The sequence below is a fragment of the Negadavirga shengliensis genome (assembly GCF_042652345.1).
GTDB lineage: Bacteria > Bacteroidota > Bacteroidia > Cytophagales > Cyclobacteriaceae > Negadavirga > Negadavirga shengliensis.
In genome coordinates this window covers 57,672-288,357 of record NZ_JBHSJJ010000002.1, presented here as the reverse complement: position 1 = coordinate 288,357, position 230,686 = coordinate 57,672, and the positions used below count along the sequence as shown (strand labels likewise).

Here is a 230,686-nt window from a genome sequence, read left to right as displayed (position 1 = left end):
GCCCAAAAAGCGTGGCCATAACGATAGGGGAAAAATTCATGCCCTTGACTCATTTGCTTTAAGGTGGGGATATTGTTATGCAGGACGGCATCCCGCATCCACATGGCGGTATGGGGATGGTTTCTGCCCAAGGAGAGGTATTCGGCCATTCCTTCTATCATCCAAAGTGGGATATTCCTGATGGAGGCCACCCCCAAAGTGTCTATACTAGAGAGTATCCGGTATTGGAATGCGTGTACCATTTCATGGCCAATGACATGGGATGTTTGTGCGTGGGTTTCCATATATGGCATTACCACACGGTTTTTGAGGCTTTCGGTCACCCCACCTGTTCCTACTTCTATAAAGCTTTCTATTGCAGTGGTCTGTTGGAAATCGACATGGTGGTTGTAGAAGATGATTGGGTTTCTGGTATGGAAGGTATCTTCCAGAACGGTTCTGTGCCGGCTATACCACCATTCATGCCATTCAGCCAATCTTTTAGCGGTGGAATCATTGTCCAAATAGTGGTAGATATCAAAGTGAGGAGACTCCACCAGAGAGGCCACATCTTTTTTGTATTTGGGTTTATTTCGCCCAAAATATTGGGCTTGGCAATCTTGATTACCGAAACTCCATAGTAGGAAAGTTAAGAACAAAGAGGTACTGGTAACGCTGGCCAATGATTGAGCATAATTGCGCATTTTCATTTTGACAACATTTGATTACACAAACATCCAGAAAACCTTCGAAACCAGCCCCGGTGACAAAGCCCTTGTCCCGGGGTCCTAAAGTCTGCTTATTGTTTGGGATCTGCCCCCGTGTTAACAAAATAGGGGGTTTTTCCATCGCTGATAATGATTTTTGTGTTGGAGGAATTTGCGAGGTCCGATAATGTTTCAAGGCTTCTCAATTCAATGATTTCCCTGGTGAGCCCTTCCGCGATGATCTTTTGGGCATCCCTTTTACCTTCTGCTTCAATTCTTCTCCTTTCTGCTTCCAGTTTTTCCTTTTGCAGCACAAATTCCATCCTTTGCGCTTCCTGGTCGGCAGTGAGTTTCTCCTCTATGGCCCTGCTTAAACCCGCAGGCATGCGGATGCTCTTCATCAGGACAGATTCAATTTCAAAGCCCCGGTGTCCCAACACTTCATCCATTCTGTCTTTGATGGCATTTTCAATGGTGGCCCTTTCGGCAGTGTGCATGTCTTTGGCCATAAACCTGGCGGAAATGTCTGCTGCAGCTGATCTGAAAACAGGCAGTATCATATCCATCTCATAGGTTTCCCCCACCTCGGTGATTACTTTGGGTATGTCCTTTTCCCGTACACGGTAAAGAATAGAAATTTCTGATTGGATTGTAAGCCCTTCTTTACTCGGAAGGTTTAAAAATACTTCCAGATTATTGGTTCTTACGGGTGTTTTAATGAATCTGGCAAAAACAGGATTGTAGAAGTACATCCCGGGGCCATAAATTTCATCTGAAAGTTTTCCAAATTTCCTTTTGACACCCACTTCGCCTTGTCTCACCACTCCCGGTGCACAGGCAGTTAAAAGCATTATCACAGCCAATAGCGGTAACAACATCCTGGTTTTCATAGTCATCATTCGATTTATAGTTGGTCTAATATATATCCAAAGACAAATGATAATTATAAAGCCCCGGTTGTTCAAGATTTTACATTTTCCGGAGTCACCTTCAATGACGTATGCCGATAAATTATTGCTACAGTTAATCCATAAAAACATTATCAAATCCAGTTCCATATGGGTTTTACGGAGTTATTGAGGCTGTTGTGCCGGGTACTAATAAGTCAAGATGGCATACAATGTCATCTTGACAGGATACGTTGGAAAATTTATGCTTAAGCGAAAGAGAGGGGAATTATTATTTAAAATAAAGAGGTTGTGTAATATTCTTTCATTTCTAGATGATGTTGGAAGATGTTTTTTCGTTTTTACGCGTAAAATACTTATTTTTCGAAAGCGATAAATCCAAAAACTTATGCTGTCTGAAAGAAATCAAGAAGAGTTTCCCGCAGGGAAGCACAGTGATTTGTCTTTGTGGGAATTGGTTAAAGAAGGCGATGTGTATGGCCTTGAAGCCCTATACAGCAAATACTCAAAAGAACTGTTTAAGCTGGGAATGACCATCAAGCCTGACCGTGGTTTTGTCAAAGATTGTATCCATGATGTATTCGTGGAGGTATGGCATTATCGCCAGTGTATCAAAGCTACTGATAATGTCAAAAGATACTTGTTCAAATGTTTAAGCAATAAAATTCATAAAGAAATCGGAAAGGACAAGAAGCGTTATCGGGAAGAAGGACTGGACCATTTTGAGGCTTTGTTATACATAGAATATCAGGATGTGTCCAGTGGTCAGGATGCGATAGATGAGTCAAAGCGGCTAAAAGTTTCTCAGGCCATCGCCGGGCTTTCGGGCAGACAGAGAGAAGTAATTAGGTACTTGTTTTTTGAAGAATTATCTTATGAGGATGTTTCTGACATCATGGGCATCCATGTTCAGTCCGTTTATACCTTGGCATGGAAAGCTTTGGGCCGGCTTAAAAAGCACCTCGCACCTACGTTCTTTTTGGGTATGATGCTGATATAAAAGGTAGGCTTTAACTATCAAATGGTTTGCCTGCTGAAAAGTCTGGGGTAGTCAGTTGCCTTCAAAATTTAAAGGATTATTTTTTAAATATATCATTAATTGATAAGTTTTTTTTGATTGATCCGCAATACTTCAGCTTGTTTGTTTTAAACAATGTATTTTTTCAAAAAAAAAAATTTTTATTGGATAGATATTAAGGGTGCCGTTCCTTATATACTTGAATCTGAAAAATGCTTCAATGGATATATCCAAATATACCGCAGAAGATTTTGTGCTTGACCCTTCTTTCAGAAAATGGATACTTCGGCCGGATGCCGGTTCCAATCTGATGTGGGAGGAATTGTTAGCCAAATATCCCTCTAAATTGGGGGAAATAGAAAAAGGCCGGGAAATTTTACGGCACCTTTCGGTTGAGAATCATTTAATGGAAGAGGAGGAGGATGCACAATTGTGGAAGAGCATAGAAAAGGATATCGGTTTACCCGAAGCGGACGAAAGCGAAAGTAAAATAATCCCCCTCCAATCCAAAAGTGTCATAGAAAAATCTAAACAGACAGGACCCAAAGGGGAAATGGGTATGCGATGGCTCAAAGTGGCCACTATATCTTTTTTCGTTTTGACATTGGGGACACTTTGGACATTCACCCAAGAACAGCAAGAGGAAGAAACCAACATACCGGTGGTATATGAGGAGAGAACCACTGCCCCGGGCATCAAGACACAGATAACCCTTTCAGACGGTACGGTGGTTTTGCTCAATTCATCCAGCCAGATCAGGTATATCAAACATTTTGAAAAGAACACCAGGGAGGTCTTTCTTGAAGGTGAGGCATTTTTCAATGTAGCCAAAGATAGTCTTAGACCCTTTGTGGTGCATATCGGCGAGATCAAGACGAAAGTACTGGGTACTTCTTTTAACATAAAAGCTTACAAAGGAGAAAACCTGGATATATCGCTTCTAAGTGGAAAGGTAGAAGTGGATGTGGCCATGGAACACTCCCGGAAAATCAACCTGCTGCCCGGGGAGGCTTTAAAAATCGATTTTCCTACACAGATGATCGCTTTGGGCCATTTTGATGAAGAAGTTGTGATGGGTTGGACCAGAAAGACCATTATATTCCAGGAGACCCCCTTGCAGGAGGCAGTAAGGGTATTGGAAAACTGGTATGGTGTGAAGGTGGAAATCATTAACAGGCCCCCTATTCCGGTCAAGCTTTCCGGGAGGTTTGAGAATGAGACCCTGACAAACGTGTTGGAAGGATTATGTTATGCCTCAGGATTTGAGTATAAGATGCAAAAGGATAAAATCACCATCAAATTTAAACCAAAATAAACCTATGATGCCTATGATAAAACCAGTGAATGATGTAAAAAAGCCAGGGATGCGCCAACATCCCCGACCATGGTACCGGAAACAATGATTTGTCCATTGTTTTCCTGAAAATGTTTAATCAAAACCATATAAAAAGACTTAATTAAACAGAGTAAAGATATGAAAAATCTTATACGATTTGTCATTCATATGACCAAACTATTTACTTATGCCTTTCTTGTTCAGTGCATATCCATGAGTTTCCTTTTTGGAAATAATGGCAATGCACAGGTCAAGGATATAGAAGATGTAATGATTCAGATCTCCCTTCAGGATATAGATGTTAAAAAAGCTTTTAACCGGATAGAACGGGTTTCTGGATTCAATTTTGTGTACTCGGCCGAGGAATTGAATAATATTCCCAAAGTAAATGCCGGCGGAGAAGTACAGAGTGTATACGAGGTTTTAAAATCCATTGCCGCACAAACAGGATTGGAATTCCGGCAGATGAACCAAAATATACATGTAAGAAAGAAAGAAAACATTGGGGAAGAAAAAGAGGAGTCTTCTTTGTCAGAAGAGGTGGTGAGGATCACTGTGACGGGATTGGTTACTGATGAGAAAGGAGAGCCTTTACCGGGAGCCACCATAATTGTAGAGGGCAGCCCTATCGGTACAGTGACCGATATCGATGGCAAATTTTCCATTGAAGCCGATGAAGGAGCGGTTTTGGTATTTTCTTTTGTGGGATTTGAAACCCAGCGGATTACGGTAGGGACTTCCAGTGTACTGAGTGTGAGAATGATCATGGATTCCAGGGCGTTGGATGAGGTAGTGGTTGTGGGTTATGGAGAACAAAGAAAAGTGACTTTTACAGGTTCGGTAACTTCAGTCGGTGGTGATGAAATCAGGACGGCACCGGTTACCAATGTGAGCAACAGCCTTGTGGGAAGGCTACCGGGTTTAAGTTCTGTCACCCGGAGCGGTGAACCGGGCAACGATGACTCAATTATCAGAATCAGAGGCACAAATACCTTGGGAAACAACAGTGCGCTGGTCGTTGTGGATGGTATCCCTGGCAGGTCTCTTGCCCGGATTGATCCTAATAGTGTGGAAAGCATCACTGTCTTGAAAGATGCGTCGGCTGCCATTTATGGTGCCCAGGCTGCGAACGGGGTAATCCTGATTACCACCAAGAGAGGAAAAACCGGCAAGCCTGTGATCGAGTTAAACAGCAATTTTGGCTGGAACCAGCCCACAGTGCTCCCGGAAATGGCCAATGCGGAGCAATACCTGACCATGCTGAATGAAATAGACACTTACCGAAATCGTCCTCCCCGATTTTCTGAGCAAGAGATCAATGATTTTCGAGTGGGCACGGATCCCTGGTTACATCCGGATACTGACTGGTTTGGAGAGGTATTAAGACCTTGGGCACCACAATCCTATCACACCCTTACAGCTTCGGGAGGCAACGAAAGCGTGAATTATTTCCTAATGCTGGGAGCTAAAGGACAGGATGGTTACTATTACAACAGTGCCACGCGATACGATCAATATGACTTCCGAAGTAATTTGGATGGCAAAATCAGTGACTATGTGAGAATTGGTTTTGACATTGCGGGAAGACAGGAAAAAAGGAACTTCCCCACCCGGTCAGCCGGAAATATTTTTAGAATGATCATGAGGGGCAAGCCCAATATGCATGCCCATTGGCCAGATGGAAGTCCCGGACCTGATATTGAGTATGGAGATAATCCCGCAGTGATTACCACGGATGCTACGGGATATGATTTAAGAAACCTTTATAACCTTCAGACCACACTCAGGTTAAACATCGATGCGCCATGGATTGAAGGGCTTTCCTTTAATGGGAATGTCGGTTTTGATCAGACTTTTACCATGCAAAAACGGTTTGAAACCCCTTGGTTTTTATACAGCTGGGATGGCAACACTTACACACCTGACGGAACTCCGGAGTTGGTAAGAGGTCAAAGAGGCTTCAATGATCCCAGGCTCAGCGAAAACATGGGTGCTGACAGGCATGTACTGGTCAATGGAATGTTGAACTACAATAAGGACTTCGACGAGAATCATTCCATGCGGTTGATGGTTGGGATTGAATCCAGAACAGGTTTTGGAAATAATCTGAGCGCCTTCCGGAGATTTTTTGTTTCCACCGCTGTTGACCAGATGTTTGCCGGTGGCAATGCAGAGCGGGACAACAGTGGCTCTGCCTACCAAAATGCCCGTCTCAATTACTTCGGAAGATTCAATTATGAGTATGGGGGGAAATATTTGGCGGAGTTTGTTTGGAGATATGATGGTTCATATATTTTTCCACAAGGCAGCCGCTTCGGTTTTTTCCCTGGGATTTCAGTGGGGTGGAGAATTTCAGAAGAGGATTTTTGGAAATCTTCCATGCCCAATGCCGACCATTTCAAAATCCGGGCCTCTTATGGACAGACGGGTAATGACCGTATTGATGAATGGCAGTACATGGCCTCCTACGGTTTTGGCAATATCCCCTACATTTTTGGGGTAGATCAGGAACACCAGGCACTGCGGGAGCTAAGGATTCCCAACCCCAATGTCACATGGGAAGTCGCTGATCAGTATAATGCAGGGATCGAATTGGGCTTTTTCAATAGCAGGCTGACCATGGAGGCTGATTTCTTCTACAATTACCGATCCCAGATCCTATGGTGGAGAAACGCTTCCATTCCTGCCTCCACAGGATTAACCTTGCCAAGGGAGAATATCGGAGAGGTCTCCAACCGTGGATTTGATTTTATCACTACTTACAACGGTAATGCCGGTGATTTCACTTATCAGATCTCGGCCAACGCTGGGTACGCCTACAACAGGGTGGAGTTTTGGGATGAATCACCAGGGGCACCGGAGTACCAGCAGACAACTGGGCGGCCAATTCCCACCAATCCATTCAATCCGAACCAAGATTTATATTACCAGTCCGTGGGCATATTCAGGGATCAGGCACAAATTGATAACACACCTCATTGGCCAGGTGCCAGACCGGGGGATATCATTTTTGCAGATGTGAATGGAGATGGTGTAATCGATGCCAACGACCGGGTTCGGAATGACAGAAACAACATTCCAAGATTTACTGGAGGCTTAAACCTGAGTGCGCAATGGAAAGGCTTTGATCTGGCCGTTCTTTTCCAGGGAGCGGCTGGGGCCGTTCGATATGTGAACACTGAATCTGGCGAAATAGGGAATTTCCTGAGGGATTTTGCAGAAAACCGATGGACTCCTGAAAACCCGGATTCCAGTTACCCCAGAACTTTTAACCGGTCGGACGAATACTGGATGAACCAAAGAAATACTTTCTGGTTGCACAGTACGGACTACATCAGGTTAAAAAATCTGGAAGTGGGTTACAATTTGCCGGCATTCGTTTCCGAAAAACTTGGGGTTCAAAACTTCAGGTTGTACCTCAGCGGATTTAACCTGCTTACTTACTCTCCGGATTTGAAGAATTTCGATCCGGAATCTGACAGTGCCAGCGGTCAAAGTTATCCGCTGCAGCGCGTAATCAATACCGGTTTGACCTTAACCTTTTGAGACAATGAATAATAGAAATAATATCATAACTTGTTTTCTTGCCTTGACGTTATGGGTGAGTTCATGTAGTGAGGAATACCTGGACAGGGAACCTTTGGATCAATTTGCGGAAGGTGCCGTTTGGAATGATCCCAATCTTATCGAAACCTTTGTAAATAACATTTATTTTGCTATTCCCCATGGTTTTCATGCCTTGATGATGTCCAGTTTGGTAGATGAGTCCATGGCAGTTTGGGATTGGGAAACCAGCAATGCTACCAAGAACCTCATCAATCCAAGTTACCTTGGTGTCTGGGATGAGAATTTCTGGACAGGGAGGAGGTACCAGCAAATCAATTGGACAAATGGATTCAGACAAATCAGGGCATGCAATATCTTTATGGATAAAATAGGTGAGGCGGATTTTGATGATGAGGATTTTAAAAACAGGTTGATAGGAGAAGTACACTTTCTGAGGGGTTTTATATACCATAACCTGATTTCTATTTATGGAGGTGTCCCTCTGATTACAGAGGCTTATGGTTTGGGAGAAGATTATGAGGCGCCCAGAAGCAGTTATGCGGAAGTAGTCCGGTTCATTTCAGAAGAATTGGATAAGGCGGCGGAACTGCTTCCTACCCAGCATTTCGGGGATCAGTTGGGCAGGGCTACCAAGGGAGCTGCACTGGCGGTTAAAGCCAGGACACTCTTATATGCGGCAAGTGATCTTTACCATAATCCGTCTTGGGCACAGGGTTATGCGCATCCTGAACTGATCAGCTATACCGAAGGGGATCAGATGAGCAGGTGGAGGGCGGCAAAAGATGCTGCCAAGGCAGTAATGGATTTGGGACTTTACTCCCTGCACAACAACGGCGGGGATCCCTCGGAAAATTTCGGAGAGATTTTCGTGGCAAAACAGACCTCGGAAGATATTTACGTACGGTATATGCTTCAGAGAGTCAATGAGGACTGGGATATAGGTGATCCAGGGCTGTTTAACGGACCTAACGGTTATCACAACTGGGGAGGAAACACGCCGATCGGTCAGTTGGCCGATGATTTTGAAATGGCTGACGGCTCCAGGTTCAATTGGAATAATCCTTCCCACGCAGCCGCTCCCTATGAAAACAGGGACCCCCGGTTTTATGCTACCTTCCTTCATGAGGGAGCACAGTGGAGACCCCGGCCGGTAAACCTAAGGGATTCCGATCCCGATGGGATCATTCAGGTGGGTCAGTGGGAAAGGTACAATGCGTCTACAGGACAGGTTGAAATTGTCCATGGCCTTGATACCCGTCAGGGGCCAATCGAAGATTGGAACGGAACTTATACAGGTTATTATCTTAAAAAATTTATTGACCCTACTGTAGACCATCAATATTTCAGGCAGGAAGTTCCCTGGAGAATTATGAGGTACACAGAGGTGTTGCTGAATTATGTGGAAGCCTGTATAGAATTGGGAGAAGAAGGGGAAGCTAAAACCTACCTGAATATGATCAGGGAAAGAGCAGGTATGCCACCCGTTACCGAATCCGGAGATGCGCTCAAGGAAAGGTACCGGAATGAAAGGCGTGTGGAACTGGCATACGAAGACCACAGGTATTTTGATGTGAGAAGGTGGATGATCGCCCCGGAAGTTTATACCAATGCCAAGGGGGTAAGGGTAAGATATCAACTCTTACCGGATAATACTACTTCTCCAGACCCTACTTATACGGTCATCGAAGTTCAGGACAGGGCATGGCAGGACAGGGCTTATTTTCTGCCTATAAAACTGGATGAAATGAACAGGAATTTTAATCTGGTTCAAAACCCGCTTTATTAATATAAAATATTAAAGAGTAATCAAAACCATGTCTGGTTCCAGGCATGGTTTTGAATTTTTTCGCATTCCGTTCTGAAGCACACCTTTGTTATATCCCGGACGGATCCGTTTTTAAAGCAGCTAAAATATCACGTGTTTTACCATAAATCCGGCAGGTTTTATTTAATTTCCCTTTTGATCAATAAATATTTTAAGAATGAATAAAATAGTTGCCTTCATCTGGAGTCTCCTGGTGATATTTTCCTGTAAAACTCCCGGGGAGGAATACCAAAAGCCCAACATCATCATTATTCTTTCTGATGACCACACCCAGCAGGCCATCAGTGCTTACGGAAGCACCCTGACGCAAACCCCAAATATAGACCGTATTGCTCATGAAGGGGTTATTTTTAACCGGGCTTATGTCAACAATTCTATCTGCGGACCCAGCAGGGCGGCCATTTTGACGGGGAAATACAGCCATAAAAACGGCTATAAGGACAATGAAAACTCTTTTTACGATTCCGGTCAGGACCAGTTTGTCAACCACCTGCAGGCTTACGGGTACCGGACCGCATGGATAGGCAAGTATCATTTGGGCAAGAATCCGAAAGGCTTTGATTATTGGGAAATCCTGCCAGGCCAGGGGCACTATTATAACCCTGATTTTATCCAAATGGATGGCAGTACGGTGCGAAAAGAGGGATATGTCTCCGATCTAATCCAGGATGCAGCGGAGCGTTGGTTGGATGACCGGAATGACGATAGTCCATTTTGCTTGATAGTCGGTCATAAAGCCACCCATAGGACCTGGATGCCTGATCTGGAAGATTTGGGCAGGTTTGATGATATACAATACCCCTTGCCTGATAACTTTTACGATAACTATGAAGGCCGGGAAGCGGCCAAAGTGCAGGACATGAGCATAGCGGAAACCATGCTCCTGGATTATGATCTTAAGATGTACCCGGAAGATACCAGGGACATCAATGTAACCCGCATGAACGCCGCCCAAAGAGATCAGTTTGATACCTATTACAGGGCAATACACAAGGACCTGATAAATGCAGATTTGACCGGAAAGACACTGACCGAATGGAAATTCCAACGGTATATGCGTGACTATTTGGCTACAGCCGCTTCCATGGACAGGAATATCGGCAGGTTACTGGATTATCTGGACGGGAATGGGCTGGCGGATAATACCATCGTCATTTACCTGTCGGATCAGGGGTTTTACCTGGGGGAACACGGGTGGTTTGACAAAAGATTTATGTATGAGGAGTCCTTCCGGACCCCCATGGTGATGAGGTATCCTGGCGTGATTGAGGCCGGCAGCATTTCGGATGACCTGGTGATGAATATTGACTTGGCCCCCACGATTTTGGACGCTGCCCGCATAGAGATACCAGCGGCCATGCAGGGGGAATCCTTTTTGCCGGTGTTGACCAATTCCCAGGCCAGCGGCAGGGATGCCCTGTATTACCATTATTATGAAAATGGAGAACATGCGGTTTCTCCGCATTTTGGGGTGAAAACCGATAGGTACAAACTCATGCGTTTTTATAATAGGGTGGAATCGTGGGAACTGTTTGACTTGGAAAATGACCCTTCAGAGATGAATAATGTGTATGGACAGGAAGCCTACGTGGCGGTGGAAAAGGAAATGAAGGAAAGATTGCTTGGGCTTATGGAAAAATATGAAGATGAAGAGGCAATTGAAATATTTAACCTCCCCACGGAGCTGGATATAAATAGAAAATAAATACAGGAAGCTAAAAAAATATAACGGTTGGCCCTTTCAGAAGATGGCTTTTTTGGATTTGTAGTGCTCAATGAAAAATTTTTGTTTAAAATTCTGAGGGTTAATAAATAGGGTAACTATTGTAAACCTGAAGCAAAACCCATTATATTGTTGTCCTTAAATTGATGATTGTTATACATGCGGAAATATTGGATAATTATTATCGTGGCCATCGTGGCGGCTGGGGGCTTTTACCTGACTTCCCAATTGAGGGGAAAAGGGGAGTCTGATCAGGCTTTTGATCCCTCCCGGTTACAGAAGACCGAACTGGCGGCTGGGCTGGATGAACCCATGGAGCTGGCTGTACTTCCCGATCTGAACATACTCTTTATAGAAAGAAAAGGGGCCATTAGGTTATTTTTTCCTCAAACAGAGGAGTTAAAAACCATTGCCGAACTGGAGGTATTCCACGATCTGGAGGATGGCTTGTTGGGCTTGGCCCTGGATCCGGATTATAAAGACAATCACTTTATTTATCTTTTCTACTCACCACCAGGAGACAAGCCCATTCAAAGGGTTTCCAGGTTTGTTTTTAAAGAAACGGAACTGGATAAAGCGTCAGAAAATATACTGATAGAGATTCCCACCCAAAGGGAAGAATGCTGTCATTCTGCAGGCTCACTTGCCTTTGGGCCTGATGGAACCCTTTACATCGCGGTGGGGGACAATACCAATCCCCACAATCCGGGATATTACAATTCCATAGATGAAAGGCCTGGGAGGGAATATTGGGACGCCCAGCGGACGGCCGCCAACACTGATGACCTTCGGGGCAAAATATTGCGAATCAAACCGCTGCCAGAAGGAGGCTATTCGATCCCGGAGGGTAACCTTTTTCCCGCAGACGGTTCAGGAGGAAGGCCGGAGATCTACGCCATGGGCTGCAGAAATCCTTACCGCATTACAGTGGACCAAAAAAACAACTACCTGTATTGGGGTGATGTGGGACAAAATACGGAGGACAACCCAGCCAGAGGTCCCATCAGTTATGATGAATTTCACCGGGCCACGGGTCCCGGTTTTTTTGGGTGGCCCTACTTTGCAGGTGACAATGAACCCTATGCCGATTTTGATTTTGCCACAGAAGAAATCGGACCGTTTTTTGATCCCCTACGTCCGGTAAATGATTCCCCGAATAATACGGGAAGGAGAGAATTGCCGCCTGCGCAGGGGGCACTGATATGGTATTCCTATGATTCCTCGGAGGTTTTTCCCCATTTGGGAACCGGGGGCAAATCACCGATTATAGGCCCTGTTTATTACAGCGACCTGGTAGGTCAGACCAAAGGCAAGCAGCCAGTTCAGCTCCATGAATACTTTGATGGGAAACTTTTTATCGCTGAATGGATGCGGGATTGGGTGAATGTGGTCAGTTTTCATGAAGACGGCACCATCAGGGAAATAGAGCCATTCATGGCGGAAGAGCAGTTTAACCATCCGATTGATCTGGAGCTGGGATCGGATGGAGCACTTTATGTGCTGGAATACGGCACTTTTTGGTTTTCAAAAAACCAGGATTCCAGGTTATCCAAAATTGAATATGTCTATGGCAACAGGCCTCCTGTGGCCAAAATAAAAGTGGACAAAACCGCCGGGGCCGCCCCGTTGACCGTCAGATTAAGCGCGGAGGATGCGTATGATCCCGATCAGGGTGATGAATTGAAGTTTTTGTGGACATTAAGTTCCGGAAAATTTACCTCCGAAAAAATTAACTACACCTTTGATCAACCGGGGGAGTATGAGGTTTTGTTGACCGTGGAAGATAAGGAAGGGTTTAAGTCCCAGGCGGTGACCAGCATCCTGGTGGGAAATGAACCGGCTGCGATTTCCATGACAAGCCCGGGAAATACCAGTTTTTACTGGCCCGGAGAGCCTTTTGAATATCAGATCGAAGTAGAAGACGCCGAGGATGGCAGCCTCGCTTCAGGTAGCATTTCCCCTTCATCGGTAGCCGTAAGGCAATCTTATTATAAAAATCATGCTATGTTGAAAAGAAGCATGGAAAACACGGATGAAGTTTCAGGAAACACCGCGTTTTTTGGGGGGTATGAATTGATCAACCAGAATGATTGTAAAGCCTGTCACCACATTCAGGAAAAATCCGTTGGGCCCACCTATATGGAAATTGCGGAAAGGTATCCCAATGATGATGCCTCTGTTGCCTTACTTTCCGGAAAAATCATCAAAGGGGGCAGTGGCAACTGGGGAGAAACGGCCATGTCGGCCCATCCCCAACTCAGGGAGGAGGAAGCGAGTGAAATGGTGAAATACATATTGAGCCTTGCTGAGGACAGCCGCGAGCGGGTGTCCCCAAAAGGTGCTTTTACCCCTTCCAAAACCGATAGCGGCAGTTACCTCATTTCAGCAGCCTATGAGGACCAGGGAAGTGGCGAAATCGGGCCGCTGATGGCCACGAAAGACTTTGTCATTAGGAACCACAGGATGCCGGCTGTCAGCTGTGACAGTTTTGAAGGTGTTGCGGTCTTCAATGAGGAGACAGTCAGGTTTACTGCCGATGGGGCCTATATAAAATTTGAAAATATAGATTTGACAGGTTTAAAAGAGATCTCCTATACCTACTTTTCCAGGTTGGAAGGGGTGTTGGAGTGCCGGATAGAGTCGACAACCGGTAAAACCCTCTCTACGTTTGTTTATGATCCTGAAGCAAATAAATCCATCCAGGCCGATGCAAGCAAACCGAATGATTTTACCGAATCAGGAAAATTTCCATTAGAGGATCTCAGTGGGGTGCATGACGTTTATTTTGTTTTTAAAGACAAGAGCGGTGAGGTAGGAATGTGGAATGGATTCGAGTTGGCCCATATTCATTTTCATAAATAAAAACGGCGGATTTTGGAGAAGCATTGGGAAGTGTATGGAAGGATGCTGGAGTCTGGAGGATTGCTTTAGCGTCCTAACATTCTAATTGTTAAGAAAATCCTTGCCTTTTTTCTATTTGGGATAGTTGTAAACTCCATGGATTGAACGGATTCAATACTTTATAGGCTGCAGTTCCAAATAGATTTCCAACGGAATAAAATCCGTATCATGATGGAGTAAACGTTAAATGAAAAAATCATTTATGAATTTAATCAAGAATAATTTTGTCGGCTATCAGACCATTTTGGCTGTCGTATTTGTTGTTGTCGCCACCTCGTCAGGGTTTAGCCAGGGTGTCAATCCTCCTGAAACTTCAAAAACGGGTCCCAATATTTTATTTATAGCCATTGATGACCTTAACAGCTGGATAGGCTCCATGGGAATGCATGGTCAAACCAAAACCCCGAACATAGACCGGTTGGCCCAAATGGGCGTTCTTTTTGAGAACGCCCATTGTCAGGCCCCGCTTTGTGGTCCATCCAGGGCCTCTTTGATGAGTGGACTCCGTCCGTCCACTACGGGGATTTATGGGATGATTGACGATGAAAAAATCGTTCACGACAATGCCGCTACCAAAGACGTTGTTTTCCTTCCTGAATATTTCAAAAAGGAAGGATATCACACCATGGGGATAGGGAAATTGTTTCATGAACATGCTCCTAAGGGGCAGTTTCATGATTCAGGGGGAAGGGTCAGGGGATTTGGGCCAACGCCTGAAAAAAGATTTGTTTGGGAAGGATTCGCAGGCGACAACTATGGGAGAACAGGAACCGATTGGGGCGCATATCCTATGGCCGATTCGCTGATGCCGGATTACCAGTCTGCGCAGTGGGCAGCTGAAAGGCTAAAAAGGGATTATGACCGCCCGTTTTTTCTGGCAGTAGGCTTTTTGAGGCCCCATGCACCTTGGTATGTGCCGCAGCAGTGGTTTGACCTACATCCTGTTGAAACACTTGAAATGCCTCCCTATAAACCGGACGATTTGGAAGATGTGCCGCAGGTAGCCTTAAAAATCAATGACTTACCCATGATGCCCACTACAGATTGGGCAATAGAAACCGACAACTGGAAATATATCATACAGGGTTATTTGGCCTGTATCAGCTTTGTGGATGCCCAGGTGGGCAAGTTGTTGGAAGCTTTGGAAAACAGTCCTTATGCGGACAACACGATTGTGGTATTATGGTCTGACCACGGTTATAGATTGGGCGAAAAAGGAACGTTCGCAAAACACGCCTTATGGGAAGAAGCCACCAAATCGCCCCTTATCTTTTCGGGACCTGGTATTCCGGGCGGAAAGGTGGTCGATGAACCCGTGGAACTTCTTTCAATTTATCCGACTTTGGTTGAACTCGCTTCATTGCCCAAAAACAACTTCAATGAGGGAACGAGCTTGGTTCCTTTGTTGAAAGGTACTGATGCTGAAAGGGAATGGATGGCCTTGACCACGTATGGGATGAAGAATCATGCGATCAGGACGAAAAGGTACCGTTATATTCAATACGAAGACGGAACGGAGGAATTCTATGATCATGCAAACGACCCCAATGAATGGTATAATTTGTGGGACGACGAAAAATACCTGAACATTAAAGAAGAGATTAAAAAGCATTTACCAAAGACGAACGCTCCTTGGGCCAGGCATTCTTCATATTCTTTCCAGCCTTATTTTGTGGATCAAAAGGAAAGATCTGACAAGGGCTTGATCAAGTGACGCTTCTTTGGGTGGGAACAAAATCTTTTCTGCTCTTCATGAAGGAGTAGGAGCGTGTGAAGCGATCAGCTTTCTTTCCTTGAGTTCTTCCCAGAACGCTGCCGGGATTTTTACTTTCATGGATTCCACGTTCTCCTTTGCCTGATGGGCATAACGGGTTCCCGGAATCACAGCGGATACGGTGGCCGGAGCCGCAGAAAACTGCAATGCGGCTGTCCTCAGGTCTGTCCCATGTTTTTCGGCGATTTTGCTCATTTGTTCCCTCTTCTCCATAAAGCCCTCAGGGATTTTACCCCAATAATCATAGCGGTCGATTCCCGCCAGAAAGCCGGCGTTGAGGGGTGCCCCCACTATGATGGAAATATCTCTTTCGTCGCAGATGGGGAATAACCGGTTCAGCGCACCTTCGTGGTACATGAGGGAATATTGCGTGGCCGAAAGAAAAATATCGGGGTCCGCTACCTCAATGGTTTTTAGGATCGGCTCAATTCTGTTCACTCCCAAGCCCCAGGCTTTGATCAATCCTTCTTCACGCATTCTGGTAAGCTCCTTCATGGCGCCTTTTTCGGCCACCTTAAAGAATTCCGTCCAGTTTTCTTTCATGTCCCCATTGTCCGGGGAGAGATCGTGAATGAACACGATGTCTATGCTTTCAATCCCCATGCGTTGCAGGCTGTCTTCTATGGATCTGCGTGTGCCCTCCGCACTGTAGTCATATTCATAATCAAAGGGGGAAGGGGTATTCCAGGTAGCCGTCTTGGGAGGTTTATTGGCGGCTTTTAGCAGGCGGCCTGTTTTGGTGGACAAGATATAATCTTCCCGTTTCTGGTTGTGCAGAAACCTGCCAAAGCGCCTTTCACTCAGGCCCAGCCCATACCAGGGTGAAGTGTCAAAAAGCCTTACGCCCGCATCCCATGCTGCTTCCATGGCTTCTTGGGCTTGTTCATCTGTAGTGGGGCGGAACCCGTTTCCTATCGCCACGCCTCCCAGCCCATAGGATTGGGAAGGACGGAAGTGATTGCCAAGGGGGGATGTTTTTTTAGGTTGATCCATATGAGAAGGTTTTTCCGAAAAGCTGCCTGCGGCATGAAGTGTTGGGATAACAGGGGCCATTCCAGCAGCTGCTGTGATTTTTAAACTTTTTTCTATAAAATTTCTTCTGGTAGTCATGCTGTATCTGGTTTCTTTTCTTGCTTGGGGTAAATAGAAAGCGGATTTTTATTTCCAAATGGTGACCAAGCCTGCTTCTGTCCCATATAATGGATCCGTTTCCGGGACCGGCACTGCAGCTATTTGCTTATCCGCTTGTGGGCGTTCTCCGGCTTCGCCTTTCCTCATGTCGGGTTTTAAGCCGTTAGGATAAGCCCCTACCACAGTGAAACCGTTAGTATGTGATAAACATTTGTGTGCCACGCCCGCGGGGATGATGATGACATCTCCGGCGTTTACCTGCACCTCTTTTCCATTGTCCCCTCCAAGAAGCAGTAAAGCGGATCCTTTGAACACGCCCAGGACTTCATGGGTATTGCTGTGATAGTGATGGAAAGGATAAACACCCCACCGCCAGCCGTTTGTCCAGTTGTTGGATGAAAATTTTGATTCCAACCATTCCGCGGCCTGCTCTCCGGTATGGGAGAAAACATCCCGGTACAGCAAAAGGGGGCGGTGGCTGTTGGGAATCACGCCGTCGTCATCAAAATATAGTTTTTCTGGCAATTTCAAGAGTCCGGTTAATTTGAGATTTAGAGGTGCTGTTGCCAGCGAAGTTACATAAATCCACTTTCTTTAGCAAAAGTGAAGCGGATCTCCTTGCCCTCAATTATGTTGGAATTCTTGTTAATAAAGAGATTATTTAGGTAATTACCATACAGTCGGAGCTTTAGCCGGCAAATCACCATCTGGTTTTTCCGCCTTTCCGGTTTTAAGAACACAACGGAAGCCTAAACTGGGAATTCCGATGGGTATTTGATTAAATACTATTAAAATAACCTATGCAAATCATGTTCAAATATGCATTTTTATGCTTAATCATATTGGGTTTTTGCCAATGTGCAGGTCCCGGCACACAAAACAGTACTTCCAAGGAGGATATACTCAGCATAGAACAAAAAAGATTTAAAGCCATTGTAGATAGAGATGTGAGCCATCTAGAAGCGGTGATGGCTGATGACCTTTATTATTTACATTCCAATGGTGAAGTAGATACCAAAGAAAGTTACATCAAATCAATAGCCGATGGCAGCAGGGCCTATGATGATATTTCGATTGATGATGCCGAAATAAGGATATATGACAATACCGCCATAATAAATGGGATCTGCACCTATTACCGGAAGCATCCTGACGGCAGTCCGAATAACCTGCGATTAAAATACACCAATGTCTATGTGGAAATTGCTGGCGATTGGAAAATGGTGAGTTGGCAATCTTTGAGGATGGACCCGTGATTGATTTTGGTTTATGAAGATGCCCATGTTTCCCAACAAACTTTTCCTATTCCTGATTATCCCGATGTTGTTTTTTGGGGGGCATCTGTGGTCCCAAGACAGGGGGGAAGTGGGGACTTACAAGGATAAATTTATCTGGACAGGAACAGGCAAAGCCTTTGTTCCAAATTATATGATGATCGATGTTTTGGGCAAAGGCCTGCATGAGATCAGCGAGACAGACATGGATTTCTTCGTAGCGGAATTTATGGAGGGACATGGTTTCAACGGGGTCCATGTTCCCGTCTTTGGAAGGTGGTTTCATATTGAAGATAACAGGGTGACAGCTGCAGATTCTGTTCCTGACGCCCGGACTTTTGAAAAGCTTGAAATGATCATTCGGAAAGTATATCAGGCAGGTGGATCCACCTACCTATGGATGTGGGGGGATGCCGAGCGTGGCTGGACTTCCAAAAGCAGCCGGGATGGGATCATGGGCCTTCAGGAACGGCAGCTGCTGGATCAAATTGCGGAAAAGCTGGGCCCTGTAAAAGGTTGGATGTTGGGATACGGATTTGATCTATGGGAATGGGTTTCGGAAGAGGAGCTGAAAACATGGCGTGACTATCTTTGGAGCAAACCGGATTGGAACCACCTGCTGGCTGCCAGGGCATCCAAAAACAAATTGGACCAAATATACGAAGGCCTTGACTTCTCCGACTACGAATACCACAAACCCTGGTATGATGATTTGGTAGCAATGAAGCAGGCAAGGCCTCAGAAGCCCTCATTTTCAGGGGACAGGTACAGGGTAAGAAACAATCCTCCAAGCAAGTGGCCGGAAAAAGATTATAATGAAGAGGAAACCCGTCGGGGTCTGTGGCAGCACACCATGGCAGGTGGAATTGGTGCAATCTGGGGCAATTTGGATGGTGACGGCAGGTATGGCAATAAAGAGCAAATCAAATGCTTCTTTGTGTTTTGGGCCGATAAAAACAGGTTTCGCAGTGATATGGAAGTAGATAATTCACTAAGTGATGGATTTGGTTTGAGAAGCGGGAACGAGTTGCTGGTTTATTATAAGGAAGAAACCAGAAAAATAAAGTATAATCTGGTAGGGGGACCCAAAAAAGTAGTTGCAGTGGACGCCAGAAAAAGCTATGAAGAGATTGAATTGGGTATTAAAGAGAATGGGGATCATGTCTTTAGCGCACCCTATACGTCCGATTGGGTTTTGGCGGTTGAGGATGAAAATTAGCTGCTGGGATCTGTTTCATGAAAGGTGCCAACTCTTGCCGTTAAACACGATGTGTCCCAGGTTGCTGCCGCAATACCTTGTTTTTTTCAGTGTAAAAATATAACCAAGCGGGAATATGCAGAAACACTTCTTTTTATGGGCATTATGGGTATTTGGCTTGCCTCTTTTGTCTTTGGCCCAGGACAAACCGCAAATCATTGTACTGACCGATATCGGTGGGGATACGGATGATGAGCAGAGCCTTGCCAGGTTTCTGTATTATGCCGACCATTTTGATATCAAAGGCTTGTGTGCAACAAGCAGGCTCGGACACGGACAGGATACCAAGCCGGAAATCATCCATTCACAGCTACAGGCATACCGGGAAGTATACCCAAATCTCTTGCTCCATTCCCAAGATTTTCCTGACCCGGATCAACTTGAACGCTTGGTCAAAAATGGACAGGGGGACCATAAATCCCTAGGTGAGGGCCATGATACGGAAGCTTCCGACCATATTATCCAGGTGATTGATGGGACGGACCACACGGTGCACATTGCCGTATGGGGAGGGCTTCGTGAGTTGGCCCAAGCCTTGTGGAAAGTAAAAGAAAATAGAAATAGCGAGCAGTTGGAGGCTTTCTGTAAAAAAATACAGGTGCATGCCATTGGTGACCAGGACGGTCACAGGGATTATATGCTTAAAGAGTTCAAAGATGTGAAATTTATTGCCAATGGTTTTGCTTGGTACGGTTTTGCAGGTGTTAGGGAACTGTCTGCTTTCAGGGGCATGTATATGACCGGTGACGTGAGTATGCAGGATGGAGACTGGGTGAGGACGGAGATTCATGGAAACGGACCTTTGAGCGAAAAATACCAATTGCACGGACATGGCACCGATGGTATGAAGGAAGGTGACACACCCTCATTTTTGGGTTTATTGGAGAATGGATTGAACGTTCCTGAAAAACCGGAATATGGAGGGTGGGGAGGCAGGTACCGTTGGTTGAACAACCATTTATATATTGATGTGCCGGATTTCCTTGAAGGAAAGCTCAATGAAAGGCATACCGTGGCCCGCTGGCGATCTGCTTTTCAACGGGATTTTATGGCAAGGGTAAAATGGGCCACCATGTCTTTCGCGGAAGCCAATCACAATCCTGTGGTGATCATCAATGGCGGTAAAAGTACTTTTCCTTTGGAACTGGAAGCCAAAGCAGGTGAGCGTGTAGTCCTGGACGCCTCCCAAAGTTCAGACCCGGATGGGGACGCATTGGAATTTCATTGGTTTGTATATGATGAAATTTTCCGGGCATCTGAGCCTATCAGGTTTGAAATGGAAAATCAAGGGGCCAAGGCTTCATTTAAAATGCCAGAATTACCCAAAGGTGAAAAAATCCATATCATTGCAGAAGTCACTGATAATGGACAACCTGCCATGACAAGGTATAGAAGAATCATTTTAACCACTTTATAATTATGGAACAAGGAAATACAAGGTTGTCTAAATGTTTATTATACCCGTTTATCCTACTCATCGGTTTCGCGGGATTTTCCTGCAATCCGGCTCACCAGCAGGAGGAACTGGTGGATGTATTTATTAAACCTTGGGCGGACAATCCCTATTATTGGGAATATAAAAGCCAGCCCGTCCTTTTGCTGGGGGCTACCGATAATGACAATCTGTTTCAGAACAAAAACCTGAAATCCCATTTGGACAGCTTGCAGGCTATCGGCGGAAATTATGTCCGAAATACGATGAGTGACCGTGACACGGGCGACTTACGTGCCTTTGCCCAAAATGAAGCGGGGAAATACGATCTTGATAAATGGAATGAGCGTTACTGGGAAAGTTTTGAAAACCTCCTTAAATGGGCAGAAGAGCGCGATATCATTGTCCAGATAGAAATATGGGACAGGTTTGATCATTCCAGAGACGAATGGATCACGGACCCTTATAATCCAAAAAACAACATCAATTATACCTATGATGAAGCAAGGTTGGACAGCATCTATCCGGATCACCCGGGAAGTAATAAACAGCCGTTTTTCTTTACCGTTCCAGACTTGGACAATAACGAAGTTCTGTTGGCTTACCAGCAGGCTTTCGTGCGAAAATTACTGTCAATTTCCTTGAAATACGGCAATGTACTTTACTGTATAGATAATGAAACCAGCGGTATGGAAGAATGGGCGGTCTATTGGGCAGGTTTTGTGAAGGAAATAGCGGCGGAAGAACGGATTTATATCACCGAGATGTGGGACGATTGGGACGTCACTTCTCGCATGCACAAGCGGACCCTGGACCATCCTGGGAGGTATGATTTCATAGATATTGCCCAAAACAGCCATAAAACCGGACAAGAAAACTGGGACAACGCCCAGTATGTGTTTGATTATATCAAAAAAAATCCCAGACCCGTCAACAGCACCAAGATTTACGGCAGTGATGCTCATGAGGCATGGTTGTTCAGGGGCATGACCACCAAGCACGCGTTTGATACTTTTTTCAGGAATATTTTGGGAGGGTTTGCTTCCAGCAGGTTCCACCGCCCACCCCATGGACTCGGCATGAGTGAGTTGTCCATCAATGCCATCAAAACCATTCGTAAAGTTGAAGAAAAAGTTAAGATGTGGGAAGTTGAGCCTCAAATGGAACTTTTGACTGATTTGTCTCCAAATGAAGCTTATGTGGCTGCCAAGGCAGGTGAAAAATATATTGTGTTTTTTCCACAAGAAGGGGAGGTGTCGTTGAACATGGCTGAGGCATCGGGAAATTTTGAATTGTCCTGGATTGATGCCACCACTGGGGAATGGCTGGCCGTAGAAGAAATAGCCGCCGGAGAAATCAGCCTTTCTCCTCCTGTCGATCATGGAAGCATAGGGGTTATGGTCAAGAAATGAACCTCAATAATTGTCGAAGCACAATTGGAAGTGTTTTTTTATAAAATGTATTGTTGCTACTTTTTTATAAAATGCGCTTTAATTTCATAAAATTTCATTTAAAAATTCATTTTTTAAAATTTCTATTATTATATTAGGTTAAATTTATTTTAACCTAAAATACAGCGATTATGGGAGTTCCAATTATTTCAAATGTTGTGAATGGCATTAAGGGAGGCGTTAAAGCCACTTTGAAAGGTTCGGCCGATACAGGCAGCGTAGTGGCCAAAACCGTTAAAGATGTAACGGTTACAACACTTAAGGGTACCGGTGAACTGGTAGTTAAAGGGCTTCAGGTACCGGCCTCCATTGTTTCCGGCGCTATATCCGGCGTGGCGGATATAGGCGTATCCGTGGTCAACTCAGTAAAGGGAATCGTAAACGGCACCATCCAGGGAGCAATGGACTCCGGTGTGAGCCAAAAAGATGCTGTCCAGGGCAGCGTCCGCAAAGCCGTAGAAGCGGGCAAGGACTTGGGAGAGGACGTATCCGAGGTGGCGGTGGAAGCCGTAAAAGGTGCTGTCAATGGTGTTAAACAAGTAGGTGGCGACACTGTGGGTGCCGCGAAGGATGCTATAGTTGCTGCTATTGATGCTGCCAAGGAAATCGGTGACGAAACAGTTAATTCAGTAAAAAAGGCGCTTCACAGCAGTGTAGACGGTGCCAAAGATATCCTCAATGAGATCAAAGCATAAGTGATCTAATGGGCTTGCCCTTCTAGTAGTCAAAAGACATGCCTAAAGAAGTAACAGGCATGTCTTTTTTGTTTAGTTCCGTACCCGCTTGTAATTCGCCCGTTTTCCAATTATCTTAAAGTCAAAACCGCAAATCACCACCATATATAGATGAAAAAGATCAATTTAATTCTTGTTTTGACCTTAGTGATACCCTTGGGATTGTTTTCATGTCAATCGCGAGAGGAAGGAACAGATGCGGCTGATCCCAGGAAAACCCTTAGCCTGAAAGACCTCCGGAACGGTGAAAAGCCCAGAAACGTCATTTTTATTCTCAGCGACGATCACCGTTTTGATTTCATGGGGTTCACAGGGAAAATCCCTTGGCTGGAAACCCCCAATATGGACAGGATGGCGGCCGAAGGTGCCCATTTTCCCAATGCATTTGTCACCACTTCACTTTGTTCTCCCAGCCGGGCTTCCATCCTCACAGGGCTGTTTTCCCACAGTCACACCGTAGTGGACAATGTGGCCCCTGTTCCGGAGGACCTGGTGTTTTTCCCGCAATATTTACAAAATGCCGGCTATGAAACCGCTTTTTTTGGCAAGTGGCATATGGGGAATGATGAAGACGATCCCCGGCCGGGCTTTGACCATTGGGAGAGTTTCCGCGGCCAGGGCGTCTATTACAACCCTACTTTGAATATCAACGGTGAAAGGGTAAGTTATGGGGACAGCACCTACATTACAGATCTTTTGACCGAACACGCGCTGGATTGGCTAAAACAGCGGAACAGTGACAAGCCTTATTTTCTGTATCTTTCTCACAAAGCCGTTCATGCAGAATTTGCCCCTGCCAAAAGACATTTCAAGGAATATGAAAATAAGGAATTGGTCATCCCGCCTTCCTTCAATACTTCTGCGCAAGATGTGACCGGCAAAAGAAGGGATGGAAGCCAAACCCTGATGCGGGAAGGGCCGACCCCGGAGCCTTATTCCGGAGAGGACTATTATGGGGAAGGCAGAATGCCCGACTGGCAAAAAATGCAAAGGGAAGGATGGCATGGTGTGGATTATATGTATCATGGTAAAATAGACTTTGCTGATTTCTATAGAAGGTATTGTGAGACCCTTCTTGGCGTGGATGAAAGTATAGGTGCTGTACTGGATTATCTCGACGAAATCGGTGAAGCCGAATCCACCCTGGTAATATATATGGGTGACAATGGTTTTTCATTTGGCGAACATGGATTGATCGATAAGCGACATTTTTATGAGGAATCGGTAAAGGTGCCTTTCCTGGCCCGGTGCCCTGAGATTTTCCCAGGGGGTAAAACCATAGAAAAAATGGTTCAGAACATCGATATCGCCCCAACTGTCCTGGAAATGGCAGGACTGGAAAAACCGGATTATATGCATGGATTTTCTTTCATTCCCCTGTTGAAAGGAGAAGAAGTGGAATGGCGGGATAGGATTTATTATGAATACTACTGGGAGTATGATTTTCCCCATACGCCTACCATGCACGGCGTGAGAACGGACCGGTACAAGTATATCCGCTACCACGGCATCTGGGATACCAACGAGTTTTACGATCTTTTGGAAGACCCGTATGAGATGAACAACCTGATAGAAAGCCAGGAGCATCAGGAATTAATCCAGGAGTTGGCGCATGACGTTTATGATTGGCTGGAGGATACCGATGGCATGCAGATACCGTTAAAACGGACCGTCAAAAGCCGCTACGGGGACCACAGAAACCGTGGAGTGCATTAATAATATTCGGTAGTTAAGTATGATATCACAATATAGTGAAACAACTATTTTTACAGTCATAAAAGTCGTCAGACTTTTCATTTCATGTGTTTATATTTTCTTTTCAGCGGTCACATGCTTGCGTGCCCTAATGTACTTCAGCATGCAGGCATGGAATCTCGCATGTTTTCCCCGATAGCTATCGGGGCTATCGGGGCATCCCACTGTGTGACGACCTCGTCATGCTTGATTTCATCTGTTTATATTTTGTTTTTCAATGGTCAGATGGTCCCGAGAGCTTTCGGGACGATGACAAACCCCGAAAGTTTTCGGGGCATTGCCCTGCCTGCGGGCCGTACTGCCCTTCGGCAGGCAGGCCTGTGTGTCTAATGATTATTTTAGCCATGTCAATTTCACAAGGTTATTTATGGGAAATGAAAGGTTTATGCCGTTGTTGGGAGATGAAAAGCATTTTTTTTACGCTATATCTTGTTTTTTACCCTTTGTGTAACATTAAATTTGGTCTTGTTATTTTTTTTCATTATAATTATGAAACAACTATGATCTAACCCAAATAACCTTGTATGACCCGTGAGTCGGTCTCAAAAATTTTAAGCCAGGAGAGCAGTGCCGAGGAACTCTGGATGGCACTCAAATCCGGGGACGAGTATGCGCTGGAACGGTTGTATAGGGTATATAGCAAGACTTTATTCCAACTGGGAATATCCATTACCGGCGACCCTGATTTTGTGCAGGATTGCGTTCAGGAACTTTTCATCGATTTGTGGAAGTATCGCGAAAATGTAAAAAAGACCGATAACGTTAAGTTGTACCTTTTTAAGTCCCTTTCCAATAAGATCAATAAAGAGAAAAAGCGCTTGAACAGGTGGAATGCCAGGCAACTGAAAGCCATAGAAGGACTTCCCCAATACTTGGAAAGCGTAGAAACCAAGCTCGTTAATATCCAAAGGGAAGAGTTGCTCCAAAAGAAATTGGCCAGGGCGCTGAATGAACTTCCCGTGAGGCAAAACGAGGTCATCCAGTATTTATTCTTTGAGAACTTTTCTTATGAGGACACCGCCAAGCTGATGGGCATCAACCTCCGTTCGGTTTATACCTTGGCCTGGAAAGCCCTATCAAACTTGAAAAAGTCGGTTTTGATGCTGGTTTTTCTTCTTGCGGGAATAGCATCATAATAGTTAAGGCCTGCTTAAAAAACAGATCTATTATAATATCGTCGATACGACATTTTGATATGGTAATGTATTAACCCAGCCTCGCTTGAAACCTACAGTTATCAGATCGTTCGTTCCTATGGGACTTACAGGGAGTTTGAGTTCCAAGAGAGCTTTTTTTTTGTTCGATTTAATATGAAAAAGTAGGATTAGGCCTACCAATGACAATATCTTCCACCTGCCCCTACCCCTAACACAGAATGCCCGCACCGTCAGCCCGAACCCGGATCAACAAAGGGTAATCTGTGCTTTAACGTAAATGTATATACGGGTTAAACACGGATAAAACACGGATAAAACACTGATTTGAATCTACTCAGAGAGAACGCAGCATGCCCTCAAACCCTACTCAGCATGGGCGGAGAATGGGGAGACAGTGGGAACATACTGGAAATACCATTGGACCTAAACCGACATGGCTAAACAACAGGAATACTTAAGCTGACAGGCAACATATCTTTTCGGTCTATGGACGGAAAAATAAGGTTTCCAGCCATGAACGAAGCGGGAAAGGTATGGGGAGATTTGGCGAAGTTTTTTATCGGTTATGCGGCATTGGGTGTTTCGGGGTTCCGACGAATTTTTGTCCACGAATTAGCGCGGAGGATGGGGATAGTATGGTTGAAATTATCATTTAGGGAGACGATTCAGCAACCTGAATCATTTCATGAAATCCGTGTCAACCGTGCCTCGCCGGCAGGCGGGTCAGTGAAATTCGGTGCGCCACGAGGCGTGTGTATATATATTAGTAAACCTAGTGAGATGAAAGTTCTTGCCAATTAAATTTGCCGTTCGGGTTGAAGTTCGTCTGACACTTTGGGCGGAAACAAACACTGTGAAGCTCAGACAGAACGGTCCCGTAAGCTGTTCCAGTCAAGCTTCGTTACGCTTTGGTATTGGCCATCCTCTCGGATATGGTGAAGCTTGCCACACCTACGGAAGCAACGGCAACATGCACGTCGGTGGATACCCGGAGTATTATGGGGTTGCGTGCGGGACAAGGTTGCACATGAACCCCGATATTCGGGGCAGGCAGTGGGATCCCCTAACGGCGGTCGCGTCCCGACCGGCCGAGGGAGTCGGAGATGTCCATAGTAGTGCCTGACCCACGGAAAGGTAAAAGCGTGGTTAGCGAAGGGACATTGCTAAGGATAATGTTTTCAGGGGACAAAACCGGATAAAATTGATGAACCATCATTAAGAAAATCGGAGCAGGGGAACAGCTGGAGCTGATAAAAAGGCGTCGCAGCGAAATTCCCGATGCGGAAAGGGTTTCGGCCTTACAGGGAAAACTATATCAAAAAGCCAAACAGGAAAAGGGATACAGGTTTTATGTACTGTACGACAAAATGTTCATTCCGTACATGCTTCGGGAAGCATGGAAAAAGGTCAGGGCAAACGCAGGCTCGCCCGGCATAGACGGGGCGGGTCTAAAGGACATAGAGGCCTATGGCATCGATGCCTATCTCACGGAGATAGGGGAAGAGCTGAGGAAGCGTACCTACAGACCAAAGGCCGTGAAAAGGGTGATGATTCCCAAGGCCAATGGAGGTATGAGACCTCTGGGCATTCCTACTATCAAGGACAGGATAGTCCAGACCGTTCGCAAAATGATCCTTGAACCTATTTTCGAAGCAGACTTTGAGGAAAGCTCACACGGATTCAGGCCCAAAAGGGATGCAAAGGGGGCCATGAGGATGATAAGGGAAAACTTGGCGAACGGCAAGACGGAAGTTTTTGACGCAGACCTGAGCAGATACTTTGACACCATTTCCCATGAAAAGCTCATGACAGCGCTGAAGTTACGGATAATGGCCCCCCGTATGCTGGACCTGATAAAGGGATGGCTAAAGGTGCCGGTATTCGAGGACGGGCAGTTCAAAGGCGGGAAGGAGCAAAAGATGGGAACACCTCAGGGTGGGACAATATCCCCTTCCGGCCAACATCTACCTGCATCTTCTGGACAAGATAGTCAACAATACAAGAAGTCTGTTTCACAGGTACGGAGTAAAGATAGTGAGATATGCGGACGACTTTGTCCTGATGGGCAGAAGCCTGCCCGTGGAAGTGAAGGCTAAACTGGAAAATCTCCCTGAAAGAATGGGATTGGCCCTCAATGCCGAAAAGACCCACCATATCGATGCACGTAAGAAGAGCTTTGACTTTCTTGGCTTCACGGTCAGGTACAGCAGAGACCTTTTTGTTAAGGGCAGACGGTACTGGGAGGCTTTTCCAAGCAAAAGGGCAGAACAGAAAATCAGGGAGAAAATCCACGGATACCTGAAAACACACGGGTACAGCTCAGCCGAGAAAGTGTCAGAAGACCTGAATGCCATGCTCAGGGGATGGCTCAACTATTTTGAAATACCAAAGGTAAGTTATACCAAAATGGCAAAAAGAAGGCTCCGGTATTTTCTGTCCACAAGTCTTTACCGCTACTACAACCGAAAGAGCCAAAGAAAGAGCAGGCTTTACGGACAACAAGCCTTTGAGGTCTTGACCGCCAGATACGGACTGATAGACCCGACAAAATACTCTCTTGGTTTGAATAAGCTGTGAAAGCTTCAGAAGAAGTTCTTAGGAAAGCCGTATACGGGAAAACTGCACGTACGGTTTGAAGAGGGGGCACGTCAGGAGTTACGTTTCCTGACGGCTCTACTCTACTGGACAACCAAAGATTCTCGGAAACCAGCAGTTTTACAATACCCCGAAATATCATATTTGACTTGACACTTCTATTTTTTAAACCTGTTTTTTTGAGAAGGAAAAAAAAGATCAAAAATCAAGGATAACTGCGGGAGGTTCGGGGCTTATATAAATGAAAGCCGTTATTTATGAGCAAGTCCGAATATACCGTCGAAGATTTTATTTTGGATCCGGAATTCCAAAGCTGGGTGCTTTCTCCCGATGAAGAAGCCAAAGCTTATTGGGAAGGTTTTTTGGAGAAAAATCCGGACAAATACAAGGAGGTGGAATTGGCCAGAAAGACTTTACTGAACTTGTCCAGAGATGTTGCTGAAGTCAGTGAAAAACGGATAGAAGATACCTGGTCCCATATATCCAAAGCCATAAGTGACCGGGGTAAGAAAAGTGCCGAAAGGAGAGTGGTACCGTTGAGTTCAGAGAGTACCATCAGGCGTTATGCAAAAGCGTCGAGGAGTTCATATCAGCGTGACCACCAATTTTACCGGATAGCTGCCATTTTGATTTTGGCCTTTATCCTGGGACTTTTGTTCAACTTGACCCAACAGCATCACGAAGAGTTTAAGGAAGTAATTGTGGAATATGAAGAACATGTAGCCCCTCCCGGAGTGAAATCCAACCTGACGCTACAGGATGGATCCAAGGTGATACTCAATTCGGGTAGTAAATTACGATACGTCAGAAATTTCGAGAGTGACAAACGGGAGTTGTATTTGGTGGGGGAGGCGTACTTTGAAGTGGCGAAAGACAGCCTGCGGCCTTTTATTGTGCGGACGGGCCCCATCGCTACCACCGCCCTGGGTACGTCTTTTAATATCACCGCGTACGAAAATGAAAGCCATGACATTGCCCTGCTCTCGGGAAAGGTAAAAGTGGTGTTGGATTTTGAAGAAAAACAACAAGTCGAACTAAATCCCGGTGAGGCATTACAAGTGGAAGTGGAAAAAAGAATACACAAGAAACATGATTTTCAGGAAGAGAAGGTACTGGCCTGGACCAGGAAGACCATCCTGTTTGACCAAACTCCGATGGAAGAGGCCATAAGGGTACTGGAAAACTGGTATGGAGTCAAGATAGAAGTACTCAACAAGCCGGATCGGGGCGTACTGCTTTCCGGTAGGTTTGTGGACCAAACGTTAAAACGTGTTTTGGAAGGCCTGAGTTATTCGACCCGGTTTGATTTCCAGATCGCAAAAGACCAGGTTACCCTGAAATTTGATTCATCATCATAAACCCGTTTCTGCCTATGTAATACCCCTCATTACCAAAAAACAAGGCCACGGATGTTGGCGCACCCATGGCCTGTTTAAATCCGGCGACAGAGACTGTCATCTCTGCGCCGGCGGAAAGTCTGTTTAAACAATTGGCGATAGCCTAAACAAACCATTCAAAGATATGAAAAAAACAATACTTAAGCATGTATTGCACATGACCAAATTATTTTCCATTGCCTTTCTGTTCCAATGCGCAACCATGAGTTTGCTCCTGGCATGGAACGGAAATGCCCAGGTAAAAAACATTGAGGAAGTGGAGGTATCCCTCTCCCTTGAGGATGTAACGATAGATAGGGCATTCCGTGAATTGGAAAAATTGACAGGATATAATTTTGTTTTCACCAATAAAGAGTTGAGGGATGTTGCCCGTGTAAGTATCATTTCTCAAGAAGAAAGTTTATACCAGGTATTACTGGACCTGGCCCGTCAGGCCGATCTCAGTTTTAAACAGGTGGATTTTAATATCCATGTAAAAAAAGCATTGACCAACAACCTGGCCGTTCAGATTAGTCAGTCAGAAGATTTCCCTATAACCGGTAAAGTTATGGACGAAAAAGGGGAGCCGATTCCGGGCGTAACTGTCGTCTTAGAAGGTACCAGTATAGGTACTGTCACGGATATCGATGGCGGTTTTTCGTTGGAAGTTTCTGAAGAAGGGGTGTTGGTAATTTCTTTTATAGGGTATCAGACTCAAAAGGTTAATATAGGATCGAGAAATGTAATTAACATTGTCCTCTTAGAGGATATGGCTTCTTTAGAAGAGGTTGTCGTGATTGGGTACGGAGAAATAAAAAAGAGTGATTTGACCGGAGCAGTTGGCTCTGTAGACAATGACCGTATTGTAAGAATGGCGCCAATTCTTCCCGCGCAAGCCATTCAGGGACAAGTCTCAGGTGTCAATGTCCAAAAGGTAAACGGCAAACCCGGCGACGACTTCAATATAGATATCCGGGGTCTCAGTTCAATCGGAGGGAACAACGCGCCTTTGGTGGTTATTGATGGCGTCATGGGAGGGTCTTTGAATGCGTTAAATCCGGCTGACATAGAGCAAATTGATATTCTCAAAGATGCTTCGGCTACGGCAATTTATGGTTCCAGAGGTTCGAACGGGGTGGTCATCGTCACCACTAAGCAGGGTAAGTCGGGAAGGAATGTGATCTCTTATGATGGATATGCAGGAATAAAGAGTCCAGTAAATCTTCCAAATATGATGGGTGGACCCAGGTTTGTGGAATATTTTGATGAATCCGTCAAAAATGGTTCAGGAAGGTTTTTAGACGAAAAAGAGCAGCAAAATGTTGCCAATGGCACCTATACGGATTGGATTGAGCTTTTGTTAAAAAATGGTTTGCAAACCAATCACAACATTTCTCTATCCGGTGGCAATGAAAACACCCGCCATTTTTTTTCTGCGGGTTATCTGAGTGAAGAAGGCAATGTGCCGGAAGAAAAATTTGAGCGATTCAATTTAAAGGCCAATATAGATGCCAATATCAACAATTGGATAAAGGCGGGAGTTTCCACCTATTTCTCTTATAGCCTTCAGGACCAAGGGTCCAATGAAGCTTTGCGCTCAGCGTATAGACTCAGGCCTACCGGAGATGCGTACGATGAAAATGGAGAACTTCTTTTTTGGCCGACGACAAGCGACAGCCAAACACCCAACGCATTATTTGATCCACCAAACGTGAAGAACGAGTTCCGGAACTTCAGGCTATTCGGAAACATATACCTGGAATTGATGCCACTGGAAGGCCTGTCTTTCAAAACCGTTTTTGCCCCCTATCTGGAAAGTATCAGAAACGGGACATTTACAGGAAGGTATTCTAAGGCCAATACCGGCAATAGAAACGGGCGGGCTGATTACAGAAGCCAGCTAAATATGTCTTACACCCTTGATAATATACTTTCCTATAATAAAACCACCGGAAACCATTCTTTCAATGGCATATTGGCCAACAGCGTGGTGGTGAACAGAAATGAAGGGGCAGAACAGAATGTTATGGAGCTTCCCTTTGATTCCTTTTGGTACAACACAGGCTCTGCGTCAAATATTGTGGGTATTTCGAGCTATTTACAGGAATGGGCATTACTGTCTTATATGGGGAGGTTCAACTATACCTACCACGATAAATACCAGCTCACCTTTACCGGTAGATGGGATGGGTCGTCTAAACTCGCGGAAGGTCATGAATGGGCGTTTTTTCCCTCTGCCGCTGTGGCTTGGAGATTAGGGGATGAGGCATTTCTTCAGGACTTGAATGTGATTTCGAATTTAAAGTTGCGCCTGAGTTATGGTTTGGTAGGAAACGACGCTGTCAGCCCCTATTCCACACAAGCCTCTATCCGGTCTACCGTCTACGATTGGGCTGGCCAACCTGCTGTGGGTTTTGCCCCGGCAGCTATAGCCAACAGGGCCTTGACATGGGAGAAAAGCAAAGAAATTAATTTCGGGGTTGATTTTGGTCTTTTTGACAATAGGTTAGGAGGTTCTTTCGAATTATACAAAAGGACGACCGATGATTTGATCCTAAACCGCGTACTTCCTCCACATACCGGATTTGAGTCAGTTGTTGGAAACATAGGGTCTACCCTGAATCGGGGCATTGAGCTTTCTCTCAATACCGTCAATATACAGTCCAACAAGTTCTCCTGGAGAACTGACTTGACCTTTGCCAGAAACCACAATGAAATACTTGAACTTTATGGTGATGACCAAGATGACCTTGGAAACCTTTGGTTTATAGGCCAACCCATTAGGGTTTGGTATGATTACGTTTTCGATGGAATTTGGCAACTTGATGAATCCGAAGTGGCTGACTCTTATGGTTTTTTGCCGGGGAATGTAAAAGTAAAAGACCTCAACAATGATGGTTCCATTACCGCAGACGGTGATAGAACCATCCTGGGCAGCCCTCTCCCAAAATGGCTTGGTGGGATGACCAATACCTTTATTTTTAATAACCTGGACTTTTCCTTCATGCTGTATACCCAGCAAGGGGCGATGGTGAGGAGCAGGTTCCACACCGACAATTTTGGCAGAGAATGGAACGGCAGGTATAACAAGCTTGATGTTGATTTTTGGACAGAAACCAATCCATCCAATTCATGGCCGGCACCTAATAGAACAGGAGGCAGGGTATTCGAAGAGTTGAAAGCTTACACGGATGTGTCATTTGTCCGGGTTCAGAATGTGACGTTGGGGTATTCCTTTCCAAATAGAATCAAAGAAAGGATGAAAATGTCGAACCTAAGGGTGTATGCGACAGCTAATAATCCTATAGTTTTTACCAAATACGAAGGATTTGATCCAGAATGGGCTGAACAAAATACATTTAACATGGGGATTAGTTCCGCGGTATATCTTTTAGGCGTAAACGTTTCTTTCTAAATCCAAAAGACTAAAATCATGAAGACAATGAAGAAAAAAACATATATAGTTTGGGGTTTATGCGGAATTCTCTTGATCTGTATATCCTGTAGTGGCCTCTTGGACGAAAACATGGTGTCGGACAGGACCACGGATAACTATTACGTGGACGAGCAAGGGTTTGAAGACTTGGTAAAAGCAAATTATGCTTCCTTAAGGAATATTCACAAGGAGCGTGAACTGGTGTTGCTTGGTACTGACATTTTTACCCAAAGCGGCCATCCGGATTTAGGCGGGCTGTTTGGGATGAACGAATATTCTCCCCAAGGCCTGAACGTCCAGTCAGAGGCATTTGACACTTATTGGAAATTGTTATACTCCGCAATTGGAGTGGCCAATACGGCTATTGAACGTGCAGCAAATGTGGATATGAATGAAGCGACCAAAACCATAAGACTGGGAGAAGTGAAGTTTTTGAGGGCCATGTACTACTTCTATCTGGTGGAACAATTCGGTGACATTCCCCTTGTCCTGGATGAGATTACTTCGGTGGTGACAACTGCTGAAAGGATTCCTGAGCAGGAGATATACCGTCAGATCTTAGCGGATCTTACACAAGCGGTTGATGTGTTGCCAGGAGTACAGGGGGATTACGGGAGGGTTACCAAAGGTGCTGCTCAACACCTCTTGTCGAAGGTTTATTTGACCCGTGCATATAAGGGTTTTGCGGAAGGAACGGACTTTCAGCGTGCTGTTGAACTGGCAGAGTCGATCATTAATTCGGGCAATTATCGGCTACTCGACACTTTTAGAGAGGTTTTTCAACAGGGTAATGAGGTAAATGATGAAATCATATTTTCTGTTCAATATAGCAATAACACGGTAGTGAATGGAGCGGGAAGCAACGCTCATTCTATTTTTGGGGCAGGTATTGAAAACCTGGAGGGGATGGACAGGAACAGCGTGTATAACCGTCAGCAAGCACGATTTGTTCCTTCCAGGTATCTGCATACCTTGTTTGATGTGGAAAATGACGAGCGTTATGACGTTACCTTTTTGAGGGTGTTTTACGCCACTATAGACCAAGGGAGCAAATCCGTTGGGGATACTGTTCTTTACTTCCCAAGATGGGACGAACCCTGGTCACAGGACCGCATCGATGCTGCCGATTATATCGTGGTAAATTGGGAGGAATACTATATGAATGCCGGCAAAACAAACCAGTTTCCTCCAATATGGAAGTTTTTTGAAGCGGATCTTCCCTATGGGGATGACATGGGAACAAGAGACCAATTTGTATTCCGGCTTGCCGAAACCCATTTGCTTGCGGCTGAGGCGTATTTGGGACTTAACAATCCTTCTGAAGCACTCAGGCACATCAATATTGTCAGAAGAAGGGCCGCTGTGCCTGGAAGCGAGGCCGCAATGGAAATGACATCGATCACAATAGACGATTTATTGGATGAACGCGCCCGCGAACTTTGTGGGGAAGACCAAAGATGGAACGATCTAAAACGTACCAATAAGTTGATAGAAAGGACGCTACTACGGAATGAAAGAGCAGCTGCTGCCAACCAACTCCGTGAATTTCATTTGTTGCGGCCGATTCCCCTGTCCCAGATCGAACGTACGACAAATGACCTCATCCAAAACCCCGGATACAACTAAGTATTGTAATTGAAGAAATGTAGGAATCTGATGAGCAGTAATTATCTCCGGACTGGATACTTCCAGTCCGGAATAGTCGGACTGATCTGATATTCTTTTATCCAACACGATCTTGAGAGTTTATTTATGGCTTGGTTGGCTAAAATGGAGAATGGATCCGGTTGGAAAATGATGGATTCTGTTATACTTGTTATAATCCAATTCTTTTTCATTCTCGAACAATTCAAAGGAAAACATGATAGATGCAAAACCTGAATATAGTAAATATGGACACCGGAAAGGAATGATTTTGAATTTCTTTCTGATCATTTTATTTAGTTTGACCGGTCCTACGCTCGCCAATGATGCTGTGAGGCCAAACTTTGTTATACTTTTGTCTGATGACCATGGAGCTGATGATGTGGGCTTCAGCGGGAATATGGATGTATCCACACCCGTATTGGACCAACTTTCCCGGGAAGGTGTGACATTTAAGCGTGCTTTTGCCCCAGCCTCTGTATGTACACCCTCTAGGTCTGCTATTTATACGGGCCTTTATCCGTACAGAAATGGATGTCATCAAAATCATGGCGGGATCAAACCGGAAATCACCACACTTCCCCATTACCTTATGCCTTTGGGATACAGAGTAGTTTTGGCGGGAAAAGTACACGTCGCTCCTAAAGAATCTTTTCCATTTGAATATATAGAAAAGCACGAAATACCTCATTTTTTGGAAACAGTAGGCGATACCCCCTTTTGCCTGATCGTGGGATATTACAGTCCACACGAACCGTATTTCAACAAAAAAAGCGGAGTAGCACATTCGAAGATTACCCCAAAGCCCTGGATGCCCGACACGAAAGAGACCAGAATGCTTACGGCCGGGTATTATGACAATGTGGAAAATTTGGATTACGAAATAGGAACCAGTCTGTATTGGCTGGAGAAAGGCGGCTTCATCGAAAATTCCATGATTATATATACCAGTGATCATGGGCCTGGGTTACCATTCGGCAAGTGGACACTGTATGAAAAAGCCTTGCATGTTCCTTTTATCGTCAAGTGGAAGGGAATAAACGATCCAGGGAGACAGTCAGACGTTCTTGTTAGTTTGACGGATATTTTGCCCACGATAATTGAACTGGCGGAAGGTCGGTCTCCTGTTGACTTGGATGGCAAAAGTATCCTTCCGCACATCGTTGGGAAAGGAGAGAACCTCCATCATGAATACCTGTATGCGGCCTATACGAATCTCGGCGTTCAGGAAGCAAATCGCTATCCGATCCGCAGTGTCAGGAATGGAAGGTATAAGCTTATTATCAATGCAAACTACAGTTCGCAGTTTACCATTCGAATGACGCAACGCCCCGATAACAGGGCAGTAATATGCGGCTACCGGGTGCTTGAATCCTGGAGGAAAACAGGTGCAGATCCCTTAAAGCGGTATCGTCAATTCCGTTCACGGCCAATGGTGGAATTGTATGACCTACAAAATGATCCCCATGAAATGCGTAACCTGGCAGAATTGGCGGAATACCGTGAAGTAAAAGACACTATGATGACCAGATTGAGAAATTGGGTGTGTGAGCAGAATGATACTGAATACGTGGAATTGTTAGGTTGTTTATGAACAGGAGATCATTTATATCACGAACGTCTGCAGGGTATGCGGCAATGATACTTATGCCAGGAATATGGCAGATCCGGGCCAGGGAGGGCACTGGGAGACCTTACGATTTTAAACCTTATCGCCTTGGGCAGACTTTGGCACCTGTAACGAAAGTCACTCCCGATGACGGCTTTTATCTACACAGCTTTTATGATGTTTGTCCCTGGAGCCCAAGCCAGCGGTACCTGACGGTAACCAGATTGCCTTACCAAGGATTGAAGCCAAGATGGGGAGACAAGGCCGGAGTATGCGTCATTGATCTTTATGAACAAACCATAGAAACAGTATACGAAACGAAGGCATGGTCTTTTCAGGTAGGTGCCAATGTCCAATGGGGGAACATGGGAGACAGGTATCTGTATGCGAATGATATTATCGATGAAATCCCTGTTTGCGTCCGGATCGATCTTGAAACCAAAGAAATAACCGCATATGCCGGTCCGAAATACGACCTTTCTCCCGATGAGCGATATGTAATCAGTCCCAACCTGCTCAATATGAACATCCACCAATATGGCTACAGCGTGCCGGATCCCTTGGGCAAAAAACCCATGCCTTTTACACCTGATGATATGGAATATGAAGGATTGTGGCGGACTGACCTCCAGCGCAACCGGAAAGAGCTATTGGTTCCCATGAACTATTTTGTCAGGGCTTCCTCAGAGCAGGATTTTTACCGGAAGGGGGTTGGTTATCTGTTCCACAGTAAATACAACCTCCAAAATACACGTATTATGCAGGTTTTTCGCTGCCAGATCAATGGAGCGGGTCGCCATGCTTCTCTTTTTACTATGGATATTGACGGTTCGGACCTATCTGAATGCTTAAGTAGGGAAAAATGGAACCAAAAAGCCCGTCTGGGTGGATCCGGGAATCATCCAAACTGGCATCCTGATGGCGAACATATCGTCATGAATTGTATACCTAACTGGTTGGGATATGAAGACATGCTTTTTTGCCAGTTTAGGTTTGATGGGACGGATTTTACCATCCTTTCCGAAAAGCATCTGGGTAGCGGCCATCCCACAGTGGAACCTACTTCAAGGTTTTTGGTAAGTGATGCTTATATAAAACAGCAATACGTGGTCAAAGGAGGTGAAGTGCCTATACGGTTTATCGACCTAAAAGAGGATAAAGAATACACTTTGTGTACCATTGCCAATGACGTGGGCGGAGGAGGTGAAATGTACACCAAACAAGACAGGGAAGAAGGAGGGAGCCCGCACAAGCTTGATCCCCATCCGGCGTGGAGCAGGGATTATAAAAAGCTTTGTATTAATGGGGCTCCGGAAGGAGACCGGCAGGTATTCATTATTGATTTGAAGGAATGGACGGGATGATTGAAATGGAAGCTGTATACATTCTGAAGAAAGTTTGGATAAAGGCGTTCTTCTTTTTTGTTTTGATGGGTTGGCATTTGGTTTCTTTTGAAGTCCAATGCCAACAAGTATATGACGTGTGGGAAGGGGGTCGCATTCTCTATGAAAATGATTTTTCCATACCTGATCAACTGGAAGATTGGAAGATGGAAGGTCCTGGGAAAACGGAATTTAAAGAAGGGTGGATGCACATGTATTCCCCGGATGAAGAGTGGCATCATGTATATTGGTGTCCCATGGATTTTCCGGAAAGTTTTGCTGCAGAATGGGAAATGCAAAACATGAATCCCGATGCAGGACTATGTATTGTGTTTTTCGCAGCCAGGGGGATAAACGGAGAGGATATTTTTGATCCCCTTCTTCCTGAGCGTGACGGGACTTTTAAATACTACACCAGGGATAGGCTGAATAGCTATCACATTTCCTACTATGCCAACAACCCTAAAAACCAGGAAAGGGAGGCTTCCCACCTTCGAAAGAATAATATGTTTGAAATCATGCAGACGGGACCTGAAGGAATTGCCAAGCACTCCACGGCAATACATCATATCCGTCTAGTAAAGGATGGAGCCAGAATAGCCATGTCAATAGATGGGAAAAAGATCATCGATTGGACAGACGATGGAAAAATACATGGGCCTGTGTATGGCGGGGGTAAGATAGGTTTTCGGCAAATGCAGTGGTCGTATTTCAGGTATAGAAATTTCAAGGTGCGGGAAATAAATGGTACCGGCCGATAACTAATAAAACAAACCGTATGAGTTTAATTAAAGATATAGGATTTCAATTCACTACCTTGTTCTTATGTGTTGTTTTTTTTATTTCAACATGTTGTACAAGCTGCTCAGATAGTCCGGGGGTAGCATCCACCGGAATTCAGCAGGTAGGTATCGATGCGGTATACCAAAGGTATCTGGAGTTTCCTCAGCCATCTGGCATGCAAACGGTTCGCTTGAATCCACCGGTGTTGAGATGGCCGGTAGAAAAGGGCAGACAAATAACTTATGAGGTGCGTTTGTCCAAAGACAAGGGGTTTTCAGATACAACAGATGTCATTGGGGTTGTGGATACTCCCTGGGCAATGTTTAATCCTCATATGAAACTGGATCTCGGTAATTGGTATTGGCAATACAGAAAAAGCGGCGGAAACTGGTCAGACCTTCAGGGTTTTGTGGTGGATGATAGTGCCTATCCAATGGTCTCGCCTTCCTCTTTCCAGTTTCTAAAATCAGTTCCCTTGTCTAAACCCAGGGTGTTAACGACGGAACGGGACCGTTTAGCGCTGAAAATTTTAGAAAAAGACAATGACATCAAGGCGATAATTGAAGAGGCAAACGAAATGCTTCACCTTCCTATTCCCAGGGAAAATGAAGGTATTTCGCTGCAAAAAGGAGAGGACGCCGAACAGGAAAGAAAGTTTCGCCAAGACGCCAGTCATCGGCTTGGCAGCTCAGCCTACAAAGTGGTTCTTTCTATGGCACAGGCTTTTTTGCTCACTGACGACGAGGTATATGCCAACAAGGGCATGAAAGTGGCCCTTGAAGTTGCTACGTGGAATCCAAACGGTGTTTCCGGTATCAGCGACTTTGGGCATGCGCGGTGCATGGTAGCCATGGCGATTGCTTATGACACTTTTCATAAATTCTTGAGTGAACTTCAACGAAAAGTGCTGGTGGATGCCGTTTCGGCAAGGGCATCTTACTTTTATCTCGAATGGGCGAACAACATAGAGGCGAGGCTTCTAAGCGGTCATGTATGGCAACACATATTGCATTATTTTTTTCAGACAGCGACAGCCTTATATGGCGATGTGGACGAAGCCTCTGACTGGTTGTCTTATGCTTATGAACTGTTTCTCGCGAGGGCTCCGGTGTTGGGTGGAATGGATGGGGGGTGGATTGAAGGAGCTTCCTACTTCCGGATGAATATGGAGACCATGGTGGATATCCCGTTGTATATCAAGAAATTTTCGGGGTTTGATTTTTTCAAGGCTCATCCATGGTACCACCGTCAAGTCAAATGGATGATTTATCATGTCCCTCCGGGGTCTGCACCGGATGGCTTTGGAGACAATGTGGAGGAGATGGATACGCCTGGGGCGGAATACGCAGCATTCGCTATTGAAATCGCCAAACTGCTCAATGATGAAAATGCGGCATGGTATGCTTGGCAATGTGCTAAATACGAAAATATTGATCTTTCAAAGAAAGACGTGCTGAGATGGATAAGGGCCACAAAAACATCCGATATCCCGATACCTGATGTTCCTGAAGAGATCGATCTACCGATGGGATACACGTTTCAGGATGTGGGTCTTGCTGCCATGCATACACGTCCAGGAGTGCAGCAGGATGACCTTATGATAGCGATGCGGTCAAGTCCTTTTGGATCATATGGACATATGCTTTCTGATCAAAATGTCTTCAATATCCTTTATCGGGGAAAAAAACTCTTTTACCGGACGGGTTATAAAGTGACCATGAAAGACCCGCATCGTACAGGATGGTATCAGCATACCAGAAGCCAAAATGGCATTTTGGTGGACGGAGAAGGACAGCCCTATAGTACGGAAGCGTTTGGATGGATCGCCAGGTTCATACAGGGTGGAGGCCTCGCTTATACAAAAGGGGATGCCTCCAATGCCTACAAAAGTAAAGAAACAGGAGAAAATTATGGTGTATCAAAAAACCACAGGCACATTGTTCTGCTCAAGCCGGATGTTATCGTCATCTACGATGAATTGGAATCAAATAAAGATGTGGAATGGTCCTGGTTGATACACAGTCTTGAAAACATGACTTTAGATAAAGAAAATGATGTTTTTTCGGTCTCTCTTGATGACGCAGACGGCATAGGCAGGCTTTGGGGATCGCGGCCCGTTAACCTGCATCTTGCGGATACTTTTGACGTCCCCGCTGTGAATTGGCGAAAAAGCCGTGATCAACATGGGAAACTTAAAACTTATGATGATGATCAATGGCATTTTAAAGCCACAGCCAGAGAAAAGACTACTCAAATGAGATTTTTGGTGGTTATTCGTGTCACGCCGCACGGTATGACCAACAACTGGTTAGAAAAAAAGGCCGAAAATGGGCTTGTTGATATGCAAATTGGGGATTGGAGAATCGCCGCGAATATGGATGTTTCCATGAGTCCCGGGCTAATTATCATGAATAAACAAGAACAGGTAGCATTCTCATCACATGGTCATCCGTTGGAGTTTCAGGGAAAAACGTATAACGGCAATTATAAGCATGCCTCCAAATTGGTTTTTGTCGAAAACGGCGTGACCAATTTTAGTGAGGTGGAGGACCAACTACCTTACGATCTGCGTAATAGCATACAGTATTATCGAAATAATGGTTACTAGAACAGCCAAGATATACAATGAATGAAAATTGAAACAGTTTAAGATGAAAAAGACAAACAACCTAGCATCAAAGTCGTATTTCGAGATACTTTTTGTTTTGGTTTGTATGACGATAGTCGTATCGAACACCTATTCACAGCAATCATCCCCCAATTTTATTTTTATTCTTACCGATGACCAGGGCTGGAGTTGTACTTCAATGGGTATAGATGACCGGATTCCTGATTCTAAGAGCGACTATTACGAAACACCCCATATCGATAGGATGGCCAAAGAAGGTATTCGTTTTACCAATGCTTATGCGCCGGCTTCGATTTGCTCGCCAACGAGGAGAAGCATCATCTTTGGTCAAACGCCTACCCGGCTGGGGGATGAAACCTTTAAAGAAAACTATAACCCTGAAACAAATGGACAGGCATTGACCATTCCAAGGGTTTTGAAGTCGGCTAATCCTGCCTACAAAGCGGCCCACTATGGTAAATGGGATTTGCGGGCTGATATTTTCCCTGAAGACCTGGGTTTTGATGAAAGTGATGGTGATACCCGCAACAGTCATGGGAATTTGATGTCTGCCAGTGGGGAAAAATGGACAGAGGTTTTTGTAACGGACGATCCGAAACGGACTGTCTCCATTACCAGACGGGCAGTGAATTTTATGGAAAGGCAAGTGGATCAGGGGAATCCTTTTTACCTACAGATTTCCCATTATGCCCCTCATGTTGATATACAAACCAGACGGACTACGCTGGAAAAGTACCAAAATAAACTGCCCGGCGAAAGGCACCATTCACCTGGATGGGCAGGGATGCTGGAAGACATGGATACCTCTGTTGGTGAAATACTTGACAAAGTAGAACACCTTGGGATATCGGATAACACCTATATCATTTTAATGTCAGACAATGGAGCGGCCGAGTTCATCCCTCCTGTTTCAGGCCAAAAGAAGTTGTCGGATCCGAAATCCTTTGATAAACCCATGAGAAATTATCCCCTAAGAGCCGGCAAATGGACACTCTATGAAGGAGGGATCAGGGTTCCTTTTATCGTCAAAGGTCCGGGAGTGGAGAAAGGAAAAATGAGCCATGAGCCCGTAGGCGGGTGGGATATTTTACCCACTGTGGCTGAACTTGCGGGTTACGACCTTCTGCCGAGGAACGATCTGGATGGGGGGAGTTTTGCGAAACTCATCCATAGCGGTGGTAAAGGTCAGGTTCACCGACCCAGAGACTATTTTGTGTTTCACCGTTACCATGATGGGTATCCTCACTCTGCCATCATACAGGATAACCATAAACTGGTGATTTTATGGAAGAAGGCTAGAATGGAATTGTACGACCTACATACTGATATTGGAGAAAGAACAGATATATCCGGTCAGCACCCCGATAAGGTTAAGTCACTTTATGGGAAATTCATCGGATATGTAAACGAAGTTAACCTCGTACTTTTTAAAAAACTGTCTGCTTATGACATGGGAAACTAGATGGAATGGAGAATAAAAAGCATCTGCTTGTTATATTACGGATAATTTTCAAAGATGCGTTTTGGAAGAAGATTACAAATTCATTGTGGAGATGTTTAAAGACGAAGTATTTCTGGAACTTTATAATCTTTAGAGGACATCATGGAAAGGGAGAGCCTGGCGTTTGGTCCGAAATATCAACATAATGCCGAAAGGCTCACCAAACACTGGCGGATTATATGGAAGAAACCGGCGGCGGGTTGAAGCAGCCTTCAAAATTGCATCGTAATGTTCTGGAACAAACTAAATGGTGGAAATACACGTGAGTAAAAAGAATTTGAAAGATTATCCGCGCCGTGTTTTAATAGTTGGCTTTTGGGTACTGCTTTATATTTCCTGCGATCCAAAAGAAAAGCGGGAGTTATCGGGGCTACCCAACATTGTGATCATTTTTGCTGATGATATGGGATATGGGGATGTGAGCGCGCTGAACCCATCGGCAAAAACAAGAACCCCTGCTATTGATAACCTTATTCAGCAGGGACTTGCATTTACCGAGGCTCATGCCAGTGCTTCAGTATGCACGCCTTCCCGATACGGTTTGCTTACGGGAAGGTATGCTTTTCGCTCGGAAAATGGCGCCTATGGCATCTGGGGTTTTGATAAGCCGGTCATAGAACCGGAAAGGAAAACTTTGGCCAGACTTTTAAAAAAGTCTGGGTATCAAACCGCTTGTATAGGAAAATGGCATCTGGGCTTGGACTGGCAGACAAAAGATGGCTCAGGGGAGCCCAATTTTGATGAAATTACAGGCTATTCCGATGTAGACTACCACCAACCGGTATCCGGCGGCCCCAATGATTTTGGTTTTGATTACTCTTTTATACATCCAGCCTCGCTGGATATCCCTCCCTATGTTTTTCTCAGGAACCAGGAAGTGGTGGACCCTGATATGATACTTACAACTGACTTTTATCCTTCCAGAAAAGAGGACACAGAATACGCGTGGGATAAAAAGCATACCAATGACGATGCTGTATATTGGGAAAAGGGTGTATGGTGGAGGCAGGGGGAAATGTCCCGTTCATTCAGGATTGAAACCTGCCAAACTGAAATTGTAAAAGAAGGCGTGGCATTTATTGAAAGGGCTTCAGAAAACCCTGAGAACCCGTTTTTTCTGTATTTACCCCTGACAAGTCCCCATACCCCATGGGTGCCTTCTGAAAAATTTAAGGGGACTTCTTCAGTAGGTTTGTATGGCGATTTTATCAGGGAAGTAGATGATGTGGTGGCACAGGTCATCAATGCCCTGAAGAAACATGGCACCTATGAGAACACCTTATTTGTTTTTACCAGCGACAACGGGGCATACTGGCCCCAGGAGGAAATAGATCTGCATAATCATGACGCCAACCAAGGTCGGAGAGGCCAAAAAGGCGATATTTGGGACGGCGGACACCGGGTGCCCCTGGTGATTTCCTGGCCAGGCATGACGGACAAGCCCGGGATGGTGGATCATCTGATAAGCCTGACTGACTTCTATGCCACATTTGCAGCGCTCACAGGGAGTCAGACTGAAGCCGGCAGCGGTGAAGATAGTTTTAGCTTTTGGCATGTATTGAATGGCGATTTTGACACGCCCATACGACCTTCCATGATTCATCATTCATCCAGGGGTATGTACAGCATCCGCGGTGGGGGATGGAAATACATAGAAGGGCTTGGCTCAGGAGGTTTTACATTTCCGGATACAGAGACTCCGTTGGAGAACGGGCCGCAGGGTCAATTGTACCGCGTTGAGGTGGACAGTCTTGAACAAAACAACCTGTTTTCTGAGTCTCCCGAACAGTTACAGGAATTAAAAGAAAAGCTGGAAAGAGGAAAGCGGAAAGGAGAGACTGCAAGTTAATTGTGGAAAAAGGAGAACTCCTCCTTTCATTATGGGACGCATTCGAGGAGTTTTTTGCCCGAAAAGTTGACCTGCTAACCCAGCAGTCCATCAAAAACCCCATTTTAAGAAAATCAATAGATGATACCAAACAGTTAAATTATGACCGGGCGGGAAAGTATTTGTCTGATATTTCCCTGGCCATCATCATCTCCACCGTCCCGGCACCATCAGGATTAGATAATTTCATTTTTATTTTTAATTTTAGTCATTATGAGACTGTCTAAAAAAGCGAATTGTTCTCGTTGACACGAATCATTGTTTTCTCCCCCCTTTGCGGCTATTTCACTCAGACACAAAACGTTTCACCGGAACCCCCTCACTGCGGCCTGTGTGTCCATCACGGTGGGCCACTTATTTCGATTGTTGGTTCGCTTATCAGAATATGGATTTCCCAAAGGCTGTCCCGTTTAGATAATTTCATTTTTATCTTTAAATTTAGTCACTGTGGGACGGAATTCCCTTCTGTCTCTTTTTCACAACTAACCCAATATAATGAGATGAAAAAAAGCATTACCCATTTACAACAGAACAATTTTGATTTGGCCAGGGAGAAGACAGAAAAAGCGCACGCTCCAAAGGCGGAGCCGGGTTCAGCAACCGGCAATGACAGGAGATCCTTTTTACAGAAAGTCGGCTTGGGAGGCATCAGCCTCGCGGGCATGATGATGTTGCCGCTGGAGGATACCCTCGCCCATACCACTTCGAAGGTCAACCGCAATTCCAATCCCTCCGATCTTAAAATCACAGACATGAGAATCGCCCAGTACGGCAATGTCCCTTTGTTGAAAATCTACACCAACCAGGGCATCCACGGGCTGGGTGATGTGAGGGACGGGGCGGACAAAAGATACGCTCTGATGCTAAAAAGCCGTATTTTGGGTGAGAATCCCTGCAACATCGAGAAGATATTCAAAAAAATAGAACAGTTTGGTGGCCATGGCAGGCAGGGGGGCGGCGTCTCTGGCGTGGAAATGGCCCTGTGGGATCTCGCAGGCAAGGCCTATGGCGTGCCTTTGTACCAACTGATGGGCGGTAAGTTCCGCGATAAAGTCAGGATATATGTGGATACCCCTACCATGCAGGATCCAGATGAGTTTGCAGCCAAAATGAAGGACCGGGTGGCTCAGGGTTTTACCCTCTTGAAAATGGACATAGGCATCGGTCTGATCAAGGACATCGAGGGAACTTTGACCAATATCGAACCCTGGCAGCCGCTTAGGGGTTGGACGGACAGGGATGTAATGAGCTACGCGCAAACCCGCCACCAGTTTACCCATATCCAAATCACACCAAAGGGCCTGGAAAAAATGGTGGAATACGCCGCCAAAGCCCGTGAGAAAGTGGGTTACGAAATACCACTGGCCATTGATCATTTTGGTCATATGGGTTACAATGAAATGGTCAAGCTGGGCCGCGCATTTGAGCCTTATAACATCGCTTGGCTGGAAGATTTGGTGCCTTGGCAGAACACGGAGCAGTGGCGGATGATCACCGAGGCGCTCTCCACGCCAACGCTGACAGGGGAAGACACCTATCACAAAAAGAATTTTAAGGATTTGATCGAGAAAAGAGCCGTGGATATTGTCCACCCCGATCCCGGCAGTGCCGGAGGCTATCTGCAGACCAAAAAAATCGGAGACTATGCGGAGGAATTCGAAATCGGCATGGCGATTCACCATGCTGCGTCCCCGGTGACTTTCATGGGTACGGTCCACGCCGCGGCGGCGACGTACAATTTCATCGGCTTGGAACACCACTCGGTGGACAATCCCTGGTGGGAGGACCTTGTGACCGGAATAGAGAAACCCTTGGTAAAAGACGGATATGTAAAAGTGCCGGAAGCTCCGGGTATAGGCCTTGAGCTGAATGAGGATGAAGTGAAGCGGAGGCTGCGGGAAGGTGAAGAGTATTTTGCGCCTACAGATGATTGGAATGAGATCCGTTCCTGGGACAGGACATGGAGCTGATCTTTGGATCAAGATCTGCGAACCCGGATATTTTGATCCGGGTTCGATTTTTTACGGCCCACCCCGCTATGCACCGGTCCGGGGGGGCATTTCAAGGTGAAGGGGCTAAACAACACTTCATCAGTCGGTAAGCAGAAACGGTTTGGGAAAAAGCAGGAGCGTTTTTAAAGATTTTTGCAAGAAACAAAGATTTTATATCTTTAGGATGAATAAGGATTTATTGTAACTGAGGCCCGCACCGACCATGAGCAAACCTAAAGAGATTTTAAATATCCTGTTCCAGTTAGTGGTAGCAGGATTGGTAATCATTTTTACCGCCTATATTTTGCCGGGCATCACCGTGGACGATTATCTTACCGGAGTGATCATTGCGGCACTCCTTGCCCTGTTAAACATCACCATCAAACCCATACTGATTTTTCTTACCATACCCATTACCCTGATTACACTTGGTCTTTTCCTGTTGGTTATCAATGCTTTGCTGGTTGTCATTGCTGCGAAAATTGTATCGGGATTTACAGTGGACGGTTTTTGGTGGGCACTTTTATTCAGTTTGATACTTTCCCTGGTAAATTCCATTCTCGGTATTTCTCTCGGAGAAGGATTCAGGTCTTAAGTGGAACCGGGAAGTTCACTGGGCAGGGTCCTGTCCTTTACACGCCTGTAGTAAACAGGTTCTTTGGTCCCATCTATCAAATAGTGGGGGGCTAAGCTGCTTTTAGGAATATCGACGATCAACAAATATTTTTCGTCTTTTAGCAGTTCATCTTCCCAATAGTCTATCTCAAATACTTCGAATATCACGTTAATAGGCGGATTGCAGTATTTGGTGATGGCTTCATTCACCATAAACATCTCTTCTTCCGCATCGATGCCGATCAGCCTGCCCCGGTCCGAAACCCCAACAATAATTTTACCTCCTTCCGTATTGGCAAATGCCAATAAAGTTTTTGCTATTTTTTTCTGATTACTAAGGTTTTGTTTAAAATCAAGAGACAATCCTTCACGCTTTGATAGGAATTCTTTGATGAGTTCATTATTCTTTTTTGGCGAATACATTTTTTTTATTAGCAAATGATTGTAAATTATAGGACTGATTGTATGATGAATATCATTCTTTTATATAATTATAACAACAGTTATGAGGTCCATTAATCTTAAACACAGTGAATATACCATGCAAAATTTGAATGAAGGTTTTTTGCCTGAAACCATTGAATCGTTGAAAGAAGAAATCAGAGCCTCAGGTAAAATTTTTAAGATTATTCCCGGTGAGGATAATTCTGACGAATATGTCAATTTTTATTTTATCGGCAAGTATGAAGGGAAGGATGTGATTTATGACGCAGCCCTTTATACGTTGCGATTGCATTATAACAGTGAGCTGTACGAACTGGCAGAACATGAGGCCGCTAAGAAATTCCCCAACTATAACGGCATCAAATATGAGGAAGATGAAAATGGCAATCTCAAACCTCTCGATCCCAAGGAAGAGGAAATAGGCTGGTTTATTACCGAACTTATCATGGATATGGAAGATGAAGGATTGGTAAAAGTCCAGGAATTTGTGGATATAGATACCCACCATGATTATGGCATAGGGCTGGATGCGGCCTTAAACGTGGAGGAAATCAATGAAAAGATCATCACAAGATTTGTGGAAGAATTCAATAATGATACCCTTAGGTTGGATGATACCTTTTACACATTCGAATCAGAGGATGAGGATGAAGATGAATTTTGATATTTTCCCGGACGGTTTTTTTAACATATTTCCCGGATGATGGTTTTCCTTGCAAGGATTTTAAGGTAGAACATGCTCAAGGTTGCCTGGTCTCTGGGTATGCCTTGTCGCTACCGGAGGGCCACCGCTTCCCTATGGCGAAATATGATTTGCTGCCGGACAGCTTCTTTGTGAAGGTACTTTGGTGGCAGATAGCTTTTTTCAGCCTGGGATGTTGGAAGAATGTCATATCTCGAACACGCACCTGGCATACACTGAAAACTCCCCTTGCTAAACCTGAGCCGGACTGAAACCAGAAAAACCGGGCTTCGTTTGTCCAGCAAATAGGTGGAAAGGGAAGTCCGGATAGAGAGTGGCTCCGGATGGGCATGTCGGTACGCCTTAATGCAATGGCGAGTAAAATATTTTTATTTATTCTTCCTATTTGGAAAGGCGGGATAGCTTTGCTTTTTTTAACAGTTTATATGGGAGTTAAAATTTGTAAAAAGATAAGTTTCCTTATATTTGCCACCATAAAATAAAAGCAAAATAAAAGTGAAAAGACTAAGCAGAGCATTAGGTGTATTGGGCCTTTCGGTTTTCTTGCTGGGTGCATGCAACCAGCCATCCTCAAACAGCGCGGCAGTGAATGGCGAGGCGCCTGAGATAAATATCACCGACCTTAAAGTGGCTTACATCCACACGGACAGTGTGATCAATAGATTTGATTTTTTCAAGGAAAAGTCAGCAGAGATAGCCGAAAAGGGGAAAAGGTTTGAAGGAGAGCTTTCTTCAAGGGCGAAGGGCTTTGAACAGGAAGTGGCCAATTTCCAACGGTCTGCCAACACCATGACCATTAATCAAGCCAGGGCCAAGGAAGAGGAATTGGTGACGAAGGAAAGGAATCTGGTGACTTACCGGGACAATCTGATGCAGGAACTGTCTGCAGATGAGACCAAATTATATAATGACGTGTATGATATGATTCAGGAATACCTGAAGGACTATGCTGCTAAAAATGATTTGGAAATGATTCTTTCCTATACCCGCGGGGGAGGGGTATGGTATGCGGACAACTCCCTGGATATCACGGACTCGGTAGTGAAAGGTATCAATGAGTCCTACAAAAACAAGAAGAGTGATTCCGGTAAATCGGAAAACAAACCCGGTTCAAGTGAGGAAAAATAAAATCCTAGAACATACATGAATTAAGGCCCGGCATTGTCCGGGCTTTTTTGTTTTTTATTAAATACCTAAATTTAGCCATTAATTTCATTTTAGTCATTTTATTATCTGCATAATGAACATTACCAACTTTCTGAAACATCACTATAGACATTTTAATGCTGCCGCACTTATAGATGCAGCTGAAGCTTATAAATCTCATTTGGACAATGGTGGCAAAATGATGGTTACACTTGCGGGGGCCATGTCCACCGCTGAACTGGGCATTTCTTTGGCTGAAATGATCAGACAGGACAAAGTACAGATCATCACCTGTACCGGTGCTAACCTGGAGGAGGACGTATTTAACCTTGTGGCGCATGATTATTATGAAAGAATTCCAAATTATCGGGACCTTTCTCCGGAAGAGGAACAGGATTTGCTGGAGCGGCATATGAACAGGGTGACCGACACCTGTATTCCCGAGATGGAAGCCATGAGAAGGATTGAAAGCGTGATTCTGGAAGAATGGCAAAATGCCGACAAAGCCGGTGAAAGTTATTTCCCACATGAATTCTTTTACAAGATCCTTCTTTCGGGAAAGTTGGATGATAGCTTTCAAATCGACCCGAAAGACAGCTGGTTGTTGGAAGCTGCAAAAAAGAACCTTCCTGTCATTGTACCGGGATGGGAAGATTCTACGTTGGGAAACATGTATGCCGGACATTGTATTTCCGGAGACGTCAAAGACGTACACACGGTAAAAGGCGGGATTCAATACATGATGTATCTAGCGGATTGGTATACCAAGAATGCTACAGCGGACAATAGAATAGGCTTTTTCCAGATTGGAGGAGGCATTGCGGGGGATTTTCCTATCTGTGTTGTTCCCATGCTCCATCAGGACTTGCAGATGGACAGCGTCCCTCTATGGGGATATTTCTGTCAGATCTCGGATTCCACCACTTCCTATGGGTCTTATTCCGGTGCAGTTCCTAATGAGAAGATTACCTGGGGCAAACTCGGACTGGATACGCCCAAGTATATCATAGAATCAGATGCCACGATTGTGGCACCCTTAATCTTTGCAATTGTATTGGAACAATGACAAAAACACTTAACCATATCAATTTGAGAAAAGCAAGCACGGTCATAGGGCTTGCTTTTTGTATTTTTTCGCCTCTCTATTCCCAGGAAACCTTTCCGCTGAAAATGTTGAATTCCACCTATGACGAGCACCACCCGGTGGTATCGGCCAAAGGGCAGTTATATTTCACCCGCGCGTTTCATCCCAGTAATATGGGAGGACAGGGTGACCCCGGAGACATATGGCTTGCAGACCTCAGTGCTTTTGGGGAATTTCTAGCGCCACAGGTGGTTGAAAGCCTTTCCACAAAGGGGTACGATTTATTGATCGGTTTTGTGAATTCCTCCACAGCTTTGGTTTATCATGGCGACCTGAACAATAAGCAGGTCATCTATGAATACAACTGGGTAGGAAACGATTGGAAAAGAACGGAGGAAGTTGCCATACCGGGTTTTCGGGTAAACGGGGAACATTTCAGTGCCAGGCTGAACGCCTCGGGCGATGTCTTGTTGCTGTCGATGGATTCTTTTGGCAGTTACGGTAATGAGGATATATATGTATGCATAAAAAGCGATGACGGATCCTGGTCAAGACCCAGAAACCTGGGACCACAGATAAACAGCCTTCATCAGGAGCTTTCTCCCTTTCTTTCTAAGGATGGCGAAGTCCTTTATTTTTCTTCAAATGGCCACGGGGCGGAAACCGGAAAAAGTATTTTTTTCAGCAGAAAAAAAGGGGACTCGTGGACCGAGTGGGAAACTGCGCAGCCCCTTCAGAATTTGAATTCAGACGGGATGGAACTTCATTATGTAGAAGACATGGGCACTGGTCGAGCGTATTTTACCAGTACTCAAAACAGTGAAGGTTACGGGGATATATTCTATGTAGGCGCAGAGATTCTCCCCGAAATCAAGGAAACCAACAGGGGGGTGGCTTACACTTCGCCTTTTCCAGAGCAAATGACAGAAGAGCTGGATGATGAAACGATGCCGGAAAACCCAGTCGAAGAAACCGTCACAGAAATTCCCCCGGTTTTGCCAGAGGAGGAAGATGAGACAGAAAAGTTCAGCGTGGTGGATAGGGAAAGCTTGAGCCCGGTATCCTATGAATGGCTCGTAACGGATGCCAGCGGGCAACCCACCCCCTTTAAAGAAGACTTTCATACCCTTAAAAAACTGATAGAAGGAGGGGAGCGATTCGAAGAAATAACCATCACTTCACCAGGATATCTTCCCTATTCCCTGGATCCCCAAAAAAAGGACGAATGGCCTCTGGAAGTAGGATTGACCATGATGGAAGAAGGGGCCAATTTATCGCTGGATCAAATTAATTTTAAAAGAGGAAGTGCGGAATTGGAAGAGGGTTATTCTTATAGGTACATCATCCGGCTGGCCTCCTACTTAAGCGAGCATCCGAACATCAAAATACTCCTGGAAGGCCATACGGATAATTTTGGAAGTGTGCGTTTGAATAAAGAACTGTCCATTAACCGTGCCGCCGCAGTACGGGACCTCATGGTAGAAAATGGAGTGGATTTTGAGAGGATCCGCGTAAACGGATGGGGTGGCACCAAACCCATAGCCAGCAACCAGACAGCAGAGGGCCGGGCAAAAAACCGGCGGGTAGAGATGGTTATCATCGAAAAATGATTTTAGATTCATGCAACAACCCGTTTATTCTTTATCCTTCCGCCAGTTTTGTTGCTTTTTTGGACTTTCTATCCTGATCGTGTTGATAGCTGGATGTGAATCAAGGAAGGAGACAGGCGGGCAGATTGCAGCTGAACCTGAAAACCCAAACATATGGGGGCTGATACCTTTCCAAAAAGTCGACAGCGTCAATCCTGTTCTTGAGCCCGGTGATCATGTATTCACATGTCCGATTCTGAAACAAGAGGTACGGTGGGAAGAAAAAGACGTATTCAATCCTGCCGCAGTAGTAAAGGATGGCAAAGTACATCTGCTTTACAGGGCGGAGGACTATGTAGGTAAAAACAATGGCACATCCAGGATAGGGCTGGCTGTAAGTGAGGATGGTTTGTATTTTGAGAAGTTGCCCGAACCTGTGTTTTATCCGGAAAATGACAGCTTAAAGGCGCTGGAATGGGATGGGGGCGTGGAAGACCCCAGGGTCATAGAGACTGAGGACGGAAGGTATATCATGACGTATACCAGCTATGATGGCAAAGTTGCCCGGCTGATGTTGGCGGTTTCGCAGGACCTGTTTCATTGGGAAAAATATGGAAGGGTTCTGAAAGGCAAATACAAAGACACCTGGAGCAAGGCAGGGGCCATTGTGGCTGAAAGACAGCATGAGAAAGTGATCGCCAAAAAAGTCAACGGAAAATATTGGATGTACTTTGGGGATACGGATCTTTTTATAGCCACATCGGATGATTTGGTCAACTGGGAGCCGGTGGAGGAAAATGGCCGGCTTAAAAGTGTGTTACAGCCCAGACCAGGATATTTTGACAGCAGACTGGTGGAGGCAGGGCCCTATGCTTTGGTCAGGGAGGAAGGCATATTGTTGCTTTACAATGGAATGAATTTGGACAAAGGAGAAGATGGACATCATCCTGAATTGGCTTCAGGCGCGTATTCTGCCGGACAGGCATTATTTGAAAAAAACGATCCTGGTAATTTGAAACACCGGATGGAAGATTATTTCCTTACTCCTGAGAAACCATATGAAATAACGGGGCAAATCAACCAAGTCTGCTTTATTGAAGGGATGGTCCCTTACCGTGGCCATTGGTTTTTATATTATGGAACTGCCGATTCCAAGATTGCCGTAGCGGTTATGAAAATAGAAGAATAGGCCTGTTTATGGAAAATAAAACAAAAAGCGGGAAGAGGTAATTACCTGCTTCCCACCTTTACTGGAACTAAACTAGAGCAAAAACTTCAATTAATTCGGATTGGACATTACGGCTCCGCCAGAACCGCCCTCTCCACCTTCTTTTAAATCTTCGTTGGTTACGCCTCTTCTTTTTCTTCTCTGTCCGCCGTCCACACTAAGCTTACCGATCCTGTAGGAGAAGTTGATTTTAAAATTCATGTTTCTAAGACTGGTTACGCTGTTTTGCATGATGGTAGGTGTGATCAATTCATTCCGGATTCTGAATTCAGAAACAAGAAAGTTTTCAGCACCAAAACCGATGCTTCCTTTTCTTTCGTTGAATTGCTTGTTGATATTCAGACCATACATGCCGAAGCCTCCCGCGCTCCCTTGAAGTTGGACTTGTCTGCCTCTGGCGAAGGTAAAGGCCTGCAGCTGCCAGTTCTTTGGCAAGGTATAATTTCCAAACAGCCTTCCGCTGACCACAAACCCCTCGTTGCTGGCTCTGTATAACGGATCCTCAAGTCCATTGTCCAATACGGCATAGTACCCATCTATGGATCCGTTTAGCGAAAATTTTCCCGAAACGTTCACATTCGAGAAAATACTCAACCCATAAGCTCTTTCCCTGCCGATGTTCTCATAGGTAGTGAAAATCACATCACTATCCTGAATGGTCCTTATGGGTTGGATGGAACCGGTGGTGTTTCTCAGATAAGAAGTGAAATTCAAGGTAGCCCCTTTTACAAAAGTACTATAGGACAATTCGTAGTTGTCAGTCAATTCAGGATCCAACAAGGGGTTTCCCTGAGTAATCTGCAGGGGATTAGCCGCCTGAATATTCGGGTTAAGAAACTGCAGTGACGGGCGCTGTATCCTGCGGTTATAGGCCGCTTTCAGCATATTACCATTGCTAAGTTTTCTGGCCAAATTCATGCTGGGGACAAAGACGCCATAGGAAGGAATGTCCGCAGGCAGATCCGATTCCTTGAAATCAGCATCTATGGTGGTATATTCATACCTAAGACCGGCTTTTACGGTATAGTCTTCCAAGAAGCCCAAAGTATAGGAAAGGTAACCTGCCGTTACATTTTGATCATAGTTGAACTCATTGGAGAAGGTGGCATCTTCTATTTCTTCAAAGGGTGCCCCCACACCGTCCGCCTGGAAATATGCAAAATCACTGACCGCTTTTCTTAATATGTTTTTGGCACCGTACTCAAGGATCTGATTTTTGCTTGTCCCCAGAGGCGTCATATAATCCAGTTGTATGGTGAATTCTTCATTGATATTGGTATTGTCATTCCGGATCCTGTGAATGATCTGGTCGAAGCTGTCATTATATAGGCTGTTGATGAAATCATTGGTCCGGTTGTTCCTGCTATAAAGACCGGATATACTGAATTCCTTTTGGGGTTTTTCAAAGGTCTTGGTATAGTTGTAGCTCACGTCCACCATATTGGACAAATTATCGGTGTTAACATCCCTTAGGAGGGAACTCACAAGCATATCTTCCATGTATGTATCGGTAAGCAATCCATCCTGGTTGGTTCTCATATTTCTCATCCCAAAGCTCACCGAAGCGGTCATGAAATTGTATTTATCGATATCATAATCCCATCCAAAGTTGTACCTGCCAAAAAGCATATTGTTCCTGGTGTCCGCTGACTGCAATATCCTGGTATCCGCCCCGGCTGGATTTGTCAGGGTTTGCTCGTTTTCAAAACCTCCCAGGATATTGTAACCGGCCCTGCCGAAGCCACCCAGCGTCCAACCCATTTTTCCTCTTTTGAGACTAGCGTTAAGCCCGAGATTGGACCCTCTCAGTCCCGCACTGCTGTTCAGGTTCAGGGAAGCCCCCTGAAGTTTGTTTTTCTTTGTGACGATGTTGATTACTCCTCCGGTACCTTCAGCGTCATATTTGGCAGATGGGGAGGTAATTACCTCTACGGATTTGATTTCCTCAGCGGGAATCTGCTTCAAAGCGTCCGCGATATTATTGGCTACGATGGCTGATTGTTTGTTATCTATTAAGACCAGAATATTACTGCTTCCTCTCATGGACACGTTGCCATCCAAATCCACAGTAAGCATGGGTACCCTTCTTAATACATCGGATGCATCACCTCCAATGGTTGTCTTGTCGTTTTCCGCGTTGTAAATGGTTCTGTCCACACGTTCTTCGATCAGGTCCCGCTGCCCCTGGACGGTAACTTCCTGCAGGGAGACGGATTCTTCCTCAAGCGCCAGGTTGCCCAGAAAAACCGAAGGAATGTTTTGGTTGATTTCAATTTCATCCCTTTGCAAAGCGGCGTAGCCCACATAGCTGAGTTCTACAAAATACCTTCCTGGTTTTTTTACGGTAAAAAAGAATTCTCCCTCATCATCAGCAACTCCTCCGGCAACGGTATTGCCTGTACCCGCTTCCTTTAAAACGGCTGTGGCGTAGGGAATGGGATCACCGGTGGTTTTATCAATGATCTTGCCCGATATTTGAAAATCTTTTTTTTCCGCAGTTACCTGTGAATAGGCGGAAAAAACATATATCAAGCTGAAGATCAGGGTAGTTAATAAATAGTTGATAATAGTTCTCATTATCTTTAGTTAATAAAATTTTAATTTGTTGATATGGGTATGTGTTTTGATTTTACAAAAGAAACCATTGTCTCTCCAATTTAAAAACGAAATAGATAGGAAGGCGTTATGTATCGACAAATGGTAAATTCCAATAGACAAATGGATTGGCCCTAACGCGGAATGTGGCTCGTAGATAAAAATTTAAGATTCACCGATTTAATCCCGGAATTGGTAGATTTGTCGGGTTCTTGTAAATTGTTTGGTTTATGTTTACATCCCATAATAGTGAAACCCAATAAATGAAAGCGTCTCCGTTCCCAAAGAAGATCACACTTCTCATCCATGTTCTGGTGTGGGTGCTGATGGCTATCGTTCTTTTTCTTCTCAGTCCTTTGTCCTGGAAGGTAGAGCTGCCCAATGAATATTGGATTAAACAGGGACTGTTGCTGGCGATGTTAATCGGGGTGTTTTATTTCAACATGCATGTTTTGGCGCCCAAACTGCTGTTTAAAGGCAAAACAGGGGTGTTTCTTCTCGTCGCAATAGGCAGCAGTGTATGCTTTCTTTTATTTATTCAGGAATTTGAAAAATGGATCAGGCTGCCGGAGTTGATGCACTATGTGTTCAGGCCCAATGAAGCCTATGTTCCGAAACCCAGGAATTTCACCTATGACCTTTTTATCCTGTTGTTGTTTTTCTTTGCCCTCGGTATCAGTACCAGTGTGGTATCTGTCCAGAAGTGGCAAGCAGATGCTGCCTTGAGAAGGCAAATGGAAAAAGAAAGGGTCAATTCGGAGTTATCCTATCTGAAAGCCCAGATCAACCCTCATTTTTTTTTCAACACCCTTAATAATATTTATGCCCTTACCACCATCGATGTGGACAGGGCACAAAAAGGTTTGCTGAAACTCTCAAGAATGATGCGGTATGTGCTCTATGAAACGGAAAAGGATAAAACATTATTAAGTAAAGAGCTGGAATTTATCAAGGATTACATCGAATTGATGCGGATGCGGTTATCAGAGAAAGTACCCATCGAACTGGATTTACCCGAAAGACTTTCGGAATTGCCGATTGCCCCGATGCTGTTGCTGCCCTTTGTGGAAAACTGCTTCAAACACGGGGTAAGCACAAACCATCCAAGCTATATCAAAATCCGGCTTTTTTTGCAAGGTAAAGTGCTTTATCTTCAGACACGCAACCGTATTTTGCCATCCAAGACCCGGAGCGCGGAAGATCTCGACAAAGGAATAGGGCTGATCAATACCAAAAGGAGGCTGTCTTTGATCTATGGGGATAAATCTGAGTTACAACTGGATAATGAAAACCCGGATAATGAATACAGGGTGGACTTGAAAATTGACTTGTCATGACGCCCTGGGGCTATTGTTCCCAGAGAATTTAAGTGCGAACAGATTGGCGGTTGGGCTGTATTTTATCAGGATATAACCGTTGAAAATAAACGATAAACTCATGAAAATCCGTTGCATTGTGGTGGACGATGAGCCTCTGGCGCTTGAGATGGTCTGCAAATACATTGAGCAGACCCGTTTTTTATCCCTGGAGGGTAAGTTTGACAGTGCCATTGAAGCTTTGGGTTATATCAGTACCCATGAAGTTGACTTGATATTTTTGGACATTCAGATGCCCGATTTGACAGGAATGGAACTTGCCAGGGTACTTGAAGGAAGAAAAAATAATCATGGACCCAAAATCATTTTTACGACCGCTTACAACCAGTTTGCGATAGAAGGATATAAGGTAGATGCTTTGGATTATCTTTTGAAACCTTTTGGCTACGAAGATTTTCTAAGGGCCAGTGATAAGGCTTACCGGCATTTTGAACAACAGAAAGCCAGTCTCGAACCTTCCCATGCCGAGTATATATTTTTGAAAGTGGAATACCAATTGGTGAAAATCATGCTTAAGGACATTGTGCTCGTGGAAGGATACAAGGACTATGTTAAGGTTCACCTGGCCGGCAGTAAATCACCGCTTTTATCATTGACCACGTTAAAACACATGGAAGAATTACTCCCCGCTCATCAGTTTATGAGAATTCACCGCTCCTACATCATTGGGCTGGACCACATCGAATCCATCACCAAAGGCACCGTAAATATGGGGATGATGAACATCACGGTCAGCGATAACTATAAAGAAAAATTTCTCCGGTTTTTGAACAAGTGGATGAGTTGAGGCGTATTTGGGAGAATGAGCTTAATGGGCTATTCTACCAGCCATACGTAATTCCCATACCCTTTGTCCTCCATCTTTTCTTTGGGGATAAATTCCATGGCCGCTGAATTCATGCAGTACCGGAGACCGGTTGGGGGAGGGCCGTCGTTGAAAACATGGCCCAAATGGGAATCGCCAAACTTGCTGCGTACCTCAACCCGTATCATTCCTTCACTGCGGTCCAGCGGCTTTTCGAGAAAGCGTGCGTCGATCGGCTTGGTGAAACTGGGCCATCCGGAACCGGATTCGTATTTATCCGCAGAACTGAACAGGGGAGCTCCTGAAACAATGCATACGTAAATCCCCGGTGCTTTGTTGGCATTGTACTCGTTGTCGAACGCTTTCTCAGTGGCTTCCTCCCTGGTAACCTTATATTGTAAAGAGGTGAGCTTGGTTTTAAGTTGGGGATCGGACGGTTTGGGGTACTTGGCCGCTGTTGGCACTTGCCAATGCTGCTGGATAAATTTATCCCGGCCTGATCCGGTACGGTATGCTTTGTATTCCCGGGGTTTCTTTTTGTAATAGTCCTGATGGTAATCCTCCGCCGGGTAAAAATTACTGTATCTGATAATAGGCGTAACCACCGCTTTATCAAAAATACCGGATCGGTCGAGCTTGTCTTTCGAAGCTTCTGCTATTTTTCTCTGGGTCTCATTGTGGTAAAAAACCGCTGAACCATACTGGTTTCCTCTGTCGTAGAAACTGCCCCCCTCATCTGTTGGATCAAACAATTGCCAATAGATATCCACCAGTTCGGCATAACTGATGATATCAGGATCAAAAGTGATCTGTACCGCTTCTTTATGGCCCGTTTTTCCGGAAGAGACTTCGCTATAGGTTGGGTTTTTTTCTTTTCCTCCGGAATACCCTGATACTACTGTAAGGATACCATCTATCCCTTCAAACGGAGCTTCCACACACCAGAAGCAGCCCCCTGCAAAGGTGGCTTTTTCTTTTCGGCCAGGATAGTCCTCTACATTTGTGTCCCCGCGTTCACGGGTTTCAGTTCCCGAACAACCTGAAAAAGGCAGCAGGAAAACGATTAACACGATGACCGAACTATATGACTTTATCATCTGTATATTTGGTTGTTCAGATATCATCAGAAACGCCCAGAATGTAGTTAATGTTCTGGAATACAAGGTAAAAATTTAAAATTCCTCCTCCGGCATGACAAACCAGAGGATAAGATAGACCAATATTCCCGGAAAGGCGGCGCTTAAAATCGACACAAGTACATATATCAACCTTAATTTGTCGGAATCCCAGCCAAGGTATTTGGCCAATCCGCCACAGACACCGGCGATCATTTTATCAGAGGGGGTTCTTTTCAGTTTTTTCTCCATGGAATCAATCTTGGTTTAGATATAAAAGTAAGTATTTTCTGCAAAAAAAGCCATCCCCGGTGTAGGGGATGGCTTGTGAAAATCAATAGGCTGATTTATTCCAGTTGATTATTGTCTTGGGTTGACATCGAATAACTTGAGGATCTTAATCCGCCGCTGAAATGAATTTTGAAAACCCTTCTTTGGTGGAAACCCTGAATTCAATGTCATCCCAATTGTTTACAAGGTCCAGGGTGTTTATCTTATGAAGCCCCTTTGCATTGGGCTCCCTGTCTTCATATACCAACTTGCCTTTGTCATAAATGTAAACGGTTATGTCCGAGGGATACAGGGCATTTACCAGAAGTTTGAATTTGTTGGGAGCGATTTTCTGGACTTTGGTATACACCTTTTTGTCAAAAGACGGTTTATCCACGTCTATTTCCAGTCTCTCCACTTCACCTTTTGCATCATGTAGGGCAAGGATGTACTTCCCAGGGGCTACATGGCTGAAATCATACATTTTGGTGAAAGGATTTTTGACTGCGATCCTGTCGCGTATCATCAACACGTTGTTTTCGTCATAAATCTTCACATGTAACAATCCGTTGGGATTGGCCTTATAGATGAGTTGGACTTTTTTGTCCTCCATCATTTTCATTTCCAATGGCTTACGTTCATCAACAGTGGTATCGGCCGGTACGGCTGTTGTGCTGAACGAAACGCCCATCAATAGCATTAATGCAATAATTAATCTCATTTTTAAAGTGTTTAGGTTTTAAAATAATTTCAAAAACCCCAGCATGGATGTTCCATGGCATGTATTTGAGGCTAATTATTTTGGGCGGGATAAATCAGCTTTTTATTGATTTAACACAAACGTAATTAATTACAGTGTTTATTGCAAATAAATTAAATAAACAATTGATTAATTACCTATTAATCAATTGTTAAATTATTAAATGTTTGAAATGATAATCATACAAACCGGAACAGTTTTCGAGTATTTTTTAGTTAATACTATATTTTAAAATAAAATTTTAATGGTGGAGCCCTTATATCAAGTAAACAATGTAATATTTTGTAATCGAGAGTGGGGTTTTCAAAAAACTAAAGCTGGGTATCTATATGCCGTTAAAGGGAAAATAACAAAATTTATTTGTTTTATTTATAATAAATATATTATTAATCATATTTTTATATTGTTTTTGGTGTTTTTTTAACTAATATCCAATTTCCATTTTAATAATGAAGGTTTTTTCTTTGTTCACCCAATGAGAAACAAAAAAAATAGTATATTTGTAAAATAAATGTATACCAAGTTAAGAGGGTCGATATTTGCTCGAAAATATAAGTTGTAATAATATTGGTTTAGATTTAATAATTTCATTCTAATATATAAATGATTTAGATATTAAGAGATATGTTAGTGATAAATTAAATTTAAATTCGTAAATTGTGATCCACCCTATTTGTCACTGCCAGACCTTTTGGGGTTCTGAGATTTAAAAAATTCTGGTTATTTAATTAAGGGCTGCTAAATGAGACTATGCTACAAGTATGATGTGCAGTTGGTATGTAAGAAAATTATTGAGCAGGAATTATTGGGGTTGGGAATCAAATATACGTTCATTGGAAACGGTGAGCTGGAACTGCGCGGCGAGGTGTTGCCGGAGGTTTTGGAGGATTTGAATAAGAGATTAGTTGAATACGGGATCAATATCATCAACAATCAACGGGATTCCCTGATTCAGAAAATAAAGGAGACCATTATCGAGATGATTTATTCGGAGAGCGGTCCCCCGAATGAAAAGACTTCTGAATATTTGTCTAAAAGACTTCATTTCAGTTACGGGTATTTGTCCAACCTGTTTTCGGAGGTGACTTGGACCACCATTGAGAATTTTATTATACTCCAAAAAATAGAAAGGGCAAAGGAGCTCTTGATCAGCGGAAATTATACATTGACGGAAATCGCCTATAAACTGGATTACAGCAGCGTGGCCCATCTTTCCAACCAGTTTAAGAAAACCACTGGGCTGACGCCTTCGTCATTCAGAAGAATAATTGAAAGACGGAAGGAATATTTTAAAAGTATTCTTGAAGAAACAACAAAATAGAGTAATCATGCAAAAAGAAGCCGTGAATATATTGCTTGCAGATGATGATGAGGATGATCGTCTGTTCTTTAAAGATGCGATCAGCCAACTGGGGATCAGTACCCGTATCAATACCGTCAACGATGGTGTGGAACTGATGGATTATTTATTGCGCCCGGGTTCTACGCTTCCGCATGTGGTCTTTCTGGACCTGAACATGCCAAGAAAAGGCGGGATGGAGTGCCTTGCGGAAATACGCAGCCATTCCATGCTGCAATCGCTGTCCGTGGCCATCTATTCCACATCTTCATCAGATGAGGATATTGAGGATACTTTCCTGAAGGGGGCGAACATCTATATCAACAAGCCCAGTGATTTTGAGAGGCTGAAAGAAGTGCTGAATAAAGTCATTTGCACCAACTGGCAATATTATACTTCCAATTTGAACAGGGAGAATTTCCTGATGAGTGTCTGATTAAATATCCCGGTAGAATATGAAACTGAAACTTTCGGAAAATATTCTAACAGGTTTTTTTATCATTTCTGTGTTTTTGCTGGTCTTTATCGCAAGTGTCAGTTACAGGCAGTTTTTGGCTTTTGAAAACAAACAGGCAGAGATGTATCAGGAGTTTATTTCCTTGGAGGATTCCTTGATGGAGTTATTGGAGGCCTTGAGCGCGATGGAAAGCTTGTTTTACTACCCTCTGGGGGAAGGTTCAGCATTTTCTTTGGGTGAATTTGAGTACAGAAAAAGCCGCATTAATCATTTGGTGGAGGAATTGTATGCCAAACCGACGCTACGCGGGGCATCTGTAGAGCTTCTTGATCAGCTCAATGCATCTATCCAGGTAAGGACGCAGCAATTGGACAGGCTGTTCTATGAAAAAGAAGTGCCGGATAGCTCGGTATGGGTACGCTCCGGGATGGAAGGCAAGCTTTTCATGCGAAGGTTCATTGACAGGGTCAATGGTATTGGCAGGCATCAGAACCGGGTTTGGAGCGGCTTGCTCTTTGACCGGCCGGGCTTTTATAATATTTCCCCATTGGTGTCTTTGGGTACAGTTTTTTTTTCCATCGTGGTCTTTTCGATGGCCTATTTTAAAATTTACCACGATTTGAAGAAAAATTCCAGGACCAATAATCAATTGCAAATCAACAATGAGATTTTTAAACAGGCTGAGGAGATTTCCAGTTCCGGGCACTGGTATTACAATTCGCGTACCGCCTCCCTTACCTTTTCGGACAATCAGTACCGTTTGTTGGGCTATGAACCGGGTGAGGTGATTCCCAGTTTGAAAACGTTTTTGGACGCCGTGGTGAAAGAAGAAAGGGGGCCGGTCAACAAAGCTTTAAGAAAGCTGAGAAGCAATCAGAAATCCGAACCGTTGGATATAAAGATAAGGGTGCCCGGGGGCGAGGAGAAATGTTTGCGGACCATTGGCAGGCTGATCATTGATGAAAACGGGCATAAGATCTTTGTGGGGTCCAGTAAAGACATCACAAAAGAACTGGAGGCTGAAGAGAAGCTTTGCCTGCTGAACCATAACCTGGCCATCCAGAACATGAAACTGAACCGAAGCAACCAGGAGCTTGCTTCTTTTAACCACGTGGTCAGTCATGATTTGCAGGAGCCTTTAAGGAAGATACAGACTTTTATTTCCCGGATCAATGCGATGACTGAGCTCGAGGCCTTTCCTGCGGCCAAAGAATATTTTTTCAAAATAAAACGGTCGGCAGCCAGAATGCAGCAGCTGATTATGGACCTGTTGGCGTTTTCCAAGGCCTCCAAAGCAGAGAAGCTCTTCGAAGAGGCTTCTTTGCAGGAGCTGCTGGAAAGTGCATTGTCAGAGCTGGCGCCGGACATCGAAGAGAAGTCAGCCAAAGTTGTTTATGACAAGTTACCGACGGCCAGGGTTATCCCGTTTCAAATGAAACAGTTGTTCCTCAATCTTTTGGGTAACGCACTGAAATATGCGAAAGAAGGGATACAGCCTTTAATCGCGATAAAGGTGGAAGAGTCCAGCGAAGACGATCTGCCGGAGCTGCGTACCGGGCCCGGGGAGAAATTGTTAAAGGTAACCGTGTCCGATAATGGGATAGGTTTCGAACAGGCTTACGCAAAAAAAATATTTGTGCTATTTAACCGGCTCCATGTCAGAACATCTTATTCCGGAACAGGGGTAGGCTTGGCTATCTGTAAGAAAATCCTTGAAAATCATAATGGGATTATTTTTGCTTCCGGTGTTCCGGATAAGGGAGCTAATTTTACTTTTATTTTTCCTATTAATAATCCTATATTATAGTAATTTAAATTTTGTAATTTTTATAAAAAATTATGTAATAAATACTTTTTGGAAATATGTACCTTTGAGTTATATCGAAACATGCTTCAATTCCTAAAATAAAATAATGAGAGATGTTAGCATTTGTTTGTAATAGGAAAGTTTATGAAAGCAACGCCAAGAGCCAATTGGAGAATTGGAAGTCCGATTTAGAGCAATTAACGGCGGCAAAGGAGGCAGGCGGAAACAATAATGAGGATGTTTTCAAATGCTGGGAAAACCTGTCCAGGCAATATGATTATAGCAAATCCAAAGTGGACGAGCTGCTCAATACCCCGGATCAGAACTGGGAACAGGTAAAGCAAGGTTATGAAGAAATATGGTCGCAAACTGCACCTGAATTCTATAAAATGAAGAAAAGACTATTGACTGACCAACTATAATTTAACTAAAACCTAATTTAAATATGAAAAGGACGGTAGTTTATTTAAGCTCAGTGCTTTTGATAGCGTTCACAGCTTGTGAAGAAGGTAGAAGAGGTGATCAGAGAGATCTCGATGAGGTCGCTTCCGATGCGGCGGAGGACGTTGAAAACGTCTTTACCACTACCTATGAGGACCTTCAAAAAGATAAAAAAGACCTGGAAGATGAAATAAACGAGCTAAAAATGGAACGTGATGAGAGAGCAGGTACTGCTTCGGCAGAATTTGATAAGGAGATGACCTATTTGGATGAAAGACTCAAAAACCTGGACGTCAAAGCCGAGGAATTCAGGACTGCCGGCACTGATGAGAGGCAGGAACAGATAAAACGGGAATTTGATCAGATAGAGGATGATATAGAAAAGAGAATCAAGGAAATAAAAGATAAATATAAGAAGCAGAGCTAAACCAGGATGCGCATGTTAGAAAGCCCTTGGATGTTGTCTGGGGGCTTTTTTGATAATGTTTCAATAATATAAATAAAAATTATAATTATGTAATAATATTAATTAGTTAATTACATAATTTTATAATAATAGTTTTAGATTCCCTTGTTTTAGCGCGTGCTGAAGGAAGGATATAACCCTTGACCAATCTTTCATTTAAATTCAAAAATTATGAGATCGTTATTGTATTTGATTGCTGTCATCGTTGTTATCGGATGGATCCTGGGCTTTTTCGTTTATGATGCAGGGGGGGTGATCCACATCCTACTGGTAATTGCTGTGGTATCTATACTGCTGAGCGTTATCAGGAGGGCATAGCTGGATTAACGGAATTACTTCTAAGTGACAAATAAACTAAACCAACTAAATATCATATCGCGGGCCTGATGAAGGCATATGGGATTTCGGGTCTTATAGCTGAAACGTTTGTGTGAGGGGAAAACCTCCATATTATATGGCTGGAATGCTTAAAACTCCAGCGACAGTGTAAAAGACCGGAATCCTTTTGCATCATCCGAAAAGCCTTTGCTATGGGCCTGATCAGTGAGGAGACGGTGATCATAGAATCTGGCCCGGGGAATAGGGGAAAGGATTGGCCCGGAGATGTTTATACTTTGGGCTAAACCCCAACCGGGACAAAGGTTCTATGGTCAAGCTCACTGCGGCAAAGCTTCTCATCTGGTTCTTTATTGGTAATAGCGGAGAAAAATGTCTTGATACCATTTATTCTGACAAATGAAATAAGGAAAATTCAGCTGAGAAAGGATGTGTTATTTTTTAAACCAAAATTTAGAAAAAAAGATATGAATATATGGCAATCATCGGACCTGTTGTCTTATGATGAAATTTGTAAAGAAGATTTTCCCATTGTGGAAAAGGAGGAGTATCGGGTCCCCAGTGGATCGTTTAAAATAGCTATTATAGGAGCGGGTCCAAAAGGACTTTACGGATTGGTGGCCTTGGTAAACGCATTACGGGCAACGCCTTTACACGGACCGGTAGAAATACATTGGTACAATGAAACACTTCATTTTGCCACAGGTCAAAACTATAGGATTGACCAACCTGATTATTTGTTGATTAATTATGCCATTGGAAATATCAGCATATGGGACGATGGAGGCGATTTTTCTGAAAAACTATCCCTGTCCGACTGGCTAAGAACCAATGTGTCTGATGGCACTAAAGTGAACGAAGGTGATTATGCTTCCAGGGCGCTGGTGGGCTGTTATCTTAAATCATGTGCCCATAGTATCTTGAGCAACCTTCCGGCAGAGGTGACAGTGAAATGTATTGTGGGAGAAGTAACGGATTTGATTCCTGCTCAAAACCGGAAAAAATTCAGCTTACATGTTCCGGGAAAGTATTTCATCCATGACGTTGAGTATGATCATGTGTTATTGGCCACGGGACACGTGTACCGTTTCGCCGGCGAAGTACCCGGTAATATGAGAGCGTTTGCCCATCAGTCCAAAATAGCCACTTATATTTCACCGGTATATCCTGTTAGCGAGCATTTGGCTCATATAAAAAATACCGATAAAGTGTGTGTCAAAGGTATGGGACTTACTTTTATTGATGTGGTATTGGCACTGACAGAGGGCCGGGGCGGTCGATTTTATGCGGAGGGCAGTCAAATGCGCTATGAACCTTCAGGAAAAGAGCCTTTGTCCATTTATGCGTTTTCAGAATACGGCGTACCGATGCTCCCCCAAATAGCCTCTTCAGCGTCAAAAAGTAATCTTTTTTTCATCAATGAAGATTGGGTTGAGGATCTTATTGAGGAAAAAGGGAAGGGTAATATTGATTTTGAAGGCGATATTTTGCCCGTATTGGAGAGGGAATACATGGTTCGATACTATAAAAGCCACATGGATAAAGCGGGATTTCACCATGCCGGTTCCGATGGCATTTGGATCAGCGACCTGGACAAGATCATAAATCGATTTCATCAGAAGCATCCTGAGGTGTCCAAATTTGACCTGGATTCCATATTGACCCCGTTTCATAATTTGGAAAATATAGAAGCCTGTGAATACCATTGCCTGGTCAAGACCTATTTAGCGGAAGCCTTACATGAAATTAAAGAGGAGGGCGCTAAAAGTCTTACCATTTCTCTGGCCGCTGTCTGGAAAGCAGCATTGCCCTGCATCAGCCGTATTTATGAGCTTGGAGGTTTCACGGGACGCTCACAACAGAAATTCGAATCGGAATACCTCGACAAATTCAACAGGATCAGTTTTGGTCCTCCTCCGGTAAATATTGAAAAACTTGTCGCACTGACCGATTCCGGCCACCTTTTCTTTCGGTTAGGGGCGGACACTGAAGTCGCCACCAATGCGGCCACCGGAAAATACAGGATATATTCCCATCAGACCAAATACCTGCGGGAGGCCAAGGTGCTTATAGACACGGGGATTGCCCGGCCGGATGGGGGGATGGGTGCACCGCTGTTTTCCCAAAACCTGACGAAGAGAAAAGCAGGGTCACTTCTCACAAAAAATTTTGTTCCGAGCCCCATCAAACTTGACATAAAAGGAAACATAATCGACAGTCGGGGGCTCGATACAGACGGTGTTGCCCTGATGGGAACCCGCGCAGAGGGGATTATCTTGGACAACGACTGTCTGTCCCCCCGCGGAAATGATTTTATAAGGGGTTGGGTACAGGATATCCTATCAAAAGCACGTGGGAATAAATACAAACAGAAACAAAAAATCGGTGCTTGAAGAATTAAAAAGAACATCTTTCAGCCCCAAAACCCGCCCCCATCACCTAAGCAACTATAATTATGGGAAAGTTAGAGAAAATACCGGAGCAACAACAGGATAAACAGCCGGGCAAAGAGCATGAAATGATGCCGCAGCCTGAATACATCCGGGCCGGTTATAAAGGAAGCGGAAAACTGGAGAATAAAGTGGCCCTGATTACGGGAGGGGACAGTGGTATAGGGAGAGCTGCCGCGGTACATTTTGCCAGGGAGGGAGCAGACGTGTGCATTGTCTACAAAAATGAGGACAAGGATGCAGAAGATACCCGGAAAATTATCGAAGCAGAAGGGAAGAAATGTGTTCTGGTTAAAGGAGATATCCGGTCGGAAAAGTTTTGTTATGAAGCAGTGGATAGATGTCTCGACCAATTGGGCCAACTGGACATCCTGGTCAACAACGCGGCCGTACAATTTCCCGAAGACAGCATTGCCGACATCAGCCATGATCAGTTAAGGAAGACATTTGAAATCAATATTTTGTCCATGTTTTCCTTCACCAAAGCCGCCTTGCCCCACCTAAAAAAGGGGAGCAGGATCATTAACTCCACTTCTGTCACGGCTTACCGGGGCAGCCATCATTTGGTGGACTATGCATCGACAAAGGGAGCCATCACTTCCTTTACCCGCTCATTGGCAAAGCAGCTAGCCGGAGAAGGCATCCTGGTAAACGGGGTCGCCCCAGGACCGATCTGGACACCGCTCATTCCGGCTTCTTTTGACAAGGTAAGTGACTTTGGGAAGGATACCCCCTTGGGACGACCAGGGCAGCCCTCCGAAGTAGGGCCGGCCTACGTGTTTCTGGCGAGTGAGGATGCCTCCTATATTACCGGCCAAATTATCCATGTAAACGGGGGTGAAGTGGTGGGTGCGTAAAGAAAGTGTTGATCAATGGGACCCGGATTCGGGTGAATCCGAAATAAACCCTTCGGCAGGATCCAAATACACCTAAAGAAAGGGTGTGTGTTCCACAAGACGGTTTTAATCTGTTTCCTGAAACCACCGCCCTTCCGGACAGCTTTTTTTAATGATAGTCGGCTTTCATCACTTCTGAATCTTTGTTTTCATTCGATAATATAGTAAGTTTACAAACCGCTATGTGTACGTTACCGAAACACAATGCTCCTATTTGATTATATAAATTTATTATGGGATCATAGAGGGGTCGAAGGGATAAAAAGGTAACGCAACCGTATGGGATACATTCTAATTTATATTGGAGGAAAAATTAACTGATCATTGGCTAACCTTTTAAATCAAACTGAATGATGAATCAAATGAACCGAAGGAAGTTTATAGTGACCTCTGCCATTGCCGGAGCAGGGCTGGGCATATATGGAAGCGTGCTTGCGGCCGATAATTTTTTGGCGGAAGGGAAGCGCATAGGCATAATTGGCCTTGACACGTCGCACAGCATCGCCTTTACCAAAGTTCTTAATGATGACCATGCGGATAAAAGCTACAGGGGGTACAAAGTGGTGGCTGCTTATCCCTATGGCAGCAAAACCATCAAATCCAGTGCGGACCGCATACCGGGATATACGGAGGAAATCCAGAAATACGGGGTGAAAATATCGGATTCTATCGAGGATCTCTTAAAGGATGTGGATGTGGTCTTGTTGGAAACCAATGATGGCCGACTGCATTTGGAGCAAGCCCTGCAAGTGCTACGTACTGGAAAAAGAATGTTTATAGACAAGCCTGTTGCGGCTTCTCTGGAGGATGCCATCGCTATTTTCAAAGCTTCCGGGCAATATGGTGTGCCTGTTTTTTCGGCTTCCTCCCTGAGGTATATAAAAGGAGTGTCAGAATTGGACAAAACCACGGTGGTGGGGGCAGACACTTTCAGTCCCGCCACCATTGAATCCACCCATCCTGATTTGTTTTGGTATGGTGTCCATGGTGTGGAAACCTTGTTTACGGTCATGGGTACTGGCTGTGAAAGCGTGCAAAGGATGCATACGGAAGATACAGATGTCGTGGTGGGATTTTGGAAAGACGGCAGGATAGGCACTTTCAGGGGCACCCGCTCCGGAAAATCGGGTTATGGTGGAACCGTCTATACCACGGAGGGGCCAAAAGCCCTTGGGCCATATGCCGGCTATGAGCCGTTGCTGATCGAAATAGTCAATTATTTTGATACCGGCAAGGTGCCTGTGACTCCCGAAGAGACCCTGGAGATTTTTGCATTTATGGCAGCCGCTGACGAGAGCAAGAAGCAGGGAGGCCAAAAAGTAAGACTTGACGAAGTGATGAACAAAGCCGGAAAAAAATAATTATGTATATTGGCTTCGCTTTGTATTGTATCAAATCCGGATTTTTAATTCCATAAGCTTTGATTGACACTGAACCCAAAAAACCATCGTACCCGATTCTTAAATGGTGGCGCTCCTTAGGCCCTGGAATCATCACAGCAGCGCTGGTTTTTGGACCGGGAAGCCTCACCATCACTTCCAAGCTGGGAGCGATTTATGGTTATGACCTGCTTTGGGTATTGGTGATTTCCACCGTGCTGATGATGGCTTTTACCAATATGGGGGCCAGAATAGGGATAGTCACCGGCCAGTCCCTCCTGGAAACTTTTCGCCAAAAATGGGGAAAGTGGTCAGCATTGCTTACCGGATTCGGTATTTTTCTGGTTACCGCCTCTTTTCAGGCAGGTAACACCATAGGCGCGGGCCTGGCATTTGCAGAATCATTCGAAACCTCGACCGTACCTTGGGTCGTATTTATATCACTTGCAGCCATTTCGCTCTTGTTTACACGCTCCTTCTATAAAATCCTGGAGAAAGTAATGGTGGCAATGGTCGCGATCATGCTGTTGTCTTTTTTGTTTACGGTGATCATCTCCCAGCCTGACGGAGCTTTGGTTGCAAAGGGATTGGTGCCGACGGTCCCCGATGGGGCGCAATTATTGGTAATAGCCCTCGTGGCTTCGAGTTTCTCCATCGGGGGTGCATTTTACCAGTCCTACCTTGTGCAGGAAAGGGGTTGGAGAAAGGAAGAGGTGAAACAGGTAAATAAGGAAGCATTTACAGGGATTTTGGTGTTGGGACTGATTTCAGGGATGATCCTGATAAGCGCTGCCAACATCCTTTATCCTCAGGGAATACAGGTCAATTCCGCCACGGATATGGGAAGAGCCCTGGAACCGCTTTATGGCAACCTCGCCACCTATATCTTTATGTTGGGACTGTTTGGCGCTTCTTTTTCTTCGCTTATCGGCAACGCCACGATAGGCGGGACGCTGTTCGCGGACGCTTTGGGATTGGGTAGGGATCTGAACAGTAAAAAGGTAAAATTGCTGATATCCCTGATCATTATTCTGGGAGCGGCGGTGGCGTTGGCTTTTGGCAGACTGCCTTTGGAGCTGATCGTGTTTGCCCAGGGAGTGACCATCTTTGTGGTCCCTTTTATAGGAATCGGCATGTTTGTCATTGCCAACAACCGGTCTTTGATGGGTGGCCTTGCCAATGGCAAATGGAGCCAATTGTTGGGTGTATTGGGTATATTGGTATTGCTGATCCTGGCCTTGACCAACTTCAAAAACCTTTTTCTATAAGTTATTTCATTAAATGATGTTAATACATGAATTCAATTGAGGAATTAGAAAAAAAACTTTCCACGCCCTCCAAAGCCTGTATCGAGGATATGAAGAGGATGGAAGGGGACATTATCATTCTCGGAGTAGGGGGGAAGATGGGCCCCAGCCTGGCAAAATTGGCTGTAAACGCCATCCGTGAAGCGGGAAATACCAATAAGGTGATAGGTGTGTCCAGGTTTTCCGAATCCGGTGTGCGGGAAGATCTGGAGAAGCACGGCGTGGAGACGATAGCCATTGATTTGCTCAACGATAAGGAACTGGCGGAATTACCGAAAGTAAAAAATGTCATTTACATGGCGGGGAAAAAATTCGGCACCAGTGGCCATGAACATTTTACCTGGGCCATGAACGCCTATCTCCCGGGCAGGGTGGCAGAACATCATAAAAACTCCAGGATAGTGGTTTTCTCTTCAGGTAACATTTATCCTTTTATGCCCTTTGGTTCAGGCGGGGCTACAGAGGAAACTGCTCCGGGACCGGTAGGCGAGTATGCCCAATCCTGTCTGGGAAGGGAAAGGATATTCCAGTATTTCAGCCATCAGTACCATATACCGATGCTGATTTACAGGTTGAATTATGCCATTGACATGCGTTATGGCAACTTGCTGGAAATCGCGAAAATGGTCAATGAGGAAAAATCCATTGACTTGACCAATGGCTATATGAATGTGATCTGGCAAGGTGATGCCAATGAGATCGCACTTCGCTCCCTGTTGCATTGTGAGGCCCCGGCAAAAATCCTGAACGTAACAGGTCCGGAGACCATATCTATCCGCTGGGTAGCGGAGGAGTTTGGGAAAATGTTTGGTAAAACGCCCCGGTTTGTCAACGAGGAGGCTTCCAATGCCTTGCTGAACAATGCGGCTCTTTGCAACAGGCTTTTTGGTTATCCCCAGGTGACTTTGAAGGAAATGATGGAAATGACTTACCAGTGGGTAATCAATGAGGGGGAAACTTTCAACAAACCGACACATTTTCAGGAGAGATCCGGTAAATTCTGATAAATAATTTCAAAAAATGACATCATTAGACCAAAATATAAAATCAATTTTACACGAGGGGGTTGCTATTCCGGCTCATCCCCTGGCATTGAGTGCCAATAGAGAGTTGGATGAAAGAAGGCAGCGTGCCCTTACCCGGTATTATATGGCCAGTGGTGCCGGAGGGGTCGCCGTGGGCGTGCATTCCACCCAGTTTGAAATCAGGGATAAGCAGATCGGTCTTTTGGAGCCGGTGCTGCGGCTGGCCATGGAGGAGATCAAACATGCCAACCTCAAGCGACCCTTTATAAAAGTGGCCGGGATCGTGGGACCGGTGGAGCAGGCCATTGAAGAAGCCCGGCTTGCCAGCGAACTGGGTTACGATTTGGGTTTGCTGAGTGCCGGCGGATTGGGGCACATGTCCGAAAAGGACCTCATCCACAGGGCGGAAAAAGTAGCGGAACACATCCCCCTGTTTGGGTTTTATTTGCAGCCTTCTGCGGGTGGACGGCTGTTGAGTTACGATTTCTGGAAGGATTTTGCGGAGATTCCGAATGTGCATGCCATCAAAATGGCTCCCTTTAACCGTTACCAATCTCTTGACGTAATAAGAGCGGTGATTTCCTCGGAAAGGCACAAAGAGATCGCCTTGTATACCGGTAATGACGACAATATTGTGGCAGATCTACTGACCACTTACCGATTGTATGTGAACGGGGAATACCGGGAAAAAGATATTGTAGGTGGCCTTTTGGGCCATTGGGCGGTGTGGACCGAAAAGGCAGTTAAGCTACTGGAAGATGTTAAAAAATGCAAGCAAACCGGTAATCCCAGCATGGCGGAACTGCTGACTTTGGGTATACAGATTACGGATGTGAACGCGGCCATATTTGATCCCCATAATCATTTTCATGGCTGTATCCCCGGGATCCATGAAATATTGAGAAGACAGGGGCTGCTGGAAGGCAGATGGTGTCTGAATCCTGCTGAGGAGTTGTCGGCCGGGCAAATGGAAGAAATAGACAGGGTATACAGGAGCTATCCCCATCTGAATGATGATGCGTTTGTTGAAAAACATTTAGAGGATTTTTTGGCCGTAAAAATATAAAGCCCGTCCCCGCATTTACCGGGGTGATGGGCTGTATGTTGTCCACGGATTTCACTGATCTGAACGGATTTGAATGCTGTTCTGAAAACCCACACAAATCCAACTGAAAGTATGTGACCTCAAACATATGCTGCTTTGACAAATGGTTTTTTTGTAGACATAAGCTATCATTTTTATTGAAGAGCGGGTTTTCGCTCTCTCGACTTTGGCTATTTACTAGATATTGAAAAAAAAGGTCATAATCTTTTGCGTTGTTTTGTCCTTATTTGAATAATAAGTTTGACATATTGAAGTTGTTGTTTATGCATCGGTTATATTTTGGTCGAAAATCCCCGATAACAGGTAGTTGATAGCAGAAACTTTTAATATATTGCTAGGCAATAATTTGATGTTTATGAAGGAAAAAGGAAAACTGTCCGGCGTAAAGGAAATAGCCCGTAGGGCCAATGTTTCTATTGCTACAGTGGATAGAGTCATTCACAATAGAAACGGGGTTTCACCGAAAACAAAGAAGAAAATAGAGGCCATTATCAAAGAACTGAATTACCAGCCCAACATATTGGCCAGCAGGTTGGCCTCAGGGAAGGTATTTCGTATTGCGGTTTTGATTCCCAAGGGCTCTGAAATGACGGACTTCTGGGATGCGCCTCTGAAAGGCATTGAAAGGGCCGAAGCCGAAATAAAGCAATATGGGGTCTCGGTGGAAACTTTCCTTTTTGACCTCAATGATAAGGCTACTTTCCTGCAGGCAGTCGATGCGCTCAGGGCAAAAAGCTACGATGGTTTTTTGATTGCGCCTTCTTTTGTGGAGGAAGCCAAAGAATTTGCGCGTTATTGCCAGGAACAATCCCTTCCTTTTGTTTTCATCGACAGCAACATTGAAAACCAGCCCAGCTTGTCGTATATCGGCCCGCCTTTGTTCCAAAGTGGCTACCTGGGATCAAGACTCTGTGCTTTCGGCATGGGCACGTCCAATAAAGTCTTGCTGGTGAATATCACAAGAGAAAGCGGTAATTATAATTATTCCCAGATAGAAGAAGGTTTTAAGAGCTACTTTGTGGAAAATAAAGTGCCTTTTGATTTGATCAAGCTCAACATTGAGGAAACCGACTACGAATCCGTGGCTTTGGCCCTTAAAAAGGCGTTCCTTCAACATCCGGATATAGAAGCCATATTTGTGACCAATTCAAGGGTATTTTCTGTCGCTAGATTCCTGGAAACCATGGACAAAGCACACATTCAGTTGGTCGGTTATGATTTTGTAAAGCAAAACCAGGACTATCTCAAAAAAGGCATCATTGATTTTCTTATTTGCCATAAGCCGGAAGAACAGGGGTACAAGGGGATGATGAACTTGTATCACCATTTGAGTTTGAAACTGCCGGTGGATAAGGTGTATTACATGCCCATTGATATTGTCACCAAAGAAAATCAAGAGTACTACCGATAAGAAGCCGATGATCGGAGGGGCTTTATGCAGGACTGAACCTTAGTCGTTTTTGGTGGCGTGCCCATGACCATTTGAAAGATGCGCTTACTTTGCCCGGCCAGAAAGGGCAGGTCAGTAACCAATTCCTCATCCGATAGGAGAGAGGATGAGGGCGCGTTGGGCAAGCGACAAAAATAGCGTGACTTGACACTGATGGCCCCCCGCTGTGGGGGAGATGATATCATTTTTCGACGATATCTGTTTCTTCTGCCACATCATACACCAACTTGCTGTTTTTGTAAACTTGGAGTATCCTGATGACTTTCCCAAGCAGCTCAAACCTCACCCAGTCTCCCCTGTGGGATGGGTCAAGTTCTCCATTTAAATATTCCAGCGGAATAGAGGAGGCCATGGCCCAAGCCGATGAAAGGGGTTTCAGTTTACTCTTGACCAAGTATTGTACATTTTCCAGGAGATTTTTGCCAGCGCCCGCCAAGAGCCCGTCCTCATTCTTTACGGATAGCCGGCCTGTCTTTGACAGAACAACTTTGTTGCCGATATGTGCATCGTATTCCCCGGAAGGCATACCGGCAAAGTTGGTGGCGTCACTTACCAGGAAAGCCTTTCTTCCTTTTAACTCGAAAACCACCTTCAGAAAGTTGTCCGGAACGTGAAAACCATCAGCTATAATACTGGTATAAAGGCCATCGGCTGCCAGTTGATCCCAGAGCAAATTGGGGTGTCTTGGCAGTTCCAAGGGGATGCCATTACCCAAATGGGTGGAGAGACTGGCGCCCGCGGCCACTGCGGCTGATACGGTCCGGCTGTCTGCGCTGCTATGCCCGATGGCCACTTTGATGCCCGCATCCACGCATTTTCGAATGAATTCCATCCCTCCTTCGGATTCGGGAGCCATGGTCACCAACCTGATTCTGTTTCCGGAAATCTTCTGAAAGGTTTTTATCAGGTTCCAGGATGGATTTTGAATATATTGTTCATCATGAGCGCCTTTTGCGCCCGGGGACGGGGAAATAAATGGTCCCTCCAAGTGTATGCCTTCTATGCATTGATCCACCAACGGGTATTTTTCACATGCCCGGACCAGCGTTTTGAGTAATTTCTCTATGGTCTCCGGTGAATTGGTGATCAACGTAGGAAGATAGGTGGTGACCCCTTGGCTAAGCAGGTATGAGGTGGCTTTAAAAACAGCTTCCGGGGTAAGATCAGGATGATTGAAATCGATGCCGCTAATGCCGTTGATCTGCAGGTCGGCAAGCCCTGGGCCGAAATATTCGTTTTCGGCAGGAGGATGGTTTTTCAGTTCCACCATGCTGCCCCACGTATTGTCGTGATGGTTTATGAGGCAAAGGGATCCACTGATGCAATTGTTGGATACAAAATTATCGGGATATGCTAAATCTCCCGCGGGGGTGGGGTAGGAGTCCCGATCCAGAAAAAGATCGCAATGGTCCAGCGTCTTGATAATGGAGGCAGGACAGCGGTGGTTTACGGGGCCCAGGAGCGTGTTGTATACAGCCTCTTTTTTTGCGGCGCCGGGCACCACGCAGCTGATGTAACCGGCCTGGATGAGGGCAGGTATCGTCAGGGTCAGCGCATATTCGGGCACATCCGCCAATGTATCAAAGCAGTCATCGTTAACCTGTTGCTGCCTGCAGGCGGTTTCCAGCTTTACTTTTTTTACCGGTACCGGGTCATTAAAATCCGCTACCGGGGGGTCATTGAATGCGATATGCCCGTTTTCGCCGATGCCCATGCAGACGATATCGATGGGAGCTTCCGCCAATAATCGCGAATACCTGGCACATTCCCGGTTCGGGTCCTCCAGCCCGTTGATCAGGTGAACCTGATGAAACGGCACATGGTCAAAAAGATGCCTTTTCAGGAAATTGGCAAACAGGGCAGGTGAAGCACCATTCAAACCGATGTATTCATCCATGTGGAAGGCCGTGATTTTTTTCCAGGGAATGAGTTTAGACTCCCTTAAGTAATCCAGCATTTCTATCTGAGAGGGGGCCGCAGCGAAAATGATGCGTAGCCCCGTCTTCTCTTCGAGCATTTCCAATATCTTATTTTCTACCGCTTTGCCTGCGGCAATTCCCATATCCAGTCTGGAATTGTTCGGTATCAATTTCATGGTGTAGGTTAATTTTGTGTTTGGTGAACGGCTTCTAGCAAGTCCCTGACTTTTTGAGGGACAGGTCCCTTGGTGATCATGCCCAGGATGATGTAGGTCAGTGAAGAAAGAATAAGGGGAAGACTGACTTCAACGGCCAGGCTCCCCACGTCGGTGTTTTTGGTGATGATGAAGGTAAGAAGTCCCACGACTATGGAGCCGATGGCAGACAAAGGGCCACAACGCCGGAAAGCGGGTATAAGGCCCAGCAACATGGGGACTGCGATAGGGCCAACCAAGGCCCCAAACCAGCTTATGATGAGTCCCAGTATCCCTCCAAAATATTCGTATTGGAAGGCGATGATGATGGTCGCCAGGGTAAAGATAAAAGTCGTCATCCGGGCAATGGTGAGGGAGTTCTTCTCCAAACCCATCTTTTTGGAAATCACTGGGAGGATATCCCGTGTGATAACAGCCGATATGGTATTGATGTCTGAGGAGGTCATGGACATGGTGTTGGCAAAAAGCGAGGCAATTACCAGTCCGACGAGTCCGGAAGGCAGCAACAACAGCGTGAGTTCTCCGTAGGACTGGCTGGGGTCGTCTAAGCCCGGTAACAAAACCGGGGCAGCCCACATGGGAAAAAACAGGATCAATGGCCATATCAGGTAGAGCAGGCCGGATAACCTGGCCGCTTTGCTGGCTTGTTGTTCATCGGGTGAGGAAATATAACGGGTGGCTAAATTCCATTGGCCGCCGTTGTAGGCCAGAAAGTTGATGAACAGGAAGGCCAGCGCAAAGCCTACCCCATAAGGCTCATGGAACGCCTGACTGTTTTCAGCAGGTAAATTTTCCCAAAGCGTAAAGATGCTGCCCATCCCGCCCAACCGCATCAATACCACGATAAACATCACCAATCCCGCCAAAAGTTGAACAATGAACTGGGTAAAATCGGTAATTACCACCGCCCAAAGTCCTCCGAAGGTAATGTATAATAAAGATATACCTCCGGACACCAAAATGCCTACAGGCAAACTTATCCCCGTAAAAACATTCAAAAGGACGGCGATGGCAGCCCACTTGGCCCCTATGTCGAAGAGCTTGAGTATGACCCCGCTCCAGGCCATGATCTGTTGTGTGGTCAGGTTGTAGCGTTGGGCGAGGTATTCCAGGGGCGATTGGATTTCAAATTTTTTTCTTAGCCTCACCCATATCACCGGGAATATTTTCGCACTGATGATTACTGTTATCCCTATGGTAAAGGCCCACCAGACATACACCGAAAAACCATGGGTGTAGGCCAGTGCCGCATAGGCGACAAAAACGGCACCGCTGTATCCGGATACATGGTGGGATATTCCCGAAAGCCACCAGGGCAGGTTCCCCCCGGCTACGAAATAGTCCTTGGCGTTCTGATTCCGAAAGTAAGCATAAATGCCGATCACCAGCATTAATAGGAAAAACAGACCTATGATGACCAGATCCAGGTTAGTCAATTTCATTATTTTATTATCAGAAAATTAGAATGGATTAAAAGAAAGGGGCTGCTTCTAAGTGCTGTAGGCTTTGTCCCAATATTGGTACTTTTCTTCTTCCATGGCTTTATTGGCCATATGCACGGCAATGGCTACATCCTTCCCCTGTTGGATATCACAAAAAGGTTTTTTCCTCTCTAAGATACACTTTGCAAAATCAGCCAAAGCATACAATGTGGGTTCCTGATTTCTTCCATCAGGACTGTCAAAATGGATAGGAATGGCTTCCCCATGGGTGTTGTTTTTAACGGTGGCACCGGATACGCCGTCGACTACCCCAAGCTCTACTTTTGTAGGTTCCGCATAGACAAAAGCTTTGTCTCTTTGGATCTCAACTGTTCCTTCGGTTCCCAGGATACGGATAGCGTATCCTTTATACGCATTGGACAATATGGAGCTTACACTGGAGGTGACACCGTTTGGATAATGGTACAACGCCCTGGTATGGTCGAAGATTTCCCTTCCGTCTTTCCAATAGTCAAGACTGCCCATACCCGTCACCCTTGTGGGGACATTTCCGGTAAACCAGTTGACGATGTCGATCTGGTGGGCGCAAAGTTCCGTCATCAGTCCGCCTGAATAGGCTTTGTACATCCTCCAATTCACTTCTTTTTCCAACTTTGGGTCAGCAACGGGTTTTTTCCAGTCGTTGTTCCTATGATACTGGCATTCAAACTGGGTTACCTGGCCGCACCAACCCCCGTCCAGTATCTCCTTGACCTTGTGGTAAAGCCCGTAGTACCTGTACTGGTGGCCCACCTGAAATACGAGAGACGAATTTTTTAATTTTTGACTTAGTGTTAAGGCTTCCGGTATGGTATGGGTGATGGTTTTTTCCATATAGATGTGCTTCCCGGCGTCAACGGCATCCATTCCCATCGGAAAATGGAGATAAAGAGGGGTCGCAATGACCACGGCGTCGATATTCTTATCTTCGAGGAGTTTTCTGTAATCGGCATATCCTTTTGCGGATTTGTCCGCCAATCCCAGGCCCTTGTTGAGTTGGTCCGGGTTGATGTCACAACATGCCCGTAAAGAAAGGTTATCCAGGTTTTTCATCACGGTGGCCAGCCCGATCCCCCGGCTGCCGCACCCGATCAACCCTATATTGATTTTCTCACCCTTGTGAGGGGGCCGACTATATCCCACTGAATGAAGGCCTGCAACACCTACCCCTGCCATGGCCACTGTTCCTGTCAGAAGAAATTTCCTTCTGGATTGCTTGTTTTCCATGCTTTTAAACGTTCTACGGTTACGTTACCGCAAGATATGGATTTAATTGAGTATTTTAAAATCGGCGTCAATGATAATGGTCAGCTAATCGACTTTATTTTGTTTTTAGGAAATAAGTGAAGAAGTCATATATCACTTCATTGGATTGAGCGGTGGGTGCATGTTCCGGCCGGTTGGTCATCCCCACGCGGTCATCAAAACCCAACAGCTGGTTTACCTGAATGCTGTGGTTAAGGGGGATCCATCTTTCTATGGGATCTTCTGACCCGCCCGATACCAGAAAGGGTCTTGGGGCCATCAATACATGCAGCTCGTGTAAATCCGTGTTTTTTTCGAGCAACTTGGGATAAAGTCCCAAAGCCGGATTTTCAGCGTCCGGAATGCCTCTTTTTCTCCAAGGCTGCGGATGGTAACCCAGGTACCAGGGTTCCCAGTAATTGATGCTGGGCCTGTCCTGCTGGAATACGATGCCGGGGTCGGACCAAACCGCAGCGGCAAATTGATCATAGAGGCAGGAAGCAAACATCGCCCATTTCCCCCCATAGGAATGCCCCATGATGCCTATTCTTTCCGCATCCACTTCGGGAAGGCCGGCCAGGAGATGCCAAGAGGTGGCAGCGGCATAGGCCAACATCGACAAGGGCTCGACCTGGGCATTATGGATATCCGGATAATAGATGGCATAGGTCTGGTTTTCGGTGGTCTCGGTGGTGCCCAGCGATAGGGTCACAAAACCTCTTTTGGTCAACTGGAGGGCAAAATCCCGGTGTTCGAGTTCCGGCTTTCCCAGGCCGGCGGCTGTTTCCGGTTCATAATAGACCGTAATCACGGCCGCGCTGTTTGCAGCATCAAAAGGCACCAACAGGTAGGCGGTGGTGCTTTGTCCCGGTACCCAATCAAACCTTATCTTTTTCTGCCAAAAACCATCTTTTTTTTCTGTTTCAAGGATTTGATATGCAGGGTTTTTATCCATTTCAGGCCATTTGCCCATCAGTCCATGCCATTTTTCGCGGATTTCAATTCTCCTTTTTTCCCAATTTTTTTTGTTCTTTACCCTCTTTCCATTTTCAAAAACCAAAGGACTCCTATATTCCCCTAATTCACCTGAAAAAACCTCGGGAGGGGAGAAATAGGGTGCAAGCCGCTGCCAAAGCACAGCATTTCCTGTTGCCCTTTCCTCTGGCTGCAAATGGGAGACTTGCGCCCATAGTGCCTGGGTGCCTATTGTCAGCAGGCCGGTGAAAAGCCAGTTTCCGACACTGGCTTTCCATCTATACATCTTTCCTTTCTTTTTCATCATAAATTCCGGTTACACCTTCGGCTCCCAGCCCTTTTGGTAGTCCCTTTTCCAATATTTGGCCGCTGATTTGCTGTTTTTGATATGACCGTTTTTAGGATCTGTATTCAAGGTCTCGCCTGTCAACAAAGCTATATTACCCAGCTGACAAAGCAAAGTACTGATATGGCCACTTTCTATATCTGAATGGAGTGAGGTACCTTGCCGGATAGCGCTGAACAGGTTTTGTATATGGAGGGCATCAAGTTGTTGGGCAGGGTTGGTTATATCTCTGGCATCTATGCTGGTATCATTTTTAACTTCCTTCACCACCTTGTTCTTAAGGTCATACACCGTGTAGGAATTGCCTCCGTCAATTTTAAGGGCGCCGTCTTCTCCATAAAACATCACCCCCACACTGGAGCCTTCAATGTTGAGACCATTACAGCTTCTGCCTTCCCAACTGATTTTGGTGTTGTTGCCAAATTCAAGGTTGATGGTTTGGGTATCCGGGGTTTCCCAATCATCGCTATAGCGATAACGCCCTCCTGCTGAAGATACCCTGATAGGATAATCCACGCCAAGCCCCCAGCGCGCCAAATCAATCATATGGGTGCCGTTGTTAAGGGCCTCGCCGGTGCCCCAGTTCCAGAACCAATGCCAGTTATAATGAATCAGGTTATCCCTGAAATTCTCTCTGGGTGCGGGTCCCTGCCACAGGTCAAAGTCCAGCCAATCCGGAACGGCGATCTTTTTGCCGCTGCCGATAGGGCCACGGTTGTTGGTATACCAGGTTTTTGCATAATAGGGCCTTCCGATGATGCCCTGGTGAAGTTCCTTGATGGCGGCGATCACATTTGGCCAGGATCTTCTTTGGTTACCCATCTGAAGCACCCTGTTGTATTTGTTGGCCGCTTTGATCAGGAGTTCACCTTCATGGGGGTTATGGCTGGCGGGCTTTTCGAGATACACGTCTTTTCCTGCCTGGCAGGCGAGGATGGCAGCCGGTGCATGCCAGTGGTCAGGAGCGGCCACAATCAAAACATCAAGGTCTTTGTCTTCCAGGCTTTTTCTAAAATCGGGGATGGCTTTGGGACGATCATCCTGGATTTTACCCACCGCGGCGATGCTTTTTTCCATAGCCCTGCTATCCACGTCACAAATATGGATAATCCGGCAGTTGTCCTGACGGGCAAAGTTCTGCGCCAAGGCATTTCCCCTGCCGTTGACTCCCATTACGGAAACTTTTATCCTGTCGTTGGCTCCTATGATTTGCGCGTAGCTTTTGGCGCTGAAGCCGGTCAGCGCCCCGCCAAAAGACAGGGCTGCCGTGCCGGCGACGGTTTTTTTGATAAAATCTCTTCTTGAATCCACAATTTTCGTCATTTTATAAGATTTTAGGTATTCGGTTAAAAGGTATAGTGTTCATTTTGTTCCAAAGATTTGTTTCTGTCCCAGGCTTCACGGGGAATGGGAAAACGGATGGACCTATGATTTAAAGGTGGATCAAATCGATCAACAGGTCCAGAAATAGGTTTGATACAAGAGGAATAATGGTAACGTTACCGTGAAGCTCTACTATTACCACATTCGTTTAAAAGCGCGCTCTTTATTTTACGTTAACGTACACGTAATATAGAACTAATAAATAAACCCACAAAATTTTTCGCCTAACAATTTTTTTTAAAATTTACCGGTGGAATTTATTGGGCTGAATTCCTGATTGGCTTTCTGATAATCTGTAGCGGCTGGGGTTACTGCCAAACTGCTTGTGAAAACACTTGCTGAAATACTTGGGGTTGTTGAACCCGGTCATATAGCCGATTTCGGAGATTTTATAATCGCTTTCCAGAAGCAGCTGGGCAGCCCGCTTTAACCGGATCATCTGGATAAATTCATTGGGGGTACTCCCTATCAAGGCTTTGAATTTTTCGAAAACCAAGGTCCTGCTTAATCCCAATTCCTTTACCAAATGATTGATATTAAATTGGGGGTTGTCCATATTTTTTTCTACCACCCCAATGGCTGTTTGAAGCCACGTTTCATCAGCTGGGGCCACCCTGATGGCGGAAGGTTCCAAATTGGGGGATTTTTTAAACTGTTGCCGGAGTTTCTCCCGGCTCTCCAGCAGGTTCTTGATTTTTAAAGTCAAAAGATCCAACGAAAACGGCTTGGTAACGTAATCATCTGCTCCGGACTCATATCCTTCCAGTTGGTGAATATGCGAACTTTTGGCTGTAAGCAGGATAACGGGAATATGACTCGTGGCAATATTCTGTTTAATTCTCCCGCAGAGTTCTATCCCATCCATCACCGGCATCATTACGTCAGATATAATGAGGTCTGGCTGTTGGTTCTCACATAATTCCAGCCCCTGTTTTCCATCTGAAGCAGTGATCACCTGAAATTGTTCCGACAAAACTTTTTCCAGCAAACGGAGTAATTCAGGGTTATCTTCTACGATCAACACACGCCGGTTTGCGGGCGGCGTCCTGTTTATGGTCTTATAACCGGCCAGTTCTTTCGCAGGAAAGGTTTCTTCGGCAGCGCTTCGGCCCATGGCCTTGTTCCCTGCAGAATGGCGGACGGTTTGGTCCGGCCGGGCCAATTCATGCTTGGCGTAATGCTCAAACCCGTTCCGGAGCGTTACCGTAAAGACCGTTTCCACTCCCGGTGTGCTGTGTACTTCAATTTTCCCTTTGTGAAAATCCACTAGATTTTTGGAAAGCGCAAGTCCTATTCCCGTCCCCACATGCGGATAGTCACTGCCCTGGCTGATTTGGAAAAAGCGGTCAAATATCAGATCCCGGTGCTCCGGCAATATCCCTTTTCCCGTATCTTCGATGGATATGGCCAATCCCTCAAGCTGCTCCCCGTTTTCAATAAGGGTACCCCTACAGACCTTAATGCGTATTCTGCCGCCGTCGGGTGTAAATTTAAAAGCATTATAAATAAGATTGTAAAAGACTTTTTCCATCTGTTCCGGGTCAAACCACATGATGGGATAGATGTCATCCTCAAACTCCAGTCGAAAATCGATGTTTCTTTGGGAGGCGACTACTTCAAATGCCTGATAGATATTCTTCAAAAAAGGAACAATTTCTACTTCCCTGACCGTAAGCCTGAGGTGCCCGGTCTCCTGCTTCCTAAAATCCAAAAGCTGGTTAATCAATCTCAGCAACCGGGCCGTGTTGACATGGATGCTTTTCAGCTGATGCGGTACGTCCAGTGGGAGGTCGTCTCTTTTGGACAATTGTTCCAGCGGGGCTTTGATCAGCATCAACGGGGTACGGAGTTCGTGGGAAATGTTGGTGAAAAACCTCATTTTCAACTGATTGATTTCCTCCTGTTTTTGTTTTTCAATCCGTTCTATTTTGAGATCATTTCTTAGTTTCATCCTCCAGGACACCAATAGTTTTATCCCATACGATGCCAATCCAAATAAAAGGATATAGGCCATATACGCCCAGGTGCTCTGGTACCACGGAGGCAAAACGGTCAGCTGTAACCGGGCAATGCCGGACTCTTCCCGGGTATTCTCATAAAATGATTTCAGTTTGAAAATATAATTTCCCGGCCTGAGGTTGGAGTAAGGGGCATACCTTCTTTTTGCATCGGTAACGATCCAATCCTTGTCATAATTTTCCAATTGATAAGCATACTGCAACTTGCTCTGCCCGGTATACTCCAAAGCACTGAATTCCAATTCAACACTATTGTGTATAGGGTGGAGCTTAATTTCATCCGTAAAGCTGATATTTTGGGAAATGATCTGCTTGTTGGAGATGGGTTTGCCCGGCACCGTTTCCTGGTTCAATACCCTCAATCGGGTAATGACAGGCGTATTGGGGATAGCGGCCGGTTTGATTTTCTCAGGAAAAAAAGCATTGAAGCCATTGGTGCCTCCAAAATAAAGTTTACCTTCTTTGTCCTTAAAGGCAGCTCCCAAATTAAATTCATCAGATTGTAAACCGTTTTCCTGGCTGTAATTTCTGAAAGTATGACTGTTTTTTTCCAATGAAGACAAACCATTGACTGTGCTGATCCAGAGCTGCCCCGAGTCGTCTTCAAGAATGGCTTTCACCACATCGCTGGGAAGCCCGTCTTTCTCTCTATAAACCTTGATGCCGCCATCCAAAGGGTTCAGTCTGTTGAGACCACCTCCAAAAGTACCTATCCATATATACCCGCTTTTATCTTCTATTACCGAAGTGATGATGTCATGGGAAATGCTGTTGGGATGATGGGCATCATGTTTAAAATGGTGAAATTTTCCGTTCTCCAAATCAAGTTTGCTCAGTCCTCCGCCGTATGTACCGATCCACAAATTGTTTTTGGAATCGATATGCAAAGCCCGAACGTCATTAAAACTAAGGGAATTGGCATCATTTGGATCATGATGGAACTGGGTGAAATCCCCTGTGGCGGGATCAAATCTATTCAGTCCGCCGCCATTGGCAGTACCTATCCAAATGTAGCCTTCCTCATCCTGCGCAAAAGCCCATACCTCATCTTTGCTAAGGGTGTTGGGTTGGGAGGGATTGTGGCGGTGATAATGATACCTACCTGTTAAAGGGTCATAGACATTGATGCCACCGCCGTCTGTTCCGATCCATATTTTCTGATCGCTTGCCTGAAATACAACTTGAACATGGTTATGACTGAGCAATTCTCCGTCACCGGCCGTATAATAATTGAAATGGTCTTTACCCGCGGGTTGAAGATTTAATCCTCCATTAAATAATCCCACCCAAAGGTTTCCAGTCTGATCTTTTATAATGGATTTTACCATTTTTCCCGACAGCCCTTTCTGGAAGTCCGGATCATATCGATAATGTTCAAAATGCTGGTAACCCGGATTGGTTTTATTGAGTCCCTCCCCGGAATACATTCCCAGCCACATATTCCCCGATCGGTCTTCAAAAACGGTATATACAGAATTACCATTTAAACTGTAGGGGTCACTGGCCTTGTCACCGTAATGGGTGATGTGTCCGGATTCAGTATGATAAACAAAAAGCCCTCTTCCCAAGGTGCCTATCCACAAGTCACCATGTTGGTCTTCCTTAAACCCGGTGATATTGAAGTCGGGTTGCTGAAAAGACATTTTCGTTTCCGGTAAGGCAAAAGGAGAAAATCCGGAACCGTATTTTTTCTTTAAAAGTACACCGTATTTTTCTGTTCCGATCCAAAAATTCCCTTTGGTATCTTCATAAAATGACTTTACGGAATGGACCGCACGTCCTTCATATTCCAATCCAACGTGTTCAAGCTGTCCTGTACCGTTTAGGATCCGATAAGCCCCTCCTTCTAGGGTTCCTATCCATATATTACTTGACTTATCCTTATATACACTCCATATTTTATCGTCTTCCAGAATGGTATTGTGTCTTTGGAATGCCTGGATATGGAGGCGCTCAAAGTAGCTGTCCACTGTGCCAGGCGTGGTCATCGATTCAAAACCGGATATTCTATATATTCCTGCCCCATTGGTACCTACCCAGATATTGTCCTGATCATCTTTGCATAGGCTGCTTATTTTTTTTGAATATATACCAGCCTTATCCTCATGTACCTGTTCAAAAGGGGTAAAGGCCTCTGTATATGGATCGAATATGTTGATACCGCCACCTTCGGTTCCGATCCATATTCTATGGAATTTATCCAGGACCATTCCCCTGATGACATTATTGTTGATACTGTGTGGGAGGGTAGGGTCATGTCTGAAAATCCGGAACTGGTAGCCATCGAACCTGGCCAGACCGTCATCGGTGCCGAACCAAAGATAGCCAAGCTGGTCCTGGCACACCGCAAGAACGGAATTTTGGGGAAGTCCTTCCTTGGTGGTGTAATGCGTGAATTTCAAAAAGGCATTGCTTTCCTGGGCCGATAAAGGAAACGCAGAGATAACAACGAACAAAAACAGGCTCCATGAGAACAGGTGAGCGCATGGTTTTCTCATAAGGCACCAAGATTTAAGTACAGCATTACTGTATCAAAATTACAGAATATTATCGGTATAGCTATTGGCGGCAATTCCACAAAATAGTTTTTTTGGACGATTGCGTACCTTAAAACGGACGATTTTTTACCCTTCCGGACAACAGATGGCCTTTTTGTGTACTATTCCCGCCCCTCGGATGAAGAGGCTATAGCTAGCTTTGGAAATGGTTTTGGTATTTTCTGTTCATCAGAAAAGCAGTTAAACATTCAAAGTATTTTCAATTCAATAAACCAATTTACATATGAAGAAATTCAACTTAATGATGTGGATACTTGTCCCGCTGTTTTGTTGCCCTGCTTTTGAGATCATGGCCCAGGAGCAGCGGGAAGTATCCGGAAAGGTCACCGACGGGAATACCGGTGAAAGTATTCCGGGAGTGAACATATTGGTCATGGGTACCAATAGGGGAACCGCCACGGACATTGACGGTAATTACGCCATCCCGGTGGAAGTAGGTAGCCGCCTTAAATTCAGCTTTATCGGCTATGCCAGTCATGAGGTAGTGGTAAACAATCAGACTGTTTTGGATGTCAGTTTGCAACCGGATTCGCAAAATCTGGAAGAGATATTGGTGATAGGTTATGGCGAGCAATCAAGGGAAACGTTGACTTCCTCGGTCTCCAAGCTGGATGACCGGGTGTTGGAAAACATCCCTTTTGCCAATGCTGCCTCGGCCATGCAGGGAACCATTTCCGGTGTGAGGGTGCAGACCACCACGGGCCAACCTGGCGCAGCTCCAAGGGTAATTGTCCGGGGAGGCACTTCCATTAACGACCCTGACGGGGCCCAACCGCTCTATATTATAGACGGGGTCATCCGAAACAACATGAATGACATCAACCCTGATGACATTGAGACTTTTCAGGTATTGAAGGATGCGGCTGCCACGGCCATTTATGGTGCCAGGGGATCTAATGGAGTGGTCATCATCACAACAAAAACCGGCAAGCCCGGCAAAACCACGGTCAGTTACCGCTATAACCTGAGTGTATCCGAACAATGGAACCAATACGAAATGGGCTCTGCCAGGGATTACATATATTTCAACCGGATGGGCATCCTGGCCACGGCTGAAAAAAATCCCCAACATCTTTTTAGATTGGACCAACCGTCGGGTTTTGGTGTGGGAAATGACCTGACCAACAACACGGGATTTACTACCCAATACCTTTCTTCCGAAAATGAACACAAACTGAATGAAGGATGGCAATCCATGCCTGATCCCGCCGATCCAAGCAGGACAATTATCTTTGATGAGGTAGACTGGCAAGACGTACTTTTTAGACAAGCCGTGACCCAAAACCATTATGTAGCCATTTCAGGCGGGTCTGAAAAAGCAAGATTTGATATGGGAATCGGCTATCTGGACAATGAGGGAGTGGCCATCAATACCGACTTTAAAAGGTTTACCGTCCGGATGAACGGAGATGTGAACGTCAATGAGACCTTGGATGTATACGGCCGGGTTAACTTTACCAATTCCTCCAACACTTCCGTTTTTGGAGAGAATGAAATCTTCCAAAGAGCCCTTGGGCTTCCCCCCACAGCCAAATTCAGGTTTGAAGACGGCACGCTGGCCCCGGGCCAAAACAGGAGCATGGGGAACCCCGTTTATCATCTCGGCAGAATGGATGCCTTGAATGCGACCAACAGGCTTACCCTGTCAGGAGGTGCCAATTGGGATATTCTCCCCGGGTTGACTTTTGAACCTATCGGCTCTCTTTATTTTGTGCACCAGACCAACAACACCTTCCAGAAATCCTATTATAATACACCCACTCAGTTTATTGATTCCCGCGATGCCTATGCATTTAACTCTGTGTTTTGGCAAAAGCAGTTTGACGGGGTATTTACTTATCTAAGGAGCTTCGGATTTCATAATCTTCAGCTGAAAGCAGGGGGATCTTATTTTGATCGGCAAAACTATTCCGCAAGTGCTTCGGGAAGAGGGGCTGCTTCTGACCTGATCCCCACCCTGAACGCATCCTCGGAACCCAGGGATGTAAGCAGTTCACATTCCCAGCTGAGAATTCTCGGTTATTTTGGAAGATTCAACTACGATTATGATAAAAAATACCTGTTTTCCGCATCAGCCCGGTACGATGGGGCCTCCAATCTGGGGGTAAATAATTATTGGGGATTTTTTCCCGGTATTTCAGCAGGATGGAACATGCATAAAGAGGATTTCTGGGTAAATGTACCCCAAGCGCTTTCGGCTTTGAAGATCAGGGCCAGCTATGGTGTGAATGGTAACATCGGTAACCTTTCCGATTTTCATGCTCAGGGTCTTTATTCGGTCGGCGCAAGGTATAATGATATCGCTGCCATTCAAAATAACCGCATGGCCAACCAGGACCTGCAATGGGAAAGGTCGGCTACTTTTGACCTTGGATTGGATATGGGGCTTTTTGGCGATAAAGTGACCATCATTGCCGATTATTATAACCGGGTGACAGATAACCTGCTTACTAACCTGGAACTGCCCCAATCCACCGGTTTTTCCAGTATCCTAACAAATTTGGGAGCTCTCCGGAACGAAGGCGTAGAAATGGAAATTGCGGCCACACTTCTCCAAAAGGGGGATTTTTCTTGGAATGCCTCAGCCAATGCTACCTATAATATCAATACAGTGGTAAGGTTACCCGAAAATGACAATGAAAACAACCGAATAGGAGGCGTATTGGTATTCAATCCGGCCATTGGTGGTTACGCGTGGATGGGGGGTCTGCAGGAAGGACAGAGAATGGGGGACATGTTTGCATACCAGTATGATGGTATATATGCTACCGATGAAGCAGCGGCAGAAGGTCCTTATGATGTGTTGGTGCCGGGTACGGATAAAAGGAAGTTTGGAGGAGACGTCCGGTGGAGGGATTTAGACCGGAATGATACCATCGATAGCAGAGACCGGGTTCTTGCCGGCAATATTTTCCCGAAATGGACCGGCGGTTTTACGAACATGCTCAATTATAAGAACCTTTCCCTCACCATCAGAACAGACTTTGCCTTGGGCCACACCATCTATCACGAAACCAGGGCCAGGTTCAACGGCCAGTATCAGGGGGATATCGGGATCTTGCGGGAAACCACCCAATCCTGGCAACACCAAGGTGATATTGCCGTGCTGCCAAGGTACTACTGGGCCGACCAATTGTCCCAAAACAACTCCTTCCGGGGAAGTACTTTCTTCCATGAAAGGGGAAATTACCTGGCCGTTAGGGAATTGACACTCAGTTACAGTCTGCCACAGCGATGGACAGACGCCATAAAGACTGGCAGCATCAGAACTTATTTTACCGGGTCTAATTTGTATTATTTCACCCAATATACCGGACTTAATCCTGAGGTAGGGGGAACGGATGCAGGCCGGTATCCCATACCCCGAAGTTTTATGCTCGGCGTAAATGTAAACTTTTGACCTATTCACCTGGCCGGAAAAAGCTGTATGCTGAAAGCCGGAATACCGAATGGAGAAATAATTAAAAAAACTGCGAAACAATGAACAAAGACATAAAAAACATCTTAATGGTCGTGGTCTCCGCCACAATTCTTGCAGCGGGGCCGGCCTGTACAGACCAATTGGAAGTGAGCCCCATAAGTACCATTACCGCTGCGGGTTTTTGGGTGAACGAAGACAATGCCAACGGTGCACTGCAGGGCATGTATGTGCGCTTCAGGGATGAGGCTGCCTATAACCTATTTATCTTGGGAGAATCAAGGGGAGAAACCTTGTCGTATGGTCTGCAGGCTTCAGAGGGCAGGGAAAGGTACTTTGAAAATTCCCTGGACCCGAATTTTGCGGGGCCAAATTGGTTGAGGCTTTATACCACCGTCCATGATGCCAATCTGATCATCAAATACGTGCCTGGCATCACCTTTACGCGGGAATCGGATAAAAACAGGATGTTGGCACAAGCGTATGCCATGAGGGCTTTTCTGTATTTCACCATGGCGAAGACCTGGGGAGGAGTACCTCTGGTAACAGAACCAACGGAAGGATATGACGCGGAAACAACTTTCAGGCCCCGGGCAGGAGTAGAAGAGGTGTTTTCATTGATCAAATCAGATATTGAGCAAGCATTGAACCTTTTTCCGGATAATCACCATGGCCATGGAAGGGCCATGTGGTCAAAACCTGCCGTGAATGCGTTAAAAGGGGATGTATACTTGTGGACAGGAAAAGTCCTGGATGGCGGCCAGGCGGATTTTCAGACAGCAATGGCCGCCTTGAACGAGGTTTCAACCGCACCGGATTTAAGCCTCATGGAGAATTTTGAGGAAGTGTTCCGCTATGCCAACAAAGGGAACAGGGAGGTGTTGTTTGCTGTAAGGTTTTTGGACCTTGAGAGTGGTACGAACTACAACAATGAGCTGTATATAAGAGATGATGAAATCCCGTCTGCTACCCCGGCAGGTGTGAGGGAAAGAATCGGTGCCGGTGGAGGTTTGAACCGGTGGGCACCTTCTTCCATCCTTCGCGAAGCTTACGAAGACGGGGATCAACGGAAAGACGCAAGTTTGATCACTATTCATATTCCTAATGAGGACAATGATGAGCGATATTATGCTTCCCTGGTCATGAAATACCGGGGGTTCGTGGATGCCTCGGGGAGAAGGTTCATTGATGACATTGTGGTGTACCGGTATGCGGATGTATTGTTGCTGCTGGCGGAAGCAAAAAATGCTTTAGGTATGGATCCCTCTGTAGAAATGAATGAAATAAGGGAGAGGGCATATGGGGAGCAATTTGAAAATTTCAGGTATACGGACCAAGGCCAACAGGCCAATGACGAAGCCATACTGAAGGAGAGAATGCTTGAACTGGCATTTGAAGGGAAAAGATGGTTTGACCTGGTACGTTTTGACAAGGCGTTTGAGTTGGTTCCTTCCCTCCAAAACCGGGCTCAAGACAGGTATTTACTGTTATGGCCCATTTCATTGAACACGATCAGCCTCAATTCCAAAATTGAGCAGAACCCCGGTTATGGCAACTAAGTCATTATGTACGGAAAGCTTTGGTAAAGCCAAGGCTTTCCGATATATTTTAACATAATTTATAAAAACGAAATGATAATCAATAAAATACAAGGCTTGATTGCCGCTACTTTTACGCCCTTTGATGCGGAAGGCAACCTGAACCTGTCCATGGTGCCGGTACTGGCTGAGACATTGGCAGCCAACAGCATAAAAGGTGCTTTTATCAATGGGACTACCGGCGAGGGACCTTCCCTGACCTTTGATGAAAAAACAAAACAAATGGCAGCTTGGGCTCCTTTTGTTTCGGATGATTTTTTGGTTTTGGCCATGCTTGGAGGAACCAGTCAGAAGGAGGCTTGCCTGCTGGCCAAGAAGGCGGTGGAGATGGGGCTGTCCGGTGTCGCGGTCACCGCCCCTTACTATTTCAAACCGGCAAGTGTGGACCGGCTGGTAGCATACCTCAAGCCTATAGCCGAATCAGCGGCTGGATTGCCTTTGTACTTTTACCATATACCCATGCTGACGGGAGTGGACTTGCCCATGATGGAACTGCTCAGCACTGTGGACGGGGTGATCCCCAACTTTGCAGGGATTAAATACACCCATCACAACCTGATGGAGTTCAACCAATGTCTTCGTTATAAAAATAAAAAGTTTGATGTGCTTTGGGGTTGGGATGAAACTTTTCTGGCTGGTTTGAGCATGGGGGCCAAAGGAGCTGTGGGCAGCACCTATAATTTTGCTGCTCCTTTGTATCATCGTATCATCAAAGCTGTTGAGGACAATGATCTCGAAACGGCCAGAAAGCTTCAGGAAAAGTCGGTTGATTTTATCGCTTTATATGGCAAATTCGGTGGAGCCGCGGCCGGCAAATCCATAATGAAGCTTTGCGGCTTGGATTGCGGCCCTTTTCGTGTTCCAGTTGCCAAATTGACCACAAAGGAAGAAAATGCATTGAGACAGGAACTGGAGAAGCAGGGGTTTTTTGAATTTGTCATTAAAAGATCAATTCACTAACCGCTTTGCTGTATATCATGCATAGAATATCGTCATTGATTTTTTTAGGGTTTTTCTTGTTGGCTTCTTTGAACGTCAGAGCCTCAGGGCCCATAGATCCGTTTCCTTATGGTGAATACCAGTGGGAAACCATTGCCGAGCTGCCTGTTCCTCAGGGATTAATTTATTCACCGGGGTATGCTGGGATGTATGCGGGAACCCATAATGGCGTGTTGATTTTGGCAGGCGGGGCCAATTTTCCTGATGCGCTGCCCTGGCAGGGAGGAAAGAAGAGGTTTTGGGATCACATCTATGTGTTGAAAAAGGGGAAAGAAGGGTACGAATGGGATAGCACCGTGATGCGATTACCCAAACCAGTGGCTTACGGATCGACGGTGAGCACCCCGCAAGGTATCCTTTGTCTGGGAGGAGAAAATGAAACCGGTCATTTGCAGGATGTTTGGTGGTTCATATGGGATGCCGAAACCCAGTCTCTTCAAATAAAAGACGGGAAACCCTTGCCTTTGCCGCTGGCCAATGCATCCGCGGTGTTGTTGGATGATTATGTGTACTTGGCGGGGGGTGAAAACCAATCCGTTTCCAATGGTTTCTACAGATTGAGCCTCAAGAAGGAAAATGCCGACTGGGAATCCCTCCCCTCATGGACAGGTGAAGCCAGGTCCCATGCTGCTTTAACCGTACAATCCGATGGTCAGGGGAGGCAGATTTATTTGGCCGGAGGAAGGAGTAAACAACCGAACACACCTACCCAGTGGCATGGAGACATCCATGTTTTTTACCCCAAAACCTCGGTATGGAAGCATTTGGGAAAAATGGAGGATGGCGAGGGTAATCCGGCAGAACTGGCGGCAGGAACCTCCGCTGGTCTTGGTTCGGGCCACATACTGTTTTTTGGAGGGGATGACGGAGAACTGTTCCACCGGCTGGAAGCATTGGCTCAAAAGATTTCCGCCAGTGATATTCATAGGGAGGATTCCTTACGGTGGGTTCAGGAAAGAGATATTATTTTGGAGAACCATCCGGGGTTCAGTAAAAGGGTGTTAGCTTATCATCCCGTGACCGGATCATGGTCCAGATTGCCCGATTTGCCTTTTGGCAGCCAGGTGACCACCCCATTGGTACAATGGGGTGATGCCCTCGTTGTGCCTTCCGGGGAAGTGTCTCCAGGAAGGCGTACACCGGAAATCAGGCGGTTGGAAATTTCCAAAAAAGAGGAATTCGGCGGGCTGAATTATACGATTTTGGGGATTTACCTGGGCTCACTGGTGCTGATGGGGGTGATCATCTCCAAAAAGCAATTGTCTACTTCGGACTTCTTCAGAGCGGGGGGCCGGGTGCCTTGGTGGGCAGCGGGAATCAGCGTATTTGGTACCCAATTAAGCGCCATCACTTTCATGGCCATACCTGCCAAAACCTTTGCCACCGACTGGACCTTATTTTGGCTATTGATGACCATCATCATGGTGTCACCCATCATTATTTTCTGGTTCCTTCCCTTTTTTCGCAGGCTTAATCTGACTTCTGCCTATGAATACCTCGAATTCCGGTTCAACAAAACTGTCAGGCTGATGGGAAGTTTTATCTATATTGCCCTGCAGCTGGGCCGGTTGGGTATTGTGTTGTTGTTGCCGTCCCTTGCACTTTCTGTGGTGACCGGGATGGATGTGGTGCTTTGCATTTTATTGATGGGAATTTTAAGTATCCTGTATACGGTGCTAGGGGGAATAGAGGCTGTAATCTGGACAGATGTAATACAGGTAGTGGTACTACTTGGCGGGGCGCTTATCTGTTTGATTTTGATGGTGATGAAGATCAATATGGATGGGCAGGCTTGGTGGGCATTTATCAAGGAAGACTCCAAGACGCTCCTTTTCGATACCAGCCTGGATTTTACCGGGACAGCCATTTGGGTAATCTTGTTGGGAGGCATTGCGTCCAATATTGCCCAATATGGCAGTGACCAAACAGTGATACAAAGGTACCTTACCACCAAAGACGAAAAAACAGCGGCCAAAGGTATTTTGACAGGGGCGCTGATGGCCTTACCTTCTGCCCTGGTTTTCTTTTCCCTGGGAACAGCCTTGTATCTGTTTTACAGGCTCCATCCTCAGGAATTGTCACCGGTGATGGCCAATACGGACAGCATCTTTCCCTGGTATATTGTGACACAGTTGCCCAATGGGATATCTGGATTGCTGATTGCAGCAGTATTTGCTGCCGCGATGTCCAGTCTGGACAGCAGCATGAATTCCGTAGCCACTGTGGTGACCACGGACTTCTATAAAAAAATCTTTCCGAAAGACCTTCCGGGAAAGCATTCATTGAAATTTGCCCGGTTTGTCACTATCCTTGTCGGGGCAGTGGGTACCGCTTTTGCCATTTTGATGGCCAGCATGGGCATCCCTTCCCTATGGGACCAATTCAACATGTTGATCGGCCTGTTTGCTGGAGGACTGGGCGGCATATTTCTAATTGGTATCCTTTCCTCTTCCTCTAACGGTCCAGGGGCAGTAATAGGATTGACTTGCAGTGCGATGGTACAGTTGCTGGTCAAATACCAGACAGATTTGAGCATTCACTTGTATGCATTTACCGGATTGGCAAGTGCGATGTTGTTTACGTATCTGGCCAGCAGGTTTTTTCAAAGACCTTCCCGGAAGGAACTACAGGGGCTTACATTGAAAACCATGGGAAATAGGGAAAAGGCCCTGGTTTAGCATTCTTAAATAATTGAAACAAATGGAAAATACACATATGAAGTATCGTTTGATAAAAAGTCTTTTGGTCGTCATTGGAAGTTTGATGTTCCTTGCCTGCGGTGAAAAGCGCACTTGGCCTGAGAAAGAAAGTATCCAATTTGAGCAGGTGGTTGTGCCCTTAATTCAGGGAAGGGAGAGTCCTATTGGCCACATCAGAATGGACCTGGAGTCAGGAGATGAGCTGAAAGAAATCCGGATCAAGGCTGAGGGTGATGCGATAGAGGGTATCACGGTGGCGCTTTTGTCCCAAGATGGGAAAGAAAAGAAAGGTCTGGGTGAAACCCGGCAGGGAGAGGTATTTTGGACGGTTGCTTTGGACCGGCAGCTTGAATCGGGTGCCCATTTATTTGAAATAGGGTTGATGGTAAAGGAAACGGCCAGTTTGACAGAAAAAGTATCTTTTGAAGTGGTGTATGTGGAAATGTCCAGCGGAAAATTCCGTCCCTCCGGCCAGGAGTACCAGCAGTCTTATCGTCTGGCCAAAGCGCTGAGACACCACGGGGACGATGGCGTACATTCCTTTCGCATACCGGGTTTGGTTACAAGCAATAACGGCACCCTCTTGGCAGTCTACGATGTGAGAAGGGATGATTCTTCCGACCTACAGGGAGATATTGATGTGGGACTGAGCAGGAGTACGGATGGAGGGGAAAGTTGGGAACCTATGAAAATGATCATGGACATGGGGGAATGGGGAGGCTTACCGGAAAACCAGAACGGGATCGGAGATCCTGCTATCCTTGTGGACGAAGAGACGGGAACCATATGGGTTGCCGCACTTTGGCTGCATGGAAAACCAGGGACCATGGCCTGGAACAGTTCTGGGGAGGGAATGAGCCCGGAGGAAACAGGGCAGTTGATGTTGGTAAAATCGGAGGATGATGGCGTGACCTGGTCGGATCCTATTAACGTCACCGGTCAGATGAAGGACCCCTCATGGCGCTTGTTTTTCAATGGCCCCGGAAGAGGGATCACCATGAGGGACGGTACTTTGGTATTCGCGGCACAATTTAAAGATAAGGAAAATATCCCGCACAGTACGGTCATTTATAGTAAAGACCGGGGAGAAACCTGGGAGGTGGGAACAGGTGCAAGATCCAAAACCACCGAAGCGCAGGTGGTGGAGTTGCAGGATGGCAGTCTTCTGCTCAACATGCGGGACGACAGGGGAGGAGCGAGGGCAGTGATGGTGACGAAAGATATGGGTAAGACCTGGGAGGAACATCCCACAAACAGAGCAGCATTGATAGAGCCGGTATGTATGGCCAGTATTATTTCCAACCCGCACACCGATGATCCAGTTCTGTTTTTTTCCAATCCAGCTGCCACAGACGGGAGATACAATATTACGATTAAAGCCAGTTTAGATGATGGCCAATCTTGGCCGGAAGCCCATCAGGTTTTGTTGGATCAAAAAAGAGGGTGGGGGTATTCCTGTCTCACGATGATTGATGAGGACCATTTGGGAATATTGTACGAAAGCAGCCAGGCCCATATGACGTTCCAGATCATCCGCGTGGACGAGATAATAAAGTAATAAAAGGAGATTGGTTAAAATAAGATTCCAATGAACTTGTTTTTCATGTTCGGCCTTACGATCAACATCAGATAAGACCAGTTTTGGGTGGTTTTCAGGGCGCCGTTGTTTTGGATTTGCTGAAAGGAATCGGTATAAAAAAAGTGGCTGTAACCTCCTTGAAGGGAAACCGCATTGCCGATCAGGTAACCAAAAGAAACATCGAATTCCTGTCCGAGCCTTTTACTCAAGGTTTCATGGGCATAGATCACATCCGCGTGGCTGTAAAACAGATGGGCATCCGCTTGGACAAATAATCTGGGATTGAAATCGTACCTGGATTTAAAGTAAAAATCCTTTAAACCCACATTGTTTTCGTGGGAGCCGCCCACAAAAAACAGGTCCATGTATCCGTTGTATAGATGATTGGTACCGTACATCGGAGAAAAGGAACGGTTTTGATTTCCAGTGGGGTCAGCGGTACCACTTAGAAGCTCCAAACCTCCCGCTACCCGGAGTTTCTTGCCACTGGCACTTTCTGAGAATAAAGTATGGGTAGCTTGGATATTGACATCATAGGCATTTACCTTTCTTCCTTGGGGGTCCTTGCCCAATTGATGGTAATAAAATCCGCTCAACAGGGTGTTGTTTCCGATTGGGTACTTAAGGGTGGGAAGCCCCAGCGTCTGCCGGTAACGAACGCCGGAGGCTGTCAAGGTGCCGTTTTCATCATATTGGGCAAACTGCCTTCCATCGTTCCAGAATAAAAAGGAATATTGCAGGTCTCCTAACTGATCTTCCAGATGCAGCATTTGGGCCGTTTTGTATTGATTGGGCTACAGGTAGAGATGGCCAGAGAGCGCTTGGCCGGTTTGGTTAAAGCCGGCGCCAAAGTGTAATTTAAAGTTGTTTTTTTCGTATTTGACCAATGCAAAATCATGTGCCCTGCCCTGTAAGGCCCAATCCAGGTTTCCTAAAAACCTGAAATTGTCATAATTGAGCTCTTGTCTTCCCAGCTTTAATGCCCAATCCGGATTTAACTGTATAGAGGCCCAGGCTTCGTGTACAGAGAGGTTGTTGTCAGTTATTTTAAGCTGCGGTGTGTCCCCCCAGATACGGATATCCTGCACACTCATATAAAACTGTATGGACTCATATTGGTAATTGGCTTGAATTCTCGCCCTTTGCCCCACAAAGGCCGCAGGGCTTTGGTCTTCATGGATGAGACGGCCAAAGCCGTTTCTGAACTCTCCACGCTGTATCAATTGCCCGTCGAGCTGAAACTGGGCATAGGCCATGGGGCTGACAAGCAAACAGAGCAGGAGATATAAATAAACCTTTTTCATTTTGAGTGTGGTTTTAACGGTACCCTGGGAATAGGACAGTGTCCCCAGGTTTTATTCACACTCAAAATTATTCCGCTTCACGCAGCTTTAATATGATGTTGAACAAGGAATAACCTGCATTTTCGCAGGTAAAAAGAAGTTTAGAGGTGGGAAAAAGGGAACGGTCTTTTTTGTTATTCGCTGCATATTTGGTTGGCATGTCTGGCGACAATGACCCACCGTCCGTTTTTATTTTGCCAAATATTGGTATACCGTCTTTTCATGCTTCTGTTGATGGCTGGATTATCAGAATTAGGGACTATTTCTTCTTCGCCCATGGTGATGACCATGTTATCATAGACCAGGGTTTTTTCGGCATCTCTGGTAAACACGGAATAATTGATCACACCGTCCTTTATCCTGTCTATGACCGCCTGCCTATCCGGAACGATCATATTGTAGGGGTTATTGACCGTGAATTCCGGATCCCATATTTCCTCCAGTGTTTTGATATCCTTTTCCAAAATGGCATTTATTTCTTGCTGTTCCAAAAGATGAATGTGCTGAATGAGTTCTTGCTCAGTATTTTGTGCAGCGACTTTCAGCGTAAGCATGTATACGAAGAAAAGCAGGGAGTTTTTCATGGTTGGGTTTTCCAGATTTTATCGGAGGTTTCGAGATAAGCCGGCAGTGCCGCTGACCCATACCATTCGTACACATCCGCTTGCAGGAGATTGTTTTGGATAGCCGGGTCAGTTTGCAGCAGTTCCCTCGCCTCATCCAGACTTGCCACATTCAGTATGAAAATACCCCTGTAAGTCTGCTCATTTTTGCCCAGAGGACCGGCCACAATCAATTTCTCTTCTTTGACAAGCCCGTTGATGTTGTTCATATGACCCCTGAAACTATTGCTGATAAGCTCCTGATCCTTGGTGTCGTTGCTTCCGGTTTTCAGAATGACAAGGACATAGCTTTTCATACCGTAATCATCAGCTCCCAATTTTCTGGCTAATGCCTCATCATAATTGGGGTTGCTTTGCTGTCCGCTGGCGGTGATAATGAGACCGCTCAAAAGGGAAATGGTCAGAAACAGTTTCATGGATACAGGATTGGTTTCAAAAGGTCTAAATTAGGTATTGTTTGTTGACTTCCAATTACTTAAACGGAATTCTCCAGCATTTATCGGGAAATAGATATCTACTTAGAATCCCCAGCTAAGTCCCATGTGAAAATCCACTTGCTTGGTATCCGCTGCCAGACCGGTAACCAGTGATTGGCTGCCAACAAAAAAACCACCAAATTGAACCCCAAGACCTCCGTTAAATCCTGCTATCTGATGCTGTATCCATGGGGAATAAATTTCCAGCTTGCCAACAATCAGCCGGGGGGTAATCACCAGCAAATCAGGTGCGGTCAGGCGGTCGTTGGCGTTTTCATCGCCTAGCCGTTTTTGTCCGTAAACCGATACCTGGAATTGCCGGGCCACATTCCATTCCGCATAGGCCGATAAACTCAACGGATGGGTAATTCTTCCACCACTAGTTTGGCGCCTCAGGGTAAAATATCCGCTTTCCAATAGCTGCTGTTCGATTTCTTCCAGGTTACCTTCCAGCATATCAACCCGGAATCGTTCCCCCTCTGGGATATTCATAACATAAGTATGGTTGAGCTGACCGGATCCCAATCCCATGCCCCCAATGTTTCTAAGGGCAAGGCCGGTGTTCAAAACGTTTTCCGATCCGTTTCTGAACTGGTAATTCAATCCCAAATCCAGGCCAACGCCCCGGGGACCTGCCATATGGAAACGGCTGAAGTTAAAAGTGAAATCATCATCCAATATATTGTTTTCATAGGTCAGGTTAAGCTCTCCCGATGCATCGGTAAGACTGATTTCCGTCATATCCTGTATCAGCGTGGCCCGGGTATCCGAAAGGCCAAGGTTCATGTAAGAGCCTGGAAACAGCAATTTTAAGGTGGCACCTGCTGACAGGGAATGTGCCGCTGTTTCCCATATATTCCTTCCGGCCATCAATCCTATTTCTGCCCAACTGAAAGTATTGACCCTTTGGTTATAAGGAATATCCAGCCGGACTTCATTATAAATTTGACTGAACCCGTCATTGGCGATGGCATCTCCCAGAACCGGGTTAAGGTTGACCACATCTGCTTTTACAAAAGCTTGTGAGGTGAGTCCGATGGACCATTCGTCCAGTTTCATACCGAATGAGGGCCCCATTATGTTCATCTCACTTCGGAGATTCACCGGTTGGTCGACCCTTTCAAAGGCGGTTTCAAAAAAATCCTCCCCGGAGGTAAAATCCTGAAAGGAAAAGACATCGTTGCTGAGGCTTGCATTGACAGAAAAGAAATTGACCTCTATCCGTTTGGTCAAATTGTTGATCTCGGCAGGATTCATCCGGGCGTTGATCATTCCTTTTCTGTTACTGTTCTGAACTCCCAGATAGGCTTGCTGTGCTGATGAAATCAAGGGAATCAATAGGATGCTGCTAAAAATCAAAAATTTCTTCATCTTACTTGCTGTTTTGACACAAAAATAAACAATTTAGAATATATTGAAAGTCAAGACCTAAATGTATTGTTCATTGCGCAGAAAACATGAAGCCTTCCATTCCTATAAAAAAGCCTTTACTTCATTTGTTTCAAGGAGATTTCGATCCCCAAATACTCACCGCCTATTTTGAAAAAATCGGCTTTGTGGATAAGCCCGGGGTGACTTTAAAATGTCTGAAGTTATTGCATGCGCTGCACCCCCAAGCCATTCCTTTCGAAAATCTGAGCCCGCTTTTGGGGCTGCCGGTGTCGTTGGAAGGAAAAGCCTTATGGCTTAAATTTGTCAAGGAAGGGAGAGGGGGATACTGTTTTGAGCATAACCTGATGTTTGGTAATGTACTGAAATCGCTGGGTTTTGAGGCAAGAGGATTATCTGCCAGGGTGTTCTGGGAAGTCGGCGAGGACGAGGTGAAGCCGAGAGACCATATGTTGTTGTTGGTCGAAGCAGCCGGGAAACGGTATATTGCGGATGTCGGTTTTGGGGGAATTTCCCTCACCGCACCGCTTGAACTGAATTATATAGGGATTCAGAAAACTTCTCATGAATCTTATCGTGTCACCTTGGAAGGAGATTTTTATTATCTGGAAATACTCATCAAACAAAAGTGGAGGTTGATGTACCGGTTCACCTTGGAAGAGCAATTGTTGCCCGACTATGATGTAGTAAGCTGGTATTTATGTACTCATGAAAAATCCATATTTACCAGAGACTTAATGGTTGCAAGGTGTACTTCCTGGGGGAGGTATTCTTTGTTCAATAACAGATTGTCCACCTATCACCTGGACGGCACGTCGGATAAGAAATTTTTAAGCAGCGTAGCACAGCTGAAGGAAGTGCTGGAAGTTGTGTTTTTGATAGATTTACCCCGGCATAAAGAATTGGATCGAAAATTGGGAACATTGCTGAAGGAAAAATAAGCGGTTTTCCCTACTTATTTTTCACCGCTTTGATACTAATTTTACGAAAATGATCTGATTTTTATGAAGGGTAAAGTTTATGGTCTGTTTTTGGTAGGTATGTTTTTATGCTGTTCACTTGTGCACGAGGTAAGAGCACAGGGTTTTGTCAAAAGATACATCAGCGGCATACTGAATGATACGAGTGATATTTCAAGACCCCAGTTTTTGATGTACCCCACATTAGCCTATGCGCCGGAGACAAGTTGGGAGATCGGTTTTAGTACATTATATGTTTATTATGCAGAAAGGGACACGACCAACAGGTTGAGCGAAATAAACGGCTTTACCTTTTTTACGCTTGAAAACCAATATGGTCTGTGGTTTGACCATGCAGCCTACTCTCCCGGCAATGAATGGTTTTTCCTTGGAAGGCTCCGGATTCAAAGTTTTCCCTTATTGTATCATGGCATTGGGAAAGACACTCCTCAGGAATATATAGCAAGAGTGGATGCCAATCAGTTTTGGATCAAGGAGCGGGTGCTGCGACAAATCAAAAATAACCTCTTTTTTGGCCTGGAAATGGACTTGCAGCGATTAAGCCAGGTGTCATTTGTGCCTTCCCGGGAAAACCAGCCCATAGAGTTGCCATTGGGATATGAGGGATCAACCAATCTGGGTTTTGGATTGGGCCTCGTGTATGATAACCGGCATAATGTTTTAAATGTGAGAAAGGGCTTGTTTTCGGAGCTGGCGGTTTTCAGGTACAACCCTTTTTGGCAAAGCAATTATCACTTTACTTCGGTGATTACCGACAGCAGGATCTTTACGCCTCTAGGAAACAATACTGTTTTTGCAGCGCAGATTTTGGGACATTTTAACAGGGGCCAGGTACCTTTTAATCAATTGTCTCTTATGGGAGGAGAAAGCCTGATGCGGGGCTACTATACAGGCAGATACCGGGACAAAAACCAATTATCGGCGCAGGCGGAAATCCGGTTTTTACCCTTTCAACTGGGGTTTACGGACCGGATAGGAGGAGCAATATTTGCAGGAACCGGACAGGTTTTTCCGGATCTCAAAGGATTTTCACTCAACAAATTTGTCTGGTCTGCAGGCGGAGGATTGAGGTTCCTGCTGTTTCCTAAAAAAGACATTTACACCAGATTGGACCTGGCTTTTACCCAAGAGGGGACGGGAATTTATTTTTTTATTGGGGAAGCTTTTTAAACTCCCTCAGTACAATGACCCGGACTCAACTCTGCCAAAACGGTCTTTGCTTTTCAGTCCTGTGGTTTTTTTTTTTAGATCCTCCGGCCATTCACCCTTCTTCCAACCCTCAGGCTTTCTAAACCGGCGATCTTCCTTATAATGGTCAAATGTCTCAGGATCATCCTCTGCTTTTTTCAGCGCCCTATAAATATACACCAATCCAGCTCCAACTCCTAAAACCAATATGATCAGCAAATTAATATTCATCTCTACCCAACTTTAATGTAATTCTGAATCAACTGAATTACCCCACATTATACCTTTAAAACGGCTTCCGGAGATAATCTGTTCACCGTTTAATCCATATTTTCTATGTACGGCAATTGTTGCGGGGTTTTTCAGATATCCACGTTTCCAAATGATTATTCATTTATCCAAATTAAAGGAAATTTTATTACAATAATAAATAAATACATGATGTTTTTTTTAATTATTTTTTACTTATATAAAATAGTGTTTTGAAATATAATTTTTGTATTTTATTTAAATGGATGTCCAATAAGCCAGTATTTAAAACATAATGCTTAGATGAGCCAGCGGTTTTCACTTAATGAACAGCCTTCTTATTCAGTAGAAAAGCCAAACGATTAGGATCTGTGTGAAATGAGGAAACTTACTTTAAGTGCTTTAGAACGCGTAGAAACAGTTAATGAAATTTTGATAAGACCCCGGCAGGAATGAAAACATTGCATGGTTTCCTTTTATATAATTTTTTTGACAGAAACAGCCATCTCTGATTTCAAATTCAGTAAAATTATGTTAATTAACGGGTCGGTTGACCTTGGATGGCTTCAGAAGCAGGGTAAAAATCGGTTTTCTTTTGACAGAGATAGCTTATAAACCCACATCAAATGATGAATAAATGTTCCGTTCACTTGAAACCCCGTGCGGGGGAAAGCCTGATAGCGTTTTCAAAAACGGAGGGACCTGTTTACAGCTATAACGGATAGTTTTGAAATAAAAATGAAAATACCTTAAAAAAATAGCCCGGAAAACATGTTTATCGTATTTAAGGGGCATGCTAAAACCGGTATATAGATGGATTTCCGATAAATACCATGTATTTTGGAAAGCTCAATGAATAATAAACCAAATAATCATTATGGATAAAAACAAAAAAGCCCAGTTGTCCCGCAGAAAATTTATGGGAACCGGATTATTGGGTGCTGCAGGGGTAAGCGTGTTGCCTTCCCTGAGTTATGCGGCAGACAGTTCCGTATCTCCGCCATTGGAAACCCTTAGATTGGGTTTTATTGGTTTGGGGAGGCAAAACAATGGCTTGATGAACAGTTTTATAACACTTCCGGGAGTTGAAATTGTGGCAGGTTGTGACGTGTATGGGGTCAAGAGGGAGCGTTTTAAGAACAAGGCTTTGGACCACTATGCCAAGGAAGGGAAAAAAGTCAAAGTGGACGTGTATGAAAATTATCATGACCTTCTGGCGCGGAATGACATCGATGCCGTCGTCATTGCTTCCCCGGATCATTGGCACGCCCTTATGGCCATAGACTCCTGCAGGGCCAACAAGGATATCTACTTGGAGAAACCTTTGACTTTTACGATCAAAGAAGGGCAGGAATTGATCAGGGCGGTAAGGGAAAACAACATTGTGCTGGCAACCGGAAGTATGCAACGCTCTTATGCGAACTTTCAGCATGCCGTAAAAATGGTCCAGAAGGGAAGGATTGGTAAGGTGAGTAAAGTGTACGCATGTGTGGGTGGTCCCCCAAAACCATTTGACCTTCCCAAAGAGGAAATCCCTTCGGATTTGAACTGGGATTTATGGCTGGGGCCCTTAAACGCCGACATCCCTTTCAACCATGAACTGAACCCGCCCATTTCTTTGGATCCACCGGAAAACGAAAAGATGTGGGGAGCCTGGAGATGGTATAAGGAGACAGGTGGAGGGCTTACCACCGACTGGGGAGCTCATATGTTTGACATTGCCCAATGGGCAATAGGCATGGACAGGAACGGTCCAGTGGAAATCATTCCGGCAGGCTATCAAGACACCGAATACCTCACCTTCAAGTATGCGAATGGGGTGACAGTGACCGAACAGCCCTATGATGAAAATGAATCACGGGGGTGTAAGTTTTTTGGCACGGATGGTTGGATAGAGGTTTCCAGAGGAAGCTATAATGCCTCTGATCCGTCATTGTATCCTGTCCTGGAAGATGAGAAAAACCTGGCGGGAGGTGGAGGAAGGGCCCATCACGTGGACTTCATTGAGTCGGTACAAAGACGAAAGGACCCTATAGCTCCTGTCGAGATCGGACACAGCACCTGTGTTACCTGTACCTTAGGCAACATTGCGTACGAACTTGGCAGGCCATTAAAATGGGATCCTTCCAAGGAAAACTTTGTGAATGACAAGGGGGCCGAAAAACACCTTCACAGGCCCTATAGGGCCGGATACAGGCTGTAACCGAAAAACAATAAGAGGAGGTGACTTCAGTTACCTCCCTTTTTTTATGACAGCATGCAGGTCTGATTGTAGCCCCTTTTTTGATCCACACCAAATAACGACCGGCTTCTCCATCTGGATCAACCCGTGACGTCACACCTTAGTAGAGACACAGGACCATTTCAAAATCATTCAGTTCGGGAACCCGGCATTCGACCCATCCGTCCACTTGTTTGAAATCGATGCTTTTGCCTGAGCGCAGTAACCTGATCTCCTTCACGGATTTTTGTGGCTTGAAACGTATATGGGTGTTATAAATAGGGACAGGTCCGCCCAACGTGGCGCCTATTTGACCGGAATGGTTGATCATGCCTATCCACTCAAAAGCACCGTTTCTGTTGGCCAAATGGGTCATTTCTATCATCGGAGAAGCATCTGTCTGCAAGGTTTTTTCTAACTCCAGCAGGTTTTGAAGGGTGTTCACAAATAAAGCTTTGTGGCTGTAGTTTCCTTTAAAATAATATTGTGAACCGATTTTCCACGGAATAAAAGCGGTCTTCCCCTGTCCGGAGACCTGGCTGAAGAGACCATGGGTAGCTGTTACCTCTGCTTCTGTGAAGTAGGATTTTTCAGGGGGGCCAAACATGGTTTCAGGTATTAACCGCATAAACCCCCTTCCGTTTTCAGCGGTTTCACATTTTAGGAAATCCGAATACATCATCATGATGGAAAAATCCTTGAATTCCTCTTCGCCCAAAAAGGATTTGTCGTCGGCAGTCACTCTGAGATAGGTTGATTTTGTTTGTGGAAAAACTTCATAGGCAGGCTTGACCCCCAGAGACTGAAGCCTTATACGGTCTAGGGGAGTCCCGAATCCATCCTGGGTAGAAGTGAATCCGGTAGCCAATATTTTTCCTCCTCGTTCCACATAATTGTCAATATAGGCGATAAGTTCGTCATCCATATTTCTTACATCTGCCAGAATCACAACCTCATAATCATCCAGTTCTCTCGGCATCCTGTCGTTGCCAATGACGGCGGGTTCAATGATATCATACATGATATGTTCTTCGGTAAGCAACTTGATGATTCCCCTGTATTCATCCCCGGCACCGCGAACAAGGGCTACCTTGTTGACGGGCTGCAGGTTAGTAAAAAGATTTTCATTTTCCCGGTGAAAGCCGTAAAGTTCATTCAGGGTAGGAATAAAAATCCGGTCCTCGTAATTTACCAAAGTCCCGATGACCACAAAGCCCAGGGGCGCTCCATGGAGCATGTTTTCCAGCATCCAGACCTTGGCGAGATGGGGAGAGGTACCCACATGCCGGAATCCGATGGCCTGAAAATAGATCAGCAGGTTCATGGGGGACCGGTTATTGTAGGAACCCAAAACCCGTTTCACATTATCAGTAGCATGGTAGTTCCACTCGTAGGCAGAAGATAAGGAAGAGCCCGATTCATGGGATATCATATCCACTCCCACATCCGTATAGGTTTTGATCATTAAACCGGGGTCCAGGTTTCTGATATGGTGGCTGATTTTCGTGAAAAGCGCTTCCGAGGTTTCTTTTTTGAAGGCATTGTACTCCTGGTGCAAGGGGTCACCGGGGTTTGCGGACCGGGGGAGTTCCTCGCCGGTTATTTCTTTGAACCTCCTTTTGCAATTGTCACACTGACAGATTCCATGTTCCTCTCCTCCGTAGTCCCGGGTCTGATACCCGATCATATTGAAGAAAATGCCATCCAGCGGATAACGGGTGATCGCTTCCGTCAGGATCTCCAGGCTGTAATCCTGCTGGTAGCCTCCGTTGACACAGGTATGGACCTGTCCATTAAAGTTCACTGTATTGCCGGCGGTGCCGACATAGAGCCATCCGGGTTTTTGGGCTGCCAGAGATTCATTGATTTTGCTGAAATCAAACCTGCCTATCACCTTAATGCCTTGGGCATGAAGTTTTTCTACCAGCTCACCGACAAGATCCCCTTCCATAAAGGTGTTGCGGTATTGAAAGGGAAGTTCCGTCGGGTAGTTGGCGACGATTCCCCCCACATTTAAAAGTACCACAGAGGCGGATGCGTCCACCATGGACTGTACATAAGCATCTGTATCCATGTCCGCGTCGATCTCCCGGAGGTTGGTCTGGACCAGGCGCACCGGGGCCCTGTTCCACCAGGTGCCGTCATATTTACCCGGATCGATAGTGGAAGTTAAAGGAGATTGGGAGTAGCTGTGTCCCATTATTCCCAGGATTCCGATTATAAAAAAGAAAATGCTTTTCATCTTGCGTTTTGGGTTATTGTTAGCATCCACCTGAAATATCCTCACAAAATATCTTATTTTGGGTATACAGACAACCTTAATTGGAAGAACTACATTTTATTTGATTCGAATTGGCCGTTTTGATTTTTTGCTAAATGGTTTTTCCTTCGGATTCCCAGAGCTCCGTAGGAGCGGCCGACCTATTAACCATGGGTTTTAACCCATGGATTCGAAGACCCCAAAGGAGATAAAAGTCCCGTAGGGACGGCCGATATACGTTTGGTTCAAGATCGGCCGTCCCTATGGGACTCAGAGAGAAGGGTATGCCTTTAAGATCCGTAGGTTGAAACCTACGGTTATCAGATCGGCTGTTCCTATGGCACTTACCGGGAGTTCGGGTTCCCGTGGAGCCTCTTCTTATCGCCCGATTCAATATGACAAGGTAGCACTAGGCTTTGTATACTATAATTGGTCGCTGTAAAGTTTTCCCCCGCCTACCAATTCAGGACATCTCAAAAATACAGACCAATTTTCCTTTAGGAATAAACTGAAGCAAAGTATTGTAATTTTTTTATTTATGTAACTATTTGACTATTAAATAGTTATGGTATTTTGTGAAAAGTTTTTTTCATTTTTTTCATCATCCTTTAAGTATTTCCATGTCCTCATGTTTTATACCTCAAAGGGAAAAGTATTGGAAGATAAGAAACTCATTAGATTTTTAAACGGAACCTGTTCGCCGAAGGAAGAACAGGAGGTGTTGCGATGGCTTCGCAGACCTGGCGCCAGGTTTCGATTGGATATGTTGATGCAACAGTATTGGGAAGAACCTGATCCTCAGGTTAAGGACGATACAGACTACCGGGAACTCCTTGATTCCATCCATAAAAAAGTACTTAAACCTGGAAAAAGAAATGATGTCAAATGGCAGCAATTGGCCATCCAGGGGCTGCGTATGGCAGCCAGCATTTCTTTAATTGTTTTTTCTGTCTATTTTCTGATTGAAGGGGTGAATTACCGTGCGGATAGTCTGATGGCTCAAGCTGAATTTCCGGTCCGCACCACCACCAGGGTGACCGGTCCCGGGGAAAAGCTTACCTTGACCATGCCTGATAAAACCAAAATCATTGTCAATGCGATGTCGGAGATCAGTTTTACCAGTGTTTATGGAAAAGAGGAAAGGCTGATACAGCTCAAAGGAGAGGCTTTTTTTGATATAGCACCGGATTCTTTAAAGCCGTTCAGGGTTCAAACCGATGGCTTGACCACTACTGCTTTAGGCACGGCATTCAATGTATTTGCGAGGGATCATCAATACAGGATAGCCTTGACTCAGGGAAAGGTGAGGGTAGGCGCTACGGATAAAAACGTTGAGCTGCTGCCTGGTCAGATGGCGCTTTGGACACCTGACCAGGAGGATATGGATTTCTCTGTCCAGCATTTTAACAGGGAGAGGATTACCTCCTGGAAAGAAGGCCGGCTGATGTTTAACCGGAAACCACTGGGTTTGATCCTTGATGACCTGGCCGCCTGGTATAGCGTGGAAATGCACATCGCCGAGGAAGTGGACACAAACAGGAGGGTGATCGGAACCTTTGAGAACAAGAATCTAAAAGACATACTCACCGGTCTCAGCTTTTCCACAGGCTTTGACTTCAACATTAAAGGAAAAAATGTATACATCAAAAATCAATCGCCTATGACGTAAAACCAAAACAGGGTAAAGTCTCCATCGCCAAATGAAATCATTTACCCTGTCAATCTTAAAGTGTAACCTTTAAAATCTTCTAAAATTATGAAAAGAAAAATACTGTACCTAATAAAAATGGTATCTAAAAATCTATTGTATGGGCTTATCCTGCAGTGTTTGTTTTTGACAACGCTGATGGCCCATGACATCAGTGCCCAAATTAAGCCGATAGACCAGACCTATCTCCGGCTGCACAAAAGTGAGTGGCAGCTTCAGGAAATCTTCAAAAACCTGGAGGCAAGAACAGATTATAGGTTTGTCTACCCTGAGGACATCCTTGACGGTAAACCCACCCTTAACTTAAAAAACAAAAGACAATCAGTGAGCGACATACTCGTGGCCATTGGAAAAGCGGCTCAACTGAAGTTTAAGCAGGTGGACAACTCCATCTTTGTCGGCGAGATGGAGTCAAAAAAAGATGCCAAAATTGAAATAGAGATCGACCAGAGGGAAATCACCGGTCGGGTTACCGATGAAAACGGAGAAGGGATTCCCGGCGCCACGGTGCTGGTGGAGGGAACCAACATCGGTACCGCCACGGATATCGATGGCAACTATAACATAGAAGTCCCGGAGGGGGGTGTTTTGGTGTTTTCATTTATTGGGTATGAGTCGCAAAGAGTGGTAGTAGGAGACCAAACTGTGGTGGACGTGGTTTTGGGAGAGGACCTTTCTTCATTGGATGAAATAGTCGTGGTCGGCTATGGTACGCAGAAAAAAGTCAACCTGACGGGAGCGGTTAGCATGGTCAATTCTGAAGAAATCGTCAACCAGCCCGTGGGGCAAACCTCTATGGCTTTGCAGGGGATTGCCCCCGGGGTAACCATTACGCAGCGGTCAGGCCAGCCCGGCAGGGATGGAGGCGATATCAGAATCAGGGGAATTGGTACAATTGGAACTACCGGTCAAGGCCCCCTTATTATGGTGGATGGTGTTGAAACAAACCTGAATAATGTTGATCCCAACGAGATTGAAAGCATTTCCATTTTGAAGGATGCCGCTTCCGCTTCCATTTATGGAGCACGTGCTGCCAATGGAGTGGTTTTGGTCACCACCAAGCGAGGGGTAGAGGGAGTCAGGGTCAATTATAATATGTATGCAGGTTTTCAGACGCCGACCCGGCTGCCCAATATTGTAGGGGCATTGGACCACATGGAGATGACCAACGAGGCATTCACTAACATTGGAAACGATCCCCAATACTCCGATCAGTTTCTCCAGGAGTACCGGGCCAATATGCCCTCCGACCGGTATCCGGATACGGATTGGCAAAAACTGACCATGAGCAATTCGGCATTTATGCAAAGCCACAATATCAGCGTAAATGCAGGCAGCCAAAGGGCCAGGCTTTTTGGATCCATCAACTATTTGAACCAGGATGGTATCATTCCCAATACAGATTTCAACCGGTTCAATATCCGGATGAATTCCGATGTCGATGTGACCGACAGGTTGACTTTTTCCACGGATATCTTTCTAAGAAGAACCCTTGAAAACCAACCGGCTAACGGTACCGGATATGTCTTTCACTGGATGCGAAGGATACCTGCCAACGAAGTGGGTGTACTCTCCAATGGCCGCTATGGAGAAGGATGGAATGGAGATCATCCGCTCGCGAGGGCCAAAGACGGAGGACTGGAAACCACAGAAAGCCTCGATGCCATCTTGAACTGGAGGTTGAATTACAAATTTACCGACTGGCTGTCCGCGGAAGTCATGTATGCGCCCAAGTTCTGGAACCCCCATGTAAAAAGGTTTATGAATATCACCCAAACCTACGCGAGGGATGGCGAAACGCCTACGCATTTTGTGCCGCAGAGGAACTCCCTTACGGAACGATTTACCCGGCAATGGTATAACAATGTGAGAGCAATAGTTACCGTAGACAAAAACCTTGGCCAGGATCACCACTTGGGCATTACCGCGGGTTTTCAGCAGGAAGACCAGACAGACAATTGGATATCGGCTTATCGCGAGGTATTTCCCCTGCCCCAGTACCAGCAGATCAATGCGGGGAACCGGGCCAATGAGCAAACCGGCGGCGCGGCAACCCACTGGGCGTTGCGGTCATTTTTTGGAAGGGCCACCTATAATTTCAAAGAAAGGTACCTTTTTGAAGCTAACGTAAGGAGAGATGGTTCGTCCCGTTTTGCGGAGGGCAACAGACATGGGGTTTTTCCTTCGTTTTCTGCGGGGTGGAGGATTTCCGAGGAGCCCTTTATGGCCGGTACCTCCCATTTTCTGGACCAGTTGAAGTTACGGGCTTCCTGGGGGCAGTTGGGGAACCAAAATATAGGCCTTTATCCTTTCGCAGCTTTTATGGCCATAGGCGGAAGCGGCCAGGACTACGTGTTTAACAATGCCAATGCGCCAGGGGCCGCTTTGAATGCCATGGCCAACAACCTGATCCAGTGGGAGTCTTCCGAAACCACCGATATCGGATTGGAATTCAACCTGTTCGGTAAGCTGGATGTTTCCGTCGATTACTATAACAGGACGACCCGGGACATCTTGTTGGCGCTGAATATACCCCTGACCCTTGGGTTGAGTGCACCTTTCCAAAATGCGGGATCGGTAAAGAATGAGGGCGTTGAACTCATGGTCAATTACCGGAACAAAATCGGTGACTTGAATTATAGCGTGATGGTAAATTATTCCGATGTCAGGAATGAAGTACTGGACATGAGAGGAATTCAGCAAACCGGAAGACAAGTCAACCGGGAAGGATATCCAATCGGTTCCTTCTTTGGCTATGTTGCGGAAGGGCTTTTCCAATCCCAGGAAGAGGTGGATAACCACGCCACACAATTTGGCAATGTGGCTCCCGGGGACATCAAGTACAGGGATTTGAATGGGGACGGTATGATCAATGACCAGGACATGGCGGTAATAGGAAGCCCTATCCCAAGACATACTTTTGGCGCGAGGGTCAATCTGGATTACAAAGGTTGGGATTTTTCTGTTTTTCTTCAAGGTGTAGGCAAAGCGGATGGCTATATGTTCGGCCAGGGCATCATGCCCTTTTTTCTGGGCGGTACCGTGCATGAGCAGCACAAAGACCGCTGGACCCCGGACAACCCCAACGCTTCATTTCCACGGTTAGCCTGGAATCAGACGAACAATGAGCAAACATCCAGTTTTTGGATGCGAAACGCAGCCTACCTCAGGGGGCAGAACATACAGTTGGGATATTCCCTTCCCAGACCGCTATTAGAACAGGTTAAAATTCAAAAACTGAGGGTTTTTATAAGCGCAAGGAATTTCTTCACTGTTACCAATTTCTATGAAGGTTATGACCCCGAAGCTCCGGTAAGTGACGGAGGGTGGTATCCCCAAATGGCTACTTATACCATGGGTTTGAATGTTAACTTCTAAACACTGAGCACAATGAAAAGATTGATAAAATATATATTGGTTTTACCTGTTCTCGTGGCCACGTTTTCCTGCGAGGATTATTTGGAGCGGTTTCCGTTGGACTCTCCTTCCAGTGAAACATTCTTTGCGAATGAGACGGAGCTGGAAATGGCCGTTAGTGGTGTATACAACAGGTTGTGGTTTCATCCCGAGGGTATTTCATGGATCCTTTCCTTTGATTTTGCTTCTGATGATGGATGGGATAGAAACGGCAGCGCTTTGCAGGCGTTGGGAAGAGGAGAGCAAAATGCGGACAATGGTTATACAAATTCCTTCTGGTCCCACTTTTACAGGGCCATCAACAGGGTGAATTTTATCACGTCCAACGGCGCTCACCTGTTAGACGAAATGGATCCGGCCAAATTCAATAGATTGGTGGGAGAAGCCAGGTTTTTGAGGGCGTATTTTTATTCCTATTTGACGGAATTGTATGGTGATATTCCCCTGGTTACCTCTACGCTGACCCTGGGTGAATCCCAAACTCCAAGAACGCCGAAGTCGGAAGTAGTGGACTATATCATTTCGGAACTGGATGCCATCGAGAACCATATTCCCAGCAGCCCTTCTTCCAAGGACAGGATCTCCAAGGGTGCCGTCCTGGCGCTGAAGTCAAGGGTGGCCCTCTGGAATGAAAGATGGGAGGTAGCTGCCAACGCTGCCAAACAGCTGATGGACAGCGGGGATTACCAAATTGACGCTGATTACATGTCCATGTTTACTTTTGACGGAGATAACTCTCCAGAGGTCATTTTGAGAATCCAATACCTGAGAGGGGTCCAAACCCATAACTTGCCACGGAACTTTTGGTCAAGGCTGGCTCTTGGTCACTCCAACAAAAAGCCACCCCAGGATATGGTGGACACTTATGATTGCATCGACGGGCTGCCTATTGACCAATCGCCGTTATTTAACCCACAAAGTCCCTTTGAAAACCGGGATCCCCGCCTCGGCTATACGCTGGTTGTTCCCGGTTCCAGGTTGGTCAACTGGATATTCGAAACCCATAGGGACAGTACCATGACCTGGGATTTCAGCCAGGATCCGCCGGTTCGTGTCGAAAACATAGAAGCTGCCCATGCTTTTGCGTCTTTTACCGGATACCTGTATAGGAAGCATGTAGATGACACCGATTACCCCACGGATGTAGGGGCATCTGAGCAGAACCTGACCATTATGAGGTTGGGAGAGGTCCTGCTGAACTATGCCGAAGCCAAAATCGAACTCAATCAAATCGATGAAAGCGTTTATGATGCGATCAACGCCGTCCGTGGCCGCGAATCCGTTCAAATGCCTGTCATAGAAATGGGAAAGACCCAGGAAGAAATGAGAAACATCATCAGGAAAGAGCGAAGACATGAATTAGGCATGGAAGGATTCAGGTATTTTGATATTCGCAGATGGAGAATCGCCGAAGAGGTGATGCCCGGTCCGGTAAGGGGCAGGGTAAACCGCTATGGCGCCGGAGGATGGCTTTCCGAACCGCCCATTATCGATCCCATTGGCACCCCGTCCTATGATCACATAGACAATGCCAGTGAGATGGTGGTGGTGGAGAACAGGGCCTTTAACCCCAATAGGGACTACCTTTGGCCTATACCCAGGATTGAGCTGGAGACCAATACAGCACTCACACAAAATCCCGGATATTAAGGGCAGTTTAAATGAAGCGATTATTCATTTTCGCCCTGATCATTCAGTGGATGTCCTGCTCTCCTGACGGGGGGCAGGATCATCACCTGGAGGTGGATATATGTGTGTATGGTGGCACTGCAGCAGGCGTGATGGCGGCTTACAGTGCAAAGAAAATGGGCAAATCAGTGCTGCTCATTGAACCGGGTAAGTACCTGGGGGGCATGACCACGGGTGGACTGGGATGGACAGATTTTGGAAACAAAGAAGCGGTTTCCGGTTTGGCACTGGACTTCTATCGTACCGTGGGCAGGTATTATGGAAAAGAGGAGGAATGGAGGTTTGCTCCTTCTGTAGCCAGCAAAGCCTTGCAGGAATATGTGGATGAAGCCGATTTGGACATTCTTTTCCAAAAAAGAATCGTAGGAGCCGAAAAAAGTGAAAAAACCCTGGAGGCCATTAAGCTGGAGGATAGCTTCAACCAATCCGTGAAAACACTTTCCGTAAAAGCCAAGGTGTTTTTGGACTGTACCTACGAAGGCGACCTCTTTCCACATGCCGGGGTGTCCTTCCATGTAGGAAGGGAGTCTGCGGATACCTATGGGGAATCCCTGAACGGCGTGCAGCTTTATCCCGAGGAGCTTCCTGACGATATAGATAGCATTAAGGTCAATTATTTCAGCCGCCCTCCGGTAAACCGGCATCAGTTTCCCGATGGTGTGGATCCCTATGTGGAAAAGGGGAATCCTGAGTCGGGATTGCTTTGGGGAATAAGTGACGGGGAGTTGGCACCCAATGGGAGTGGAGATGACAAGATTCAGGCGTATAACTTTAGGGTTTGCCTGGCAAGTGACAAGGAAAACCAGGCCCCGATTACAAAACCTGAGAATTATGATCCCGAAAATTATGAATTGCTCCTTCGTCTGATTGAGGTACAGGAAAGCACTGATATCAATGATTACCTTTTGATCCGCTGGACCATGCCCGATGGGATCATTGATGTGAACAACAAAGGCGGGTTCTCCACGGACATGATAGGCATGAACCATGAATATCCCGAAGCCGATTATGAAACCAGGGCCCGAATATGGAAAGCCCACGAGGATTATACCAAAGGATTGCTTTATTTTCTGGGGCACGATAAAAGGGTGCCCAAAGCGCTCCGGGAGCAGATGCTTGCCCTGGGCTATTGCAAGGATGAATTCACCGACAACGACAACTTCCCCCATCAACTGTATGTAAGAGAAGGAAGAAGGCTGATCGGCGAATATGTAATGACCCAGCACAATTGCGTGGGGGATGAAATGGTGCATGATGAAATTGGCCTGGCTGCCTATGGAATGGATTCCCATCATATCCAGCGGATAGTAGTGGACGGCAATGTGAAAAACGAAGGGGATATCCAAGTGCATGGCTTTGACCCCTATCCCATAGCGTATAGGTCCATCACTCCCAAAAGGGAGGAATGCACCAATCTACTGGTGCCGGTTTCCCTGTCTTCCTCGCATATTGCCTTTGGTTCTATCCGTATGGAACCTGTATTTATGGTGTTGGCGCAGTCTGCGGCGGTGGCAGCCTCTTTGGCAATCGATCAAGGTGTGATGGTGCAAGAGGTACCCGTGGATCAGATTCAAACCATCCTGCAAAACGACCCCCTTTTGGAAAACAAAGGTGGTATATAATGGGAAGTCATGGAAAATTACTTTAAAAAGGTTTTTAGGTCATATGTAAGTGTTGCCCTTGTTTATTGCCTTGGCCTGAATGGATCTTTTTCCGCTTCGGCCCAATCCTATGATCTGGTGATTTATGGAGGAACTTCCGCAGGAGTCGCTGCGGCCATTCAAGGCGCCCGGATGGGCAAGCAGGTGCTGCTCATAGAGCCCAGCTCCAGATTGGGCGGCCTGACAACAGGAGGCTTGGGGCAGACGGATATTGGAAACAAACAGGCCATAGGAGGCATTTCAAGGGAATTCTACGAACGTGTGTATGACCATTACGAAAAGCCTGAAAACTGGAACTGGGAGAAGAAAGAGGATTACAAAGGGGTCGCCTATTCAAGAACCGAGGAAGGGGAGAAATCCAGATGGACTTTTGAGCCCTCCGCTGCATTGAAAATCTATCAGGAGATGATCAATGAAGAAAGCAACATTACCGTGAGATACGGGGAAAGACTGGACAGAACCCAAGGCGTGGAAAAGGAAAGCGGGGAAATACAGCGCATCATCATGGAAAGCGGGACAGCCTACACAGGTAAAGTTTTCATGGACGCTACCTATGAGGGAGACCTGATGGCCACTGCCGGGGTGAGCTATACACTGGGGCGGGAGTCCAACGCGCAATATGGTGAAACCCTTAACGGTGTGCAGGCCCATAGGTACAATGTGTCCCTGCGGGGAAATATTGCCAGAAACGCAAGAAATCATGAGTTTGTGGATGGCGTGGATCCCTATGTAGTGCCGGGTGATCCTGCCAGTGGACTGCTGCCCTATATCGAAGAAGGGGGGCCGGGGATAGAAGGCAGAGGGGATGATAAAATTCAGGCCTATTGTTACAGGATGTGCTTGACGGACCATCCTGACAACCGCATACCTTTTGAAAAACCCGATGATTATGACACGCTTCATTATGAGTTGTTGCTCAGAAATTTCGAAGCGGCAGAAGAGTTGGAGACCATGTATACCTACGGCGGGGGATTTATTCCCTGGGCCAATTCCGCCATGCCCAACCGCAAGACAGATACGAACAATAAGTATGGTTTTTCCACGGATTTCATAGGTCAGAATTACGATTACCCCGAAGCCGGTTACGAGGAACGGGAAAAGATAGCAGATGCCCATAGAAGTTACCAAAAAGGCTTGATGTGGACCTTGGCCCACCATCCCCGAATTCCGGAAAAAGTCAGGGAGGAGGTGTCCCGTTGGGGAACCTGTAAGGATGAGTTTGACAGGGAAGACGGCTGGCCGGATCAGTTGTATATCCGGGAGGCCAGGAGGATGGTAAGTGATTTGGTGATGACCCAGCATCATTGTGAGAAATTGGAGGTTGTGGAGGATCCCATAGGTTTGGCTGCTTATGGCATGGATTCCCACCATATGCAACGCTATGTGGACGCCAACGGGTTTGTCCAGAACGAAGGCAATGTGCAGAGCAGTGTGGCGGGCCCCTATCCGATCAGCTATAGGTCCATCGTCCCCAAAAAAGGCGAGGCAAAAAACCTGTTGGTGCCGGTTTGTCTCAGTGCCACTCATGTGGCATTCGGTTCTATACGTATGGAACCCGTATTTATGGTCTTGGGCCAGTCCGCCGCCATTGCCGCGGTAATGGCCATTGACGGACAAAAAGCCGTGCAGGATATTGCTTACAACGAATTAAAAATGCAATTATTGGAAAATAAACAAATATTGGAGTAGTTTGACTATTTTATTGGTACAATTCATACCCATATAAACCTGGAACCATGAAAAAAACGATTTTAGCTGTTACTTTTATTTTATATGCTCTTTTGACGCCGCCTGTTTTCTCTCAAACCCATACTTATGACCTGGTGATCTACGGAGGTACTTCCGCCGGAGTGGCCGCTGCCATCCAAAGCTCGAGAATGGGCAAATCAGTGGTGTTGATAGAGCCTTCCGCACATGTGGGGGGACTCACTACCGGCGGACTGGGAGCGACGGATATCGGCAACAAATCCGCCATCGGAGGTATATCCAAGGAATTTTACGTCAACATCAAAAAATACTACGACAAGCCTGAAAACTGGAAGTGGCAAAAAAAAGAGGAATACTTTAACCGTCCTGGACAAAGCAGGTCGGTGGAAGGGGAGGAGGCCATGTGGACTTTCGAGCCTACCGCGGCCAAGCAAGTCTATGAAGAAATGTTGGCCAAAGAGAAAATCACCTTGGTCACCGGCCAAAGACTGGATAGAAAGAATGGCGTGAAATCCCAAAACAACCGTATCACCACCATAGTCATGGAAAGCGGGGAGTCTTACTCCGGTAAAATGTTTATGGATGCCACCTATGAAGGGGATCTTCTGGCCACAGCGGGGATCACCTACACCGTGGGCAGGGAAGCCAACAGCGAATATGGGGAAACCTTAAACGGCGTCCAGGCCAATCACTACAATGTGACCCTCAAAAGGGAAGTTTCCCGCAATGCTGTCCATCACAACTTTATTCCTGGGGTTGACCCGTATGTGGTGAAGGGAGACCCTTCCAGCGGTCTTTTGCCATTTATTATTGAAGGCGGACCGGGTATAGACGGTTCTGCGGACAAAAAGCTCCAGGCGTATTGTTTCCGGATGACGCTTACGGATCATCCGGACAACCGTATTCCTTTTGAAAAGCCGGAAAATTACAATGAACTGGAATACGAACTCCTTCTTAGAAACTATGAAGCCGCCAAAGGACCCATTGAGGAAATGTACCCTTATGGAGATCCCCTGGTGCCCTGGATCAACACCCCCATGCCCAACAGAAAAACAGACACCAATAATCAAAAAGGCTTTTCCACCGACTTCATCGGGCAGAACTTCGATTATCCGGAGGCATCGTATGAGGAGAGGGAGGCCATTGCCCGAAGACATTTGGAATACCAGCAAGGTTTGATGTGGACCTTGGCTTATCATCCCAGAATTCCCAAGGAAGTACGGGATGTGGTCTCCCAATGGGGAATGACCAAAGATGAGTATACGGAAAGCGATGGCTGGACGCCCCAATTGTACGTGAGGGAGGCCCGGCGCATGTTGAGTGACTATGTGGTCACCCAGCGGGATTGTGAGGGCTTGGAAGAGCCGGTGGAAGATGTGGTGGGATTGGCGGCGTACGGGATGGATTCCCATATGGTTCAGCGTTATGTGGACCACAACGGCTATGTACAAAATGAGGGAAATGTAGAAGCTCGCGTTAAGGCTCCCTATCCCATACCTTATAGAGCCATCATACCCAGGAAGGGTGAAAAGGAAAATCTGCTGGTGCCGGTTTGCGTAAGTTCCACCCATATCGCTTTTGGCTCGATCCGGATGGAGCCGGTATTTATGGTATTGGGCCAGTCCGCAGCCACAGCCGCCAGTCTCGCCATCGACAAAAATGTGGCGGTACAGGACCTGCCTTATGCAGATCTTAAAGCCGTGCTACAGAAGGACAGGCAGATATTGGAACATCAACAGCAATAGAAGGCTGAAGTGGCACTTTTGCGTTTTGAAGAAAATATGCCGCCAACTCCTTCTCCACATCATTTCCTAGTTAAAGGGAGGGCGATTTCTGAATAACAGAAAAAAAGAATGGATAGACGAAATTTTATTGGACGGCTTACTGCTGGCGGTTTGGCAGCCTCGGCATTACCCCACCTTGCCTTTCCGGCACCGGTTTCTTATGTCAGTAGAGCGGGGGCCAAGGAGATGAAGGCGGATGTGGTAATAGCAGGAGGGGGCCTCGGAGGTTTTGCTGCCGGGATGGCGGCCCTGCGTAATGGCCTTAAAGTCATTATGACGGAAGAAACCGATTGGATAGGAGGGCAGATCACCCAGCAGGGGGTTCCCTCTGATGAACATCAATGGATAGAGACCACCGGTGCGACACAGATGTACAGGGATTACCGGAATGGGGTACGGGACTATTACAGAAAGTATTACCCCATGAGGGAGGAGGCCCGGAAAAACCCTTTACTCAACCCCGGCAATTCTACGGGCGCCAGGAGATTAGGGCATGAACCCAAAGTAACCTTGGCTGTAATGTACCAGATGCTGGCTCCTTATCTGAGCAATGGTCAGCTTACCTTGCTGCTTGAACACAAAGTTATTGATGCGGACAATGATGGGGAGATGGTCAGGTCACTTCTCGCAAAAAGTAGGATTAGGGGAAGTGAAACGGTACTGGAAGCCCCCTATTTCATAGATGCTACAGAATTAGGGGATCTCTTGCCGCTGACCAATACCGCCTATGTGACCGGCACGGAATCGAATAAGCAGACGGGAGAAATGCATGCCCCGGATCAAGCTGATCCGGACAACGATCAGGCATTTACCCTTTGTTTTGCTGTGGATTATCTGGAGGGGGAAGACCATACGATCGACAAGCCGGACGAATATGAATTTTGGCGGAATTTTGAACCGAAGATGAAGCCACCTTGGTCGGGCAAATTATTGGACTGGCATTATTCCAACCCCTCCACCTTGGAACCCAGGCTTTTGGGATTTGACCCGCGCGGGGGGAATACGGGTGATTTACTGAATCTGTGGAATTACAGGAGGTTGGTCCACAAAGACAATTTTGAACCGGGTTTTTTTAAGGGCGACATCACGGTGGTCAACTGGCCGCAAAATGATTATTTTTTGGGAAGTTTGATCGATGTCCCAGAGGAAACCTTTAAAAAGCATGTTGCAAGGGCGACTCAACTTAACCTTTCCCTCCTGTATTGGCTGCAAACCGAAGCCCCAAGAATGGACGGGGGCCGGGGTTGGCCTGGCCTCAGATTGCGAAAGGATGTGATGGGTACCGAGGATGGTATGGCAAAATATCCCTATGTCCGTGAATCCAGGAGAATCAAGGCCCTGTTTACCATATTGGAAGAGCATGTGGGCAGGGAAAACAGGGCATCGGTTACCGGAAATCCCAATGTGGAAAAAGCTGAGAATTTTTATGACAGTGTGGGCATCGGTTATTATCACATTGACCTGCATCCCAGCACTGGAGGAGATAACTACATTGACTTCCGCTCATTTCCTTTCCAGATACCGTTGGGAGCTCTGATCCCGGAGACAAAGGAAAACCTGTTTCCTGCCAATAAAAACATTGGCACGACACACATAACCAACGGCTGCTATCGACTGGCCCCCGTGGAATGGAGTATCGGAGAGGCAGTGGGATTGTTGCTCGCTTTCTCATCAAAAAGAAGGGTCAGGCCCAGAGAAATCAGGGAGGGCAAGCTGTTGGCAGCATTTCAGCAATTTGTCCGCAGTCAGGGCATCCATACCCATTGGCCAGACCAAGTATAAATTTTGTAAAATCATGGAAAAGAATGAGGTAAAATATAAAAACGATTTTCAATAAAACCCTTTTTAATATGATAAAATCTATAAAAATAAGAAGCATGCTATGGGCTTCGGTATTTCTACTGGCCATAACGGCCTGCAGTCCGGGTACCCAAGAAGAGGATGTGATTGACGTGGTCATTTATGGAGGCACCTCAGGAGCCATTACCGCGGCGGTACAGGCCAAAAAAATGGGCAAATCCGTGGTGGTGGTCTCTCCAGACATTCACCTCGGCGGCCTGACTTCCGGGGGACTCGGATTTACCGATACCGGTAAAAAAGAAGTGATCGGGGGCCTGTCCCGGGAATTTTACCAAAGGGTCTACGATAAATATCAAAACGACGGGGCCTGGAAATGGGAGGACCGGTCAGAATTTGGCAACAAAGGCCAGGGGACCCCGGCGTTGGACGGAGAATTCCGCACCATGTGGATTTTTGAGCCCCACGTAGCAGAAGAGGTGTATGAGGACTATGTCAGGGAATATGATATTGAAGTGCTGAGAGACGAATGGCTTGACCGGGAGTCAGGGGTGACCAAAGAAGGAAGCCGTATCACCGCCATACGCACCCTCAGCGGAAAGGAATTTAAAGGCCGGATGTTTATCGATGCCACTTATGAAGGGGATCTGATGGCCACATCCGGTGTAAGCTATCATGTAGGCAGGGAAGCCAACAGCGTCTATGGAGAAGAGTGGAACGGCGTTCAGACGGGGGTGTATCACCACAGACACCACTTTAAAGTGTTGGATCAGCCAATAGATCCGTACTGGACACCGGGAGATCCGTCTTCCGGGTTGCTGCCCCGCATCAGCGCTGAGCATCCGGGGGAGAAGGGGGAAGGTGACCACAGGGTGCAGGCCTATTGCTTCCGGACATGCATGTCCAACCATCCCGATAACCGGGAGCCGTTTCCCAGACCGGAAAATTATGACTCTACGCAGTACGAGTTGTTGGTCAGGATCTTTGATGCGGGGTGGAGGGAATGGTTTGGCAAATTCGACATGATTCCCAACCGTAAGACCGATACCAATAACCATGGTCCTTTCAGCAGTGATAACATAGGCATGAGCTATGACTATCCCGAAGCCAGCTACGAAAAGCGCAAAGAGATCATCAAGGAGCATGAAGATTATCAAAAAGGATTGCTGTACTTCGTGGCCAATGACCCTCGCGTCCCCAAAGAAATCCAGGAAGAATTTCAGAAATGGGGCCTGGCCAAGGATGAATTTACCGATAATGGCAATTGGCCGCACCAGATCTATGTAAGGGAGGCCAGAAGGATGATCGGAAAATTCGTCATGACAGAAAATGAACTGCTTCAGCGCAAGCCTACACCGGAATCGGTGGGCATGGGTTCATACACCATCGATTCCCATAATGTGCAGCGGTATGTGGATGAGAACGGCCATGTGCACAATGAAGGGGACATAGGCGTCTCGCTGCCTCAACCTTATGAAATCGCCTATGGCTCCTTGGTACCCCAAAAAGAGGAATGTACCAACCTTATGGTGCCGGTGGCGGTATCTTCCAGTCACATCGCTTTCGGATCCATCAGGATGGAACCTGTTTTTATGATTCTGGGCCAATCTGCCACTACTGCCGCCATCATGGCCATGGATGAAGGCATTGATGTACAGGATGTGGATTACACAAAATTGCGGGAAAAATTGCTGGAAGATGGACAGATTCTTACCTTGGAAGATGCCATTACCTCAAAATAAATGAAAAACATCCATCTTTCCTTGTTGCTGCTGATCCAGGGAGCCATTCTTTTGGCCACTGGGTGTGGTGCTCCTGAAGTAGAAAAAACCCGCAGACTTCCCAACGTGGTCATTATTCTATCCGATGACCAGGGATGGGGGGATTTGAGCATCTCCGGAAACAAGAACCTGAATACCCCAAATATCGATGCGTTGGCCACAAGCGGGGCCAGCTTCGACAGGTTCTATGTGTCCCCGGTATGTTCTCCCACCAGAGCGGAAATGCTGACAGGCAGGTATCACCTGAGGGGAGGCGTGTACAGTACCTCGGCAGGCGGGGAAAGATTAAATCTTGATGAAACCACATTTGCCGATATATTTCAGAAAGCAGGTTATGCTACCGCTGCTTTTGGCAAGTGGCACAATGGCATGCAGCCGCCCTATCATCCCAATGCCAGGGGGTTTGGGGAGTTTTATGGGTTCTGCTCCGGTCACTGGGGGGACTATTTCAGTCCTCCTTTGGAGCACAATGGCATTCCGGTAAAAGGCAGGGGTTTTACAGCCGATGATTTTACGGAGAAGGCCATGGCTTTTATAGAAGACCACAGGGATGAACCTTTTTTGGTTTATCTCCCCTATAACACGCCGCACTCCCCGATGCAGGTTCCTGATGTTTTTTGGGAGCGTTTTAAGGACAAAGAATTGGAAATGCTGCTTCCTGAATCCCAAAACGAAGACATTCTGTTTACCAAAGCAGCTTTGGCCATGTGTGAGAACATCGACTGGAATGTAGGGCGGCTAATGGAAAAGCTGCGCAGTCTGGATTTGGAGGACAACACCATTGTTGTCTATTTCAGTGACAATGGGCCCAACAGTTTCCGTTGGAACGGCGGCATGAAAGGAAGGAAAGGCTCCACCGATGAAGGGGGTGTCCGTTCTCCGTTCTTTATCCAATGGCCCGGGGTAATCCCTGCCGGAAAACAGGTTTCCCATATTGCCGGGACAATTGATCTGTTTCCCACATTGGCCGACCTGGCGGGATTGGATTATAAGACAGAAAAGCCATTAGATGGTGTCAGTTTGAAGCCCCTCCTATTAGAAGATGGGTCGAAATGGGAAGACAGGATGATATTCAACCATTGGAACGGCAACGTGAGTGTTCGGACCCAGCGTTACCGGCTCGATAGGGAAAACAAGCTTTTTGATATGGTCAGGGATCCTGGACAGACCAGGGATATCAGCAAGGAAGAAAGGGAAATAACTGCTCAGTTAATGGCTGGAAAGGAAAATTGGGAAAAGGAAATGGCAAAGGAATATTCAGAAGATGACCGGCCTTTTACCTTAGGGTATCCGGGTTTTACCATTGCCCAGATGCCGGCAAGGGATGCAAAGGCCCATGGTCAGATACAGCGTTCCAACCAATTTCCCAATGATTCCTTCTTTACCCACTGGACCGACCTGGAAGACCGCATTACCTGGGATGTGGAAGTAATGGAAGAAGGTGAATATGCGGTGGAACTTTATTATACCTGTCCCAAGGCAGACGTCGGCTCCAGGTTTGTGTTGCAGGTTGGAAACAGCCGGTTGGAGGGCGAGGTCACCACTGCCCACGATCCGCCGCTCAGAGGGATGGAAAATGACCGCGTGGAACGTATGGAATCTTATGTTAAGGATTTCATACCCCTGAACCTGGGAAGCATGCGTCTGGAAAAGGGAAGGGCTGAAATGAGCCTTAAGGCATTGGAAATACCGGGTTCACAGGTGATGGACTTTCGACTTTTGATTTTTACTAAACTCAATTCTAATCATAATAACGATGAGAAAAATATTTGATATACTACTGATTGTCCTCTTTTTGACGGGCTATGGATGTGCTCCCCAGGAGAATGGGGAAGCGGATGAATACGATGTGGTGGTCTATGGCGCTACCTCTGCGGGTGTGATCGCCGCTTATACGGCAAAGACCATGGGTAAGTCTGTGATCCTGATAGAGCCCAGCCACCACCTTGGCGGACTGACCACCGGAGGCCTTGGCTATACCGATATTGGCAACAAATATGCCGTCACGGGCTTGTCCAGAGATTTTTACAGGAGACTCGGGGAGCATTACGGCAAATTCGAACAATGGATATTCGAACCCAGTGTGGCCAAAGCCACCTATCAGGATTACCTGGACCGTGCGGGCATTGAAGTCCACTATGACTTGCGTATTATTGATTCCCGCAAGGAAGACGGGTACATCCGGGAGATCGAACTGGAAAAATCCAGCAACCCTTCACGTGATACCAACAAAAAGGTAAGCGGCAAAATGTTTATCGATGCCACTTACGAGGGTGACCTGATGGCCCGCTCCGGGGTGAGTTATGCCATCGGCCGTGAAGCCAATTCCCAATATGGTGAAACGTACAATGGGGTGCAGCTGATGACCGGGCATCAGTTTCCGGACGGCATAGATCCCTACAAAACACCGGGCGATCCGTCCAGTGGCTTGCTTTGGGGCATCAGTGAAGATGAGCTTGAACCGGATGGGACAGGTGACGACAAAATCCAGGCGTATAATTACAGGATATGCCTTACCAATGATCCGGATAACCGCATAGAAATCACCGAGCCCGACGGCTACGATCCTTCGATGTTTGATCTGCTGGTGAGGCTTTTTGAGGCACAGCCTGATAGGAAAAGGCTGAATGACTATTTTATCTGGAGCCATATGCCGAACAGCAAAACTGACATCAACAACAGGGGAGGCTTTTCCACCGATATGATCGGGATGAACCATGATTATCCGGAAGGTGACTATGACAGAAGAAAGGAGATCATAGAAGACCATACCAATTATACCAAGTCTCTCCTTTTTTTCTACAAGACCGACCCGAGAGTGCCGAAAGAAATCCAGGAAGAGATGCAGCAGTGGGGATATCCCAAGGACGAATATGTGGACAATGATCATTGGTCACCACAACTTTATGTGAGGGAAGTGAGGAGAATGATCGGGGAGTATGTGATGACCGAGGCCAACTGCGTAGGCGATGAGGTAGTGGAAGACGGTGTCGGCATGGCGGCATATACTATGGATTCCCATAATATTCAGCGTATCGTCATAGAGAAAGACGGCAAGAAGATGGTGAAAAACGAAGGCAACGTGGAGATCGGGGGATTCGGTCCTTATCCGATTTCCTACCGTTCCATCATTCCCAAGGCGCAGGAGGCCAAAAACCTTTTTGTACCTGCGGCCCTTTCTGCCAGCCACATTGCCTATGGCTCCATCCGCATGGAGCCGGTATTTATGGTGCTGGCCCAGTCTTCCGCGGTGGCGGCCTGTATGGCCATCGACAATGGCCAAAGTGTGCAGGAGGTGGATGTGGTGGCATTGCAAAGAGAACTGAAGGAAAACCCGCTGGCAGACGGGAGTACGGCTGAGATATTGGTAGACAATGACGACGAGCGTGGGGTCACCCTTAAGGGAGACTGGGAAAGCCAGCCTCGTGGAGGCTATGGCCCCAGCTTCCTGGTGGATACTTCGAAAGGCGCCGGGGAAAAATCCGTCCGGTTCACCCCCGAGGTAAAAGAAGCGGGCCAGTATGACGTGTATGTATATTTCTCCAGGACCCAGAATGCCACTTCACAGACCCGTGTACAGGTTTCTGACGGCAAAGCTACCCAGGAGATCACGGTAAAGGAAGATGATATCCGTGTGGAAGGACAGACATCGGGCGAATGGGTGCATTTGGGGCAATATGCCTTGGATCGAGACCAGGAGACTTATGTAGAAATCACCAACCGTGGAGCCGATGGGGTAGTGGTGGCTGACGCCGTTCTCTGGGTACCCGTTAGGTAACGAAGACTTCTCCTTGATCAAGGGACCTCCGGGGAATCATTCCCTGGAGGTTTTTTTGGTTATAATTACAGGCAATATTGCATGAAAATGCCATTTAAATGGTAAATTTCTTTTGCCCTGATGGTAAAGACAGGAACCTGACATGCTTATGCCGTAATCATGTCCCCCATTTTCTGATAGCTTTGTGAAGTAACCCATCAAACAAAATGGAAAAGAACAACATTGCCAAAAACTTGATCTACCAGCGAAAGATCAAAGGTTTTTCACAGGAAAAATTAGCAGGAGTAACCGGTGTAAACGTACGCACCATCCAGCGGATAGAAAAGGGGGAAGTAAGTCCCCATCTGGAAACGGTTCAGCTTTTGGCGGAGGGATTGGGGGTCCCGGTAACCGAGTTGATGGTTTTGGAAAATCCAAAGAATGAAAACTTACAGATGAAGTGGTTGTTATTAATGCATGGGCTTCCCATTCTGGGCCTGGCGATTCCTTTTTTTAACATTTTGTCTGCTGTATTTCTCTGGATTCATAAAAGGGAGGATAATCCTATCTATGACAAACACGGAAGAGCCATTATCAATTTTCAGATCACCATTACCATTTTGTTTGCTTTGGCTTTTATCGCATTATTTACTATAGAAGGATATGGGTTTCTATTTTTTATAAGTGTCATTCCTTTCAGTGTCATCGTGATATTTGCAAACATCATTTATGTTGTAAAAGCTCAAAAATGCTATTATCCTTTATCCATCCGGTTTTTAGCTAGAAAAAACAGCCCGGTGATAAACGGTTTAAGTGTTGTCATAGTGCTATTTGCTCTTGGCACGGGAGGCTGTCACACCCTACCCGACGATAATATTACCCGTCTGGACGGATCAATCATCACAAAAGACGCTTTAACCATAAAGATCAGACAGTTGGTTGAAGATGCCAATGTTCATGGGTTGGCAGTTACGGTTTTTGAGAATAATAGAATAGCTTATCAGAAAATTTTTGGTTATAAAGATTATGGTAAAAAGTCAATACTGGCGGATTCGACCAATATCTATGGGGCTTCTTTCAGTAAAGCATTATTTTCTGTTCTTGTCATGAAGCTTGTAGAAGAAAAAGTAATAGATCTGGATACACCTTTAGCGTCTTATTTGCCCAAACAGATTTATGAATACAAACCCGTTACCCGATGGCATGATGATTTCTCGGATTTAAAGGATGATTCGCTCTATCATAAAATCACGGCCAGGATGTGTCTGGCACATACTTCCGGGTTTCCCAACTGGCGGTGGTTTGAGCCTGATCACAAGCTTAGAGTAAAGTTTGAGCCGGGAAGCAGGTACAGTTACTCAGGGGAGGGTTTGGTCTATTTACAGGTTGTTCTTGAAAAAATGCTCGGCAAAGGAATTGAAGAACTGGCCGGGGAAAAAATATTCCAGCCTCTGGGCATGCATAGAACAAGCTATCAATGGAAAGAGGCTTTTACAGAGGATTTTGCCTATGGTCATACAGTCAGCGGTGAACTTTATCCCAAAGATACGGACAATGAGCCCAGGTCAGCAAGCACTTTGGAAACCACTGCGGGGGATTATGGTAAATTTTTGGAAGCGGTGCTCCAAAGTCAGGTGATCAACAATGCATCCTGGAATGAGATTTTTACCCCACAGATCAGGATACGGTCTGTAAAGCAATTCGGCCCGCTGGCCGAAAAAGATTCAACGCTAAATGACAGTGTACAGTTAAGCTATGGTTTGGGCTGGGGGCTGCTGCATACGCCATTTGGGAGGGCTGCTTTCAAAGAGGGGCATGGCGATGGTTTTCAGCATTATTCCATTGTTTTTTTGGAGGCAAAGAAAGGGGTTATGATAATGTCGAACAGTGACAATGGGGAGAGTATTTTTAAAGAATTGTTGGAAGTGGCCATCAGGGATATTTACACCCCATGGGAATGGGAAAATTACATTCCCTATAACCTTGAGCTATGACATGCATCCCATGGGTTCCTGATATTTTCACACCAGCCTGACAGACAGTCAGCCTCAAATACATGTTTTGCCGGTTTTTTATAACTTTTTTCCCATGATAAATGTTTTGAGGAAAGCATAACAGATATCATAGGACAAAATAAGTATGTCAGCTATTTTACATACGATAAATTAAACCTTAAACCATAAGACGATGAATACCGGAAAAGCCATAACAGGTATTTTGGCTGGAATTGCCTCAGGCCTGGTGTTGGGTGTGCTGTTTGCTCCCCAAAAAGGAAGAGATATACGCAAAAAGATGATACGGAAAGGTGAAGATTTTGCCGACGCCATAGACAACCGTATAGACCAGAAATTTGAGGAATATGAACGACGTGTCGATGAGCTCATAAAAGAGTTAACAGGAAAAATTGCTTTTATTAAAAATGATAAGAACGCGGAAAGAACACCAAAAAGCTAAACTGTTAACCTGAGTCGATTAACGTTACCTCATTTACTTCCATTGTTTTCGGGTTGCCAAAGTAGTCCAGTTGGCGACGGGGGATGGCTTTGGTGTTATCATATAGGGATGGTGTTTTCCTATTAATCCAGTTTCATACAGGGGTCGATTTTCGGGATCAAGTGGAAATGGGAAAAGGTCCACTAATCCCGGAGCTGGTCCGGGACACGTCTTTACTGATTTTCACGGATCATATGGTTTTAAAGGCTGCAAAAAAACAGGATGTGGCCACTTTTTAGGAGTTGTTTGGAACTACAACCCTTCTTGTCATCCCGTGAAAACCTGTCCTGTCCCGGATTACCCGGATCGGAATTCCTGTACTTCGGGATGCGGCCTCGGACAGTTAAAATCAGATCGCCGGAATTATGGCTTGATCCGATTTTTGTCGATGCCCGTGTAAAGACCATGATAAATGCTTAAATTTAAAGGTATATAATGCTGGTATCCGGTTTTTAGCCCTGGCTTGCCTTTAAATTTTCTAATTGCTGGTTTATTAAAAAAAGAAACCATGAATATCTTTCTGAAATTGAAGCATTGGCATCTTTTCCTTCTCTTGATCGGTATTCCTTTTTTTGTTTCCCTGATTTTCGCCATTTCACCCTTCCTTGATGCCAAAGCCAGGTCTGCGTTGGATCTCGCCGCCAATCTGATCATGATCATCCCTTTTGTGTCTTATTTTTTATGGATATGGTCTTCGGGAAGCTGGTTGAGCCAAAAGGACAATGACAGACCTGTTACAGGACCTTACAGGTTCACCTTAAGCGTGGCCACATCTTTTATTATGTTTTCGTTACTGTTGGTCTATAATTTTATTTACTGGGAAAATGAAGAAACGCCTGCTTCATGGGCCTATCTTGCGGTGGGCTTGGTGATGTTCGTGGCCCTTTTTACCTGGCTTTATGCTTTGACCTATTTGGCTAAAACCCTCGTCAGGACGGAAAGAAAAAGCGCTGTCCGTTCAGCGGATTACTTCAGCGAATTCATCATGGCGGTGTTTCTTCCCATTGGGATCTGGTTTTTGCAGCCCAGGATCAACAGGGTTTACGAAGGCCGCTAACTTCATGTGGGTCAGGAACAATAAACGGGCCGGATCCACGGCAATCATATTCCCCGCAAGGTTCCTGCATCTTTTTCCATTGGTTTTTGTTGTGTGATAAATGATATCGGGAGTGATGGATACAAATAAGCTTAAAGACCGGTTTGCACATTTAAAAAAGGGGAACAAAATGCCGGCTTTGTTCGTGGGACATGGTTCTCCAATGAATGGGATTGAAGATAACCAGTTTTCAGGTCAATGGGCAAAAATGGGCCAGGTGATTCCCAGGCCGTCGGCGGTGCTGGTGATCTCCGCTCATTGGCTTACCAGAGGGGCATTTATCACCGCTATGGATGAACCCCGGACGATCCATGATTTCGGGGGATTTCCCCAGGCACTTTTTGAGGTTCAGTACCCCGCGCCCGGTAACCCTGAGCTGGCGGCCTATACGGCCCGGCAGATCAAAAGCACCCAAGTAAAGCCCGACCATGAGTGGGGGTTGGACCATGGCACCTGGACGGTGGTCCGCCACATGTATCCGGAAGCAGACATACCGGTTTTACAGTTGAGCATCGATTATTATCAATCCCCCGAATACCACTACCGGCTAGGCCAGGAACTGGCTGATCTTCGGGACCGGGGCGTCCTGATCATTGGAAGCGGTAATATGGTCCACAACCTCAGAATGGTGGCTTGGGATAAACTGAATGAGACTGAATATGGTTATGACTGGGCCTTGGAAATGAACCATGTTTTCAAGACCAAAATCCATAACCGGGACCATAAGGAACTGATTGCATATGAAAATATGGGCGAGGCGGGTAAACTGGCCATTCCCACACCCGATCATTATCTCCCTTTATTGTATGTCTTGGGCTTGCAGGGAGCGAAAGAGGAGGTTTCATTTTTCAACGACAAGGCGGTGGGAGGATCTTTAACCATGACGTCCGTATGGGTAGGTGGAGATTCGAGATAGGCATAAACCGGCAAAATGCGTTTGTCGTGATCTACCTGTAAATTTGTCGTTATCAGGGGCTTTGGGTAAATCCAAAGTCCTGTAACTTTGATGAGTCATCGTTTCTAAAAGACTTTATCTACAAAAAAATGGCACCACTACACCCAATAACCACATGTCTTTGGTTTGATAACCAAGCGGAGGAAGCAGTAAAGTTTTATACCGGTTTGTTTGAAGACGGACAGGTAAGCCAAATAACCCGGTATGGAAAAGAAGGTAAAGATATCCACGGCATGGCGGAAGGGAGTGTTATGACCATGGCGTTTGAAATAGGAGGGCAGCGCTTTACTGCCCTGAACGCTGGCCCGCATTTCACCTTCAATCCGTCGGTATCTTTTTTTATAGTCTGTGAAACAGAAAAAGAGCTGGCTACCCTTTGGTCTGCCCTTTCGGAAAGGGGCACGGTATTGATGCCGCTGGACAAGTATGATTGGAGTGAAAGATACGGCTGGGTGAATGACAGGTTTGGTCTCTCATGGCAGGTCGCCCTGGGCAAACTGGAAGATGTGGGGCAAAAAATAACACCGTCTCTTCTGTTTGTCGGAGATCAGGCAGGACGTGCCGAGGAGGCCATCAAACTGTACACCTCTGTCTTTAAGGATGCCGAGGTTGTAGGTATCTTGAAAAATACTGCCGTGGATGATGGAGTGGAGGGTACTGTAAAACATGCCCAGTTTACCTTAAACGGACAGGTATTTATGGCGATGGACAGCTCTTTGGAACATGATTTTTCCTTCAATGAAGCCATATCGTTTGTTGTAAATTGCAAAACGCAGGAGGAGGTGGATTATTATTGGGAGATGCTCAGTGAAGGAGGGGAAGAAGGTCCCTGTGGTTGGTTAAAAGACAGATTTGGCCTTTCATGGCAGGTAGTGCCGGTCATGCTGGCCGAGGCCATGAGGGATGCAGGAAAAGCCGAAAAAATCACCAAGGCCTTCATGCAGATGAAAAAACTGGATATCAAGAGATTGGAGGCGGCTATTGCATAGAGGGATCACTTTATACCCCGGCTGCGTGCCTAAAACAAAAAATCCCCACAATCGGATCATACCGTTTGCGGGGATGTTGTGCGTCCGGAAGGATTCGAACCCTCAACCCTCGGAGCCGAAATCCGATATTCTATCCAGTTGAACTACGGACGCTTAATGCCCGGGAAATTTTCCCGGACCTTGCCATTGTATTTTATGATGCCACTTCTTCCAGTACCTTTTGTACTTTTTCGGCCGCTTCTTTCAAAGTGATAGCGGAAGTGACCTTGAGGCCTGATTCGTCTATTATTTTGGCGCCCTCTTCGGCATTGGTGCCCTGGAGTCTGACGATGATGGGCACATGGATGTCACCTATGGATTTGTAAGCTTCCACGACGCCACTGGCTATCCGGTCACACCTGACGATGCCCCCAAACACATTGATCAGGATGGCCTTGACTTTTGGATCCTTTAAAATGATCCTGAATCCGGCTTCCACGGTCTGCGCGTTGGCCCCTCCTCCTACATCCAGGAAGTTGGCGGGATCGCCTCCTGATAGTTTGATCATGTCCATGGTAGCCATGGCGAGACCTGCACCGTTTACCATACAGCCTACGTTGCCATCCAGCTTTACATAATTCAAACCTGATTCCCCGGCTTCGACCTCCAAGGGGTCTTCTTCATCAAGATCTCTCAGTTCCGCAAGTTTTTTGTTCCTGAAAAGGGCATTGTCATCCAGATTTACTTTTGCATCGACAGCCAGAATCTGGTCATCTGAAGTTTTCAAAACCGGGTTGATTTCGAACTGTGATGCGTCTGATCCATCGTATGCGGCATACAAAGCCATGATGAATTTCACCATTTCTTTCAGCGCGTTCCCATGCAGGCCAAGCTTGAACGCCACTTTACGGGCCTGATAGGGCTGGATGCCCAACTGGGGGTCCACCCATTCCTTGATGATTTTTTCCGGGGAATGTTCCGCCACCTCTTCAATATCCATGCCTCCTTCTGTCGAAGCCATGATGACATTGCTGCCGGCTGCCCTGTCGAGCAGGATAGACAGGTAATATTCTTTGGGTTCTGAATCGCCGGGATAATAAACATCCTGGGCGACCAGTAATTTTTTGACTTTTCTTCCTTCATCACCTGTTTGTATGGTGACCAAAGTTCCTCCAAGGATGTTTTTGGCTTTTTCAGGTACCTCATCCAGGGATTTGGCCAAGACCACGCCTCTGGAACCGGTTTCTTTGATTTCGCCTTTGCCACGACCCCCAGCATGGATCTGGGCTTTCAATACGTACCAGGAAGTGCCTGTTTCTGCATTCAGTTTTTTCGCTGCTTCCAATGCGGATTCAGGGCTGTCCACGACGATGCCTTCCTGAATTTTTACCCCATATGATTTTAAAACTTCTTTTGCTTGGTATTCGTGTATATTCATCCTAGTCGAAATTTTTGCCCGAAGTTAATGGCAAATGTCCGATTATTCAAGATTTCCGGTTTCCTTTTTAACCTCCCTGAGGTTATTTTTCGGTTTTTCCGTTTTAAGGGGAGGGATATAAGGTTAGTTTTCAGACAGATGAAGGGTATAGGAGAGGTATTCCCGGTGTTCCGCTGCGTATTTGTTGAAAAATGTTTAATTTTAGCCCATGTATATACCTGTATTAAAAGCTAGCCGGCTGATGGCTACCCACGTTTTTTGATCCATATGCTGACAGCTAAATCAATCCATAAACATTACGGGGACCTTCACGTACTCAAAGGGGTGGATGTAGACATCATGCCCGGTGAAATCGTATCCATCGTGGGCGCTTCGGGCGCCGGCAAAAGTACGCTGCTGCATATATTAGGCACCCTTGATAAAGCGGATTCGGGGACGCTGGAGGTGGGAGGAGTAGACCTTTCCAAATTAAGTGGTGACAAACTGGCGGCCTTCAGAAACCGGAAGATCGGGTTTATATTTCAGTTTCATAACCTGCTGCCCGAGTTTACGGCGGAAGAGAACATCATCATTCCCGGACTTATAAGCGGGAGAGAGGAGAAGGAATTAAAAGACAGGGTGCGGGAACTGGCAACCTTGCTGGGCATCAAAGAGCGACTGCAGCACAAGCCTTCGGAACTTTCAGGCGGTGAGCAGCAGCGGGTGGCCGTGGCAAGAGCATTGATCAATGATCCCGCCATTATTTTTGCGGACGAACCCAGTGGCAACTTGGATACCCATAGTGCCCAGGCCTTGCATGAGCTGTTTTTTAAACTGAGGGATGAATTCGGACAGTCATTTGTCATCGTAACCCATAATCAGAACCTCGCAAAGATGTCTGACAGGATGTTGACCATGAAAGACGGCAAAATATTGTAATGGATTTAGACACAGCTACATTCTGTTTCTTGATACCTGCGTGTCAAAGAGATTCAAAAATAAATATTTATCTTTGCTGTGGTCAAAATAATAAATTATGGTATTAGAATTTGAAAAACCCATCGCTGAACTGGAACAGAAGCTACAGGAAATGATCGATTTGGCGAAAGGTAAGCATATAGATTTATCGACTGATATCCAGTCCTTGGAAGAAAAAATCCGGACCTTGAAAAAAGAAACATTCCAAAATCTGACCAGGTGGCAGCGGGTGCAGCTCTCCCGGCACGCCGACCGGCCTTATGCATTGGATTATATTTATGAAATGACCAATGATTTTATTGAATTGCATGGTGACAGAAATGTTAAAGACGACAAGGCGATGGTAGGCGGTCTGGGAGATATAGACGGGAGGACGGTGATGTTTATAGGTCAGCAGAAAGGCAGAAACACCAAGCAGCGTCAGGAAAGGAACTTCGGAATGGCCAATCCAGAGGGTTATAGAAAAGCCCTTAGGTTGATGAAAATGGCCGAAAAATTTAACAAACCGATCATCACGTTGATAGATACCCCCGGAGCGTTTCCGGGCATTGAGGCGGAAGAAAGAGGCCAGGGTGAGGCCATAGCCAGAAACCTGCGTGAAATGTTCAAGTTAAAGGTTCCTGTCATCTGCATCATCATAGGGGAGGGTGCATCCGGCGGTGCTTTGGGCATCGCTATCGGTGATAAGGTATTCATGCTGGAGAATACCTGGTACTCCGTGATATCTCCGGAATCCTGTTCCTCGATTCTCTGGAGGAGTTGGGATTATAAAGAACAGGCTGCCGAGGCCCTGAAGCTTACCGGTCACGATATGTTGAACCACAAGCTGATTGACGGCATTATTGAAGAGCCTTTGGGGGGAGCCCACAGGAATATGAAGGACATGGCCATGAGGATCAAAAATGCGATCAATGCGTCACTTCTTGAATTGGACAAGCTGAAGCCGAAGGAGAGGATCGGAAAGAGAATAGATAAATTTTGCTCCATGGGGATAGTCAATGAGTAGCCATGGGGCAATCGCCCAATATTGAATTAAGCCATAACCTCTGCGTTCGCAGGGGTTAAATTTTATGCATTTGGTGAGATCGTTGGAAACGGAAAGCAAAATAGGGCTGGTATTATCCGGGGGGGGTGTAAGGGGGGTAACCCACCTGGGGGTATTGCAGGCCTTGCATGAGGCGGGAATAGCGCCAACCCATCTATCGGGAACCAGCGCGGGAGCCATTGTGGCGGCCCTGTATGCTTATGGATATGCCCCTCGGGAAATTCTGGAAATCATAACGGAAACCAAGTTCTTTAAATTTGTAAGGCCCGCCCTCAGCCGGAAAGGTTTGTTGACACTTGACAGGCTTATCCCCTTATGTTGCCAATATTTGCCTGAGGATAATTTTGACGCACTGAAAATCCCCCTTTCCATAGCCGCGACCAACGTATCCAAAGGCAAAATAGCGTATTTCCAGGAAGGCCCCCTGATAGCGCCCTTGATTGCATCCTCCTGCATCCCGGGGTTATTTAAACCTGTTGTTATGAACGGGGATTTTTATATTGATGGAGGGGTTTTGAACAACCTGCCTGTGGAGCCGCTGGAAGGGAAATGCGCCGCTATTATCGGAGTGAACTGTAATCAGCTGCCGGAAAATCCAAACATCCGGCATATCAAGACTTTGATCGAAAGAACCGTGATCATGTCTATGAATTACAATGCTTATAGCAGAAAACCTAAATGCACCTATTTTATAGAGCCTGCCGGGCTGGCCCGGTACGGCATACTGGAGGTCAAGAAAGCCCGGGCTATTTATACGGAGGGATATGAAGCCACGCTGAAATACCTGGAGGCACATCCTGAGATGAAAATTTTATAAAAAGATGAAGTTATTGGCAAGATTTGTTTTTTGGATTACCGGATGGAAAATAGCAGGCGGATGGCCTGCCGGTGTAAGGAAGGCTGTACTTATAGCGATACCGCATACCAGCAACTGGGATCTGCTTTATGCGCGTGCGGCGTTTTATATCATGGATATCCCGGTAAAATTCACCATCAAGAAAGAGATCATGGTGGGCCCGCTGGGCTGGCTTATCAAAGCCTTGGGCGGGATTGCCATTGACAGGAAGCGGTTGCCGGGGAAACGTAAGCAGACTTACACCGAAGCCATGGTCCAGATGCTCAACGAAAGGGAGGAACTGGTGATCATGGTCACGCCGGAAGGCACCAGAAGTTATGCGCCCAGATGGAAGTCCGGATTTTATCACATCGCGCAAGGAGCGGGTGTACCGGTGGTGATCGGTTTTTTGGATTACAAAAAGAAGCTGGCGGGGATAGGTCCGCTTATCCAGCCCGATGGCAGGATGGAGGAGCAGATAGAGGAGATGAAGGCTTTTGGCCGCAGTGTGACGGGCAAGTACCCTGATCAGGGGATAAGGTAGGGTTTTTCCGTTACTCCGGGACTGGCACGTTTTGCTCCTACGATCCGTTATCGGAGGTTCAACCCCTTCAGGGTTGGGGGCTGTGTTGGCTTTCTTAGCCACCGGGTTTCTCCCGGGGTTAGTGTATAAGTTTCACCCCTTCGGGGTGGGGAGATCTTTATGGTGAACCCAACATGGACGAAGGAATCCGGTCACTTTTACCTGTTCGTTATGGGACCGCTTAATGATTTGTCTTATCCAAATGATTTCTGATGTACCGGGTTTATAAGGCGGATTTAAATTCCGACGGGCTGATTCCATAAAATTCTTTCCAAATACGCCTTAATTGTCTGGCATCTTTAAAGCCACACTGCGCGGCTATAAAGTCGATGGTATGGCCTGGATCCTTCAGCAAATTTTCGGCATAAGCCAGCCTGCATTTGGTTTTAAATTCGTTGATGCTAATGCCCGTGTGTTTGCGGAACAACCGGGTAAGGTTTCTATCAGACATATTGACCAGGTCCGCCAATTCCTCAATCGGGTTTTTTGCTGTAGGATGCTGGATGATATGATCCTGTACGGAATGAACCGCCGGGTGGATATGGGTTCTGAAATCAAGATAGATGCTCTTCTGTGACTGTTTGCCTGTCCGCCGAAGAAAAACTACCATTTCCCGCGCTACTTTAGAGGTGATAACAGGACCACAATTCTCTTCCACAATGGAAAGTGCCATGTCTATGCCAGAGGTCATACCCGCACTTGTGTACAAATTTCCATCCTTGACATAAAGCTGGTCGTTTATGATTTTGATCAATGAACCGTTCTCTTTCAGGTAATCGATACATTTCCAATGGGTGGTACAGGTTTTGTTTTTTAACATCCCAGCGGCTGCCAGCACCAGCGTCCCGCTGCAAACCGTACATATATTCACCCCGGCCTCGTAATGTGCTTGGAGCCAATCAAAAAAAGCTTCATATCCTGACTTCAGCTGACCGTTCTTTATCGCGCTGAACTCTATTCCGGGAACAAACAGGTAATCCCCTTTCGCCAGTTCAGTTTGGTGATGGGTAGGGATTCCTGCCAAGCCCAGGCCTTGTTGGGAGCTGACAGTGTCCTGACCTTCCAGAGTACAGTAGGCGATTTTGAACTGGGAACCAAATTGATTGGCTTCATAAAAAACCTGGACCGGACCTGCCAAATCAATCAGGTGGACCTTGGGCAGCACGGCAAATACCACTTTTATCTGCTTGTTCATTTTTGAAAATCCTCACATTATTGAAGTAATACTTTTCAAAGGTAGGCGGCTGACATATACGAATAAAGGACCGGTACCGGACAGATCCGGACAATCTAATAGCTAGTCCATCGACCGGACAAAATTTTGTCCGGTTATGTCCGGAAAGTGTCCTTCCAAAACCCGTAAATCCGCTACAATTTTGCAAAGAATAGTAAAAATATATTAATCAAAAAACTAATAATCAGTAATTTATGAAATTACAGCTCATAACCATCGCCGTGATCATCCAAGTCGCTTGGATGGGCAGGGGCTTTGCCCAGGAAAGCAAGCAGGAATCGCTTGTAATTTCCGCAGGAATGACATATCTGGCCAGGAAGGATCTGGTTTATTCCCCGTTTGTTCACACCGACCGTTCCTTTCATAGTTACGGTCTGGCTTATCAGAGAGAGAAAGATTTTTTTCAGTTTGTCGAAACCGGCATCACCTATAATACTTCCCAGATAGGCAGTTCTTATGAAATGGAAATGGGCGACCATTCCCACATGGTTTTGCCCCATGAATTTTTGTTTTTTCATCTTAATTATGGCATTGGTAAAACCCTGGGGAAAACGTCCCGGGCAAAGTCCTGGTTAGGCGCTGCTTTGAAGGTTGATCTACAGGCTTCATTTTACAATTTCACCCTTTCCAACATGTTTGGCTACTACATCGGCCAGTCGGGAGGAATTTGGTATAAAAAGCGGTGGATCTTTGACAACAAGCATGAATTTTCATTTCAACTTGAGTTGCCGCTGATCACCTGGATGGCCAGACCTCCTTATCTTGCTGAGGATGACCGGTTTATAGAAAACATTTCCTCACATAAGCCTGTCAGGATCATCATGGCCTTTATAGAAGATGGCCAATTTGCTTTCTGGGACAAGCTACAAAGGTCCGACTTCAGCCTGACTTATCAGTATCCGGTTTCAAAAAAATGGGGTATAGGCACTGTTTACCGGTTTTCTTTTATACATGCTTCGGAACCGAAAAGCCTGTTGTCCTACCAGCAATCTCTGAATTTTACAGGAACCCTTAAATTTTAAACATATGAAACCACCATGTCGAGTCTTGACACACAGGAAGATAATTATCAGTGGTGGTTCCACATGGCCAATAAAAAAACAATTATAAAAAGATGAAAATCCTCGTTACAGTTAATCGCATTATATACGTCTGTATGCTCTGTTCAATCAGTGCATGTGAGATGATGTTTAGCCCTGAGCCCAGCCATGATCCGGTGTCTGTCTTTGAAAATTTCTGGCAATCATTCAAGGAAGATTATGCACTCTTTGAGGAGAGAATGGTGGATTGGGATGAAATCTATACCTTATACAGGCCTATGGTCACCCGTTCAACTTCCGATTCGGAACTATTCGCTATCCTCAGCCAAATGATTGCCCCTATTGAAGACGGGCACGCGGCGGTGTTGGCATCCCATCATGGGGTATTCAGCGCCAATAAATACTTTAGGGAGAGGATTGATGATTTTCTTTTTGATCCCTCACTTATCCGGTCCCAATATCTGGAACCAGGGTATAGATCGTCCGGGAATCACTATATGTACGGGAAAATAAAATCAAGCGAGGTAGCCTATATCCACTTTGATGTTTTCCGGGCAGCGTCGGTAAAACTCGAAGAAATGTTAAAAGCCTATCCAAATGTCCGCGGGTATATCGTAGATCTGAGGCACAATAACGGGGGTGATGTTTCTTTTAGCTTTTCCTTTTTGGAAAAATTTGCTGAAGAGGATAAATATTTTTTGCGAAGTAAAACCAAAAATGGGAAAGGCCCTCATGACTATACCCCATGGCACCGCTGGTACCTTAAAAACTCCGGGACATTTATCAACAAACCTTTGGTGGTACTTACCGACCGGTATACGGTCAGTGCGGCAGAACGGATGGTCATGGCCGCCAAAACCCTGTCCAACAGTGTGATTATGGGAGATACCACCAACGGCACATTTGGCACCAAGATTTCCAGGGAACTCGCAAACGGCTGGTTTTATTCTTATTCTATCCAGAAAGTGGAAATGTACGATGGAAAAAGCTATGAAGGTATCGGCATAGCACCTGATATCTGGGTGAAAAACGAAACCGGGGAAATGGAAAAAGGATATGACCGCACGCTGCAAAGCGCTTTGGATTTTATCAATAATTTCAAGTTTTCCGAAAAATGATGGGCCAAATCCGGGGATTAACCTAATGGATGTGAAGGGATGAAATCGAGCATGACGCAAGCGACACACAGAGGGATGATTATAAGACATGCGAGATTCCATATGGCCTATTGAGAAAAATTATAATCATATGAAATAAATCCGTCATGGATAGGAGAAACCGCCACGACAGTCTTCTTGTTTATATGCTGGGGGGAGCCTTGTCCCCCCCACTTAAAAATGCCCGCAGGACGTTTTTCTGGCAGCATTCAACTCATTTTGTTTGCCATATATGAAATTAACGTAAATGGGAAACCAATGGACTTATCTTTTTTGTTTAAAACCTATTTGATAAGAAATGTTGGTATTTTTAGTTTTTATTAGTATTTTGTTGCCATCAATATGCTTTAATTTAAAGTAATGCAAGGGTTTAAATTGGTTGTGGTAAAGAAATTTTTAACCTGCTTTTAAATTCTTCTATTTATAATTATTGAGATTCCGGATCAACAGCTTTTACTTATAATAAGTATAAATTTTAGACATTTTCTCGCCATGAAACTTGAAAAGATTCTTGAAAACCTTAATTCATTTGAAAAAAATCCTTTTTTGAAAATCATTGATGGGATCGTAAATGAGAAGCCTAATAACGCCAGGGAGGTAGATCAAATATTATCAGAAAACAATAAAGACCTTAAGTCAATTGATAATCTCAATATAGCAAGGGTATTTTCGCTTATTGAAGCCGAATTTACTTCCTATATCAGAAGAGAATTCAACCATACTACTTCTCAACTGGATATTTTGGTTGATATTATTTCCCGAGAGGGAAATAGTATTATGAAGCAGGATTGGTTTGCCAGGCTTTATGAGAAGGAATTGAAGGAATTAGAGAAACATTTAAAAGTATTTAAAGCCGGTCTATATGATGAAAAGTCTGATTTTGATACAGGCAGGAGGAGGGATTATCTTATATATTTAGCCTGTTTGCGAACCGCTTACCACAATGATGAGCTTAATAATCAGGATAATAAGGTTACAACGGACGAACAAAGCATTTTAAACACATTAGCCAACCAACTTGAACTTTCCCAGGAGGAAATAAAAATGATAAATTATTTGATCGTCCCAGTGCAAAAACTGGAAATCGAAACTATTATTAATGATCTTAAATCAACTGGGGCAATATTTTATTCAAAAAAGACGAACACCATTTACGTGGCAGACGAAATCTCAAGAATTCTGAGGAAAATACGTGGTAAGGAGGTGTCCGATAAATTCTTCAGGCGGGTTTTAAGAAATTTGAAGGAGCCTCAAATAAACCTGATATGTAAAAAACATGGAATTGATAGAAAGTTAGATATTGAGCAAAAGATCCAGCGCATAATAGATGAAGGGATTTCCTTTTCGGGGGTTCTCAAAGAAGATATCTATAGGGACGGTACTTCTTTGACGGAAAAGAAAAAATTCATCAATGAACTCATAGAAAAGAATTTAAAAATAACCAACCCAATTAAGGGGATAGTATTAGAGGAAAAAATAACCAACCTGATAGCTTATTTTGAACAGACTGAAAAGGATGAAAAAGTGGGGATATCTCTTGACGGATATGACAAGCTTTTAAAAGAAATGAATTCAGCTATCCCTTCTTTTAAAAATCTAGTGAAAAGCACCTATCAATTTCAAGAAGAGGACGTTTTGAAAAGTAGCTTTTTACTGGATTATAATATTAAGCCAAAAGATGTCTTAGAGATAGTACCAGAAGATTTGTTGGAAATCTTCTGTAAAGATAAAGAGATAAAAACGAGGGGAGATGTTATTTTTAATATTTTAGATAGTTACAGAGATGCTGAAAATCTATACTTAGAAAATTATGAACATATTGGTTTTAGAAATATCGCGGCTTTAAAAAATAATAATATCGATGTTAGAGAAGTAGATCTGGGCATTAAATTCGAGGTATTGACTAAAAAGATTTTTGAATCTCTTGGATTCACCGTGGATGAGCCTCTTCGAAATGCGCTAAACACTGCCAAGGATAAGGTGGATATACTTCTAACAATAGGCAATAATGAAGTCATTATCGTTGAGTGTAAAACGGTTAAAGAAAATGGGTACAATAAATTCAGTTCTGTGAGCCGACAACTTAAATCTTATGCGAAAAGGATTGAATCGCAGGATTATAAAGTAGTCAAATCCATATTAGTAGCACCTGATTTTTCGGATGATTTCATTAAGGACTGCGGTCTGGAATACGACCTTAATTTATCTTTGATTACCGCCTCAACGCTTATTAAGGTTTTCGATGGGTTTAAGCAGTCAAAGCTGAAAAAGTTTCCCCATAATCTTTTCATGAGGGACGTATTGATTCAGGAAGAAAGGGTTTTAAAAGCAATTGGGAAATAAAGGATTATGCGAAAATTATTTCTTAATGACAGGTTTGTATTGTTCATTATTTTAGTGAATGCCATCATTATTTTTATAGGTGGTTTTTCCTTGAATGAGACGGTAAGGCAAAATTTGGATATTGCGGATCACTTTATTACTGTTTTGTTTTTAATTGAGTTAGTGATAAAAGTTAAGGAATATTCATTCAAAGGTTTTCTCCGTTCCAATTGGAATGTATTTGATTTTGCGTTAATTATATTAGCTGTGCCGTCTCTATTGATGTTTCTCTGGGGAAGCCAAATGATCGGGCTTGAATTTCTGTTGTTATTCAGAATTATCCGGGTATTTAAGTTTTTCCGATTTATCAAGTTTATCCCGAGAATAGACCATATAATAAAGGGTGTTTATAGGGCAAGTAAGGCATCTCTGCTTATACTTTTTACATTTTTCATATTTAATTTTACTGCATCTTTATTGTCGACCTATTTGTTCAGACATTTAAGTCCTGAATTCTTCTCTAATCCTTTGATTTCCTTTTATTCAACTTTTAAGATATTTACGGTAGAGGGTTGGTATGAAATACCTGACAGCATCTCGGATAATGCTGGTGATACTGTAGGATTTTTTACCCGCTTATATTTTGTAATTATTCTATTTATAGGAGGAATTTTTGGGCTTTCTTTGGTCAATTCGATTTTTGTAGATGCCATGGTTAGCGATAATAATGAGGAAGTAGAAAAGGAACTTAAACTACTTCATGAAAAATTAGATCAAATGATCATGCAAAAGGAAAAATAAGGCATAGCAACCACAATGCGGTTATGGTTTCGCTTGTATGCGATGAGACCGTATCGGTGGTCCAATCCACCCAAGATATTTGGGCTTGTATTGACTCTCCGGGGCATCGGGTTTTACCCGGTGCTACTGAATGTTTCACCCCATTGGTATGAGAATATGGATGGTTTGTTTTCCTGAAAACAGATTGGTGACAATACTTTTCGTCATCATGCTGATTTTTGTGCCACATTGGTTATTTTTAATTTTTGGAAAAAGATGGCATCCTTAGGCCATAAAGAAGTTCAGGTTTCCCGGTCAGCACATGGGGTAATTGCAGGCACCATAACTTTGAAATAGAAAATGAAAAGAAAGATTGTCATATTGTTTAGCATGTTATTCCTGAAACTTTCCGTCTTGCCGGCGGCAGACATGGACACTGTTTCGGTGGCGTTTGAAGGGGAAGGCCATACACTGAAAGGCAGGTTGTTGCTTCCCAAAAACACCCCCGGCAAGGTTCCTGTCATTTTATTTCTTGTAGGTTCGGGAGGGAGCAGTTCCTATGTATCGGACTATAAAAGTTTCCTGGAATTTTTTCTTAAATCCCCCTTTGAAAATGATCCGGTGGCTTTTCTGTTTTTTGACAAGCGCGGGGTAGGGGAGTCAGGGGGAAAATGGCAAAACACAGATTTTATGCAGCGTGCTCTGGATGCCAAAAACGCCGCTATGCATATCAAAGATCATCCGGCCATTGATGCTGATCGGATTTATGTAGTCGGCCACAGTCAGGGAGGTTGGATTGTACAGATCTGTTTGGCCGAATATCCGGAAGTATTTGCCGGTGGGGTCAGCATGGCAGGCCCCACTTTTGACGTGAAAAAGCAGTTGATCAATGACTATCAAAGCAGTTACCTCTGCAACAAAGAAATGGCGCCGGAAAAGGCTTTCAAAAAAGCAAAGAGAAGGGTCAGCCGCGATCTGGCTATTGTATCCCTTTTGCCCTTACAGGACAACTGGAAACAATTGAAGGTTATTCGTAAGTTTGACCCCAAACCTTATCTCGGGAACATCCATCAACCTGTGCTGCTGTTATTTGCCGAAAACGACCGATTGGTCAATCCCGGATGGAGCATGGACCACCTTCAGATGCTGTACCCCGATGGTTTACCGGAAAATTTCAGCGTACATATCGCGGAGAATGAAAACCACAGCTTTCAGACTTCACCGCTTTGCTACAAGGGAAGCTGGGGTGATTTGAAATTTTCGGAAAGCACAAGAGACGTGATGAAAACCTGGTTGGTCAGGGAAGCCGGGATGTTGGAATAAAGCAAAAGCAAGGATTGATTTTGGATCAATCCCTGATGAAAAAAGCCCGGTTTTTTGGCCCGGGCTTTTTCAATGGGTTATTGGCTTTCAATTTTACTTATTTCCCAATGAAGTGTATCGGCAAAACCTTTGAAGTTATAGTTTCCATACGGCTGAAAGGGCATAAATGTCCCCTTGAATGATGGGATTCAGGCTAAGGTTCTTTTTCTTGCTTTTATGGATTTTTGGAATGCCGTACCCTATTGCGGAGCCTACCAACGCGCCCACCAAAATATCCGAAGTGTAATGGATGCCGGTTTCGTAGCGTACATAGCTTATCGCAGTGGCAGCAGCCAAAGTGCCTGCCCAAATCCAAGGTTTGAATTTAGAATCAGGGTGATAATCGCTGAAAACAGTTGCTACAAATATCGCTGTAGAGAAAACTGAGGTAGTCTGTTGCGCAAAGAAGGACTTTCCGGGATCTTTGGCAATTTTATCTTCATAGCTTACGCCAGGATTGTATATGTATGGCCTATACCTGTTAATGCTTCTTTTGCTGATGTTGGCAGTTCCATAGGCAAATAACCTGGTTTGGAGAAACAGGGTACCCACCGTGACAATATCCCGTCTGACTCCCCCGTCAGCCAATAGCGTCAGAGGAACTACCAATGCAAAAGCACCCAACTGATCCGACACATCCCTTAATTTGGGGTTGTATTTGTAAGTGGCGCTTCTGTCAAACCAATTGACATCCTTATGGGTAAACTCATTGGCTTGTTCAGGCATCAAAGGAGTGCGGGAATTGTCCAAAGAATTGGCGTAAAGAAATAATCCCGTTCCCACCGCGGTGGTAACAAGGTCTGTTTTCCAGGATAATCTGTAAGGAATATCGGGATGATCGGGCCAAGTAGACCGCAGCCTGGAATCTCTTAACAATATTGTTTTTTGCACTGATTCCGGTTTTACCTCATTGTCATTGGGATTGGCAAAAGGTTTGAAAATGACACAAACCGCAAGAGCTGTGGTAAGAATTGTTTTTTTCATGTTCGTCTTTTTTTGGCAAAATTCCCCTTAAAAAGCCCCATGAGTGTTCGAACTTGGAAGTTCGAACCTGTTTATTCCCAAAAAAACTTAATGGAAATGATCCAATTCCTCTTTCTGGGAAAAATCAAACTTCCATTACTGATTCAGTTCTTCTGAATTCACTCGGGGTCATTCCTGTGATTTTTTTGAAGGTGGTATTGAAAGTGGTTTTGGAATTGAATCCTGCTTCAAAGCCAATTCCGACCAAAGAAAGATGGTTATATTTGTCACTAACCAGAAGTCTTTTGGCCAGGTTGATTCTTTCTTCATTGATCAACTCAAAAAATGTTTTTCCCACCACAGCATTGATCGCTTGAGAAACAAGATAGGGTTGTTCCCCGATCTGTTCAGCCAATTCACGTATAGAGACATTCTCATTTCTGAAAAACTCTTCATCCCTTAGGGCTTCGGTAATTTTTTCAGCAATGGTCAACAACTGGGGGTTATTTGTTTTTAAACCTTTTTTAGATCGGCTTGGGATTCTCTCTTTCCCTGAATTACCATCAGCTTCTGCGGTTTCTCCGACAATTTTTCTGAGCTTGTAAATTTCAGGAGAGATTTTCCCTTTGATGGTAACAAAATATAAAAATACGGTAATGGCAGCCACATTGATCAGGCAACCTTTGGTAGAGAATTCCGGGTTGGCCAAAACAAATGCATACAGGGTGTAGGAGACAATGATGATTCCGACAAAGCCAAAAATCAATTGTTTGATCCAGTTCAACCCCAATTTCTGTTCAGAAGAAAAGTTTTGCAGTACCCTTTCCTGATGTAGTTTATAGGCCTTGATATATAGAAAAATATAAAACCCAATATAGAGGAGATTGGTAATGGAAAGGATTTGGTCGTAAATATCCTGACCGCCTGCATACTCATAGGTCACTTGGTATTTGTTCTGAATATAACTGACATAATGAAGCGCGATGGGGATATAGGCGGCGGCAAAAGAGAAATGCTTCAGGGTTCTTTTGAGGCTGACTTTTTCAGATAAACTTTTGATGTATAGATAAAGGGCAGAAATAGTTATAAACTTTGTACAATGAAAAATCCACACATGTTTCCAGCCTAATTGGATTTGGAGAATAGGGGCAAGCAATAAAATGACAGCAGTAAAAATAAATATGGCCAGTAGGTTATTGGAAGCCTTGTCCCTGTCAGGATAGAAGAAAACCACCGTGGATAAAATAAGGCCTTGCAATCCGCCGAATACTATTAAAATATTCAGGATATTATTTTGAAAATTTAAGTCCTGCATTTTCTCGAAAATATTCCTAAAAATAGTTGAATACTTTTTCAGAAGATAATAATTTGGAGAGAAAATACGTAGCGGAGAATTGATTGCTCCAGCAAGGAATTATTAACTCTGTGTATCTGCCAATCCGTTTATTTCACGTTTTCCCAAAAATCCATAAAACTTTAAGAATGATACCAACCCTCAACAGCCGCACTCATTTTCCAAAGCCCCAAATTTTGCGATAAGGTGAAATTTTCCAATTCAACAGGCGGAGATAAAAAGGGCTATGTCAAAGTGTTTTTTCCCCAGATAGTTTTACTTTTGCAGTCTTCCGATGAAATTTAGGAATAAAAATATTAAACCTGAATATCCTCATCATTCCTTGTGGGTAAAAACAACCAGCTTCCTGTTGCTTGTTGCCTGGATGGTTTTCGGCTGTGGGCTCATTCCTTTTTATAGCTATGCCAATGATCCGGGAGAAGGATTCCGTGTTGAAAGCACGGATTTCGCTTTCCTGGATGGCGGCGGCTTTGCCCATGACAAACATCAATCTACGCCGGTTTCTGAAGATTCTGAAGATAATGATGACCAGGAAGACACAGAAGACAAAAAAGATGAAGTAGATGATGACCATGTAACCGTTTATAAGTCTTATATTCCAAGTCATTTGATTCCCGGGAGAAATACAATTTCTCCGACAAGTTTATCCTTAATTCTCGCCACAAAGGTACCGCTCTTTGTTCTTTACCATTCCTGGAAAACCCATTTGATTTGATTTTTGACCGCTGACAAGCAAGCGACAGGCTGTCGGCACCATGGATTATTCTCTTTAATGGGAATAGTTTCTCTTTTTAAAAGTTTATAAAATCATATAATCAGATGAGAAATATCTTACTGCTCATCAGCTTGGCCATATTGGTGATGTCAGGCTGTAAAAACGAGCATCATGAGACCCATGGGGAGGCTAATTTTATCGTGACGCTTCCCGAAATCAAAGACACCACTATTTATAAAGAATATATAGGTCAGGTCCGCTCCATTCAGCATATAGAGCTTAGGGCTCTCGAAAAAGGCTATCTCCAGGATATCTATGTGGATGAAGGCCAAAGTGTAAAAAAAGGACAACTGTTGTTTCAGATTATGCCCGTGATTTATCAGGCAGAAATGCAAAAAGCAGAGGCCGAAACGAACTTTGCTGAGATCGAATATCAAAATACGAAAAGTCTGGCCGACAGCAATATCGTTTCCCAAAACGAACTGGCCCTGGCAAAAGCGACTTACGAAAAAGCAAGAGCAGAGATGTTGTTGGCAGAGGCCCATTTGCAGTTCACTGAAATCCGGGCACCGTTTGACGGCATCGTCGGTCGTTTTAACGAAGTTCGTCCGGGAAGCTTAATGGAGGAAGGGGAGTTACTCACGACCCTTTCGGACAACAGCAAAATGTGGGTTTACTATAATGTACCGGAAGCCGAATACCTGGATTTTGTTACAGAAAACGATATAAAAAACGCCAATCAGCAGGTAAAGCTTAAAATGGCCAATGGAAAGTTTTTCGATTTACCCGGCGTTGTGGAAACCATCGAAGCAGACTTCAACAACGAAACAGGGAACATCGCCTTCCGGGCTACTTTTCAAAACCCCGATGCCCTGCTTAGACATGGTCAAACGGGCAAAATATATATGCCTTTGGATCTGGGAAAAGCGATGCTCATCCCGCAAAAAGCCACCTTCGAAATTCTGGATAAAAAGTATGTGTACCAACTTAAAAACCATAGGGTACAGGCTCAGCAGATTCAAATCGGCAATGAACTGCCTCATGTATATGAAGTAATCCAAGGGCTTTCCCAACAGGATACCCTATTGGTAGAGGGCCTGAGAAAAGTGAAAAACGGACAGCAAGTCAAAATGCACTTTTTTAAGGAGCAGGCTGAAATAATAAAAGAATTAAACCAGCTACATGCCGAATAGTAAGCACTCAAAATCGATACGATCATGTTTAGTAAATTCATAAAAAGACCGGTTCTTGCTATTTCCCTATCATTAGCCATTGTATTCCTGGGCTTGTTGGCCATTAATACAAGACCGGTTTCACAGTTTCCTGATGTTGCCCCGCCAAGGGTCAACATTTTTATCGCCTACCCCGGGGCAAGTGCCCAGGTACTGGTAGAATCCACCCTGATTCCTCTGGAGAGAGCCATTAATGGCGTACAGGGCATGCAGTACATCACTTCCGATGCCACAAGTGCCGGAGAGGCCACTGTACAGATCATTTTTGAACCCGGAACAGACCCCAATGCAGCAGTGGTGAACGTAAAAACACGGGTGGATGCCATTATGAACAATTTGCCTCCGCTGGTCCAAAGGGAGGGTATCATCATAACGCCGATCCAACCCAGTATGCTGATGTATGTGAACCTGTTTAGCACAGATGAAAATGCGGATGAAAAATTCCTTTTCAACTATGCCAACGTAAACGTAATCCCTGAATTGCAGCGGATCAGCGGGATGGGCCGGGCGCAAATACTAGGCAGCCGGACCTATGCCATGCGTATCTGGCTGAAACCCGACCGTATGCAGGCTTACAAAATTGCCGCTGAAGAGGTGCTGGAAGCAATGGCAGAACAAAGCCTGATCGGCCGGCCCGGCAGGCTGGGACAGGCTTCCGGCAAAGCCGCTCAATCCTTGGAGTTTACCTTAACCTATAAGGGGCGGTTTAACAAACCGGAAGAATATGAAAACATCATCATCAAAGCCAATGCCGAGGGTGAACTGCTTAAGTTAAAAGACATTGCTGAAGTAGAACTGGGCAGCGAGTTTTTTGATATTTATTCCAATAAAGACGGTTATCCATCCGCTTCCATTGTGTTGAAACAAAATTTTGGTACCAATGCAAGTGCCGTAATCACCGAAACCAAGAAAAAGCTGGAGGAGCTCGAAAAAGATTTTCCTCCGGGGATGGAATATGAAATCAATTATGATGTATCCAAATTTGTGAATGCTTCCATCGACCAGGTGATGCACACTTTGGTGGAAGCTTTTATTTTGGTGGCTTTGGTGGTTTTCCTATTTCTTGGTGATTGGCGATCTACCCTTATTCCCATCATTGCCGTGCCGGTGTCGCTCATTGGTGCTTTTGTGTTCATGCAGCTTTTTGGGCTGACCATCAACCTGATTACCCTTTTTGCCTTGGTGTTGGCCATCGGTATCGTGGTAGATGACGCCATTGTGGTGGTGGAGGCGGTTCATGCCAAGATGGAAGAAGAACACCTTTCGCCATTCAATGCGGTGAAAAAGGTGTTAGGGGAAATCAGCGGTGCGGTCATAGCCATCACCCTGATTATGACGGCTGTGTTTGTGCCTATTGCGTTTATGACCGGCCCGGTGGGTGTGTTTTACCGTCAGTTTTCCATTACCATGGCAAGCTCCATTATCCTTTCAGGAATTATCGCGCTTACCCTCACTCCCGTATTGTGTGCCATGATTCTGAAAAAAAACCATGGCAAAGGAAGGAGGAGATCACCGGTTGACCGGTTCCTTGATGGGTTTAACCGGAATTTTGAAAAGCTCACCAACCGGTATGTGGGTTTGTTGACGCTTATTGTAAACCGCAGGCTGATTACCTTTGGCATGTTGGCGGCTTTTGGCTTCGGCATATTCGCTGCCAATAAAAGTCTGCCAAGTGGATTCATTCCCAACGAAGATCAGGGGCAGATTTATGCCATCATTCAAACCCCTCCGGGGAGTACTTTGGAAAGAACCAATGAAGTATCCCAACACTTGCAGGTGATAGCCGAAGAAATTGAAGATATAGCATCGGTTACTTCCCTGGCGGGTTATGAGATTCTCACCGAAGGAAGAGGCTCCAATGCCGGTACTTGTCTGATCAACCTGAAAGATTGGGAGCACAGGCATCATTCTGTGAAGGAAATTATTGAAGAGCTGGAGGAGGAGAGTCAGGGGTTGGGAGCAGTAATTGAGTTTTTTGAACCTCCGGCCGTTCCCGGTTATGGTTCATCTGATGGTTTTTCTTTGCGTTTGCTCGACAAAAACAGTACGGTAGATTACCAGGAGTTTGACCAGGTGAATATGGAATTTATGGAAGCGCTGGGCGAACGGAAGGAATTATCGGGTCTGTTTACTTTTTATGCGGCCAATTATTCTCAATATGAAATTGACATCGATAACGAAAAAGCCATGCAGAAAGGCGTTTCGATAGGGGATGCCATGGAAAACCTGAACATACTGATCGGCAGTACTTACGAGCAGGGTTTTACCCGTTTCAACACATTTTTTAAAGTCTACACCCAATCGGCACCTGAATACCGGAGGCTGCCCAGCGATATGTTAAAACTTTTTGTGAAGAATGAAGCCGGGGAAATGGTGCCCTATTCATCTTTTGTCAGCCTAAAAAAGACACAGGGACCCAATGAGATTACGCGCTTTAACTTATATACCTCTTCGGCCATCCGTGGGGTGCCCGCCAAAGGATACACCACAGGGGAGGCCATTGCTGCCATTGAGGAGGTAGCGGCGCAAACCTTGCCCAACGGCTATGACGTTGCTTGGGAAGGTCTGTCATATGATGAAGCCAATAGGGGCAATGAAGCGCTCTACATCTTTATCGTGGTATTGAGTTTTGTGTATTTGGTATTGGCCTCACAGTATGAAAGCTTCATTATTCCCTTGGCTGTGGTATTGTCTTTACCTGCCGGTGTGTTTGGATCCTTCCTTTTGCTGAAGATGATGGGCTTATCAAACGACATTTATGCTCAAATCGGGCTGATCATGCTGATAGGCCTGTTGGGTAAAAACGCGGTTCTGATTGTAGAATTTGCAGCGCAAAAGCACCAGCAAGGTGGCACAATTCTGTCGGCCGCTATTGAAGGGGCAAAAGTGCGTTTCCGGCCCATACTGATGACATCCTTTGCGTTTATTGCCGGACTGCTGCCCTTGGTGCGGGCTACCGGTGCAGGGGCCATAGGCAACAGGACCATAGGCTCTTCTGCTCTTGGGGGCATGTTGATGGGCACTGTTTTCGGGGTCATCATCGTGCCGGGCCTTTATTACATTTTTGGTAGCATGGCGGAGGGCAGACAACTCATCCGTGATGAGGATGAAAATCCGCTTACGGAGGATTTTGTCCAAAGCAGGTCGAAGACATCTTTTCTGAAAAAAATTCAAAAACCGGGCTTGGTGCTAAAAGCCGCCCAACGAAAAAGTAAAAGAAATGGAAAATAGATTGAAATATGGCCTTGTTCCGATGGCCTTGATGTTGTTGTTGCTGGGTAGTTGCACCGTCTTCAAGCAAGCAGCAAGAGAGGAGAATGCCCTTCTTCCTGAAAGTTATTTCGATTCTAAGAACAGCACAAACGTCGCCGATCTGAATTGGCGGGAATATTTCTCTGATGAAAACTTGGTGGCGCTTATCGATACGGCCCTGAAAAACAATCAGGAGTTGAACATCATCTTGCAGGAAATAGAGATCAGCAAAAATGAGGTCAGGGCAAGAAAAGGGGAGTACCTGCCTTTCATGGGTATAGGGGCCGGTGCCGGACTGGAAAAAGAAGGGCGCTACACCCGCAAAGGGGCAGTTGACGAGCAGCTGCATATCAAAGACGACAAAGCTTTCCCCGAACCGTTGGGTGAGTTTGTATTGGGAGCCTATGCGAGCTGGGAAGTGGATATTTGGAAAAAGCTGCGTAATGCCCAAAAAGCGGCTGTATCGAGGTATTTGGCAAGCATGGAAGGGAAGAACTTTATGGTGACCAATCTGGTGGCGGAAATTGCTGAAGCCTACTATGAACTCACGGCGCTGGATAATCTGCTGGAAAACATTGAACAGAACATCATCATCCAGTCCAACGCATTTAAAGTGGTCAGACAGCAAAAAGAGGCGGCCAAAGTCTCCCAACTGGCTGTAAACCGCTTTAAAGCCCAGCTGCTCAACACACAGAATCTCCAGTATGAAATCAAACAAAAGATTACAGAGACAGAAAACCGCATCAACTTTCTGACGGCAAGGTTTCCTGCACCCATAGCGCGGTCGTCAGCGACATTTATGGACATTGCTACAGACTCCGTTCAGGCGGGAGTGCCTTCCCAACTTCTGGCAGTCCGCCCCGATATACGCCAGGCGGAAATGGAATTGGCTGCCGCCAAATTGGATGTGAGCGTGGCTAAAGCCGCCTTCTATCCCTCTTTGGACATAACGGCGGCTGTAGGTTTTCAGGCATTTAATCCCGCTTTTTTGATTAACCCGGAGTCCATGCTCTACAATCTGGCGGGTGATCTAACGGCCCCGCTGATCAACAGGAATGCGCTCAAAGCGGCTTATTATGCTGCAAATGCCCTGCAATTACAAGCGGTGTTCAACTATGAACAAACGGTTCTCAATGCTTATCTGGATGTACTCAATCAGTTGACGAAAATGAATAATTTTCACAGAAGCTATGAGACCAAGTCGGAGGAAGTGGAAATACTCCGACAATCCACTCATATTGCCAATAGCTTGTTCAATTCAGCAAGGGCGGACTATGCAGAGGTTTTACTTACTCAAAGAGAAGCACTTGAGGCCACGTTGGAACTGATTGAGGTGAAGACAAAACTCCTAAGCGGCAAGGTGAATATTTACAGGGCACTGGGAGGAGGGTGGAATTGAGCGGTATGCAGCAAATAGCTTGTTTCCAATAAAAAGCCTATAGGCCAAGACATACATTGGCTGGTTACCCAAAGGAGCCCCGCAAGCCAAACCAGCCAATGTGTGTGCCCTTGCAGCGCCGGGAAATTTCAAAGCAAAGGTCAAAAACAACACCTTTTCAAAGCCCTTCGGGGGTTTAGCCAGGTGTGGCTACTAAATATCCAAAACAGGCACATGCCCCTCAAAAAATTACCCTCGAAGGGGATTTAGCCTAAAGCGGTTTTCCTGGGCGGGTCGCCTTTTGATGACCTAATCATCCTCTTTTTCCTGGTCATGATTTTGTTCGATAACATACTTACCATCATCTGTAAAGCCACTACGGATTTCAGTATGACGAATTTCGCCACCGGTCGTGCCGGTTTGCTTAGCGAGAAAACAAATTCCGACAGATGCGGCAAGGACTACCATATAGAGGGCAGCAGCAGCCTTACTTTTCAAATAACTTGAAACCAAGGTAATCAGGGCTAACCCTCCCAAAATGAGAACCGCAATTAAAAATATTATTGCCTGGTCTTCATGCGTATCCATAATTTGCTCGGTAACACCCGGTATTTTTTCAACCAGTTCTTCTGCACCCTCCCCTGTGAGATAGGCAGGTATTGCGGCAAGTGCAGAAAAAATGAATACCCCCATTGCCGTTTGTTTTACAACAGGGTTGTTTTTCAACAAATAGCCCGAAATGAGAATGAGGGTTCCTATCACTGTTCCGATAATTGGAAAATGATTTAATAACAAATGCCAATGCGTAGTCTCCATATCATCTAAATTTGTTATTAAAGATATCATGAACCACATTTAAAATTCATGATATTTATCAACCGGGGGAATGACTTTTGCAAAATTCTGTAAGATTTGTATTAAATGATTGGAGCATTGACAATGCCAAAGCCTATGGCATGGAGAAGGCTTATGATTTGAATTATAGCCACCATCAAATGGACAACATGGGCATCCAGGACCTAAAAGGCAGGCTGATCTTCCTGTTCAGACTTTTAAAGGTGGATACGATTGTGTGTTGGGATCCTTGGGAACATTATGAAGAAAACCATGATCATGTGGTGACTGCAAAGGCAGTGGAAATGGCAAGGTGGCATGCCGGTGGGCGGGAGGATTATCCGGAACATTTCGATGTGGAACTGAAACCCCATACCCCCAAGGTAAGGTATTACTATTCCAGAGAGACCCAAAGGGTCAACAGAATAGTGGACATTTCGGATTATATTGACAAGAAGGTGGAGGTAAACATGCTGAATGTCACAAAAGGGCCGGCTGGACAAGGTTATAGAAAAAAAATGAGGGATGATTTGGCAGCCCAGGGAAAACGCCTGCCCATCCTTGGGAATGACGACGATACCGCCAATTTCAACTGGGTAAAACATTTTGTTTTTGATATTGATGCCAAGCGGCTGAATTTTGGGCAGATTTCCAATAAAAAATTAGGAGAGGAATATGGCCTTGAATGGGCGGAAAGATACCATTACATCAGTGACCTGGAGGACCAAACACCCAATAATATGGAAAAATATGTAAAGGAAAATGCTGTCTCAAAGTGAATATCAAAAACAACTATTTGGAGTAAGAGGGAGAAACTTTTTGGAAAGGAGAATGTTCTTTTAGCCAATCAATTGGACCATTGAATTTCAATTTGTAATTTAATCATCCAGTAAACGTTTCTAAAACCATATTTTATAGATTCAGTGGAAGACAAAAGCGAAATCAAGAAAGGAATTAAGCATCCCGCTTCCGAAGAAGATTTACGGGTCTTCCTGAATGAGACCGGTGTGGTTTGGAAAGGGATGTCGTTAGGTGATTTCATGTTTTCCAGGACAGAAGATTCGATTTCCCATGTGACCTCCAAAGTAAACCGCTTTTCTAATCCCTCCGATTTGAAAATTACGGATATGCGGTATTGTGTGCTGCAGTTGGGTCCCGAAGGTTCCCGGCATCCCATTATCCGTATTGATACCAACCAGGGAATTTATGGATTGGGTGAGGTCAGGGATTCCGGCGACGAACGGTATGCGCTTCTCCTTAAAAGCCGGATTTTAGGGGAAAATCCCTGCAACGTGGAGATGTTGTTCAAAATTATCAAACAATTTGGCCATCATGGCCGTCAGGGAGGCGGTGTCAGCGGAGTGGAAATGGCCCTTTGGGATTTAGCCGGAAAGGCGTATGGCGTGCCATGCTGGCAATTACTCGGAGGAAGGTACAGGGACAAGGTGCGGCTGTATTCCTACCTTCCCGTCCATGACGGCGCAAATATGGACATTCCTAAATTTAAAGCGGACGTAAAACACCGCCTGGAAGAACAGGGTTATACCTGGTTAAAATTTTATCCCAGCCTGGATATCATCCAGCATATTCCCGGTGCCCTGGTCAATTCCAGGTTTTGGACTGAGCCCAAGACCAATGATATCACTACTTATAGCAGAACCAAACAACCTTTCACCCAACTTCAGATTACTGAAAAGGGCTTGGATGCCCTGGCGGAATATGTGGACAACGTACGCAACGTCATTGGATATGACATTCCCCTTTCTGCTGATGGATTTGGAAATTATGACATCAATACCTGTATAAGGGTAGGGCAGGCCCTTGACCCTTTCAGATTGGCATGGTTGGAAGATATGCTTTCCTGGGAAATGACAGACCAGTTGAAGGTTTTAACCGACACGTTACAAACACCCGTCATGACCGGTGAAGATATATACCTTAAAGAAGAGTTTATAAAACTCTGCAATGCCCAGGCAGTGGACATGATTCATCCAGACCTTGCGACTTCAGGAGGAATGCTGGAAACCAAGAAAATCGGCGATTATGCCGAGGAGAAGGGTATATCCATGGCCATGCATGCCTCTGGATCACCGGTATTGTTTATGGCCAATGTCCATTGTGCAGCGGCTACCCAAAATTTTCTGGCCCTGGAAATGACCACCCAGGCAGTGGATAATCCCTGGTGGCAAAACCTGGTCATAACGACAGATGGCCGGAAATTGGTGGAACAAGGTTACGGCAATGTCCCGCTGGCTGCTCCCGGATTGGGAATTGAATTAAACGAGGAAGAAGTTAAAAAACACCTTTTCCCACCAGATAAATCCTATTTTGCCCCAACACCGGAGTGGGATGATAAGCGGGCAGCGGACCACCTCTGGAGTGGCCGCTATACCCTTGGACAACCAACCGGCATTGTTCCCAAATAGGGCGGGCCGGAAACCAACGCTGCCTGATCTGGATTACAAGGAAAACTAAAAGGATTAAGCGAATGTCAAAAAAGATCAACCGGAGAAGATTTTTTAAAGATACCTCTCTCTCAGCGGCAGGTATCATGTTAGGCGGCAAGATCACGGACGATTCCCAGAGTTGGGAACCGGAAATTTCTTCCTTTGATATCATGAAGGAGGTGATGAAATACCCGAAGTTTGATGCGCATTGTCATCCCCAAGCGGATTTAGATAAACAAATGGAACTTGCCGACCAGCTGGGTATCGGTAAGATGCAGATTTCGAAGCCCGTGACCAATTTTTCAGGTACCGATCCTGAAGGGCCTGACCAAGTCAGAAAGAACAACGATACGGTATTCAATGCCATGAAGCGGTACCCTGATCGGGTGATTGGTTTTTTTACCCTGAATCCCCTTTACAGGAAAGAATCCCTTGAAGAATTAAATCGCTGCGTTGATCTGGGAATGGCCGGTTATAAGGGTTACACCCAAGTCAAAATCAATGACCCTTTATATTACCCGATTATTGAAAAACTTACTGACCTTAATATGGTGGTTTTTATGCATGGATTCTGCCAATTGGGTATGGCAGGATACCGGATGAAATATGATATCGGCATATTACCCAATACTACCCTACCGGAGGACATGGTGGATGCTGCCAAAAGATACCCCCAAACAACATTCCATTTTGCCCATATAGGCGGGGGCGGTGACTGGGAATATATATGCAAATCCTTTAGAGATTATCCGAATATTTATGTGGATACCAGTGGGAGCAATAATGAGGAAAATATGATTGACTTTGCCATTAGGGAACTTGGTGAGGACAGGATTTTTTTTGGAACGGACAGTTGTTATGAGGCGAATGTGGGGAAGATTTTGGCATCCAGTGCAACGGAAGCACAAAAGAAGAAAATCTTTTTTGAAAATTATAACCGTGTATTAAGCAAAGGAGGCCGACATGTTGGTGGATATTAATGCTTATGTCGGTCACTGGCCATTTAAGCAGTTGAAGCACAATACCTGTAGACTGCTTCTCGAAAGGATGAACAGGTTTGGAGTAGATGTATCGGTTATCAGTAATTTAAATGGGATTTTTTATAAGAATACACAGTCCGCCAATGAAGAATTGTATGAGGAGATCAAGTCGGTCAGTGAGTTTAAAGAGCGTTTTATACCTTTTGCAATCATTAACCCCATTTACGCAGGGTGGAGACAGGATTTTGAAATTTGCATCACCAAAATGGGGATGAAGGGACTTCGCTTATTTCCACAGTACCACGATTATGAAATAAACCACCCTTCGTTTGTTGAACTGGTAAAACGCGCGAGGGACTGGGGTCTGCCGGTTGCATTGGATATCCGGATGGTGGACAGCAGGCAGCGGTCCTGGATGGACATTCCGGTCTTTGAAGGAAATGCAGCTGTAAAGTTTGATATCATCACCAGGGAATGGGCAGTCAGAAATATTATGCCCATTATAAAGGAAGTGCCCGACGCAAGATACTTAATACTCAATATCGCCAATAGTATTCAATTGGATCCGGAAGATATGGATGTGATCAAGAGAGCCGATGTCTTATTTGATACCTCGGGTAGACAGATCAGGGGGGAAGATAATTTATATGAGTTGTTAAAAAGGTTTGGAAATAACCGGTTTGCATTTGGAAGCCATTCACCTATACTGGATTATCTCACAGGAAGGCTGCGTATTGAATCCTTGAGCGAAGCGGAAGCAGATGAACCCACCAAGGAAATGCTGCGGTCTGGCAATGCGAAAAGAATTTTAAATTTATGATTTAGCAATCCGGGAGCGCAGAGTCATTCCAGGCACCAAAAAGCAATGCAAGCATAAAACCAAAAAAATATGGGGAAATATCAACTTTATATGCTGTTTTTTTGTGTGTGTTTTACAGCCCAGACGCTCTTTGCGCAGGAGAAGGTTTTGCCCATAAACACCCACCTTGATCTGGTCCCTGAGGAAGAAAACCTTGATGTTTTCCAGCAGTGGATAAGGTGGAACAACCCCGGCAGTCTGCTGATCCATCACCTGACAAAGCAGGCAAGAGACCTTTATGAGAAAAGGGACAGGGAGATAGCTGAGCTGAGGACCAAAAGCGATTGGATGAACAGGCAGCGTACGGTGAGGGATAAACTGGACGAGTTGGCAGGTACTTTTCCCGAAAAGACCCTCCTGAAGCCGCAGATCACAGGAACCATCAAGAGACAGGGCTACAGGATCGATAAAATTGTTTTTGAAGCCTTTCCAGGGTATTATGTGACTGGCTGCCTGTATGTTCCCGAAGGGCTGCAGGGAAAGGCTCCCGCTATTTTAAATGTAATCGGCCATAACCAGGAAGCATTCAGGAACCCCTTATACCAGGTAATTAACCATAATCTGGCCATGAAGGGAATGATTGTATTGGCAATCGATCCTCCGGGACAGGGGGAACACCTTCAATATTTTGACCCGGATATTAATTTTTCTGCGATTGGGTATACCGTGATGGAGCATAACTATTTTGGAAACCAGTGTGCCATATCTGGAGTCTCAGCAGCCAAATACTTTATTTGGGAAGGGATACGTGCCATTGATTACCTGGTATCCCGAAACGACGTGGATCCGGACAGGATAGGGGTGACCGGATTTTCGGGAGGAGGAACGGTAACTTCCTACATTGCTGCATTTGACGACAGGGTAAAGGTATCCGTGCCATGCAGTTGGTCCACCACAAACAGGCGGCAATTGGAAACAAAAGGCATCCAGGATGCAGAGGCATCTTTTATCGGTGGACTCGCCGAAGGAATTACCCTGGAGGATTTTCTGGAAGTAAGGGCACCAAAGCCCACTTTACTGACCTTTACCTCACGGGACGAATACCTCACCCTCCAGGGGGCCAGGGAAGCCTATTCAGAGGCAAAATCGGCTTATAAGGCCTTTGGACTGGAAGATAATATAGAAATGGCTGAAGATGATTCCAAGCACTGGATGACAGCCAAAATAAGATTGGCCATATACGCTTTCTTTATGAAACATTTCAACATACCAGGTGACCCCGCCGAGATGGAAGGTGAGGTATTTTCGGAAGAAGAGCTAAGGGTAACGCCGACAGGCCAGGTTTTTACCTCTTATGGGGGGGACATGATTTTTGATGTAAACCGGAAAGAGACGGAGAAACTGGTGGAGCAACTTGAAAAATCCCGGAAAAATATGGATCACCACCTGGGTCAGGTGAAAGTCAGGGCAAAGGAACTGTCGGGATTTATTGCTCCAGCCCCGGGAGCAGTGGAGGCGTTTATCAATGGAAAGTACAGGAGAGAAGGTTATTCCGTGGGCAAGTATGCCATAATGGGAGAGGGGGATTATGCCATTCCTGTTTTATTGTTTGTCCCTGAGGGAAACCCCAAAAAACATCCGGCGATTGTATACCTTCATCCAAAAGGAAAGGTGACAGAGGCAAAACCGGGAGGGGAGATAGAGAGACTGGTGAAAAAAGGTTATGTGGTGGCCGCAGCAGATGTTCTGGGCGTGGGGGAAACGGAAAATACGGTTGCCAATAGGCAAGGGACGGCAGATGCCGGAAATACTGCGGCATTAATTGGAAGGAGTGTGGTGGGGATACAGGCAGGAGACATACTGAGGGTGGTGACCTATCTGAAAGCACTGCCCGATGTGAATTCCGAAAAAATCGGGGCAATCGGGATCGATGAAATGGGTATTCCACTCATTCATGCGGCCGCATTTGACCCTTCCATCAAGGGTATATTACTATCGGGTCTACCTCTATCCTACAGGGCGGTTGCCATGAACAGGATTTATAAACTGGGAATGATTCCGACCGGCTACAAAGGTCCGGGGCTGCCTTATAAAATGGATTTCAGTGCGACAATCGCGGGGGTATTAACCGCCTATGACTTACCGGATCTGTTAGGATGCATTTCCCCCAGAAAAGTTGCATTGTTGAATGTAAAAGACCATGTTCTTGAATCCGCTTCAGAAAGCTTTATTGAACAGGAAATGGATTTTCCGACGTCGGTATATTCAAAAAGCGAAGTGCCAGACAACCTGAAGATATTGCCTTTAGCAGAAATCCCGGGAGAAATGGTGGACTGGTGTTTCCAGTGAAAGCTATAATCCTTTGATTTATAGATCAATCTATTCATAAAATTCAAAATTATATCCTAAATTATGTCAGACCTTTAAACCCTTAGATTATGAAAACCCATGAAATTTCCCGTCGGGATTTTATTCAAAAAACAGCCCTGACCACAGGTATGGCTTCATTTATCCCTTCTTCATTGTCTGCCAATCCACCGGAATTTGGAACAAATGAGGTCAAACCTCCCCGCGAGGTTTGGATAGCCGGTGTATCACAGATGGGAATCAAAGCCGAAACGCCTGAATTGATGGTAGGCAAGGTTGAGGAGGTGCTGAAACAGGCAGTAAAATACCAGCCTGATTTTGTCTGCTTGCCCGAATTTTTCCCGTTCGCAAATGTTGAGCAAAATCTCACATTCGCAGAAAAAGCCGCTGTTTCAGAGAAGGTGTTGAAAAAGTTTTCTGAGTTCTCAAAAACATTGAATTGTTATACCATTTGTCCTGTTTTTACCTCTTCTGAAGGGAGAATATACAATACCGCCGTGGTATTTGACAGAAAGGGGAACCGGATAGGCGACTATAAAAAAATTCATGAAACAACCGGATATATACAGGACGGAATAGTTTGCGGCGCATTGCAGCAGCCGGTCATTCCAACTGAATTTGGCCCGATTGGCATCCAGATTTGCTATGATATCAACTGGGAAGACGGATGGAAAATGCTTAGGGATCAGGGAGCAAAAATCATTTTTTGGCCTTCAGCATTTGATGGCGGTAAACAGTTGAACATGAAAGCATTGCAGAACAAGTGTATTGTGGCTTCCAGTACCAACAAAAACAACTCAAAAGTCTGCGATATCGATGGCGAAACCGTTGCGACCACGGGAATTTGGAATCCCAATTTTTATTGCGGAAAGGTGAATATGGAAAAGGTTTTTCTGCCCACCTTTATGTATTTAAAGGAATGCGGCGATATTGAGAAGAAATACGGCAGAAAAGTGAAAATCACGATTTTCCATGAAGAGGAGTGGACAATTATTGAATCCCTCTCTCCTGAAATATACATTAAAGACATTGTGAAGGAATTCAACTTGCAGCCCCATTCGGAAGGGTTGAGAGAGGCCGAAATCGTGCAACAGCAATCAAGGGCATAAGAGGTTCAAATCCATGGATTCCGCTTAATAAATAATCACTGAAACATACCCAATTCATTCAATATTCGATTTTCCCAAAACATAAAAGCGACTGCTAACCCAAAATATGAACAAAAACATTTTTATTTTCCTGGCACTTCTATCGAATATTTATTTTGCCAAGGCCCAACAGATTGGATCTTCACCGGAATATGTAAAGCACCTGACATTCAATTGGAAAGGGGAGCGTTTTCCTGATGGCCGTCCGATGGTACCGGATCAGTACCTGCAGAGTTTAGAAAATGCTACCTTGGAGCAAATTTGGGGTTTTTTGAACCGCAGGGGGTTTAGAAATCAGGTCGAAAATGACTGGATAGTACTCAAGCCAGGTGAGACAATGGTGGGTCGCGCGGTTACTGCACAGTTTATGCCATACCGGCCGGATCTTGACAGTTTAATCAGGGAACAGGGTAAGGTGGAGGGCCGTCCTCAAAAAGGAGGGATCAACACCTGGCCAATAGATATTTTGACCGAGGGTGATATTTATGTTGCTGATGGTATCGGGAAGGTAAAAGACGGGACATTAATCGGCTCCAGCTTAGGGAATGCCATATTCGGAAAAACAGGTAAAGGGGTTGTTTTTTACGGCTCTATCCGGGATATGCAGGAACTTAAGGAAACCGAGGGATTCAATGCATGGGTTAAAGGACATCACCCCTCAGCCATCAAAGACCTTGTGCCCACCAGCATCAATGCCCCTATCAGGATAGGTGAAGTGACCGTTTTTCCGGGGGACGTGGTTTTTGCGAATGAGTATGGTGTGGTCTTTATTCCAGCCTATCTGGTGGAAGAACTGGTAGCCAGTTCTGAATGGACTGGTCTTCGGGATGAATTCGAAAGGGTTCTCCTTCAACAGGGAAGATATCCTTCAGGGGAAGTCCATGGAAGCTGGTCCGATGCCATTAAAAATGAATTTCGCCAATGGATGGACCAATATCCAAAAAAACTGAATATTACCAGGGAAGAAATAGAAGCATATCTTGAAAGGTCCCATTGATATCGATATTGAATAGTGAATTGTTTGATGGTGTTTTAAACAAAAAAATGTGGCGGGTGAAACCCGGGACCAAAGTTATTATTTGGATCCTGGTATAAGGGAAAAAAAGCCCTTCACGGGTTCAAAACCCGTGAAGGGCTTCATTCTATCATCTTGTTCCGTTGACAGAAGAAAATTTGTTCAATAAGCAAGTAAGATTAGGATAACTGACTTACAAACCGGTCATGTCGCCAGTCGACCTGAATGTCCTTTATCTTATCTTCGTCAGTAAACCGGAATATAAAAATGTGCTCGGACCTGAAGCGTTTTCCCTTGGAAGGCAATCCCGCAAAGTCTTTCTCCTGGGTACCAAAGATATCCACTTTGCAGGTTACCGCGTCATCTTTATCAGCGTATTGCTGGTCAATGACGGTATTGCCTAAATCCGGGAAGGCATCCATCAGCGCAGCCCATACACCTTTGCCCACTTCATGTATCTTTCCTGCATAATCCCTGCCAAGCGGTACGAATGCGACATTTCCCTGAGGGGCACATAGCTCCATCATGCGGTCAAGCTCCATGTCTTGATAGGCAGAGAAAAACTCCAGGCAAACGCCTTTTCTGACGGCTTCCTCCTGGCTTTCCTGTTTTTATTTTGAGATAGTTTTCATACGATTAATTTTGTTTTTTTGATATCTGTGTTTCTTTATTTGTTTTTCAACCTTCTAACAACCAGCCCAGGTAAACGATTTTCCATTGGCCCTTATGTTTTTCCAAAATCCTTGTTTCCCGGCTCAATCCAGGCATGTCCATGGTGGGGTCGCCGGTATCTTCTCCATATTGGTCAAAGGTCAGTCAAGCCACATCCCGGTAAATCCGCAAGTTGATGTTTTCTCTCCTGACGGCAGTGGCCGTTGGATTCTCTTCCGGGCTGTTTTCCATATGGCTTTTGGTCCTTTTACTTCTTTCTTCCCAGCCTTCTACCACCGTCACGCCACCTGTTTCCCACCATCCCATGGTCCTGATAAAATCCTCATGAACCCAATAGGTGACATAATCTTCAAAATCCTTTTTCCAGAATGCCGAAGATTCATTTGCGATCACTTGCATGATCTCGTGTTTTTCCCGCTCATAGTTGATCTGATCCAGGAATTTGGATCCGTCAGAACTTGCCTGGTTTGGCTGACATCCTGACAATGAAAAGCAAGGCTTACCCCAAACAGGAGATAAGGAATGTAGATGATGCTTTTTAATGTTACTTCTTTCATGTGTTTGTAATTGATTTTTAGCGGTCACCCCGATAGTCGGGGCAGGCTATGGAATCTCGCATGATGATAGTCATCCCTACGTGTGACACTTTTGTCATGCTTGATTTCATAATCCAGTTGAAAATTGTACTTGATAAAATTGATTCAAGATTCCAAAGAAGGTTGTCAATTATCTTTTCCTGAAATCCGATGATCAAAATTATCCAATGGGCAACCCATTTACTTGTAAAAATGCGTACGGGATTTATTTGTCCATAAAGCGGATCAGTTCCCGGTGTTTTTGGTAGTACTCCGACGGGTTCATTTGGTTGAAAGCTTTATAATCTTTTACCAAATGAGACTGGTCATGAAAGCCGTTTTCAAATACAATATCCTGCCAGTCCACCTCCTGATTATGGACTACCCTGTTGGACAGATAGCCAAATCTTTTGATCCTGGCGTACAACTTTGGTGAAATCCCTACTTTCTCCCGGAATTTTTTTTCAAGGTATCTTCGGCTGAATTTGAACCGGGACAAGACTTCATCAATGGTCAACATCCCGTTTTTATGATCTATAAAATCTATGGCTTCATCTATGAGGGAAAGATTTCTCTTTGCGGCTTCGGAATGAGTTAACAGAAAGTCTTCCAAAATTTTGATTCTCGCCTCTGTGGACGTAGCGCTTTTGATTTCCTGATGGATTTTGTTGCCGGCCTCTCCCAACAAACCATCCAGCGCAAGCCGTTTGTTGACCATAGATACCATATTCAGACCGAAAAAATTATAGAGAGAGGAAGCTTTGAGCGCCATACCTATCATTCCGATTTGGCCGCTCAGCTCCAAATGATAATTTCCGGTAAACTGGCCGGAGGCAAAAGCCAAGGAAACCTGCTCTTTTTGATCCTCCTGCATAAAAGCCCAATACGGATCGGCATAGTTGAAAACCAGGCATGTAAAATGACCAGCGCCGGAATAGTGCAAGTTGCCTGTTTCCGAGTATAGTCGGGAAGAAAGGAGTCGCCAATCGTGGCACTTTTCTGTCCAGATAAAATTTCCGTTCGGTAGACTTTCGTATGGCTAATGTTTCCTTCCGCACAGGTTTTATATATAAGGTCTTTGACAACGCAAATCGGACAGGATACATAAAAAGTAGAAGACGGAACAACGGGAAGCGGTCAAAGTACTTTTTGCGAGGCCAGTTTCAAATAAACCTATGAAATTCCTGTTGAATGGGGTGGTGAAATGACGGAAAAATTTATCTCCAAATTGGCCTTTCAATGGACAACGGCTCCTGGAGCTTATGCGCTAGGTGACAATCAGTTTCCGCGGCAATGTCCTTGATGAACAAGGAACTGATTGATGGAGAGTTTGACAAAAAAAAGATCCCGCTGCTTACGGGCGTTAGTTGGCGACATGTGGCTTGACACGTACCTGCTTTTTATTAACTTTGATTGGTTGCAGGCTGTAGCGCGGTGTTCATCCCCTTCTGGATAGGATAGCCAGCGCGAATTGTTGTGCCGTTTCAATTAAAAGAAAAGGATGGAAAATATTTGGTTTGACAGCTGGGACAGTATCATCAGGACAGGTTGCTTAACCACATTGGGATATTGTGCTATGGTATTGCTGTTAAGGGTCTCCGGTAAAAGGACGCTATCGAAAATGAATGCTTTTGATTTTATTGTTACGATCGCGTTGGGGTCTTGTTTGGCCAGCATTGCGCTTAATAAAAACATTTCCCTTGCCGATGGTGTAACCGCTATCACTTTATTTATCGGATTGCAGCTTTTGCTGACTTGGCTTTCCGTGAGAATAAAGACCATCAAGAAGTTAATAACCAGCAGCCCGTCGCTGATCTTTTACAATGGCAATTTTCTTCATCATGTTATGAAAAAAGAAAGGATAACTGTTGAGGAAATTTACAGTGCAGGCCGGCAAAAAGGCATATCGAGACTGGATGACATCGATATGGTAATTCTAGAAACAACCGGCGAAATAACAATTATTGAAAAGAAAACAACCGGTCAGAAGTCGACGGTAGAAGATGTAAAATAAAATAATAATGCAGCGGCTGTGGCATGGAATATATCTCAGGAATATCTCGGGCCGGTAGGTGAAACCTTTCTTCATTCCATTGTGATCACCACGTTCCCCGTCTTTTGGCCGGTTTCCACGTACTTGTGTGCTTCCACGATTTCCTCCAGGAAATAGGTCCTGTCTATGACCGGTTTGAACTGTTTGTTTTCTACCAGGTCCTTTAAGAAAACGACATCCTCCTTGCTGATGGTGGGGAGAGGGAAAAGCACTTTTTTACCCCCAAGTAGCGGGGTGAAAAGGGCCAAAAAGGGATTTTGGGACATTCGGCCCAGTTCTGTGGACATATAGATCCCTTTTTTCTTTAACAAAGGTTTGCATTTACCAAACGAGCTCTTGCCCACGGCATCGAAAACCACGTCAAATTTTTTACCGGTTTTGGTAAAGTCCTGCCGGGTATAGTCGATCGCCTCATCTGCGCCCAGGGACCGTACCAGTTCCAGGTTTTTGGTATTGCAGACGGCGGTGACTTCCGCACCATAGTATTTGCAAAGCTGTACCGCCGCGGAGCCGATGGCCCCGGTTGCCCCATATATCAGCATTTGTATTCCTTTGTACTTGTTTAGTTTAATGGCCCGGATATAGGACAGGGCATAATGCGCCCCCTCTGTGATGGGCGCGGCTTCTTCGTAAGACAGGTTTTTGGGCATGGTGGTGATGGCGTCTTTTTCAGCCAACACCATGTACTCCGCATGGGCACCAAACTTCGCATCGTCATAGCCGAAAACCTTATCTCCCGGATTGAAAGTTGCCACGGCTTTGCCTGTAGCTTCAACTTTCCCAGCGAATTCATTCCCCAATACCTGGTTGTTGGGCCTGAACAAGCCACTCCAAAACCGTGATACAAAATAGTTGGCGCTCCTGAACCCGCAATCGGTGCGGTTCACGGTGGAGGCATGTACCCTGATAAGCACCTCGTTATCCTTTGGAACGGGCTTTTCGATTTCCTTTACCTGAACTACTTCGGGTGGACCGTACTTTTGGTAAACGGCTGCCTTCAAGTTTTCAACAGTTTAAAGGCATGGTTCCACCGGTTTTCTCTGAACCCGGGAATACACCAGAGTACGCACAGATTTTCGAGGCATGCCCCCGCCTCAGTGCCGCCCATGTCTTCCACTTCCCAGCCGAATGCTTCCAGTATTCCGGCCACCTGGGATTTGGCAGAGACCTCGTTTCCGCAGATAAACATGGTGGGTTTGATACCGCCAAAGTCCGGTTTGTACATCAAAGAACTTCCCACACTGTTGAAGGCTTTTACAAAGTGCGCATTGGGATATGCCTTTTGCAGCAGCCCGATCAGTGACTCACCGTCCTTGGTGAAAAATTTCAGGACCCCATTTTCAGGTGGTTGTTCTGAAATGGGATTGGTGGTGTCGATGATCACCTTGCCATCAACCGGATGCCCGTGCAGGATCTCAATGGCGACACTGCCCTTTACGCACAAAACCAACAAGTCCGCAAATTTTATGGTTGCCGCCACGCTTCCCTTCTCCACTCCTGCCAGCCCTTCAAGCTTGGACGCCTCCCGGGTGCCCACCATCACCTGATAACAGCTTTCCTTAAATCCATTGGCAAGGGCCTGTCCCACATTCCCACTGCCGATAATTCCGATTTTTTTCATGGCGTTATATTTTATGAAAAGTAGCTAAAAATCCTCTTCTAATATAATCGTTTTGCTTTTCTAAATGGTTAAATACAGTCTCTTTTTTGTGACGAAGGTTTTGGATGCAGTGAATTGTTGTTCCTGTATTTATAGACGGAGTTACATCCCAAAAAGATACCGGTTTTTCACGTTGCAGGAAAGCTTGGGAGTTGATCAGGAATAGTGATTGACTTTTTCCAGGTAGAAATGGAGATTAAGACGCTCTCGGACAGTTATTGTGGGGATCGTCAGGAGATTACCTGGGGGATGGGGTATTATAGATGGACTCCGGCTTTTATAGGGATATAGTATAGCGTATTCTTGCTTGTAACCTGCTTCAAACTTGCTTTAGACTTGGCTTTAACTTGCTTTTAATGAATTTCCCGTTTATACATGGAGATTAATCCATAAACCACCCGACAGCCCGTTCTACATCCTCGAAAGCATGGATTTCCGATGTTTTACTAAAAAAATGAACCACCCCAGGAAATGATACATGTGATATGATATTGGGCGGGCAGCCATATGTTTAAGCAGGTCCCATGACGTCAATCCGGTTCATGGTAATTGCCTATTTTTGAAACCAATTCCCTGGCCGATTCAAAAGCCATGGATACCCCCATGCCGGAATAACCTCCGAGAATGAATACATTTTTTTCAATTTCCGCCGACAATGGGTCTTTTTTTTCACCAAATCCCATGATCCCGGTCCATTCGTAGTCAATGCGCCATCCTTCTTCGATTTTGAGAATGTGGTTTACAAAATGCATGAGCCAGGATTTGATGCTTGGGTTGATGCCGTCCTGGGAAGTGTTTTCGGTAATCGGGTCCAGATGCCTTGCGCCGCCGATCAGTAGCCGGTTTCCCACGTTTCTGAAGTAAACAAAACCTTTGTAATAATGGAAAGAATGCCTCCATTGCAGCTTGGAAAGGGGCTGGGTAACCAACACATAACCTCTCGCAGGTTTTATTTTCGAGTCGGGGAACAAAGAAGAAGTATAGCCGTTTGTCGCCACGATTGTATTCCCCGTTACCAAGGGTGTGGTTTCATTTTTAAGGTATACCTTGCCGGAGGTTACAGAAACAACGTCCGCTCCAGTAATTAGCCTGGCCCCCAGTTCCAGGACGGTTTGGATGAGTTTTTTAACGAGCTTGCCTGAATGCAGCACGCCCTCCTTACGGCACAGAATAGCTTGATAGCCATTGATGGAGGCAGGCTCAAAGGTTGTGTCCGTACCTGTAGTTCGGGCCAGCGATGCGTTCAAGTGAGATAAATGCCCGAAAACCCGGTGATAGGCTTCCTGATCCGTAAACAGTTCAAAGCCTCCCTTTTCCCTGAAATCCATTGCATCATCCGGCACAATATTGCGTAACCCCTCCAGGCCTTTTATCCGTTTTTCCACCCTTTTTAGCACTGCGTTTTTATCTTCATGGGCCATGTCGGCGAGCAACTCCCCGGCAGAACCAAAACAGGCAAAGCCCGCGTTTTTGACAGAAGCGCCGGATGGATAAGGTCCTTTTTCCAGGATGGTCACGGTATTTTCCGGATACTGCTGCAGGTAATGAAAAGCGCAGCAGAGCCCTGTAAGACCGGCCCCTATGATGATCAGATCCGAGGGTCGCCGGAAGACCGTTTCTTGCCAATAGGAGGGAAGGGAGGTATTCAAGGGATTATGGTCATGAGGCCGATTGGGATTTGAGAAAATCTTCAAAACTGGTCAGCTGCGGATAAACTGCCTTGGTTTCGCTTAAATCAAACTGCCAGCCAGGATCATTGTTCCATTTAACCTGTTTGACCATTTCCCGGTTCAGGATATTGGAAAGCCATGCCGGTATCGCATAGCCCGGCGCTTTTTTGGGCATCACTTTATTATATACCGCTTTCATTTCCGAAATGGTCAAGCAGTCGCCTGCGATGTTGACTTTTTTGCCGATGTACTTTTCCGGTTCTTGGAACACGACAGCAGTGACGGCGCCTATATCTTTTACGGAGACCATGTGAAAGCGGGTATTTGACTTTAAAATTCCGGAAAGGAAGGGAAAAATCATTTTACCGTTTTTGGGGGCCATGAAATTTTCCATAAAAAAAGTCTCTCCCAGAAAGGTGAAGGGTAATTGTTTCTCTTTTATGTATTCTTCCAGCACGGCTTTGCATTCCCAATGTTTGACCCCTTCGGGCTTTTCGGCATCGGCAACAGAAGCCTGGACAAAATGACCTACGCCGGCGGATTTGGCGGCGTCAACCAGATTTTTCCCCTGTCTGATTTCTCCCTCATATCCTACACCTTTCTCCCAATAGTTTTGTACGGAAAACACACCATAAGCCCCATCCAACGATTTTTTAAGTGATTCGACATCTTCCATATCAGCTGGGATTACTTCCATCCCTTGCTGCTTGAGTTTTGCGGCCATCGGGCTTGCCGGGTTGCGGGTAAGGGCACGCACCTGAAAACCTGCTTCCCAAAGACTTTTAGCGACTGCGCCACCTTGTTTGCCCGTGGCTCCGGTTACTGCAATAATCTTGTTTTGATTCATTTTTATTCGTTAGAAAAAGGAGTTGATGTAAAGAATGTTTTGACAAGTATACAAAAATATCATTTTCTAAAAAATCATATGGATAGGTCTTAGGTTAAAAAAAGCCGATGGCCAAGGGGATAAGGACCAACGAAAGCCCCATTGAGGCCAATATCCAAATGGCCGAATCTTCTTCATTGGCATTAAGGTAGCTTGCAAATACCGTTATATTGGCGGCGATGGGGAAGAGGGGGAGGAGGGCAAACATTTGCTGTTGTTCGGTCTCCAGGGATGCCACAAACGTATTCTCCAAAAGAAGAAAAACGCCTGCTAAAATGACGCCCGACAGCAGTCTTGTGCCAAGCATTTTCGGGATAAAACTCCAGTCCAACTTTCTGAAATTCACTTTTTCACAGTTCATTCCAACGATCAGCATGCCTGTGGCAGAAACCACCACCCCAAAAACTTCAGAGAGGTCTTTTACCATAGGAGGTATTTCAACCTCATTGACACGGAATAGAATCGCTGAGATAAAGGCATATAAAAAAGGGACTTTTAACAATTTGTGGAAAGCCTCTCTTGCGGTGGAATTGGTTCTGGCCACTTGGAAATATCCGATCAGGTCGCCATACAGGGCGGTTCCGATATAGATGCAAATCAAATGGGTCACACTGTCCTCACCGAAAATGGCGATAACGGTCGGGATGCCGAAGAAGGCCACGTTATAAAAAGAAAAAGAACTTCTGATAAGATTGGGGTTATAGGTGTTGTCAACATGCTTATTCAGCAAACCTCCAGGTATGAGCATCAGGATAGCCAGCGAAAATCCCATAGCAGCGAGGGTCAAGAGGGAGTCACTTTCAGCTTCCTGGAAGTGGTTTATCACCAACCAAGGCATTAAAAAAAAGAGCAGGGGCCGCGTAATCCAGCTTTTGGGTATCAGGTGTTTCCTTCCTATGAATATTCCAACCGGAATCAGTGCCAGGTAGGGGAGCAGGCTTTTGTAAAACTCAAGAAACTGCATCCTGCTGGATTTTGAAGATCACCTCCTGGCTTAATAATTTGACCGTTTTGACATTGAACCAAATGGCATTTACATCCATCAATTGGCCATTGACCAGATGCCCCAGGGCAAATAATCCATCGCCGGCGTTTTTGGCCATAAGCTGCATGGTCCTTTCATTCACTACAGCACCACCTGCCGGATAAGGTTTTATGATGTCCTTTTTTAGAATATTCCCTACCAGCTCTGTGTTCATCTCTTCCAGTTTGGAGGGGCTTCCCGTGGCGTTGATCAGTAGATCAACCTGGTATTCCCTATCCGCGCAACGGATGGAGAATTTTCCTTCCCGCCCGTTATATTTTACCTCTTGCAAGAAGGGCACCACCTTAAGCGTGTTGTTTTCCATCAGGTGAAGGAGCCGTTTGGCGTTGTACAAAGGCATGCCATGCCTGTTGATGGCCCAGTGCGGCCCAAGCCACTTCATGAATTTTACCTTTTCGTCCGTGCTCATGCCCATCCAGATCTTTGAAGCATCATAGCGAAGTGAATAAGCCAAGTTCATCAAGGCATCTCCACCTGTCCCGGCCTCCTCAACATCCTTTTTCAACAATTTGAAGGCGTCCTTTCCGATCCGGTTGAGGGATTTCCAGTTCACCTTTTTTCCAAGATTATGTTCCACATCCTTCCGGTACATTCTAAAAAGTGCTTTGGTATTGATTCTCTTGAGAAATTTTCTTTTATACTGGTGAACGTTTTTGATCGTCAAATGCTTTCTTTCTACCTCATTGTGCCCGGCAGGTTGGACCCTGGGCATGAGGCCATCGGGAGAAAAAAGCAATATTTTGCCTTTATAACCGTGATCCTCCAAAGTCATCACGGTATCAATGGCGCTTAAACTGCATCCCAGAACCCCGACATGCCCTATGTCCGTCTCCAATTTTCTAACAATCGGTTCCGAGGGCCAGGGAAAATCAATGTATAGTTCATATTTTAGAAACTCCTTATAGGTATTGGGTTTCGGAGTGCCCAGACAAAGAATGGTGAAATCGCATTCATATTGCTTGCCCGCATGATCTTTAAGGATATAGCCTGCGGCAGTATGGTCAAAATCTATGATTTCTGCATGGATGGCATTGACCCGTAAGCCCACTTTTTCGCTTTTTTTCAAGTATTTCTTTGCCTGTTCGGCCAGATAGTGTCCATACAGGATGCGGGCCGTATATGCATTTTCTTCGGATCCCTGTCCTTTAACTTCTTCGCGTTTTTTGCCGCCATGGACTTTCAGCCACTCGGCAAAATGATCGGGTTCATCGGCATAAATCCCCATTAAATCGGCCTGTGTATTCAGAAGATGGCCTTCTTCCCTGGTTCCGAAAGCTAGGCCATACCCCAGGTCTTTGTTTTTTTCGAACCAGGTGATGCTGACTTTTCCGGTCAGGTCCATGGAGGTGATTTTTAAAAATAATTCGATAAAAACAGATACCCCACAGGCTCCCCCGCCGATGATAGCGATATTTTTCATTTAATCCTTTTTTCAAGTGATGAATAATCCATTGCCCATGAATCCAACTAAGAGAACTAATATATGACTTTTAACAGGCTAAATATAATAATGTTTATTGTTTTTGGTAATTAAATGAAATTGTACAATTTCATTTAGATCAAATCAGCGAAAGTATATGGGCTCTCAAACGTGAAATATTCTGTTAAGGTCCCTGCCCTTCTTCATTCTGTGATGCATGAAAAGCAAAACCGCTGCTACCGGAAGTACACAGGCGCTCACAATAAGGCTCCAGAACAGGTTGATGCGACCGGTTATATACAGGTCGGTACTGGCTTCTACACATAAGCAGAGCAGGGCGGTGGCAAAGAAGGAATAGGCGATGAGGTTAATTCCTCTTTGGATGGCGTTTCTAAAAACCACCAATACTCCGATGAAAACCATATTTGAAAAAAATAAAAGGGGAATGCCCAAATGTATCGCCCAGCTTTTGCCCCCAGTAAAGGAATCCAGCATAAATATAGCCAAAGAAGCTGTCAGGAATGCACAAAACACCTGGATTTCCCTTTTTTTATCAAGAAAAGCAAAGGATGAAACATAAGAGAAGATGATCAGGAATACAGCCACAGGGTATTCTGACCAGGAAATTTCTCTATTAATGATATAATTGATGAGGCTTGTAGTAATGACTAAAAGGATAAGAATGATGGATACAAGTTCCCATGTGGCCTTTCTTTGAGGGCTGCTCATTCGTCGGTCATCAAAGCGCGCCCTCCTGCTAAAGTGGTCTCGTTCATTATCAGAGACATCCTTATCAGCAGCACGGCCGACGCCGAGTGGCGTTTCACATAGAGGACAAACCTTCATGTCAGGTTCTAGCATCACACCACAATTTTTGCAAATTTCCATATGATTATAATTTTTTCTTAATAGGCCATAACTTGTCCCGCGCCTTAGACCGGGATAGCCTATCCTGGCCTGCCCCGAACTTGTTTCGGGGAACTCGATTCGGGCATCACAGTGTCTGACGTTTTCGTCATGCTAGGTTTCATAAGGTTAGTACTTTTCAATTTTAACGGGAATTCCTTGACTGCTCAGAAACCTAAAGAAATGCTTTTCAAGCTCTCTGGAAGTGGTAATGTTACCGAAGCTCAGCACCAACTCGTTTTCAAATCCCACTATTCCACAGTTGGTCTTCAAAATTTTACTTGGTGGGGGCGGTATGAAAACCACCCTTTTAATCAGGGCATTAAGATCTGTGCCAAAATCCACCTTTCCCAAATTAGTGACAACGCCGCTGTATTTGCTGGTTCCCCGGGCATATAGTTTGCTAAGGATGAGGGATTTCAAGAAAAGAGGCACACTTCTGACGAAGAGGTTTTTTTCACCACCCACATGTCTGGAAATCATCTTGCCGATCAGTTTTTTGTCGGTTTCCAACTGCATCTGATAATGTACGACTTTTAGCAGTTCTTCAAAAGTGTACCAGCCCAGGCGCATATCAATCTCCGGCATTACGTACAAAGAAAAATTCCTCATTGTTTTCGTACGGTACAGGTTACGCAGATTTACCGGCACTTCTATCCTTATTATTTTATTGCTGTGACGTTTTTTCTGACGGGGAAGTTCCTGATACACTTTCTGTGAGGCAAACAAGTAGACAGCAACCAGATATTCGGTAAGGCTGACGGCATACGCTTTTGCTTTTATCAAAATCCCCTTTACCGGTATTATACCTAGCAAAACCTCAAAGCGGGGTTTTTCTTTTAAGGGAAAAGGCATATGAAAAGCATTCGGGACAGAAATCACTGGAGAAGTGATTTTTTTAAAAAACCGGTTAAACCCATCTTCATATTCTTCCTGATGAGCCTTTTCACCGGGTTGAAGCCAGGGTATTTCATCCGGAATGGCGTGTCCGCACTTTATGAAATAGGTAAATAAAAGGGTTTTCAGAAATTCAAACGTACCTGTGCCATCAGTTAAGATATGGGAGAATTCTACGCTTACTTTATTTTTTTTTACCAATATCCTGTACATCAATTCATCATTTCCGAATGTCCTGCACGGCATCCAATGATCCGCTATCACCTGTACCGGGAGATTTTGATGTTCCAGGTAGTACCAAAAAAAACCTTTTTTCAGTTTTACTTTGTAATATGGGAACCTTTCTTCAATATCCCTGATGGCTTCACTGAACTGCTTTGCTTTTATTCTTTCTTTCAGTTCCACGGAAATCCGTATCACAGAGGTTAATTCACTGCTGGTGACTGCAGGGTATATTTTTGCTGCATTGTCCAATCTCAGCCAAAAGCCATATTCCAATTCATTTTTGTCGGCCATAGCAAGTACCTGGAATGTGGGTTTTCGATATAATGATAAACAAAAAAAAACGTTTTTACGGTTGATTTTGTTTGATAGCATAGGGATAGATAAATCTATCCTTTTACATTTTAAAAACCAATACCTTGGTAAGTTTAGAAAGCAGGCTGTTCAATGTTCTTTTAAAGCTGATAAATAAGAAAACCCTACTTAAAAGGCAGTTTAAGTATAATAAATTCGATCTTTTCAGTTCTTCTGAACCTACCCGAAAAGCACGGGAAGTCTGCAACGTGAAGAAATACCAGCTACAGGACCATAATGTTTTTACTTTGAGCCCGAAACATTGCGCGGACAGAGAAGGGAAACACATCCTGTATTTTCACGGCGGGGCCTATGTTCAAAGTTTTTCCCGTCCTCACTGGGGGTTTTTATCCATGTTGGTGAACAAGTCGGGGTGTACCATAACCGCCCCTGATTATCCACTTGCCCCTGTCCATACCTATAAGGATACCATAGCCATGGTCAGCGAACTTTATAAGAGGCTGGTGGGCTCGGTGGACCCGGATAAGTTCATCCTTATGGGGGACTCTGCCGGAGGCGGTTTGGCCCTTGCCCTTGCCCAGTTCATGAAGAACAAAAAGATCCCCCAACCACACAGGATAATACTGCTCTCCCCTTGGTTGGATTTAAGCCTGCTCAACCCTGAAATAAGGGACATAGACCCCTCTGATTCCTTTTTGGGCGTGGATGGTTTGCAGCTAGCCGGAAAGGCATATGCTGGCGGCGCACATCTTCATCATTATCTGCTGAGCCCCATCAACGGACCATTGGATGGACTTGGGGAGATCTCGGTTTTTATGGGATCGAGAGAGATTTTGGCAGCAGATGCAAGAAAGCTAAAAGCAATGGCGGATGAAAAAGGCATTGCACTCAGCTACCATGAGTTTCCTGGTATGTTCCACACCTGGATGCTGCTCAATTTACCGGAATCCAGAAAAGCCAAAAAGCAGATTCTGGAATTGATAGAAAAACCTTAAAGCGGACACTTCACATTCGGTACAGCCAGATAGACAGCAATGCCTGGCTTATTATGGAAAGAACAGATCTTTTTTTGGCGTGCGAAGCAGCTGCGCATATAAATACCACTTGGGATAATAATTTCACAATGCCTTTTCCATCAATTGCCGATAATAGGGGAGGCACTCGTTCAAAAGCGGCTTTAATTTTTCAGGGAAAGGAACGGTTTTGGGCTTGTAGGGCATAAAGCCAGTAGAACGATGGATGTTGCCATACCAGTATTTTGCCCAGCAGCCGTCTTCAGGACGCGGACCGGTTTCCCATTGAAGCATGTTTTTATCGAAAGGAATCTCTATGGCCTCGCATAGTTTTTTCAATTGGTGTTCCGGGTTTTCTAAAATAGATTTGGAATTAATAACGATGACAGGAAGTCCCATAGCCTCGAGGTTTCCGAGGAGGTCGATGTGCATTTTGTACCCCACGTCGTCCATTGAAGGTGCGTCAATCACTTCGGCAAAAGAAGGCAGCATTTCGACCGGATCGCGGGTTAGAATGATGTTGACAAGCCCTTTCATAAATGAACGGTCCAGGTCAAGCAGGTGATGGGTCATGTTTTTGAAAAAAAGCACCGGTTTTTCTGTGTTTTGAAGCATCATCTCCACCACTTTCCCACCGTCGTTTTCCATGGTTTGGATCACCTCTTCGGCTCCAGGATGATAGGCTTTTGCCGGTGAATGGGACAGGTAGTAGCCGTACAACGGTTCATCATACACTTTGGTGTCTTTTCTTTGGGCGAAGGCATACATCAGCGCCGTGGATATATTGCGTGGACCCGACCACAGGGATATGCGTTTGACAAAGGGGGATGTGCTCATTGGGAGTGGATTTCAGAGGTGATCAGGTCTTGGTACAACTGGTGGATTTTCCGGGTAAGTTCTCCCATGCCGCCGTTGCCAATAGGTTTGCCGTCGATTTTGTTGACCGGTGTGATCCCGCCAAAACTGCCCGTGACAAATGCCTCATCTGCCCCATAGGTATCGAAAAGAGAGAAATTTTTTTGTTTGCAAATGATCCCGTTTTGGTGGCAGAGCGAAATGACATGGCCGCGGGTGATGCCGTTCATGCAGTACTGACCCGTGGAGGTCCAGACTTCATTTCCCTTTACCATGAAAAAGTTGGTGGCATTGCAGGTGGCCACAAAGCCCTGGATATCCAGCATCAGGGCTTCGTCCGCGCCGGCTTCCAGGGCTTGGATAAGGGCCTGCACTTCATGCAGTTTGCTGTGGCAGTTGAGCCGTGGATCCAGATAGTCCGGAGATCCCCTCCTGATGGTGGAGGTAAAAAGGGAGACACCCTGCTTTTTGGTTTCCGCGGATGCTTTTTTGTGTTCGGCGATGATCACCACATTAGGACCTGATACGGTAAACCTGGGATCCTGGGAAGGGGTTTTTTTGATGCCCCTCGTGACCATCACGCGCACATGGATATGGTCTTCCATACCGTTGGCATCGAGCGTTTTTTGGACATTGGCGACCAGGTCCTCTTTGCTGAAGGGTAAATTCATTCCGACCACTTTGGCCGACTGCCAGAGCCGGTCCAGGTGCTGGCGGATAAAAATCATTCTGCCTTTATGTACCCGAAAACCTTCCCAAACACCATCTCCCACGAGATAGCCGCTGTCATAAACGGATATCTTGGCGTCCGGACGGGGCAGCAACTCCCCATTGATAAAAATTTTGATGTGTTCGTTTCTGGGGTCTTCTATGGCGTTGTGGGTTCCTTGGATCATGTGTATAGAGCACAGTTACAGTGATGTTGGCTATGACCGGGGTTTCATTTGTAAAATAATTTATTCAAAAGTAGCAATTTAGACCAAACTTTTGCCATTCATCCGTTTGGATAAGGACATTCTTGCGGATTTTTGTTACTTTCCAAAAGGCAAATATAATTTGCCTTTTGACTGATTCGGCAATTCACCCAAAACCTTAAATCCATGACTTCAGCTTACAAAACACCTGTTTTAATTCTGGTTTGCCTTTTTATGTTTTTATCGGCCTCCGCCCAACAAAATGATTTCGCTACCATCAAAAAAAAGGTGGTGGATGAGCTGATGAAGATGGATGTCGAGGATGAGGCCGTTGAAGAGATCTTGGGAAGAATGAGCAAGGACGGCAGTTTTAGAGATATCAATTATGCTGACCTAAGCCGAACAGCGGGTTTTCCACATAGGAGACATACCGAGGATCTTGTTGATCTTGCCAGAGCGTATAAAAAAGAAGGATCAACATACCATCAAAATGGGATGTTGAAGGAAAGGATCACCGCCTCATTGAAATATTGGGTGGACCATGATTTTTTTGGCGATAACTGGCACAACAACCAAATCACCACGCCCACCAATCTGGTGCATCTGATGCTGTTAATGGGAGAAGAACTGCCCGGTGACCTGGTGCAGGGGGCGCAGCCGATCATTGGCAGGGCACACATGGAAGCTTCCGGGGCCAGGCCCAGCGGTGACAGGATCGTCATTGCGGGGATCTTGGCCAAAAACCTGTTGTTCATGGAAGATCATGAGGGATTTGATGAGGTGATCAAAATCATAGAGGGAGAAATAAAGTTCAGCACGGGCGAGCGGGGCATGCAGCATGATTACAGTTTCCATCATAGGCATGACAGGGTAAACAACACCACCTCCTACGGTTATGGCAAATACGCAAATGCTTTCGGGGAATGGTCCTATTATGTCGCCGGGACAAAATATGCCTTCTCAAAAGAGAAAATCGACCAGCTGGCCGACTATTATCTGGATGGGGTATACAAGCAGTTGGTATACGGTATCTATGAAGACATCAGTGTAAAAAACCGAAGCATATCCAATAAAGCGGGTTTTCAACCCAAAGGGACCGATGAGGTAGAAAAAATGCTGTTCAGCACAGATTACCGGAGGGATGAATTGGAGGAGATACTGAAATTAAGAAAAGGGGAGATATCACCCACCCGGTCCTTCAGCAAATTCTTTTGGCAAACAGAACATTTTGTTTTCCAAAGACCGAAATTCTATACCACGGTGAGGATGTTTTCTACCCGAAACAGGAATATGGAGGAGCCTTACAACGGCCCCGGGATCACCACCCACCATAGGGCGGACGGCACAAATTATCTCATGCTCAAGGGAGATGAGTACCACGATATTTGGCCGGTCTACGACTGGCAGAAGATATCCGGCACCACCATTCTGCAAAAACCAAAGCTCCATGGACCGGACAATATCCAGTTGGATGGCCTGACCGACTTTGTGGGCGCAGTTACCGATGGTCTGTATGGGGCGGTCGCATTTGATTTTAAAAGCCCCCATGATGGAGTGGAGGCCAAAAAATCATGGTTCTTTTTTGATGAGGAGTATGTCTGTTTGGGAACGGATATCAGGTCGGACGCGGGTTTGCCGGTGGCCACGACCATTAACCAGGTGCTGATGCGAAGTGATGTGACCGTCATGCAGCAGGGGGAAGCGAAAAAAATCCCCCACGGCAGGCGCGGGCTGGATGCGGTCAAATATGTCTATCATGATAAGGTGGGGTATATTTTCCCGGAACCTGTAAGTATACAACTGTCCAATCAGGAGGAAAAGGGACGTTGGTCCGATATCACCGACCAGAAAAACATATCAGAGGAAGTCGTCAGGGAAGATGTTTTCATGTTGTGGTTTGACCATGGCATCAACCCGGAAAATGCGTCTTATCAATACATTGTAGTCCCCAATATTACTGAGGGGGAATTATCCGGAACCAGTGCCGACAACCGGGGTATCGAGGTCCTTGCCAACAATTCGGAGATGCAGGCGGTGGTCAACAGGAAGCTGGGAATATGTCAGATCGCATTTTATGCACCGGGGGAATTGCAAATGGCCGACGGCTTGCGGGTTGCCCTGGACCGTCCCGGCATGGCCATGCTTAAAATGGAAGGTGGCCGGCTAAAATCCATGGCCGTTTCCGATCCCTCCAGAAAATCGGATCAACTTGTGCTGATGGTTTCCGGAAGCTATCTCAGCAGAAGGGAGGGGATTAAAACCTCGCCGGATCCAAATAATAGCGGTACCCAAGTCGTTGTGGAGCTGCCTCAAGGCGTATATGCCGGCAAAAGCGTGGTGGTGGAATTTGATTGAAGCGGCAGGTCAAAGGGTATAGTAAAAATGCACTACCTGTTCCTCGTTTGTCGGGCGGGTGGTGCGGTAAAAATCGATGGCATAATCATCGATCCTGTCGGCCTGCACAAACACCTCTTCAAACCCGTTTTCTCTGCAATATTCAGTCAGATATGAAATGAGTTTTTTGCCTATTCCCTGCCGCTGATGGGCAACGGAAACCGCGAGATCGTAAATGTATGCCAAAGGTTTGGCGGAATAATATTGGTCGAGTATGTAGACGGTCAATCCGCCTATTACTTTGTCCTGCAACTTGGCCACAAAAACCAGGAAGCCGGAATTATCAAGAAGGCTTTGCAAGTGGGCTGAGGGTGGCGGGTTGAAGTTTTGCATTTCGAAGACGTCTTCAAAGACCCTGATGAGGTCGATAAAGTCGTTCAGATCCGCAAATGACAGTTTTTTTATCTCTATGTCCATGGATAAAAGCCGTATGCATTGTAGCCTTTTTGTCCACGGATTACACGGATTTCCACGGATTTTTGTTTTGGGTGGCCAAGCAATTTGAATGTATCATTTGGTCGTTTTGCCACCCATTTGGGTGAAAACACTGTCCACCGGCTCCCAAAGTTCTATTTTGTTGCCCTCGGGATCGAGTATATGAACGAATTTCCCGTAGTCATAAGCCTCAATCCCGTCAACAACGGTCACTCCGTTTTCCTTTAGCTTTTTTACGAGGCCTTCTATATTCTGCACCCGGTAGTTTATCATAAAGTCTTTTTTGGAGGGGGCAAAATAAGGACTGTCCTTCTCAAAAGGACTCCACCTGAGGTAATTGATTTCCTCGGGCCTGTTGGCATTTCTGAATTCAAAAGCAGATCCGTAATCGTCAATTTCCAGCCCGAGGTTTTTGCCGTACCATTCCTTGGTTTCCTTGGGATTGTCGGAGAAAAAGAAAATCCCGCCAATGCCTGTAACTTTGGGTGTGGCTTCGTTTGCAGGCGATTCATTTTTTGCGCCGTCGTTTGTTTTGTCATCCATGTGGTTGTTGTCTTTATCAGTCCACTTTACCAAAAGAATATGGCAATCATGCCTTAGTAAAGATACTAAGATTTGATGGCTGTACAAAGACCGACTTCAGCCTTTTTCGTTGTATAACGTTGGAGAAATATAATTATGGAACTGTTTTTTATCCCACCGATTGCACGGATTCTCACAGATTTATCTTTGGAAGAGAGAAGGTTTTACTTCCCGGTCATGCTGATATAAGAATGCCAGGACTGCAAGGATCAAAAGACTATACTCAACTCCTCCGCTGCCATGTCCAACCGTAAACCAGCCATTAGGCAAATGTACCCATACAATGCCCCCCAGAATGACGGCCGCGTGAAATAGTACACAATATCTTACATACTTATTCAGTATCAATAATGTCCCGCCAACCATTTCCCCGAGGGTGATGATCCAGGCAACCAACATTCCCAAAGGGATGTTTTTGCTTTCTAAAAAAGTCCCAAAATCCGGTACGGAAGCGTGATAAATCCGTGCGGCTCCGTGTGTGATAAAAATGATACCAAGTACGGTTCTAAGAGCTGTTAATGATGGATTCATGATAGGTGGAAAGTTTCATTTTTAGAATGGGATAGTCTTTCCCCTCACTGTCCTTTTCCATCCGGCCATAGGGTTCAAATCCAAATCCGGCGTAGAATTTTACGGCAAGGAGATTTTGTTCGTTTACATCAACTTTATCAGCATCAAGTTCTTTGATCGCAAAATTGACCAAGGTTCTGCCCAATCCCTGTCCCAAATATTCCGGTGACAAAAACAACATTTCGATTTTCCGGTCTGCCACGCCGATGAAGCCAACGACGATATCCTCCCGGACCATGCAATAAACCGAAAAAGCGTTAAAATCCAGCACGGCTACGATTTTTTTATAATGGTCAATATCGGATGGTACCAAAAATCCATGCGTGGCACGCACGGACTTTTCCCACACATCAACTACTTGTTTTTTGAAAGCATCGGTGTAAGGTTTTATTTCAAATGTATTTTTTTTCATCTTGCAAGGTTTAGAATGTATTAACCCGCTATGTGCTGTACTCCCTCCGAAGTCATCACCACCCGTTTCATGGTGCCGTCAGGATTGTAGTGCAAGTAGTCGATACAGACAGAACGCCTGTAGCTTCCCCCGTCTTTTAAAGCCCCATTATGGTAGATATAGTAGGATTTGCCTTTGAAATCCACAATGGCGGCCCGGTTTGTTTTACAGTTTCCGGCGATTTCGTTCAGTATGCCTTGCTTTTCAGATTTTCCGGCATTTTTTCCACAGCATATCGTAATGCTGTTCGGGGCATAATAGCCTTGTTCTTAAGGACGTATTCAAATATTTCCCGTTGATGGGCTTCACTGGCAGCTTTCAGCATCCAACCATATCCTTTTTGAACCAAATCATCTTTATCCAAAAGCAAAACATCGGCTATTTCTAAGATGTCCCTGAGAAATTTCCCCTTTCTGGCAGGTATAATCAGGCTTACCGCGGAAGCCCTCCGCATCCATCTGTTATCCGATTTAGCGAAGTCCTTTAACTTTCGTAAAAATTCAGGATACATCTCGATGAATTCTCCAAGAGAATGGTTACAAAGCGTGTCGCATGACGCCCAATTGTTCACATAATCATTAATCCATTTCCTGAATATCTGAAAATCTTCAGGTTCCTATTTTTCATGAACATAGTAAGACCAATTGCATGCGATGAATGATTCTTCAATAAATCCGGATTGCCATAGAATTTCGCAAAGATCAAATATTTCTGACTTTGTCCGAAACTCAATGAGTTTAAAAAATGTCTTACTTATCTTATTCACCGTTGGAACTTTTACGCCATAAAACTTTATCCTTTCTTTAAAAAAGTTTTGACTGGTCGTCCGGGTTTTTTCATCCGTATTGTTTTTGAGTTCTGTTCGGATGTTATCAATAATGTTTTCCATAATCATCCGCTAAGCAAGGTTGTTTCAACCTATTGTAACCCCGATAAACGAAGCGGGTATTTTTCCAGGTATTCCCGTGGGGGCGTATGCCACTCCGAGAGCCGGCTGACATTGGTCCGGAGGCAGTGGTAGATGAAATCGTACAGGAGTTGGCTTGTCTCAGGCGTCAGTTTGGCCTTCCCGTTCTGCAATGATCCGACAGGCCTGGGGCTGGAGACTTGGTTGTCCTTCATGATTTCCAGCATGGCATAAAACACAGGCAGACGGGCGGATCTGACACGGTCCAACTGTTCCGGATGTTTTCGCACGGCTTTTTCGGCATTGTCAAAGATGGTATTGTATTCACTGATCAGTTCCGGAGTAAGGTAGCTGTCTGTTTCTTTCACCGGGCTTCCAAATATGGACAGTTTCCTGCCGGTATAGCCTTGATTATTGTCATGCAGTAGATTGATGTACTGTTTGACATGCCTGGCAGCTTTGCCGTAATAGGCATCAAGAAATCCATCCATTTCCTTTTCTATATCCACATCCGGATTCCAAAGTAATTTGGCCAGTAAGTAAGCCCTCAATTCCGCGAATTCCCCTCCGCTCTGAATGTTTCCCTGTTCAAAAACGGCGCTGACCCTGTTTTTGCGCAAAAACTGCACATTAGGCTGCAGGGTACGGAGGTTGGGGAAGGGGGAAAGCAAATGGGAGAACTGTATCGTGTAGTCCCAAACCAGGATATTGTCTGTTAGTTTTCCCCAGCCTTCCAGGTCGCTGCTGAATGACAGATCCCCTGTTTCGATGGGTTCGTTGCGCGTACTTTCAATGCTGCAAAGCATGATGTTCACATTTTTCCGGGGAACAATTCCCTTGGGAGGCACCCGGGTGTATTGGTAGGCCAGGGTAGAAATGATTTTATCGGGAAAACGTTCCGCCACCTTGTTGACAAAGGTAAGCAAGGAACCCATGCCCAATGCAGGATATTGGCCGCCATGGGTGGCATACATCTTTTCCTCGGGCGCATAAGCGGCATATTGGGCGTCCAAGGCTGCACAGTGCTCACATTGGCAATAATTTACGTTGTCATTTTGGCTGACTGACCAATAAAGCGCTTCCGGTTTTTTATCCATGGCCACCTTCAGGTTTTCGCAGACTATCTCCAGCACCTCGGGATTGGACAGGCATAATTGGGCCTCTGGTTGTACACTCTTGCCATCCCAGGAGGGGACGAGACCGGAATGGCGTTTACCGTCATAAAAACTGAAATATTCAGGATTTGACTCGCCGTATTCCATGGGATCCAACAGGGTGTGAAAGGTATGGACCCAATATCCCCATTCCGTGGGAGAAGTCCCCCTTCCGCCATGAGAGTGCAGTTTATGCCAGTCCATGTACTCCGGAGTGTACACATCATGGTAAAAGACCTCCCTGAATGAAAATGCCGGGATATCCAGATCATCGATAGGGTTTATTTTAATAGTCTTTTTCTTCGGGATATCATCCACAGTCGAGGAGTATTTCCGGCAATCCAGGTATTTTTCCAGGAAGGTGTAGACCCCATAGATGGTCCCTTTTTTTGGACCGCCCGTTATAAGGAGTTTTTGCCCGGTACTGCGGATATACAGTCCATCCAACCCCAGCTTCTCCTTGGGTACCGCGGCAAGTTCCGGCCGGTTTACATTTCCTATCAGGATTTCATGTGGGTCGGTGCCGGCGTCATCATGTTTTACCGGAATATAAGCACCCGAGATTCTGTGCAAATAATCCTGTAGCACTTTGGCTGCCTCTATCTCCTGTACATCCGGGTTTTCAGGGATAATGATTTTATAACTGGATCTTCTGTTTTTGACCAGGGTCAGCTCCTGGGCCAGGGAAACGGAAATAAAGAAGATTGTCATCAGCAGGCAAAACAGTGTCCTCATGGTTTTTTATAGGTTTAATGGGTGCGGTATTTTGGATTGAGCTTAAAGGAATAAATTGATATTAATATACAATCCTGAGAGCTATTGTACAAGTGGATTTATCGCCAATGGTGAAATTTGGGTTTGGAGTATGGCGGTTAAAACAGCTGAATGGTTGGGTTTTGGCAAATTTCTCCCGGTACTCCCTAAAATGAGCGCTCACCATTTCCATAAATTGTCATTTTGTTACCGTTTTTTTGATCAGGAAAACCTTCTGTTATTTTTTGTTTTCAATTTCATCGAAGTAAAGCATAACTTTCTCCTCAGCTGCATTTTGTAGTTCAATATTATCATCAAAAAGCGTCGTCCTGAGCTGTCTATACAGCGACACAGCGTTGCGTAAACAGTCCAGTAAAGATTGTCGGTCATAGGTTGGAATGGTCTGCTTCAGGTGATGTAAGTCGTCTTCATTGCATTCTTTTTCAACTTTTCTCACCCCGCGGGGCAGGTTGCCGTTCTTGAGGTGCAACAGCGGCCCCAAAACCACCATTCTTAAAAAGCCAAAAAAATCGAATGCTTCAAAATATTCTCCACGCCCTATTTTTAGCAGCGAATAATGAACCCAAGTCCAAAAGCGGTCTTCGATCCATTGGTAGTCAGGATGGGGAAATTTTGATATGGAATTGTCTATTACATGTTGAAGTTGCCCGTTTTTGTCCAAAAGAAGAATTGGCGTTTCCACACGGGAATGAAATTCGTCAAGGGTTACAAATTTTATATCCACGTGCAAAAGCGGATTGTCGTAAAGGCAAATAAGAACCCTTGGTTCCCCAACATGTTCGCCCGTGAAGCCAGAGAGAAAATCACCTAGCCGCTTGGCGTAACCCATCATTAAATTCCTGTCGCCGGATATTTTGGTCTTTGTTACCAGTGTTAAATCAAGGTCTGAAAATTCGTCTATTTGGTTTGTCAACCAGGAACCGCCCACAGCCAATCCGATTACATCGTCATCGGATTCAAAGACTGTTTTAGCTCTGTTTACAAATTCTACCTGTATCATACGCTATCAAATATTCGACTTTTTGGTTAGGATAACCGCTCACATTTCTGTCCTGCTGCAATGAAGCCTTCCATCACAGCGCAAAGATACTAAAAGGACTGAGCTCGACTATGGTATGTCAACCCTATCGCGGCAACGACAGAAGGTTAAAATCCACGGTAGAAAAAGCAGGTTTCATGCCAGGGGTTTGGTAAAGTAATTCTCTAGCCGTATTTTCATGCACTTCTAAAATTACCTTTTTATCCAATAACTTTAAAATCAACCGGAATTATGCCAACTGTACCCAAAACCGCTCTACCTCATGCCGATTTTGAAATTTCAAAGTTGATCTTTGGATGCTGGGCCATCGTAGGCGGATTCAACTGGGGTCCTCAGGATGAAAGGGACTCACTGACAGCCATAAGGGCAGCTTTTGATCTGGGGATCAATTGCTTTGATACGGCGGAAGCCTATGGAAGCGGTCAATCCGAAAATCTTCTGGCAAAGGCAATGGAAGGAAAAAGAAAGGAAATCGTGATCGCCTCGAAGGTTGGACCGATGGACTTTGCTCCCGAAAATGTCATGAGCGCTTGCGAACGGGGATTAAAAAATCTTCAAACCGACTATATTGATCTTTATCAATTGCATTGGCCAAATCCGGATATCCCTTTGGAAGATACTTTAGGCGCATTGCAAACCCTCAAGGACCAAGGTAAGATCAGGGCTTATGGGGTCTCTAATTTTGGGAACAAAAGTCTGGATATATGTAAGCACTCAGGGTTTCATATCAGTAGCAACCAAATGGCCTATAATTTGATTTTCAGGGCCATTGAGTACAGCATTTTGCCACAGTGTGTAAAGGATAATGTGCCTGTTCTTTGTTATTCTCCCATTATGCAGGGATTGTTGACCGGCAAGTTTGCCTCGGAAAATGAAGTGCCGGATGACCGGGCGAGAACGAGACACTTCAGTCACCGCAGATCCCAGGCAAGGCATCAGGAGGATGGCTGTGAGAAGGAAACTTTCCAGACCTTAGCAGAGATCAAGGCATTTTCCGAAGAAGTGAACATTCCCATGGGGAGCTTGAGCCTTGCCTGGCTGTTGGCACAGCAGGGAGTAGGAGGGGTGATTGTCGGTGGAAGGAATGCCGACCAGGTCAGCAAAAATATGGAAGCATTGAAGGTTAAACTTACGCCGGATATAATCAGTAGACTGAACGAAATCACGGAGCCCTTGAAGGAAAAATTGGGGCCGAATGCCGATCTGTGGCAAACTGATAGCAGGGCAATATAAAGCCACCCATTTGTGAAAATCTATTCAGCACACATTCCAGAGACTTAAGTGAAATATAAAATTATATGGATAGGTTGGTTCACGGTGTTGGGTTTTGGTCTGGTCGGCTTGGCGTTGGTTTGGTTTTTTCAGGATATTGAAATCGGGGAATTGTTTTCCAGAGGCTGGCCGCTTGGCTGGCAGCTGCTTTTAGGGGTTTTCACGGGAATGGTCGCTTCGGGTATCGCCTGGTTTCTGATTACGCGAAGTTTTTTTGACAAACAGAGGGTATTTTACCGGGATATGATCAACCGGTGGTCATGGACACCTTCCACTATTCTTTTTGTCTCCTTTTGTGCCGGCGTGGGAGAAGAACTGTTTTTCCGCGCAGGACTGCAGCCTTTGCTGGGTCTGTGGGAAACATCAATCCTTTTTGTTTTGTTACACGGCTATCTCAATCCTTTTAACTGGAGGATCAGTGTGTATGGAGTCGTTATGGTTTTTATCATTTCCTGTTTTGGCTATCTTTTTGAGAGGACAGGCATATACACAGCCATGACTGCCCATGCGGTATTTGACTGGGTCTTATTGAGTTGGATGACGGGTAGGTTGGGCAAGCCGCCTGTGTCATAAAAAAAGCCCCTGAAGTTTCCTCCGAGGGGCCGTTTGGGAGTAAATCCGAACTTTTCTATTCTATGGTAACCGAAAATTCATTGCTGCTCCGGCCTTTTGGTGTCACCACAATGTATTTCAGGGTCAATGCTTCTTGGCCTTCCCCTGTGATGGGAGCCAGAAAAGGAGCGGAATACAAGGCGGCTGTTTGATCCGCTTTGTGGCCATCTACGGTGTAGTACACTTTTGCATTGGCCACCATCGGCTGGATGCTTATTTTATGCCTGCCTGTCTCATTGTCCCTTTCTATCTGTACATTTGCTTCGGGTATTCTGAAAAACACGTTTCGTTCTTCAAGCGCCTTTAGGGTTTTTGGTAACCTTTCCAGGGAAAATTCCTGAAAGTCCTTCTCTTCTTTCTTTTTCCAGGCTACTTCTGAAAGGGCCAAGGCACGTGGGAAAAGGAAATATTCCATTTTGTTATTGGTGGGAATGTATTCTGTCCAAAGGTTCGCCTGAACGCCGAGCACATGCTTCCTTTCATCCGCATTCAGCGTGTCAGGAATGGGAGAATAGCTGTAAACCTTGTCCAGGGGAAGGAATCCTCCGATGGCAAGAGGCTCGGTGGACTTGTCCTGTGCCTGATAATGGTCAAAATACAGGTGGCTGTTGGGAGTCATGATCACGTCATGTCCCATTTTGGCAGCGGCTATCCCGCCTTTTTCCCCTCTCCAGCTCATCACCGTGGCATTGGGAGCGAGGCCGCCCTCCAGAATTTCATCCCATCCTATCAGTTTTCTGCCATTTTTGTTCAAAAACTTTTCTATCCTTCGGATAAAGAAACTCTGCAATTCATGTTCGTCTTCCAGTTTTTCCTTTTTGATGACCCTCTGGGCAATTTCAGAAGTTTCCCAATGGTCTTTGGGAACCTCATCTCCCCCGATATGGATATATTCGCTCGGGAATATAGCCATCACCTCCGTCAACACATCTTCCAGGAATCTGAATGCGTTTTCCGTCGGTCCATAAATGTTGTAATGAACTCCCCAGTATCCGGGTACATCGGTGCTTAAATCGTTGTCCAATGGCTCACCTTTTTGGTTGGTCGCAGCAATGGAGCCTGGCAGCGCCTTTCCTTCTTTTACCTCAAAGCTCCCGAGTTCGGGATAAGCCGCCAAAACAGCTGAGCTGTGGCCGGGCAGTTCTATTTCCGGAATCACCGTAATCTTCCTTTCTGAGGCGTAGCGGACAATTTCCCTGGCCTCTTCCTGGGTATAATAACCCCCGTGTTTTTTGCCATCATAGATAAACGGCTTAAAATCGTAATACTGGCCAATGATGGTAGAATCCCGCCAAGCGCTGATTTCTGTCAATTTGGGGTATTTTTTGATTTCCAAACGCCAGCCCTGATCTTCTGTGAGATGCCAGTGCAGCCGGTTGAATTTGAAATAAGCCATCATATCGATCATTTTCTTGATCTGGTCAGTGGTGAAAAAGTGGCGGGCCACGTCCAACATGATGCCTCTGTATCCAAACGCAGGCTCGTCCTCAATGTTAACCGAAGGAATAACCACCTGTCCATCATGGTTTTCCATTAACTGCAAGAGGGACTGCATACCATAAAATATGCCGGCCGAACTCCCTTTGATCAATATTTTTTCATCATTGACCGTTAAGGAATACGCTTCTTTATTGTCAAATTTATTGCTTTCTTCCAAAATGATTGCCTGCCGGTCCTGATCGATCAGGCTGATTTTCAAGTCAAAACCTGAGCCTGACTTGAGAAATTCATTAAAGAGGGCGGCCGTTTTTCTGGTGTCGTCTGATTTGGCCACAATGGCAGTTCCTGGATGCAGTATGAAAGCGCCCTCCCTGACGTCTATCGATTTGGGTTGGGGTATGATGCTGACACTGCTTTGGGCCTGCGCCCAATAAGATTGGCAATACGCTATGGACAGCATACCAAGCCCGAAGAGTAGTTTTTTGTAGTTCATTTGATTTGGGTTGACTTAATTCGTTGCGCTTTGATAGCATTTTTTTGATCTGACTAACGAATAGGTATAAAAACCTATTTTTTTAAATTATCAGCTAAAGATAAATAAAATTTTTCAAGATTAATGGGGGAGTGAATGGGAAGTTTTTCGCCCGATTTTCTTTTTCCGGTTCTCTATTTCCTGAATACTGCGTGAATAGGGAATAGGGAAAAGAGAACAGGAGGTTTCGTCCGATTCCCTGTTACCTGTTACCTGTTCCCTGTTTTTCGTTTTCTGAATAATGAGTGAATAGGGAAAAGAGAACAGGAAGTTTCCGCCCTGTTTCCTGTTCCCCATTCCCGATTCCCTGTTTCCTGAATGCCCAGTGAATAGGGAATAGGGAAAAGAGAACGGGAGATTTCGTTCGATTCCCTGTTACCTGTTACCTGTTCCGTGTTTTTCGTTTTCTGAATAATGAGTGAATAGGAAAAAGAGAACAGGAAGTTTTTGCCCGGTTTCCTGTTCCCCATTCCCGATTCCCTGTTTCCTGAGTACTCCGTGAAAAGTGAATAGGGAAAAGGGAACAGGAGGTTTTCGCCCGATTCCCTGTTCCCCGTTCCCTATTTCCTAGCTAAATAGTGATAAGTAAACGCCAAGGCTTGATTTTTTTAAAGTTAATTCCCTTTCACCAAATGCTGATGGATTTCAAACAGGTTGGGGTTTTTGGGGTCTATTTTGATCTTTACGGCGTGCATATTTCTATCACCGAATACCTGCACCGCGGTGAAATTGGTCAAGACCTTTCTGTCTTCATCTACCAGGGGTTTATCTATCATAAAGCTGTGAAAATCCCCGTAGACCAACAATACCGGTTTTCCGAAATCCATTACTTCCTCTCTGAGCTGATTCACGAAGCTTTTGTGACCGTTGCTTTCCTCTTGGCTATGGTAGTTCAGGCCGGCATGCAGCATAAGGACCACACCCCGGTGGTCGCCTTGTTTGGCTTGGTTGAAAATTTGGGCCAACCAAAAAAGATTCGCCATTTCCCTTTCGTAAAATTCATCATTCAGTGCTTCCTCTCCCAGTTGGAGGTTATTGTTGGAACCCACCACGTGGATGGTGCCGAAAGAGACTTTGCCGGCTTCCCATAAGGCATTTTCCACGAATTTTTCAAATCCTTCAAACTGGTTCTGGGTCTGTAAGGGCATGTTTTTTTTTCCCTGGCTACGGCTTTCGCTGAAAAACAGCTGTCTGAGTTTGTCCAATCTTTCTTCGGGGTCATAATTGCCGCAGGCATCCCGGTGACAATCTGTCCATTCATTGTCGCCCGGAGTATAGATCAGCGGATGTTCGAATTGCTGGAAATATCCATGTATTCTTTCGAAGTATTCGTCGCTGCACGGTGTGCTTCCGGATTTGATATCACCGATGTGGATGGTAAAGGCCGGTTGCTGTTTGTTGAGGTCCTTGATCAAGGTCTCAAACCTGTCAAAATCTTCGGGGAGATGATAAGGAATATCCCCGATGGCCATGAAGTCGAACCTTTCCGGCTCATTGCTTCGACAGGCTGTATAAAAAAGAAAAAGAAGAAGAATCGATGTGTTTTTAAAGGAGGAGAAAAGCATGAACTTAGGTTTTTTGGTTGAATCCAAGGGAAGCGATTATTGTTTGGATAAAAGGTATTGGATAGTTTTGGTGTCCCCGTTATGTTGTATCTCCAACTCCATTTTTCGGCCTCCTATTTTATGTTTTCGGGTTATCCGGACTTTGGGTTCGGGGATATCTCCTGTATAAGGCACTACCAGCGTAGTGAACCTGTGGCCCTTTGATCCGGACTTTTTCTCGATGCTATAAGTAAATGCGGGGCGCGGTTCTTTTTGGGTGTAAATAAAAGACACCTGTCCCTCCGTCTCTTCCATCTGCAAACCTTCCTGAGGATTGGTACGGATGAGAACATTGTATCCCTGTTCAAAAGCAGAATGGGCACTCAGTCCTTCTTTGTCCATATGGACCTTTCCCGGTGCAAGCTGAAAGTTCAGATCCAGTTGGCCGGTGGCCGTACCGATGGCTTCATCAATGATGACAAAATAGCTTTTGTCTACAAAAATGACAGATCTCCGGTGTGCCAGTCCAGGATAACTTTGGTTTTCCACCACGAGAATATCATGGTCATCACCCGGTTTCCAAAGCAACAGCTTAGGATCGTAGGCTGCGTTGGCCCCATCAAGTGTCATGGTCTGGTGTACTTTTGTCTGGCGGAACCAAGCGCGGTTTTCCGGGTCTCCACTGTATATAAAGGAGCCCGAGTCCGGCATTAGGTTTCTTCCTCCTGCATACAGTTCAAAAGTGCCGTTATCAGGTTGGCAATGGCCGCCTCCATCAGGACCACATTTGAGCACCAGGCAAATGGCTTCTTTATCCCAGCCGCTTCTCATGGAATACAAACCGCTTTCCTTTAAGGCAAATGCGGTAGCTTCCGGCATACTTCCTTCCTTTCCTTCTGTGGCGACAAACAGAAAATCCTCCCGGTCAAAAAGTCTGGCCCAATCCTTCAGCCTTTCGTAATATTGTCCTGGATTTCCTGTCCAAGCGTCGCCGAATTGGGGTGTTGTCCCGTCAGGAAATGCCAGTTTCATGGGGACTTCGCACATTTTCCCAATAAGATTCAGGTAATCTTCACTGAATTTTTTCTCCTGGCCGTTCATCTGCGCCAGTTCGTAGGTGCGCATAAACCAACCGATACTTCCCATATGGTAACCAAATGCCAGTTCCCTCTGATGTCCATCTGAATACACCTGGTTATGGATTTCATGGTTAAGTCTTTGGGCCGACTCGTCCAGCCATTCCTCAGAAGCTTTAAATTCAGGAAAAGTCATGGCAATATAGCCCAGCCCCTCAGCCTCCATTAGCGCCCAATTACTTCCTTTCCTGTACTGGGTCATCAGGTAATCAGCATGTTCATGCAGAGAAGAAAGGAAGGCGACCAGTGTTTCCACGGTAAAATGCGGCGAGTCCAGGAAATATTGAAAAAGCGACGTCCACCGGTATCCCCGGATTCCTGCTTCTATAGATCGCCAGGCATGCCGGTGTGCTTCATCCCGGGGGTTTTTGTGGACCCAGTCCATCAGTTGCCGTGCCCACGCCTCCGCATATTTTTCATCGGCGCTATGCCAGTAGGCTTTGGCCATAGCCTCCCAGAAACCCATTCGGTTCAATTGCCAAACCCATTCATTGTCACTCACAGGTCTGCTGGCCCAGTTGATGTTTCTGCCTACAAAAAAGGGTGGGTAGGCAGGTTGCCCAACCATGATATGGACGAGGGCATTATCGGCGGTTTCCAGTTCTTTCCCGTTGGCAAAACTACCCCTGGATGCTTGTTTCCTTGCCCGGTCTATGGGGTGGTTTACCGAGTTTCTTTTTCTATAATAATCCAACAGTTTTCTGGCAGCCAGAAGAGGGTTGTCCAGATTTTTACGGACCTCATCCATCTCTTTTGCTTGGATATCCAGCAAGGATACCAGGTTTTCAAATCTTGTATGGAATTCCCCGGTGGTTTTTCCATAAATCACATCTTCCCTGTTATCAGAAAGCTGGTTATAGCCGATTTCCTGATTTTCCCCTATCTCGAGGCCAATACCTTGTCCGCCATTGTTTCTGACGATGTTGTCGTTGACTTTGGCCAAAGCCACGCCATCCATCCATTTATCGAAGTAAAGGCCATGCCGGTCGTTTCCTTCGATAAAGTTTTTGTATATCCGGACGTCCTTGCTTTCAGCCACATGGATTCCATGCAACTTATTACGTGTGGATTCATTTTCCGTAATTATGACTTCCCCGGCGAAAGAGAGATGAATGCCGCTTCCCCAGGGCGATGTGCTGAATCGGCTGTTGGACAGCTTGACCCCTGTTACCCGGGTAAGATGCAGGTTGTGGTGGAGTCCTTCGCCTGGCACCACATTGGAACCATTGTCACTGAAATCGCAACGTTCGATCTGAATGTTTTTTCCACCCCGGACAGACACCCCGTGTTTGGTGAAATTTCTGACGGTAAGGTTTTCCAATTTGATATTTTGGATCTTTCCTTCTTCTTCTGCGGAAAAAACGATCCCTTCCCTGCGCGGGGCAGACATTCTTGCCCGGGTCCTTCTGCCCTGGTTAGGATCAGTCCCCGGATCCAGGGAAGTGGCCCCTTCCAACACAAAATTTTTTAAAATCACATCTTGAAGCTCAGGATCTTTATTGCCCATGGTCAAACCGGTCATGTTGGACCGTAGCATCAGCACTGTCTCTTTACCCATCCCTTCTATCACGGTTTGACTGGGAACCAGTAATGTCTCGCTTAAGACATGGACACCCTTCCCCAGCACCACCTTTTTCCCACTTCTGGAAGCGATATCCAAAGCTGCCTGGACAGGCTCTCCCGGCTTTACAAGAATCATATTTTCACCGGTGTCAATGGTTCCTTCCATAGCCCCCGTGTACGGCCGTGCTTGTTGGAGAGGGGGAGGAAGAGTGTTTTCTTCAACGGCAGGCGTCTGGGCTCTTTGAGATACAAGAAAGTTCAAAGAGGATTGCGGCCGGGTTTGTTCAACAGCTTTTTTTGTAAAGGGCATCTCCATAGCCTTCACCTGGGTATAGTGGAAAAGCACAGGTTCATAGATATCCCTGAATTCCCCTCTCCCCCTTTGTGAAATGGTACCGTACACGGCTACCTCTTCTCCCAGCATAAATTTGGAAGTATATTCAAAGCCCAGGGCCAGCCGGTTGTCCGCCACACCGTAAAGGTCCACCCCCTGGGTCCAGGCCACTTGCGCTGCTTTCGCAAACTCCCCCAGACCTAGCTGAACATGCGGCCAGTCGCGGGTACTTTCCTGTATCTGGCCATTGGGGTAAATGTATTTTGTAATCCCACCGTTGTTGGGACCCCAATAAAATCGCTCAACAGCTTTTTGGAAAATATCCGGTCGATCAGTAAAAATACCGATGCATAGCATGGTATTGATCATGGCTGCATCCCAGTTGCCATTTGCTTCCGTAAAGAAATCCTGAATGTAAGGATAATAGACCGTCAGCATCAGCTGTGAAAACTCCCGGATTTCGCTTTCCGCCCATCCTGCCTTGCTGTACCTTAATATTTCAGCGGCGTTGAGGAAATTTTGTCCCGTAAGTCCGGCGATCAGTTTGGCGTCATTATCATCAAAATCCCAGAGTGTTTTGGACCAGGCGTTGATGATGGCAATGGCTTTTTCTGCATGGTCTTTGTCTTCCGTAATGTACCACAACAGGGCATGTCTGTAGGCCTGGGCTGCACCGGCAGAAAGTTCCCTATGACCGTGTCCCTCCCTCCCATAGGATCCTCTCACCACATGGGTGAAGGGCTCCGTTTCAAAATCCAAAGGGGTGTCGGCTTTCAAAATTTCGTACGCCTTTACCCAATTTTCTTCTCCTGACCGGATTTTTGCCTTCATGTATTCGAGGTCGTCATGGTTCTGCATCATTCCCGGGTGTACAAACTGTTGAGGAAGGATGATGGAAACGCCGGATGGACTCGTTTGGGAAAACAGGTGAATTGGAATAAACAGAAACAGTAAAAATTTTCGGTAGATTATCCACGTCATAATATTAAATTTGGGTGACGGTTTTATTTTAAGCCCAAAATAATCAGTTTTACCCAAATAATCTATGAAATGAAAAATTAGGTTTAACTCAGTTTGAAAATAAATAAATACAGACTGAGTCTGATGTGAAAAGGAAATTTTTCACCGTGAACCATATCCATCAGGCTTTTTTTTGTTTTCCCTTCCCGATATGCTTCACGGATTCTTTCTTTGAAAAGTCTTTTTTGTTCCTTGAAAATGGACTTGTATTTATAATAAATAGCAACGGTCTTCAACTGATGGATAAATTTTCCCCGGTAGGGGATTTGTAAACCCAGATGCAGGATCTGCTTTGCATTTTCATCCATGTTAAGTTTTTTGAGCGTGATCTGTCTTAATCCCGCCCCATCCCGTGGGTTGTATTTTTTGATTTCTTCCCTGAGGTTTTTCTCTGAAAAGCTTTTTCTAAGGTATCTTCCTGAACAGTTGTAGCGGACGTAGTTGTCAAAATCTGCGGGGTCCAGATAGCCGTCACCAAGGTTACCATTATAACTTCTCTGGTCAAATACAATGCAGGGTCTACCGCAGGCCATGGCGTCATAAACCGACCGCCCAAGCCCAACCACAATGTCAGCCCTGTTGATTTCGGGGGCTATGTCAAAAGTGGGGTTCACAAATTTGTTGATCGATTGAAACGAAATGCCTTCTGATTCGCAGGCTTTTTTCAGAAGTTCGTTGGCCGTCTCACTTTGACATAGGGACAGTAATTTTTCAGGCGGATCATTAAGGGCTTGTTGTGGCTGAAAAATCCGCGTGTCGATGCCATTTAATATCACTTCAGCGTCGAAACCTTTGACGCGTAGATGGGCTGCGGTTTCTTCCGAAACAGCAATATGCCGAAACGCCAGGGGGGAGGGTTGTTCCAAAGGAGGCAGCGTACCATGACAGATCTGGATAATCGGTCCCTGGCCAAAGAGGTAATTGACCGTGGTATTGTGGTTGGCGATAATCAGGTCATAATCGTTGTGGGATTTGAACGGTATGCCCAGCTCCTTTTCTATTTTTTCAGACGTATCTCCTTTTTTAAAAGTAAAGTATTCCAATATTAAGCCGGGAACCTTTTTAAGGGATCCAAGAAAGTAATACGTATACACCTCTGTGCCACCGACAGTGTCCAGGTGGTTTGTCGCAATAAGGATCCGGTATTTAGTATCAGTTGGCATTCAGACAGGCAGTTTCATTATGTTTTTTTATTAAACGGCATTTTAGGGATAACTTCGCAAAAATAAACGTTTTTGTACATTTGTGAGTTTGTTTCGGGGTTGCACGACCTTCAAGATATGGAGCGTGTTTCGGGGTTTGGGCACTTTTAAATTTTGAAATTAACCGGGGCTGGAGTAGTTTTGTAGGCCAGGCCTTTACTACAGCTTAAATTGTAAAATATTCTTTTCTCAGTTTGCAGCTTGACTTTATTTTGGTATTAGAATTGGGTCACCTATTTTGGGTAAAGAATCAAAGGATACTCAGAATTGGCGACCAGGTTTCCTTACTGTATCCAAGAAACAATCAGGTGATTTGAAAAAGCAAAAAAGTTGTTAAGGAGGCACCGAATACCCTACCAAAACTGTCTGATAAATGGTAAAATAGGTAGAAGTCAAAAGCTGGTTATTATTTGATGATTTATATATGGAATATAAGGCAATATTTGTTATTCTCTTAGTGATCATGTTGGTTTTTGTATTGTACAAAGATCTGCTTCGGCCTGCTTTCGCTTTTTTGGCTACGGCTTTTGTTTTTATCGTTTCCCAAATCATCAGCCCCGAGGAATTTTTAGCGGGGTTGGCAAACAAGCAGATTATTGTCATTTTTCTGCTGATAGGAGTCACCGCCGGTATTCAAAAAAATATAGGTTCAGGTTTTTTTTATAGAATATTCAGTGAAAAACTCACTCCGACAAGGTTCCGTACCAAGTTGATGTTTTTAGTAGGCAGCCTTTCGGCGTTATTGAACAATACTCCTATTGTGGCGTTTATGATACCTTACGTAAAAGAATGGGCGGAAAAAAACAATTTTCCGGCATCGAAGTTTTTGATTCCGCTTTCTTATGCCACGATATTGGGAGGAATGATTACGGTAGTGGGCACATCTACCAACTTGGTACTCAACGGATTGATCAGCCAGTATGGACTGCCGATGTTAGGATTCCAGGATTTTTTGTTCATTGGTTCTGCGGTGGCCCTGATCGGTATCAGTTATTTGGTTTTTGCCTCTGACAGGTTGCTTCCGGAAAGGGAGGGGAACAAGACCGAGGTAATGGCTCATATCAATGAATATATTATAGAAGCCGTGGTGGTGGGAGACTCCAGTATTATTGGGAAATCCGTGAAGGACGCCGGACTGAGGAGTTTGAAAGAGATATTTTTGGCTGAAATCTCGAGAGAAGGAAGGGAAATTTCTCCCGTTTCCCCTAGGGAAGTGCTTCAGCCGGGAGATAAACTTTTTTTTACCGGAAGCACCAAAGCCATTTTGGAGTTGATCAGTCAGGAAAAGGGTCTGGTGTTACCGGAGGAGACCTATATCAATATGAACGGGTATTTCCGATTGACCGAAGCGGTGGTTCCCAGTACTTCCAATCTTATCGGGGAGAAAATTAAAAAAAGTGATTTCAGAAAGCGGTTTCAGGCCTCCATTATATCTCTTTACCGTAAAGGGGAAAAACTTAGGGGCAATATAGGGGAGACAAAAATACAGGCGGGAGATCTCCTGCTGATGCTTTCAGGGGAAAACAGTTTTCAACAGGAAAGCAATAAGGATTTGATCGTAATCACCCTTCAGGATGAGATTGATGCCCGTTCGGTTCAAAACAACGTTCTCCCTTCTGTCCTGGCTGTAGGGATTCTCCTGACAGGAATTGTTGGGTGGATAGACCTTTTTATGGCCGCATTTGGTGGCATCATTGTACTTTATCTTTTCAGGGTGCTCAATTTAACTGTGTTGAGAAAATCAGTGGATCTGGACCTACTGCTGATTCTGGTATGTTCCCTGGCCATAGGAGTGGCTCTGAAAAACTCGGGGGCAGCATCTCTGATGGTGGACGGCATGTTATGGATGACGGACGGAGCGGGTGTGATGTTTTCGATCTCGTTATTATTTGTGCTGACATTGGTTTTAACAAGTATGATCACAAATGCCGCAGCAGTTTCGATAATGTTTCCGATGGCGATGGAAATGGCCATCCGGCTGGAGGCGCCATTTGCGGCTTTTTTCCTGGCCATCGCTTTCGCGGCATCAGGGGATTTTATGACACCTATCGGATATCAGACCAACCTGATGATCATGGGGCCGGGAAATTATAAATTTAAAGACTATTTCAAAATTGGTCTGCCCCTGACGATAATTTATACATTAGTGACATTGATGGGGATAAAGCTTTATTTTCAGTTATAAATTAAGGATTATATCGGGAAAGTCACTTGATCGGCTTATATTTTATATCGGAATTTTTTATTAAAAACAGTATATAATATATAAAAAACAGATATTTATCGGTGTAATCTACAATTTCCTTTGCTTTTTAAACCTTCAAAAATTTTGAATTGTTGGGTCATGGCTATACTTTTACGAAAAATTATGAAGTTGATTTTGATCATGAATTCAATGTTTGTGAACTTTGCTCAGTTGGAATTTAATGTATCGCATTAGCATGGACACCGTTTTTCTGTGATAGATGGCCATGCGCTCCCCTTATTTGTTACGTGATTACCTCAATGGTATTTAAAAGAAAGTGTAAGCATGGGCTGACGCTTATACCGATTAAATGATCAATGGACCGGCATCGAGCCGCACGGCATGATTACCGAAAAAGAGAATGAAATTAAGATATTGATATTTTACTTGATTGTTAGAGAGATAAATTAAATTATTGGAAAATTGTTTTAAAATGAAAGTCAAAAATATTTGTTGTATCGGTGCGGGCTATGTCGGAGGACCTACCATGGCAGTGATCGCCAAAAAGTGCCCGGAAATAAAAGTGACAGTTGTGGATATTAACCAAGCCAGAATAGCCGCTTGGAATGATGAAGACGTAAATAATATTCCTGTTTATGAACCTGGTCTTGGCGAGATCGTTGCTGAATCCAGAGGCCGAAATCTATTTTTCTCCACCGATGTGGACGGCGCCATAGATGAAGCGGATATGATCTTTATATCCGTCAATACTCCTACCAAGACTTATGGTGAAGGAAAAGGGCAGGCCGCCGATTTGAAATGGATAGAACTTTGTGCGCGCCAAATTGCCAGAGTGGCCAAAGGGGATAAGATAGTGGTGGAAAAATCAACGCTCCCGGTCCGTACCGCCAGTACGTTGAAGGATATTTTGGAACATACCGGTAACGGCCCCCATTTCCAGATTCTTTCCAACCCTGAGTTTCTAGCTGAAGGAACCGCGGTACAGGATCTCTTGGAACCGGACAGGGTGCTGATAGGAGGTAGCCAGGATGAGGGCGGACAGAAAGCGATACAGGAACTGGTAAATATTTATGCGCACTGGGTGCCTAAGGAAAAAATATTGACTACCAATGTCTGGTCATCGGAACTTTCCAAACTCACTGCTAACGCTTATTTGGCCCAACGGGTATCTTCTATTAATTCTCTGTCTGAACTTTGTGAACATACAGAGGCGGATATCAATGAGGTGGCTAAGGCCATTGGGACGGACAGCCGTATCGGCCCAAAATTTTTGAAAGCCTCTGTGGGTTTTGGCGGATCATGTTTTCAAAAGGACATTTTAAACCTGGTGTACATTTCCCGGACATATGGACTTCACGAGGTGGCGGATTACTGGGAACAGGTTATTCTTATGAATGACCATCAAAAACGAAGGTTTGCCAAAAAGATCATCCGGACTTTATACAATACCGTCAGCGGGAAGAAGATATCATTTCTGGGCTGGGCATTTAAAAAGGACACCAATGACACGAGGGAATCCGCGGCAATATATGTAGCCGATTATCTACTTAATGAACAGTCTTATATTGCGGTATTTGACCCTAAGGTAAAGAGTGAACAGGTATTTATGGACCTTGATCGCCTGAATACACGGAACCCGGAAGAAAACAGAAAGTATGTAAAAACGGAGACAGATCCCTATAAAGCCTGTGAAGGATCCCACGCTGTAGCCGTACTGACGGAATGGGACGAGTTTACGGGCTATGACTGGCAGCGTATTTATGACAGCATGTTGAAACCCGCGCATGTTTTTGATGGCAGGAATCTGCTTGACAAAGATAAGTTGAAATCGATTGGTTTTCAGGTCCACGTCATAGGGTCATCTGATTAATGACCGTAAAAGGGTATAGGCTCTAAAAAAAAAGCTTCAGGATCATCCTGAAGCTTTTTTATGACTGCCTGATGTAGCAGTGTGAAATATTTACACAATGGGTTTTTGTAATAGTTTTTGGGATTTTTTTGAAATTGAAGCAAAAAACTTATTTCTTGTCTTTTACATCATCTTTTACCTCTGCGAGTATTTTTTCCATATCCCTCACTTCAAGATTTTCATCTTTGGCGAAAAAGGATGCTAATTTGGCAAAGGACCCTCCGAAATAACCCGACAGCAAGTTTTTAATGGAAAAACTCCTGTATTCATCTTTAGATACGATGGGATAATACTCATGTGATTTCCCATAAGCGTTGTGCTTCACAAATCCTTTTCTTTCAAGGATACGGATAATGGTGGAAACGGTGTTGTAAGCCGGTTTCGGCTCTTTCATCTTTTCGAGGACATCTTTGACAAACCCTTTCTCAATGTCCCACAAAATCTGCATGATTTGTTCTTCTGCTCTAGTTAGTTCTCTCATATAAGTAGGTGATTTTCCATGAACTTAACCATTTAGTTTTATAAATGCAATTAATTTTTAAATAATTATTTAAAAAAAGTAATATTACTAAAATTCTTGTATAGATGATATTTTTATGTAAATATCTTTTGGCAACAAAAATGAAGTTGGTATCCATTTTTTTACGTTTCACATTTTTTTTTGCATGAATTTATTTTTTTCGAAGAAAAAAAGGCTGATTTGAGGGGACAATTGAGGTAACGTAAACAGTTTGGTTTCGGCTGGATGCCTTGGCTGAATCAAAATATTTTAACAACGCCAATGATGCCATGGACGCGGGCCCGACCCGGATGAAGCGTTGTTTTTGTAAAAAAGGTTTATTCAAAGACGAAACAACAGCGCGCCACGGAGGAAGCTTTGGTGAAAGTGGTATGAGAATACATGACAAAACCTCTTTTCACACCCAATGAAAAGACATCGGTGCCTTGTCTTATGTTGAACGGGGCACTTTTCTTCGCTTATCCCTCAGGCCTCCCGATGCGGGACAGGTGCCCTAAAGAGGGAGGCTTTCCACTAAGCTGTCTTTAATTTTATGATTCCCGATGCATGGAGGAGTCTCACGATGGGATAGGTAGGGTCAAACTCATACCACTTAACCGCAAAATTGGGTCTTTTCGGAAGTTTGTGGTGGTTGTTTTGAAACAATTCCCCCAGCATAAGGAAATCCAAAAACAGGGAGTTTTTTGATTTGTCGTTGTTGTCAAAGTTGGCATAACCATACTTGTGTCCACTCCAGTTGACTATAGCCCCGTGGACCGGCCCCATCATAAAATGAATCGGCAATAGAAAATACATCCACCAATGGGTGCCGGCAAGTTCGAATACACTGATGCTGAGCACATATATCAATACATATAGCAGTCCCCAGGCAACCCTTACCGTCATGGAATCTGCAAATAAATCAAATTTATTCCAATCGGGAACATCCTTTGAGAACCGTTTTTCCGGTTTGATCCTAAAGCTGAAATGGTCATTGTAAATCTTTTTCGTTTTCCACATCATCGTGAAAAGATTCTCCGTATGGTGTGGGCTGTGGGGATCTTTTGGGGTGTCGCTGTAAGCATGGTGCATGCGATGAAGAATGGCATACGCTCTGGGTGACAGATAGGAACTTCCCTGGCATATCCACGTGAAAAAGTAAAAGAACTTTTCCCAGAATTTGTTCATCTCAAACATTTGATGGGCTGCATATCTGTGGAGAAAAAAACTTTGACAAAACAGGGAGAAATACCAGTGAAGAAGAAATAAGACAACTAGAATCACTTAATTTTAAATTTTTGTTTAACCCTGTAAAATTACGCTGTATTTTGGATATAAAGGAGTTATCCCTTCTTTTTTTTATAAAAGGTGATAAAAATCATGTGACTTGCACCCTAATCCCAGAGATATTCCGGATTTTCTTAATAAAGGCGGGCTCTGATCCCGCCCATCTGGTTGAAATTGAAAATATTCTCTTCCTGAAAAAAGCGGCCTCCCAAAATTAGTATGAACGGTTTTTTTATTTTGGCCAATTGGTTTACTTTTAGCGCTAAACTTAATGATGCCCGGAATGGAACCTAAAAAATCAAAATCAATGATTGATTTTGAAGAACAAATCCGTTACGAGAAGGCGGAGCCCTTCTTGGATGACAGGCATCTGTGGAGGCGTTTTAAATCGGGTAGCGAGTCTGCCTTTATCAAAATATATGAGTCGTATTTTGATGTGCTCTTAAATTACGGTTATCAGCTGACTGGAAGGGAAGACTTGACCCAGGATGCTATCCAGGATCTCTTCATTGATATAAGAGATAGCAGGGAAAGGTTAGGGGATACCCATTCCATCAAGTTTTATCTGATGAAGAGCCTCAAAAGAAAGCTGTTCAGAGAGTCTGCCCGTTGGTATAACCAATGCGATACGATCGCGGAAGGCCTTCCGTTTGAGGTGACCTTTTCACATGAAAAGATACTGATTGACAGACAAATCAGTGAAGAGCAATCCTTGAAACTTAATCAAGCGGTACAGAATATGCCGGGAAGAAAAAAGGAAGCCTTATATTATTTTTATTATGAGGGGTTGAGTTATGAGCAGATCAAGGAGATGATGGAGCTATCGCATATCAAGTCTGCCAGAAACCTCGTATATGAAGCCATATCTTATTTGCGGGAAGCGTTGAAATAAAATTCTGACACAGGATGGTCATTGTCATTAATTCCATGTGATATTCCGTAAATTTTTATATTACGGAATCATTAATTTATTTTTAACTTTTTTACCAAAAAAACCATGTCATTTAAGGAATTGTTGCCTTATATATTTGAACAGTTTCTGAAATGGAAGAGAGTAAAGATCAAATCAATATATTGTTATCTGATCCCGAATTTGTACGGTGGGTAAAAAAACCGGATAGGGATTTAGAAATCTATTGGGAAAACTGGATTGCTGCACATCCTGACCGCTTAAGTGAGGTAAAAACGGCGAAGGAGATGATTTTGGGAATTCGGTTTTCGCATTTGGAGGTTGGAGGCGGTTTAAAAAAAGACGTTCTTCATCGCATATTGGCCGGGGAAAGAGCGCTCATGGAGGACCCATCGGCTTTGAGGGTTGAAAAAGCTGTTTCGGGCAAATTAAAACAAAAAAAGTTTTTGTGGGTACATATGGATCAATGGACCAAAGTAGCGGCCATTTTGATCTTCGTGGTGTTGTTTTCCCTGATCGCGCAATGGTATGCATATGCTCCGGCACCTTTGGAGAATGAAACGGCACCCGAAATTGCGATGATTTCCAAAAGCACGCTTTTTGGAGAAAAACTGAATTTTAAGTTGCCGGATGGTACATCTGTTTGGTTAAACTCGGGCAGTGAGCTCAGATACCCGGTGACTTTTGACTCGGTCTCGAGAGTTGTCACTCTTATTGGGGAGGGCTATTTTGAAATTGTGGAGGACAGTGGCAGACCTTTTAAAGTTGTATCGGGTGATTTGACCACGATTGCCATCGGCACCGCCTTTAACATCAATCAGTTCAACGAGGAAAAACTTTGCATTTCACTTATAAACGGCAAAGTGAAAGTGGAAAATAACCTTACAGAAGAAAACATCACGTTGGATCCCGGGCAGCAATTGCGGTATTTTCCGGAATCAGGAAAATCTTCGATCGCAAAATTCTCTGCCGAGGATATAATGGCATGGAAAGAAGGTGTTTTGAAGTTCTCCAACGCTTCTTTTTGGGAGGTAGTAAAATCATTGGAAAGATGGTATGGGGTGAGTATTACCGTGAGCGGCCGACCCGGTAACTCGTGGCTCCTTACCGGTGACTATAAAAACCAGAACCTCGATCTGGTCCTGGAGAGAATGGCCTATATAGAGGCATTTGAATATTCAATCAAACAAAAAAAAGTATACATCAAATTTCAGTAATATGATAAAAACACCCGCAGATACCTCTTAGAATGTTGAAATTGGTTTAAGGAAACCAAAAGTGGTCCGGGATGGATAGACATTGGGGAATGGCGCCACCCACGGACCAGGCTTAATGAATGTATCAATAAACCTAATAAAATTATGAAATTAAAATTACAAAAGACAATTTATATGTTGTCAAGGTACTTCCTTTATGGATTTTTACTGCAATTAGTTTTCCTCAACTTGGTATTGGCAGTAAATGTGAGTGCTCAGTACAAGACCATTGATATGGTTTGGGTTTCACTGGACCGGGATGAGCTCACACTGGGACAGTTCTTCAGAAACATAGAATCCAGGTCCGGATTCAAATTTTCCTACGACAGAAGAGATATTGACAGGGAGTTGCTTATCGCGCTGGAACCTAAATCGGCCACGGTCGAAGACCTCCTCAAGCAGGTCTCCCGCCAGGCATCCTTGACGTTCCGCCAGGTCAATGACCAAATAGACGTAAAAAAAGTAGACAAACCCGTTGTAGAAGTGGTTTCTGTAATGGACAGGACCATCCGGGGGGTGGTAAGGGACGAAACCGGAGAACCATTGCCAGGAGCTACCGTTTCAGTGCAGGGCACCGCGACGGGTACGGTAACGGATCTGGATGGAAGCTACTCGCTAACGGTGGCAGACAATGCCGTTCTGGTATTTTCTTATATCGGTTATGAAACACAGCGGATACCAATCGGCAACCAGTCGGAAATCAACGTGACCATGGACATGGATGCTTCTTCCTTAGAAGAGGTGGTGGTTATCGGATATGGTACACAGAAAAGAAGCGATCTTACGGGGGCGGTTTCTTCGGTGAAATCCGAACAGCTCACGGCTTATCCTGCCATCAATGCGGTGCAGGCACTGCAGGGTAGGGCCGCGGGTGTACAAATACAGGCTAACAACGGTGCCCCTGGGGCGGATTTGAAAGTAAGAATAAGAGGAGGGACTTCCATTAATGCCAGCAGTGATCCTATATTTGTAGTGGATGGCTTTATCGGTGCTGCCATGCCCCCTCCTGAAGATATTGAATCCATTGAAGTGTTGAAGGATGCGTCCGCTACAGCCATATACGGTTCGCGGGGGGCCAATGGTGTCATTATGATCACCACCAAAAGGGGTAAGAAAGGCGAAGCCAGAATAGAGTTCAACTCCTCTTACTCCGTTCAAAACGAAATTAACCGTCTGGACCTGTTGAATGCGGACCAGTTTATTGACTATATTTCAGAAGCCAGACCCAACATACAGCCTATGGGAGCTGATACGGATTGGCAGGATCAGATTTTCAGAACAGGTGGGATCCAAAACTACCAGTTGTCCGTATCCGGTGGAAACGATGCGGTGAATTATTACGTTTCCGGTGCCTATTTTGACCAAAAAGGGGTGATCATCAACTCCAACTTCAACCGTTTTTCCATCACCAGTAACCTTGATGTAAAAGCCACCGATAAACTCCGTTTCGGATTAAATATCTTTGCCCAGAGAAGTGCCAGCGATGGCGTCAGAACCCAGGAAGGATCCGGCGGCTTGACGCCAGGGGTAGTGGCTTCCGCTTTTAAATTTGAACCTGACCAGCCGATATACAGGGAGGACGGTTCGTTCACCGTAGCCAGATTGAATGACCCACACGATAATCCCTATGCTGTGGCCACATCTTTGATAAATGAAGATGTGAGAGACAGGTTTCAGGGTAATTTATATGCGGAATATGATATCGTGGACAATCTCAAATTCAGAACCACTTTTGGAGCCACCACCAATTCAGGCAGGAACGGTTTATATTCGCCTACTTCAGTAACCGAAGGTAGGAATGTGGGTGGCGACGCCCGGATCAATGCCTCAAGAAGTACCTTGGTGCTAAATGAAAATTACCTGACTTATTCCAAGACCTTCAATGAAATCCACACCATCACCGGTATGGCAGGTTATTCCTTCCAGGCATCGGAAAGTGAGAATTGGGGTGCAAGAGGCACTTCATTTATCACAGATGCCTTTTCTTTCTGGAATCTGGGTTCATCGGCAGTTTGGCAGGCTCCAAGTTCAGGGTTTACTGACTGGCAGATTTCTTCCTATTATGGTAGGGTAAATTACTCCCTAAGTGATAAATACCTGTTTACGTTCAACGCCAGGTATGATGGTTCTTCTACTTTCAGCCGTAACCATAAATGGGCATTTTTCCCATCCGGTGCCGTAGCCTGGAACATGAAGAACGAGAAATTTCTGGAAGATTCAGACCTGATAAGTTTCTGGAAATGGAGAGGGAGCTATGGAATCACCGGCAACCAGGCTATTTCGCCTTACCAAACGTTGGCCAGGTTCTCTCCCGTGTTTACCGTCATCAATAATGCGCCAGTCAATGCAGTTCGGCCTACCACGGTTGCCAATGACAACCTGACATGGGAAACCACCGCCCAACTGAACATTGGTACGGATATGGGTTTTTGGAATGACAGGGTAACTTTATCTGCTGAATATTATAGGATGGTCACCTCTGATTTATTGTTTGCAGTGCAATTGCCCCAATACTCGGGTTATACCAATCAATTGAGGAATATTGGTCAGGTGGAAAACAAAGGGTTCGAAATTACAATCGCTTCAAGAAATCTGACTGGAGCATTTCAGTGGGATACAGATATCAATTTCTCCAGAAACGTGAACAAAGTGCTTTCCTTACCGGACGGCAATGAAATCCAGTATGGTTCGGGACCTGGTCATATGGTAGGTTTGGGAAATACTCAGCTGTTGAGGGAAGGCTATCCCGTAGGCAGCTTCTTCGGCTGGATATATGATGGTGTATATCAGGAAGGGGATGAATTTATACCCGGTGGCGGTTTTGAGCAGACCCCCGGTGGCGAAAAGTTCAGGGACCTGAACGGCGATGGCGTACTCAACAGTGATGACCGGGATATCATTGGGAATCCACATCCGGATTTTATATGGGGATGGAACAATGATTTCAGGTGGAAGAATTTTGACCTGAATATCTTCTTTCAGGGTTCGTATGGTAATGATATCCTGAGTTATACCTTAATGGAATTGGACCTGTTGTCCGGTATCAACAACGCTACCACAGCCGCCCTCAACAGGTGGACACCTACCAATACCAACACAGATATCCCTAAGGCAGCCAATGGCCGTACCAGGAGGGTGTCTACCAGATGGATATATGATGGCACCTTTACAAGGCTTAAAAACCTATCATTGGGATACAATTTTCCCCAGCCTGTGCTGAACAAGTTGAAAGTCAGAAGGCTGAGGGTATATGCGAGTGCCCAGAATATATTGACTTTCACCAGTTACAGAGGATACGATCCCGAGGTAAACTACCAGTCAAGCGGTGCCACTAACGGCAACAGAAACCTGGGACTTGATTACGGAAGTTATCCCAATGCCAAAAACTATACTTTTGGCTTGAACGTGGGCTTTTAAATCCTGAACTTAAACAGACAATATCATGAAAAACAAAATATATAAATCGATTGCAGTGGCAATGACCTGTTTTTTTGCGGGCTGTGCAGACCTGGAAGAGAGGCCGGTGGGACTTTTGGCGCCGGAAAGTCTATTCAATTCAGCCAATGACGTGCAAACAGCCATATTTGGTGCTTATGGCTGGATTGCCTCCGAGCGACTGTATGGCAGGCAGTTTGTCACTGCCCTGATGCTGCGTGGAGATATGGTGGACATTGGAGATAGGGGTACCCCTGCTGAACGGCAGCAGGTGAACGATTTCAATATGGACGACAATAACGGGATGATCCGTTCCTTTTGGCCTTATTGGTATCAGGTGATCAGTGCCGTCAATGCAGCTATTGCCGGGGCTGATATCGTTGACATGTCTGATGCAGACAGAAACAGGCTTGTAGCGGAAGCGCGGTTTGTCCGGGCATTCAGTTATTTCCACCTTGTCCGCACTTTTGGAGATATTCCGTATATCGACTATTTCATCACTGATCCTGAATCAGTCAAAGAACTTTCAAAGACGCCGGCGGCGCAGGTTTATGAGGGGATTTTGGCAGACCTGGTATTTGCCAAAGAGTGGTTGCCCGATACCCAACCGTCGGATGTCCGCTCCAGACCTACAAAAGGAACTGCGGCATCTTATCTGGCGACCGTACACCTGACGCTTGAGAACTATCAGCAAGCTTATAATGAAGCCAAATGGGTGATTGACAACAAAAGCAGATTTGGTTATGACCTGGAAGCAGACTACCAGGATCTATTCAGGGCCGAACTGGCCAACAACATGAGGGAACACATTTTTGCTGTGGAATTCCTGGGACAGCAAAATGGCGGTGGCGGAGCCAACGATGACCTGATGGCGCCCATGACCGGCATCCGGGGTGCAGATGAGTTGGGTTGGAGTGTATGTGTGCCTTCCATGGCTGTTTACAATACCTGGGATGACCGTGATTACAGGAAAGGGGTCAGCTTTGCTGCTGAAGCGCCCGTAAACGGCGTAATGACTCCTTATAGTCAGTTTGACAATACCCAACGGCCCCATATTGCCAAATACAGAAGGTATCCTGGCAACAGCAACGCGGAAGGCAGGTATTCAGACCACAACTATGCGGCTATGAGGTATGCGGAGATCCTTTTGACGGCTGCTGAGGCTTTGACCGAGGTAAATAACGGGCCGAACGCAGAGGCGATCGGATATGTAAATGAAGTCAGGGAGAGGGCAAGAAACGCCGGGGGACAGGTGAGTACCTTTCCTGAAGATGTTCAGTCGGGATTGAGCAAGGACGCTTTCATTGACCTGGTGTTGGAAGAGAGGAGGATTGAACTTTCATTTGAATTCAAACGATGGTATGATATCCAAAGAAGAAGAATGGGGGATCAGGTTTTTAAAGGCCCCAATTCATTGGAGCCACAGGCTAATTTTGACGCGTCAAGGGATTACCTGATGCCGCTTCCACGGATAGAACTGGATGTGAACCCTAACCTTGGACCACAAAACCCTGGATACTGATAATTCAATTGATTGTATAAATACAAAAAGAGCGGTGGATTTCCTCTACCGCTCTTTTTTTGGATATTGAGAAGTATCCAACAGCGTATTTCTTGTAAGCATTTGAATGATTTTAGATATGCAGACTTTCTTTGTCCACTACTTTCCCCTTTCCAGATTATTGTAATACTTGATTTTTTCATTGAGTTTTCTAAAATCCAGTTTCCCATTGGCGTCCTTTAAATGATGGACAATGGCAAGGGCCTTGTTGAGACGGGATGGAGAACTTTTCACTTTATTGACGATATAAATAAGACTTCTCTGTTTTCCCATAGTGAGCGCTTTAAAGTGACGGTTGCCCTCCTCGTCCTGATCAAGCAATGCCTGCAGTTCTTCGGGCATCCCGTGCCCATAGGTTGTCCGGTCTTTTTCCAGAAAAACATGGACTTTATCCCCCTCATATATATCTAATTTATCCTTTAATGCTTTATTGAGGAGGATATACCAATAGTCCCTGCATTTCATCAGTGCGGTATGAAACCCCTCCAACCCATTTACCTGACAAAGAACCCGTCTGTTGTCGCCTTCAATAAAGAACGTGGCAATATCTTCAGGAACAGGTAGGTGGTGTTGCCACAAATTGGAATGGAAATTTTCAAGGGTGGTGGTAAATGTCTTGGTTTTTTCCATGATAGACTGCCATTTCCTGAAAGTTAATAAAATTTGGCGGTTTCGGATAGGGTTTGCTACCGGCCGGCCCAAAACCAGTTTCCCTTGATGGGCTTTGGTTTGTAAATTTCCATATTATCTTGTTTACATTCTTTATTTTTGCCACTTTGAGAGGGAAATGTGATGAAGATGACAAAATATATAGAGGAGATGTTTTTTCCTAATTGTCATGATATTGATTCAGTGCAGATGACCGTAACCCCAATTAACCAATGAAATTAAAAAAAGTACATGGACTATCCATAAAAGTTCTTTTATACCTTTTGACCTTCACTTTCACAGGTTTTCAGCAGACTTACCCACAAGCAAATATAGCCGGGACAGCATGGGAAAGCGAATCGAAAAACGCGAAAAAACCCAATATGGTATTTCTCATTTCGGAAGACAATTCCAAACATCACATGGATCTTTTTGACCCTAATGGAGTGCCGACGCCTCATATCAGGACAATGGCTGAAGAGGGGCTTACCTTTATCCATGCCTTTTCCAATTCGCCTGTTTGCTCAGTGGCCAGAAGTACCTTAATTACCGGTACCTTGGCCACCCGTACCGCCATGCACCTGCACCGGAAGATTGAAATAGCCCCGATGCCTGATGGTTTGGAAATGTTTCCGGCTTATCTTAGAAAAGCCGGCTACCATACCACCAACAATGCCAAGAAAGATTACAATGCGGTGGAAGGGGAAGGCGTTTGGGATGAATCCTCCAGCCGGGCCACCTGGAAGAACCGAAAAGCCGTGGATCAACCGTTTTTCCATAAGGAAACCTTTATGGAATCCCATGAAAGCAGACTGCATTTTGACCGGGATCTGATGCGGGAATACCAGCCTGCGGACGAACCGGACAGCGTTTGGTTACCTCCTTATTATCCCGATACGCCGACGTTCCGTTTTACGGTGGCCTACCATAGGGACAAGATCAGGGAAATAGATGAATGGGTAGGAAATGTTCTTAAAGAATTAGAAAAAGACGGTTTGTTGGAAGATACGTTTGTCTTCTATTTTGGAGACCATGGCGGCGTGTTGCCGGGAAGCAAGGGGTACCTTTATGAAACGGGCTTGCATGTGCCACTGGTGGTGCGGGTCCCGGAAAACTGGCAGCATTTGGTTCAGGTTCCACAGGGGACAGAGGTGAAAGGGTTTGTCAGCTTTGTGGATTTTGCTCCTACGGTTCTGAATCTGGCGGGAATTCCTGTACCTGACCAAATGGATGGGATGCCTTTTCTAGGCCAGGGAATTGATGTGAGGGAATTGGAAAGCAGGGACGAAGCGGTAGGTTATGCGGACCGGTTTGACGAAAAATATGAGATGGTCCGCTCAATAAGAAAAGGCAAGTGGAAATACATACGCAGCTTTCAGCCCTTTTACCCGGACGCCCTGCATAACAACTACCGTTACAAAATGCTGGCTTTTGCCGAATGGAGAGACATGTTTTATGATCATGGCCTGGATGAGTCGCAGCAAAGGTTCTTTCAAAGCAAACCGGTGGAAATGCTCTTCGATCTGGAAAAAGACCCGTATGAGTTAAACAACCTGGCACCTGTAGCGTCACATCAACAAGATCTCTCGAAAATGCGGGGGATGATTAATCAAAAATTATTGGAATCCCATGATCTGGGTTTTTTGCCCGAGAGTGTATTGGTGACCGAGGCCATAGGCAACCCCGTGCTTTTTGGCAATCGATTTCACCATCAATTGGACAAATTGATAACAATCAATACTTGGGCATGCATGCCCTTCCAGGAAGCTTTTGAGAAGCTTTCACAAATACTGGAAAGCGGCAATTCTCTGGAAATATACTGGGCACTGACCGTAGCTTCCACATTTGGAGAAGAGGCCAAACCCCTCACTGCCAAAATAAGCCCACTGCAATCAGCTCCGGACAATATGGTGAAGTTGAGGGCGATAGAATTTATGGGGATTATCGAACAGGCATCGCCTTATGACCGGTTGGTTGATTTAATCAATACGGCCGAAAATCCTGTGGAAGTTCTTTTGGCCCTTAACACCTTGGTTTATTTCAGGGACCATTCTTCTTATGAATTTGTACTGGCTCCGGATCTCATAAATCCTGAAACCACCAATGATGAGGTTTTGCGCCGGTTGGCCTATCTCAAAGGGGAATGGTAACGGATTTTCTTATACCATTTATTTGCTGTTTATCAAAAATACCTGGTATAAATAGGGGATTTTGTGGATGTTGGTTAAATTGGAGCGAAAAAATAGTAAAACTGTCACCATGATCCTTTATCACCGGCTTATTTATATCACGTTTATTTCAGCATCATTAAGCTTATCCTGCTCATCCTCCGACAAAAACAGACAGGCGGAGGAGGATGATCCGGCCTCTTGCCATGATAATATCCCCGACAGGTTCGGTGGTGTACGGTCTGCTGATTCGGATACCCTCTATGGATCCGCGACAAGTGAAGTATCCCATGAGGGCATGATTTGGATAGAAGGAGGGGAGTTTGTCATGGGCGATCAGGATGGTAGAGGGAGAAAAGACGAAAAACCTGCCCATAAGGTAAAGGTGGATGGTTTTTGGATGGATGAAACCGAAGTGACCAACCGTCAGTTTGCTGAGTTTGTGGAAGCAACAGGTTATGTGACTGTAGCGGAGAAAAAGCCGGATTGGGAGGAGATCAAGAAGCAATTGCCTCCGGGAACTCCCAAGCCGCCGGATGAGGTGCTGGTAGCGGCGTCTTTGACCTTTAATCCACCCAATAAGCCGATTTCATTGCACAACGCTGCCCAGTGGTGGAGCTGGACAGAAGGGGCTAATTGGAAACATCCGCAAGGGCCAGGCAGTACCATCCAAGGTAAAGAAAATTATCCCGTTGTTCATATAGCCTGGGAAGATGCGGTCGCCTATGCGGAGTGGGCGGGCAAAAGACTTCCCACCGAAGCGGAATGGGAATATGCCGCCAGGGGAGGTGCTGACGGCAAGTCGTTTCCCTGGGGAAATGAACCCCTGGAAAACGGAAAGACAAAAGCCAATACCTGGCAAGGTGATTTTCCGCTTAAAGACACAGGGAATGACGGGTATCAGGGGCTGGCACCTGTCAAGTCGTTCGATCCCAACCCTTATGGCCTGTATGATATGGCGGGAAATGTGTGGGAATGGACCCATGACTGGTACCATGAAAATTATTATGCAAACCTCAGTGATGAAATGCAGGTAAACCCTAAGGGTCCGGGGAAAAGCTATGATCCCCAGGAACCTACGGTACCCAAAAAGGTGGTCAAGGGAGGTTCCTTCATGTGTAATGTATCTTATTGCGAAGGATATAGGGTCAGTGCGAAAATGAAGTCATCACCGGATACAGGTTTAGAACACACAGGATTCAGATGCGTATCTTCCCGTTAGTTATTGGAATCATGAAATCAAGGGACCGCCTTTTGTTTCCGGCAAGTCTCGTTCTTTTCTTTTTTTTTGCCTGCCAAGGAGAAAAAGATGAACCTTACATAAGACCCAATATTCTTTTTGCCATAGCAGATGATGCGTCCTTTCCCCATATGGGGGCCTATGGAACGGATTGGGTTCAGACGCCTGCTTTTGATCGGGTGGCCAAAGAAGGAATTCTTTTTACCCGTGCTTATACTCCCAATGCAAAATGTTCCCCTTCGAGGTCCATCATTATCACAGGCCGTAATTCCTGGCAACTGGAAGAGGCCGCCAACCATATCCCACATTTTCCAGAGAAATTTCTTTCTCACGTAGAAGTGTTGGGCAACTTTGGCTACCATACCGGCTATACCGGGAAGGGTTGGGCTCCCGGTAATCCCGGAGAGTTGGATGGCAAGCGGAGGGAGTTGACCGGAATCGCCTACAATGAGCTTACTACGGAGCCGCCCTCCTCAAAAATCAGTAAAATCGATTATTCGGCTAATTTTGAAATGTTTCTGGACGCAAGGGAGGAAGGCCAGCCCTTTTATTTTTGGTATGGAGGCTACGAGCCACACCGGGCTTATGAATATGAAACGGGAAAAGTATTAGGGGGAAAGCATGTGGATATGATCGACGAAGTGCCTCCGTTCTGGCCTGATAATGATACGGTAAGAAATGACATGCTGGATTATGCCTATGAAATTGAGTACTTTGACCGGCACTTACAACGTATTCTGGCTGTACTCGAAGAAAGGGGTGAACTGGATAATACCGTGGTTGTGGTTACCTCAGATAACGGTATGCCGTTTCCAAGGGTCAAAGGCCAGGGTTATGAATATTCACACCACCTGCCTTTGGCCATTATGTGGCCAAAAGGAATCAAGAATCCGGGAAGAGTAATTGATGATTTTATCAGTTTTGCTGATTTTTCCCCCACGTTTTTGGAGCTGGCTGAAATAGACCAAGAGGCTTCGGGAATGGCTTCCATCACCGGGAGAAGCTTATCAGATATATTTTTCACAGAGCAATCCGGGAAAATCGATCCCCGCCGGAATGCGGTGCTTATAGGAAAGGAAAGACATGATGTGGGTAGGCCGAATGACGAAGGTTATCCTATTCGGGGGATCGTCACGGAAGATTACATTTATCTCCATAACTTCGAGACAGATCGTTGGCCTGCCGGCAATCCGGAAACAGGTTATCTGAACACGGATGGCAGCCCCACCAAGACCGTTATCCTAAACGGGCGGAGTGATGCGGATACAAAACATTATTGGGAAATGGCGTTTGGAAAAAGACCTGCAGAAGAGCTCTATGCGCGGGCCAAGGATCCTGCCTGTATGCAAAACCTGGCCATCCATCCAGAGTACCAGTCGGTAAAGGAGAACCTTAAAGATCAATTGTTTGAAAGGTTGAGGGAAGAAGATGACCCAAGGATGTTTGGCCAGGGAGATTTATTTGATGCTTATGAGTATGCAGAGCCCAACACAGCGGATTTTTATAACCGGTTTATGAAGGGAGAGCAAATCAATACCGGGTGGGTTAATCCCACCGATTTTGAAAAAGATTTTAAAGAATGAAAAAAGCACGGATCAGGTTGGGACTGTTTTGCTTCGGCTTTCTGGCTATGATGATGCATGGCTGGTGCCAGGAAGGTCTACCTAATATGGTCATGATTATCGCGGATGATATCGGATGGGATGATATGGGTTGTTATGGCAACCAAGTGGTAAAGACGCCCAATATGGACAGAATGGCCTTGGAAGGTGTCCGGTTTGACAATTTTTACCTCACTACCAGTTCCTGTAGTCCCAGCCGTACCAGCATCATTTCAGGCAGGTATCCCCACAATACCGGCGCGGCGGAATTGCACACCCCATTACCGGAGAGCATACTTACCTTTACGCAGGTATTGAAGGAGGGGGGATACTTTACGGCCCAGTCGGGTAAATGGCATATGGGCCCGGCAGCTAGAAACAGCTTTGATCTTATCTATGATAAAAGGGAGGAAATAGGGGACGGCGGAGAGGACAAATGGCTGGCTACCCTGCAGGAAAGACCAAAGGAGAAGCCGTTTTTTCTTTGGCTGGCAGCACTGGATGCGCACAGGCCCTGGGGACCCAACGACTTTAGCGGTATGCATGATCCGGAAGCCATTCAGGTGCCTGTTTACTTGGCTGATGCACCTGACACCCGGTCAGACCTGGCCAAGTATTATGATGAGATAGCCAGGTTTGACTATTTTGTAGGAAAAGTAGAAGAAGAGCTCGAGGCGCAGGGTGTTTTGGACAACACGGTAATATTTATCCTATCAGATAACGGCAGACCTTTTCCCAGAAGCAAGACCAGAATGTACGACAGCGGCATCAAGTCGCCCCTGATTGTGAAATGGCCGAAAGGAATCACAGAAGCGGGAGCAGTATCCACAAGCATGGTCAGCAGTGTGGATTTGGCCCCCACTTTTCTCGACTTGGCTGGACTGGATATAGCCGGGGATTTTCAGGGAAAGAGCTTTTTATCTGTTATAGAAAAGCCCGATCTTCCCTTTAGAAAATACGTATTTGCAGAACACAATTGGCATGACCACGAGGCATATGAGCGAATGGTGCGGACGGATCATTATATGTATGTCTTGAATCTCAGGCCTTCATTGAGCAATACGGGGCCTGCGGATTCCAACGCCAGTCCTTCTTATAGGGATCTCAAAAGGCTGAGGGACAAAGGAAGGCTGAATGCCGCCCAAGCGGATGTGTTTATGCAGCCCAGGCCCTTTGAAGAATTTTATCACTGTGAAAGAGACGGGGAGCAACTGCTCAATCAGGCATCCCTAAAAAAGTATGAAAATGAGCTTGATCATTTACGGCAAGTGTTGGCACAATGGCGGGCAGAAACCCATGACACGGCCCCTCAAAACCTGACCTATGACTGGTATGATAAAGAAACCGGCCAAGCTCTGGATGTAGAGCAACGGAGAGGTGATATGCCCGGAGGGGACGCCGCTATGACAACCAAAGCCAAAGGACCATTTTAAACCCAATTGATGATGATAACCCAAAATATAAGCTCAAATTTTTGTTTGATTATTGTCTTCCTCCTTGGGTCTTTTGCATGTTCCCAAGCGGTAGAGGATGATGAACGACCCAATATTCTGTGGATAGTCAGCGAGGACAACAGTCCTTTTTTAGGCGCTTATGGTGATGAATATGCCACCACTCCCCATCTGGATGCGCTGGCAGCAGAGGGCGTTACTTATCTGAATGCCTATGCCACAGCCCCTGTCTGTGCCCCTGCGCGGTCTAGCCTGATCACGGGGATGTACCCGAATTCCCTAGGCACAGAAAACATGAGGAGTACTTATCCCATTCCAAATTGGATACATTTTTATCCCCAATACCTGAAAGACCTGGGCTATTACACCTCAAACAATGCAAAAAAAGATTACAATACCACCGACCAGCCGGAAGTATGGGATGAGTCCAGCAACAAGGCCACGTACAAAAACCGGAAAGAGGGACAACCGTTTTTTTCCATTTTTAATTTAGGGGTATCCCATGAGAGTTCGCTGCATGAGCCTTTGGCAAAACTGCACCACGATCCCGAAACCGTTCCTATACCTCCCTATCATCCCCATACTCCGGAAATGAAAAGGGACTGGGCACAGTATTATGACAAAGTAATGCACATGGATGATCAGGTGGGAGCCATTCTACAAGAGCTTGAAGATGCTGGGCTGAAAGAAAGTACCATTGTCTTCTATTATGGGGACCATGGCGGGGTTTTGGGCAGAAGCAAAAGGTTTTTGTATGAATCCGGACTGAGGGTGCCTTTGATTGTTTATTTTCCTGAAAAATTCAGGCATCTTGCTCCTGACGAGGCAGGTGGCCAAACAGACAGACTGGTCACATTTACCGACTTCGCGCCTACCTTGCTCAGTTTGGTGGGTGCCCCTATACCGGACTATATGCAGGGGAAAGCCTTTTTGGGAGAACAGGCTGTGGAACCCAGGGACTATGCATTTTCCCTCAGGGGGAGGATGGATGAGCGGTTTGACCTTAGCAGGACGGCTGCCAATAAGCAATACCGGTATGTGAGGCATTATATGCCCCACAAAATATATGGTCAGTATATAGAATATCTATGGCGTGCGCCGTCCATGAGGTCCTGGGAAAGGGAGTTTTTGGAAGGGGGACTTGACGAGGTTCAGTCCCGGTTTTGGAAACCCAAACCCGTGGAGGAACTCTACGATATAACAGCAGACCCTCACAATGTCAACAATCTGGCAGGGGATCCCAATTATGGGGATGTGCTGGAAGAATTGAGAAAGGCCACCCAGGATTGGCAGCGGGAAATCAGGGACGTGGGATTTGTGCCCGAACCCATGATGATAGAGATTTCCAAAACACAGACCCTTTATGATTTTGCCAGATCGGCAAAGTATGATTTCGATAAAGTATTGGCCACGGCTGAGTTGGCGGCAGCCAGGGAGATGGATGAAATTGGCAGCCTGATGGAATTGTTGGATGATGAGGACCCGATTGTCAGGTATTGGGCAGTGACAGGCTGTGTGGTAAGGGGAAAAGCTGCCAATGCCGCTAAGGAGAAGCTACAATCCAAATTGGAAGATCAGGAAATCAGCGTTCGCCTGGCAGCGGCTGAAGCATTGTATGTTTTGGGAGAAAGGGAAAAAGTGATGCCGGCCCTGATCGGGGGATTGGAGAGTGATAACCTGATGGCCAGGGTGATGGCCCTTAATATTCTGGAAAACATGGACAAAGATGCTTTGCCCGCCATGGAATCAGCCCGTAAACTTGTTTCGGATGACAATGACTATGATATCAGGGCAGCCATAAAACTTGTAGATAAATTAGAAGCATATTAAAACCAGCATAAACATTACTTGATGTTAGGTCTTTTGAGTAAATATATCAGGCAGCATACGAAGGGGATAGGCCGTGGTTATAGGCAGGGCTTTTTCCTGTTCATGATATGGGCATTGCTCAGTGCTTGTTCCCATCCCGAAAAGCCAAAAGAAAGGCCCCTGGACCCCTGGGCATTCAGGTCTGTCCTGGATAAAAAACCCAGGATGCTCACATTGGCGTTGGATACCGCCTGCTATGCAGCTTATGACTTGACAACAAGCCGGCTTTATAAACTGTGGAAAGGAGGAGTGACGCTGGAAGGAACGGTTTATACCAATAAAAAAAATATCCAGCCCACCAGTTGGGGCACACCTTATATAGAGAAAGACCTATTGCCTAACCGGTGGACAGTACTCCAAAACGGGGAAGCCATTGATTTTGAAATACGGCACAAAGGGTATGTCTTTCGAAACGGCCAGATTACCCTCCAGTTTGAGATGGTTTTGGGGGACGGGACCATCATCCAGTTACACGAAAAACCTGAATTTATCAGAGATAACCAGGGAAGTCCGGGTTTTTCCAGGACCTTTTTGACCCGTAATGTGCCCGAAAATATCGCGATAGGAGTGGGCAATGCAGACGAGGTCTTCTACCTGCGATCCAACGCGGAAAGTGAATGGAAAGCTTTTTTTGAACCCTTGCCGGAGCAACATCCCTCAGCCCTGAGAGATCAATATGACCATTTGGGAATTTTATGGATGGAGAACAGTGACTGCTATACCTGCCATGAGGAAAAAAACCGGATGGTGGGGCCTTCTTTTGTGGATATAGCGGATAAATATGAAAAAAACCGGGAGATATATGCCCAGCTTGGCCGGAAGATAATAGAAGGCGGATCAGGAATTTGGGGAGAGACACCTATGAACCCCCACCCGGACTTGAGTGAGGGAGAGATCAAAACCATGTTGGATTATATTTTCACCTTTAAAACAGCAGTTTCGCGGGAAGACAGGGGTCAGCCTGTGGTACAACAAACAGCCGTTCAGGAAGATCTGCCATTAACGCCTCCCAAACCTGGTTTTGGGGTTCCGCTTGAAGGCGTCCATCCCAGCTATGACCTGGTGACCCTTCACAACGACAACTTTAAACCCAGGGTAGGCGCCCTGGCATTCCTGCCCGATGGCGGGTTGCTGGTCAGCACATGGGACAGCATGGGGGCTGTCTATCTGCTTAAAGGGGTAGAGGGCAATGATCCCGAAAAGATTGAGATCAAACGCATTGCGAAGGGCTTGGCAGAACCATTAGGTTTGGAGGTGGTGGATGGTGACATCTACGTGCTCCAGAAGCATGAGCTCACGAAATTGGTGGATACAGATGGAGATGATATGATCGATGAGTACCAGGTGGTATGTGACGCGTGGGGGGTGACGGATGATTTTCACGAATTTGCTTTTGGTTTGCTGCATAAGGATGACCATTTTTATATTACCCTATCGATGGCCATGCGCCTAATGGCCAACGAAAGACAGCATCCTGACAGAGGCAGGACATTGAAAATCAGCAAAGATGGAAGTTTTGAAGCCTTGGATTATGGCCTGAGAACACCCAATGGCATTGGGGAGGGCGTGGATGGACAGATCTTTGTCACCGATAATCAGGGGCAGTGGCTGCCGGGCAACAAATTGATCCATGTGCAGCCCGGGGCTTACAACGGCATGGCCTGGGGATTATCAGAAGCAGAGGAGAAGAACCCTCCGGCAATGGTGCCTCCCGCCATATGGCTTCCTGATAAAGAAATAGGCAACTCGCCCTCAGAACCCATCCTGATGCGCGATGGTCCGTACAAAGGTCAGATGCTGCACGGAGACGTGACGAATGGCGGGATAAAAAGGGATTTTATCGAAAAAGTAAACGGTGTTTATCAAGGAGCTGTTTTCCGGTTTTCCCAAGGGTTCACCGCTGGAGTAAACAGGCTGGCGTGGGGTCCGGATGGGGCATTGTATGTAGGGGAGGTGGGTATGGTCGGCGGGTGGAGCTGGAAAGAGAACCAATATGGTCTGGAAAAAATCAAGTACAATGGGAAAAGCACCTTTGAAATGCTGGCGATCAGGGCAAAGCCCGGGGGATTTGAAATAGAATTTACCGAGCCTTTGGCAGACAGGGAATTGGCGGCGGAGGATATCAAAGTGGAGCAATGGTGGTACTTGCCTACGGCTGCTTATGGCGGTCCCAAAATGGACCATCAAAACCTGATGCCTGCCAAGGTTGACATTTCCCAGGACAAAAAGAAAATTTATTTGGATATACCCGGGCTCAAGCAGGAACATGTAGTCTATTTCAGGCTGGCTGAGGATCTTCAAAGTGCCGATGGCCAAAATCTCTGGTCCTCCGAGGCGTGGTATACGCTCAACCAGATTCCATCACCATAAAACAAAATTCAATGAAACCAAGCATGACGCAAGCGACACACAGAGGAATGCCCCGATAGCTATCGGGGAAAGCATGCGAAATTCCATGTGGCCGATAAAAAACAATTATAATCATATGAAAAAAAATATACACGGTTTAAACCGAAGGGCATTTATACAGAAAACAGGAGCCGCTTTGGCTTTGGGTACAGTGGGTATCCCAGGATCGGTTTTTTCAAAAGAAAGCAACATGAAAAAAACGCTGAAAGACATCAGAATCACCAGAACAGACTCCAATTTTGAAAGAGAACCGTTGACACCATACCGGTTTAAAGGCAGCGCCATTACGGAGGCTTGGCAGACAGTGGCCTATATGCAGTCCGAAAGTGGCATTCATAAAGTAGGCATAGGCACACAGGGAACCCTATGGTCAGATAAGGCGGTATTTGAAGCCCATTCCACCACCGCGGGCAATGCCCTGATGTATGCCATGACCGAACGGGCCCTACAGCTTATGAATGGCAACAGCTTTAAGGATCCGGTAAGTTTGTTGGAGGACCTGTTGCCTCAGGTATATGATTACGGCGTCAAGATCACAGGAAATGCCGATCTCAAAACCACTTTTGCCCTCAATGCCCTGGTGCCTGTGGACAATGCCGCATGGCTCCTGTATGCAGAGGAAAACGGGATGAAGCAGTTTGATGAGATGGTGCCGGAGGCTTACCGGCAGGGATTGTCGCACAGACATGATAAAGTAGCCAGCATCCCGTCATTCAGTGTGGGAGCCGCTGTGGAGGACATCAAAGCGGCTGCTGACAGAGGACACTTCATCATGAAATTGAAGACAGGCTCTGCGGGAACCCAAAAGGAGATGCTGGAAAAGGATATGGCATTTTTGACGGCAGTGCACAAAGCCATAGGCCATATGGAAACCCCATATACTGCCAATGGCAGGATACCTTACTATTTTGATGCCAATGAACGCTATGAATCCAAGGAAACTTTGGAGCGTTTTCTGGACCATGCCAGAAAGATCGGCGCTTTTGATCAGATCGCGGTGATAGAGGAGCCTTTTGGCGAAGACAACGAGGTGTATGTGGGGGATCTGGGCGTCAGGGTGGCCGCGGACGAGAGTGCCCATACGGTTGAGGATGCTTTGGCGAGGATTGAACAGGGTTATACGGCCATAGCCGTAAAGGCCATTGCCAAAACCCTGAGCATGACCATGAAGATCGCCCAGGCAGCTTATGAAAAAGGCGTGCCTTGTTTTTGCGCCGACCTGACGGTGAATCCCATATTGGTGGATTGGAACAAAAACGTGGCAGCGAGACTGGCGCCTTTTCCCGACATGAACCTGGGCCTGCAGGAAACAAACGGGCACCAGTATTATAAAAACTGGGAAAAGATGGTGGGGTACCATCCCATGCCGGAAGCTACCTGGGTCAGAACCAAAGAAGGTGTCTATCCCACGGATAAAAGCTTTTACCAGCACAGCGGAGGAATCATGGGGAGGAGTGAGCATTATGAAAAGATGTTTGAGGTCTGAGCCGCTATTGTTATCCATTTGTGAAGCGATTTGTTCCGGAGAAATGATTTGACCCACCGAAAAAAAATAGGGTTACGGGTGTGGGTTGGTTTTCCATATCTTTTAATTTTGAATGTTTACAAGCATAGAGAATGTTAAATGGGGGGAATACATATATTAAGGAAGGAGTGGGTTGTTGGAGACTTTTGAAAGAGGGCAACAAAGAGGGGCTGGAAAAATTGTATTCCCTTTATGTGGATGACCTGTTCAACTATGGTATGTCGATTATATCCAATTCGGACCTCATCCAGGATTATATCCATGAAGTTTTCTTGGACCTGTGGAAATACAGAAACAACTTGAAAGACACCGGGAATGTAAAGTTTTATCTGTATAAATGTTTGAAAAACAAAATATACGCCGCGGAGAAGCTCCACCAAAAACAAAGAAACATGATTTACCCGCAGGGATTGATGGAAGATTTTTCAATGGGATTTGAATGGGAAGAAAATGAGGATGGATTACAGAAAAGACTTCTTGAAGCCTTGGACAGTTTACCTGTAAGACAGAAAGAAGTCCTTCATTTTTTGTTTTATGAAAACAAAGACTATAAGGAGGTGTCCAAAGTCATGGGGATTAATCTAAGGTCTGTGTATACATTGTCTTGGAAAGCCATTTCCAAGCTGAAAAACATGATGACCCATGCCATGATGCTTTGGCTGGCCTCTTCCTTACAATAATTTAAATTCCGGCTTTCTGCCCTTCTTTTCGCGTATCTTTCACACGCATCATTTTATCAATTATTTAAGAAAATAGAATTTTTGTTGGAATAATAGTAATATATTATCTATACATTCAAAATAATGTAAAAGTTAATTTTTTTTCCAAAATCAGAGGATAACTTTTGGCCATTTCTCTCTTTTAACTCTGAAATCGGAAAAAATGGATATATCTAAATATAAAACAGAGGATTTTGTTTTTGATACCCACTTTAGAAAATGGGTAATGGCTCCGGATATGGAATCTGAGAAATTCTGGCGACAAATACAGCAGGAATATCCGGATAAGGCGGAGCAAATGGAGATGGCCAGAAACATTGTGATCCTTCTTTCTAAAAAGAAAAGAAGAATTTCAGATCAGGATAGGAGGAAATTGTGGGATCGGATTGAGGGGGATATCCAAATCCCGGAAAGTCGATCCCCGGACAGGCCCGTTCAGTTAACTGCAGGTAACCGGGAAGCCGGAGGAAAAACGGCTTTAAAAGTAAGCAAATTCTCTCCTGTATGGAGAGTGGCGGCCATTCTGCTGGTATTTTTGGGTCTTGCCTACCTGTTTTTCCACCAAGTGGATCAACTGGAGCCAGGGGGCGAAGAGGAGCCTATTTACGCCGTACATCAAACCGAGAAAGGAATCAAGTCCACTTTCAAATTGCCCGATGGCTCAAGTGTCCGGTTGAACTCGGGAAGCGAGTTGAGATACATCAAGAAATTTGAGGGGGACAGCAGGACGGTGCTGCTTAAAGGAGAGGCTTTTTTTGAAGTGGTCCAGGACAAAAGCAAACCATTCATAGTCAAGACAGACAACTTTTTAACCACGGCCTTGGGCACATCCTTCAATGTCAACGCTTTCCCTGGAAAAAATATTCAGGTATCCCTGGTCACAGGCAAAGTCACTGTGGAGGATATTTCCCAGCAGGATTCGGCGGTAACCCTGGAGAGGGGGGAATCTGCTTTCATCAATCAGGACCTGCAAACCATCACCAAGGAGAATTTCGATATGGAAAAAGTGTTGGCATGGACCGATGGGACTATTTTATTTGATGGTACTCCCGTAGATGAAGCTGTCAGAATCCTTGAAAACTGGTTTGGAGTGAGGATTTTCGTCAAAAGTAATCCCAACAAAAAACTGAAACTGTATGGTAAATTCAGAAACGAGACGCTCCAGAATATCCTTGAGGGACTGAGCCATTCGGTCGACTTTGATTTTACCATACAAGATAAAGAAGTAACCATAGATTTTCATTAAACACCAAAACCAAGAACCATGAAAAAGTGTCCGTTTGATACCAGTTAGCATTAAGGCTTTTATTTTGCCCCGGAATGAAATCGATTTCATAATAAAAGAAATAGGGGGCGATTAACTTATTGATTAACAAAACCCGATAAAAAATGATAAACAAATTACTAAAGGATTGCAAGAAGAAAGTATTTGCATGCTGTCTATACTTATTTGCTTCTTGTTTATGGGTTCCGGCAGTTTCCGCTGACGTGAACGTAAATGATCAAATTAAGGCAATCGATGAAGTCAAAGTCGATTTTTCCATAGACGGTCTTTCTCTGATGCAGTGTTTCAGAACCATAGAAAAAAACACCGGTTTCAATTTTGTGTATACAAACAGAAATTTCGACAAAAAAGAAAAAGTACATGTTGGAAGCCATCCTGATAATGTATACGAACTGTTGGAAACGATTTCAAAGCAATTTGGTTTGGATTTCAAGCAGGTCAATTACAACATCCACGTCAACAAATCGAAAAGGGCAGGAGCTAATCCGGTTTCGATCAATATCAACGAAGTGGACATCACCATATCGGGTACGGTGGTGGATGAAGAGGGTGATCCGATTCCCGGCGCCACTGTTTTTGTAAGGGGAACGAGCACAGGAACTGCAACTGACTTGGACGGAAAATACTCTCTTACGGTGCCGGAAGGATCTGAGATCACGGTGTCATATATTGGTTATGTATCCCAAACGGTTGTGGTAGAAAACCAGTCAGAAATCAATATCACTTTGCAACTGGATACTTCTTCACTGGAGGAAGTGGTGGTTATTGGCTATGGTACAGCCAAAAAAAGGGATATCACCGGTGCGGTTTCCTCGGTTAATGCCGACAAATTCCTGAACGAAAACCCCAACTCTGTACAGGACATTCTCCGGGCAAATGCACCGGGCCTGATTGTCGGTATGGATGCCACCGCCAAAGGAGGAGGCTCCCTGGAAGTAAGGGGACGGAGTTCCTTGAACGCCAACAGAAGCCCGCTTCTGGTAGTGGATGGAGCGATTTATTACGGACAACTGGCTGACATCAATCCCAATGACATAGAAAACCTTGAGGTACTGAAAGACGCCAGCGCTGCCGCAGTATTTGGGGCCAAATCCGCCAACGGGGTCATCCTGATCACCACAAGAAGGGGTAAGGAAGGACGCTCCGTCATCAACATCAACTCCAATGTGGGCCTGACCAGCATGGCGACGTTCCCCGACGTCTATGGTCCCCATGAATTTATCTCATGGCGGGAAGATGTGATGAAAAGCATCAACGCGGGAGGATACCAGCCTCATCAGTTTTCCGATCCGAGAAATCTGCCAAGCAATGTTTCCCAGGAGCAGTGGATGGCTTACGACGGTTCCTCTGGAGACCCCGTTAGGGTTTGGTTGCAGCGTTTGAACATGCAGCCGGTGGAAATAGAAAACTACATGAATGGCCGTTCGGTCAACTGGTATGACAAAGTTTTTCAAAATGGATTGAGACAGGATCACACGGTGAGCCTTTCGGGAAGAAAGGATGACTTCCAATATTATTGGTCGCTCGGCTACCTGCACAATGAAGGCGTAGTGGTGGGTGATGAGTTCAAAACATTCAGGAGCAGGGTTAATTTGGAAGGCAAGGTCAATAAGTTTCTTACGGTGGGGATGAACACGCAGTTTGCCGACAGGGACGAGAGCCAGGTGCCGGTAAACTGGAATCTCCTCCGAACCCTTTCCCCTTGGGGTTCCGAGTTCAACGAGGATGGAACGTACAAATGGAGGCCAAATGATGAGGCGAGTGGGGGTAATCACCCTTCGTATGCCAGGAGTCATATCGACAGACTACAGAAAGAGTTCACGATTAATTCAACGTTGTACGCTTCTATTAACCTTCCTTTTGGTTTTAACTTCAGGACTAATTTCACGCCCAGATTGACGTTCTTCGAGCGGTATAATCATGAATCAGCGGCCCACGCAGATTGGGGAGCGAGAGGCGGAAACGCTTCCAGGCGGAACCAAAAAACCTATTATTGGCAGGTTGATAATATTCTTTCCTGGCAAAAACTCATTGCGGATAAGCATGACTTCAACGTGACCCTGCTGGCCAACGCCGAAAAATTCCAGCAATGGGACAGCGAAATATCCAACAATGGTTTTGAGCCACATGACAGACTGGGGTATCACAATCTCAGTGCCGGCGTCAACCCCATAATAGCTTCTAACCGGCACGATCAGTATAGTACCGGTGATGCCTTAATGGCAAGGTTGATCTATACGTACGACGGGAAGTACTCCACCACCCTTTCTACCAGACGTGACGGCTATTCAGCCTTTGGACAAAGCAATCCCAGGGCCAACTTCTACTCCGCAGCAGTGGGCTGGCTCTTTTCGGATGAAAACTTTGTCGACATCGACTGGCTTGATTTTGGTAAGCTGAGGCTTTCCTGGGGCAGCAACGGCAACCGGGATATCGGGAGATACGCTGCACTGGCCGATCTGTCTACCGGAAAATATTTTTACCAGCGGCCCAGCGGGGATCTCTATTTTGTCAGCCAATTATGGGTGAACAGGATGCAAAACAGGTTTCTCCAGTGGGAAAGGACCCAATCCTATAACCTTGGACTCGATTTCTCCATTTTGAGAAGCAGATTAGGGGGTACCCTTGAGTTCTACCAGACTTCTACAACAGACCTCTTGGTGGAACGTTCTCTTCCTAATGTGATCGGGTTTGACTGGATCACAGACAACCTCGGCGAGATTCAGAACAAGGGTTTGGAGATCACGCTGAACTCCACCAATCTGACCACCCGTAACCTGACATGGACCAGCACGTTCAATTTCCAGCTTAATCGAAACAAAATCATCAGTCTGTATGGAGATTTGGACGAAAACGGCAACGAATTGGATGACATTCAGAACCGGTGGTTCATCGGGGAGGCCATTGATAGGGTCTGGCATTATAAAACGCTTGGGATATGGCAGCAACATGAGGCGGATGCCGCCGCCGAGTACGGTGTGCATCCAGGCGACTACAAGGTTGAAGATGTGAACGGGGACGGCCGGTTCACCAATGCCGACAGGCAGTTTTTGGGCTATTCAGAACCACGCTACAGGTGGAGCCTGAGAAATGAATTCAACATCGCGAGAAATTTTGACCTGTCATTTATGATGTATGCCTATTGGGGACATATAGATAGCTTTAACCAGATGAAAAACCGTGACGGCTTTTTGGACAGGACCAGTTCGTACCTGACCCCCTATTGGACAGAAGAAAACCCCAACAACGAATGGGCCAGGTTGTATTCCAGTGAAGGTGGCGCAGGCGGGTTTAACGTATACCGTAAGCGTTCCTTTATCCGGCTTGAAAACATCTCCATGGGTTACAATGTCCCCCAACCGGTGTTGGAAAAAGCCAAAGTCAGCAGTTTAAGACTGTATTTCACGGTGAGAAACGTCGGTTTCTATGCCCCGGAATGGAACTTCTGGGATCCAGAAAAATCGGTCTCCCCACATGATCTGGGAGGATCCTCCGTGTCCGGGCCCATCCCGAGAATCTGGACTTTGGGAATTGATCTGACTTTGTAAAATGACTAAACCTGAAAAAAGATGAAATCGAGCATGACGAGGTCGCCACACGGAGGGATGATTATCTATCATGCGATATTCCATATGGCCTATTAAAAAATTATAAACATATGAAAACCTACAATAAACTAAAAAAGATCAGTACACTTTTGACGGCTGCGGCCCTTACGACTGTCTTTATGGGGTGTAGCGAGGAATGGCTGGATCCGAAGCCTCTGTCCATTTACACACCGGAAAACTCTTATAACCAAGCCAGCGGACTTTGGAGTGCCATGGTGGCCTGTGAGCGGAATATGAGACATGAATATACAGGAGATGCACCTCCTATTCTCACGGAACATATTTTCTCTGAAGTGGCGGTAGAAGGCACTACGGACAAATCAGGCCCGGCACAGGATCTGAATTTGTTGATCACTCCTGACGCCCAGCTTAATCACACGGATTACAACAGGATAGGCTGGTACTGGCTGGAAGGGTACAGGGCGCTTAAATACGCCAATACCATCATTACCCGTATTGACGAGCCACAGGATTATGGATCCGAAGCCGAAAAGAACCACCTTTTGGGTACCGCTTATTTCCACAGGGCTCTGCGGTATTACCGTCTGACCCAACAATTCGGGGATGTTCCTTTGGTCCTGGAGGAAATGATGGAACCCAAACTGGATTTCTATTCTACCGACCGTGAGGTGATCCTCAGAAGAATGAAACAGGATCTGGAATGGGCAGAACAATGGGTGCCGGACGGCGTGGACAGGGGTAGAGCCCCCAAGGGAGCCATTCAGCACCTTCTGACCAAGATCAACCTGGCTTTGGGCGAATTTGATGATGCCATAGCTTCTGCCAGCAGGTTAATAGATGAGGGCCCATATGCATTGATGACGGAGCGGTTTGGGAGTTATGCCAATGACCCTACTAAAAATGTGATATGG

The 230,686-nt window shown here is 45.4% G+C and carries 167 protein-coding genes, 1 tRNA gene and 1 pseudogene (2 of these 169 only partly in view); 112 read left to right on the top strand and 57 right to left on the bottom strand.

Features of this window, described 5'->3' with window-relative positions; translation table 11 throughout:
• Both ACFPFU_RS04175 and ACFPFU_RS04170 read right to left on the bottom strand, forming a co-directional pair.
• Positions 1-689, bottom strand: the 5' end (the start) of a protein-coding gene (locus tag ACFPFU_RS04175; protein ID WP_377061819.1) for an eIF2A-related protein. 2,413 nt of this gene lie to the left of the window's left edge; 689 of the gene's 3,102 nt are visible here — the first part of the coding sequence; its start codon is at positions 687-689; its stop codon lies off the left edge, out of view.
• An 89-nt stretch (positions 690-778) separates the two neighbouring features.
• Positions 779-1,576, bottom strand: a complete 798-nt coding sequence (locus tag ACFPFU_RS04170; protein WP_377061817.1) for a prohibitin family protein — start codon at positions 1,574-1,576, stop codon at positions 779-781.
• A 406-nt stretch (positions 1,577-1,982) separates the two neighbouring features.
• On the opposite strand from ACFPFU_RS04170, the gene ACFPFU_RS04165 reads away from it, so the two are divergent.
• The 7 genes from ACFPFU_RS04165 to ACFPFU_RS04135 all read left to right on the top strand — a co-directional run bounded on the left by ACFPFU_RS04165 (position 1,983) and on the right by ACFPFU_RS04135 (position 15,678).
• On the top strand, positions 1,983-2,594 hold the full coding sequence (locus ACFPFU_RS04165; RefSeq protein WP_377061815.1) for an RNA polymerase sigma factor: 612 nt from the start codon (positions 1,983-1,985) through the stop codon (positions 2,592-2,594).
• A gap of 238 nt (positions 2,595-2,832) precedes the next feature.
• On the top strand, positions 2,833-3,927 hold the full coding sequence (locus ACFPFU_RS04160; protein WP_377061813.1) for a FecR family protein: 1,095 nt from the start codon (positions 2,833-2,835) through the stop codon (positions 3,925-3,927).
• Between the two features lie 159 nt (positions 3,928-4,086).
• The gene (locus ACFPFU_RS04155; RefSeq protein WP_377061811.1) at positions 4,087-7,494 is read left to right on the top strand and encodes a TonB-dependent receptor; all 3,408 of its coding nucleotides are present in this window, start codon (positions 4,087-4,089) and stop codon (positions 7,492-7,494) included.
• 4 nt (positions 7,495-7,498) lie between these two features.
• Positions 7,499-9,301, top strand: coding sequence for a RagB/SusD family nutrient uptake outer membrane protein (locus tag ACFPFU_RS04150; RefSeq protein ID WP_377061809.1), 1,803 nt, complete (start codon positions 7,499-7,501; stop codon positions 9,299-9,301).
• Positions 9,302-9,497: 196 nt separating this feature from the next.
• Positions 9,498-11,045, top strand: a complete 1,548-nt coding sequence (locus ACFPFU_RS04145; RefSeq protein WP_377061807.1) for a sulfatase family protein — start codon at positions 9,498-9,500, stop codon at positions 11,043-11,045.
• Between the two features lie 177 nt (positions 11,046-11,222).
• Positions 11,223-13,925 (top strand): PQQ-dependent sugar dehydrogenase, encoded by a 2,703-nt coding sequence (locus ACFPFU_RS04140; RefSeq protein WP_377061805.1) that lies wholly within the window; start codon positions 11,223-11,225, stop codon positions 13,923-13,925.
• Between the two features lie 241 nt (positions 13,926-14,166).
• Positions 14,167-15,678, top strand: coding sequence for a sulfatase (locus ACFPFU_RS04135; protein WP_377061803.1), 1,512 nt, complete (start codon positions 14,167-14,169; stop codon positions 15,676-15,678).
• A gap of 36 nt (positions 15,679-15,714) precedes the next feature.
• On the opposite strand, the gene ACFPFU_RS04130 is transcribed toward ACFPFU_RS04135, so the two are convergent.
• The gene (locus ACFPFU_RS04130) at positions 15,715-16,848 is read right to left on the bottom strand and encodes an aldo/keto reductase (protein ID WP_377061801.1); all 1,134 of its coding nucleotides are present in this window, start codon (positions 16,846-16,848) and stop codon (positions 15,715-15,717) included.
• A gap of 48 nt (positions 16,849-16,896) precedes the next feature.
• The gene (locus tag ACFPFU_RS04125; protein ID WP_377061799.1) at positions 16,897-17,394 is read right to left on the bottom strand and encodes a cupin domain-containing protein; all 498 of its coding nucleotides are present in this window, start codon (positions 17,392-17,394) and stop codon (positions 16,897-16,899) included.
• A 284-nt stretch (positions 17,395-17,678) separates the two neighbouring features.
• On the opposite strand from ACFPFU_RS04125, the gene ACFPFU_RS04120 reads away from it, so the two are divergent.
• From ACFPFU_RS04120 to ACFPFU_RS04025, 20 genes are all read left to right on the top strand, one after another.
• The gene (locus tag ACFPFU_RS04120) at positions 17,679-18,125 is read left to right on the top strand and encodes a nuclear transport factor 2 family protein (protein ID WP_377061797.1); all 447 of its coding nucleotides are present in this window, start codon (positions 17,679-17,681) and stop codon (positions 18,123-18,125) included.
• 25 nt (positions 18,126-18,150) lie between these two features.
• Entirely contained in the window at positions 18,151-19,362 is a 1,212-nt protein-coding gene (locus ACFPFU_RS04115; protein WP_377061795.1) for a hypothetical protein, read from the top strand.
• Positions 19,363-19,477: 115 nt separating this feature from the next.
• Entirely contained in the window at positions 19,478-20,818 is a 1,341-nt protein-coding gene (locus ACFPFU_RS04110; protein WP_377061793.1) for a nucleoside hydrolase-like domain-containing protein, read from the top strand.
• Positions 20,819-20,820: 2 nt separating this feature from the next.
• A complete protein-coding gene (locus ACFPFU_RS04105) occupies positions 20,821-22,245 on the top strand; it encodes a putative collagen-binding domain-containing protein (protein ID WP_377061791.1) in 1,425 nt (474 codons plus the stop codon).
• A 170-nt stretch (positions 22,246-22,415) separates the two neighbouring features.
• On the top strand, positions 22,416-22,979 hold the full coding sequence (locus ACFPFU_RS04100) for a hypothetical protein (RefSeq protein ID WP_377061789.1): 564 nt from the start codon (positions 22,416-22,418) through the stop codon (positions 22,977-22,979).
• Positions 22,980-23,129: 150 nt separating this feature from the next.
• Positions 23,130-24,734 carry a sulfatase family protein gene (locus ACFPFU_RS04095; RefSeq protein ID WP_377061787.1) on the top strand — a complete coding sequence of 535 codons (1,605 nt, stop codon included), beginning with the start codon at positions 23,130-23,132 and terminating at the stop codon, positions 24,732-24,734.
• Positions 24,735-25,297: 563 nt separating this feature from the next.
• On the top strand, positions 25,298-25,909 hold the full coding sequence (locus tag ACFPFU_RS04090) for an RNA polymerase sigma factor (protein WP_377061785.1): 612 nt from the start codon (positions 25,298-25,300) through the stop codon (positions 25,907-25,909).
• 1,403 nt (positions 25,910-27,312) lie between these two features.
• Positions 27,313-28,026, top strand: a complete 714-nt coding sequence (locus ACFPFU_RS04085; RefSeq protein WP_377061783.1) for a reverse transcriptase domain-containing protein — start codon at positions 27,313-27,315, stop codon at positions 28,024-28,026.
• Complete coding sequence (locus ACFPFU_RS04080; protein WP_377062237.1) at positions 27,908-28,507, top strand: group II intron maturase-specific domain-containing protein; 600 nt, start codon at positions 27,908-27,910, stop codon at positions 28,505-28,507. Before ACFPFU_RS04085 ends, ACFPFU_RS04080 begins: the two co-directional genes overlap by 119 nt.
• A 275-nt stretch (positions 28,508-28,782) precedes the next feature.
• Positions 28,783-29,883, top strand: a complete 1,101-nt coding sequence (locus ACFPFU_RS04075) for a FecR family protein (RefSeq protein ID WP_377061781.1) — start codon at positions 28,783-28,785, stop codon at positions 29,881-29,883.
• 163 nt (positions 29,884-30,046) lie between these two features.
• Positions 30,047-33,316 (top strand): SusC/RagA family TonB-linked outer membrane protein, encoded by a 3,270-nt coding sequence (locus tag ACFPFU_RS04070; protein ID WP_377061779.1) that lies wholly within the window; start codon positions 30,047-30,049, stop codon positions 33,314-33,316.
• Positions 33,317-33,343: 27 nt separating this feature from the next.
• On the top strand, positions 33,344-34,963 hold the full coding sequence (locus tag ACFPFU_RS04065) for a RagB/SusD family nutrient uptake outer membrane protein (protein ID WP_377061777.1): 1,620 nt from the start codon (positions 33,344-33,346) through the stop codon (positions 34,961-34,963).
• A 235-nt stretch (positions 34,964-35,198) separates the two neighbouring features.
• Complete coding sequence (locus tag ACFPFU_RS04060) at positions 35,199-36,575, top strand: sulfatase family protein (RefSeq protein ID WP_377061775.1); 1,377 nt, start codon at positions 35,199-35,201, stop codon at positions 36,573-36,575.
• 53 nt (positions 36,576-36,628) lie between these two features.
• Positions 36,629-37,954, top strand: coding sequence for a TolB-like translocation protein (locus ACFPFU_RS04055; protein ID WP_377061773.1), 1,326 nt, complete (start codon positions 36,629-36,631; stop codon positions 37,952-37,954).
• Entirely contained in the window at positions 37,942-38,733 is a 792-nt protein-coding gene (locus ACFPFU_RS04050) for a DUF1961 family protein (RefSeq protein ID WP_377061771.1), read from the top strand. The genes ACFPFU_RS04055 and ACFPFU_RS04050 overlap by 13 nt, the downstream gene beginning before the upstream one ends.
• A gap of 17 nt (positions 38,734-38,750) precedes the next feature.
• On the top strand, positions 38,751-41,363 hold the full coding sequence (locus ACFPFU_RS04045; protein WP_377061769.1) for a DUF4962 domain-containing protein: 2,613 nt from the start codon (positions 38,751-38,753) through the stop codon (positions 41,361-41,363).
• A 43-nt stretch (positions 41,364-41,406) separates the two neighbouring features.
• Entirely contained in the window at positions 41,407-42,846 is a 1,440-nt protein-coding gene (locus ACFPFU_RS04040) for a sulfatase (protein WP_377061767.1), read from the top strand.
• 301 nt (positions 42,847-43,147) lie between these two features.
• The gene (locus tag ACFPFU_RS04035) at positions 43,148-44,734 is read left to right on the top strand and encodes a sulfatase family protein (RefSeq protein WP_377061765.1); all 1,587 of its coding nucleotides are present in this window, start codon (positions 43,148-43,150) and stop codon (positions 44,732-44,734) included.
• A 539-nt stretch (positions 44,735-45,273) separates the two neighbouring features.
• On the top strand, positions 45,274-46,743 hold the full coding sequence (locus ACFPFU_RS04030) for a mandelate racemase/muconate lactonizing enzyme family protein (protein ID WP_377061763.1): 1,470 nt from the start codon (positions 45,274-45,276) through the stop codon (positions 46,741-46,743).
• Between the two features lie 244 nt (positions 46,744-46,987).
• On the top strand, positions 46,988-47,359 hold the full coding sequence (locus tag ACFPFU_RS04025) for a phage holin family protein (protein WP_377061761.1): 372 nt from the start codon (positions 46,988-46,990) through the stop codon (positions 47,357-47,359).
• Here the strand turns inward: ACFPFU_RS04025 and ACFPFU_RS04020 are convergent.
• Positions 47,356-47,802: an AlbA family DNA-binding domain-containing protein gene (locus tag ACFPFU_RS04020; RefSeq protein ID WP_377061759.1), complete on the bottom strand. Its 447-nt coding sequence runs from the start codon at positions 47,800-47,802 to the stop codon at positions 47,356-47,358. The two genes, ACFPFU_RS04025 and ACFPFU_RS04020, sit on opposite strands and share 4 nt — an antisense overlap.
• Before the next feature lie 118 nt (positions 47,803-47,920).
• Between ACFPFU_RS04020 and ACFPFU_RS04015 the strand changes: the two genes are divergently transcribed.
• The 5 genes from ACFPFU_RS04015 to ACFPFU_RS03995 all read left to right on the top strand — a co-directional run bounded on the left by ACFPFU_RS04015 (position 47,921) and on the right by ACFPFU_RS03995 (position 53,534).
• A complete protein-coding gene (locus ACFPFU_RS04015; RefSeq protein WP_377061757.1) occupies positions 47,921-48,487 on the top strand; it encodes a hypothetical protein in 567 nt (188 codons plus the stop codon).
• 534 nt (positions 48,488-49,021) lie between these two features.
• Positions 49,022-49,654 carry an OmpH/Skp family outer membrane protein gene (locus ACFPFU_RS04010; protein WP_377061755.1) on the top strand — a complete coding sequence of 211 codons (633 nt, stop codon included), beginning with the start codon at positions 49,022-49,024 and terminating at the stop codon, positions 49,652-49,654.
• 112 nt (positions 49,655-49,766) lie between these two features.
• Entirely contained in the window at positions 49,767-50,738 is a 972-nt protein-coding gene (locus tag ACFPFU_RS04005) for a deoxyhypusine synthase family protein (RefSeq protein ID WP_377061753.1), read from the top strand.
• A 23-nt stretch (positions 50,739-50,761) separates the two neighbouring features.
• A complete protein-coding gene (locus ACFPFU_RS04000) occupies positions 50,762-52,366 on the top strand; it encodes an OmpA family protein (RefSeq protein ID WP_377061751.1) in 1,605 nt (534 codons plus the stop codon).
• A 10-nt stretch (positions 52,367-52,376) separates the two neighbouring features.
• Positions 52,377-53,534, top strand: coding sequence for a glycoside hydrolase family 130 protein (locus ACFPFU_RS03995; protein WP_377061749.1), 1,158 nt, complete (start codon positions 52,377-52,379; stop codon positions 53,532-53,534).
• Between the two features lie 90 nt (positions 53,535-53,624).
• Here ACFPFU_RS03995 and ACFPFU_RS03990 read toward each other — a convergent pair whose 3' ends face one another.
• Positions 53,625-56,150, bottom strand: coding sequence for a TonB-dependent receptor (locus ACFPFU_RS03990; RefSeq protein ID WP_377061747.1), 2,526 nt, complete (start codon positions 56,148-56,150; stop codon positions 53,625-53,627).
• A 281-nt stretch (positions 56,151-56,431) separates the two neighbouring features.
• Between ACFPFU_RS03990 and ACFPFU_RS03985 the strand changes: the two genes are divergently transcribed.
• Together ACFPFU_RS03985 and ACFPFU_RS03980 are read left to right on the top strand one after the other, a co-directional pair.
• Positions 56,432-57,505 (top strand): sensor histidine kinase, encoded by a 1,074-nt coding sequence (locus ACFPFU_RS03985; RefSeq protein WP_377061745.1) that lies wholly within the window; start codon positions 56,432-56,434, stop codon positions 57,503-57,505.
• Positions 57,506-57,605: 100 nt separating this feature from the next.
• Positions 57,606-58,331: a LytR/AlgR family response regulator transcription factor gene (locus ACFPFU_RS03980; protein ID WP_377061743.1), complete on the top strand. Its 726-nt coding sequence runs from the start codon at positions 57,606-57,608 to the stop codon at positions 58,329-58,331.
• 29 nt (positions 58,332-58,360) lie between these two features.
• Here the strand turns inward: ACFPFU_RS03980 and msrB are convergent, their stop codons facing one another.
• The 3 genes from msrB to ACFPFU_RS03965 all read right to left on the bottom strand — a co-directional run bounded on the left by msrB (position 58,361) and on the right by ACFPFU_RS03965 (position 60,455).
• Entirely contained in the window at positions 58,361-59,446 is a 1,086-nt protein-coding gene (msrB, locus tag ACFPFU_RS03975; RefSeq protein ID WP_465263022.1) for a peptide-methionine (R)-S-oxide reductase MsrB, read from the bottom strand.
• 75 nt (positions 59,447-59,521) lie between these two features.
• Complete coding sequence (locus tag ACFPFU_RS03970) at positions 59,522-59,716, bottom strand: PspC domain-containing protein (RefSeq protein ID WP_377061741.1); 195 nt, start codon at positions 59,714-59,716, stop codon at positions 59,522-59,524.
• Between the two features lie 145 nt (positions 59,717-59,861).
• Positions 59,862-60,455 carry a hypothetical protein gene (locus tag ACFPFU_RS03965; protein ID WP_377061739.1) on the bottom strand — a complete coding sequence of 198 codons (594 nt, stop codon included), beginning with the start codon at positions 60,453-60,455 and terminating at the stop codon, positions 59,862-59,864.
• 781 nt (positions 60,456-61,236) lie between these two features.
• Here ACFPFU_RS03965 and ACFPFU_RS03960 point away from each other — a divergent pair.
• The 13 genes from ACFPFU_RS03960 to ACFPFU_RS03900 all read left to right on the top strand — a co-directional run bounded on the left by ACFPFU_RS03960 (position 61,237) and on the right by ACFPFU_RS03900 (position 74,913).
• Positions 61,237-61,815: a helix-turn-helix domain-containing protein gene (locus ACFPFU_RS03960; protein WP_377061737.1), complete on the top strand. Its 579-nt coding sequence runs from the start codon at positions 61,237-61,239 to the stop codon at positions 61,813-61,815.
• Between the two features lie 7 nt (positions 61,816-61,822).
• Positions 61,823-62,269: a response regulator gene (locus ACFPFU_RS03955; RefSeq protein WP_377061735.1), complete on the top strand. Its 447-nt coding sequence runs from the start codon at positions 61,823-61,825 to the stop codon at positions 62,267-62,269.
• A gap of 19 nt (positions 62,270-62,288) precedes the next feature.
• The gene (locus ACFPFU_RS03950) at positions 62,289-64,097 is read left to right on the top strand and encodes a sensor histidine kinase (RefSeq protein WP_377061733.1); all 1,809 of its coding nucleotides are present in this window, start codon (positions 62,289-62,291) and stop codon (positions 64,095-64,097) included.
• 113 nt (positions 64,098-64,210) lie between these two features.
• A complete protein-coding gene (locus ACFPFU_RS03945) occupies positions 64,211-64,519 on the top strand; it encodes a sll1863 family stress response protein (protein ID WP_377061731.1) in 309 nt (102 codons plus the stop codon).
• A gap of 23 nt (positions 64,520-64,542) precedes the next feature.
• Positions 64,543-64,965: a hypothetical protein gene (locus tag ACFPFU_RS03940; RefSeq protein WP_377061729.1), complete on the top strand. Its 423-nt coding sequence runs from the start codon at positions 64,543-64,545 to the stop codon at positions 64,963-64,965.
• Positions 64,966-65,175: 210 nt separating this feature from the next.
• A complete protein-coding gene (locus tag ACFPFU_RS03935) occupies positions 65,176-65,322 on the top strand; it encodes a lmo0937 family membrane protein (protein ID WP_377061727.1) in 147 nt (48 codons plus the stop codon).
• Positions 65,323-65,807: 485 nt separating this feature from the next.
• Entirely contained in the window at positions 65,808-67,733 is a 1,926-nt protein-coding gene (locus ACFPFU_RS03930; RefSeq protein ID WP_377061725.1) for an FAD/NAD(P)-binding protein, read from the top strand.
• Positions 67,734-67,795: 62 nt separating this feature from the next.
• Complete coding sequence (locus ACFPFU_RS03925; protein WP_377061723.1) at positions 67,796-68,647, top strand: SDR family oxidoreductase; 852 nt, start codon at positions 67,796-67,798, stop codon at positions 68,645-68,647.
• A gap of 392 nt (positions 68,648-69,039) precedes the next feature.
• Complete coding sequence (locus ACFPFU_RS03920; protein ID WP_377062233.1) at positions 69,040-70,047, top strand: Gfo/Idh/MocA family protein; 1,008 nt, start codon at positions 69,040-69,042, stop codon at positions 70,045-70,047.
• Between the two features lie 59 nt (positions 70,048-70,106).
• Complete coding sequence (locus ACFPFU_RS03915; protein WP_377061721.1) at positions 70,107-71,333, top strand: Nramp family divalent metal transporter; 1,227 nt, start codon at positions 70,107-70,109, stop codon at positions 71,331-71,333.
• A gap of 26 nt (positions 71,334-71,359) precedes the next feature.
• Complete coding sequence (locus ACFPFU_RS03910) at positions 71,360-72,376, top strand: NAD-dependent epimerase/dehydratase family protein (RefSeq protein WP_377061719.1); 1,017 nt, start codon at positions 71,360-71,362, stop codon at positions 72,374-72,376.
• Positions 72,377-72,392: 16 nt separating this feature from the next.
• Positions 72,393-73,463, top strand: a complete 1,071-nt coding sequence (locus ACFPFU_RS03905; protein WP_377061717.1) for a dihydrodipicolinate synthase family protein — start codon at positions 72,393-72,395, stop codon at positions 73,461-73,463.
• Positions 73,464-73,857: 394 nt separating this feature from the next.
• Positions 73,858-74,913 (top strand): LacI family DNA-binding transcriptional regulator, encoded by a 1,056-nt coding sequence (locus ACFPFU_RS03900; RefSeq protein WP_377061715.1) that lies wholly within the window; start codon positions 73,858-73,860, stop codon positions 74,911-74,913.
• Positions 74,914-75,133: 220 nt separating this feature from the next.
• Here the strand turns inward: ACFPFU_RS03900 and ACFPFU_RS03895 are convergent, their stop codons facing one another.
• From ACFPFU_RS03895 to ACFPFU_RS03870, 6 genes are all read right to left on the bottom strand, one after another.
• A complete protein-coding gene (locus ACFPFU_RS03895; protein ID WP_377061713.1) occupies positions 75,134-77,047 on the bottom strand; it encodes a 6-phosphogluconolactonase in 1,914 nt (637 codons plus the stop codon).
• Between the two features lie 8 nt (positions 77,048-77,055).
• On the bottom strand, positions 77,056-78,528 hold the full coding sequence (locus tag ACFPFU_RS03890) for a sodium:solute symporter family protein (RefSeq protein WP_377061711.1): 1,473 nt from the start codon (positions 78,526-78,528) through the stop codon (positions 77,056-77,058).
• Positions 78,529-78,576: 48 nt separating this feature from the next.
• Positions 78,577-79,794 (bottom strand): Gfo/Idh/MocA family protein, encoded by a 1,218-nt coding sequence (locus tag ACFPFU_RS03885; RefSeq protein WP_377061709.1) that lies wholly within the window; start codon positions 79,792-79,794, stop codon positions 78,577-78,579.
• 94 nt (positions 79,795-79,888) lie between these two features.
• A complete protein-coding gene (locus ACFPFU_RS03880) occupies positions 79,889-81,094 on the bottom strand; it encodes an alpha/beta hydrolase family protein (RefSeq protein ID WP_377061707.1) in 1,206 nt (401 codons plus the stop codon).
• Positions 81,095-81,103: 9 nt separating this feature from the next.
• Positions 81,104-82,456 (bottom strand): Gfo/Idh/MocA family protein, encoded by a 1,353-nt coding sequence (locus ACFPFU_RS03875; protein ID WP_377061705.1) that lies wholly within the window; start codon positions 82,454-82,456, stop codon positions 81,104-81,106.
• Between the two features lie 304 nt (positions 82,457-82,760).
• The gene (locus tag ACFPFU_RS03870) at positions 82,761-87,032 is read right to left on the bottom strand and encodes a hybrid sensor histidine kinase/response regulator transcription factor (protein WP_377061703.1); all 4,272 of its coding nucleotides are present in this window, start codon (positions 87,030-87,032) and stop codon (positions 82,761-82,763) included.
• A 283-nt stretch (positions 87,033-87,315) separates the two neighbouring features.
• Here ACFPFU_RS03870 and ACFPFU_RS03865 point away from each other — a divergent pair, with 283 nt between their 5' ends.
• The 5 genes from ACFPFU_RS03865 to ACFPFU_RS03845 all read left to right on the top strand — a co-directional run bounded on the left by ACFPFU_RS03865 (position 87,316) and on the right by ACFPFU_RS03845 (position 97,364).
• The gene (locus tag ACFPFU_RS03865; RefSeq protein WP_377061701.1) at positions 87,316-90,492 is read left to right on the top strand and encodes a SusC/RagA family TonB-linked outer membrane protein; all 3,177 of its coding nucleotides are present in this window, start codon (positions 87,316-87,318) and stop codon (positions 90,490-90,492) included.
• An 80-nt stretch (positions 90,493-90,572) separates the two neighbouring features.
• Positions 90,573-92,069 (top strand): RagB/SusD family nutrient uptake outer membrane protein, encoded by a 1,497-nt coding sequence (locus ACFPFU_RS03860; protein ID WP_377061699.1) that lies wholly within the window; start codon positions 90,573-90,575, stop codon positions 92,067-92,069.
• Positions 92,070-92,141: 72 nt separating this feature from the next.
• Complete coding sequence (locus ACFPFU_RS03855; protein WP_377061697.1) at positions 92,142-93,068, top strand: dihydrodipicolinate synthase family protein; 927 nt, start codon at positions 92,142-92,144, stop codon at positions 93,066-93,068.
• Positions 93,069-93,085: 17 nt separating this feature from the next.
• Positions 93,086-95,785, top strand: a complete 2,700-nt coding sequence (locus ACFPFU_RS03850; RefSeq protein ID WP_377061695.1) for a sodium:solute symporter family protein — start codon at positions 93,086-93,088, stop codon at positions 95,783-95,785.
• A gap of 37 nt (positions 95,786-95,822) precedes the next feature.
• Entirely contained in the window at positions 95,823-97,364 is a 1,542-nt protein-coding gene (locus tag ACFPFU_RS03845) for a sialidase family protein (RefSeq protein ID WP_377061693.1), read from the top strand.
• A 14-nt stretch (positions 97,365-97,378) separates the two neighbouring features.
• Here ACFPFU_RS03845 and ACFPFU_RS03840 read toward each other — a convergent pair whose 3' ends face one another.
• From ACFPFU_RS03840 to ACFPFU_RS03820, 5 genes are all read right to left on the bottom strand, one after another.
• A complete protein-coding gene (locus tag ACFPFU_RS03840) occupies positions 97,379-98,155 on the bottom strand; it encodes a hypothetical protein (protein WP_377061691.1) in 777 nt (258 codons plus the stop codon).
• Between the two features lie 24 nt (positions 98,156-98,179).
• Positions 98,180-98,689, bottom strand: coding sequence for an alginate export family protein (locus tag ACFPFU_RS03835; protein ID WP_377061689.1), 510 nt, complete (start codon positions 98,687-98,689; stop codon positions 98,180-98,182).
• Positions 98,690-98,862: 173 nt separating this feature from the next.
• Entirely contained in the window at positions 98,863-99,312 is a 450-nt protein-coding gene (locus ACFPFU_RS03830) for a nuclear transport factor 2 family protein (RefSeq protein WP_377061687.1), read from the bottom strand.
• Entirely contained in the window at positions 99,309-99,767 is a 459-nt protein-coding gene (locus tag ACFPFU_RS03825) for a YciI family protein (RefSeq protein WP_377061685.1), read from the bottom strand. The genes ACFPFU_RS03830 and ACFPFU_RS03825 overlap by 4 nt, the downstream gene beginning before the upstream one ends.
• 102 nt (positions 99,768-99,869) lie before the next feature.
• On the bottom strand, positions 99,870-101,198 hold the full coding sequence (locus ACFPFU_RS03820; protein ID WP_377061683.1) for a DUF5723 family protein: 1,329 nt from the start codon (positions 101,196-101,198) through the stop codon (positions 99,870-99,872).
• Between the two features lie 86 nt (positions 101,199-101,284).
• On the opposite strand from ACFPFU_RS03820, the gene ACFPFU_RS03815 reads away from it, so the two are divergent.
• Both ACFPFU_RS03815 and ACFPFU_RS03810 read left to right on the top strand, forming a co-directional pair.
• Positions 101,285-102,157 carry an arylamine N-acetyltransferase family protein gene (locus ACFPFU_RS03815; protein WP_377061681.1) on the top strand — a complete coding sequence of 291 codons (873 nt, stop codon included), beginning with the start codon at positions 101,285-101,287 and terminating at the stop codon, positions 102,155-102,157.
• 63 nt (positions 102,158-102,220) lie between these two features.
• Complete coding sequence (locus ACFPFU_RS03810; protein WP_377061679.1) at positions 102,221-103,366, top strand: BamA/TamA family outer membrane protein; 1,146 nt, start codon at positions 102,221-102,223, stop codon at positions 103,364-103,366.
• 6 nt (positions 103,367-103,372) lie between these two features.
• On the opposite strand, the gene ACFPFU_RS03805 is transcribed toward ACFPFU_RS03810, so the two are convergent.
• Positions 103,373-103,615 (bottom strand): hypothetical protein, encoded by a 243-nt coding sequence (locus ACFPFU_RS03805; RefSeq protein WP_377061677.1) that lies wholly within the window; start codon positions 103,613-103,615, stop codon positions 103,373-103,375.
• 895 nt (positions 103,616-104,510) lie between these two features.
• Between ACFPFU_RS03805 and ACFPFU_RS03800 the strand changes: the two genes are divergently transcribed.
• A complete protein-coding gene (locus ACFPFU_RS03800; RefSeq protein WP_377061675.1) occupies positions 104,511-105,836 on the top strand; it encodes a Gfo/Idh/MocA family protein in 1,326 nt (441 codons plus the stop codon).
• 139 nt (positions 105,837-105,975) lie between these two features.
• Here ACFPFU_RS03800 and ACFPFU_RS03795 read toward each other — a convergent pair whose 3' ends face one another.
• Entirely contained in the window at positions 105,976-108,096 is a 2,121-nt protein-coding gene (locus ACFPFU_RS03795; RefSeq protein WP_377061673.1) for a hypothetical protein, read from the bottom strand.
• 646 nt (positions 108,097-108,742) lie between these two features.
• Here ACFPFU_RS03795 and ACFPFU_RS03790 point away from each other — a divergent pair.
• The 15 genes from ACFPFU_RS03790 (at position 108,743) to ACFPFU_RS03720 (ending at position 132,948) form a co-directional block, all read left to right on the top strand.
• Positions 108,743-109,783, top strand: a complete 1,041-nt coding sequence (locus ACFPFU_RS03790) for a FecR family protein (RefSeq protein WP_377061671.1) — start codon at positions 108,743-108,745, stop codon at positions 109,781-109,783.
• A gap of 87 nt (positions 109,784-109,870) precedes the next feature.
• On the top strand, positions 109,871-113,200 hold the full coding sequence (locus ACFPFU_RS03785) for a SusC/RagA family TonB-linked outer membrane protein (RefSeq protein ID WP_377061669.1): 3,330 nt from the start codon (positions 109,871-109,873) through the stop codon (positions 113,198-113,200).
• 12 nt (positions 113,201-113,212) lie between these two features.
• On the top strand, positions 113,213-114,889 hold the full coding sequence (locus ACFPFU_RS03780) for a RagB/SusD family nutrient uptake outer membrane protein (RefSeq protein WP_377061667.1): 1,677 nt from the start codon (positions 113,213-113,215) through the stop codon (positions 114,887-114,889).
• Between the two features lie 11 nt (positions 114,890-114,900).
• Positions 114,901-116,550 carry an FAD-dependent oxidoreductase gene (locus ACFPFU_RS03775; RefSeq protein ID WP_377061665.1) on the top strand — a complete coding sequence of 550 codons (1,650 nt, stop codon included), beginning with the start codon at positions 114,901-114,903 and terminating at the stop codon, positions 116,548-116,550.
• 9 nt (positions 116,551-116,559) lie between these two features.
• On the top strand, positions 116,560-118,278 hold the full coding sequence (locus ACFPFU_RS03770) for an FAD-dependent oxidoreductase (RefSeq protein ID WP_377061663.1): 1,719 nt from the start codon (positions 116,560-116,562) through the stop codon (positions 118,276-118,278).
• Between the two features lie 47 nt (positions 118,279-118,325).
• Positions 118,326-120,041: an FAD-dependent oxidoreductase gene (locus ACFPFU_RS03765; RefSeq protein ID WP_377061661.1), complete on the top strand. Its 1,716-nt coding sequence runs from the start codon at positions 118,326-118,328 to the stop codon at positions 120,039-120,041.
• Between the two features lie 108 nt (positions 120,042-120,149).
• The gene (locus ACFPFU_RS03760) at positions 120,150-121,862 is read left to right on the top strand and encodes an FAD-dependent oxidoreductase (RefSeq protein ID WP_377061659.1); all 1,713 of its coding nucleotides are present in this window, start codon (positions 120,150-120,152) and stop codon (positions 121,860-121,862) included.
• 68 nt (positions 121,863-121,930) lie between these two features.
• Positions 121,931-123,619, top strand: a complete 1,689-nt coding sequence (locus tag ACFPFU_RS03755) for an FAD-dependent oxidoreductase (protein ID WP_377061657.1) — start codon at positions 121,931-121,933, stop codon at positions 123,617-123,619.
• Positions 123,620-125,431: an arylsulfatase gene (locus ACFPFU_RS03750; RefSeq protein ID WP_377061655.1), complete on the top strand. Its 1,812-nt coding sequence runs from the start codon at positions 123,620-123,622 to the stop codon at positions 125,429-125,431.
• Complete coding sequence (locus tag ACFPFU_RS03745; protein WP_377061653.1) at positions 125,415-127,436, top strand: FAD-dependent oxidoreductase; 2,022 nt, start codon at positions 125,415-125,417, stop codon at positions 127,434-127,436. Before ACFPFU_RS03750 ends, ACFPFU_RS03745 begins: the two co-directional genes overlap by 17 nt.
• A 206-nt stretch (positions 127,437-127,642) precedes the next feature.
• Positions 127,643-129,409, top strand: coding sequence for a serine hydrolase (locus ACFPFU_RS03740; protein ID WP_377061651.1), 1,767 nt, complete (start codon positions 127,643-127,645; stop codon positions 129,407-129,409).
• Between the two features lie 193 nt (positions 129,410-129,602).
• Positions 129,603-129,869: a YtxH domain-containing protein gene (locus ACFPFU_RS03735; RefSeq protein ID WP_377061649.1), complete on the top strand. Its 267-nt coding sequence runs from the start codon at positions 129,603-129,605 to the stop codon at positions 129,867-129,869.
• 547 nt (positions 129,870-130,416) lie between these two features.
• Positions 130,417-130,965, top strand: coding sequence for a hypothetical protein (locus ACFPFU_RS03730; RefSeq protein WP_377061647.1), 549 nt, complete (start codon positions 130,417-130,419; stop codon positions 130,963-130,965).
• Positions 130,966-131,080: 115 nt separating this feature from the next.
• Positions 131,081-131,920: a 4,5-DOPA-extradiol-dioxygenase gene (gene ygiD, locus ACFPFU_RS03725; RefSeq protein WP_377061645.1), complete on the top strand. Its 840-nt coding sequence runs from the start codon at positions 131,081-131,083 to the stop codon at positions 131,918-131,920.
• A 128-nt stretch (positions 131,921-132,048) separates the two neighbouring features.
• On the top strand, positions 132,049-132,948 hold the full coding sequence (locus ACFPFU_RS03720) for a VOC family protein (RefSeq protein WP_377061643.1): 900 nt from the start codon (positions 132,049-132,051) through the stop codon (positions 132,946-132,948).
• Positions 132,949-133,027: 79 nt separating this feature from the next.
• Here ACFPFU_RS03720 and ACFPFU_RS03715 read toward each other — a convergent pair.
• Both ACFPFU_RS03715 and sucC read right to left on the bottom strand, forming a co-directional pair.
• Positions 133,028-133,101, bottom strand: a tRNA-Arg gene (locus tag ACFPFU_RS03715).
• 40 nt (positions 133,102-133,141) lie between these two features.
• Entirely contained in the window at positions 133,142-134,365 is a 1,224-nt protein-coding gene (gene sucC / locus ACFPFU_RS03710) for an ADP-forming succinate--CoA ligase subunit beta (RefSeq protein ID WP_377061641.1), read from the bottom strand.
• A 267-nt stretch (positions 134,366-134,632) separates the two neighbouring features.
• On the opposite strand from sucC, the gene ACFPFU_RS03705 reads away from it, so the two are divergent.
• The 4 genes from ACFPFU_RS03705 to ACFPFU_RS03690 all read left to right on the top strand — a co-directional run bounded on the left by ACFPFU_RS03705 (position 134,633) and on the right by ACFPFU_RS03690 (position 137,746).
• On the top strand, positions 134,633-135,283 hold the full coding sequence (locus ACFPFU_RS03705; protein ID WP_377061639.1) for an ABC transporter ATP-binding protein: 651 nt from the start codon (positions 134,633-134,635) through the stop codon (positions 135,281-135,283).
• A gap of 97 nt (positions 135,284-135,380) precedes the next feature.
• The gene (locus ACFPFU_RS03700; protein ID WP_377061637.1) at positions 135,381-136,328 is read left to right on the top strand and encodes an acetyl-CoA carboxylase carboxyltransferase subunit alpha; all 948 of its coding nucleotides are present in this window, start codon (positions 135,381-135,383) and stop codon (positions 136,326-136,328) included.
• Between the two features lie 73 nt (positions 136,329-136,401).
• Positions 136,402-137,184 carry a patatin-like phospholipase family protein gene (locus ACFPFU_RS03695; protein WP_377062231.1) on the top strand — a complete coding sequence of 261 codons (783 nt, stop codon included), beginning with the start codon at positions 136,402-136,404 and terminating at the stop codon, positions 137,182-137,184.
• A 4-nt stretch (positions 137,185-137,188) separates the two neighbouring features.
• Positions 137,189-137,746 carry a 1-acyl-sn-glycerol-3-phosphate acyltransferase gene (locus tag ACFPFU_RS03690; protein WP_377061635.1) on the top strand — a complete coding sequence of 186 codons (558 nt, stop codon included), beginning with the start codon at positions 137,189-137,191 and terminating at the stop codon, positions 137,744-137,746.
• Between the two features lie 262 nt (positions 137,747-138,008).
• Here the strand turns inward: ACFPFU_RS03690 and ACFPFU_RS03685 are convergent, their stop codons facing one another.
• The gene (locus ACFPFU_RS03685) at positions 138,009-138,980 is read right to left on the bottom strand and encodes a GlxA family transcriptional regulator (protein WP_377061632.1); all 972 of its coding nucleotides are present in this window, start codon (positions 138,978-138,980) and stop codon (positions 138,009-138,011) included.
• A 233-nt stretch (positions 138,981-139,213) separates the two neighbouring features.
• Between ACFPFU_RS03685 and ACFPFU_RS03680 the strand changes: the two genes are divergently transcribed.
• From ACFPFU_RS03680 to ACFPFU_RS03660, 5 genes are all read left to right on the top strand, one after another.
• A complete protein-coding gene (locus ACFPFU_RS03680; protein ID WP_377061630.1) occupies positions 139,214-140,041 on the top strand; it encodes a hypothetical protein in 828 nt (275 codons plus the stop codon).
• A 134-nt stretch (positions 140,042-140,175) separates the two neighbouring features.
• A complete protein-coding gene (locus tag ACFPFU_RS03675; RefSeq protein ID WP_377061628.1) occupies positions 140,176-141,177 on the top strand; it encodes a S41 family peptidase in 1,002 nt (333 codons plus the stop codon).
• A gap of 531 nt (positions 141,178-141,708) precedes the next feature.
• A complete protein-coding gene (locus ACFPFU_RS03670) occupies positions 141,709-143,559 on the top strand; it encodes a PDDEXK family nuclease (RefSeq protein ID WP_377061626.1) in 1,851 nt (616 codons plus the stop codon).
• 6 nt (positions 143,560-143,565) lie between these two features.
• Positions 143,566-144,339 carry an ion transporter gene (locus tag ACFPFU_RS03665; protein ID WP_377061624.1) on the top strand — a complete coding sequence of 258 codons (774 nt, stop codon included), beginning with the start codon at positions 143,566-143,568 and terminating at the stop codon, positions 144,337-144,339.
• 339 nt (positions 144,340-144,678) lie between these two features.
• Positions 144,679-145,641, top strand: a complete 963-nt coding sequence (locus tag ACFPFU_RS03660; RefSeq protein WP_377061622.1) for an alpha/beta hydrolase family protein — start codon at positions 144,679-144,681, stop codon at positions 145,639-145,641.
• Between the two features lie 135 nt (positions 145,642-145,776).
• Here ACFPFU_RS03660 and ACFPFU_RS03655 read toward each other — a convergent pair whose 3' ends face one another.
• Both ACFPFU_RS03655 and ACFPFU_RS03650 read right to left on the bottom strand, forming a co-directional pair.
• Entirely contained in the window at positions 145,777-146,664 is an 888-nt protein-coding gene (locus tag ACFPFU_RS03655) for a phosphatase PAP2 family protein (RefSeq protein WP_377061621.1), read from the bottom strand.
• Positions 146,665-146,788: 124 nt separating this feature from the next.
• Positions 146,789-147,958 carry a helix-turn-helix domain-containing protein gene (locus ACFPFU_RS03650; RefSeq protein ID WP_377061619.1) on the bottom strand — a complete coding sequence of 390 codons (1,170 nt, stop codon included), beginning with the start codon at positions 147,956-147,958 and terminating at the stop codon, positions 146,789-146,791.
• Positions 147,959-148,271: 313 nt separating this feature from the next.
• Between ACFPFU_RS03650 and ACFPFU_RS03645 the strand changes: the two genes are divergently transcribed.
• The 4 genes from ACFPFU_RS03645 (at position 148,272) to ACFPFU_RS03630 (ending at position 154,595) form a co-directional block, all read left to right on the top strand.
• Entirely contained in the window at positions 148,272-148,712 is a 441-nt protein-coding gene (locus ACFPFU_RS03645) for a hypothetical protein (protein WP_377061617.1), read from the top strand.
• A gap of 104 nt (positions 148,713-148,816) precedes the next feature.
• On the top strand, positions 148,817-149,905 hold the full coding sequence (locus ACFPFU_RS03640; protein WP_377061615.1) for an efflux RND transporter periplasmic adaptor subunit: 1,089 nt from the start codon (positions 148,817-148,819) through the stop codon (positions 149,903-149,905).
• Between the two features lie 24 nt (positions 149,906-149,929).
• Positions 149,930-153,175 (top strand): efflux RND transporter permease subunit, encoded by a 3,246-nt coding sequence (locus ACFPFU_RS03635; protein ID WP_377061613.1) that lies wholly within the window; start codon positions 149,930-149,932, stop codon positions 153,173-153,175.
• Positions 153,165-154,595: a TolC family protein gene (locus tag ACFPFU_RS03630; RefSeq protein WP_377061611.1), complete on the top strand. Its 1,431-nt coding sequence runs from the start codon at positions 153,165-153,167 to the stop codon at positions 154,593-154,595. Before ACFPFU_RS03635 ends, ACFPFU_RS03630 begins: the two co-directional genes overlap by 11 nt.
• A 288-nt stretch (positions 154,596-154,883) precedes the next feature.
• Here ACFPFU_RS03630 and ACFPFU_RS03625 read toward each other — a convergent pair whose 3' ends face one another.
• Complete coding sequence (locus ACFPFU_RS03625; RefSeq protein ID WP_377061609.1) at positions 154,884-155,390, bottom strand: DUF2231 domain-containing protein; 507 nt, start codon at positions 155,388-155,390, stop codon at positions 154,884-154,886.
• 77 nt (positions 155,391-155,467) lie between these two features.
• Between ACFPFU_RS03625 and ACFPFU_RS03620 the strand changes: the two genes are divergently transcribed.
• The 7 genes from ACFPFU_RS03620 to ACFPFU_RS03590 all read left to right on the top strand — a co-directional run bounded on the left by ACFPFU_RS03620 (position 155,468) and on the right by ACFPFU_RS03590 (position 164,146).
• Complete coding sequence (locus ACFPFU_RS03620; protein WP_377061607.1) at positions 155,468-156,187, top strand: PIG-L deacetylase family protein; 720 nt, start codon at positions 155,468-155,470, stop codon at positions 156,185-156,187.
• 144 nt (positions 156,188-156,331) lie between these two features.
• Positions 156,332-157,834 (top strand): mandelate racemase/muconate lactonizing enzyme family protein, encoded by a 1,503-nt coding sequence (locus ACFPFU_RS03615; RefSeq protein WP_377061605.1) that lies wholly within the window; start codon positions 156,332-156,334, stop codon positions 157,832-157,834.
• A gap of 62 nt (positions 157,835-157,896) precedes the next feature.
• A complete protein-coding gene (locus tag ACFPFU_RS03610) occupies positions 157,897-158,835 on the top strand; it encodes an amidohydrolase family protein (protein WP_377061603.1) in 939 nt (312 codons plus the stop codon).
• Positions 158,819-159,655: an amidohydrolase family protein gene (locus tag ACFPFU_RS03605; protein WP_377061601.1), complete on the top strand. Its 837-nt coding sequence runs from the start codon at positions 158,819-158,821 to the stop codon at positions 159,653-159,655. The genes ACFPFU_RS03610 and ACFPFU_RS03605 overlap by 17 nt, the downstream gene beginning before the upstream one ends.
• 69 nt (positions 159,656-159,724) lie before the next feature.
• The gene (locus ACFPFU_RS03600) at positions 159,725-161,983 is read left to right on the top strand and encodes an alpha/beta hydrolase (RefSeq protein ID WP_377061599.1); all 2,259 of its coding nucleotides are present in this window, start codon (positions 159,725-159,727) and stop codon (positions 161,981-161,983) included.
• Between the two features lie 89 nt (positions 161,984-162,072).
• Positions 162,073-163,110 (top strand): carbon-nitrogen hydrolase family protein, encoded by a 1,038-nt coding sequence (locus tag ACFPFU_RS03595; RefSeq protein ID WP_377061597.1) that lies wholly within the window; start codon positions 162,073-162,075, stop codon positions 163,108-163,110.
• A gap of 106 nt (positions 163,111-163,216) precedes the next feature.
• Positions 163,217-164,146, top strand: a complete 930-nt coding sequence (locus ACFPFU_RS03590; RefSeq protein WP_377061595.1) for an RraA family protein — start codon at positions 163,217-163,219, stop codon at positions 164,144-164,146.
• Positions 164,147-164,343: 197 nt separating this feature from the next.
• On the opposite strand, the gene ACFPFU_RS03585 is transcribed toward ACFPFU_RS03590, so the two are convergent.
• The 3 genes from ACFPFU_RS03585 to ACFPFU_RS03575 all read right to left on the bottom strand — a co-directional run bounded on the left by ACFPFU_RS03585 (position 164,344) and on the right by ACFPFU_RS03575 (position 166,354).
• Positions 164,344-164,733: an ester cyclase gene (locus ACFPFU_RS03585; protein ID WP_377062229.1), complete on the bottom strand. Its 390-nt coding sequence runs from the start codon at positions 164,731-164,733 to the stop codon at positions 164,344-164,346.
• A 247-nt stretch (positions 164,734-164,980) separates the two neighbouring features.
• Positions 164,981-165,235 carry a hypothetical protein gene (locus ACFPFU_RS03580; protein ID WP_377061593.1) on the bottom strand — a complete coding sequence of 85 codons (255 nt, stop codon included), beginning with the start codon at positions 165,233-165,235 and terminating at the stop codon, positions 164,981-164,983.
• 402 nt (positions 165,236-165,637) lie between these two features.
• Positions 165,638-166,354, bottom strand: a complete 717-nt coding sequence (locus tag ACFPFU_RS03575) for a helix-turn-helix domain-containing protein (protein ID WP_377061591.1) — start codon at positions 166,352-166,354, stop codon at positions 165,638-165,640.
• A 558-nt stretch (positions 166,355-166,912) separates the two neighbouring features.
• Between ACFPFU_RS03575 and ACFPFU_RS03570 the strand changes: the two genes are divergently transcribed.
• Positions 166,913-167,425 carry a DUF421 domain-containing protein gene (locus tag ACFPFU_RS03570; protein ID WP_377061589.1) on the top strand — a complete coding sequence of 171 codons (513 nt, stop codon included), beginning with the start codon at positions 166,913-166,915 and terminating at the stop codon, positions 167,423-167,425.
• Between the two features lie 71 nt (positions 167,426-167,496).
• Here the strand turns inward: ACFPFU_RS03570 and ACFPFU_RS03565 are convergent, their stop codons facing one another.
• The 8 genes from ACFPFU_RS03565 to ACFPFU_RS03530 form a co-directional block, all read right to left on the bottom strand.
• Complete coding sequence (locus tag ACFPFU_RS03565; RefSeq protein ID WP_377061587.1) at positions 167,497-168,465, bottom strand: NAD(P)-dependent alcohol dehydrogenase; 969 nt, start codon at positions 168,463-168,465, stop codon at positions 167,497-167,499.
• Complete coding sequence (locus ACFPFU_RS03560) at positions 168,462-169,085, bottom strand: NADPH-dependent F420 reductase (RefSeq protein ID WP_377061585.1); 624 nt, start codon at positions 169,083-169,085, stop codon at positions 168,462-168,464. Before ACFPFU_RS03560 ends, ACFPFU_RS03565 begins: the two co-directional genes overlap by 4 nt.
• A 569-nt stretch (positions 169,086-169,654) precedes the next feature.
• Positions 169,655-170,773: an NAD(P)/FAD-dependent oxidoreductase gene (locus ACFPFU_RS03555; protein ID WP_377061583.1), complete on the bottom strand. Its 1,119-nt coding sequence runs from the start codon at positions 170,771-170,773 to the stop codon at positions 169,655-169,657.
• Positions 170,774-170,783: 10 nt separating this feature from the next.
• Entirely contained in the window at positions 170,784-171,641 is an 858-nt protein-coding gene (locus ACFPFU_RS03550) for an NmrA/HSCARG family protein (RefSeq protein ID WP_377061581.1), read from the bottom strand.
• 94 nt (positions 171,642-171,735) lie between these two features.
• Positions 171,736-172,644 carry an AEC family transporter gene (locus tag ACFPFU_RS03545; protein WP_377061579.1) on the bottom strand — a complete coding sequence of 303 codons (909 nt, stop codon included), beginning with the start codon at positions 172,642-172,644 and terminating at the stop codon, positions 171,736-171,738.
• On the bottom strand, positions 172,631-174,145 hold the full coding sequence (locus ACFPFU_RS03540; protein ID WP_377061577.1) for an FAD/NAD(P)-binding protein: 1,515 nt from the start codon (positions 174,143-174,145) through the stop codon (positions 172,631-172,633). Before ACFPFU_RS03540 ends, ACFPFU_RS03545 begins: the two co-directional genes overlap by 14 nt.
• 165 nt (positions 174,146-174,310) lie before the next feature.
• Positions 174,311-175,006: a DUF6320 domain-containing protein gene (locus tag ACFPFU_RS03535; RefSeq protein ID WP_377061575.1), complete on the bottom strand. Its 696-nt coding sequence runs from the start codon at positions 175,004-175,006 to the stop codon at positions 174,311-174,313.
• A 174-nt stretch (positions 175,007-175,180) separates the two neighbouring features.
• Positions 175,181-176,464, bottom strand: a complete 1,284-nt coding sequence (locus ACFPFU_RS03530; protein ID WP_377061573.1) for a hypothetical protein — start codon at positions 176,462-176,464, stop codon at positions 175,181-175,183.
• A 125-nt stretch (positions 176,465-176,589) separates the two neighbouring features.
• Between ACFPFU_RS03530 and ACFPFU_RS03525 the strand changes: the two genes are divergently transcribed.
• A complete protein-coding gene (locus ACFPFU_RS03525) occupies positions 176,590-177,480 on the top strand; it encodes an alpha/beta hydrolase fold domain-containing protein (protein ID WP_377061571.1) in 891 nt (296 codons plus the stop codon).
• Positions 177,481-177,603: 123 nt separating this feature from the next.
• Here the strand turns inward: ACFPFU_RS03525 and ACFPFU_RS03520 are convergent, their stop codons facing one another.
• Together ACFPFU_RS03520 and ACFPFU_RS03515 are read right to left on the bottom strand one after the other, a co-directional pair.
• Positions 177,604-178,335 carry a sulfotransferase-like domain-containing protein gene (locus tag ACFPFU_RS03520; RefSeq protein WP_377061569.1) on the bottom strand — a complete coding sequence of 244 codons (732 nt, stop codon included), beginning with the start codon at positions 178,333-178,335 and terminating at the stop codon, positions 177,604-177,606.
• The gene (locus ACFPFU_RS03515) at positions 178,332-179,249 is read right to left on the bottom strand and encodes an aminotransferase class IV (RefSeq protein ID WP_377061567.1); all 918 of its coding nucleotides are present in this window, start codon (positions 179,247-179,249) and stop codon (positions 178,332-178,334) included. The genes ACFPFU_RS03520 and ACFPFU_RS03515 overlap by 4 nt, the downstream gene beginning before the upstream one ends.
• A 204-nt stretch (positions 179,250-179,453) precedes the next feature.
• Between ACFPFU_RS03515 and ACFPFU_RS03510 the strand changes: the two genes are divergently transcribed.
• A complete protein-coding gene (locus tag ACFPFU_RS03510) occupies positions 179,454-181,622 on the top strand; it encodes a polysaccharide lyase family 8 super-sandwich domain-containing protein (RefSeq protein ID WP_377061565.1) in 2,169 nt (722 codons plus the stop codon).
• Positions 181,623-181,631: 9 nt separating this feature from the next.
• Here ACFPFU_RS03510 and ACFPFU_RS03505 read toward each other — a convergent pair whose 3' ends face one another.
• The 8 genes and pseudogenes from ACFPFU_RS03505 to ACFPFU_RS03470 all read right to left on the bottom strand — a co-directional run bounded on the left by ACFPFU_RS03505 (position 181,632) and on the right by ACFPFU_RS03470 (position 187,534).
• Entirely contained in the window at positions 181,632-182,078 is a 447-nt protein-coding gene (locus ACFPFU_RS03505) for a GNAT family N-acetyltransferase (RefSeq protein WP_377061563.1), read from the bottom strand.
• Positions 182,079-182,171: 93 nt separating this feature from the next.
• On the bottom strand, positions 182,172-182,639 hold the full coding sequence (locus ACFPFU_RS03500) for a VOC family protein (RefSeq protein WP_377061561.1): 468 nt from the start codon (positions 182,637-182,639) through the stop codon (positions 182,172-182,174).
• A gap of 180 nt (positions 182,640-182,819) precedes the next feature.
• On the bottom strand, positions 182,820-183,209 hold the full coding sequence (locus ACFPFU_RS03495; RefSeq protein WP_377061560.1) for a DoxX family protein: 390 nt from the start codon (positions 183,207-183,209) through the stop codon (positions 182,820-182,822).
• The gene (locus ACFPFU_RS03490; protein ID WP_377061558.1) at positions 183,184-183,660 is read right to left on the bottom strand and encodes a GNAT family N-acetyltransferase; all 477 of its coding nucleotides are present in this window, start codon (positions 183,658-183,660) and stop codon (positions 183,184-183,186) included. Before ACFPFU_RS03490 ends, ACFPFU_RS03495 begins: the two co-directional genes overlap by 26 nt.
• A gap of 20 nt (positions 183,661-183,680) precedes the next feature.
• Positions 183,681-183,845, bottom strand: a complete 165-nt coding sequence (locus ACFPFU_RS03485) for a hypothetical protein (protein WP_377061556.1) — start codon at positions 183,843-183,845, stop codon at positions 183,681-183,683.
• Between the two features lie 41 nt (positions 183,846-183,886).
• Positions 183,887-184,588: pseudogene (locus ACFPFU_RS03480) on the bottom strand (DNA alkylation repair protein).
• Positions 184,589-184,617: 29 nt separating this feature from the next.
• A complete protein-coding gene (locus tag ACFPFU_RS03475) occupies positions 184,618-186,495 on the bottom strand; it encodes a DUF4838 domain-containing protein (RefSeq protein WP_377061554.1) in 1,878 nt (625 codons plus the stop codon).
• Between the two features lie 256 nt (positions 186,496-186,751).
• Positions 186,752-187,534: a nucleotidyltransferase domain-containing protein gene (locus tag ACFPFU_RS03470; protein WP_377061552.1), complete on the bottom strand. Its 783-nt coding sequence runs from the start codon at positions 187,532-187,534 to the stop codon at positions 186,752-186,754.
• A gap of 270 nt (positions 187,535-187,804) precedes the next feature.
• On the opposite strand from ACFPFU_RS03470, the gene ACFPFU_RS03465 reads away from it, so the two are divergent.
• Together ACFPFU_RS03465 and ACFPFU_RS03460 are read left to right on the top strand one after the other, a co-directional pair.
• Entirely contained in the window at positions 187,805-188,806 is a 1,002-nt protein-coding gene (locus ACFPFU_RS03465) for an aldo/keto reductase (protein WP_377061551.1), read from the top strand.
• Positions 188,807-188,854: 48 nt separating this feature from the next.
• Positions 188,855-189,418, top strand: coding sequence for a CPBP family intramembrane glutamic endopeptidase (locus ACFPFU_RS03460; protein WP_377061549.1), 564 nt, complete (start codon positions 188,855-188,857; stop codon positions 189,416-189,418).
• 55 nt (positions 189,419-189,473) lie between these two features.
• On the opposite strand, the gene ACFPFU_RS03455 is transcribed toward ACFPFU_RS03460, so the two are convergent.
• The 5 genes from ACFPFU_RS03455 to ACFPFU_RS03435 all read right to left on the bottom strand — a co-directional run bounded on the left by ACFPFU_RS03455 (position 189,474) and on the right by ACFPFU_RS03435 (position 198,189).
• A complete protein-coding gene (locus ACFPFU_RS03455) occupies positions 189,474-191,390 on the bottom strand; it encodes a beta-N-acetylhexosaminidase (RefSeq protein ID WP_377061547.1) in 1,917 nt (638 codons plus the stop codon).
• Between the two features lie 120 nt (positions 191,391-191,510).
• Positions 191,511-191,726, bottom strand: coding sequence for a hypothetical protein (locus ACFPFU_RS03450; protein ID WP_377061545.1), 216 nt, complete (start codon positions 191,724-191,726; stop codon positions 191,511-191,513).
• A gap of 317 nt (positions 191,727-192,043) precedes the next feature.
• Positions 192,044-192,994 carry a metallophosphoesterase family protein gene (locus ACFPFU_RS03445; RefSeq protein WP_377061543.1) on the bottom strand — a complete coding sequence of 317 codons (951 nt, stop codon included), beginning with the start codon at positions 192,992-192,994 and terminating at the stop codon, positions 192,044-192,046.
• A gap of 36 nt (positions 192,995-193,030) precedes the next feature.
• Positions 193,031-196,987 carry a heparinase II/III family protein gene (locus tag ACFPFU_RS03440; RefSeq protein ID WP_377061541.1) on the bottom strand — a complete coding sequence of 1,319 codons (3,957 nt, stop codon included), beginning with the start codon at positions 196,985-196,987 and terminating at the stop codon, positions 193,031-193,033.
• A gap of 83 nt (positions 196,988-197,070) precedes the next feature.
• The gene (locus ACFPFU_RS03435; RefSeq protein WP_377061539.1) at positions 197,071-198,189 is read right to left on the bottom strand and encodes a glycosyltransferase; all 1,119 of its coding nucleotides are present in this window, start codon (positions 198,187-198,189) and stop codon (positions 197,071-197,073) included.
• A 463-nt stretch (positions 198,190-198,652) separates the two neighbouring features.
• Here ACFPFU_RS03435 and ACFPFU_RS03430 point away from each other — a divergent pair, with 463 nt between their 5' ends.
• Together ACFPFU_RS03430 and ACFPFU_RS03425 are read left to right on the top strand one after the other, a co-directional pair.
• Positions 198,653-200,413, top strand: coding sequence for an SLC13 family permease (locus tag ACFPFU_RS03430; RefSeq protein ID WP_377061537.1), 1,761 nt, complete (start codon positions 198,653-198,655; stop codon positions 200,411-200,413).
• Between the two features lie 493 nt (positions 200,414-200,906).
• Positions 200,907-202,304, top strand: a complete 1,398-nt coding sequence (locus ACFPFU_RS03425) for a nucleotide sugar dehydrogenase (protein ID WP_377061535.1) — start codon at positions 200,907-200,909, stop codon at positions 202,302-202,304.
• A 148-nt stretch (positions 202,305-202,452) separates the two neighbouring features.
• Here the strand turns inward: ACFPFU_RS03425 and ACFPFU_RS03420 are convergent, their stop codons facing one another.
• Together ACFPFU_RS03420 and ACFPFU_RS03415 are read right to left on the bottom strand one after the other, a co-directional pair.
• On the bottom strand, positions 202,453-202,824 hold the full coding sequence (locus tag ACFPFU_RS03420; RefSeq protein WP_377061533.1) for a BlaI/MecI/CopY family transcriptional regulator: 372 nt from the start codon (positions 202,822-202,824) through the stop codon (positions 202,453-202,455).
• Between the two features lie 552 nt (positions 202,825-203,376).
• Entirely contained in the window at positions 203,377-204,126 is a 750-nt protein-coding gene (locus ACFPFU_RS03415) for an acyl-CoA desaturase (protein WP_377061531.1), read from the bottom strand.
• 310 nt (positions 204,127-204,436) lie between these two features.
• On the opposite strand from ACFPFU_RS03415, the gene ACFPFU_RS03410 reads away from it, so the two are divergent.
• The 4 genes from ACFPFU_RS03410 to ACFPFU_RS03395 all read left to right on the top strand — a co-directional run bounded on the left by ACFPFU_RS03410 (position 204,437) and on the right by ACFPFU_RS03395 (position 211,252).
• Positions 204,437-205,021 (top strand): RNA polymerase sigma factor, encoded by a 585-nt coding sequence (locus tag ACFPFU_RS03410; protein ID WP_377061529.1) that lies wholly within the window; start codon positions 204,437-204,439, stop codon positions 205,019-205,021.
• A 152-nt stretch (positions 205,022-205,173) separates the two neighbouring features.
• Positions 205,174-206,256: a FecR family protein gene (locus tag ACFPFU_RS03405; protein WP_377061527.1), complete on the top strand. Its 1,083-nt coding sequence runs from the start codon at positions 205,174-205,176 to the stop codon at positions 206,254-206,256.
• 144 nt (positions 206,257-206,400) lie between these two features.
• Positions 206,401-209,712, top strand: coding sequence for a SusC/RagA family TonB-linked outer membrane protein (locus tag ACFPFU_RS03400; protein WP_377061525.1), 3,312 nt, complete (start codon positions 206,401-206,403; stop codon positions 209,710-209,712).
• A 25-nt stretch (positions 209,713-209,737) separates the two neighbouring features.
• Positions 209,738-211,252: a RagB/SusD family nutrient uptake outer membrane protein gene (locus ACFPFU_RS03395; protein WP_377061523.1), complete on the top strand. Its 1,515-nt coding sequence runs from the start codon at positions 209,738-209,740 to the stop codon at positions 211,250-211,252.
• A gap of 138 nt (positions 211,253-211,390) precedes the next feature.
• Here the strand turns inward: ACFPFU_RS03395 and ACFPFU_RS03390 are convergent, their stop codons facing one another.
• Positions 211,391-211,921 (bottom strand): YdeI/OmpD-associated family protein, encoded by a 531-nt coding sequence (locus ACFPFU_RS03390; RefSeq protein ID WP_377061522.1) that lies wholly within the window; start codon positions 211,919-211,921, stop codon positions 211,391-211,393.
• Between the two features lie 251 nt (positions 211,922-212,172).
• Here ACFPFU_RS03390 and ACFPFU_RS03385 point away from each other — a divergent pair, with 251 nt between their 5' ends.
• From ACFPFU_RS03385 to ACFPFU_RS03335, 11 genes are all read left to right on the top strand, one after another.
• Positions 212,173-214,089 carry a sulfatase family protein gene (locus ACFPFU_RS03385; RefSeq protein WP_377061520.1) on the top strand — a complete coding sequence of 639 codons (1,917 nt, stop codon included), beginning with the start codon at positions 212,173-212,175 and terminating at the stop codon, positions 214,087-214,089.
• A gap of 109 nt (positions 214,090-214,198) precedes the next feature.
• Positions 214,199-215,329 carry a formylglycine-generating enzyme family protein gene (locus ACFPFU_RS03380; protein ID WP_377061518.1) on the top strand — a complete coding sequence of 377 codons (1,131 nt, stop codon included), beginning with the start codon at positions 214,199-214,201 and terminating at the stop codon, positions 215,327-215,329.
• A gap of 11 nt (positions 215,330-215,340) precedes the next feature.
• Positions 215,341-216,930: a sulfatase family protein gene (locus tag ACFPFU_RS03375; RefSeq protein WP_377061516.1), complete on the top strand. Its 1,590-nt coding sequence runs from the start codon at positions 215,341-215,343 to the stop codon at positions 216,928-216,930.
• On the top strand, positions 216,927-218,381 hold the full coding sequence (locus ACFPFU_RS03370; RefSeq protein ID WP_377061514.1) for a sulfatase family protein: 1,455 nt from the start codon (positions 216,927-216,929) through the stop codon (positions 218,379-218,381). The genes ACFPFU_RS03375 and ACFPFU_RS03370 overlap by 4 nt, the downstream gene beginning before the upstream one ends.
• 9 nt (positions 218,382-218,390) lie before the next feature.
• Positions 218,391-220,229, top strand: coding sequence for a sulfatase-like hydrolase/transferase (locus ACFPFU_RS03365; protein ID WP_377061512.1), 1,839 nt, complete (start codon positions 218,391-218,393; stop codon positions 220,227-220,229).
• Between the two features lie 21 nt (positions 220,230-220,250).
• Complete coding sequence (locus ACFPFU_RS03360; protein ID WP_377061510.1) at positions 220,251-222,638, top strand: cytochrome C; 2,388 nt, start codon at positions 220,251-220,253, stop codon at positions 222,636-222,638.
• A gap of 115 nt (positions 222,639-222,753) precedes the next feature.
• Positions 222,754-224,163, top strand: a complete 1,410-nt coding sequence (locus ACFPFU_RS03355) for an enolase C-terminal domain-like protein (RefSeq protein WP_377061508.1) — start codon at positions 222,754-222,756, stop codon at positions 224,161-224,163.
• Between the two features lie 167 nt (positions 224,164-224,330).
• Complete coding sequence (locus ACFPFU_RS03350; protein ID WP_377061506.1) at positions 224,331-224,882, top strand: RNA polymerase sigma factor; 552 nt, start codon at positions 224,331-224,333, stop codon at positions 224,880-224,882.
• Positions 224,883-225,084: 202 nt separating this feature from the next.
• A complete protein-coding gene (locus ACFPFU_RS03345) occupies positions 225,085-226,167 on the top strand; it encodes a FecR family protein (protein WP_377061504.1) in 1,083 nt (360 codons plus the stop codon).
• A 143-nt stretch (positions 226,168-226,310) separates the two neighbouring features.
• Positions 226,311-229,754, top strand: coding sequence for a SusC/RagA family TonB-linked outer membrane protein (locus ACFPFU_RS03340; protein ID WP_377061502.1), 3,444 nt, complete (start codon positions 226,311-226,313; stop codon positions 229,752-229,754).
• 110 nt (positions 229,755-229,864) lie between these two features.
• On the top strand, positions 229,865-230,686 hold the beginning of the coding sequence (locus tag ACFPFU_RS03335; RefSeq protein ID WP_377061500.1) for a RagB/SusD family nutrient uptake outer membrane protein. Its footprint extends 1,011 nt past the window's final position; 822 of the gene's 1,833 nt are visible here — the first part of the coding sequence; it begins with the start codon at positions 229,865-229,867; the stop codon falls past the right edge of the window.

Coding starts and splice junctions, on each gene's coding strand:
- ACFPFU_RS04170 (WP_377061817.1), bottom strand. CDS start 1,576: ATGAAAACCAGGATGTTGTTACCGCTATTGGCTGTGATAATGCTTTTA.
- ACFPFU_RS04165 (WP_377061815.1), top strand. CDS start 1,983: ATGCTGTCTGAAAGAAATCAAGAAGAGTTTCCCGCAGGGAAGCACAGT.
- ACFPFU_RS04160 (WP_377061813.1), top strand. CDS start 2,833: ATGGATATATCCAAATATACCGCAGAAGATTTTGTGCTTGACCCTTCT.
- ACFPFU_RS04155 (WP_377061811.1), top strand. CDS start 4,087: ATGAAAAATCTTATACGATTTGTCATTCATATGACCAAACTATTTACT.
- ACFPFU_RS04150 (WP_377061809.1), top strand. CDS start 7,499: ATGAATAATAGAAATAATATCATAACTTGTTTTCTTGCCTTGACGTTA.
- ACFPFU_RS04145 (WP_377061807.1), top strand. CDS start 9,498: ATGAATAAAATAGTTGCCTTCATCTGGAGTCTCCTGGTGATATTTTCC.
- ACFPFU_RS04140 (WP_377061805.1), top strand. CDS start 11,223: ATGCGGAAATATTGGATAATTATTATCGTGGCCATCGTGGCGGCTGGG.
- ACFPFU_RS04135 (WP_377061803.1), top strand. CDS start 14,167: ATGAATTTAATCAAGAATAATTTTGTCGGCTATCAGACCATTTTGGCT.
- ACFPFU_RS04130 (WP_377061801.1), bottom strand. CDS start 16,848: ATGACTACCAGAAGAAATTTTATAGAAAAAAGTTTAAAAATCACAGCA.
- ACFPFU_RS04120 (WP_377061797.1), top strand. CDS start 17,679: ATGTTCAAATATGCATTTTTATGCTTAATCATATTGGGTTTTTGCCAA.
- ACFPFU_RS04115 (WP_377061795.1), top strand. CDS start 18,151: ATGTTTCCCAACAAACTTTTCCTATTCCTGATTATCCCGATGTTGTTT.
- ACFPFU_RS04110 (WP_377061793.1), top strand. CDS start 19,478: ATGCAGAAACACTTCTTTTTATGGGCATTATGGGTATTTGGCTTGCCT.
- ACFPFU_RS04105 (WP_377061791.1), top strand. CDS start 20,821: ATGGAACAAGGAAATACAAGGTTGTCTAAATGTTTATTATACCCGTTT.
- ACFPFU_RS04100 (WP_377061789.1), top strand. CDS start 22,416: ATGGGAGTTCCAATTATTTCAAATGTTGTGAATGGCATTAAGGGAGGC.
- ACFPFU_RS04095 (WP_377061787.1), top strand. CDS start 23,130: ATGAAAAAGATCAATTTAATTCTTGTTTTGACCTTAGTGATACCCTTG.
- ACFPFU_RS04090 (WP_377061785.1), top strand. CDS start 25,298: ATGACCCGTGAGTCGGTCTCAAAAATTTTAAGCCAGGAGAGCAGTGCC.
- ACFPFU_RS04085 (WP_377061783.1), top strand. CDS start 27,313: ATGCTTCGGGAAGCATGGAAAAAGGTCAGGGCAAACGCAGGCTCGCCC.
- ACFPFU_RS04075 (WP_377061781.1), top strand. CDS start 28,783: ATGAGCAAGTCCGAATATACCGTCGAAGATTTTATTTTGGATCCGGAA.
- ACFPFU_RS04070 (WP_377061779.1), top strand. CDS start 30,047: ATGAAAAAAACAATACTTAAGCATGTATTGCACATGACCAAATTATTT.
- ACFPFU_RS04065 (WP_377061777.1), top strand. CDS start 33,344: ATGAAGAAAAAAACATATATAGTTTGGGGTTTATGCGGAATTCTCTTG.
- ACFPFU_RS04060 (WP_377061775.1), top strand. CDS start 35,199: ATGATAGATGCAAAACCTGAATATAGTAAATATGGACACCGGAAAGGA.
- ACFPFU_RS04055 (WP_377061773.1), top strand. CDS start 36,629: ATGCCAGGAATATGGCAGATCCGGGCCAGGGAGGGCACTGGGAGACCT.
- ACFPFU_RS04050 (WP_377061771.1), top strand. CDS start 37,942: ATGGACGGGATGATTGAAATGGAAGCTGTATACATTCTGAAGAAAGTT.
- ACFPFU_RS04045 (WP_377061769.1), top strand. CDS start 38,751: ATGAGTTTAATTAAAGATATAGGATTTCAATTCACTACCTTGTTCTTA.
- ACFPFU_RS04040 (WP_377061767.1), top strand. CDS start 41,407: ATGAAAAAGACAAACAACCTAGCATCAAAGTCGTATTTCGAGATACTT.
- ACFPFU_RS04030 (WP_377061763.1), top strand. CDS start 45,274: ATGAAAAAAAGCATTACCCATTTACAACAGAACAATTTTGATTTGGCC.
- ACFPFU_RS04025 (WP_377061761.1), top strand. CDS start 46,988: ATGAGCAAACCTAAAGAGATTTTAAATATCCTGTTCCAGTTAGTGGTA.
- ACFPFU_RS04020 (WP_377061759.1), bottom strand. CDS start 47,802: ATGTATTCGCCAAAAAAGAATAATGAACTCATCAAAGAATTCCTATCA.
- ACFPFU_RS04015 (WP_377061757.1), top strand. CDS start 47,921: ATGCAAAATTTGAATGAAGGTTTTTTGCCTGAAACCATTGAATCGTTG.
- ACFPFU_RS04005 (WP_377061753.1), top strand. CDS start 49,767: ATGAACATTACCAACTTTCTGAAACATCACTATAGACATTTTAATGCT.
- ACFPFU_RS03995 (WP_377061749.1), top strand. CDS start 52,377: ATGCAACAACCCGTTTATTCTTTATCCTTCCGCCAGTTTTGTTGCTTT.
- ACFPFU_RS03990 (WP_377061747.1), bottom strand. CDS start 56,150: ATGAGAACTATTATCAACTATTTATTAACTACCCTGATCTTCAGCTTG.
- ACFPFU_RS03985 (WP_377061745.1), top strand. CDS start 56,432: ATGAAAGCGTCTCCGTTCCCAAAGAAGATCACACTTCTCATCCATGTT.
- ACFPFU_RS03980 (WP_377061743.1), top strand. CDS start 57,606: ATGAAAATCCGTTGCATTGTGGTGGACGATGAGCCTCTGGCGCTTGAG.
- msrB (WP_465263022.1), bottom strand. CDS start 59,446: ATGATAAAGTCATATAGTTCGGTCATCGTGTTAATCGTTTTCCTGCTG.
- ACFPFU_RS03970 (WP_377061741.1), bottom strand. CDS start 59,716: ATGGAGAAAAAACTGAAAAGAACCCCCTCTGATAAAATGATCGCCGGT.
- ACFPFU_RS03965 (WP_377061739.1), bottom strand. CDS start 60,455: ATGAGATTAATTATTGCATTAATGCTATTGATGGGCGTTTCGTTCAGC.
- ACFPFU_RS03960 (WP_377061737.1), top strand. CDS start 61,237: ATGAGACTATGCTACAAGTATGATGTGCAGTTGGTATGTAAGAAAATT.
- ACFPFU_RS03955 (WP_377061735.1), top strand. CDS start 61,823: ATGCAAAAAGAAGCCGTGAATATATTGCTTGCAGATGATGATGAGGAT.
- ACFPFU_RS03950 (WP_377061733.1), top strand. CDS start 62,289: ATGAAACTGAAACTTTCGGAAAATATTCTAACAGGTTTTTTTATCATT.
- ACFPFU_RS03945 (WP_377061731.1), top strand. CDS start 64,211: ATGTTAGCATTTGTTTGTAATAGGAAAGTTTATGAAAGCAACGCCAAG.
- ACFPFU_RS03940 (WP_377061729.1), top strand. CDS start 64,543: ATGAAAAGGACGGTAGTTTATTTAAGCTCAGTGCTTTTGATAGCGTTC.
- ACFPFU_RS03935 (WP_377061727.1), top strand. CDS start 65,176: ATGAGATCGTTATTGTATTTGATTGCTGTCATCGTTGTTATCGGATGG.
- ACFPFU_RS03930 (WP_377061725.1), top strand. CDS start 65,808: ATGAATATATGGCAATCATCGGACCTGTTGTCTTATGATGAAATTTGT.
- ACFPFU_RS03925 (WP_377061723.1), top strand. CDS start 67,796: ATGGGAAAGTTAGAGAAAATACCGGAGCAACAACAGGATAAACAGCCG.
- ACFPFU_RS03920 (WP_377062233.1), top strand. CDS start 69,040: ATGAATCAAATGAACCGAAGGAAGTTTATAGTGACCTCTGCCATTGCC.
- ACFPFU_RS03910 (WP_377061719.1), top strand. CDS start 71,360: ATGAATTCAATTGAGGAATTAGAAAAAAAACTTTCCACGCCCTCCAAA.
- ACFPFU_RS03905 (WP_377061717.1), top strand. CDS start 72,393: ATGACATCATTAGACCAAAATATAAAATCAATTTTACACGAGGGGGTT.
- ACFPFU_RS03900 (WP_377061715.1), top strand. CDS start 73,858: ATGAAGGAAAAAGGAAAACTGTCCGGCGTAAAGGAAATAGCCCGTAGG.
- ACFPFU_RS03895 (WP_377061713.1), bottom strand. CDS start 77,047: ATGAAATTGATACCGAACAATTCCAGACTGGATATGGGAATTGCCGCA.
- ACFPFU_RS03890 (WP_377061711.1), bottom strand. CDS start 78,528: ATGAAATTGACTAACCTGGATCTGGTCATCATAGGTCTGTTTTTCCTA.
- ACFPFU_RS03885 (WP_377061709.1), bottom strand. CDS start 79,794: ATGGAAAACAAGCAATCCAGAAGGAAATTTCTTCTGACAGGAACAGTG.
- ACFPFU_RS03880 (WP_377061707.1), bottom strand. CDS start 81,094: ATGATGAAAAAGAAAGGAAAGATGTATAGATGGAAAGCCAGTGTCGGA.
- ACFPFU_RS03875 (WP_377061705.1), bottom strand. CDS start 82,456: ATGACGAAAATTGTGGATTCAAGAAGAGATTTTATCAAAAAAACCGTC.
- ACFPFU_RS03870 (WP_377061703.1), bottom strand. CDS start 87,032: ATGAGAAAACCATGCGCTCACCTGTTCTCATGGAGCCTGTTTTTGTTC.
- ACFPFU_RS03865 (WP_377061701.1), top strand. CDS start 87,316: ATGAAGAAATTCAACTTAATGATGTGGATACTTGTCCCGCTGTTTTGT.
- ACFPFU_RS03860 (WP_377061699.1), top strand. CDS start 90,573: ATGAACAAAGACATAAAAAACATCTTAATGGTCGTGGTCTCCGCCACA.
- ACFPFU_RS03855 (WP_377061697.1), top strand. CDS start 92,142: ATGATAATCAATAAAATACAAGGCTTGATTGCCGCTACTTTTACGCCC.
- ACFPFU_RS03850 (WP_377061695.1), top strand. CDS start 93,086: ATGCATAGAATATCGTCATTGATTTTTTTAGGGTTTTTCTTGTTGGCT.
- ACFPFU_RS03845 (WP_377061693.1), top strand. CDS start 95,823: ATGAAGTATCGTTTGATAAAAAGTCTTTTGGTCGTCATTGGAAGTTTG.
- ACFPFU_RS03840 (WP_377061691.1), bottom strand. CDS start 98,155: ATGCTGCATCTGGAAGATCAGTTAGGAGACCTGCAATATTCCTTTTTA.
- ACFPFU_RS03835 (WP_377061689.1), bottom strand. CDS start 98,689: ATGAAAAAGGTTTATTTATATCTCCTGCTCTGTTTGCTTGTCAGCCCC.
- ACFPFU_RS03830 (WP_377061687.1), bottom strand. CDS start 99,312: ATGAAAAACTCCCTGCTTTTCTTCGTATACATGCTTACGCTGAAAGTC.
- ACFPFU_RS03825 (WP_377061685.1), bottom strand. CDS start 99,767: ATGAAACTGTTTCTGACCATTTCCCTTTTGAGCGGTCTCATTATCACC.
- ACFPFU_RS03820 (WP_377061683.1), bottom strand. CDS start 101,198: ATGAAGAAATTTTTGATTTTTAGCAGCATCCTATTGATTCCCTTGATT.
- ACFPFU_RS03815 (WP_377061681.1), top strand. CDS start 101,285: ATGAAGCCTTCCATTCCTATAAAAAAGCCTTTACTTCATTTGTTTCAA.
- ACFPFU_RS03810 (WP_377061679.1), top strand. CDS start 102,221: ATGAAGGGTAAAGTTTATGGTCTGTTTTTGGTAGGTATGTTTTTATGC.
- ACFPFU_RS03805 (WP_377061677.1), bottom strand. CDS start 103,615: ATGAATATTAATTTGCTGATCATATTGGTTTTAGGAGTTGGAGCTGGA.
- ACFPFU_RS03800 (WP_377061675.1), top strand. CDS start 104,511: ATGGATAAAAACAAAAAAGCCCAGTTGTCCCGCAGAAAATTTATGGGA.
- ACFPFU_RS03795 (WP_377061673.1), bottom strand. CDS start 108,096: ATGAAAAGCATTTTCTTTTTTATAATCGGAATCCTGGGAATAATGGGA.
- ACFPFU_RS03790 (WP_377061671.1), top strand. CDS start 108,743: ATGTTTTATACCTCAAAGGGAAAAGTATTGGAAGATAAGAAACTCATT.
- ACFPFU_RS03785 (WP_377061669.1), top strand. CDS start 109,871: ATGAAAAGAAAAATACTGTACCTAATAAAAATGGTATCTAAAAATCTA.
- ACFPFU_RS03780 (WP_377061667.1), top strand. CDS start 113,213: ATGAAAAGATTGATAAAATATATATTGGTTTTACCTGTTCTCGTGGCC.
- ACFPFU_RS03775 (WP_377061665.1), top strand. CDS start 114,901: ATGAAGCGATTATTCATTTTCGCCCTGATCATTCAGTGGATGTCCTGC.
- ACFPFU_RS03770 (WP_377061663.1), top strand. CDS start 116,560: ATGGAAAATTACTTTAAAAAGGTTTTTAGGTCATATGTAAGTGTTGCC.
- ACFPFU_RS03765 (WP_377061661.1), top strand. CDS start 118,326: ATGAAAAAAACGATTTTAGCTGTTACTTTTATTTTATATGCTCTTTTG.
- ACFPFU_RS03760 (WP_377061659.1), top strand. CDS start 120,150: ATGGATAGACGAAATTTTATTGGACGGCTTACTGCTGGCGGTTTGGCA.
- ACFPFU_RS03755 (WP_377061657.1), top strand. CDS start 121,931: ATGATAAAATCTATAAAAATAAGAAGCATGCTATGGGCTTCGGTATTT.
- ACFPFU_RS03750 (WP_377061655.1), top strand. CDS start 123,620: ATGAAAAACATCCATCTTTCCTTGTTGCTGCTGATCCAGGGAGCCATT.
- ACFPFU_RS03745 (WP_377061653.1), top strand. CDS start 125,415: ATGAGAAAAATATTTGATATACTACTGATTGTCCTCTTTTTGACGGGC.
- ACFPFU_RS03740 (WP_377061651.1), top strand. CDS start 127,643: ATGGAAAAGAACAACATTGCCAAAAACTTGATCTACCAGCGAAAGATC.
- ACFPFU_RS03735 (WP_377061649.1), top strand. CDS start 129,603: ATGAATACCGGAAAAGCCATAACAGGTATTTTGGCTGGAATTGCCTCA.
- ACFPFU_RS03730 (WP_377061647.1), top strand. CDS start 130,417: ATGAATATCTTTCTGAAATTGAAGCATTGGCATCTTTTCCTTCTCTTG.
- ygiD (WP_377061645.1), top strand. CDS start 131,081: ATGGATACAAATAAGCTTAAAGACCGGTTTGCACATTTAAAAAAGGGG.
- ACFPFU_RS03720 (WP_377061643.1), top strand. CDS start 132,049: ATGGCACCACTACACCCAATAACCACATGTCTTTGGTTTGATAACCAA.
- sucC (WP_377061641.1), bottom strand. CDS start 134,365: ATGAATATACACGAATACCAAGCAAAAGAAGTTTTAAAATCATATGGG.
- ACFPFU_RS03705 (WP_377061639.1), top strand. CDS start 134,633: ATGCTGACAGCTAAATCAATCCATAAACATTACGGGGACCTTCACGTA.
- ACFPFU_RS03700 (WP_377061637.1), top strand. CDS start 135,381: ATGGTATTAGAATTTGAAAAACCCATCGCTGAACTGGAACAGAAGCTA.
- ACFPFU_RS03690 (WP_377061635.1), top strand. CDS start 137,189: ATGAAGTTATTGGCAAGATTTGTTTTTTGGATTACCGGATGGAAAATA.
- ACFPFU_RS03685 (WP_377061632.1), bottom strand. CDS start 138,980: ATGAACAAGCAGATAAAAGTGGTATTTGCCGTGCTGCCCAAGGTCCAC.
- ACFPFU_RS03680 (WP_377061630.1), top strand. CDS start 139,214: ATGAAATTACAGCTCATAACCATCGCCGTGATCATCCAAGTCGCTTGG.
- ACFPFU_RS03675 (WP_377061628.1), top strand. CDS start 140,176: ATGCTCTGTTCAATCAGTGCATGTGAGATGATGTTTAGCCCTGAGCCC.
- ACFPFU_RS03670 (WP_377061626.1), top strand. CDS start 141,709: ATGAAACTTGAAAAGATTCTTGAAAACCTTAATTCATTTGAAAAAAAT.
- ACFPFU_RS03665 (WP_377061624.1), top strand. CDS start 143,566: ATGCGAAAATTATTTCTTAATGACAGGTTTGTATTGTTCATTATTTTA.
- ACFPFU_RS03660 (WP_377061622.1), top strand. CDS start 144,679: ATGAAAAGAAAGATTGTCATATTGTTTAGCATGTTATTCCTGAAACTT.
- ACFPFU_RS03655 (WP_377061621.1), bottom strand. CDS start 146,664: ATGAAAAAAACAATTCTTACCACAGCTCTTGCGGTTTGTGTCATTTTC.
- ACFPFU_RS03650 (WP_377061619.1), bottom strand. CDS start 147,958: ATGCAGGACTTAAATTTTCAAAATAATATCCTGAATATTTTAATAGTA.
- ACFPFU_RS03645 (WP_377061617.1), top strand. CDS start 148,272: ATGAAATTTAGGAATAAAAATATTAAACCTGAATATCCTCATCATTCC.
- ACFPFU_RS03640 (WP_377061615.1), top strand. CDS start 148,817: ATGAGAAATATCTTACTGCTCATCAGCTTGGCCATATTGGTGATGTCA.
- ACFPFU_RS03635 (WP_377061613.1), top strand. CDS start 149,930: ATGTTTAGTAAATTCATAAAAAGACCGGTTCTTGCTATTTCCCTATCA.
- ACFPFU_RS03630 (WP_377061611.1), top strand. CDS start 153,165: ATGGAAAATAGATTGAAATATGGCCTTGTTCCGATGGCCTTGATGTTG.
- ACFPFU_RS03625 (WP_377061609.1), bottom strand. CDS start 155,390: ATGGAGACTACGCATTGGCATTTGTTATTAAATCATTTTCCAATTATC.
- ACFPFU_RS03610 (WP_377061603.1), top strand. CDS start 157,897: ATGTCAAAAAAGATCAACCGGAGAAGATTTTTTAAAGATACCTCTCTC.
- ACFPFU_RS03605 (WP_377061601.1), top strand. CDS start 158,819: ATGTTGGTGGATATTAATGCTTATGTCGGTCACTGGCCATTTAAGCAG.
- ACFPFU_RS03600 (WP_377061599.1), top strand. CDS start 159,725: ATGGGGAAATATCAACTTTATATGCTGTTTTTTTGTGTGTGTTTTACA.
- ACFPFU_RS03595 (WP_377061597.1), top strand. CDS start 162,073: ATGAAAACCCATGAAATTTCCCGTCGGGATTTTATTCAAAAAACAGCC.
- ACFPFU_RS03590 (WP_377061595.1), top strand. CDS start 163,217: ATGAACAAAAACATTTTTATTTTCCTGGCACTTCTATCGAATATTTAT.
- ACFPFU_RS03580 (WP_377061593.1), bottom strand. CDS start 165,235: ATGCAAGTGATCGCAAATGAATCTTCGGCATTCTGGAAAAAGGATTTT.
- ACFPFU_RS03570 (WP_377061589.1), top strand. CDS start 166,913: ATGGAAAATATTTGGTTTGACAGCTGGGACAGTATCATCAGGACAGGT.
- ACFPFU_RS03560 (WP_377061585.1), bottom strand. CDS start 169,085: ATGAAAAAAATCGGAATTATCGGCAGTGGGAATGTGGGACAGGCCCTT.
- ACFPFU_RS03550 (WP_377061581.1), bottom strand. CDS start 171,641: ATGAATCAAAACAAGATTATTGCAGTAACCGGAGCCACGGGCAAACAA.
- ACFPFU_RS03545 (WP_377061579.1), bottom strand. CDS start 172,644: ATGCAGTTTCTTGAGTTTTACAAAAGCCTGCTCCCCTACCTGGCACTG.
- ACFPFU_RS03540 (WP_377061577.1), bottom strand. CDS start 174,145: ATGAAAAATATCGCTATCATCGGCGGGGGAGCCTGTGGGGTATCTGTT.
- ACFPFU_RS03535 (WP_377061575.1), bottom strand. CDS start 175,006: ATGCTAGAACCTGACATGAAGGTTTGTCCTCTATGTGAAACGCCACTC.
- ACFPFU_RS03530 (WP_377061573.1), bottom strand. CDS start 176,464: ATGGCCGACAAAAATGAATTGGAATATGGCTTTTGGCTGAGATTGGAC.
- ACFPFU_RS03520 (WP_377061569.1), bottom strand. CDS start 178,335: ATGAGCACATCCCCCTTTGTCAAACGCATATCCCTGTGGTCGGGTCCA.
- ACFPFU_RS03515 (WP_377061567.1), bottom strand. CDS start 179,249: ATGATCCAAGGAACCCACAACGCCATAGAAGACCCCAGAAACGAACAC.
- ACFPFU_RS03510 (WP_377061565.1), top strand. CDS start 179,454: ATGACTTCAGCTTACAAAACACCTGTTTTAATTCTGGTTTGCCTTTTT.
- ACFPFU_RS03505 (WP_377061563.1), bottom strand. CDS start 182,078: ATGGACATAGAGATAAAAAAACTGTCATTTGCGGATCTGAACGACTTT.
- ACFPFU_RS03500 (WP_377061561.1), bottom strand. CDS start 182,639: ATGGATGACAAAACAAACGACGGCGCAAAAAATGAATCGCCTGCAAAC.
- ACFPFU_RS03495 (WP_377061560.1), bottom strand. CDS start 183,209: ATGAATCCATCATTAACAGCTCTTAGAACCGTACTTGGTATCATTTTT.
- ACFPFU_RS03490 (WP_377061558.1), bottom strand. CDS start 183,660: ATGAAAAAAAATACATTTGAAATAAAACCTTACACCGATGCTTTCAAA.
- ACFPFU_RS03475 (WP_377061554.1), bottom strand. CDS start 186,495: ATGAGGACACTGTTTTGCCTGCTGATGACAATCTTCTTTATTTCCGTT.
- ACFPFU_RS03470 (WP_377061552.1), bottom strand. CDS start 187,534: ATGATACAGGTAGAATTTGTAAACAGAGCTAAAACAGTCTTTGAATCC.
- ACFPFU_RS03465 (WP_377061551.1), top strand. CDS start 187,805: ATGCCAACTGTACCCAAAACCGCTCTACCTCATGCCGATTTTGAAATT.
- ACFPFU_RS03455 (WP_377061547.1), bottom strand. CDS start 191,390: ATGAACTACAAAAAACTACTCTTCGGGCTTGGTATGCTGTCCATAGCG.
- ACFPFU_RS03450 (WP_377061545.1), bottom strand. CDS start 191,726: ATGGGGAACAGGAAACAGGGCGGAAACTTCCTGTTCTCTTTTCCCTAT.
- ACFPFU_RS03445 (WP_377061543.1), bottom strand. CDS start 192,994: ATGCTTTTCTCCTCCTTTAAAAACACATCGATTCTTCTTCTTTTTCTT.
- ACFPFU_RS03440 (WP_377061541.1), bottom strand. CDS start 196,987: ATGACGTGGATAATCTACCGAAAATTTTTACTGTTTCTGTTTATTCCA.
- ACFPFU_RS03435 (WP_377061539.1), bottom strand. CDS start 198,189: ATGCCAACTGATACTAAATACCGGATCCTTATTGCGACAAACCACCTG.
- ACFPFU_RS03430 (WP_377061537.1), top strand. CDS start 198,653: ATGGAATATAAGGCAATATTTGTTATTCTCTTAGTGATCATGTTGGTT.
- ACFPFU_RS03425 (WP_377061535.1), top strand. CDS start 200,907: ATGAAAGTCAAAAATATTTGTTGTATCGGTGCGGGCTATGTCGGAGGA.
- ACFPFU_RS03420 (WP_377061533.1), bottom strand. CDS start 202,824: ATGAGAGAACTAACTAGAGCAGAAGAACAAATCATGCAGATTTTGTGG.
- ACFPFU_RS03410 (WP_377061529.1), top strand. CDS start 204,437: ATGATTGATTTTGAAGAACAAATCCGTTACGAGAAGGCGGAGCCCTTC.
- ACFPFU_RS03405 (WP_377061527.1), top strand. CDS start 205,174: ATGGAAGAGAGTAAAGATCAAATCAATATATTGTTATCTGATCCCGAA.
- ACFPFU_RS03400 (WP_377061525.1), top strand. CDS start 206,401: ATGAAATTAAAATTACAAAAGACAATTTATATGTTGTCAAGGTACTTC.
- ACFPFU_RS03395 (WP_377061523.1), top strand. CDS start 209,738: ATGAAAAACAAAATATATAAATCGATTGCAGTGGCAATGACCTGTTTT.
- ACFPFU_RS03390 (WP_377061522.1), bottom strand. CDS start 211,921: ATGGAAAAAACCAAGACATTTACCACCACCCTTGAAAATTTCCATTCC.
- ACFPFU_RS03385 (WP_377061520.1), top strand. CDS start 212,173: ATGAAATTAAAAAAAGTACATGGACTATCCATAAAAGTTCTTTTATAC.
- ACFPFU_RS03380 (WP_377061518.1), top strand. CDS start 214,199: ATGATCCTTTATCACCGGCTTATTTATATCACGTTTATTTCAGCATCA.
- ACFPFU_RS03375 (WP_377061516.1), top strand. CDS start 215,341: ATGAAATCAAGGGACCGCCTTTTGTTTCCGGCAAGTCTCGTTCTTTTC.
- ACFPFU_RS03370 (WP_377061514.1), top strand. CDS start 216,927: ATGAAAAAAGCACGGATCAGGTTGGGACTGTTTTGCTTCGGCTTTCTG.
- ACFPFU_RS03365 (WP_377061512.1), top strand. CDS start 218,391: ATGATGATAACCCAAAATATAAGCTCAAATTTTTGTTTGATTATTGTC.
- ACFPFU_RS03360 (WP_377061510.1), top strand. CDS start 220,251: ATGTTAGGTCTTTTGAGTAAATATATCAGGCAGCATACGAAGGGGATA.
- ACFPFU_RS03355 (WP_377061508.1), top strand. CDS start 222,754: ATGAAAAAAAATATACACGGTTTAAACCGAAGGGCATTTATACAGAAA.
- ACFPFU_RS03345 (WP_377061504.1), top strand. CDS start 225,085: ATGGATATATCTAAATATAAAACAGAGGATTTTGTTTTTGATACCCAC.
- ACFPFU_RS03340 (WP_377061502.1), top strand. CDS start 226,311: ATGATAAACAAATTACTAAAGGATTGCAAGAAGAAAGTATTTGCATGC.